The sequence below is a fragment of the Sorangium aterium genome (genome assembly GCF_028368935.1).
GTDB classification, from domain to species: Bacteria; Myxococcota_A; Polyangia; order Polyangiales; family Polyangiaceae; genus Sorangium; species Sorangium atrum.
In genome coordinates this window covers 2074415-2305100 of record NZ_JAQNDK010000002.1, presented here as the reverse complement: position 1 = coordinate 2305100, position 230686 = coordinate 2074415, and the positions used below count along the sequence as shown (strand labels likewise).

Below are 230686 nucleotides of genomic sequence, written 5' to 3'. Positions count from 1 at the left end.
GCGCAGCCTCCTCCCCCGCGGGCTCTTTGTGGGGGGATGGGGGGATGGGGGGGGTGGCTGCAGGCGCTACGAAGCGGGGGAGCGGACGGGGGCGGAACGCGAAGGGGGAAGCGGTGGTTCGGTAAAGGAGCTTCTTTTCGGGAAAGCATCGTTTTGCTTCGGGCGGCGCTGTATCGGCGTCGACCCTGGGGCGCGGCGCTGTTAAGGGGGCGCCGGCATGGCAGTCTCGCCCGATCCGATACTCGTCACCGTCACCGGTAGGGACCACCCGGGCATCACCGCTCGACTCACCGGCATCCTCAGCGACATCGGCGCCACGCTGCTCGACATCGAGCAGGTGGTGGTGCACGGAAACCTGAACCTCGCGCTCCTCGCGCTCTTCCCCGAGACACGCAGCGGACTCAAGGAGCTGCTGTTCGCCGCGAAGGAGCTCGGCGTGACGCTGGACTTCAAGCCGCTCGACGGCGGCGCGCCGCGGCGCGCGCCCGGGAGCCGGTACGTGGTGACAGCCATCGGCCGCGAGCTCGGCGCGAAGCCGCTGCACGACGTGGCGGCCACACTCGCAGCCCACGGCGCGAACATCGAGAAGATCGCGCGGCTGTCGGTCGAACGCCTCTCCTCCGTGGAGATCCAGGTGCTGCTCCAGCGCGAGGAGGAAGCCGACGCCCTCAAGCAGGCCCTCCTCGCGCTCGCGACGCAGAACAGCTTCGATCTCGCGCTGCAACGCGAAGGCCTCTTCCGCCGGAGCAAGCGGCTCGTCGTGATGGACATGGACTCGACGCTCATCCGGATCGAGGTGATCGACGAGCTGGCGCGCGCGAAGGGCGTCGCGGAGCAGGTGGCGAAGATCACCGAGCGCGCGATGCAGGGGGAGATGGATTATGACGAGTCGCTCCGCCAGCGGCTCTCGCTGCTCCGCGGCCTCGACGTCGGCGTGCTGCGGAAGCTCGCCGCAGAGCTCCCCATCACCGAGGGCGCGGAGACGCTCATCCGGGTGCTGAAGCGGCTCGGCTACCGGACCGCGGTGATCTCCGGCGGCTTCTCGATCGCAGCGGAGGCGCTGAAGGCACGGCTCGGGATCGATTACGCCTACTCGAACGCGCTGGAGGTCGTGAACGGACAGCTGACCGGCCGGGTCACAGGGCCGATCGTCAACGCGCAACGCAAGGCCGAGCTGCTCGAGACCATCGCCCAGGCAGAAGGCGTGTTGCTCGATCAAACCATCGCCGTGGGCGACGGCGCCAACGACCTTTTGATGCTGCAGAGGGCCGGCCTCGGCGTCGCGTTCCGCGCAAAGCCCAAGCTGCGAGAGGTCGCCGACACGTCCCTCTCCGCGAGCGGCCTCGACGCCATCCTCTTCCTGCTCGGCATCACCGAACGCGAGCTCCTCGAGGTGGCGTGAGCGACACGACACGACCCGTCCGGCCAGCAGCGGAGTCCCGCGGGACGCTGCGCCGTCGCGCGGGCATGCCGCACGCCCGCGCGACGGCGCGACGCCACGCTTGACAGGCGCACGCGCCCACAGGCCTGAACCGATTCAGTTCACGGCTGGCCCGTCGACACCGGGCGAGGGCTGCGGGACCCCCCCGGACGCCGCGGAGCACGAGGCGATGGCCGCGGAGCTCGCGCCGGCGATCACCGGACGCCGCGGAGCACGAGGCGATGGCCGCGGAGCTCGCGCCGGCGATCGAGTCGGCCCCGGGCTGGTGATCCCGGCGCGCTGGCCGGCCCCTCGCGGCCGTCCGGCGCGGCGCCCCGCCCCCCCGTCCCTGGCCAGGCGACGGTGTGGGAGAGGCTGCGCCAGGCTCTTCGCTCGCTCGCGGCGTTCGACCCTGCGCGGCGTTCGGCTCGCCCGCGGGCCGTCGTGCTATCCAACCGGGGCCATGCGGAGAAGCCGGTTCACACAACAGGCGCGATCCGTCGCCTGGAGCGGAGGTGATGCGTGAAGCGTCCGACGATCACGGACATCGCGTGGCGTGCGGGGGTGTCCAAAGGAGCGGTGTCGTATGCGCTGAACGGCAGGCCCGGCGTGTCGGAGCCGACGCGCGAGCGGATCCTGGCCATCGCGGCGGAGCTCGGCTGGCAGCCGAGCAACGCGGCGCGGGCGCTCTCCGACGGCCGCGCAGGCGCCGTCGGCCTGGTCATCGATCGGCCCGCGCACATGCTCGGCATCGAGCCGTTCTTCATGCAGCTCATCTCCGGCATCGAGGCGGAGCTGTCCGAGAAGGCCGAGGCGCTGCTGCTCAAGGTCACGGAAGATCGCGTGGCCGAGGTGGAGACCTACCGCCGCTGGTGGGCCGAGCGGCGGGTCGACGGGGTGATCCTCGTCGACCTCTGCGACGACGATCCGCGCGTGAAGCTGATCGAGGAGCTGAAGCTCCCGGCGGTGGTGATCGGCGGGCCGGCGGGCAAGGGGCAGCTGCCCGCGGTGTGGAGCGACGACGCGAGCGCGATGCGGGCCGTCGTCGACTACCTGGCCGCGCTGGGTCACCGGTCGATCGCGCGGGTCGCCGGCCCCGCGGAGTTCGTGCACACAGCGGTCCGGACCAAGGCGTTCACCGCGGCCGCACGCCAGCGGCGCCTGGATCGGGTGCAGACGGTCCACGCCGACTACACGGGCGAGGCGGGCGGCCAGGCCACAAGGCGGCTGCTGGCCGAGGCCTCGCCGCCGACGGCCATCGTCTTCGACAACGACGTGATGGCCGTGGCCGCGCTCGCGGTCGCCCACGAGATGCGCGTCCACGTGCCGGAGCGCCTCTCGATCGTGGCCTGGGACGACTCGGCGCTGTGCCAGCTCGTGCACCCCGCCCTGACCGCGGTGCGCCGCAACATCGCCGAGCACGGCTCCCGCGCCGCCGCGCTGCTCCTCCGCCTCGTCGCCGGAGAGCCGGTCACCGACGACGAGTGCAGCGCGCCGACGCTCGCGACGCGGGGCAGCACCGCCCCGCCCCCCCGCGCATGAGACGGCCTCGCCCGAGCGAGGGCGCGGCCCTCCCGCACGGGCGTGTAGACTGAACCGATTAAGTAACGTAACCTGAACCGATTATGCATCCCGCCGGCCGCGCCGCGAGCAGGGTGACGGACGGTGTTCGAGAGCGCCGCCCTGCATGACCAGGACGTGAGGACTATGCACCGCAATTTCGCCAAAGTCGCAGTTCGTCAACAGGCGATCGCCTGGCTGGGGGCCAATTTCTGGTCGAGGCGCGGCGGCCCGCTCATGTGGCAGAGCTATGATCCGTTCGTGGTCCGCGAGGAGCTCCGGGTGCTCGCCGATCACGGCCTGACCATGACCCGGTCGTTCTTCTACTGGCCTCACTTCATGCCGGAGCCGGACCGGATCGACGAGGACTGCGTCGCGCGTTATGCCGATTTCCTCGAGGCGCACGTCGAGGCGGGCCTCACGACGATCCCGACCCTCCTCGTCGGCCACATGTCCGGGGAGAACTGGGACCCGGCCTGGCGGCGCGGGCGGGACCTCTATGGCGACGTGTGGATGGTGGCCCGGCAGGCCTGGTTCGCCGAGCAGATGGCGCGGCGCTTCGCGGGGCACCCGGCGGTGACGGGCTGGCTCGTCTCCAACGAAATGCCGATCTACGGCGAGCGCGAGCGCTCGATCCGCGAGAACGTCACGAGCTGGGCGAGCCTGGTCGTGCAGGCGCTGCGGGCCGGCGGGGCGAGCCAGCCAATCTCGATCGGCGATGGCGCGTGGGGCATCGAGGTCACGGGAAACGACAATGGGTTCTCCGTCCGCGATCTCGGCGCGCTCGTCGATTTCCTCGGCCCGCACGTGTACCGGATGGAGAACGACCTGGTGCGCCAGCACTACGGCGCGGCGTTCGTCTGCGAGCTCACGGGCTTCCTCGGAAAGCCCGTCGTGCTGGAGGAGTTCGGCGTGTCATCGGCTTTTGCTTCCGACGAGAACGCCGCGCACTACTACCGGCAGGTCCTCCACAACACGCTGCTTGCCGGCGCCACGGGCTGGATCGGCTGGAACAACACCGATTTCGATCTCATCCACCAGGATCCCTACAGGCACCACCCCTTCGAGCTCCACTTCGGGCTGACGACCGTCGACGGCCGCCCCAAGCCGCAGCTCGAGGAGATGGCCCGCTTCGCGAAGGTGCTCTCCGACATCGACGTCCTCGGCTGTGAGCGCGAGCCGGCCGACGCGGCGATCATCGTCCCATCGTACCTGGAAGGCGCGTTCCCGTTCACGGAGGCCGAGGACCGCAGCTATCTGTTCACGATGCTGCGGCAGGCCTACATCGCGGCGAAGGAGGCGGACCTGCCGGTCGGGCTGACCCGGGAGCGAGACGGGATCGCCGAGGACTGCCGGCTTTACCTGCTGCCGTCGGCCAAGCAGCTGACCGCGCCCACATGGCATCTCCTGGAGCGGCTGGCGTCCGCCGGAGCGGTCGTCTACGCGTCGTACTGCCACGGCACGCACGGGTCGCAGCGCGGGCCGTGGTACGCGCACCTCAACGCGATGTTCGGCGTCGAGCACCAGCTGCGCTACGGGATGGTCGATCCGATCGAGGACGATCGCGCGAAGCTCACCTTCGAATGCCCGTTCGGCACGATCGCGGCGGGCACGACGCTCACGTTCCCGGTCTCCGGCACCGAGAACAGCCGCGCTTACCTGCCCGTGCGCGCCAGGGGCGCGGAGGTCGTCGCGGTCGACCAGCGCGGCCGGCCTGCGCTGCTGCGGCGCAAGATCGGGAGCGGCAGCGTCGTGCTCTGCACCTATCCGATCGAGCACTTCGCCGCGGCGACCCCGCGGATCAACCCGGAGCCGACCTACCGGCTCTACGACGCGCTCGCCGAGCTCGCCGGCGTGAAGCGGCCGGTGACGGTGGACGACCCGCGCGTCGCGGCCGACACGCTGCGCCACCGCGATGGCCGCCGCTTCGTGTTCCTGGTCAGCCAGGCGGATCAGCCGCTCTCGGTGAAGCCCGCCGCGGCCTCGGGGCACCTGACCGAGCTGGGCGGCAAATCCCCGGTCCACGCCGTGGAGCTCTCGCCGTTCGACGTGCGGATCCTCGAGCTGCGATCAGGGCCGCGGTGAATCGTCCGGTTCCGGCGCGCCCGGCGCCGAGAACCGGAGCAGGAGCAGCCCGGCCAGCGAGACGACCATCCCTGCAACCGTGATGCTCCACGGCAGGAGCTCTCCTTCGATGACGCCTTGCCCCCACGACGGCTTGAAATAGAGGAGCGACACCGCGAGCCCGTTGTTCAGGGCGTGAAGCAGCGCTCCGGGCAGCACGGAGCCGGTGCGGTGGCGCGCGTAGCCGAGCACCAGCCCGAGCGAGAACGTCGGCAGGAGCCGGTACACCGACCCGTGCGCGAGCCCGAAGAGGAGCGCCGAAACGACGATCGCCACCGCGGGCCCGGCGCGGCGCAGGCCCGCGTAGACGAGGCCGCGGAACAGGAGCTCCTCGCAGACGGCCGGCGTGACGGCGACGAGCAGCAGGACGACCGGGTACGGCTGCCCGCCGAGCAGCACGAGCTCCCCTAGCTCACGGGCGAAGGGCTCCGGCGCGGGGAACCACCGGAGGACGGTGCCGCCGATCGCGGCCCACGCCGAGACGCCGAGGAGCAGCGCCCCGGCGACGCCGCGGACCGCGGGCGCCCTGAGGCCGAGCGACGCCCGCGGCGAGTAGCCGAAGCCGGCGACCAGCGCGAGGGTCGGAACCAGGAAGAAGCCGACCTGCGAGACAGCGAGCTGGACCGCCACGCTGGCGCGGGCGATGAGCAGGCTGCCATAGAAGAAAAGCACCTGGACGCCCGCGAACGCTGCCAGCGAGAAGCCCGTTGAGGGCACGCCGCCGGCCCGGCGCCCCAGGCCGAGCACGGCGCGCGCCGACTCGTGCCCCCCGAGGAGCACGCTCTCGCGCTCGAAGACACGCGCGGCGAAGAGGAGCGCGAGGCAGGCATAGAGCGCCGAGGAGACGAGCGCCGTGAAGAGGAGATCGGCCGGCGCCTCTCCGACGAACAGCGCCTTGATCAACACCGCGATGTTGAGGACCGGGGCGTAGGCCGTCCACGGGTTGAGCTCGACCACCGGCAGGGCCGTGATGCCGGCGAGCAGCGAGAGCGGCAGGTACGCCGGCATGAGCGCGTTCTGACCGTCCTTGAAGTCCTTCGCGAACACGGCGAGCGCGAGGAACAGCGCCGAGAACAGGAGCGTGACCGGCACGAGCAGCACGAACGTCAGCGCGAAGGTGCCGGGGCCGACCACCATCGCGTCGGGCAGCAACCGGCTCACCGTGAGCGACATGCTCACCACGTTGCCTAGCGCCGTGAGCAGCGAGATGACCCACACGGCCAGGAACTTGCCCGAGATGATCTCGATGGGCCGCACGGGCGCGCACAGCAGCGTCTGCATCGTGCCGCGCTCCTTCTCGCCCGCCGTCAGATCGATCGCGGGGAGGAAGCTGCCGAGGAGCGACATCAGGATCAGCAGCATCGGCATCATCGCGCCGAGGATCTGGCCGACCTTGCGGCTGTCCGCGGCGACGTCGCGCGGCACGACGTCGAACGCGCGCGAGAACCCCTCGGGCAGGCCGCGCTCCACCTCTCGATTCGCGATGATGGCCCTGCGGGCGCGCCGCAGCGCGCCCTCGAGGCGCGCCTCCGCCGTGGCCGAGTCGGCGCGGACCGAGTCGAAGTAGATCGCGACGGCGCCCTTCCCGCCGCGCCCGAGCTCGGCCCCCAGCGAGGGCCACGGGACGAGCACCGCGTCGACCTTGCGCTCGCTCACCGCGGCGCGCGCCGCAGCGAGCACGGGGTTCTCCGGCTCGATCCACCTCGGCGGCTCGGCCTCGGGGGGCGGCGCCTCGCCCTCGTCCGGCGCGGGCGCCGGCCCCGCCGGCGGCGCGAGCGCCCCGGAGAGGAGCCCCTCGCGCACGTCGGGGGGCGCGCCCGCCCACGGCGCGAGCTCGATCTTGCCCGCCGCCGAGAGCCTCGTCTGCAGGTCCTCGGCGAGCTCTCCCCAGACCGCGATCCTGGACGGGCGCGCCTCGCGCGCATCCGCCTCGAAGCCGACGAGCTTGCTCATCGCGAGCGCGAAGAGCGGGTAGAGAAGGAGCGGGACCACGACGAGGCGCACGAGCGTGCGCCGATCCCGGAGCGACTCGACGAGCTCCTTGCGGAGGATCGTCCAGACGATGGCGAGCCTCACGGCGCCTCAGCCTCCTTGCGCGGGCGCGCTCGGGCGCTCGGACGTATCGCGCGCAGCGCTCGGGCGGCTCCGCTCCACGTGGTGGAGGAAGGCGTCGGTCAGGTTCGTCGTGCCGGACCGCCCGAGGAGCTCGGGCAGCGTGCCGGCGTCGACGACGCGGCCCTCGTGCATGAGGGCGATGCGGTCGCAGAGGTACTCGGCCTCGCTCATGATGTGCGTCGAGAAGAGGATGGCCCTGCCCGCGGCGCGCTCCCGCCGGATCGACGCGACGATGAAGCGGCCGCTGAGGATGTCGAGCGCGGTCGTCGGCTCGTCGAGGATGAGCACCTGCGGCTCGTGGAGGAACGCGCGCGCGATGTTGGCGCGCTGCTTCTGCCCCGTGGAGAGCGTGCCGCACGGCCGCGACGCGAACGCCTCCATCTCCAGGTCGGCCACGAGCGCGTCGATCCGGCGCGAGAGCGCCGCCTCTTCCATGCCGTACAGCCGACCGAAGTAGCGGAGCACCTCGCGGGGGGTGAGCCGCTGGTAGAGCTGCGTGTCCCCGGAGAGGAAGCCGAGGCGCTGCTTCGCCTCGAGCGGCCTCGCGGCCAGGTCGACGCCGCCGACAAGGATCTGCCCCTGGTCCGGCGACAGGATGCCGGCGAGCATCCGCAAGGTCGTCGTCTTGCCCGCGCCGTTCGGCCCGAGCAGCCCGACGACCTCCCCGGCGTGCACGGCGAGATCGACCCCGTCCACGGCCGTGACGCCGCCGTACCGCTTCACCAGACGCTCGGCGCACAGGGCGGGGCGCATGGGAGCGTCTCCTAGTTCGGTCGGCGGCGCGGCGCAAAGCGCCCTTCGTACGGGCCCGCACGCAGGGCGGCCCGGCGCACCGTCGCCTGCTCGCGCCGCCCGGTCGCCCCCGTCCAGGCCGCGTGGCGGCGCCGCCTCTCGACGTCCGCCGCGGGCTCCCTAGACTACGCTGACGTCCATGCCAACGAGCCCGTCCTCGATGCCCTATCGCGACCGTACGACGCCCGAGCCGGTCCAGTGCCCCTGCGGCCACGGTCGCGATCATTACATGGTGAGCGCCGAGGCGGAGTACCGCGTCCTCGGGTACATCCAGCTCGCGTTCGGGATCTCGGCCCGGCCGACGAAGGTGAAGTACAGGTGCCGGCGCTGCGACACGGTCTTCGCGACGACGAAGGATCCCGCGGTCCTCGACAAGCATTACTGACGTGCAGCGAAGCGAGCGCGCGTGAGCGACACATGGCCGGCCGCCGCGCGCGGCCCGGAGGCTTCAGCTTCATGAAAGGACGCGTCCTCATCGTCGCCGGATCCGACTCGGGCGGCGGCGCCGGAATCCAGGCCGATCTCAAGGCAGTCACCGCGCTCGACGCGTTCGGCGCGACAGCGATCACCGCGCTCACCGCCCAGAACACCCGTGGCGTCGACGCCGTGTTCCCGGTGCCTCCCGACTTCATCGGTCGCCAGATGGAGGTGGTGCTCGACGACATCGGCGCGGACGCCATCAAGACCGGGATGCTCCACTCGGCCGAGGTCATCGACGAGGTCGCGCGCGTCTACGAGCGCCTCGGCCGCGGCGCGCCGCTCGTGGTGGACCCCGTGATGGTCGCCAAGGGCGGCGCCCGGCTGCTGAAGCCCGAAGCGGAGGGGGCCCTGCGCGCCCGGCTCCTGCCGCTCGCCGCGCTGCTCACGCCGAACATCCCCGAGGCCGAGGCGCTGACCGGCGTGGTCATCGACAGCGTGGACGCGATGCGCGGCGCCGCCGCGCAGCTGCTCGCCATGGGGCCGCGCGCCGTGCTGCTGAAGGGTGGCCACCTCCCGGGCGCGACGGTCGTCGACGTCCTCCGGGCCGCGCCGGGGCCCGGCGCCTCCGGGCTGCCGGAGGGCGAGTTGCTGTTCGAGGACGCGCGCATCGAGACGCGCGCGACGCACGGCACGGGCTGCACGCTCGCCTCGGCCATCGCCGCTGGCCTCGCCCAGGGCCTCGCCCTCGTCCCGTCGATCGGGCGCGCGCGGCGCTACCTCCGCGAGGCCATGCGCTCCGCGCCGGGGCTCGGCCAGGGCCATGGTCCGCTGAACCACGCCCACACGGCGCGGCCGTTCCCCTGAACAGCGCCGCGCGCCGCGCGCGTCTGTGGACGACCGCGACGACCGCGGCGGCTGCGACGACCGCGGCGGCCGCGCCCCGCGGGCCCCGCACGGTGGCCAGGCGGCCCTGCGCAGGAGCGGCGGGGCGGCCCCGTGCGGCGCCGAACGGGCCGCCTGCAGCCCTTGTGCAACGACTCGTTGCGCCCGGAGCGCGAATGGACGACCCTGCGCGCAGTCCGTATCGGCGTCCCGGCGCGTCTCCTTCGGCGCCGTCGCGGAGCTCTTCCTCACCCTTCGTGCGCCCGTGGCCGTGACCAAAGATCCCCTCCCTCCCATCGACGTCGGAACGGTCATCAACGACCGCTACGAGGTCCTGAAGAGCATCGGCAAAGGCGGCATGGGCGAGGTGTTCTTGGCCTTCGACCGCCTCACCCAGCAGCAGGTTGCGCTCAAGGTGGTGCCCGAGGCCTCCGCCATGCCCGGCGACGACGAGGCCCTGCGACAGGAGGTGATCCTCGCGCAGAAGGCCCGCCACCCGAACGTCTGCCGCGTGCACGACCTCGCCCCGAGCCCGTGGGGGCCCATCCTCGTGATGGAGTACATCCCCGGGCAGACGCTCCACAACCACATCCGCAAGCGCAAGACGTCGGGCGGCTTCAGCGCCGACGAGTTCCGCAAGATCTCGACCGACGTCTGCGCGGGGCTCGCCGCGATCCACCAGCAGGGGCTCGTGCACGGCGATCTGAAGCCCGGCAACGTGATGGTCGCCGACGATCGCGCGGTCATCCTCGACTTCGGCTTCGCGAAGGAGCGCGCCCGCGCCGCCGTGCGCAAGCCGGGGGCGCCTCCGGACGGCGGCACGCCTCACTACATGTCGCCGGAGCGGCTGCGCAGCGGCGGCGCGAGCCCGGAGGACGATGTCTACGCCGCGGCGCTGACGCTCTGGGAGATGTGGACCTGCCGCGTCCCCGAGCCCGGCTACAAGCCGCGGCTCAAGACGATGAAGCAGCAGATCACGTTCGACGTGCCCGCTGCGCTGACGAACGACGAGATCAGGCAGATCTTCCGCGCGCTGAACCCGGATCCGCAGATGCGCCCGCAGGCGCGGCACATGCGGTTCTTCAACCCGACGCAGACCGCGACCGCGCCGATCCAGCTGCCGCGCGAGCGCATCGATCCAGGCCCGGCGCCTGGGCGCGCCATCAAGACGCAGTTCACGCCCGGCGCGCAGTCGCTGCTCATCACGTACGCCACGAACGCGCCCGACAGCGTCGCCACCCTGTTCCCGCTGCAGAAGCCGGTGCTCTCCATCGGCCGCCGCAGCGATCAGGATCTCGTCCTCGCCGAGGCGACCGTCTCCGGCTCACACGCGCTCCTCCGCTGGCAGACGGGCTCCTGGCTGGTCGAGGATCTGAACAGCACGAACGGCACGTACGCGGACTTCCCCTTCGAGCGCAAAGCGCAGGTCTCGCTGCTCCACGGGGCCGAGGTGCAGCTCGGCGAGTGCCGCCTCATGGTGGTCACGTTCGGGCCCGACTCGCCGCACCACGACAAGGCGAAGCGCTACCTCGCCCGGCGCGACGGCCTCACGGGGCTGCTCGTGCGCGAGCACCTGATGAAGGCGATCGACGAGGACGGCTTCTTCGCCGAGTGGGCCGAGGTGCCGATGCAGATCGCGCGCTTCGAGCTCCGCGGCCAGAACGGCCTCGTGAGCTTGCGACCGACGATCCTCGAGATGCTCGCGCTCCGCAAGGCCGCGCTTCAGGTCGTCGATCTGACCCAGACGCTGCTGCTCAGCCTGACGCCGGCCGCGGCCGGGCGCACCGGCCCGCTCACGTTCGTCGTCTCCATCGTGGGTCCCAACCTGGACGAGGCCCAGCACGTGGTCGAGCAGGTCGTCGCGCAGGTGCAAGGCACGCTCCCCGAGACGCTCGAGCTGACCGCCACGCTCGTGAAGTGCGAGCCTGGCCGCCCCGCGCGCACGCTGATCGACTGAGGCAGTCCGCCGGGTCGTTGCTCGACCGTCGCTCGAGCACCGGGACCGGGCCGTGGCTCGAGCGCGCGCTCCGTCACGAAGACGCGGAGCCCATCATCAAGCGCACCGCGCCGGTGTCAGCCCGCGCAGCGCCTGCCCCTGCGAGCGCTCTTGCACGACGGGAGCCCGCTCCCAGGCCGGAGCAGCGAGCGGCTACTGAGCGGCGAGCTGCTGCCGGGCTGTGAGCGGCTGCTGGGACGGCCCGCTGCACGCCTCACCCGGAGCGGCGACGCCATCGAGCACCACCTCGCCGGTCGACTGCCGGACGTCGATCTCCCCCTGCCAGATGAGCTCTGCGCTGCCCTGAGCGTCGACGACGTCGCGCAGCAGCCGCACGTAGACCTTGCGCGGGGCGACCTCGGGAATCGCCACCGCGAAGTCGAACGCGCAGACCGAATCACACCTCGGATTCGTCGCGTCGGGCTCGTCCCTCTCGGTGATCTCGTAGATGCTGTCGATCCTGTCGACGTGCATCGCGCGCTGCCCGCAACAGTTCAGCAGGAGCCGGCTGTTCGCGATCTTCAGGGCCCCGCTCGCCCGGTCGTAGCGCCAGCGCAGGACCTCGGCCCCGCAGTAGCTCTCCTCCCCCTCGGAGGCGAGCCGCCGCTCCGGCTCCACGAACCCGCCGGCCTCGCTCACGAGCCCCACGTGCGCGGGCTCCGCCTCGAGGCACGCGCTCAGAGCGAGCATCGATCCCACCGTTGCAAGCGCTCCACAGACCCCCAGGTACTTCATGCCCCGACTTCCTTGGCTGTCCCGCGACACTGTTAAAATACGCCCAAAGAAAAAGAACCAGGGCCTCTAGATACGCGCTTCACGTGTCCGCTACCTGCGCCTAGGGATTCAGCTGCAAGCCGACGTACGTAAGGTGCGAACGCATGCCGCACCCCGGAGCAGCTGCACGCACATTCGAGTGTGATCTACGGGTTTCTGGAATACTTGTCCAGGCGAAAGTGGCAGAGTTAGCCCGATTCTCTGACCATGAACGTCATGGTCGGCTCACCTGCTCCGCCATCCCACCCATCGCCACACGCCGCCACGCGTCGCCACACGCCGCGCGCCGCGCGCCGACATCCGCGGCGGGACAATTCGCGAGCTCTCCCCTCCCCCTGCCGACCGCACCGCGGGCTCGAGGTGCGGCGGCGCGTTCAGGGGGCGTGTGCTCAGCGCCTGCGCCTCATCGTGCAGCGACCGTCTTGCTGCGCTGGCGCGGGAGGCCCTTCGCCTGGCAGCCGGCTTCCGCGGGGGTTTCGTCGAGGACGACCGCGCCGCCGGAGACGCCAAGATCGACCGAGCCGCTCCAGATCACGGCCGGGCCGCTCTGCTGATCGACCACATCGCGCAGCAACTTCACGTAGATCTCGCCCCGCGGGACGTCGCGCACGCCGACCGACAGATCGAAGGCGCACTGCTCGCTGCAGCGACCTCCCGCGCCGTCCGGCGCGTCTTGCTCGGTGACCTCGAAGAGATTGTCGATCCTCTCGACGTGGATCGCGCGCTTCCCGCAGCAGTCGAGCATCAAACGGGCATCGGCAAGGCGGAGCATCCCCGCCGGCTCATCGTACTGCCAGCGCAGCACCTCGGCGCTGCAGTAACCCCCGTCCTCCGCCGCGGCGAGCCGGTGCTCCGGGTCCCTGAACCCCCCCTGCTCGCTGATCCTCGCTTCCTGAACCGCTGCCACCGAGCTGCAGCCACCGGCGCAGAAGGCCCAGACGATCGCGATGGCGGTCCAGATACGGCTCGACACCATGCTCTTCTCCATTTCCCCTCGGCTGGCTGGCCAGGGCGGTTCGCCCCAATTTTGTTGCAATTTTCCAGCCAACTCTCTCCCTGAGCAGTCCGGAGGCTAACCGCGACCGACGCGGCGGGCCAAGGAAGCGGGGGCTGCGAGCGCGGACTCCCTTCGCATCCGCTCGCAGCAGCGGCGCGGAAGGGCGCGCAGGAACTACCCACGTCAGACGTGCCTGGACGTAAAAAGTTGTCGGGGAGAGAACACCTGGCTCAGCCACGATGCGGGCGGCCCTCGAGCGGACACTCGCCGGATGTTCGGGCCGTGCCCGCGGCTCGCCCGCGTCAGTTCTTCGCTTCGACGGCCTTGCCGGGCGGAAGAGGATCCCAGCGCAGCGAGTCCCCGAGGAGGTTCGAGATGCGCTTCGGACGCTGCCCGTCGACGCGCATGACGTAGAGCCCTGGCCCCTCGCCGGAGGTGCGCGTGGAGAAGAACGCCACGAGCCGCCCATCGGGGCTGCAGGCCGGGTACCCGTTCCTGCCCTGATTCTGGGTCAACCGCACGAGGCCGCCGCCCGTCTCCCCCGAGGCGACGAGATCGGTGTTCTTTCCCACGCCGACGGCATAGACGGCCTTCACACCGTCGGGGTGGTTGCAGAACGTGGGCGCCGAGGCGAAGAGCCCGTCCGGAGAGATCGCCTTGTCGCCGACGTAGATGCGCTGTCCGTACCTGCCCTCGCCGGAGAAGGCGAGCTTGCCGGTCGGCGTGAACACCGGGTGCAGCGCCATCCCCACCTCGGACGCCGGCTTGATGCTCTGGAGATCGGGACCGGAGAACAGCTTGATCGTCGACCCCACCCCGATGCTGAGGGCGACCTGGGCGCGATCCTTCGAGAACGCGATCCCGTAGACCGAGCCCTTCACGGGCAGCGGGAGCGGGCCGCCGGCGGGCGTGAAGACCTTGTACTCGTCGCCCTTCACGCTCGCCGCGTAGTGGAGCTGCTCGTGCTTCCCGAACGCAGGGGCGATGGCGGTCTGGTCGGGCGGCGAGACGGCCCTGGCGTCGTGGCCGTCGGCGTCGATCGTAAAGACACGTCGCAGCGAGCCCGAGCCCGAGGCGAACGTCATGTGGCTGGCGAAACCGCCGTTCTGGCCGGTGAGGGCGCCGATCAGCTGATCGGCCACCCGGTGCGACTCGAAGCGCACGTCGCGGAGGGGCACGATGAACTTCTTGTCGAACACCGGGGCCTGCCCCCGGTTCACCAGGAACGCCTGGCCGACGAGCTCGACCTTGTCGGCGGCGACCTTCTTGCCGCTCACGCTCACGACCGCCTCGACCCCCTTCGCGGACCACGCCTTCACGTCCACCGGGCTGTCGGAGAGGTACAGGCCGTCGGGCGCGGCGCTGTCGGGCAGCACCTCGAACTCGCCGCACAGGTCGAGGTCGCGCCGGACCACGCTGTGGATCGTCACGTCCTCGGGGTCGGAGACGAGCGACGGCAAGACGCCGATCTTCGGGAGCGGGCGCGTCGCGCCGGCCACGACCGTGATGTGGCCGAGCAGCTCGTCCGGGTTGGGCGGCGCCGCCGAGGAGGCCGGCGCCTGCGCAGGAGCAGGGGGAGTGGCGAGCGCGGCGGCGGCGAGCGCCAGGGCGCCGAGGGCGTATCGAGCTAGTCGCATGTGGTCTCTCTACAGACGAACGTGACGCTGACCTGCTTCTGCCCGAGGTTGGGATAGTTCTCGGGCGGCGGCGGCAGCGCCTGCCCCTTCGCCGCCTCGAGGGTCGCCTGCGCGGCGGCGTCGAAGGCGGGATTCCCGCTCGGCGTCAGCGTGTAGCTCACCATCTGCCCGTCCGACAGGACGATCACCGCGCGCGGCTTGTGCTTCGTGAGCTCCTCCGGCGGGAGCCCCGAGCCGTTCACGCGGAACCTGCTCGAGAACCAGCCCGCGATGCGGGCCAGGTACAGATCCACCGCGCGCGCCTTGAGGGGATCGGTCTCGGTCCCCTCCTTCACGCCGTCCTCGTGGCCCTCCTGGTCGACGTTGGCGGCCGGGGCGGCGTCGGCCTTCGGATCGAGCTCGGTGTCGACCTGCTTCGCGACCGCGGCGTCGGGCGGCGGCGGCGCGGTGCCCGCGTCGGCGATCTTGACCTCCTTGGGCGGGATGTCCGCCTCGGTCTTGCCCGCGCTCGGCGACACGAACGCCTTCTGCTCGACGCGCGGCTTGGGCGTCTGGCGCACCCACCGGTCGGGCAGCTTCATCTTGTCGCGCTTGCCGCCCAGCTTGAGCAGCGGCGTGTCCATGTCGAGCACGGGCACGACCTTCACCGGGACGCTCGGCCCCTTCTCGATCTCCGGCGCCGCCGCGGGCACGGCGAGATCGGCCAGGCTGACCGCGACCGCGGCCCCCGCCTGCACGGCCACCGCCACCGCGACGGCGAGCGCGATGTCCCGCGGGCGGAAGTCGCTCGCCGGCCGGCGCTGCCCAGGCGGCGTCGTCGGTCCAGGCGCGCGCGCCGCAGCCGTGCTCACGGCGCCGATCCCCCTGGCCGAGGCGCGGCTCCGCCGGGCCGCGGCGCCGTTCCCCCGGGCGGCGGCGCGCCCTCCGGCTCGATCTCCGGCTGGACGAGGAGGTTCAGCCCCTCGACCCCGGCGGCCCGGGCCGCGGCCACGACCCGCGCCACGGCCCCGTAGCGGGCGTCCTTGTCGGCGCGGATGTAGAGCTCCTTCTCCTTCTGCACGCGCCCGTTCGAGGCGAGCACGCCCTCGATGTCGGCGGTCGCGTCGTCCTCGCCGAAGAGGATCTTCTCTTCCTTCGTGACGGTCACGACGAGCTTCGTGTCCTTCGTCGGCGCCTCCTCGGCGGAGACGTTGGGCAGCTCGACCCGGAGCCCGGCCGTGAGCAGCGGGGCCGTGACCATGAACACCACGAGGAGCACGAGCATCACGTCCACGAGCGGCGTGACGTTGATGTCGCTGAAACCGCCGCCGCCCCGCCGCCTGCGCCCTCCGCCGACCGACATGCCCATGACCGGCCCCGCCCCTCAGCCCTTCGGCATCACCGGCGTGGGCCGGTCGCTCGACCGCTGGAGCGCCAGCGGGATGGACTCCTGCATCCCCCGCGCGGAGAGCGACGCGATCTCCACCCAGCCCTCGCTCGCGGCCTCGAGCGCGGCGAGCAGGTCGTCGACGCGCTTGTTGATCCCGTTGTACGCGATGACCGCCGGGATCGCGGCGAACAGCCCGATCGCGGTCGCGATGAGCGCCTCGCCGATGGCGGGGGCGACCACGGGCAGCGACGCGCTCTTCTGCTGACCGATGCGGAGGAACGCATCCATGATCCCGTAGACCGTGCCGAACAGGCCGATGAACGGCGACGCCGCCGCGATCGACGAGAGCGTCGGCATGAGCGCGCTCGCCCGCTGCGTCTCGGTCACGATCGCCCGCTTCGCGATCGAGTCGAGGAGCCGGCTCGTCCCGACGCGGCGGCTGAGCTCCATCACGACGCGGGCGCCGGGCGCGTCCGCGTGCCGCTGCGCGAGCGCGAACAGCTGATCGGGCGAGTGGGCGTGCGCCGACTCCTGCTCGAACCGCGCCTGCAGAGAGGCGAGCCGCGCGAGCTGGAGGACCTTGAGGACGGCGATCACCCAGACGAGGATCGCCGCGAAGATCAGCAGCCAGACGACGAGGAAGACGGGACCGGAGGCGTGAAGGACGAGGGAGACGGGATCGAGCTTGATCGGGACCGCCGTCGCCGGCTCAGGGGCGCTTTGCAGGAAGGCCATTTCGATCTCTTCGGGTCAGGGAGTCGGCTCGTCAGGGTTCCGCGCGCGCGGCCCAGTTCAGTGGAGTTTGCGGCCACGGCCCCCTCTCTCGCCTGGAAGCGCGGCCGTGGCCCTCTTCAAGTTCGCCCAGCGCCGCGCGCGGCGCGGCGCTCAGTCCGCAAGCAGGATGTCGACCTTCCGGTCGCGTGCCCAGCCCTCTTCGTCCGTGCCGGTCGCCTCGAACTCGCCCTTCGACGAGGTCGCGATGCGGCCCTGCTCGAGGCCCTTCTTGCCGAGGTACTCGGCGACGCTGCCGGCGCGCTTCTGGCCGAGGCCCAGGTTGTACTCCGTCTCCCCCCGGGGGTCGGCGTGGCCGATGAGCTTCATCCCCTTGCCCTTGAGCGGACCCGAGACGAAGCAGCGCGCGAGCGCGTCGAGCGTGCCAGCCGCCTCGCCCTCGATCGCCGTCGAGTCGAACGCGAAGCGGGCGGTCGGCAGATCGCCGCAGGCCTTGAGGATCTTGTCGTCGATGCGGATCGATCCGCTCGTCGGCTTCGCGGTGTCCTGCTTCGGGGCAGGGGGGGCGGCGGTCTTCGCCACCGGAGGGGGCGCGACATCGCTGGCGACATTCGCCGGCGGCTGCGGATCGGAGCCGCAGCCAGCCGCGAAGGCGGCGAGGGGCGCCGAGACCACGAGGATCAACGCAGGCAGTTTTGTCATGGGCATGCCGTTACCACGCCGGGAGGCGCGTTGCAGCATTTTGAGCGCCCGCCGGCGAGCCGGCGCGCCGGGATGACAGCCATTCCGTTAAAGTGCCGCGATGCATCGCCCGAACCAGGCGCGGGAATATTTGGGGCACCAACGTTCTGGTCCCCCTCGCGCCTCCCGGGCCCTCGGCTCCGCGCTCCTCTCGCTCGGCGCAGCGGCGTCGGTCGCGCTCGCCGCCCCTCACGCGGCGCGGGCCGAGGCGCCGGTGCAGCGCACGTTCTTTCGCCTGCCCTCGTCGAACGGGTTCGGCGCGGTGCTGCTCGATCTGGGCGCGGCGAGGCTCACCCACTTCCGCGAGCGCCTGCCCGCCACCGAGGAGCCGCTCCTCGACGAGCGCGGCGAGGAGGTCTGGATCGGCGACCAGCCGCAGGCCGTACGCACGCGCGATCTGCTCTACGACGCGTACTTCGGGCTGCGCTCCGACGGGCACCAGCGGTGGCTGACCGAGGTCCCCGTCGACCTCGACGCGAGCGGCTACGCCGGCTGGACCGACGGGCAGCGCGGCGGCACGGGCGTCGTCACGATGGTGCAGCGGGTCGGCAACCTCGAGTGCACGCAGCTCTTCTTCGCGCCGCAGGGCCTCCCGCAGGCCGGGTTCGTGATGGCGATGCGGATCGAGAACCGGGGCGAGGGGCCGGCGGAGGGCGTGTCGGCGTTCTCGCTGCACAATTTCCACCTCGGCTTCGGTCGCCCGGGCGTGATGGCCGACATCGGCGAGTCGGGCGAGACCGTCGCCTACGACGCGAGCCAGGGCCGGCGCGACTTCCTCGAGCGCGCCTTCGCCGGCGTGGTGGTCGCGCGCGCGCTCGAGCCCCCCGCGCGCCACGGCGCCTCCAGGGCGGGCAGCCCGCCGGACCTCGACGTCTACCGGATCGTCGCGGACGACGGCGGCGCCGATCTGCCGGACCTCGACGGGGCCGCGCCCACCGCGGACGGCTCCGTGAGCGCGTTCCAGTGGGACCCCGGCAGCATCGGCCCCGGCGAGGCGCGGTGGGTCGGCGTGGCGTTCGCGCACCACGGCGACCCCTCGGGCGCGGCGGATCCGCTCGTGCAGGGCGCCCTCGACGCGTACCTCGGCGCGAAGCGCGCGGCGGAGGTGGTCGCGGACGAGATCGCCGCGTACCGCGCGTTCCAGGGCTCGATCCGGGTGCCGGCCTCGGCGTCGCCCGAGGAGACGGCCTTGCTCCGGCAGTCGGCCGTCATGCTCCGGATGGCGCAGTCCCGCGAGAGCCACGCCTTCCTGCGCGAGCACCTGACGCGGGACTCCGAGCCGCGCGCCACGCGCTTCGGCACGACGCTCGGCGGCGCGCCGGCCACGCTGCCGGCCACCATCGCCCACCGCGGCCACGGCGCCGTCCTCGCGAGCCTCCCGCCGGGCGAGTGGACCGTCGCCTGGATCCGCGACGGCGCGTACGCGACCGTCGCGATGGCCGCCCTCGGCATGCAGGCGGAGGCGCGCGACGCGCTGCGGTTCTACCTCGACGCGGAGGCAGGGCGCTTCCAGGGCTGGAGCGAGCTCGCGTCGTACGACATGCCGCCGTACCAGATCAGCCTGGTGCGCTACCACGGCTTCGGGGTCGAGGAGACCGACTTCAACGACTTCGGCCCGAACCTGGAGTTCGACGGGTTCGGCCTGTTCCTCTGGGCGCTGCGCCAGTACGAGGAGCTCACCGGGGATACGGGCTTCGTGGACGAGCGCTGGGCCGCCGCGTCGACGAAGGTCGCGGACGCCCTCGTCGCGCTCATCGATCCGGACACGGGGCTCGTCCGGAAGGACTCGTCGATCTGGGAGACCCACTGGAAGGGGCGCGAGCGGTCCTTCGCGTACACGAGCATCACCGCGGCGCGCGGCCTGTGCGACGCGGCGGCCATCGCGGAGCGGCGAGGCGAGGCGGAACGGGCCGCGGGGTACCGCGGCGCAGCGGAGCGGCTGCGCGCCGCGATCGCCGCACGGCTCACGGACGCCTCGGGCGCGCTCGCCGCGAACCTGGAGGAGCTCACGTCGGGCTCGGGCTACTGGGACGCGGCGGTGCTCGAGGGGATCGCGATGGGCCTGTTCGATCCGCAGGGGCGCATCGCCGCCGCCACGCTCGCCGGGCTCGACGAGCACCTGCGCGTCCCCGCGGGCGCCGGGTGGTCCCGGAACGACGATCGCACCGATCACGCCGGCGCGGACGACCTGAGCCCCTGGGGCAGCGAGTACGACAGCGCCGAGTGGGTCGTGACCGACCTGCGCGGCGCTGTCGCGGCGCGGCTCATGGGGGACGTCGCGCGCTCGGACCGGCTGCTCCGGTGGGTGCTCGATCAGTCGGCCGCGAACTACCTCGCGATCGCGGAGACCTACGACGAGATCCGCGGCACCTACAAGTTCAACGCGCCCATGGTGGGGTTCGGCGCGGGCGTCTACGCGCTCGCGCTCGCGGCGCGCGACGGGCTCGTCGTCGGCCCGGCCTGCGGCGCGTACTTCGAGGAGAGCGCCGCGAGCGGCAGCGGCGGCGGCGGCCCCTCGAGCAGCGGCGCCGGCGGCGTGGGCGCCGGCGGCGTGGGCGCCGCCGGAGCGGGCGCCGCCGGAGCGGACGCCGCCGGCGGTAGCGACAACGACAGCAACGGCGGCGGCGGCAGCAGCGGCGATCTCCGGGAGGACGCCGGATGCGGCTGCCGCCTCGCGAGCAGCGGCCGTGACGCCGCGCCCTCGGCGCTCGCGGCGGCCGTGGCCGCGGCCGGCCGCACGCGACGGCGCCGCAGAGCGCAGCGCTGACGCTCGCCGAGCGCGCGCGCCCTCGGCGCGGGTTATTCCTCGCCGGTGTCGGCCTGGGGCTGCGTCTCCGCAGCGGCGGGAGCCGGCGTGTCGGCGACAGCGGCGGCCATCGCGTCGGTGAGCGACACCGGCGGCTGGGGCCGCGACACCTCCTCGGACGCGGGCGGAGGTGAAGGCTGACGCTCCGGCCGGGCGCGCGCCCCCGACGCGGCGGGCGGGCGCACCCCCGCCCCGGAGGCCTCGCGCGCGCCCGTCTCCGGTGCGGCGCGCGCCTGCGGCGCCGGGACGGGCTCGGCGGCGCTGGCGTCGTCGTCGTCGGCCGCTGGCGCGCGCGCGTCGGGCCCGCGCAGCGCCCTCCTCCGAGGGCCAGGCGCCGCGACCGGCACGCTCACCTCCCGCGCGATCTCCCCGGCCCGGGACACGCCGCGCTGCGCTGCAGGCGGCACGTCATCCCCCGGCGCGCGCGACATTCCGCCGACGATCAGCGTGAGCCCGACGGCGATCACCAGGGCGCCGACCACGGTCGCCGCCGCGAGGACGCGCACGCGGGCTCGTGATCGCGCCCGCAAGGGCACCGCGACAGGCACGAGCGCGTCGTGGACGCCCATCACATCGCTCACGCTCGGCGCATCGACCCCGACCGGCGGCGTGCCCGCGAACGCGGTCGACGCGATCGACGCGATCGACTCCGCGCCCCGGCTCGCCTGCGGCGTCGTCAGGCCCACCGCCGCCGGGGCGACCGGGCCGCTGCCCGGCCCGACCGAGCTCGCCGTGGACGCGCTCGACGTCGTCGTCGCGGCGGGAAGCGTCGCGATGAACGACTTCAGCGCGAGCGACCGGAGGTCCATCATCGTCGGGTCATCGTCGCTCCGTGGCACCGAGGGCGCGCTCGATCGCCGGAGCGGCGGAGGAGGCCGGCTCGATCGATGGCCGGCGCCTCCCGCCGGCGGCGAGGCCGCGCCCCTCCCGTGCGCACGGAGCATCGCACCGCCGCAGACGCTGCACTCGAGCGCAGCCCCGCCGCGCGCGTCGCTCGACACCGTGGTGACGATTCCGCAGATTTCGCAGGTAACGTCCATGAGCCCCCCGCAGGCCTCGCAACACGACAGCGGCGAGCGCCCGCCACGCCAAACTGTGATTCAAATTACATCTTGAGTATGGCGCGCGAGGGGCGGCCATGCATGTGGTCTCCGCGCGGCATTTCCGAGAATCGAGCGCGAGACGGCGTTGCATTGCCATCCAGGACGGCCGACGTCGGACGAGAGCCGTCCTGGACCGACGGTTTCCCGGGTGGGCGCTTGCGATGCCGGCCTTCGGGCTGCTGTGGTAAGAGCCGCGCTTCGGTGTGGTCGGGAGCGGACCACCTGTCCGCTCGACGGGGTCGCGGCTCCCTGCCGGGGGTCATGCTGACATGGGTCTGGGGGCCGCGACCGGTCTCCGAAGCGCCCGGAGGAGTTCGAGAATGGGTCTCAGCGAAACGCTGCTCGATGCGAACAAGAAATCCAAGGTCGTCGCCGACTGTTGCACGCTGGTCGACGAGGAGGTGGCTTCGAAGAGCGGACTCTCCGGCCTGGCGGTCAAGGCCGGCTACGCGGCCGTGAAGGGCATCAAGCCCGGCTTCATCCAGCAGGTGGTCGAGAAGCTCCTGCCCGAGTTCGCCAAGAAGCTCGATCCCATCTGGACCGAGGCCTCGAGCGGCGGGAACCCGAGCTCCTTCTTCACGTCGAACCGCTCGCGGATCGCCGATGCGCTCCTCAGCATCACCGACGAGAAGGCGAAGTCGTCGTCGAGCAGCGTCGTGCGCGGCACCTACGAGAAGCTGCGCGGCTCGGCGAAGAAGAACGTCGAGGAAGCGGTCCCGCGCCTCGCCCAGCTGATCCAGAAGCACACGGCCTGAGCGGCTCGGCGCAGCAGGCCCGCTTCACGCCGGCCTGCTGCGCGCCGCAGCGAGGCGCCCCCGCGGCCGCGTTCGCGGCGGAGGGCGCCCCTGCGATCGGCGCTCAGCCAGGCTCGCCGAAGCTCCGCGCGAAGAGGTCGCGGATCGCGTCGCGGCCGGCGTCGTTGAGATCCTGCGTGCCGATGCCGGCGAAGTTCTCGCTGGCGATGCACGGCTGCCGCGCCATCTCCCAGGCCGAGCCGCTCCAGCGGAACCAGCCGCGCTTCTCCTGATCGTAGACGAACAGCTGCTTCTTCCAGAGGCGCGCGAGCTCCGCGCCCCAGCCGGTGCCGCCGCGCACGGTGCCGTCCTCCTGGAGCGTCCCCACGACGAAGACCTGGCTGGCCGCGTTGATCTGGTGCCAGATCGTCTGGAGGATGTTGCGCACGAGCGGGATCTCGCTCAGCACGCGGCCGAGGCGCCGCGACACGTAGACGAGGCTGAAGTCGCCCTTGCGCAGCTCGTCGTCCCCCAGCACGACCACGCCGCGCTGGCGCTCGAGGAGCCGGTGGCCCTCGAAGCTGTAGTTCAGCTCCTGCACCCCGTACCGCTCGGCACACGCGCCGAACTCGGCCTCGGCCCCCTTGGCGCCGCCCGAGTGCAGGCGGAAGCTCCGCGGGTCCCTCGGCCGCTCCGAGGGGGGGCGCACGTCCTCGTCGATGACGCGCATCGAGTGGGGGTCGAGGCGCAGGTGGAGATCGGCGAGGTCCTTGTTGCCGTGGTCCTTCAGCAGCCGCAGGCGGACCACGTCGCGCTCCGGCTGCAGGTAGACGACCACGCTGAGGTGGCGCTCGACGCTCTGGAGCGCGGCCGGGAGCTTGCCCGGAGGGCCCGCCTCGTCGACCTGGGCCGCGACCCAGACCTCGGCGGAGCGCTCCTTCGCGAGCCGCCCGAGCGCCTCCATCGCCTGCTCCGACGCGACCGCCACGTCGAAGCCGTCGACGATGATCACGTCGGGCTCGAAGTGGGCGACGCCGCGCGCGAACGCCACCGTCTCGAGCATCTTCTCGACCCACAGGCGCGCCGCTTCTTCGGGCGCGTCGGCCGACGCCTTCACGTGGCCGAGGTGCGAGTAGATCTGCCGGTGCCGCTCGACCTCGAGCCGGACGGCCTCCGGCTCCTCGAGCCGCATCGACTGCGCGAGATCGTGGAAGATCTCGTCGTAGTACGCGCGGACGTGATCGACCGCGTTCTCGTGCGAGATGTGGAGCACCCGGCGGTCCCGGAGCAGATCGTCGAGCGCGATCTGCACGAGCAACGCCGTCTTGCCCACGCCGGGCCGGGAGACGATGACGCCGACGTTGCCGCGACCCAGCCCGCCGTGCATCGACCCCTCGAAGACCCGCATGGGGCTCCGCTCGTTTACCTCTTTGCGGTACATGCCGACCCCCTCACTTGGCCTTCTTCGCCTGCTCTTCCCGGTATTTCTTGATGAGCTCCTCACCAAGCGCCGCCGGAAGAGGAGCATAGCGCGAGAACTCCATCGTGAACTCGGCTTTGCCCTGGGTGGCGGAGCGGAGGACCGTCGAGAAGCCGAACATGTCGGAGAGCGGCACCTCCGCCTCGACGCGGCAGAAGCCGTCTGCCTCGGTCGAACCCACGATGATGCCGCGCCGCTGCATGAGGATGCCGACGATGCCGCCCTGGTACTCGCTCGGACCCTCGCAGGCGACCTTCATCAGCGGCTCCAGGATCTGCGGGCCGGCCTTGGGGTACGTCTCGCGCCAGGCGCCGCGCGCGGCCTCCTGGAAGGCGATGTCGGACGAGTCGACCGCGTGGGCCGCGCCGTCGTTCAGCGTGACCGACACGCCCGTGACGGGCGCGCCGATGAGCTGCCCCTTGGCGAGCATCGACACGAAGCCCTTCTCGACCGCCGGGATGAACTCGCGCGGGATCGCGCCGCCGACGACCTGGTCGTCGAACCGGAACGGCGCCTCCGTCCACGGCTCGATGAAGCCGCCGACCTTGCCGTACTGGCCGGAGCCGCCGGTCTGCTTCTTGTGCGTGTAGTTGAAGTCCACGCGGCGCGTGATCGTCTCGCGGTACGCGACGCGCGGCGGGCTCGTGACCACCTCGGCCGCGTACTCGCGCTTCATGCGCTCGATGTAGACGTCCAGGTGGAGCTCGCCCATGCCCTGAATGATCGTCTCGCCGCTCTCCGGATCGGCCCCGACGCGGAAGGTCGGGTCTTCCTTCGTGAAGCGGCGCAGCGCCTTCGACATGTTCGCCTGGGCCTTGTTGTCCTTGGGCGTCACGGTGAGCGAGATGACGGGCTCGGGCACGTGCATCGACGTCATCGCGACGCTCAGGGTCCCGTCCGTGAAGGTGTCGCCGGAGTTGCAGTCGATGCCGAACATCGCGACGATGTCGCCCGCGCCCGCGGAGTCGATGTCCTCCATTTCGTCCGCGTGCATGCGGACGAGCCGGCCGACCTTGTGGCGCTTGCCCGTGCGGGTGTTCGTGATCTCGCCCCCGCGGGCCAGGTTGCCCTGGTAGACCCGCAGGTACGTGAGCTGGCCGAAGCGGCCGTCCTCGAGCTTGAACGCGAGCATCACGAGCGGCTTCTCCGAGTCGCTCGACAGGACGACCTCGGCCTCGTCCTTGTCGAGATCCACGGCCTTGTTCGTGATGTCGGCGGGCGTCGGCAGGTAACGGGTCACGCCGTCGAGCAGGACCTGCACCGCCTTGTTCTTGTAGGCCGACCCCATCATCACCGGGACGATCTGGAGCTTCACGGTCGCGTCGCGGATCGCCTTCTGGAGGAGCTCCTCGGTGACGCGCTCCTCGAGGATCGCCTCGGTGAGCTCGTCGGAGTACATCGAGAGCGCGTCGAGCATCTCCTCGCGCGCCGTCTTCACCTCGTCGGCCATCTCGGCCGGGATCTCGCCGACGATGATCTTCTCGCCGTTCGCCCCCTCGAACCGGTAGGACTTCATCGCGATGAGGTCGACGACCCCCTCGAACTTGTCCTCGAGCCCGATCGGCAGCTGCAGCAGGACCGGGTTCAGGTTGAGCTTCTCGCGCAGCTGCGCGCGGACCCGCAGCGGGTTCGCGCCGGCGCGGTCGCACTTGTTCACGAACGCGATGCGCGGGACGCCGTAGCGGCGCATCTGGCGGTCGACCGTGAGCGACTGGCTCTGCACGCCGGCGACGGCGCAGAGGACCAGGATCGCCCCGTCGAGCACGCGCATCGCGCGCTCGACCTCGATCGTGAAGTCCACGTGGCCGGGCGTGTCGATCACGTTGATCTGGTGCCCGTTCCAGAAGCAGTGCGTGGCCGCGGACTGGATGGTGATCCCGCGCTCGCGCTCGAGATCCATCGAGTCCATCTTCGCGCCGACGCCGTCCTTGCCCTTGACGTCGTGGATGGCGTGGATCCGCTTGGTGTAGAAGAGGATACGCTCGGTCAGCGTTGTCTTGCCCGAATCGATGTGGGCGCTGATCCCGATGTTGCGCAGCTTGGACAGTTCGCTGATCACAGAAGGCTCCCCGCCGCGCACCCGTGAGGGCGTGCCCGTGGAGGGCGTGCGGCACGCATCGAACGTCAGCCAGGCGGCGCACTCTTGCGATCGCCCAGTCAGAAATTCGGCGCGGCTCTTAATTCGGCCCCATGGCCAGCGCCAGGGGGAAAATGACCGCGCATGAACATTTCACGCTACTTGGCCTGAATCCTGGAAAGCCCGACCGTCTCGTCCCACTCCGATCCGTAGCCGTCGTAGTGGATGCGGTAGCGCTCTTGACCGACGATGCCGGTGACGACCGCCGGGTACATCTGCCCGTGCCACTCGACGCGGACCCTGTCGCCGATCTTGTAGACGTTCGTCTGCGATGCCTGCAGCCCCTTGCTCCGGACCTTCGGCGGCGGCGGCGGGTTGACGACGTTGCCCTCGACGAGGCCGCGGATCCGTTCGCGAGGTACAACTTCATCCCAGATGTCATCGTAGCCCTGGTAGTGGATCTTGAACTTCGTCGGACCCAGGACCTCGATGACCTCGGCCGGGTAGACGTTCCCTTCCCACGTCACGAGGACGTGATCGCCGATGGCGTATTGGCGCTTGCAGCCCCCCAGAACCAGGGCGAGGGCCAGGAGGAGGGCCGCCGCGTGAGCGCGCGCTGCGGGCATACTTCCCGCCCGCCTTACCGTCCTCGCCGGCGCCCCGCAAGAGGCTTCGCTCAGGGACGCGCGCGGGTCGTCCGTGGACGGCGCCATGCCGTGCCGCGCCGTTCTGCCGCACACCCGCCGCGCCCACCTCGACGCGCCCAGGGCGCTGCAACGGCGCACGAACCCGTGTAGAGAACGCCCATGACCCGAGATGTTCGTCCTGGTACGGGGACCCTCTCCCGCCCGTGCCCGTGCGGCTCGGGGCGCTCGTACCGCGAGTGTTGCGCCCCCTGCCATCTGGGCGATCGCGAGGCGCCCGACGCCGTGACGCTGATGCGCTCGCGGTACGCCGCGTTCGCGGTCGGAGACACCGCCTACCTCTGGCGGACGCTGCACATGGGCCACATCGACCGCGGGCGCGACAGGGACCAGGTGCTCCGCGAGCTGAAGGTGACGATCCACCACCACCGGTACCGGGGCCTCCAGATCCTCGACAGCCTGCAGAGCGGCGACTCGGCGTCGGTGCTGTTCCTCGCCAAGATCTTCGAGGCCGGCGTGGATCGCTCGTTCGTCGAGCTGTCCGATTTCCTCCACGACGGCGAGGGCTGGCGCTACCTCCACGGCGTCGCCATCCCGCGCGCCCGCATCAGCATCCCGCCCGACGAGCTGACGATCGCCCGGTTCTCATCGCTCGCCAGCTGATCTCGCCGTCCGAGCGGGCCCTCGGCTCGCCGATGCGCCCTCGGCCGGCTCACCAGCCCCTCGCGCGGCCGATCCGCCTCAGCCCGTCGACCCGCCCGAGGCGCGGGCCTCGTGCCACCCCATCGCCTCGACCACCGCGCGGTTCTTTTCCATCCAGACCGCGATGCGCTCGCGCGTCGTCCGGTAGGCGTACTCCAGGATGGCACGCCGCGCGCGCAGGTTGGCGGGGTTGTGGAGGAACAGCAGCGCGTCGTTCCGCGCGGGCTCGAGCACGAGGACCTGCATCTTGCCCTCGGCGAGCGCGCGCCCCACCGCCTGGTGGAGCCGGGCGTGCGCGCCGATCCGCATCGCCTGGTTGAAGATCCAGAGCATGCCCTTGTCGCGCACGCTCTCGCGCACGCCGTGCCCTGTCGGGACGGGGCGGTGCGCGGTGGAGACGGGCACGAGCGGGCTCACGACGATCGTGAGCTCGACGCCGGCGGCCTGCGCGAGATCGAGGTGCGCCACGTGGCCCAGCCCGCCGTCGAGGTAGTGGCGGTGCTCGACGCGCACCGGCGAGAAGAACAGCGGGAGCGCGAGCGACGCCGCGCATGCGAGCGACACGGGGACATGGTCGAACCCCTCGGCGCCGAAGATGACGCGCTCGCCCGAGTCGAGGTCGTGCGCCGGGATGCGCAGCGTCCGCGGCATCGCGCGGAACGAGTTCGGGATGCCGCGCCTCAGGAAGAACTCGGCGAGGAACCGCTCGTACCGATCGAGCTGGAAGAGCCCCGCAGGGAGCGAGTCGTTGAAGCGATCGAGCTGCTCGAACAGGTACTGCTGCGCCGGCGCGTTCGGGGTCGCGTCGCCCCGGGTCGTGAGCCGGACGATCGCGTGGCGGAGCGCGACCAGGCTGGTGCTGAGCGCGCGCCGCCACTCGCCGGCGTCGATGTGGAGGAGGTGGCTGCGCTCCAGCGGGAAGAAGTTGTCGACCGGATCGAGCAGGGCGCGGTAGAGCCGCTCGATCGGGATGCCGCCCGCCAGGGCCGCGGCGACCGCGGCGCCGCTGCCGTGCCCGAGGTAGAGCGAGAAGCTCTGGTTGTCGATCCCCTCGACCCCGTCCTCGAGCGCCGCGAGCGCGCCGATCTGGTAGAGCGCGCCCGTCAGGCCGCCCCCCGGCAGGCAGAGGCTGACGCGCGCCCGCTTCGCCCCCGCGCGCGGGGCGGCGCGGCCCTCGCCGCTCGCGTCCACGGCCCCGGCGGCGCGGCCCTCGCCGTCCCCCGCTGCGATCTGCGCGGCTCGGCTCTCGCCGCCGCCCTGGCTCCCGAAAGCCGGCATCATGAGAGGTCCTTTTCCCTCGCGCGGGCCGCCCCCTCGGCGCGATGGCCGAGGACGAAGGCGAGCGCGGTCAACAAGAGCGCAGAGGCGGAGCTCACCGCCACGAGCCACACGGGGCTCGCCGCGGCGCCGGCAGCCGAGGACGCGTCGTCGACGGCCCCCGCGCGCGCCGCGGAGAGGAGCGTGAAGCACTGGATGGCGTTGTAGGTGCCGTGGAGGAGGATGGACGGCAAGAGCGAGCCGCTCGCGACGCGGAGGACGCCGAGGGCCACGCCGAAGATCCCGATCGGCAGGAACTTCTGCCACCCGACGTGGGCCGCCGCGAAGAGCGCGGCCGTGATCGCGATGACGAGCGGGGCGCGGTGCGTCCAGCGCAGCGGGCGGGCGAGCGCTCCCCGGAAGAAGATCTCCTCCAGCGCGGGGCCCAGCACGATGAAGATGAGGCCGAGCGCGGCCCGCTCGGGCGCGCTCGCGTCGACGAAGACCCGGACGAGCTCGGCGTCGTCGATCCCCGACGGCCAGCGCGCCTCGATCGCCGTGTAGAGCGCTGCGATGGGCCCCTCGAGCGCGAAGCCGAGCGCGATCGCGAGCGGGTAGAACGCCACGTGCGTCCTGCGCAGGCCGAGGAACTGCCGGATCGACGCGCGGGGCGCGTGCACCTGGAGCACGCCGAAGAGCCCGAACAGGTACGCGGCGGCCTGGCACGCGAAGCTGCCGATGACGTCGAGCTTCGGCGCCGGCCGGAACGAGCCCGCGCCGTCGAGCGCCGGCTCCATCCGGAAGGAGGAGATCAGGCCGAGCAGGAACAGGAACAGCGCGGTGACGCCCACGGTCCAGCCGATGGCGCCGGGGATCGACATCGGTCGCTCCTCGCCGCCTCGCCGGACGAGCGGACCGGGCCCTCCGCCGCTCGGCGGAGGGTCGGGGGTGCCGTGCAGATCGCTCATCGACCTCGCAGATAAGGCAGGACGCCGCGCTTCACGACCGTGTCCGTGCCGAGGCGATCGTTCGTCTCCGGGTAGTCGATCGTCGTGTGCAGCCCCCGGCTCTCGTGCCGGGCGGAGGCGCAGCCGACGATGAGCTCGGCCACGGTGGCGATGTTCCGCAGCTCGAGCAGATCCCGGGTGACCAGGTGCTTCCAGTAGTACTCGCGGATCTCCTCCTGGAGCAGCGAGATCCGCCGGGCGGCGCGCCGGAGGCGGGCGTCGGACCGGACGATGCCGACGTAGTTCCACATGGTGCGGCGCAGCTCGTCCCAGTTGTGGGCGACGACGACCTCCTCGTCGCTGGCGACCGCGTTGCCGACCTGCCACTCGGGCACATCGGGGAACGCGCTCTGCCGGAGCTCGGCGATCTGGGTGCCGAGGCGCGCGGCCGCGCGGTGGCCGAAGACGAGCCCCTCGAGCAGCGAGTTCGAGGCGAGCCGGTTCGCGCCGTGCAGCCCCGTGCACGTGCACTCGCCGATCGCCCACAGCCCGGGGATCGTCGTCCTGCCGTAGAGGTCGGTGGTGATCCCGCCGCACATGTAGTGGGCGGCCGGCACGACGGGGATCGGCTGCACGGTGATGTCGATGCCGTAGCGGAGGCACTGCGCGTGGATGGTCGGGAAGTGCTCGCGGACGAAGCTCGCCGGCCGGTGGGTGATGTCGAGCAGCACGTAGTCCGAGCCGGTCCGCTTCATCTCGAAGTCGATGGCCCGCGCCACGATGTCGCGCGGCGCGAGGTCCTTGCGCGGATCGTGGCTGGCCATGAAGGCCGTCCCGTCCGGCAGCCGGAGGATGGCGCCCTCGCCGCGCAGCGCCTCGCTGACGAGGAAGCTCTTTGCCTCCGGGTGGAACAGGCACGTCGGGTGGAACTGGTAGAACTCCATGTTCGCGATCTCGGCGCCTGCCCGGTAGGCCATGGCGACGCCGTCGCCCGTCGCGACGTCGGGGTTCGTCGTGTAGAGGTAGACCTTGCCTGCGCCGCCGGTCGCGAGCACGGTCGCCCGCGCGAGGTACGTCTCGACGACGTGCGGCTTCGAGGCTGGCCGGTGCCTGGGCGCCGGCCGCTCCGAGTCGCGCGGCCGCGGCCCGTTCAGCGCGGCGTCGGTCTCGTCGAGCACGTAGGCGCCGGCGCAGATGTCCGGCCCGCCGAACCGGGAGAGCGGGATGAGGTCGATCGCCGTGTGGTGCTCGGCGAAGCGGATGTTCGGGTTCTGCCGGGCCTGCTCGAGGAGCGCGCGCTCGATCTCGAGGCCGGTGGCGTCGGCGGCGTGCACGATCCGCCGCGCGGAGTGCCCTCCCTCGCGCCCGAGGCGCACCTGGCCGTTCTCGTGGTCGAACTGGGCGCCCCGCGCGATGAGCTCACGCACCCGCTCGGGCCCCTCCCGCGCGCAGATCTCGACGACCACCTCGTGACAGAGCCCCGCCCCCGCCTCGAGCGTGTCGGCGATGTGCGCCTCGGGGGAGTCGTCCGGGGCGAAGGCCGCGGCGATGCCGCCCTGAGCGTACTTCGTGTTGGATTCGTCACGCGCGCGCTTGGTGACGATGATCACCTCGCCGTGCTCGGCCGCCTCGAGCGCGAAGGTCAGCCCAGCCACACCGCTGCCGATGACGAGGAAATCGGTCGTTATCGCCACGGCCCGGAGGGTAGCAGGAGCGGGGCGCACGGAGGTAGGCCGTGGTGCGCTTCCTGCGTGCGACGGCGCTGCGGCCAGGCGTTCGGGCGGGAGGCCAGCGGGGCCGGGGAGAGCGGCGCGCCGGCGTGGGCCTGCGCGAGGCGTGGGCGCACGCTCGGGCCGCTCGTGCTCATGGCGGAGCGCCTCGGCCGTCGCCGCCGCGCGCCAGGGCGCGCGGTGCGCGCTCGGGATCGCGGCGTGAGCTCATGAGCGCAGTCCATCCATCCGAAGGCGCGACTCGCGCACATGGCACGCCGCGCGCAGCACAGGTGGCGCGCCGCGCGCAGCGACTCGCGATGCGCAGCGAGGATGCCGGAGATGCGGTGTTCCGACACAACACGACAGATTCCCGGAGAGCACATCAGAGCCAGCGTCCCCCATACCCTCTGGTCGACTCGCTCGATCCAGCCCCCTCGCGAAGGGGCCTCTCGCTCAAGAATCCTCGCCTTTGCGGTGTACCGAGGGCACGAGCATCAGTCTGGGGCGGCGCTTGCTGCGCTCTTTGGGACCACCTACCGGGCGTGGGTTCTTGGCCCACAAGAGGCTCTGCGACGCGGGCAGTCTGGGCCCTGACGGCGGCGCGAGCTCCTCCGCCGCCGCCTCTTCGCGAGCCGCCCGCTCCGCGATGCAGTGCATACAATACTTCTCGGGATCCCAGTCGATGTCTTCGAGACCCAGCCTCCGTACCCACATCCGCTCCCACTCCCCCATCTTGCTCAAGCTGGGGCGCTTACCAGAGGGAGGGGGGTCGTCTCCGCGGGACCTTCGGCGCTTCGGCATGGGGCTCCTTGAATTCGGGCGGTGCCCATTCTGCCGGCAACGAATGAGCTCGCCAAGGGGTTTCTTCGAATCATCGTTACCGTTTTACCGAGTTACGTTCAGCTCTCCGAAATTGCCACGAAATCATACCACATCTCATTTTTTCTACAGCGCTCCCCGCCACCAGCAGTCCAGCGGGCTCTGCTCGCCGCCGCTGCCGTATCGCTTGCTCACGGAGAGGCCTGCTCCGCCGCCCTGCCCGGGCAGCCCGCCGCAGCCGCGGGGTCCGCCGCTGCCTCCGCTCGCTCCGGCGCCCGGCATGGCTCCCGGGAAGATCGCCGCCCCGCCCATCGCGCCGCCACCTTCGCCCCCAGGAATGCTGCCCACCCCCGGCCCGTGCTCGGCCCTGCGGGCCTGCGCGCGGTCCGCCCCTCCCAAGTCCCGCGCTCCGCGCGGGACGGGAGGGGTCGCCTCGCCACAGCCTCGCTGCGCTCCGGCGCGTCTGCGTCGCTCCTCCTTACGAAGTCAACCCACAGACCCTGCCACACGGGCCAGGACGCACATTGCCTGCTCGACCTCGCCGTTCTCATGAGCGCAGTCCATCAGCAGGCTCGCCGCCAGCCGCAGCTCGCGGTGCGCTGCGAGGATGCCGGCGATGCGCTGCTCGGACACCGAGCCCCAGAGGTCCCCCGAGCACGCGAGGAAAATGTCGCCCGGCGCCGTGTTCTCGACCTGGGCCGTCATCTCCACCGCTGCGTCGCAGCCGAGCGCGCGTGCGGCCGCGCCGGCGTGTTGCACCAGCATGGCTGGGGCGTCCAGCGGGATGGATCCGTCCAACGCCCCGCCGTCGACCGCCGCAACATCACGCGGTCGCGCCTCCAGCTTCCCCCCACGGAACCGGTAGATGTGCATATCGCCTGCGTAGACGATGTACGCCGCCCCTGGTGCGAGCAGTACACCGGCGAAGGTCACCTGCACGCCGCTCGGTCCCGGCTGCAGACGCTCGTCCTCGGCGCGGCCTGTTCGACGCGGGCTCATCGTGAGCCGCACTTCGTCCCGACACTGCGGCGCGATCATCTCACCAGCGCCAGGGTCGTCCACGCTGCCTGCCTCGACAGGGGGATGCACCATCTCGATCGCCGTGCGGGAGACGATCTCTCCGCCAAGCCGGCCCGTGACCAGGAAGAGGCCCAGGCAAGGCAACTCACCAGAGCGCTCCTCGTTGCTCGCACGACGCCTCGACACAAGGGCATCCGCCCCTGCCTCGATGGCGAGCGTTGGACGCACCATCCTCCACCTCGCACGCTCGCCGCAAGGACGAGCCGAGTCAGCGCGCACCACGCTCGCGGTGCGCCGGTCTCCTGTTCTGTCACCCGGCGCGCCGCGCCGCCGCCGTGCGCCCTCGGCGAGGTCACGCCGTCAGCGGCTGCTCGCCCGAGCTGGGAGCTCGCGACGGGACCTTTCGCTCAAGCGCTCAAAAATCCTCGCGCACGAGACGCGCCAGTCGCACCATCTTCAGCAGCAGCCGCCTGCAGCGGCCCTTGCTCCGCCTGCTTCGCCTGCCCGCCCTCGGCGGGATCTTCTCCCATCCAGGGCTCAGCCGCAGCTTCGGTCGGTTCCCCGACCGTGATGCAAGTTCCTCCATCACCGCTTCCCAGGCCGCTCGCTTCGCGATGCAGTGCTCGCAGTGCAGCTCCGGGTCCCACTCCACATCCTCGAGACCCAGCCTGCGCACCCACATCCGCTCCCACTCCCCCATCCCGCTCGGGCTGGGGCGTCTTCCGGAGAGAGGGACATAGTTTCCACTGGAATTCCGGCGCATCGGCAGGGCGCTCCTTGGATCGAGCGGCGCGCATACTGCCGGCCACGAAAGAGCTCGCCAAGCGTTTTCGTCCAGAAATCGATATCTTTCGACTACTTACGCGCAGCCAGGCCGGGTCGTCACAAGATCGTACGGTCGTCCTCACTTTCTCCACCGCTCGCCGGTGGCAGCAGCCGGCGGGCGCAGCTCGCCGCCGTACATGTCGCCTGCGGGAGGCGCCTCGCACGCTCGATCGCGCGTCGCGCGATCGTCGGGGTCGCCTGCCGCCACGCTTCACGGCGGCAGGCGGCACCAGCGACGAGGCCGCCCGCCACGTCGTCGCTCACTTATGGAAACTCCTGCTCCGCCGCCGCCGTGCCTGCTGCGCCCGCGTTGTCGGCAACGTTGTTGCTGCGGCCGGGGCCCCGGGCGCCCGGCGTGCCGGATTGCAGCGTGGTCTGCCCTTGCTGCCGCACCGCGTCGCCCCGTACGCGAGGACGGGAGGGGTCTCGACGGCGATCGCGGTTCGGAGCCCAGCGCCATCACGCCTCTGCCCCGGCGCTACACATCGCAGCTCTCCCGCCGCAAGAAAGTGATCTACTGACGGACTGCCTTCAGCGACCGTTGGATAACATCCACGCTCGCGGCCCGACGCAGAAGGTTTCAGCAGATCAACGGTCCCTCCGCCCGCGCCCTGGGCAATCCACGCGATGGTGGTGCGGTTGTAAGCGCCTGGCAGCCCACCGTGTCGCGTCTCCGCGACGGACCACTCCCTACCACCGCAGCACGGGGCACGTCCACTCATATTCTTTGTGTCTCCTTCAGCTCAGCTGCTCACAAGACGCAGCGCTCGTGATTCAACCAGTCGCATTACGTTGAGCCCCTCGGGATTATCACGCAACAGCACTTTTTTTCTCACTGCCCGCAGCTCTCGTTTCCACCGAAGCTCCAGCACGCGGCGCTCACACCGGGCATGCCGGCGTTGTCGCCGAACCCGAGCTGCCCGCCGTCGCCCGCCGCCCCCTTTTTGAAGTCCTTCAGCTCCACCGCCGCGCTCGGCGCAGCGGCGTAGGCGATTCCCACCGCATGGCCGCCTCGACCGCCGCCGCCAAGACCGCCGCGGCCGCCCGTGCCGCCACGACCACCATCACATCCGGAGCCACCAAGAGGGCCAGCGTCACCTGCGGTCCCGCCACTGCCCCCGCTGGCGCCAGGTCGTCCGAGTCCGCCCTTTCCTCCGTTGCCCGCCTTGCCCACGGCGACGGTCACCTCGGTCAGTTCGAGCTTCGTTCCCAGACTGAGGATGCCGATGCTCGATCCGCCGGCTTGGCCGCCGCCTCCTCCTTTGCCTCCGCAGCCGCCGGCTCCGCCGCCACCGCCGCTGGCGCCAGAAGCCTCCACGGGGCTCCTCGGGTTTCCGCAATAATACCCCGCCTTCGCGCCGCCGCCTCCACCGCCTCCTTGACCTTTCTTGCCGGTGATGCCGGGGGCGCCGTCGCCGCCGGTGATGCCCGTGAGGGCGAGGGTGGTGGCGCGACCGGCGCGGCCGTGGGCGTCGGAGGCGCCATCGCGGCCGGGTTGGCCCTGTTCGCATTCGCTCGTCTCCGTTTGGCCCATGCCGCCGAGACCCGGGCTGTCGGGGAGGATTGGGTCGGGCAGGGGGGTTCCGGCCTGGCCGGGCCGGCCGTTGTCGTCACCCATGCCTGGGATGCCGCCGAGGCCGCCTTCGCCACCGCGGGTCTCGCCGTCTTCGCAGAGGGTGACGCCGGGGTCGCCGCCGTAGACAGACACATCCATAATACACGCGAACGACGCCGTATTCGTCGACCCGCTCGCCCCTGTGTACGGCCGTTCGATCGGTATCTTGCCGTCCGCGCCATCCATCCCGTCGCTTGCGGTCACCTCCACCTGCGCCAGTTCCGCCCCGATGTCCGCGACCGCCACCCCGATCGACGACCCGCCTGCCTTCGTCGTGCTCGCGGCGCGCACCGCGAAGCTCCGCACCTTTGCCCCGTTCGCTCCCTCCCCCAGCGTGAGCGCGATCTGATCCGGCGGCCCCTCGATCGCGCTCCGCGCCGCTTCGCTCCACATCCACGCCGCGTCACAGTCGAAGCCGCCGATCACCTCCACGCCCGCCTCGATCGTCACGCTCTCCGCGAACGCTCCGCTCATGCACGCCAGCACCCGCTTGCCGTGGGCGTTCGCGATCGCCTCCGCGAGCGAAGCGTACGGCTTCTCCTTTGTCCCGTCCCCGCCAGGTGCCGCGTTTGCGCTCGCGAACACCGCGCACTCGTCCGTCACCGTGCTCGCGTCCTTCGTCGGATCGGCCTCACACTCGGGGTTCGGCACACCGCCGCCTGTGCCATCCCACAGCCCGCGATGATGGTCGCACGACAGGGTAACCTCGCAATCCTCCGCGACGTTGCTCCACACCGTATCGCAACCGACGGTGCAAACGACCAGCCCCAAGGAACACAGCTGCCCGCGAACTCGATTCCTCTTCATTGCAACCTCGTTTCGGCTCTTCACCATACGCACTGCACCGCAATCCCCCCGTAACCGATGCGCGCTTCGGGTAGAGCACGCACCTTGCCTGACGCCTTGGTCCCCGAACGCGGCCACAGCGCATAGGTCGCGGCTGCGATGGCCAGCACGCCCGATGCTGTATACGCCACGGTCGCTGCACGCCCGAATGTGTCGACGCGGAAGGCCGTTGTCCGAAGCTCAGAGCACGCCTGTTGGTATCTGCGCGGCACATCCGGGCAGCCACCGCCGGCGTTGAGGATTGCATTGGCTTGCGCGCGCCCATCCTCGCTCGCGTTGTTCGACGCCACCGTCATCCCGATCCCCACGCCGAGCCACACCGCGCTTGCGGCCCCCAGCGTGATCACCGGCACCCAGTTCCTCTTGTCCGGCAGCGGTCGCGGTTCCATCGGCACCGCCGGCGGCCCCGCCACGAGCCCAACGACCCCCGCACCCGTCGTGCTCCCACCCCCCTCCGTCGTCGCTCCCGCCGCCGTCGACTCCTCGCTCTTCGCCAGCGCCGCGTCGACCGTCTCTCCCATAGCCCCCCGCACCCGCTGCTCGCACCACGCAGTTCGCGCGGGGGTGCTGACAACGACAGCAATGAGCACGAGGATGCCCACCCCCGGTCGGTGCTCGGCGCTTCGCGCCTGCGCGCCGCCCGCCCCTCCCATGTCCCGCGCTACCCGCGGGACGGGAGTGGTCTCGTTTACAACGGCGGTTCGGGGTCCAGCGCAGCGGCGCGTCCATCCCCTCACGGGCACGCCTCGAAGCTCTCCCGCCGCGCAAAAGCGATCTGCTGCCGGGCTCCCTTCAGCGACCGTCGGATCGCATCCGCTCTCGCGGCCCGACGCAGAAGAAGTCAGCAGATCAACGGTCCCTCCGCCCGCGCCTTGAGCAGTCCACTCGGGGGTGGTGAAGTTGTCAGCGCCGGGAAGCCCACCGTGCCGCGTCTCCGCGACAAAAGAGTCCCTATCACCCCGGCGCGAGGTGCGTCCAATCATTTCTTGTTCTCTCCTTCAGCTCAGCTGCTCACAGACCGTAGCCCTCATCTTCGACCAATGGCATTGCCTTGAGCCCTAGACAATTGTCACTCGGAAGCACGTAATTCTCGGGGCCCCGGCGCTCACGATCGAGTGCATTCCTTTGAGAACTGCGGAATTGTCACGCAGAACCACTTTTCTCTCACCGCCCACAGCTCTCGTGCCCACCGAAGTTCCAGCACGCACCGCTCGTCCCCGGTTCGCCGGTGTTCCCGCCCGGCGTCGCGTTGCCGCCGTCGCCTGCAGCACCGGCGGAGCATCCGCTTGCCGCCACGCGGGTCACCCGCAGGACACACCTCTCCCCGTCGATCGCGTTCCATGCGATCGCCAACACCTTCTTCGCCGCACTTCGCGCCGGCGAGCGACGCCGTCGACGACGCCGCCCGCTACCTCATCGGTCGCTTACGGAGACGTCTGCTCCGTCGCCGCAGTGCCTTCCGCGCCCGCGTTCTCCGACACGTTGTTGCTTCCACCGGCTCTCCCCAGCGCCCGACGTGCCGGGCTATAGCGTCGTCGACCCTTCCCGCTTCTCCGCCTCGGCCTGGTATGCGATTGCGGACGATGGCCCACCGAGGCCACCTCCTCCTTCAATTGCATTCCGTTGAGCTCTACGAAATTGCCACGCAGCAACACCTTTTTCTCACTGCGCGCAGCTCTCGTTCGTCGCAAAGTTCCAGCAAATACCGCTCGCGCCCTGGGCACCGGTACTCTGCTCCGATCCACCAGGCCCAGCACTGCCTCCATCTCCGGCCGTGCCCGCCATGAACTCCTTCAGCTCCAGCGTGGCGCTCGCCGCTGCAGCGTAGGCAATGCCCACTGCGTGGCCCCCTCGGCCGCCGGCGCCAGGACCTCCAGCTCCGCCTCGGCCACCATCCCCGCCTTTGCATCCGGGGATTGCAGGCGCCGCAGGCGCCGTGCCGCCGGCAGCACCAGTTCCACCCGACCCGCCGAGTTGACCTGCCGCGCCATTCCCCCCCTTGCCCGCCTCGCCCACCGCAACGGTCACGTCCGTCAGCACCAGCTTCGTCCCCAGGCTCACGATCCCGATGCTCGATCCTCCGGCCTTTCCTCCGCTGCCCCCCTTCCCGCCACAGCCACCGGCTCCGCCACCCCCGCCGCTCGCGCCTGGACCGTTGATCGGGTCCGCTGAGGGTCCACAGAACCGCCCTGCTTTCGCGCCTCCGCCGCCTCCTCCCCCTTGACCTCGCGTCCCCGTCATGCCGCTTCGGCCGTCGCCACCTGCGATCCCCTCCAATGTAAGCTGCGTCGAGCCGTCCACTTCGCCGGATCTGCCGGGATCGCCGCTCTTACCGTTTGCACCGGCATTGCATTCATCGGCTGCATTCTGCCCCGTGCCTCCGATGCCTTTGTTGCTCGGGTTCGGCTCTGGCAACGGCGCACCGTCCGCACCCTTCTGCCCATTGCCCTCGTCGGTACCCGTAGTCCCGCCGAGTCCGCCAGCGCCACCGCGCGTCTCGCCGTCGCCACACGTCGTCACACCGGGATCACCACCATAGACGACGAATGGGCACGCATTGGACACGTCCGCCGGCGCGCTGGCTCCCCCTTGCGGCGCCTCCTCCGGCGTTTCGCCGTTCGCGCCGGCCATCCCATCGCCGGCCGTCACGTCCACCTGCGCAAGCTCCGCCTCGACGTCCGCCACTGCCACGCCGATCGACGATCCGCCCCGCTCCGTCGCGCTCGCCGCGCGGATCGCGAAGCTCCGCACCTTCGCCCCGCTCGCGGCCTCGGACACCGTGAGCGCGATCCGGTTCGCAGGCGCCTCGATTGCGCTCCGCGCCTCATTGCTCCACGTCCACTCCGCCTCGCAGTCGAAGCCCCCGATCACCTCGACGCCAGCCTCGATCGTCACGCTCTCCGCGAACGGCTCGCTCGCGCACGCCAGCACCCGCTTGCCGTTCGCTTTCGCTACTGCCTCCTCGAGAGACACGTACGGCCTCGCCTTCGTCCCATCTCCCCCCGGCTCCGCCGTCGCGCTCGCGAACACTGCGCACTCGTCCGTCACCGTGCTCGCGTCCTGCGTCGGATCAGCCTCGCATCCGGGGTTCGGCGGTCCGCCGCCACTGCCGGTCGGCAGGAAGTGCGCGCAGGTGAGCATCAGCTCACAATCCCCTGACACGTCGTTCCACACGACGTCACAACCGCTCGCAGCGAGGACAAGCACAACATTCGCTGCAACCCAGCGCCTTGCTTTCGTTTTCATCGCGTCCTCTTCCGAGCCCTTCACCATGCACCGAGCACGACAACGCCAGCGCCCGTCGGATGCGCTGTAGCCACCACGCGCGGCTGTCCCGCGGTTCTCGTCTCTCCACGGGGCCACAGCGCATAGGTCAACGCGGCGGCGGCCAGTACACCCGACGCAACGTACGCCGCGCCTGCCACATGCCCGAGCGTGTCCACGCGCTCTCCGGCGCTGCTCAGCTCCGCGCAATCGTCGACGAACGACGCCGACGGCTTCGTGCACTGCCCTCCGGCGTTCCTGATCGACTGCCTCTGCGCGTGAACGTCATCGAGCACATTGCTTCCTGCAACCGTCATCCCGATCCCCACGCCGAGCCCCACCGCGCTCGCCGCCCCAAGCGCGATCACCGGTACCCAGTTCTTCTTCGGCGGCGGCTCCACCGGCCCCGCCGGCGGCTGCCCCATCACCGGCGCACCGACCCCCACGCCCGCCGCGCCCATCCCGCCCTCCGTCTTCACGCCCGCCGCCTGCGCCTCGCTCTTCTCCGCCACCATCGCCAGCCCCACGTCCGCCGTCTCTCCCTTGGCGCTCTTCACCGTCTGGCTCACCGGCGCGTACCCCTCCAGCCTCGCCTCTACCCGGTGCTCACCTGGTTCGACGAACACCTCCCCTTCCAGCGGCGCCCGCCCCAGGGCCTTGCCGTCCACGAGCACTTCCGCCCCCGCCGCGCTGACCGTCACCCTCAGCGCCCCCACCTGCGCTCGCGACTCCGCCAGCCGCTGCTCCGCCGTCGGCTTCAGCTTCGCCACCGTCTTGACCAGCGGCCAGTTCCTCAGCGCGAACGATAGATGCTCCGCTGCTTCTCGGTACTTCTTCAGCTGGTACTTCGTGTTCCCGAGGTTGTACGCCACGTCGAACGTCGGGTTCAGCTCCCACGCCGACTGCAGCTCGGCCTCCGCCTCCACGTACTTCCTCGACGCCATCGCAGTCGACGTGCCGCGCTCTTCGCACCACCCCACACGCGCTGGCGCGCAGCACAGAACTACCGCAAGAAGATAGCTGCCCACCCCCGGCCCGTGCTCGGCCCTGCGGGCCTGCGCGCGGTCCGCCCCTCCCATGTCCCGCGCTGCGCGCGGGACGGGAGGGGTCTCGGCAGCTACCGTAATTCGAGTGCCAGCGCGACCACGCCTCCTCCCCACCGCCACGTCACCGTGCAGCTCTCCCGCCGCGCAAAAGCGACCTGCCGCCGGGCTGCCTTCAGCGACCGTCGGATCACATCCGGGTTCGCGGCCCGACGCAGAAGGAGTCAGCAGATCTACGGTTCTTCCGCCCGCGCCTCCGGCAGTCCACCCCAGGGTGGTGAAGTTGTCAGCGCCGGGCAGTCCACCGTGCCGCGTTTCCGCGACAAAAGAGTCCCTATCACCCCGGCGCGGGGTGCGCCCAATCATTTCCTGTCTCCTCTTTCAGCTCAGCTGATCACGGTTCAACGCGCTCGTCAGTCGTTCATCCGCATTACGTTCAGCTCAACGAAATTCTCATCCGACGCCACAGCTCACTTCACTGCCCGCAGCTCGCACTGCCCGTGAAGTCCCAGCAAGCCCCCGTTGTCCCCGGGTTGCCGGCGTTGCCATCCGGGCCCCCGATGCCACCCTCACCCGCTGTACCCGCCGTGAAGTCCTTCAGTTCCACCGGACTGCTCGGCGCCGCCGCATACGCGATACCGACTGCATGGCCGCCTCGACCGCCTCCGCCGGGACCGCCGGGACCGCCTCGACCGCCTTTGCCCCCATCGCAGCCGGGGACGGAGTCCACGTTCTCCGAGGCGGTACCTCCAGTCGCACCCATACCTCCATCAGCGCCGCGTCTTCCGCTGGCGCCCTGTCCACCCTTCCCCGCCTTGCCGACCGCGACCGTCACCTCCGTCAGCACCAGCTTCGTGCCCAGGCTCACGATCCCGATGCTTGACCCTCCCGCCTTCCCACCACCGCCGCCGTTGCCTCCGCAGCCGCCGGCTCCGCCTCCGCCTCCGCTGGCGCCGGGACCATCCAGCGGGTTCGCGACGGGCCCGCAGAACAGCCCTGCTTTCGCGCCTCCGCCGCCACCTCCCCCTTGACCTCGCGTCCCAATTCTGCCGTTGCCACCGTCGCCACCCGTGATGCCCGCCAGCGTCAGCGTCGTCGCACTGCCGGCCTCGCCGGAACCGCCAAGAGTTCCTGGTATGCCATCTTCACCGCGCCGGCAGTTGCCCGCGACGTCGGTCTGCCCGGGACCGCCTAGACCATACTTCTCTGGGTTCGGGTCTGGCAGCGGCACACCATCGGCACCCTTCTGCCCGTTGCCCTCGTCGGTACCCGTGGTCCCGCCGAGTCCACCGGCGCCGCCGCGCGTCTCGCCGTCCTGGCACATCGTCACGCCGGGCTCGCCGCCGAAGACGACCTCGCACGCATCCGACACCATCTCCGACGCGCTCGCCCCCGCCTGCGACGCCGCCGTCGGCGTCTCGCCGTTTGCGCCGGCCATCCCGTCGCCCGCGGTCACATCCACCTGCGCCAGTTCCGCCTCGACATCCGCCACCACCACGCCGATCGACGACCCGCCCAGCTCCGTCGCGCTCGCAGCGCGGATCGCGAAGCTCCGCACCTTCGCCCCGCTCGCGGCCTCCGACACTGTGAGCGCGATCTGGTTCGCAGGCGCCTCGATCGCGCTCCGCGCCTCAACGCTCCACGTCCACTCCGCCTCGCAGTCGAATCCCCCGATCACCTCGATCCCTGCCTCAATCTTCACGCTCTCGGCGAACGGCTCGCTCGTGCACGCGAGTACCCGCTTGCCGTCCGCCTTCGCGACCGCTTCCCCGAGCGACGCGTATGGCTTCGCCTTTGTCCCGTCTCCCCCCGCTTTTGCCGTCGCGCTCACGAACACCGCGCACTCGTCCGTCACCGTGCTCGCGTCCTGCGTCGGATCCGCCTCACACGCGGGGTTCGGCGGATTGCCGCCAGTACCTCCGGATGCGAAGTGATCGCACGTCAGCATCAGCTCGCAATCCTCATCCATATTGTCCCAGAACCCGCTGCACCCGCAAACTGCCGTGGCGAGTCCCAAGCCTGCTACGATCCAACACCTTCGGCCCATGGTCGTTGTTCCTTCGCTCGAGCTCACCACGCACCCAACACGTCGATTCCAACACTACCCGTCTGCACCCGGGGCAATGCGCGAACGCGCTCCGTCGTTGTCGCTTTCGGTCGAGACCATAGGACATATGTCACCGCAGCGATCGCCAGCGCTCCCGATGCGATGTAGGCCACTCGCGCAGCGTCGCCCAACGTCGCGCCTCGGGAGCCGATACTCTGAAGCTCTTGGCACGGCTTGACGAACGTAGCCGAGGGTGTCGCGCATTCTCCGCCGGCTCGAAGAATCACTTCGCCTTTGGAGCGTGCGTCATCGTGCGCGCTGTTCCTCGCCACCGTCATCCCGATCCCCACGCCGAGCCCCACCGCGCTCGCCGCGCCCAGCGCGATCACCGGCACCCAGTTCTTCTTCGGCGGCGGCTCCACCGGCCCCGCCGGCGGCTGCCCCATCACCGGCGCACCGGCCCCCACGCCCGCCGCGCCCATCCCGCCCTCCGTCTTCACGCCCGCCGCCCGCGCCTCGCTCTTCACCGGCACCAGCGCCAGCCCCACTTCCGCCGTCTCTCCCTTGGCGCTCTTCACCGTATGGCTCAGCGGCGCATACCCCTCGAGCCTCGCCTCTACCCGGTGCTCACCTGGCTCGACGAACACCTCGCCGTCCAGCGGCGCTCGGCCCACGGCCTTGCCGTCCACAAGCACTTCCGCACCCGCCGCGCTGACCGTCACCCTCAGCGCCCCCACCTGCGCTCGCGACTCCGCCAGCCGCTGTTCCGCCGTCGGCTTCAGCTTCGCCACCGTCTTGACCAGCGGCCAGTTCCTCAGCGCGAACGACAGATGCTCCGCTGCTTCTCGGTACTTCTTCAGCTGGTACTTCGTGTTCCCGAGGTTGTACGCCACATCGAACGTCGGGTTCAGCTCCCACGCCGACTCAAGCTCAGCCTCCGCGGAGTTCCTCGACGCCATCGCAGTCGATGAGCCGCGTTCCTCGCCCCATGCAGTGCGCGCTGGCATGCAGCAAAGAAGGACGGCCACAAGGATGCTGCCCACCCCCGGCCCGTGCTCGGCCCTACGGGCCTGCGCGCGGTCCGCCCCTCCCACGCCCCGCGCTGCGCGCGGGACGGGAGGGGTCTCGCCTGCAACGGCGGTTCGGGGTTCAGCGAGGCGGCGCGTCCATCCCCCGGCGGTCGCGCCTCGAAGCTCTCCCACCGCGCAAAAGCGATCTGCTGCCGGGCTCCCTTCAGCGACCGTCGGATAACATCCGCTCTCGCGGCCCGACGCAGAAGAAGTCAGCAGATCAACGGTCCCTCCGCCCGCGCATTGAGCAGTCCACTCGGAGGTGGTGAAGTTGTCAGCGCCGGGAAGCCCACCGTGCCGCGTCTCCGCGACAAAAGAGTCCCTATCACCCCGGCGCGGGGTGCGTCGAACCATTTCTTGTCTCCCCTTCAGCTCAGCTGCTCGCGGAGCAGCGCGCTCGTCCGTCGCTCCTCCGCATTGCGCTCAGCTATCAACAATTCTCACTCACCCTCACCGCGCTGCTCACGTCACTGGCCGCAGCTCACATTGCCGGTGAAGTCCCAACATTCTCCGCTCACGCCTGCCTCGCCGGCGTTTCCTCCCGGCGCCGTGCCTCCGCCGTCGCCCGCTGTGCCCACCATGAAGTTCGCCAGCGTTACCGCAGCACCCGGCGCCGCCGCGTAGGCGATGCCCACCGCGTGGCCGCCTCGGCCGCCGGCTCCGGGGCCGCCCATCCCTCCTTGACCGCCTCGACCGCCATCGCAGCCGGCCGAGCCGCCGAGGGACGATGGCGTTCCGCCCGTTGCGCCGCTGCCGCCGAGCGCTCCGCCTCGACCCCCGGCTCCGTTGCCCCCCTTGCCCGCCTTACCCACCGCGATGCTCACCTCTGTCAGCGCAAGCTTCGTCCCGAGGCTCACGATCCCGAGGCTCGACCCGCCAGCCTTGCCGCCTCCGCCCCCCTTCCCGCCGCAACCACCCGCGCCGCCTCCACCTCCGCTCGCGCCGGGGCCCTCGAAGGTGCCCGCGCCGACCTTGCAGAACAGCCCCGCTTTCGCTCCACCGCCTCCACCGCCCCCTTGACCTTTCTTCCCCGTTGTACCGTTCGCTCCGTCGCCTCCAGCGATACCGGACAGCGTCAGCAGCGTCGTGCCGCTGCCGGCAACACCGGAGTCGCCGGTAGTTCCAGGCGCACCGGGCTCTCCCTGTCGGCAATTGCCAACGGTCTGCCCTGCTCCACCAAGCCCGTACTCGTCCGGGTTCGGTTCCGGCAGCGGCGCGCCATCCGTTCCCTTCTGCCCGTTGCCCTCCTCGGTCTCGGTAATCCCACCGAGCCCACCGACGCCACCGTGCGTCTCGCCGTCGTCGCACGTCGTAATGCCGGGCTTGCCACCCTGAACACCAACGGGTAGGTCGCATGCATTCGAAGCAGTCATTTCCGGTGCGCTCGCCCCCGCCTGCGGCGCCTCCGCCGGCGTCGCGCCGTCCTCCCCATCCATCCCATCGCCCGCGGTCACCTCCACCTGCGCCAGTTCCGCTTCGATGTCCGCCACCGCCACGCCGATCGACGACCCGCCGGCCACCGTCGCGCTTGCCACCCGAACCGCGAAGCTCCGTACCTTCACACCGCTCGCGGCTTCTGACAGTGTCAGCGCTACGTCATCCGCTGGCCCCTCGATCGTGCTCCGCGCATCTTGGCTCCACGCCCATCCCGCGCCGCAGTCGAAGCCGCCGATCACCTCGACCCCAGCCTCGATCGTCACGCTCTCGGGGAACGTTCCGCTCGCGCACGCCAGCACCCGCTTGCCCTTCGCGTTCGCCACCGCCTCCCCGAGCGACACATACGGCCTCGCCTTCGTCCCATCTCCTCCGGCTTCTGCCGTCGCGCTCGCGAACACCGCGCACTCGTCCGTCACCGTGCTCGCGTCCTGCGTCGGATCAGCCTCGCATCCGGGGTTCGGCACACTGCCGCCTGTGCCTGACGGATAGAAATGCTCACACGTGACCAGGAGTTCGCAGTCGTCCGCGAGGTGGCTCCAGAAGCTATCGCAACCCGCTGCCGCCAAGACGAACGTCAACCCGCCGAGCGCTTTGCGCATGTTCCGCACGTGCTTTGCCTTTCGGAAATCCATCACCAAGCCCCCATCACGGCCAGGCCCGCACCACTCGAGTGCACCACGGGCAGAGCAAGTACCGGCTCCGTGCGCTTCGACTTCGGCCAAAGCGCATAAGTCACCGCGCCGATCGCGAGCACGCCCGAAGCGATATATGCGACCCGTGCAACGTTCCCCAATGTGTCGGCACGCGATGCATCGCTCCGCACCTTTTCGCATGGCCCGACCCACGACGCTTCAGGCCTCACGCACTGCGCACCGGCCTCAATGATCGCAGTGCTCTGCGTGTGGGCATCCCCGCTCGCATTATTCGACGCCACCGTCATCCCGATCCCCACGCCGAGCCCCACCGCGCTCGCCGCCCCCAGCGCGATCACCGGCACCCAGTTCTTCTTCGGCGGCGGCTCCACCGGCCCCGCCGGCGGCTGCCCCATCACCGGCCCACCGGCCCCCACGCCCGCCGCGCCCATCCCGCCCTCCGTCTTCGCGCCCGCCGCCTGCGCCTCGCTCTTCTCCGGCACCAGCGCCATCCCCACGTCCGCCGTCTCTCCCTTGGCGCTCTTCACCGTCTGGCTCAGCGGCGCATACCCCTCCAGCCTCGCCTCTACCCGGTGCTCACCTGGCTCGACGAACACCTCGCCTTCCAGCGGTGCTCGGCCCACGGCCTTGCCGTCCACAAGCACTTCCGCCCCCGCCACGCTGACCGTCACCCTCAGCGCCCCCACCTGCGCTCGCGACTCCGCGAATCGCTGCTCCGCCGTCGGCTTCAGCTTCGCCACTGTCTTGACCAGCGGCCAGTTCCTCAGCGCGAACGACAGGTGCTCCGCTGCTTCTCGGTACTTCTTCAGCTGGTACTTCGTGTTCCCGAGGTTGTACGCCACGTCGAACGTCGGGTTCAGCTCCCACGCAGACTGCAGCTCGGCCTCCGCCTCCACGTACTTCTTGTCCGAGTAGAGACGGAGCCCTCGTCGGTAGGACTCATCGGCACGTGTCACCGCGTCGGCGTTGGCGGGCGCAGCCTGCGGCGTGGCGGTCTGCGCGGCAGCGATCTCAGGGACGGCGATCAGCGTCGCGGCACTGAACAACACAGCAAGGGATCGGCAGTTCATCATCATGGCTCCACGCTGGTTCACTCCATCACGTCATCGGCGAGCGGCTTGTCGGTAGGCGCAGGCGCGACGGGCGTCTGCGGAACGTGCGGCGCCGCACGCGTCGGCCGCGCGGGCACGGGCGACACCGGCCCTGGTGGCGGTGGCGGCGCTGGCGGTTGGCTCGCGGACGCGGTGTCATCGAGGCTTGGCTCGACCGCCTCCGGCGGTGCCGGCGCCACCGGCGGCAACAGCTCCGAGGCCTCCGGCGGCGCCTGCGTGCTCTGCGCTGGCGCCCCGCTTGGCGGCAGCGCCGGATCCTGCTCTTTCGGCGGCGTCTCTCGCCGCAGGAGCATCGCCAGCACGAACGGCATGCTCACCGCGAGCACGGCGAGCACCACCATGAGCCACGTCGGCATCCAGGGTCGGCGCCGCCCCTCCGCCTGCGCTCCAGCCGGCGGCTTCGGCGTCACCACCGGCGGCGGCGTCACCGGCAGCAACGACGACGGCAGCAGCGCCTTGTCGATCGGCGGCAGCGCCCGGTCCGCCCACTGGCTCTGCGCCATCGCTCCCGGCTGCACCGGCGCGCCCTGCTGCACCGGCGCGTGCTGCGGAGCCGCCGCGCCCCCGTATAACGGCACACGCTGCGTCACCTGCGCCCCCTGCTGCACCGGCGCACGCTGCGCTGCCATCGCGCCCTGATGCGGCACCGCTGCTCCGGGCAGCGCCGCCGCCCCGTGCTGCTGCGCGACTGCCCCGTGCTGCTGCGCGACTGCCCCGTGCTGCTGCGCGACCGCCCCGTGTTGCTGCGCGACTGCCCCGTGCTGCTGCGCGACCACCCCGTGCGGCGCTGCCTGCTGCGGCGCCTTCGCCGGAAACGGCGGTGGTACCGCGTGCACCGGCAGCGGAGTCCGCCCCGCTTGCGTCGGCAGCGGTGGCGGCGTCGCTTGTGCCGGATACGGCGGCGGCGCCGCTTGCACCGGAAGCGGCGGAGGTCCCGTTCGCTCCTTGGGCAGCGCCGGCACCACCGGGAACTGGAACAGCGGCTGCCCCGTCGGCTTCTGCTGCTGCATCTCCGACAGCGCCCGGTCCAGCTCCGGGTTGTTCAGCGCCTGCTGCAGCTTCCGCTCCGCCACCTCAGGATCCGCCTCGCGCCGGATGCTCTCCAGATCCGGCAGGTACTGCCGGATGTCGTCGCTGTCCTTGTTGCTGCCCATCTCGAAGACCTCTCTCCTCAGCGACTAGAACGGCCTGCACCCCACCGCAGGGCACGGCTTGGCTGGCGTCGTGCCCCCTGCTTGCGCTGGCGCTGCCGCCTTGGCCGGCGCCGCCTTCTTCCGCTCCTCGATCACCCGCAAAAACGACGGCTTCTGCCGCTTCGGCATCGGGTAGAAGTCCTCGTCGTCGTCCGTCGCGGCCGGCGCTGCCTTCACAGGCGCTGCCTTCGCCGCCGCCTGCTCTTTCACCGCCGCCTGCTCCTTCGCCGCCGCCTGCTCCTTCGCCGCCGCCGGCTGCTCCTTGGGAGCAGGCGCCTCGGAGGCCGCAGCCGCCCCTGCCTTCTCCGCTGCTCCGGCCTCCACCGCCGCCTCGGCCGTGGTCGCCGCCGCCGCGCTCGGCGTCGCCTCCGGCGCGGGCGTCGTGGGGCTCGCCTCGGGCGGCGGCGCTGGCGCGACCGCTGCGGTCGCTGCGCTTGCCGTCGCTGCGCTCGCCGTCGCGCTCTCGACCGGCGCCGCCGAGGCCGCCGGCTCTCCTGTCACCGGAGCCGGCGCCGTGCCGCGCGCGGAGCGGAGCGCCAGCACCACGCCCACGCCTCCCAGCGTGAGCCCCAGCGCCACCAGCGGCGCCAGCACGTAGGCCCGCGGCGCGCGCCGCCGCTGGGTGAGCAGCGCCGCCGGAGCCGCCGTCATCGGCGTCTCTTTCCGCAACGACTCCGCCGGTACGGCGCTCGGGGCCGTCACCGAGCTCGGCGCCACTGGCCGCGCAACGACCGGCAGCGGCGCTCCCGCTCGCGGCGACTCCATCGCCGAGAGCTGCGGAGTCACGTACGGCAGCTCCACCTCCTGCGGCGGCTGCGGTGCCGCTCGCTGCGCCTCTCGCCATGACGTGGCGTGCTGCGTCTCGATCGTCGGCAACGACGCCGACCCACCATGCCCCTGCGCCCCCGCATGCGACGCCGGCCCTCCGTGCGACTGCGGCAGCGGCCCTCCATACGACTGCGGCAGCGGCCCTCCATACGACTGCGGCAGCGGCCCTCCGTGCGACTGCGGCAGCGGCCCTCCGTGCGACTGCGGCAGCGGCCCTCCGTACGATTGCCGCAGCGGCAGCGGCCCACCATGCCCCTGCGCCCCCGCATGCGATGCCGGCCCTCCGTACGACTGCGGCAGCGATGCCGGCCCTACGTACGAGTGCTGCAGCGGCGGCGGCCCACCATGCCCCTGCGCTCCTGCATGCGATGCCGACCCTCCGTACGAGTGCGGCAACGGCGGCGGCCCCGCATACGCCTGCGCCCTCACCTCCGCCGGCAACGGCGGCGGTCCCGCATACGCCTGCGCCCTCACCTCCGCCGGCAACGGCGGCGGTCCCGCATACGCCTGCGCCCTCACCTCCGCCGGCAGCGGCGGCGGCCCCGCATACGCCTGCGCCCTCACCTCCGCCGGCGGCAACGGCCCTCCAACCCCCTGCGCCCCCGCCTGCGGCATCGCCGACGGCCCCGTCCGCTGCGCCATCCGCTCCGCCCACGTCCCGCCGAGCTTCGCGGTCGACTCCAGCGGCTTCAGCGCGGGCAGCGGCTCCGTATGCCCTACCCCCCGCCCCCGCGGCACGCGCGACGACGGCGCGAACGGCAGCGCGCTCGCCGGCGCCACGAACTGCTCCAGCGGCGCCGTCTCCCCGTGCACCACCCGCCGCGCCCGCTTCTCGCCCTCCGCGCTCCCTCGCTCCATCTCGCCCTCCTGCCGCGCCTCCTCCGTCTCCTCCTCGCCCGCCCGACCCGCTGCGCTCGTCTCGTCCTCCACCGGTGTGCTGTCCTCCAGCGCCACCCCCGCGAACGCCGCCTGCCGCTCCGCCTCCATCCGCTCCCGCGCCAGCCGCTGCGCCAGCACGTGGCCCGCCGGCACCGTGTCCCGCAAGAGCCCTCGCAGGTCCCGCGCCACGTCGTCGAACCTCGGATACCGCTCCTCGCGGTCGATCGCGATGCACCGCGCCACCACGGGCCACAGGAACTCGGGGCAATCCGGCACGATCTCGTGCACCGGCTCCGGCGCCGCGACCAGGTGCCCCGTCAGCGTCTCCTCCGCCGTCGCTGGCTCGCTGTCGTCCAGGAACAGGTGCTTCCCCGTCAGCACCTCGTAGAAGATCGCACCGAACGCGTAGATGTCCGTGCGCCCATCCGGCCTCGCACGCTCCACGCGCTCTGCCTTCCTCGACGACGTGTAAAGCATCTTCACCTGCTCCGGCGAGATGTACCTCACCGTCCCCACGTCCGGCAGATCATCGGTGTTCATCCCGCCGTCCGCGAACTTCGCTATCCCGAAGTCGAGCAGCCACACGTGCCCTTTCGCGTCCGCCTTCGTCCCCACCATGATGTTCTCGGGCTTCAGGTCACGGTGCCATATCCCCTTCGAGTGCACGAACGTCATCGCGTCCGCCACCTGCAGCATCACGTGCATCGCGCTCAGGAAGTCCAGCCGGTACGCCTTGTTGAGCAGCTTCCTCAGCGTCCTCCCCTCGAGGTAATCCATCACGATGTACGCCACGTGATCCGGCGACACACCCGCCTTCCTCATCCTCACGATGTTCGGGTGCTTCAGCTTCGGATAGAACTTGCACTCCTGCCGGAACCGCCTCGCGAAGTCCTCTCTCTTCAGGTGCCGTGGCAGCATGCACTTGATCGCCACGACGTCCTCCGAGTAGTCCTCCACCGCCCGGTACACCTCTCCCATCCCACCCGCGTCGATCACCTCCGTGATCCGGTAGTCCAGGAACACGTCCCCGGCCTTCAACGCCTCCCGCGCCATCACAGGACCCCCAGGACGAGCGAGATAATGAGAAGAACACGAAGAAAAAGGGAGAGCTGATGCCCTCCCCCGGTCGGTGCTCGGCGCTTCGCGCCTGCGCGCCGCCCGCCCCTCCCAAGTCCCGCGCTCCGCGCGGGACGGGAGGGGTCGCCCCGCCATAGCCTCACCGCCCTCCAGGACTTATGCACCGCTCCTCCTAAGGAGTTCTAACCCTCAGATCCATCAGATATCGGCAACCCGCGCCAGGATGCACGTCACGTACTGGGGCTCGCCGTTCTCATGAGCGCAGTCCATCAGCAGGCTCGCCGCAAGGCGCAGCTCATCGTGCACCGCAAGGATGCCGCTGATGCGGTGCTCCGGCACGGCACCCCAGATATCCTTAGAGCATACGAGCAAGACATCACCTGGCTCGGTGCATTCAACCTGGATCTTCATCTCCATCGCCGCCTCGCAGCCGAGCGCGCGAGTCGCCGCGTGCGCGTGTTGGACTAGCGTCGCCAGCACATCCTGCGAGACGGAGCCCTCCGACACGTCGCCCTCGACCCCCACGAGGTCACGCGTTCGCGCCTCCAGCTTTCCCTCACGGAATAGGCAGATGCGCATATTGCCGGCGTAGGCGATGTACGCGGCCCCCGGCGCGAGCAGCACGCCCGCGAAGTTCACTTGCGCACCGCTCGGTCCCGGCTCCCGACGATCGCTCTCGAAGCGATTGCCGCTCGATCGACGCGGACTCGTCATGAGCCGCACCTCGTCCCGACATCGCGCCGCGATCATCTCACCAGCACGATCGTCGTCCACACCGTCTGCCTCGACAACGGCATGCACCATCTCGATCGCCGTGCGGGACACGGCGTCTGCATCACAGCCACCCGTAACCAGGAACAGCCCCAGACAGGGCAGCTCACCAGAGCGCTCCTCGTTGCTCGCACGACGCCTCGACACGGGGGCATCCGCTCCCGCCTCGATGGCGAGCATTGGACACACCATCGTCCACCTCGCACGCTCGTCGCACGGACGAGCCGACTCAGGGCGCACCACACCCGCGGTGCGCCGGTTTCTACTCTGTCGCCCAGCACACAGCGCCGCCGCCGTGCGCCCTCAGCGCGCCTGGGCCGTCAACGGTTGCTCGCTCGAACCGGCAGCTCGTGACGGGGCCTCTCCATCAAGCGCTCAAACGTCCTCGCGCTCGATCCGCGCCAGTCGCACCAGCTTCAGCAGCAGCCGTCTGCCATGGCGCCTGCTCCGCTTCATTCGCCCACCCGTCCTGGATGGGATCGTCCCATAGCTCACCCGCCGCTTCGGTCGGTTCCCCGACCGTGATGCAAGCTCCGCCATCACTGCTTCCCGAGCCGCTCTCTTCTCGATGCAGTGCTCGCAGGACTCCTCCGGATCCCACTCGACGCCCTCGAGACCGAGCCGCCGTACCCACATCCGCTCCCACTCCACCCTCGCGCTCAAGCTGGGGCGTCTTCCCAAGGGAGGGACATCGTTTCCGCTGGACTTCCGGCGCATCGACAGGACGCTCCTCGGGATCGCGCGTCGTGCATTCTGCCGATAACGGAAGCGCTCCCCAAGGGCTTTCTTCTGAAATCGATGCCGTTTCGCCCAGTTACGCTCAACCAAGCGGGATTGTCACAAAATCGTACGGTCGTTCTCACTTTCTCCGCCGCTTGTCGGTGGCAGCGGTCCAGCGGGCGCTGCTCGCCGCCGTAGATGTCGCCTGCGGGAGGCGCCTCGCCCCTCGATCGCGCATCGCGCGATCGCCAGCACCTCCTTCCACCGCGCTTCGCGGCGGCGCGGGCGACGCCATCGACGACGCCGCCCGCTACCTCACGAAAACTCCTGCTCCGCCGCCGTGCCTTCCTCGCCCGCGTTCTCCGCCACGTTGTTGCTTCCGCCAGGTCCCCCAGCGCCGGGCGTGCCCGGTTGCAGCATCGTCGGCCCTTCCTGCTTCACCGCCTCGCCTCGATGTGCGATCGCGAACGACGGCCCATCGAGGCATCCTCCTCCTTGAATTGAATTCCGTTGAGCTCTACGAAATTGCCACGCAGCAACACCTTTTTCTCACTGCCCGCAGCCCTCGTTTTCACCAAAGTTCCAGCACGCTCCGCTCACCCCGTTGACAGGTGGGTGCGGCTCCGCGCTTCCAGGACCAGCGCTGCCTCCGTCTCCGGCCACCCCCTCCGTGAAGTTCTTCAGTGCGACCGCTGCGCTCGGCGCCACCGCATACGCGATGCCCACGGCATGACCCCCTCGACCACCGGCGCCGGGACCACCGGCTCCGCCTCGGCCGCCATCCCCGCCTTTGCAGCCGGGGATTGAGGGCGGGGTCTCCGATGCTGAGCCACCAGCAGCGCCAGCGCCGCCGTTCGCCCCATTCAGTCCGCCGGCTCCGTTGCCCCCCTTGCCCGCCTTACCCAACGCGACGGTCACATCGGTCAGCACCAGCTTCGTCCCGAGGCTCAGGATCCCGATGCTCGAACCGCCCGCCTTCCCGCCTCCGCCGCCTTTACCGCCGCACCCGCCGGCTCCGCCCCCGCCGCCGCTCGCGCCGGGGCCCTCTATGGTGTTCGGGCCGGCCTTGCAGAACAGCCCTGCCTTCGCTCCGCCGCCAGCGCCTCCCCCTTGACCGCGCGTCCCAGTTCTGCCGTTGCCGCCGTCGCCACCCGCGATGCCCGCCAGTGTCAGCGTCGTCTCGCTACCGGGGGTTCCGGGGTCGCCAGTAGCTCCAGGCGCGCCGGGCTCTCCCTGCCGGCAATTGCCACCGGTCTGTCCGGCTCCTCCAATCCCGTACTCCTCTGGATTCGGGTCCGGCAGCGGCACACCATCCTCACCTGGCTGCCCGTTGCCGTCGCTCATGCCCGGAATCCCGCCGAGCCCACCGGCTCCGCCGCGCGTCTCGCCGTCCTCGCACGTCGTCACGCCGGGGTCGCCGCCTCGCACGGCTGCCGGCAGATCGCACGCCTTCGACGGCCGCGTCTCCTCCGTGTCCGGCGCGCTGGCTCCCGCCTGCGGCGCTTGCGTCGATGTCTCGCCGGTTGCACCGTCCATCGCATCGCCCGCCGTCACGTCCACCTGCGCCAGTTCCGCATCGACGTCCGCCACCGCCACGCCGATTGACGACCCGCCCGGCTCCGTCGCGCTCGCCGCACGAACCGCGAAGCTTTTCACCTTCGCCCCGCTTGCGCCTTCCGTCATCGTGAGCGCCACCGCGCCCGCGGGTCCCTCGATCGCGCTGCGGGCCTCAGCGCTCCACACCCACTCCTCCTCGCAGTCGAAGCCGCCGATCACCTCGACCTTGGCCCCGATCGTCACGCTCTCCGCGAACGCTCCGCTCGTGCACGCCAGCACTCGCTTGTTCCCCGCGTTCGCCACCGCCTCCACGAGCGACGCGTACGGCCTCGCCTTCGTCCCCTCTCCCCCCGCTTCCGCCGTCGCGCTCACGAACACCGCGCACTCATCCGTCACCGTGCTCGCGTTCTGCGTCGGATCAGCCTCGCATCCGGGGTTCGGCGGTCCGCCGCCCGCTGCTTGGAGCCAGTCGTGTTCCGGGCCCTTCAGCATGTAGTCAGGGTCGCTGGTCAGGCCGATCGACAGTGCGTCGCACCCGACGGCCGCAAGCACCGCGCAGAGGGTGCCAGCCGTGATGCCACTAAGTCTTCTCACGTTCGCATCCTTTCCTTCCCATCGCCGCTCACCACACGCCAACGACTCCCAAGCCTCGTTCTCCCTGCGCTACCCAAGCTGTCGGCAGCACACCCACCGCGTTGCTTGATGCAGATGAGCGAGGCCACAGCGCATAGACCAACGCACCTGCGGCCAGCGCACCGGACGCCGCATAGGCCACGACGGCTCCGGTACCGAACGTTTCAGCTCGCCCCGCTCTCTCGTCGAACATGCTGCACGCACTCGCAACATCGCTCGGCGCGTGAACGCACCCAGGCCCCTGCGACAGGATCGCAGCGCGCTGCGCATCCGCGTCGCTCCGCGCGTTACTGGACGCCACCGTCAGCCCGATCCCCACGCCGAGCCCCACCGCGCTCGCCGCGCCCAGCGCGATCACCGGCACCCAGTTCCTCTTCGGCGGCGGTAGCGGCTCTATCGGCGCCCCGGGTGGCTGCTGCGCCACAGGCGCACCGGCCCCCGCCCCCGCCGCGCTCGCGCCCCCCTCCGTCTTCACGCCCGCCAACGCCTGCGGTGCGGCCTTCACCGGGGTTATCGCCAGCTTCACCTCCGCCGTCCCTCCCTTCGCCACACCCACCGTCTGGCTCGCCGGCTCATAGTCCAGATGCCTCGCTTCCACCTGGTGCTCGCCGGCGTCGACAAACACCTCCCCTTCCAGCGGCGCCCGGCCCACGCTCTTGCCGTCCACCAGCACTTCCGCTCCCGCTACGGTGACCGACACCTTGAGCGCACCCACCTGCGCTCGCGACTCCGCGAGCCACTGCTCCGCTCTCGGCTTCAGCTTCGCCACCGCCTTCAGCAGCGGCCAGTTCCTCAGCGCGAACGAAAGGTACTGCGCTGCTTCACGGTGCTTCTGCAGCTTGTATTCCGTGTTCCCGAGGTTGTACGCCACGTCGAACGTCGGGTTCAGCTCCCAGGCCACGAGCAGCGCGGCCTCGGCTTCTTGGTACTTGCCCTCCAAATAGAGGGACTTCGCTTTGTCGACGAGCGCTTCGGCGCGCTTCGCCGCGTCGGCGGCGCTGGCAGGCGCCGTCCCTGGCGCGGCCGGCGGCGCGGCTGGCTGTGCGGCAGCGACGTCGGGGTCGGCGATCAAGGTCGCAACGGTCAGCACTACAGCTAGCGATCGGCTGGTCATCATCATGGCTCCACGCGGTCTCACTCCATCCATCCTTCGTCTTGTGGCCGCTCCGTGGGCGCAGGCGCGACGGGCGCCTGCGGAACGTGCGGCGCCGCATGCGTCGGCCGCGCGGGCACGGGCGACACTGGCCCTGGCGGCGGTGGCGGCGCTGGCGGTTGGCTCGCGGACGCGGTGTCATCGAGGCTTGGCTCGACCGCCTCCGGCGGTGCCGGCGCCACCGGCGGCAACAGCTCCGAGGCCTCCGGCGGCGCCTGCGTGCTCGGCGCTGGCGCCCCGCTCGGCAGCTGCGCCGGCTCCTGCTCTTTCGGCGGCGTCTCTCGCCGCAGGAGCGTCGCCAGCACGAACGGCATGCTCACCGCGAGCACGGCGAGCACCACCATGAGCCACGTCGGCATCCAGGTCGGCGCCGTCCCGCCGCCTGCGCTTCAGGCGGCGGCTTCGGCGTCACCACCGGCGGCGGCGTCACCGGCAGCAACGACGACGGCAGCAGCGCCTTGTCGATCGGCGGCAGCGCCCGGTCCGCCCACTGGCTCTGCGCCATCGCTCCCGGCTGCACCGGCGCGCCCTGCTGCACCGGCGCGTGCTGCGGAGCCGCCGCGCCCCCGTATAACGGCACACGCTGCGTCACCTGCTGCACCGGCGCACGCTGCGCTGCCATCGCGCCCTGATGCGGCGGCGCTGCTCCGGGCAGCGCCGCCGCCCCGTGCTGCTGCGCGACCGCCCCGTGCTGCTGCGCGACTGCCCCGTGCTGCTGCACGACCGCCCCGTGCTGCTGCGCGACCGCCCCGTGTTGCTGCACGACCGCCCCGTGCGGCGCTGCCTGCTGCGGCGCCTTCGCCGGAAACGGCGGCGGTACCGCGTGCACCGGCAGCGGAGTCCGCCCCGTTTGCGCCGGCAGCGGCGGCGGCGTCGCTTGTGCCGGATACGGCGGCGGCGTCGCTTGTGCCGGATACGGCGGCGGCGCCGCTTGCGCCGGATACGGCGGAGGCCCCGTTCGCTCCTTGGCCAGCGCAGGCACCACCGGGAACTGGAACAGCGGCTGCCCCGTCGGCTTCTGCTGCTGCATCTCCGACAGCGCCCGGTCCAGCTCCGGGTTGTTCAGCGCCTGCTGCAGCTTCCGCTCCGCAACCTCGGGATCCGCCTCGCGCCGGATGCTCTCGAGGTCCGGCAGGTACTGCCGGATGTCGTCGCTGTCCTTGTTGCTGCCCATCGAAGACCTCTCTCCTCAGCGACCACACACTAGAACGGCCTGCACCCCGCCGTGGCGCATGGCCCGGCCGGCTTCGCGCCCTGTTGCTTCGCAGGCGCCGCCTTCTTCCGCTCCTCGATCACCCGCAGAAACGACGGTTTCTGACGCTTCGGCATCGGGTAGAAGTCCTCGTCGTCCTCCGTCCCCGCCGCCGCCTTCACAGGCGCTGCCTTCGCCGGCTCTGCCTTCGCCGCCACCGCTTGCTCCTTCGCTGCCGCCGCTTGCTCCTTGGGAGCAGGCGCCTTGGCCTCCGCTGCCGCCCCCATCTTCTCCGCTGCTCCGGCATTCACCGCCGCCTCGGCCGTGCTCGCCGCCGCCGCGCTCGCCTCCGGCGCGGGCGCCGTCGCGCTCGCCTCGGACGGTGGCGCTGCCGCCGCCACGCTCTCGGCCGGCGCCGCTGCCGCTGCCGCCGTCGCGCTCTCCGCCGACGCCGCCGTTGCCGCCGGCTCTCCTGTCACCGGAGCCGGCGCCGTGTCGCGCGCCGAGCGCAGCCCCAGCACCGCCCCCACGCCTCCCAGCGTCAGCGCAAGCGCCACCACCGGCGCCAGCACGTACGCCCTCGGCGCTCGCCGCGGCTGCGTCAGCAGCGCCGCCACCGGCGTCATCGGCGTCTCTTTCCGCAACGACTCCGCCGGCCCCGCGCTCGGTGCCGTCACCGAGCTCGGCGCCACTGGCCGCCCCGCGATCGGTGGCGCCGTTCCCGGGCCCGACGCCTCCGTCGTCAGGAGCTGCGGCGTCACGTACGGAAGCTCCACCTCCTGCGGCGGCTGCGCTGCTGCTCGTCGTGCCTCCCTCAATGGCACGGCGTGCTGCGTCTCCATCACCGGCAACGGCGGCGGTCCACCGTACCCCTGCGCCTCCGCGTGCGACGCCGGCCCGCCGTACGACGGCGGCATCGGCGGAGGTCCCGCATACGCCTGCGGCATCGGCGGCGGTCCCGCATACGCCTGCGGCATCGGCGGCGGTCCCGCATACGCCTGCGGCATCGGCGGCGGTCCCGCATACGCCTGCGGCATCGGCGGCGGTCCCGCATACGCCTGCGGCATCGGCGGCGGTCCCGCATACGCCTGCGGCATCGGCGCCGGCCCACCGTACGACTGCGGCATCGGTACCGGCCCACCATACGCCTGCGGCATCGACACCGGCCCACCGTGCGACTGCGGCATCGGCGGCGGTCCCGCACAACTCCCCGCCCTCACCTCCGCCAGCGCCTGCGGCATCGCCGCCGCCCCCGCTCGCTGCGCCATCCGCTCCGCCCACGTCCCGCCGAGCTTCGCGGTCGACTCCAGCGGCTTCAGCGCGGGCAGCGGCTCCGTATGCCCCACCCCCCGCCCCCGCGGCACGCGCGACGACGGCGCGAACGGCAGCGCGCTCGCTGGCGCCACGAACTGCTCCAGCGGCGCCGTCTCCCCGTGCACCACCCGCCGCGCCCGCTTCTCGCCCTCCGCGCTCCCTCGCTCCATCTCACCCTCCTGCCGCGCCTCCTCCGTCTCCTCCTCGCCCGCCCGGCCCGCTGCGCTCGTCTCGTCCTCCACCGGCGTGCTGTCCTCCAGCGCCACCCCCGCGAACGCCGCCTGCCGCTCCGCCTCCATCCGCTCCCGCGCCAGCCGCTGCGCCAGCACGTGGCCCGCCGGCACCGTGTCCCGCAAGAGCCCCCGCAGGTCCCGCGCCACGTCGTCGAACCTCGGATACCGCTCCTCACGGTCGATCGCGATGCACCGCGCCACCACGGGCCACAGGAACTCGGGGCAATCCGGCACGATCTCGTGCACCGGCTCCGGCGCCGCGACCAGGTGCCCCGTCAGCGTCTCCTCCGCCGTCGCTGGCTCGCTGTCGTCCAGGAACAGGTGCTTCCCCGTCAGCACCTCGTAGAAGATCGCACCGAACGCGTAGATGTCCGTGCGCCCATCCGGCCTCGCACGCTCCACGCGCTCTGCCTTCCTCGACGACGTGTAAAGCATCTTCACCTGCTCCGGCGAGATGTACCTCACCGTCCCCACGTCCGGCAGATCATCGGTGTTCATCCCGCCGTCCGCGAACTTCGCTATCCCGAAGTCCAAGAGCCACACGTGCCCTTTCGCGTCCGCCTTCGTCCCGACCATGATGTTCTCGGGCTTCAGGTCACGGTGCCATATCCCCTTCGAGTGCACGAACGTCATCGCGTCCGCCACCTGCAGCATCACGTGCATCGCGCTCAGGAAGTCCAGCCGGTACGCCTTGTTGAGCAGCTTCCTCAGCGTCCTCCCCTCGAGGTAATCCATCACGATGTACGCCACGTGATCCGGCGACACACCCGCCTTCCTCATCCTCACGATGTTCGGGTGCTTCAGCTTCGGATAGAACTTGCACTCCTGCCGGAACCGCCTCGCGAAGTCCTCTCTCTTCAGGTGCCGGGGCAGCATGCACTTGATCGCCACGACGTCCTCCGAGTAGTCCTCCACCGCCCGGTACACCTCTCCCATCCCACCCGCGTCGATCACCTCCGTGATCCGGTAGTCCAGGAACACGTCCCCGGCCTTCAGCGCCTCCCGCGCCATCACCACACCCCCATCCCGCGCAGCACCAGCGCCGCGATCGCCGAGAACACCACCGTGCTCGCCAGCGTCAGCCCAGCGAACAGCCGCGCGTCCACCGGCGCCACCCCCCGCCTCCACCGCCACGCCCCCGCCGGCTCTCGCCCCGCTGCGCCCCTCCGGCCTCGCCTCGAACCACGCCCTGCTCTGCGGCCCCCACCCTGCCTCCGCCTCCGGCCCCCGCACCGCACCTCCCCACGCCCCGGCCGCGCCCGGCCCTCCCACCACCCCCAGCTCCGCCCCGATCCGCCCCAGCGCCGCCGCGAACGCCTCGGCGCTCTCGAACCGCTCCTCCGGCCGCTTCGCCAGCGCCTTCAGCACCGCCCGGTCCAGCGCCGCCGGGATCCGCTGCGCCGCGTACCGCGACGGCGGCGCCGGCGGCTCCACGACGTGCGCGCGCAGCAGCGCCAGCGCGTCCTCGACATGGGCGAACGGACCGTGCCCCACAACCAGCGTATACATCAGCAGCCCGACCGCATACACATCTGCCCGGGCGTCCACCGGCTGGCACTGCGCCTGCTCCGGCGAGGCCGTCCGCGGCGTCCCGACCAGCAGCCCGGCCTCGGTCGGATACGCCGGCGCGGGCAAGGACGGCGACGGCTCCGCCCCCGGCGCCGCCTCGGTGTCGGCGACCGCGCCGTCGAGCACCTTTGCGACGCCGAAGTCGAGCACCTTCGCGACCCGGGCGTCGCCCGGCGCCGCCCCCGGCGCGCACAGGAACACGTTGTCGAGCTTCACGTCGCGGTGGACAAGCCCCACCCGGTGCGCCGCCGCGAGCCCCGCCAGCACCTGCCGCACCAGATCGATCGCCTCGGCCACCGGCAGCGGACCGCGCCGCTCGAGCTCCTCCCCGAGCGTCGTCCCTCGGAGCCGCTCCATCACGAAGTACGGGCGCCCCGACGGCGTCTGTCCCAGATCGAGCACCGCCACCACGTGCGGCGACGACACCGCCGCCAGCGCCCGCGCCTCCACCTGCAGCCGGTCCGCGAAGCGCGGATCGTGCGCCAGCGCGCGGCGGACGAGCTTCACGACGACCCGCTTCCGCAGCGCGCGGTGCTCCGCCTCGACGACCTCCCCCATGCCCCCACGCCCGAGCACCCGGACCGCCCGGTAGGGGGTCCCTTCCAGCGCATCCCCCACGGCGCCCGAGGGCCCTGATCTGTCCGACGTGCGGCGTGCCACCACCGGCGAGGTCTCCTGAGATGGAAATCACGAGCAGGGGGCCGGTTCAGACAAAGAAAATGCACGGGCGATGTCGATTCCTGAAAAACGGCGTCGATTCGGCGTGTTACCTGCCCAGCAGGGCCCCGGCCCACGGTCCAGGCCCGCCGCCCGCTCCAGCGCCCCGCCCACGCCGCTCCTCCGGGACGCGACAAAAAGATCCCGGCCTGTCGCTTTCCTTGTCTGAACGGACCACCCGGCAGTGATTTAGGAGAAGGAACGGGCGCCGCACGCACGCGGGCCCCTTCCTGCGCGAGGTCACCATGCACGACGCATCCGACGAGCCCGACGACCTGGAGCCGCCCGGCAACGCCGATCCCCTGCTGGAGGCCTGCCTCGCCGACGCGCTCGGCCCGTACCTCGGCGCGCTCTCCCCCGAGGAGATCGAGGACTACCGCAGGCTCCTCACGATCTTCATCAAGACGCACCCCGCCGCCGCGCCGCTCTACGACCGCTTGCGGGCCAGGCCTCCGGTCCCCTCCGAGAGCGGCGAGGTCGCGCGCGACGCGTCGTCCCAGCGCGCCGGCGGGCCCGCGGCCGGCGAGGCGGCGGCGGCGCGCCGCGACGGCACCTTCGGTGGGCGGCGGTGACCCCCGGCGAGCGCCCGTCTCCACCTCTCCCTGACCAGGAGCGCGTGCTGGAGGCGCTGCCCATGGCCCGCCACGTCGCGCGCACGACAGCGCAGGTCCATGGCGTGCGGACGTCCCAGCGCCTCGAGGACTGCGAGCAGGCGGCCTATCAGGCGCTGCTGGAGGCCAGCCCCGGATACGACCCGACCCGCGGCGTCCCGTTCAGCGTCTATGCCTGGAAGCGGGTCGCCGGCGCCGTCCTCCGGCTGCTCACCCGCGAGGCATCGTTCCAGCGCGCCGGGCTCGACGCCTTCCTCGATGCGGCCGAGTCGGTGCGGGACACGAGCGACCCGTTCAGCGACGACGACGCCGACGCGCGGAGCCAGCTCCTGGAGCCGTGCCGCGCGCTCGTCTTCGCGCGCTTCGTCGCGCACACCGGCGAGCGGCTCAAGGCGCGCCCCGAGGACGCGCTCACGCGCACACGCGCGTTCGAGGCGCTCGGGATCGCGCTCCGCGGCCTCGACGAGCGGGAGGCGCGCCTCATCGAGCTCCGGTACTGGCAAGACCTCTCCTGGGCCAAGGTCGCGGCCGAGCTCGGCGTCCACGAGAAGCACGCGATGCGCATGGACGAGCACCTGCGCAGGCGGCTCCGGGGTGATCTGCAGGCGAGCCACGTCGAGGAGCCGCCGCCGAGCGAGGGGACCTGAAGGACCTCCGCGCCGGACCACCCGAGCTTCCGGAGCAAAAGGCAATTACAGGCGATAACACCCTGCGTCCCTCTCGAGCCGTGAATCGGCTGTAATCGAGCGGTAATCAAGCCGGAATCGAGCAGCGGCGCCCCTCCCGGACGCGCCGCGGGCCGACTCGAAATCTCGCGCCGTGCAAAAGAGACTTTACACTGCCCATCCGGACTGAGAGCTTGACGAATGGTGCATTCCCCGGCGCGTCGCCGGAGGACAACCAAGGAGGCACCATGGCCCTCAAAGACCTCTCTCCTCGTCAGATGGTCCAGATCACCGGCGCATGGCTCGACCCGGAGCGCGAAAGGCCGCGCCTCGTGTCGCTGAAACGGTGCGCCCCGCTCATCGACGATATCGAGGAGGCGCACGAAGGCGTCTTGAAGTCGCACCGGCGGCAGAAGAAGGCGAACGACGAGCTCTCCGCGATCCAGCAAAGGCAGGTCGTGGTCGATCAGATCCACGATCGCAAGGCGCGCGGCGCCCACGCGGTGCTCACCGGCTTCGCCGATCTGGCCGACGATCCCGAGGACGCGGCGATCTGTCTCGAGATTCGAGATCAGCTCTTCGCGGATGGGCTCAAGTTCATCGGGGCGAGCTACAGCGATGAGGCGGGCGAGGTGAAGCTCGCGCGCGACCGGCTGACGCCGGAGTCCAAGGCGGCGCTCCGGGCGCTGCCGACGCCGGGGGGCAACCTGCTCAAGGCGGTGCAGTCGTGGTTTGCCGCGGGCGACGAGCTCGGCAAGCTCGACGCGCAGCGGATCCACCTTTCGGCGGAGGACCGGCCGGGCGCGGCCGACCCGCGCGGCGGGCAGCTCCGGGCGCGCAATCGCTGGATCAAGGTGGTGCGCAGCGTCCTCCAGATGCTGGAGCTCGAGGGGGCCGACGAGGAGACGGCGCGCCGGCTGCTCGCGCCGCTCCAGCGGGAGGCGGCCAAGGCCGAGCGCCGGCGCTCGGGCGGCAAGGAGGAGAGTGACGTGGAAGGCGGCGCGCCGCCGGACGCCGGCGAGCCAGCGATCGACGAGGGAGCCGCTGCGACAGGCGTGGATTGACGGAGCCGCCCCTCCGCCGGGCTCTGATGGGAGACTCGATCCGTTAACCACCCCCCTCCACCGGGCCCTGCTGGCAGACTCGATCCGTTAACCACCCCCTTCGCCGGGCCTCCTGGCAGACTCGATCCGTTAACCACCCCCCTCCGCCACGCCTTCCTGGCAGACTCGATCCGTTAACCACCCCCCTCCGCCGGGCCTTCTTGACGGACTCCATCCGTCAAGAGCCCCCTCCGCCCCCCCTCTCAACGGCTCAGAGCCGTTGCGCCCCCCTCCACCGCCCCCTCTCAACGGATCGCATCCGTAAACGCCCCCTCCCTCACCATTGGTCACCAACGTTCTCGTGGTCGTGGTCGTGGTCGTGGTCGTGGTCGTGGTCGTGGTCGTGGTCGTGGTCGTGGTCGTGGTCGTGGTCGTGGTCGTCAACGGCTCGATCGTGAACGTGAACGTCACCCGGAAGTCGCACTCTCCTTTGTTGACCAAGGTTCCGGCAGAACGTTCACGTCAACGGTCTGTCGTTGACGACCACGACCACGACCACGTTCACGACCACGACCACGACCACGTTCACGACCACGACCACGACCACGTTCACGACCACGACCACGTTCACGACGCTCTCCGCCCCTCTCGATGGATCCCCTCCGTTGCGCCCTCCTTCCGCCACTCCCTCACAACGGATCACCTCGCCTCTCCCGCCCCGCGAGGCCCCTCACAATGGCTCCGCCCTTCGAATAGGCCGTCGCGCCTGCTTGACGCACCACGTCGGCGCTGCCATGACCGGCTCCCTCCGCCTCGGGCGTGCTGTTTCAGCCGCGCGCGCCGGGTCCACGCATGGGGCCGCCGGCCCGGCCGTCGCAAGCGTGGCGCGTCCTTGCCGAGGCGGACTACGCTCTGCGTTACCACACAGCAACAGGAGCCACCGAGCCGTGAAGATCCTCGTTCCGCTCAAGCGCGTCGCCGATCCGGATAACGCGAACAAGGTGAAGATCCCCGCTTCCGGGGACAAAATCGAGACGACCGGGCTCGAGTGGAAGCCCAACCCGTTCGACGAGTACGCGCTCGAAGCGGCGCTGCGCCTGACCGAGGACGGCAAGGCGCCGAAGACGCGGGCGGGCGAGGTCGTCGTCGTCACCTTCGGACCGAAGGAGACCGAGCCGACCCTCCGCGCCGCGCTCGCCACCGGCGCCGACAAGGCCATCCGGGTCGACGCCACCGACGACAAGCTCGACGGCGACCTCGTGGCCCGCGCCCTCAAGACGCTCGTCGAGCGCGAGAAGCCCGACGTCGTGGTCATGGGCAAGCAGGCCGTCGACGGCGACTCCAACCAGGTCGGCCAGATCCTCGCCGAGCTGCTCGACTGGCCGCTCGCCACGTTCGCCGCGACCATCAAGGAAGAGAAGGGCGCGCTCCTCGTCGGCCGCGAGGTCGACGGCGGCGTCTCCACCCTCCGCGTGCGCCTGCCGGCCGTCGTCACCGTCGACCTCCGCATCGTCGCGCCGACGAGCGTCTACTCCCAGAAGACGGCGCCCGCGTTCAAGTACAACGACGGCGTCCGCTTCGCGGCGCTCCCCGCGATCATGGCCGCCAAGAAGAAGCCCCTCACCGAGGTGAAGCTCGCCGACCTCGCCGCGGACCAGGCGCTCAAGGTCCAGTACACAGCGTTCCAGCCGCCCCCCGCGCGCAAGGCGGGCATCAAGGTGAAGGACGTCAGCGAGCTCGTCTCGCGCCTCAAGAACGAGGCGAAGGTCATCTGACGGGACGCAGCAGGGACAGGACGGGACGCGACAAGAGGCCGAAGACATCGAGGGTGCCGCCGACGCGCACCCCGACCCGCAGCGGCGGGTCGTGCAGGAGGGATCATGGCTGACGTTCTCGTGGTGGCCGAGGCCGCCGATGGAAAGCTGAAGAAGACGACGCACTCCGCTGTCACGTTCGCGAGGCAGGCGGCGGCGGCGCTCGGCGGGACGTACTCGATCCTCGTGATCGGCGACGCCCTCGGCGACGCGGCCGCCGAGGCCGCGACGCTCGGCGCGGCCAAGGTGCTCGTCGCCCAGGCGAGCTCGCTGAAGGACTACGTCGCCGAGCGCTACGTGCCGACCGTCGCTGCGGCCGCCAAGGGGACCGCGAACGCGGATCCCCGCACGTCGGCGACGTACGCCGTCGTCGTGGGCACCGCGAGCGCCTACGGCAAGGACCTGCTCCCGCGCGTCGCGGCGCGGCTCTCGGCAGGGTTCGCGAGCGACATCTCCGAGCTCCTCCCCGAGGGGGGCAAGCTCAAGTACAAGCGCCCCATGTACGCCGGCAACGCGTACGGCGTCTGCACCGTCTCGACCCCCGTCCAGGTCGTGAGCGTCCGCCAGAGCGCGTTCGCCGCCGCCGAGCCCACCGGGTCGACGTCGCCGATCGAGCAGGTCGCGGTCGTCCCGCCGAGCGCGGCGGCCGAGCGCGTCGAGTTCGTCTCCTTCGACCAGGTGAAGAGCGAGCGCCCCGAGCTCACCGAGGCCAAGGTCGTCGTCTCCGGCGGCCGCGCCCTGAAGGAGCGCTTCAACGAGGTCCTCGACCCGCTCGCCGACGTCCTCGGCGCCGCCGTCGGCGCCAGCCGCGCCGCGTGCGACGCCGGCTACGCCGCCAGCGACCTCCAGGTCGGCCAGACGGGCAAGGTCGTCGCCCCCTCGCTCTACATCGCCGTCGGCATCTCGGGCGCCATCCAGCACCTCGCAGGGATGAAGGGCTCGAAGGTCATCGTCGCCATCAACAAGGACGCCGACGCGCCCATCTTCCAGGTCGCCGACTACGGCCTGGTCGCCGATCTCTTCGCGACCGTGCCCGAGCTCGCGAAGCAGATCCAGGCGGCCCGCAGCTGATCCTCGCGCGACCGCAACGGACGCAACCAACGCAACGGACGCGACCGACGCGACCGACGCGACCGACGCGGCCACCGCGACCGACGCGGCCACCGCGACCGACGCGGCCAGCGCGAACGAAGCGACCGGCACGACCGATCCCGCCGGGGTGCACCTCGTCCGCCCTCCAGGGATGCGGTCGTGCTCCGGCTCACCGGATGAGTCCGTCCAGCGAGAAGTTCACGTTCACCGACGCGATTTCCGTGTCAGGTCGCGCACGTAGCATCTTGTTCGCGTCCTGCGGCCGTGGGATCCCTTGAGCCCTATGCCCGAACGCCCGGACATGCCGATCGTCGCGGCGCTCGCGCAGGCGCGGGCATTGCTGTACGACGCGGCCACGACCACCGAGCAGCGGCGGCTCATCGGCCCCACGGTCATGGAGATCGACCGCGCGATCGTGAGCTTCGACCCGACCGCGAGCGCCTCGTTCGAGCTCACGCCGCTCGCGGCGTCGGTGCCGCCGGTCGACACGGAGATCGAGGCGCTGCGCCGCGAGGTCGAGCGGCTGCGCGTGATTACGCAGCACGAGCGCGGGCTCCTCGACGCGCTCCTCAGCGAGAGCCCGCACGGCATCATCGTCTCCGACAGCCAGGGCAAGCTGATCCTCCAGAACCGCGCCTCCGAGCGGATCTGGGCCGGCAGCTCCACCGCCGAGAACGTCGAGGGCTGGGGGCGCTACCGCGCGTTCCACCCCGACGGGCGGCCGTTCGACGGCGGCGACTGGTCGATGGCGCGGTGCCTGTCGCGCAAGGAGACCGTCCCCGCGGAGGAGATCCACTTCCAGCGCTTCGACGGCACCCACGGGATGCTGCTCGGCAGCTGCGCGCCGCTCTTCTCGCCTGAAGGCGAGATGCTCGGCGCTGTGTCCATCTTCGCCGACATCACCCAGTTCAAGCAGCTCGAGGCGGACCTCCGGGTCAGCAAGACCAAGTTCTCGACGACGCTGAAGAGCATCGGCGACGCGGTCATCTCGACCGACGGCTCCGGGCGCATCGACTTCATGAACGCCGTGGCCGAGACGCTGACCGGCTGGACGCTCGACGAGGCGAAGGACCGCCGCCTGTCCGATGTCTTCCGGGTCATCTCCGAGCAGACGCGCGACGACCTCGACAACCCCGTCACCGAGGTGCTGCGCCACGGCGGCATCATCGGGCTCGACGACACCACGCTGCTCCTGCGCAAGGACGGCTCGGAGCTCGCGATCGACTCGAACGGCGCGCCGATCCGGAGCGAGGAGGGCGAGCTCGTCGGGCTCGTGCTGGTCTTCCGCGACGTGACCGAGAAGCGGCTCGCCGACAAGCGGCGCTACTTCATCGGCGAGGCGAGCCGGCAGCTCGCGCTGTCGGGCCTCGACTACGAGACCACGCTGGCCAACATCGCCCGCCTCGCGGTGCCGCACATCGCCGACGCCACGGTGGTGGACATCGTCGAGCCGGACGGCGCGCTGAGCCGGCTCGCGGCCGTGCACGCGAGCGACACGAAGAAAGCGCTGGGGCGGGATCTCCCGGCCCGCTACCCGAAGGATCCCGACGTGCCGCGCGCGGTGCAGGCCGTGCTCCGGTGCGGCGAGTCGCTCCTGCTCCCCGAGGTCGAGGGCATGGCGTGGCAGCGCGCCGCGTCGCTGAAGCCCGGCAACGAGTGCTGGTCCGGCGCGCACGACCCGGCGTACCTCGCGCTGCTCCGGGAGCTCGGCGTCCGCTCGGCGATGATCGTGCCGCTGCGCGCCCGGGACCGGACGCGCGGGGCGATCACGCTGCTCTCGACCGAGTCGAGCCGGCGCTACACCGTCGAGGATCTCGCGCTCGCCGAGGAGCTCTGCAACTTCGCCGCGCTCGCGCTCGACAACGCCCAGCTCTACCGCGAGTCGCAGCAGGTCAACCGCGCCAAGGACGAGTTCCTGGCGACACTCTCGCACGAGCTCAGGACCCCGCTCACCGCGATCCTCGGCTGGGCGCGCATGCTGCGGCAGGGCTCGCTGAAGCCGGATACGCACGTCCGCGCGCTGGAGGCGATCGAGCGCAACGGCACGCTCCAGGCGCAGCTCGTCGAGGACCTCCTCGACGCCTCCCGCATCATCACCGGCAAGCTGCGGCTCGACGTGATGCTCGTCGACCTGCCGCCGATCATCAACGCCGCCATCGACGCGGTCCGCCACGGCGCGGACGCGAAGGGGATCGAGCTACTCGTGCAGCTCGACCCGAACGCGGGGCCGATCTCGGGCGACCAGACGCGGCTGCAGCAGGTGGTGTGGAACCTCCTGTCGAACGCGATCAAGTTCACCCCGCGCGGCGGCAAGGTCTCGATCCAGCTCGGCAGGGCCGAAGGCCTGGCGCGCATCCAGGTGAGCGACACCGGCCAGGGCATCGTGCCGGAGTTCCTGCCGTACGTGTTCGATCGCTTCCGCCAGGCCGACAGCACGAGCACGCGGCCGCACAGCGGGCTCGGGCTCGGCCTGGCGATCGCCCGCCACCTCGTCGAGCTCCACGGCGGCACCGTGAAGGCGGAGAGCGCCGGGGACGGCAAGGGCGCGACGTTCACGGTGGACATCCCGCTCGCGCCCCGGGGCGCCATCGCGGCGCTCCAGAGGGCCGAAGGGCTGCTCCCCCTGTCCAACGAGCCGGAGCCGACGCTCCAGGGCGTCCGGGTGCTGATGGTCGACGACGAGCCGGACGCGCGGGAGCTCGTGACGACGGTGCTGGAGCGCAAGGGGGCGAGCATCACGGCGGTCGCGACGGTCGACGAGGCGCTGTCCGCGATCCAGCGAGAGAAGCCCGACGTGATCCTGAGCGATCTCGGGATGCCCGGGGAGGACGGCTACAGCCTGATCCGGCGCCTGCGCGCGCAGAGCCCAGAGCAGGGAGGGCGCATCCCCGCGGCGGCGCTGACCGCGTACGCGAGCGCCCAGGACCGGACCCGCGCGCTGCTGGCGGGGTTCCAGTCGCATGTGCCCAAGCCGATCGAGGCGTCCGAGCTCGCGGCCGTGATCGCCAACCTGGCGGGACGCACGGGGTAACACCGCAGCCGACCACGACCACCCCAACGTGGTCGTGGTCGTGGTCGTGGTCGTGGTCGTGGTCGTACACGGCCAGACGTAAACGTAAACGCCCACGGTCAGGACGGCCGCTGGCAGCCGTCTTCCGGGCTGGCGAGGTCAGGCAGGATCGCTCGTGGATGCGGCGCTGACGTCCACGTTTACGTCTGGCCGTGTACGTCCACGACCACGTTCACGTCCACGACCACGTCCACGTCCACGTTCACGTTCACGTCCACGTGAACCGTTCACGTCCACGACCACGTTCACGTGAACCGCGGGGGGAAGAGGGAGCAGGTGGGGCTACGGAGGGAGCGCCCAAACGACGAAGGGCGGCTATCAAGCCGCCCTTCGTGGAATCCCAGATGAACTGAGTCGGGGCGAGAGGATTTGAACCTCCGACTCCTCGGTCCCGAACCGAGTGCGCTACCAGGCTGCGCTACGCCCCGTTCGCTGCCCCAAGAGCAACGCCCGCTGAACAGCGGGCGCGCAACATCGCCAAGAGTGAGCCGCTTGTCAAGATGAAATGACCAGGGGTCCACCGCTCCACCGCTGGCCCGCGCCCCATCCCCGGAAGCACCCGCGCACCGCATGGCAGCCAGATGACAGAAAGCGGCAGGAATTCGCTCACTTCGGAGCGCGCCCGGCGCCCCGGACGTTTCACGAAGCCAAGAATCGTGGGAGCGCAAGAAAAAAGTCCCGTCCTAACTTGCTCAGGCCGTGTTAAAGTGTCACTGGAATCCCGATGTTGCCGAAAGGAAGCAGAGAGCGAGGCGTCTGGTGCGCCGGTGAGGGCCTCGCCACCTGCTCGCGCAACTCGAGCAGGGGACCGCACGGGCGGCCCCTTCCAGGACGGACCAGGGCGACCGGCCGGCTCCGGCGGTCGTGACGTGAGAGGAGGAACAGGTGGCAATTGAGCTTCCCGCTGTACGCATTCTGATCGTCGACGACGACCGCGCGATCTGTGACTACATGCAGACGCTGCTCGAGCGCGACGGGTACCAGGTCAAGACGCTGGGCGACCCCACGACCGTGGAGGAAGAGGTGCGCACCGGCGGCTACCACCTCATCATCCTCGACCTGATGATGCCGAAGCTCGACGGCATCGAGGTGCTCAAGCGGATCCGCAAGGTCGACAACGACATCGCCGTCGTCATCTTCACCGGCTTCCCCAACCTCGAGAGCGCCGTCGCGTCTATGAAGCTCGACGCGGTCGACTACATCAAGAAGCCGTTCAACGTGGACGAGTTCCGCGAGGTGCTCGCCCGCGTCATGCGCAAGAAGGGCCTCGCGCGCACGCCCGAGGAGCAGCTCCACCGCGTCATCGGCGACACGATCAGGAACCTCCGCAAGGACAAGGACCTCACGCTGAAGCAGATGGCGCGCCGCACGGGGCTCAGCGTGTCGCTGCTGTCGCAGATCGAGCGCGCGGAGTCGTCGGCGTCGATCTCGTCGCTCTACAAGATCGCGGTCGCGCTCGAGTCGCGCATCCAGGACCTCTTCGGCCACTACTGATCCGCTCGCCGAGCGGCGACGCCCGGGCGCGTGCGTGGACGCGCGCGTGCGTGGACGCGCGCGTCCGGGCCAGCGCCGGCTCAGCGCCGCGCGCCGCGCTCGATCGCCGCGTCGAGCTCGTCGGGCGCGAGGCCGGCGATCGCCTCCACCCGCGCGCCCGCTCTGTCGAAGACGATCACGTACGGCAGCTTCGAGATCTGCTTCAGGTACCGCCGGGCGAGCGGGCTGTCCCAGTCGACGATGTCGAGCTTGCGGTACGCGACGTCCTTGCGGGCCTCGAGCACCTTGACCATGTGCGCGTCCAGCTTGCGGCAGGGCAGGCACCAGGCCGCCACGAAGTCGATGACCGTGACCTTGCCCGGGACGATCTGCGCGCCGAGGTCGGGGATGTCCGCGCCGCCCTCCTCGATCGTCCGGGCGTCCGCGCCCTCGGGAAAGGTCGCCCAGCCGACGTACTGCCCCTGGCCGGCGCCGAGCACCGCCTCGAACCCCTCGTCCGCGGCGAGCCGCTTCACGGTCCCCGCGACGTCGAACGACCGCGACGCGGTGACGGAGATCTCGGCGCGCCGCCTGTCGAAGGCGGCCGAATAGACGCCCGGGCGCTCGCGGAGATCCGCGATGAGCTCGGCGCCGCACGCCTCGCAGTCGATCTTTCGCAGCGAGACGACCGTGGTGCGCGCGCCCTCCGGGACGGGCTGCGCGCCGCCGCAGGCAACCAGCCAGCCGACGAAGGCAACCAGCCAGCCGCCGCAGGCAGCCAGACGAAGGGCCGAGGAGAGGGCGTTCGCGCTTCGCACCGCGTCCTTCGAGGTACCTTGCCCGCCTTCGCCGCGCGGCGCAACGTCGTGTAGGCTGCGCCGCGATGAGCTCCGTCGTGACCCGTACCCTGCCGGCCGATCACGTCACGCCGGTCCGCGCCTACGCAGCGCTCCGCGCCCAGTCGCCAGGCCGGTCGTCGTTCATGCTCGAGTCCGCCCTGCCCGGCGAGCGCTGGGGCCGCTACGCGATCCTCGGCTACAGGGCGCGCGCCGAGACCCTCCTCCCGAGCGGGTTCGACCCGTTCGCCACGCTCGAGGACGGGCTCGCGCAAGCCGCGGTACAAGACACGCCGGACGCACAGGACACGGCGCGCGACCTGGCGGCCCGCGTCTGTCAGGCCTGGGTCGGTTTCCTCGCCTACGATGCGGTGCACCTGCTCCTGGGCGTCGAGCCGTGGCCCGACGAGGCCTACCTCGGACGGGTGATGAAGGACGCGACCGTCGTCGTGTTCGACAGCGTGGCGCAGACCATGACCATCGCCGGCCAGTCGCAAGGCGCCGTGAGCCGATGCGCCTGGGAGCTGTCGCATGGGCCAGAGCAGATGAGCCTCCCCGCGCTCGATCCACAGGCCCTGCCAGAGCACGTCGAGACGCCGGTGGCCGACGAGGACTTCGCCGCGAAGGTGGCCGCCGCGCACGAGCGCGTCGCGGCCGGCGAAGCGAAGGAGGTCGTGCTCGCCCGCAGGTTCCGGGCCCCGCTGCGCGGCGCGGATCCGTTCGACGTGTACCGGGCGCTGCGGGTGCTCGCGCCGTCGACCCACCTCTACTTCCTCGACTTCGCGGAGTCGCCGTTCGCGCCGGGCCTCACCGTGGCGGGCGCGTCGGGCGAGACGCTCGTCCGCCTCGAGCGCGATCCATCGGCGGGGGCGAGCGCAGGCGACGCGTCGCCCGTCGAGGCGCTGCGCGCCGCCTTCGCGCGCGGCAGCGCCGTCGGCGCGCCGGCGCCGCGCGCGAGCGGCGTCAGCCGTCGCCTCGAGGCGGGCTCGCGCCGGATCTACGGCGGCTCGGTCGGGTACTTCGGGCCGGAGGGCGCGGAGATGGCGCACTCGCTCGGCGCCGTCTGGGTCGAGTCGGGGTACTTCGAGACGATGACCGGCGCGCGCATCGGGGACGGGAGCGACCCGCGCGCGGCGTCGGAACGGACGCGCGGCGACGCGCGCGCGGCGCTGTCGGCGATCCGCGCGGCACAGGAGGCGCGCAAGGCGAGCGACGCGGCCGCGGAGAAGAGAGCCGCCGCCGAGAAGGCTGCCGACGACGACGCGGTCCGGAGCGCGTAGCGCGCCGCGCTCAGTCGTGCGCCAGGCTCTGGCGGGCGCGACCGCCCGAGGCGGTCGCCCCCGTGGCGGTGCCCGGCCGCGCGAGGCGCGACGAAGCGGCGGCCTGGGGCGCGGCCGCGGCAGCGCGTGCGCCGCGCTGAGGAGGCTCGGGAGGCGACGGCCGAGCCGGCGGCGAGGCGGCCGCCTCGAGCGCGGCGGCGCGCGCCGCCTGGGCCTTGCCGGCAGCGAGGACCGCCGAGAGCACGGCCGCCCTGGCGCCGGTCGCGGCCATCGCAGGCCGCGGGCGCTCGGGCCGCGTGAGCGTCACGAGCGTCGCGACGCCCATCAGCGCAACGAGGCCGGCGGGGAGGAGCCAGCCGAGGCGCGCGGGCGACGCGAGCCCGCGCAGGACGCCGGCGCTCTCGGCGGCGAGCAGGGTGTCCGGCGGCGTCGTACGGCTCGCGGTCGGCGGCTCGGAGCCGGCCTCCAGCCGCGCGGCAGCGCGAGGGGCCGCCGCGCTCGCGTGCGCGAACGTCACGACCGGCGCCCGCACCGAGGCGACGCCGGAAGCGCGCGCCGACACAGGCGGGCGCTGGAGGCCGGAGGAGGGCGGCGGCGCGTGCTCCGCGATGCCGGCGAACGACCCCACCATCTCCTCCACCGAGCGGAAGCGCCGGGCCCGGTCGCGCGCGAACGCCTTCTCGAAGAAGCCGTCCAGCGCGGCAGGCAGCCTCGGCGCGAGCCGCGTCGCGACGGGCACCGGCGCGAGCAGGATCTTCGAGGCGACGACGCTGGCGACGTCGCCGGGGAACGGGAGGTGACCGGTGACCGCGCGAAACAGGATCGCGGCCAGCGACCAGAGATCGGTCTGCGCGTCGAGGGTCCGCTCCGCCCGGATCTGCTCCGGGCTGAGGTAGTGGAGCGCGCCCGCGCTCACCTCGGCCGCGATCTCGCCCACGAGCCGCGGCGCGAGCGCCCTCGGGAGGCCGAAGTCGAGCACCTTCACGACCTCCTCGTCGCCCTCCAGCGCGAGGAAGAGGCTCTCCGGCCGGAGGCTCTGGTGAAGGACGCCCGCCGCGTGGGCGGCCTGCAGGGCGTCGCCGGCCTGCGCCGCGACGCGCGCGGACTCCTCCAGCGAGAGCCGGCCGCGCCGGACCAGGCGCGCCGCGAGATCCTCGCCGGAGAGCAGATCCATCGCCAGGTAGACAACGCCGTCCTCGATGCCGTGATCGCGCACGCTCACGACGTGCCGCGACGAGAGCTCGGCGGCGGCGCGGACCCAGCGGTCGAGCCAGAGGATCTCCCCCGTGGCGCCGGCGTCGGGGTCGAAGAGCTTCAGGGCGACGCGAACACCCAGCTGCAGCTCGCGCGCGGCCCAGACCGAGCCGCGGTCGCGCGCGATCCGCGCGAACGGACGCGCGAGCTGCCTCTCCAGCAGATATTTCCCCCCAACGACGGTGCCCGGTGAGATGTCCATTGGTTACCTGAGCCTCCTCCCCCACCGTAAAGTTGCACATACGCCATGCGGCGCAATTTGGCGTTGCGGATCGCTGCACGGTTTGCTTATCCGACCGCGTCGGCCGCGCAGGCGGCGGGAGCGTTCGCACCACACGCCGCGCGCGGGAAGGGGCGAATCGTGTCGCGGAGCACACGGGGCTCGTCCCGGTTGGGGCGGACCGAACCCGGGCGCCGAGGTAGGTGCAGCGTCAGGCGGCGCGACTAGGGCGCTGAGGGCTGCGGCTCGGGCGAAAAACGGAGCGGCGCGACGAAGCGCAGATCGCCGCCCTCCGGCGCCGGGAACGTGAGCGCTCGCGCGCGCCGGAGCACGCAGCGGGTGAGCCGTTCGTCCGGGAAGCGCGACTCGGCCTCGAAGGCCTCGTCGACGGCGCCGCTGTCGGTCACGTGGAAGCGGATCGCGAGGCGGCCCCAGAGCGCCGGCGCGCCCGCGAGGGCCTCTTCGTAGCAGCTCCGCCACGCCGGCATGGCCTCGACCAGGGCGGCGGTGATCGCGTCCGGCCGGAGCTCGCCAGGGCCAGGAGCGAGGACGGACGGCGGGGGCTCGACCGGCTCGTCGCCCGGATAGACCTGCAGCGTGGCCACGATTGTCGAGCCGGCCTTGGCCCCGGGGAGCGGGAGCGACCGCGCGCGCGCGGCGAGGCACGAGACGACGTCCGGCGCGGAGAGCGTGGACGAGGTGGCGCGCGCCCCCGTGACCTTGCCGGCGCGGCTCACCGTGAGCCGCACCCTCGTCTTGCCGTGCAGCGTCGGGTCCCGGTACGCGCGCAGGCGGTAGCACGAGTAGACGTGGATCCAGAGGTGCCGCCGGGCGATGCGCTGCACCTCGCTCGCCTTGAGCGGACCCTTCACCTGGTCGATGTCCACGATGATCCTCGGCAGCGGGTGCCCCTCGGCCGGAGGCGGCGGCGCGGGGGGATCCCCCCTGCCCCCGGCGTTCCAGCGATCCCGCTCCGCCACCTCAGCCTGGCCGCGGGGCACGAGGTGGCGGCCGAGCTTGTAGGGCGGATCGATCGCGATCGAGGGCCCCTGCGAGGCGCCGCGCGCGTCGCCCTCGGCGGCCGCCGCGGACGGGTCCCCGACGGAGGCGCCCGGCGCCGCAGGCGAGGCCACCGGAGGCGCGGCCGGGGCGCGCGGCTCGGTGGAGGAGGCGGCGGGCGCGGGCGCGTCCACCCGCCGGGGCGGACGCCCTGGCTGGGCGGCGGCCGGGGCGGAGAGGCCGGCGGCGCGCGGGGCCGGGCGCGGCTGCGCCGGCGAGGCGCACGCGGCAAGCGCGGCGGCCGCCGCGAGGAGCGCGCTGTACGCGCGGCCCGGGCCGCGCCGGGAGGCCGCGCTCAGAACCGGAGATCGCCGCGCGGCGCCTCCACCTTGCCGTCGAGCGCGTCGATCGCCTTCGCGACCTCGGGGTCGTCGACGGTGGGGACGTGCACGACGAACTTCACGTAGAGATCCCCGGGCTCCTTCGCCTTGCGGGCGATGCCCTTGCCGCGCAGCCGCATCACCTGGCCGGTCTGGGTGCGCGCCGGGATCTTGAGCGTCACCTCGCCGTCGGGCGTGGGGATGCGGATCTTCTCGCCCCGGTAGGCCTCGGCCAGGGTGACGGGGACGTCGAGGTGGAGGTCGTCGCCCTCGCGCTTGAAGAACGGGTGCGGCGTGACGTGGATGTTGAGCAGCAGATCGCCGGGCTCGCCGCCGCCCATGCCCGGCGCGCCCTGGCCGCGGATGCGCAGGCGGCTGCCCTCGGCGGCCCCGGGCGGGACGCGCACCGTGACCGGCTCGGGATCGCCCTCGCGCTGGAGCTGGAGCGTCGTGCCGCGCACCGCCGACACGAAATCGATGGTGAGGTTCTGCTCGATGTCGCCGCCGCGGCCGCGCGCGGGCTGCGGGCGCCGGCCCGCGCCAGCACGGCCGCCGCGGCCAAAGAGATCGCCGAGGATGTCGCCGAGGTCGCCTCCGCCGGGGGCGTTGCCGAAGATCTCCTGGACGTCGAAGCCGCCGGGGCCGCGGCCCCCGCCGCCGGCCCGCGCGTTCGCGTAGCGGCGGTAGGCGCGGGCGCGCTCGGGATCGAAGTTCTGCGAGAGGCTCTCCTCGCCGAACTCGTCGTACAGCGCGCGCTTCGTCTTGTCGCTCAGCACCTCGTGAGCCTGGTTGATCTCCTTGAACTTCTGCTCGTTGGCCTTCCCCGGGCTCTTGTCCGGGTGGTACTTCATCGCGAGCTTGCGGAACGCCTTCTTGATGCTGTCCTCGTCCGCGTCGCGCGAGACGCCGAGCACGGAGTAGAGATCACGAGCCATGGTCGTCCGTCATCGTTCTGGTCCGCGGGAGGTGCGAGGCCTGCGGACCGCTACGGGCCTTCATCGGGCCGAAACCTAGATCCCCGTCTGTCCTCGTCCACTGGGGCCGCCGCCTGCACGAGCGTCAGCCGTGGGACGCGCACGGCGCGGCTCGCCTCAGGCGCCCACCCGGAATGTCGTGCCGGTGGGAGAGTCGGCGACCTCGATGCCGTCGCGCTCGAGCTCCTTCCGGAGGGCGTCGCCCCGCGCGAAGTCCTTCGCGGCGCGCGCCGCGGCGCGCTCGGCGAGCTTCGCCTCGATCGCCTGCCGGGTCGTGCCGAGGAGCCCGAGGCGCTGCTCCTGCGTGCGGGCCTGGTAGACCGGCGACGGCGTCTGCAGCAGGCCGAGGGCGTCGAGCGAGGACCGCAGGGCCGCGTGGAGGCGGCGCGCGAGCGGCGGGGCGGCGCTGGCGACGTCCTGGTCCTTCCCCCGCCGCTGCGCGACGTCGGCGAGCTCGTTGGCGGCCTTGGCGACCTCGGCGATGATCGAGAGCACGACGGGGGTGTTGAGGTCGTCGTCGAGCGCGGCGGCGGTGCGGCCCGACGCGCCGTCCGCGAGCGCGGCGAGCGCCGCGAACCCCTTCGGGAGCCGCGCCGGCAGCTCCTGCGCGGCTCCCTCGCCGGCGGCGGGCGGGCCGGCGAGCGCGGACAGTCGATCGAGCGTCGCATACAGGTAGTCGACGCGGCGCTCGGCCTCGACAACGCCGGGGAAGATGACGCGGCCGTCGTCGCGCTTGTGGGTGTCGAACTCGAGCGGGCCCCGGTAGTGGACCGTGAGCAGGAAGTAGCGGAGCGCCTCCGGGTCGTTGCGCGCGTAGACGTCGCGGAGCTTGACGAAGTTGCCGAGCGACTTCGCCATCTTCTCCTTGTCGACGTTGACGAAGCCGTTGTGGATCCAGATCGAGGCGAGCGGCGCCTCGTCCGGATGGGCGGCCTCGCTCTGGGCGATCTCGTTCTCGTGATGGGGAAAGACGAGATCCATGCCGCCGCAGTGGACGTCGAAGCCGGCCCCGAGGTAGCGGCCCGCCATGGCGGAGCACTCGATGTGCCACCCGGGGCGCCCCTTGCCCCACGGGCTGTCCCAGCCCCACCCGCCGGGGGCGACCCCCTTCCAGAGCGCGAAGTCGAGCGGGTCGCGCTTGTCCTCGCACGGACCGACGCGCGCGCCGACCCGCAGCTCGTCGAGGTTGCGCTTCGAGAGCTTGCCGTAGGAGGGGAAGCTGCGGACGGAGTAATACACGTCGCGAACGCCGGGCGCGTCTCCGGGGCGCTCGACGACATAGGCCGCGCCTCGCTCGATCAGCCGCTCGACGAGGGCGATGACCTCCGGGATGTGCTCCGAGACCTTCGGCTCGACGTCGGGCGCCAGACAGCCGAGGGCGGCGACGTCCTCCTGGTACAGGCGAGCCATCCGCGCCGACAGGTCCATGGGCGGCTCGCCGGACTCGGCCGACCGCTGGAGGATCTTGTCGTCGACGTCCGTGACGTTTCGAACGTAGGCGACGCGGAGGCCGCGCGCCCTCAGGTGGCGGACGAGGATATCCGGGGCGAGCGCGGCGCGGCCGTGCCCCACGTGCGCGACGTCGTAGGTCGTGGGGCCGCAGCAGTACATGCGGACCTCGCCAGGCCGCCGCGGGGCGAGCGGGGCGAGCTTCTGGGTCAGCGTGTCGTGGAGGCGCAGGGCGGACATCGGCCGGGGGTCTATCAAGGCAGGCGGATGCTGTCACGGGCCCGCGTGCTTAAGGTGATCGCGATGCTGCCCCTCCGTGACCAACTGCCCACCCGAAAGACGCCGATCGTCAACTACCTGCTGATCGCGCTCAACATCCTCGGCTTCTTCTGGATGCGGTCGCTGATCACGGGCGGGTTCCCGCCCGACCGGCTGCTCTCGGCGTGGGGCCTCGTCCCCCGGCAGTTCCTGGAAGCGCCGGGCGACGCGTGGTGGACGGTCTTCAGCAGCATGTTCCTGCACGATCCGACGGGCTGGGCCCACCTCGGCGGGAACATGCTGTTCCTCTGGATCTTCGGCGACAACGTCGAGGACGCGCTGGGCAGCGCCCGCTACGCGGCGTTCTATGTGCTGTCCGGGATCGCCGCCGCGGGCGCGCAGATCGTCATCGATCCCGGCTCGACGATCCCGATGGTGGGCGCCTCGGGCGCGATCTCGGGCGTTCTGGCCGCGTACGCGTCGCTCTACCCGCGATCGCCGATCACGGTGCTGAACCCGATCTTCCTCCTGTGGTTCATCTTCGGGCTGTTCCTCGAGCTCCCGGCGTGGCTGGTCATCCTCGCGTACTTCGTGGTGAACCTGCTGAACGGGCTCGGCTCCATCGGCGTGAGCGGCGGCGGCGTGGCGTTCTTCGCGCACCTCGGGGGGTTCGTCGCCGGGCTCTTCCTCGTCCGCGTCTTCATGACGGGGCGCCCCCGGCGCGAGCACGAGCGCTGGCAGCAGTTTCGCCCCCGGCGCCCCGCTGCCCGCCGGGCCGCGCCGTGGGACGCGCCGCGGCGGCGGGATTCCTGGTAGCGGTGACGCTCGGCCAGGAGCGCCCCGAGGCGCGGCCAGGAGCGACCCGAGGTGCGGCGCGCCGTACGCGGCGCGCGGCGAAAAGGCCGGTGAGATCCGAAGGATCTCGCCCGAACGGCCGGGCTGCTCGTGGTTCGCCCAGGATGCAAAAGCGTGATAGCGTCGGCCCGCAGCGATGCGACGACCCCTTCGAAGGCGCCTCACCGCCGCGGGTTCTGCGGGCGAGGCGGCGGACCCCCGAGCCTGGCTCCTCGCCGTCGCGATCGCGCTCGCCGGCTGTGGAGGGCCGTCGTTCGACGGAACGGTCTACCGCGGCACGGACGTGGCGTTCCGTGTGCCCCCGGCGCCGGCGAGCTGGAAGCGGCTCGGGGTGTCGGACGCCGCGGTGGCGTACCGCGACGACACGAACGGGGCGACGATCGCCCTCAACGGGCGCTGCCGGAACGAGGAGGACGTCCCGCTCGTCTCGCTGACCAACCACCTCTTCCTGCACTTCACCGAGCGCGAGGTGCTGAAGCAGGAGGTCGTGCCGTTCGACGGCCGCGAGGCGATGCACACCGTCATGTCGGCGAAGCTCGACGGGGTGCCGAAGGTCTTCGACATCTGGGTGCTCAAGAAGAACGGCTGCGTCTACGACATGCTCCTCATCGCCGATCCCGCCCGCTACGCCGCCAGCGAGCCGGCGTTCACACGGATGGTCCGCGGCTTCTCGACCCTGTCGACCGATGACGACTGATCGCAAACGGCTCCTGGCGGCGCCGCCGCCCGCCTCGAACAGCCCGCCGGCCGCCTCCTCCGGCGTGGGCTCGACCAGCGTGCCCCCGCAGAGCCAGCAGCCGAAGCCGACCAGCGTGCCCCCGCAGAGCCTGCCCCCGCAGAGCCTGCCGCCGAACAGCCTGCCCGGTCCACAGCTCCCCCCGCTCCTCGCCCGGCTCAACGAGACCGCGGTCGCGTTCGTCGAGCACCTCGGGCAGTTCGGGCGGATGACCTGGGGGGCGCTCAAGTCGATGTTCGAGCGGCCGCTCGAGATCCGCTCGACCCTCTATCAGATGGAGGCGCTCGGCGTCCGCTCGGCCGCCATCGCGTCGGTGACGGCGCTGTTCGTCGGGATGGTCATGGCGGTGCAGTTCGCCATCGGCCTGCAGAAGTTCGGCGGCATGGAGTACACGGGCCGCATCATCGGCCTGTCCTTCTCGCGCGAGCTGGCGCCGACGCTGACGGCGGTGATCGTCGGCGGCCGCATCGGCGCCGGCATCGCGGCCGAGGTCGGGTCGATGGCCGTCACCGAGCAGATCGACGCGATCCGCGCCCTCGGCGCCAGCCCGGTGAAGAAGCTCGTCCTGCCGCGGCTGCTCGCGAGCGTCGTGGTGATGCCCGTGCTCGGCGCGTTCGCGCTCGTGCTGGGCTTCGGCGGGGCGATGCTGGTCTGCGCGACCGAGTTCGGCATCCCCGCCGGCTTCTTCCTGAGGACGGCGCTCGGCTCCGTCACGTTCATGGATTACTTCAGCGGGATGTACAAGACGCCCTTCTTCGGGGCGATCATCGCGCTCGTCGGGTGCCACTTCGGGCTGATCACGCGGGGCGGAACGGAGGGCGTCGGCCACGCGACCACGCGCACGGTGGTGGTGACGTCGATCGCCATCCTGATCGCCGACTTCTTCCTGACCAAGATGTCCATCCTGCTCTTCCCGACCCGGTGAGCAGGGGCGGTCCGGGAGGCGCCCAGATGCCGCCGCCGACGTCGCAGCGAACGCTGGCCGGGCTCCTGCCGGTGCTGCTGGCCGGGGTGCTGTTCGGCGTGCCGCTCGGGGTGACCGCGTGCCAGGGGGACGCCGGGAGGGAGGGCGGGGTCGCGGAGGCGAGCGACGGCGGCGCCGCGCTGCCGGAGGGCGCGCCGGCGCCGCGGCGGCCGACGCGGCACTACCACCTCCGCCGGACGGACGACGGCTGCGAGCTCTTCTGGATCGACGGGGACCTCGTCTCCGCGTCCCAGGCGGTCGTGTGCCCGCCCGACCTCGAGGTGGGCGAGCGCCTCCGCCTGACCGGCAAGACATGCCTCCGCGAGTCGGCGCAGACCCCCGCGCGCGCCGTGCCCGTCGTCTGCCCGCTGCCGCTCGTGAACATGGAGAAGGCGGACAGGGCGCCGCCCGACGCCGGAGCGCCGCCCGACGGCGGCAAGCGAGGCGGCGGGTAACGGCGCGCAAGCGACCGGCGAGAGGCGGGGCCATCGAGGGCACGAGCGCGCACCCGATCACGCCCCTGGAGCATCGCAGTCCAGGGGGGTAGCGTCATGCGGCACGCAGATACCGTCGTGATCGGATCGGGCGCCGGCGGCCTCACTGCGGCGCTCGCGCTGGCGCGCGCGGGGCAGAAGGTGCTCGTCGTCGAGCAGCACTACCTCCCCGGCGGGTGGACCCACAGCTTCTCGTTGAACGGGTATCTGTTCAGCCCGGGCGTCCATTATATCGGCGGGCTCGGCCCGGGGGGCGCCGTGCGGCGGCTCTACGAGGGGCTCGGGCTCTCGGGAGATCTCGAGTTCTGCGAGCTCAACCCGGACGGGCTCGATCACCTGATCATCGGCGACGAGCGGCTCGACGTGCCCAAGGGCCTCGATCGGCTGATCGCCCGGCTCACGGCGCGGTTCCCGCGCGAGGCCGCGGGGATAGCGCGGTACTTCCGTGTGCTGCGCGGGGTCAACGACGATCTCGGGCGCCTCGAGGAGACGCTCGAGTTCCCGAGGGTGCTGCTCGCGCCGTTCAAGGTGCCGAGCCTCGTGCGCTGGGGCCTCCGCACGCAGGAGGATCTGCTGGACGCGACGATCCGCGATCCCCTGCTGCGCGCGTTCCTGTCGGCGCAGGGGGGCGATCACGGCCTCTCGCCGTCGCGCGTGGCGCTGCCGGTCCACGCGGGGATCGTCTGCCATTACATGGACGGCGGGTACTACCCGCGCGGAGGCGCGAAGCGCATCCCGCTCGCGATGATCAGGGCCCTTCGCCGGCTCGGCGGGCAGGTGCGGACGCGCGCGCGGGTGAAGAGGATCCTCGTCGAGCGAGGGAGAGCGGCCGGCGTCGAGCTGGAGGGGGGAGAGGTCCTGCGCGCGGCGAGCGTCGTCTCGAACGCGGACCCGGCGATCACCTATGGAGAGCTGCTGCCGCCCGAGCTGACCGCCCGCGAGCGCCGCAAGGTCCAGCGGATGGAGTACTCGGTGAGCCTGCTCAGCGTGTTCTGCGCGGTGGACATGGACCTCCGGTCGATGGGTTACGACTCGGGCAACTACTGGTGGTACCGCGGGCAAGACGTGGGGCGCCTCTACGAGCGCATGGAGCACCAGCTGCCGAGCGGGGCGGTGGACGGGCTGTTCCTGACCATCACGACGCTGAAGGACCCGGGCCACCCGACCCGGGGCAACCACCACACGATCGAGATGTTCACGTTCGTGCCCCACGGCCCCTTCACGCGCTGGGAGAAGACCCGCACGGGCGAGCGAGGGGCGGAGTACGAGGCGTTCAAGGAGTCGATCGGAGATCAGATGATCGCGGCGGCGGAGAACGTCATCCCGGGCATCTCGCGCGCGCTCGTGTTCCGCTCGGTGGCGACGCCGCTGACCAACGACTTCTACTGCGCCTCGCACCGCGGCGCCGCCTACGGCACCGCCAAGACGAGGTGGCAGCTCGGCCCGCTGTCGTTCTCGATCGGGACGAGGATCCCGGGGCTGTACCAGTGCGGCGCCAGCACGCTGAGCCACGGGGTGGCAGGCGCCGCGATGTCGGGCCTCATCGCCGCGCAGCGGATCACGGGCGCGGCGCGCACGGAGGATCTGCTCGGGCCGGCCGACGGCTCGCTGCGGATCTACCCCGCCGATCGGCCGGAGGAGTGGCTTCACGAGCGGAGGAAGGCGAGCGCGGCGGCGCAGGCGGACACGGGCGACGAGCGGCCCGAGTGGACGTGAGGGGACGCGAGCCGCGCTCGAGCCGCGTTATCGACGGCTAACCGGCCGGCGTCCTGGACCGGAACGTGATCTGCACGAGCGGCATCACGTCGGGATCGTCCTGCGTCTCCCGCTCGAACTGGAGCACGTCGTAGTAGCCGCACCGCGGCCTGCCCGGGTAATCGCGGCAGACCTCGGGCCGGGCCTCGTAGATGGTGCAGCCGCGGGTCGTGAGATCGAGGAAGCGGCAGACGCGGCCGAGCACCGGATCCGACTGCCGCCGGAGGATGCGCTCTTCGTTGTAGCGCTTCGTGAAGCGCGCCTCGGCGGCCTCGAGCGTGAGGCCGAAATGGCGGGCGAGCCGCCGCAGATCGCGCGGCGTCACCTCGACCCGCTCGTAGATGGAGCAGCAGTACGCCGGGCACTTCGAGCAATCGTAAGAGACGCGGGGCTTGGCCTTGAGGGTCGTCGTCATGGATCGTGGGGGGACGTGCAGCCGATGTCGGGGCGGAGAGGCCGAGCGCTCGCTGGCGGGCAGCGGAGCATACGCGGCCGAGCAAGCCTCCGCGACGGCGAAGTGCTCGCCGCGACGCGCGCTCAACATAGCGCCACGGCGCAATCCTGCGATGGGAACGCGATGAGAACGCGTCAGGAACGCGATGCGCGATGACGGTGTGACGATGACGCGATGAGGCGCGGGCGGCGCGTAGCGCACGGGCGCCCGCCCGCCTTCACTCGTTGAACCCGAGTTGCTCCCGCGCCTCGGTCAGGCCGTCGCTCACGGCGAAGACGATGAGGTCGCGCGCCTCCGCGTTGCGCCCGATCCAGGTGACGCGGTCCTTGCCCGCGGCGGGCGGCGCGTTCGTGTTGCCGCCGGACCAGGCGATGCCCGTGAGGACGACGTTGATGTCGCCCACGGCGAGGAACGCGGCGCGGTTCCCCCAGCCGTTGATCGCGGTGTTCAACGTCGAGGCGCGGTTGCCGATCGAGCCGATGACGTCGGCGGCGAGCACGCTGATCTTCGGATCCACGCCGCCCGCCATCACCCGCTCGATGCGGCCGTGGTACTCGCGCAGGCGCCCGGCGTCCGCGCCCTGCGGCGACCACGTCGGGACGAACGCCTTCAGGTAAGCCGCGAGCAGCGGCCAGAGATCGATCGGCGCCGTCCGCGAGAAGGCCGAGGCGTTGGTCTGGAGGATCTTGACGGCGCGGTGGATGAGGGCGAGCCGGACGTCCTCGCGCGGCGAGGTGACGAGGGCCTGGCCGAGGACGATCTTGGGCGGGCTCGTGGACGCCGGCACGCAGACGGCGCCGAGCGCGCCCGTCATGAAGACCTGCAGGTTGGGGAGGCCGTACGCCGCGCCGACGCCGCGCGCGAGATCGGTGATCTCGGCGTGCTGGGGCGGCAGCGGCGTCGCGCGGATAGAGTCGAGATCGAACGGCACCGCGGCGTCGAGCAGCGGGCCCGTCTTGAGCAGGAGCTCCCGGAACGCCGGGGTCATGAGCTCCGGCGCGAGGTGGGCGTCGAGGCGGGCGGCGCCGGCGGCGTTGCCCGCGCCGCCCATCGCGGCGTCGCGGCCGTCGAGCGCGTCGACCGTCGCGCGCGCGATCCTCGCGGCGCCGGCGCGGCCGCGGAGCTCCGCGACCGTCGCGACCGTCGAGAAGAGGTAGGGCTCGAAGCGGCCGGTGTTGAGCGCGCGGCGCGCGTCGGCGAGCGCGCGATCGAGCAGGGTCGCCGCCGCGGAGGCCTGCTCGGTGCGCTGGTAGTAGCGGGCCAGCGCGCCGAGCGCGAAGTCGTCCTTCGGCCACGTCTTGCGGGCCGTGAGCAGCGTGGCCTCGGCCTTCTTCGCGTCCCCCATCGCCTCGTAGATCTCGGCGAGCTCCGCGGTGCGGCGGCACTTCTGCTCGGGCGCCTCGGCGGCGTTGATGAGGAGGTTCTGCTGCTCGAGCGCGCGGGCGCCGTCGCCAGCGCGCTTGTAGAGCGAGACGAGGCGCTCGCGCGCGCTCACGTCGCCCGGCGAGCGCTTCAGGATCTCCTGGTAGGCGAGCTCGGCGCGCTCCGCGTTCGGCAGGTGCTCGTCGTAGAGCTCGCCGAGGCGGAGGTAGATCGCGACCTGCTTCGCGGGCTCGGGCACGAGGCGCGCGAGGCGGATCCACGCCTGCTCGGCGCCGGCCCAGTCGCCCTCGCCGGCGCAGACGTCGGCGAACGCGGACAGGGCCTCGACGTGATCGGGGTTCGCGTCGAGCGCGGCGGCGAGCGCGCGCTTCGCGGCCGCCGCGTCGCCGACGTCGGCGAGCGCCCGGCCGCGCAGGACCTCCATCTCGACCCGCTCGGCGGGATCGGTCACCGCCTCGAGGCGGCGCTCGAGGAGCGCGGCGAGCTCGGCGCGCGCCCCCTCGGCGATGTAGATGGCCCTGAGCCGCGCGAAGACGTCGGCGTACGACGGATCGACCGTGGCGACCGCCTCGAGGACGTCGCGCGCCCGCGCGACGTTCTGGACCTTGTCCTGCCAGAGGACGGCCGCGGCGTAGAGCGAGTGCGCGCGCCCCTCGGGGCCGACGCTCGCGCCCGCGGCGGACTCGAGCGCCGCGGCGGCGGCCGCCGGGTCGCCGCCGCGATCGAGCGCGTCGGCGAGGTCGAGGTGCGCGACGAGGTAGTGCGGGACGAGCGTGATCGCGTGCCGGAAGAAGGCGACGGCGTCCTCGATCGAGCCGGCCAGCAGGGCGTCCCTGGCGGCGCGCACCGAGAGGGCCGCGGCCTCGGACGGGCGATCGGTGCGCTCGATGAGCTGGCGATCCGCCTCGATCGCGAGGGCGTGATCCGCCTTCGCGCGGGCCTGGGCGGCCATCTGGCGCAGCGCCCAGATGCCGCGGGGCTCGTTCCTGTACGCGATCTGGACCGGCTCGAGCGCCTCCTCCCACGGGAGCACGCGCAGGCGCAGCCGCGCCGACAGGAGCGCGTGGGCGATCGCCTCCGGGCCGTCGAGGACACGCGCGATCTCGAGGGCGATCGGCTCGAGCTCCTCGTCGCGGCCCTCGCCGATGAGGTAGGAGGCGACGCGGCGGAGCGTCGGCAGGTGGTGCGGCGTCTCCTCCAGGATGGAGCGGCGCCACAGCAGGGCGCTGCCGGCGTCCTTGCGCCCTTGCTCGTCGAGCTCCGCGAGGCGCTCGTAGATGTCGAGGCGCTCCGCCGCGTCCGCCGCCTCGCGAGCGCGCGGGATCAGGGCGTCGACGAGCTCTCCTGTGCCGTGGCCCGCGACGGCCGCGCGGTAGAGGGCGATCGGCGCGAGCGCCGTGTCCCCGGCGGCGATCGCCTGGCGGGCGCACGCGGCGGCCTGCGCGAGATCGCCGGCGCGCTCGTGGTCGAGGGCGGCCTCGAGCGCGAGGCGAGCGGCCTCGATGCCCGCGGCGGCGCGGTCGCCGCCGCCGTCGCCGCCCTCACCCTCGCTCTGGAGGGCGCGCAGGAGCTCGGCGGCGCGCTCGGCGCGCCAGGAGGCGCGGTCGGCGGGCGGCTCCGGCGCGAGCCGCTCGAAGAGCTCGCGCAGGCCGATGTCCTGCGGGCGCGAGCGGTGCGCCGTCTCGAGGAGCGACGCGGCGGCCGCGGGGTCGGCCTCGGCGACGAGGAGCGCCTCGCGGACGAGATCGTGGGCCCGCTCGAGGGGATCGGCGGCGCCCTCGCGGCGGGTCCTGAGCCACTCGAGGAGGCCGTCGCGGTCCACCCGGGCGCGCGCGCTCCGCTCGCCGAGGTGGAGCGCGACGGGGAGCTTCGGATCGATCTGCGCGGCGCGCGAGAGCAGGCGCTCGCCCTCCTCGTTGTCGCCGCCGTCGAGCAGGCGGATCGCCGCCTCGGTGACGAGCACCGCGGCCCGCGGCCCCTCGTCGAGCGTGAGCGCGTGCTCCGCGAGGATGCGGGCCGCGCCGACGCCGCTCTCCTGGGCGGCGCGGGCGCGCGCGGCGCCCTCGTGCTGCGGGTCCGCGGCGCGGGCGCGATCGAGATCGCCCATCGCCGCGCGCTGATCGCCCGCGATCTCCGCGAGGACGGCGGCGGCGAGCGCGCCGTCGCGCTCGGACGCGACCTCGCGCAGCGACGCCACGGCCCTGGCGACGCGGGCGCCGCGATCGCCGTCGAGATCGAGCTCGAGCGCGAGGGCCCGGAAGAGCGGGCTCTCCGGCGCGGTGTCGCCGTAGGTGACGACCGCGCGGGAGAAGGCGTCGCTCGCGTCGACGCCGCCCTCCGCCGGGACGGCCTCGCGCGAGAGCGCGCGGCCGAGGGCCGCGGCGGCGCGGGCCCTCGGGCCGCCGAGGGGGCGCACGCCCCGCGACGCGGGCGCGCCGTCCGCGGAGGCCACCGCGCCGTCGCCGCCGGCGTCGCTCAGGGCGGCGCTCGCCGCGGCGCAGAGCGGCGCGAAGTCGGGATCGTCGGCGAGGGCGTCCAGCCACGGGTCGATCTCGCCCGCGGCGCCGCCGGCGAGCGCCGAGAGGACGATGCGATCGGCCGGCGAGAAGGCGCCGCCGGCGTCGCCGTCGTCGAGCGTCGCGTCGCGCACGGCGGCGGCGTCGCCGAGCTCGATCGCCTGCGCCGCGAGGGCGCGGCGCGCCTGGCCGCCGTGCGAGCCGGAGGCGACGCTGCGGAGCGCGCCGAGCGACGCCGGGCGGGTCTCCTTGCGCGCGGCGCTCAGCGCGGCGGTGAGCCACGCGACGGCGGGCGCGAGCGAGGTGCCACGCAGGGGATCGAGGCTCGCGAGGCCCTCGGCGAGGTCGCCGGCGCGGAGCAGGGCGCGGGCGCGGAGCAGCGCCTCGTACGGCGTGGCGGAGGCGGCGCGGCCGCGCGCCGGCCGCGCCGCGCCGCGGTGCGCTGCGACCTGAGCGCTCGCCGCGGCGAGCGGCGCGAGCTCGGGCGCCTCGGGGAGGCGGAACTTCGCGATCACGGCGGAGGCCGCCGCGTCCGAGTCCGGCGCGGCGAGCGCCTCGCAGAAGCGCTGGACGTGCGCGCGCGGATCGGCGGGGTGCGTCCGCGCCGCGAGCTCGAAGCGTTTGTGGGCGCCCTCGGGATCCGCGAGCGGGATGCGGCAGAGCTCCGCGCCGAGCACGAGGTTGTGGCAGCGCGCGGCCGGCGTGCCGAGGACGCGGGTCTCGCTCTCCAGCGCCTCGAGCGCGGCGGGCAGATCCCCCTCGCGCATCAGGAGGCCGCGGAGCTGGCGGTGCGCGAAGATCAGGCTCGGGGCGAGATCGCGCGCCTCGGCGGCGATGGCGCTGGCGGCGGCGTCCTCCCCGGCCATCACGTAGAGCTCGGCGACGGGGAGCAGCGCCCGCGCCCGGGCCGCGGGGTCCTCGATGAGCTCGGCCTCGGAGCGGAGCCATGCGGCGCGCGCCGCCCACACGTCGCGCTGCTGCGACTGGACGAGGATCGCGCTCGCGTCCTGCTCGCCGTCGAACACCGAGGCGGGCGGCGGGATTGACGGCAGCGGCGGGAGGCTCTCCGGCGCGAGGGAAGGAGGCGACGACGGGCCCGCAGGAGGCGCCGACGGGACGCGGGCCGACGACGGCCGCGGCGGCGGCGACGACGGCGCGCGCGGCGACGACGTCGACGTCGGCACGAACGACGGCCGGACGTGGGACGCCGCGAACGGGCGCGACGGCGATGACGCTGCGCGTGGCGACGAGGACGACGGTCGCGGCGGCGACGACGACGGCGCGCGCGGCGACGACGACGACGGCCGCGGCGGCGCGAACGCGACGCCGCTGTCGGGTCTCCGGGTCGCGACGCGCGTCTGCGCGAGATCGTCCTCGAGCTCTTCATCGGTCGGCTCGGGCGGCCCGCTCAGCAGGCTGGACTCGTCCACGAGCTCGCCGGGATCGCTGTCGGCGGCGGCCTGGTCCCAGCGGCTGGTGGAGGCGGACGACTGGCCGGCGTACGGCCGGGTCGTGGGCCCGGGCTCGTCGAGGGCGTTCGTCTCCTCGTCGTCGATGCCGTGCGTCTCCTCGTCGTCGAAGGCGGACGCATCCGCGAACCGGGCGCTGCTGGCGCCGCTGGGCGGCGCGAACTCGAACGGGGAGTCGCCGCCGTCGGGGATGGGCGTCGCGCGGTCGCCCGGCTCGGCGGTGTCCTCCTCGAACACGGGCTCCCGGCGCACGGACGGCGGCGGCAGCGGGGGCGGCGGGGTGGCGGGCTGCGGGCGCGGCGCCGTGAACCTCGCGGACGGGGCCGGAGGCGGGATCCTGGGCGTGCGATCACCGGGCGCGCCGGGCGTGGGCTCGGCGCCGAGCGACGCCTTCACGTCGTCCGGCTTGCCCGAGCGGGGCGGGGCCGCGGGGCGGGGCAGCGACGGGGGGCGCGGCGGCGGGATGGGCGCCGGGGGCCGGCGCGTCCCGTGCAACGCCGGCGCCGAGGTCACGACCCCGTCGTCGGCGTCCTCGGCGCGCTGGTCCTCGAACAGCATGTCGAGCAGCGCGTCGCTCTCTCCGGCGCTCTGCGCGGGCCTCGCGGGCGCGGGCACGTGCTCGCGGGAGAACAGCTGCTTCAGGCCGCCTACGCCGGCGCGCTCGCCCTCCTCGGCGCCGCGGATCGACTGGATCAGCTCTTCGGGGATCTTCGCGAGGAGCGTGGCCTCCTCGACGTCGCCCTCCTCCGAGACCGCCGCGCCGTACATCGCCGGCGGGGGGACCGTGATCTTCTCCTGCGACGGCGCGCCCTCGTCGCCGCCGCCGCCAGAGGAGCTCTTGGATTGCGGATTCTTGCTCACCGGACCCCCATGCCGAGCTTCTTCCGGAGCTCGAGGTAGCTCTGCGAGAGGACGAACGCGACAAGCTGGCGCGCCCGCTCGCTCTCGGCGACGACACCGCCGAGCTGCTCGCGCGGGGTATTGAGGATGTCCGAGAGGACCAGCGAGACGTCGCCGGCGGCGATGACGGCCATGCGGTCGATGCTCCTGCGCGCGGCCTGCGCCCAGCGGAGCGGGTCCTGCTGGCTCGAGACGATGCGCTGGCAGACGTCGGCGATGGCCTTGCGGGTCGCGCGCGACATCTCCTTGTGGATGGCGCGCGAGACCTCGCCGAAGACGGCGTAGGGCGGCTGCGGGACCGTGAAGCCCGCCTCGATGCACGCGGCCGCGACGAGCGAGGCGACGGTGCTGTCGTCCCGCGTCCTGAGCGACGAGATGCCGCGGCGCAGCGCGAACGCCTCGCGCGCGATCGCCGAGCGCGAGGCGGCGTCGAGCGGCGTCGTGATCTCGGGGCCGAGCACGAGCGCCGGCAGCTGGCCATAGACGCCGGTCGCGCCGTGGGGGCTCGGGCCGCCGACGTAGAGCTCGAAGTCCGTCTCGAAGCTGAGCGCCCCCATCCACTCGGCGACCGCCACGCGCAGCGGGTGGCCGCCGCGCGAGTCGATGCGGTCCTTCTTGCCGACGCCGAGCGACACGAGCGAGGGGCCGAGCGCCATGCAGATGGTCTCGGCCATCTTCGCGAACAGCTCGCCGACGGGCCCGGTGTCGAGCGGATCGGCGATGTCGGCCATGGCCTTGGCGTCGAGGGCGATCTGCGGCCGCGCCGGGACGCGGGCGTCGATCTTCCTGAGCTCCGCGGAGATGCCGTCGTCGATGCGGACGAGCGAGACGAGCGCGCCGAGCGTGGCCTGCCGGAGCGCCGCGTCCTGCCCCGCGCCGGCGATCTTCGCGAGGAGCGCGACCCGGTCCGCGTCGATCGGCTCGACCGCGAGCGCCTGGATCAGCGTCGCCTTGGCGCGGCCGAGCACGCGGGTGCGGAACGCGGGCTCGTAGTCCGTCGTGAGGACGAGATCGATCGCCTCGCCGTCGTCCGGCGCCTCTTCGAGGAGCTTCGCCACGGCCCGCTCGGCGCGGCGCGGCGCGCGGAGCTGATCCCTGTAGATGGCCATCGCGAGGCGCGCCGCCTCGATCCGCCCCGCGGGCGTGTCGCGCTCGACCATGAGCTCCTCGAGCAGGCGCGTCGCCTCGTCCCAGGAGCCGACCCGGGCGGCGACGCGGACGAGGCGCTCGCGGACGACGAGCGTCGACAGCCCGGCCCGATGCAGGCCGACCAGCACCTCGAGCGCCCTGTCGTGCTCGCCGAGCTTCTCGTAGGCGTCGACCGCGGTGATCCCCGACATGAGGCGCTGCTCCCCCGGCGCCTTCGCGACGCGCGAGAGCTCGGCGTAGAAGGCGGCCGCCTGGCCGAGGTCGCCCTGCGCCTTCGAGATGTCGGCCGAGAGCGCCAGCGCGCCGATGTGGTCCGGCTCGAGCAGCGTCACGTTCTCGAGCGCGGCGAGCGCGTCGTCGAGCTTGCCCTTCTTGCGGAGCACGCGCGCGCGCTCCCAGAACAGCTTGCAGAGCTCGAGGTCGTTGTCCGCCACGCCGAGCCGCCTCTCGATGATGTCGAGCAGCCGATCGTCCTCGTTGCGCGCGCGGACCCGGCGGAAGAGCCGGTCGAAGGCGACGCCGCGCCGCGGGTCGCGCGAGAACGCGCGATCGAAGGCGATCTCCGCGTCGTCGTGCGCCTCGGTGTGCTGGAGGAGCAGGAGCCCGGCGCTCTCCCAGAACCCCGCGCCGCGCGCGTCGTCCTTGCAGAGCGCCCCGAGCTGCGCCGAGGCGAGCGCCGTCGACACGGGGTCGCGCAGCGCCTCGGACGTCGCGCGGACGCCCTCCCAGGCGGCGACGTCGTCGGGCCGCCGCTCGACGACCGTGCGGAACGCGGCGAGCGCGCGCTCGTGCTCCCCGGCCGCGAAGTCCGACCAGCCCGCGAGGCCGAGCGCGGTGAGCTGCGCGTCCTCGCCGAGCGCGTCCCCGAGCCCGTGCAGCGCCGCGGCGCGGCGCCGCGGATCGCAGCCGGGGAGCGCGAGCTCGAGGTTGGCGAGCTGCGCGGGCGCGTGCTCGCCCGTCAGGAACGGCCGCGGCAGGTTCGGCTGGTCGAGCGCGCCGACGATCGCGGCCGAGGCCTCCATCGCGGCGCGGGCCTCGCCGTCCATGTGCCGCGCGAGCGCGCTCCGCGCGGCCACCTCGGCCTCGCGGTCCTCGGCGCCGAGCGCGGCGCCGAGCCACTCGAGCTCGGCGTGCGGGCTCGGGTCGGCCGCGGCCCACGCCGCCGCGCGCGCCGCGGTGCTCGCGCGATCCTGGTCCAGGGTGCGCGCGAGGCGGAAGCGCTCGGCGTGCGCGATCGTCGCGGCGCCGTCGCCCCGCTCCTCGATGTAGTCGAGCGCGCGCTCGACGGCGCTCCGCTGCTCGAGGGCCGGCTGCCAGAGGAGCCGCCCGAGCGCGGCGGCTAGGGCGAGATCGTCGCTCGCCTGCGACTCCAGCGCCTCGAGCGTCGCGAGCGCCTCGTCGGCGTCGCCGCCCTCGGCCGCGCCGACCTCAAGGCCGAACCGCGACAGCGCGAGCGCCGCCGGGTCCTCGCCCGCCTCGCCCGCGACCTCGAGGGCGCGGCGCCGGCTCTCCAGATCGCTCGCCTCGTGGCCGCGGAGGGCCCAGGTGAGCACCGTCGCGCCAGCCCGCGGCGCCTTGCCGCGCGCCGCCTCGAGCTCCTCGACGGCGCGCCCGCGCTCGCCGGCGCGCCAGAGCAGGATCGCCGCCTCGATGTGCAGCGCCGCCGAGAGATCGGCGTCGTCGATCGCCGCGGCGCAGGCCGAGAGCGTCGCGGCCGCGGCGGTGTGGCTCCCGGCGCGCCGGTGGAGCTCGGCCAGGAACACCGCGATGACCTCGTCGTCCGCGGATCGCTCGAAGAGCGCGCGGAGCCGGCTCCGGGCGCGATCCAGATCGCCGCCGCGCGCGCTGCGCAGGGCAGCGACGAGCCACAGCCCGCGCGCGGTCTCCTCGCCCTCGACCTCGGCGAGCGCCTCGATGACCGTCGGCGAGCGCCGCGGGCCGGCGGCGCCGGGCTCGTCGCCGCGCTCGCGCCGGCTGCGGACGAGATCGACAGCGAAGGCGCCGAGCGCCCGCCCGAGCCACGCGTTCGGCGTGGCGCCGTCGTCCGCGCCGGCGTTGGCGAGCTCGGCGAAGGCGCCCTCGGCGCCGTCCGCGTCCCCGCGGAGGAGGCGGCTCCGGCCGATCTCGAACCACAGGCTCGCCTTCTCGGCCGGGTCGACGCCGGTCGAGAGCAGCCGCTTCGTCGACTCCTCGTACCAGGCCGCGTCGCCGCGGAGCGCCGCGAACGACCGACCGAAGCGCGCGAGCACGCCCGGGTGGACGCCGGCCATGCCCGCCTGCGACAGGGCCGCCTTCGCCGCGCCGACGTCGTCCGTCCGCACCGCCCAGACGTAGGCCGCGAGGAGCATCGCGCGCCCCCTCGCCTCGTCGCTGGCGTACGAGGCCGCCGTCGCCTCGAGCGAGGCCGCGAACGCGGACGGGTCCTGGCCGTCTCCGAGGAGATCGATCTCCAGCGCGCGCGCCGGGATGCACTGCGGGTCGGCCGTGAGCGCGCTCCGGAGCGCCGCGAGCGCGGCCTCGCGATCGCTCGCGAGCGCCGCCGCCTCGGCGACGCGGAGCCACAGGGCCGCGGCGCCGGGCCCGCTCGCGCCGCGCGCGATCTCCTGCTTGGCCAGGCTGGCGGCGGCCTCGGCCTCGCCGGCCGACTCGAGCGCGGCGATGCGCGCCCGGCCGAGCAGCGTCGACTGCGGCAGCCGCTCCGCGGCCCGCTCGAGGAGCGACGCGAAGCCGCCCGTCCCGGCCCGCTGCGTCAGCTCGGCGGCGCGGAGCCACGCGTCGGCCGCGTGCTCCGGCTTGCGCATGTGCCGCGGGACGCCGTTGGCGTCGCCGCTCGCCTCGTCGTCGAGCGCGTCGGCGATGAGCTCCGCCTGCCCCTCGAGGGCGCGCGCGAGCGCGCCGAGGTCCTCCTCGCGCCGGGCGATGACCTCGAGCGCGAGCTGCGACCTGAAGCGCGCCCGCCCCTCGAGCGCGGCGGCCGCGTCGAGCAGCTCGTAGGCGCGCTCCACGTTCTCGGTCGCCGCCGCGAGGTCGGCGAGCTCGATGAAGAGCAGCCCCTTCCACGTCGCGTCCGTCGCGAGCTCCGCGCGGGCCTCGAGGGCGCGCATCCGGCCCGCGAGGTCCCCCTCCTTGGCCGCGATGAGCTCGAGCTCGAGCCACGGGGTCGCGTCCTCCGGGTTGCTGAGCGCCGCCTCTTCGAGCGCCTCCTTGGCCGCCGCGAGGTTCTGCTCGTGGTCCTGGAGGTACGCCGCGCGCTCCCAGAACGAGCGCGCCCGCTCCTCGGGCGTGGCCGCGGCGCGCGTGAGCGCGTCGAGCAGCTTGCCGAGGTTCTTGATGGACTTGCGCCGCGTGAGGATGCGGACCAGCGCCTCGAGCGGCTCGCGGAACTGCGGATCCGCGTTGAACGCGGCGAGGTAGTCGCGCGCCGCCGTGGGCTCCTCGCCGAGCGCCTCCTCGAGCGCGCCCAGCTCGTGCAGCAAGAGCGCCTGGAGCTGCCGCTCCGGTTGCTCGCCCTGCTCCGCGCGGAGCCGCGCGATCAGGGCCGTCATGCTCTCGGCCTGCCCCTCGGGTGCCTGAACCGTCATCTCGCTCGCGACGCCTCCGAACGGGGTCTCATCTGTGCGCACCGCATGACGATGGCGGAGAGTAGCGAACCGAACCTGACGGAGTAAAGCGCGCCGGGCAGGGAGCGGGCTCGAACAGCGTCGGGCGCGCGGTCGAGCACCCAGGCGAGCGCCAGGCCGCGCGCGTCCGTGGGTCGAGCGGCGGACACGAATGTGCGCGCGCCCCGCGCCCGGCGAGGAGATCCGCGGAGCGCGCTGGTCGACCGCGTGCCGCCGGAACCACCGGAAAGCGAAGAACGGTGGGCGCGCTCGCGGGCCCCGCGGCGCGCGGGAGGGGAGGAGGTCGCCCGCTCGCGAGCTAGGCCCTGCCCAGCACGGCGTCGAGCTTGTCGTTGACCTTCGACTCGACCATGCCCTTCATCGCCTTCAGCAGGAACGGGAGGTCGATCTCGACATGGACAGCGGACGCCTCGACGCGCACGAGGCCCTTCGTCCCCTTCGCGGCGCCGCCCGGCGCCTCGAACCGGATGACGTCGCCGTCCCATCGCCACTGGATGCCGAGCTTGTCTTCCATGCCCCGCGCAAGCTCTTCCGCGCGCTTCCTGGCCTCGTCCTTGGTGAGCGCGTGCTGCCGGCGGATGTCGATCGTCGCCATGCGGTATCTCCACTCGTTCGCGTCCGCGGCGACGCGCCGCGCGCGGTACGCTCTACTTACTCGATCCGACGCGCGATCCAAAAGCCGCGCGGCGTGTCGACAGGGCCGCCCACGCCCCCCTTGGGGAGGCTGAACAGCTCGTACTCCGGCGCGGGCTCCAGCACGCCGCGCGGGATGTAGCCGAGGTCGTCGGTCGACCCCTTGTCGCCCTTCTCGATGGCGGCCTTGAAGTCCGTCTTGGCCACCTCGGCGAGCTCCCGGGCGAGCGCCAGCGCGGCGTCCTTGGAGCGCGCGGTCGGCGCCGCGCCCTGCGCGCCGCGGTACTGGATCAGCACGACGCCGAAGCGCACCTTCTTCGGCGCCTCGGCCGGCAGCGAGGGCGGCGCCTCGCCCGAGAGGAGCGTGACGCCCGCGTCGGATCGCCCCGCCGGCTCGGGGCCCCTCTCCTGGACGATGTCCTCTGCGCCGGCGTCGCTCCCCGCGTCGCCGTCGCCCGCCGCGGTCGTCGCAGGCGCGGCGGCGGCGTCGACGGCGTCGGCGCCTGCGTCGGCGGGCGCGCTGGCCGCGCCGCGCCCCTTCGAGCCGCCGTTCGTGATGACGAACGCCAGCGCGCCCGCGAAGAAGAGCGTGTAGATGACCGCCGTCGAGCGCTGCATGGGCGGCAGCGCGTTAGCACAGGTGGAGGACGCTTGGCGAGGCCGCGATGGCGACGCGCCGCCTGCCGGACGGCGTCGCTGCTCCCTCGCCGCCCCCGCGTCCCTCCATCCCCCGCCGTCCCCGGCCGCCCCTCGTCCGCGTGCTGTCCGCTTGCCGTCCGCGTGCTGTCCGCTTGCCGTCCGCTTCCTGCTTCCGGACCAAGCACGCGATATGCCCGAGGAAGTCGCCGATTTGAGGGCAGCCGGAAGAAGAGGCGATCCAAGGACCACAACCCCTGCTAGTAAGGAGAGCGGATGTCGGGGCATCCCGGCCTTTCGCGGGCCGAACGAGCGTGGGGGCGCCTGCGAAGGCACTCGCGGCGCCGGCATCGGGTCGGGAAGCATGATCAAGGTCGAGTGCGACGGGTGCAAATCGCCGTACCAAGTCGACGAGAAGCGTGTCCCCCCTGCGGGGCTCAGGATGCGCTGTCCGAAGTGCGGTACGAGCCTGCTGGTGACCAAGGGGGGCGCGAGCGCAGCGCCTGCGCCGACGCCTGTGCCCACCCCCCCGCCGCGGGCCGGGGCGGGAGGTCTTCAGCTCTCGGAGCGGAGCGCCCCGGCGGGGCCCGAGGACGCCGATCTGCCCGTGGCGGCTCCGGAGGATGTCGCATTCCCCGCCGTCGTGCCTCCACGGCGCCCGGGGCCGGCGGCGGCGCCGGTACCGACGCCGCCGCGCCGCGCGGCGCCCGCGGCGCCCGCGCCGCCTCCTGAGCCCCCGGGGCCGGAGGTCTTCGGCGAGATCGGCCTGCCGGACGTCCCCGATCGCCCTGCGCCGTCCGATCGGCGAAACGCCAAGACCGTGCCGCAGCGGCGCGGCTTTGGCGAGATCGACCTCATGGTCGAGCTCCCGAGCCCGACGGACGTCGAGGTGCAGGGGCTCAACCCGGACGATCTGCCTGTCGTCTACGGCAATGCGCCAGGGGCGTCGGCGCTCCCGGCGCGCTCGCGCGCGGAGTCCCGCACCGCCCCGGCGACGCCGACCGCGTTCTCCGGGGCCGACCTGCCGGCGCGGGTCGAGCCGCATCCTCCGAGCAGCCGGCGCACCCTCGGGTTCGGCGAGCGAGAGTCGGCGCCGGGCGCCCCCTCGGGGCCCGGCGCGCGCGACGCGGGGCTCGGCGCGCGAAACGCCGGGGCCGCCACGCAGCCGCTCGGGCGCGGGCGCACCCGCGGTGCGGCAGACGCGCCCCCGCGCGTGGCCCCGGAGTACGATTTCGGGGACCTGGACGACGACGCGCCCCCGGCTCCTCCGGCGCGCTCCACCGGCGGCTCCATGTCGTTCGGCTTCGGCGAGCTCGAGCTGCCTCTCGAGGGCGACGGCGACTCCGAGCTGCCCTCGGCGTCCTCGGGCGACCTGCCCATCGTCGCCGGCGATCTGCCGAGCTCGGCCCCGGCCGTCATCGGCATGCCCGCTCCGTTCTCGAACACGGGCCTGCCCACGCCGGCTTCCGCGCAGCTTCCCTCGCCGGCTCGCGCCGGGCTCCCGGCCGCGGCCCAGGCGGGCTTCCCCGCCCCGGCCCAAGCGGGCTTCCCCGCCCCGGCCCCCGCGGGCTTCCCCACGAAGGCCACCGGCCCCGCCCTCCCCACGAAGACCGCCGGCTCCGCCCTCCCCACGAAGACCGCCGGCTCCGCCCTCCCCACGAAGGCCACCGGTGCCGGCTCGCCTGCCGGACCAGGGACCATCGTCGGCGCCGAGCTCTTTGACGAGGCCCCGCCGGACTACGACGACTCTCGCGTGGGCGCCGCATTCCAGGCGCCCGGGCCGCGCCCCCTCCCGCCGCAGGCAGCGCCCGAGCCGCCCAGCAGCAGCGCCATGCCGCCGGTCGATTTCGGCGCCGTGCCGCCCGCCGACTTCCTCGCCGCGCCGCCCTCCGACGTCCGCGCCGCGCCCACCACCGGCTTCGGCGCCGCGCCGCCCTCCGACGTCCGCGCCGCGCCCACCACCAGCTTCGGCGCCTCGCCCAACGCAGGCTTCGGCGTCGCCGATTTCGGCGACGAGATCGCGCTCGGCGAGAGCGTCACGCAGCTCGTCCCCGGCGCCGCGCCCGCCCCTTACGATCCGTCCGACCGCTCCGGGAACTTCACGCAATCGCCCGCGGACGCCGACGATCGGGGCATCGAGCTCAGCGAGCCGCACCCCAGCGTCGGGGACGAGGTCGACCTCACCGGCGCGGGCACCGAGATCGGCGACCTGAGCGCCGGTCCCGAGGCGCAGGTCGCGAAGCCCGCGGCGACCACGGAAGCACCGCCGCAAAAGTCGAAGATCAAGCGCTACGTCGTGGCGGCGCTCGCTGTCGCCGCCGTCAGCGGCGGCGCGCTGGCGCTCGTTCCGGACGTCGGCGCCTTCGGCGTGAACCTCATCAGCGACCGGCTCAACGCCTTCGCGCACGAAGGGGCGCTCGCCGAGCTCCGCCAGCGGACCCAGGCGGCCTTCGGCAAGGACACCGCGTCGGCCGCCAACGGAGCGCTGAACGACGCCAACGCCGCGCGCGGCAATGCGCCGCGCCACCGGCCGACCATGGCCTACGCCGCGTACATCGCCTTCGCGCGGAGCATCCGCTTCGGGCACCGGACCGTCGACGACGCCTTCGGCAAGGAGATGCTCACGCTCGCGAGCTCCCATCCGAGCGACCTGCTCTCCCTGGCCGCCGCGGCGCAGGCCGCGGCCAGCGGCGAGCTCCCGCGCGCGCGGCAGGCCGCGCAGGCGCTCGCCGCGCAGCTCAAGGACGACATCGACCTCGCCGTCCTCGCTGCCGAGATCGAGCTCGCCGCCAAGGACGCCCCCAAGGCGATCGCGGCGTGGCAGCACGCGAGCGGCATCCAGAAGAGCGCGCGCACGCTCTACGGCCTGGCCCGGGCGCAGCTCCTCGCCGGGGACGCCGCGGGGGCCGAGGCGAGCGCCCGAGGCGCGCTCGAGGCCTCACCCGACCACGTCGGGGCCCGCACCCTGATCGCGTCGCTCCTCTGGCAGACCCCGGGCCGCGAGCAGGAGGCGCTCGATCTGCTCGGCAAGGTCACCGGCGACGGCCCGATCCGGGCCGCCGCGAGCGACCCCGAGATCGTCGACGCGTACACGCTGCTCGGCGCCATCCACCTTGCGAAGTCGCGCATGAGCGCGGCAGAGCAGGCGTTCGCCGCCGCGGTGAAGCTCGACCCGCAGGCGGTGCGCGCCCTGATCGGCAACGGCGAGGTCCTCTACCGGTCGGGCCGCTACTCCGAGGCGCAGGCGCGCTTCGAGGCCGCGGCCCGCGCCGACGACAAGAACCTCGCCGCGCAGCTCGGCAAGGCGAAGACCTGGCTGGCGCAGGAGCGCATGAAGGAGGCGAAGGACCTCCTGAAGGAGCTGCAGAAGACCCACGCGGCGGCCCCGCAGGTCGCTTACTGGCTCGGGCGCACCGAGCTCGCGCTCGGCAACAAGAAGGACGCGGAGCAGGCGTACCTCGACGCCGTGAAGTCGACCGAGAACCTCCCGGAGGTCGTCGACGCTTACGTGGCGCTGGCGTCGCTCCTGTCCAGCATGGGCCGCAACGAGGCGGCGGCGGAGAAGCTGTCGGAGGCGACGGCGAAGTTCCCGGACCTGCCCGCGCTGCACAAGGCCAAGGCGGAGGTCGCGCTCCAGACCGGACGCTACGACGAAGCCCGGCAGGAGCTCGAGCTCGCGCTCGCGAAGGAGGACGACCTCGGCAGCCAGTTCAAGCTGGGCGTGGCGTACCGTCGCCTGCGCCGGTTCGAGGACGCCGCGAAGGTCTTCGACAAGGTCACGGCGGCCGACAAGGACTACCCGGGCCTCGCGCTCGAGCGCGGGCTCCTGTTCGAGGAGACCGGCCAGAGCGAGCGCGCGCTGGAGATGTACGCCGACGCGCTCCGCAAGGCGCCGAACGACATCGACCTGAAGCTGCGCGTCGGCTCGACCCAGGTCATGGCGGGCCACGCGAGCCAGGCGGAGCCGATCCTGCGCGACGTGCTCAAGGATCGCGCGAACTCCGCCGAGGCGAACCACTTCCTCGGCCGCGCGCTCCTCGTGCGCGGCACGAACATGGCCGAGGCGCTGCGCTTCCTGGAGCGCGCCGCGGAGCTCGACCCGAACCGCGCCGAGTACCACCTGTACGTCGGCTGGGGCGCCAACGAGACGGCCCAGACCGCGCGCGCGGAGATGGCGCTGAGGCGCGCGCTGGAGCTCGACGCGGAGCTCGGCGACGCGTACTGGCAGCGCGGCGTGCTGCTGCAGAAGCAGGGGGCGAGCCGGGACGCGCTGGCGGATCTGAAGATCGCGCTGGAGAAGCGGCCGTCCCGCTACGAGGCCTACGCCACGATGGCGCTCTGCTACCAGGATCAGGGCAACTGGGCGGCGGCGGAGGAGGCGTGGCGCAAGGCGATCGCGGCCAACGACAAGGTCCCCGAGTGGCACTACCGCCTCGGCAAGATCTACGCGTCGCGCGGCAACCGGGCCGGGACCGCGAGCGAGATGGAGCAGGCGGTCACCCTGGGCGAGGCGCCGGACCGCTCGACCCCGCCGTGGCTGTTCGACGCGCACTTCCTCCTCGCCGAGGCGCTCCGCGCGACGAACAACCGCGAGAGGGCCATCCACCACTACGAGCGCTTCCTGGAGACGGCGCCGACCGACAACGCCTACCGGCGCGACGCGGAGCAGGCGCTGGAGAGCCTGGGGGCCGGGAAGGGTCGCTGAGGGAGGCGCTCAGCCCGTGGGAGACAGCGGACCGAATCAAGAAACGCCAGCACGTCAAGGACGCCATCTGAAACCGGGAGTTTTTTCTCGTGGCGTCTCGGCGGTCCCCCTGTCCCTCTCATCAGACAGCCATTCTACGGAGCTAGAAGATACTCCTCTGTTTGCGCACAGCCGTCGCTGATGGCGCGGGCGTAGGCGCAGGTTTCGGCCGTGGAGCGTTGCTCTGTGCTGCCGCAGGCGCAGAGGTTGTTCTGGATGGTGCTGCGGCCGATGCAGCGGAGGGTTTCGCAGCGTTCGAGGGAACTGGCGGAGGACCGGCGGCCGCGGTTGCTATGGGGAGAGGCTCCGGGACGCGTGAAGACGGTGCCGGAGGAGCCGAGGGCGATGAGGTGCTTGCAGATTCTGCAACCGCTTGAGCGCTCGAGGCGCCGTCAGCCTCATGAAACGATGCATCGACCACCCGGCTCTCGTCATGCGCAGGGGTCATGCGCCATAGCATGAAGCCGAGGAGACCGAGGAGGAGCAGCCCGAGAGGCGCGACCGCCAAGGGTAGCAGTCCGCGACGCCGCCGCCTCCAGACACGTGTGGTGTGCGTGGTGGGAGCGCCAGTCGCATTGCCAGGCGGAGCCTGCGGACCACTCCCCTGGCTTTTCACAGGATCCTGTGCCTGGACTGCCTGAGCTCCGGCGCCCTCGATCGGGATCGCCGTCTCGGGAAGCAACCGAGGATGCGACGGCAGACTGGCGCGTGGGCTCGACAGCCCCAGCGCTTCGACGAGAGCGCCGACCGCGGCACGGGCCCCCTCGAACCGGTGCTCGGGGCGCAGAGCCGTGGCGCGGAGGAACCAGGCGTCAAAGGCCGGGGGCAGGAGCACGCCGCGCCACGCCGAGCGCACGCTCGGCGGTTCGAGCGGCCCAGCAAGAATTTTTGATAATACGGGGAAGATGGAAGGCGCCGCTTTCATCTCCGCCGTCCAGTAGGCTTCCCCGGAGAGGACCGCGTGTGCGATGTGACCGAGCGCATACAGGTCGGCACGCGGTCCGATGTCACCATCTCCGCGGATCTGCTCAGGAGACATATAGAGCGGTGTCCCGATAGGCACGGTTCCCTTGGCCTGGCTGCTCTGTGCCGCCACCTTGGCGATGCCGAAATCAAGGATCTTGATGCAAGGCGTTCCGTCGTCGCGCGACGTAACGAACAGATTCTCCGGCTTGAGGTCGCGGTGCACGATGCCCGCTGCGTGGGTCTTCTCGAGGGCGAGCGCAACCTGGAAGAGGTAGGTTACCACCTCCGCCGGCGGAAGCGGTCCGCGTCGCCTCAGCATGCTGCCCAATTCCTCGCCGCGAAGCAGGTCCATCACGAGAAAGGGCATCCTGGAAGATGCATCGATGCCGGCGTCGGAGACCCGGACGATGTGGTCACTCTCCACGCCGCCTGTGATCTTGGCTTCCTGAGCGAAGCGGACGCGCAGGTCGGGATCGTCGACGATACCGGGGAGCATCACCTTGAGGGCCCTGCGGCTGTGCGTGACGGTGTCCAGCACCTCGTAGACCGCGCCCATCGCGCCGGCCTTGATGCAACGGACAACCTCATATCTTCCGCAGAAGAGGGCGCCGGGATGCAGGACGGAGAAGTGCGAAGGCTCCATAGGTGCTCCAGGAGACACGATGTTCAGCCGGTACAAGCAGCGCCCTGTCCTGAGTCATCGACCCGTGGCATGCAGGGCACGTGCGATGGAGATAGAGACAGCCGAGATCCAAGCGCGGCCGAGTCGATGTGCGACTGCAGCAGCGCAGCGGTTCGTGATGAGAGACAGCAGCCGACGTGGAGCATCGGTCACCACCTCAGCTGCGCCGAGACGCCCTGCGGGTTGAGCAAGATGTTGGCGCTCGAGCCGCTGGGACCGGTCGCGAGGACCAGAACACCACCAGTTGCCAACAGTACCCCGCTGGTCGCCAAGGTGATAAGCGATGCGGTGCCTAGCGCGTTCCCCTTGTCTTCCACCCTGAGCGAGATCGTGCCGAGTACCGTCCCCACGAAAGCGCCTGCACCCCCGAAGCCCAAGGCAATGGTGCCCAGTGCACGCTGACGCGATTGAATTCCGTCCTCATTATGACGAGCCGTGACGCCTACCCGCTTGGTCAACGGAGTGGCCGGCTGTGCCGCGCTCTGAGTAACCATCCCCTGGCTCTTACCTTGCTGCGCCACGCCCTGGCGCGCCGTGCCCGGTGGCGATACGCCCGGCTGCGCAGCGCTCGCAGAAGCGGTCCCTTCCTGAGCCGTCCCTGCTCGCGAGTTCGGCGGCGGCACTCCTGAAGCACCAGCGCCGGTGCTCGCTGGCGATCCACCGGCATTACTCCCGGAGCTTGCGGACGAACCAGTCGTCGGAGCGTCCACATCGATCGGCTGTGGGCTACCACCTGACTGTAGCGTGATGCTTTTACGCCACGGCAGCCTTCCTCGTGCTGTCGCCACCACGACGTGCTCCCCGCGCGCGACGGCCATCGGTGCTCCCCAGCGCGAAAGTTCCACGCGAGCGCCGTCGAGCGCGATCTCCAGATCGGGCGAGGAACGGACGTCATCGGACACGTTCAATACGATCTTCGCGACCTTCGGATCGAGGTCGACCATACAACGCTCCGCATCCTGTGCCCGTTTGCCGTTCTTTGCCTTTAATGCCGCGAGCTTGGTGTCAAAACACGTCTGCCACGCACGTGGGAAGTCACCCATGCCTTCGTAGCATTCCGCGAGCGCCAAACGGGCGCCGAATCCGTCCGGTTGATACTCGACTACGTGTTCCAGCTTCGGACAGGCCGCCTGGAATTGGCCGGCCTCCATTTCTGCGACGGCTTGATTAAAGAGTTGCTGTATTTGCTGACTGACCTTCGTCCCGGAAGCCTGGGCGTGTGCACGGAAGGGGACGAGCACCACGGGAAGGAGGGAGGCGACCACGAGGAGGAAGGCTGCAGCGGGAAATCGCACGGGCTACTCTGCTTTCCAGGCAAATCTCAGGTCAGCGACGGATCCCGGAGACCGCCGCGTGCGAGGCTACCACATTTGTCACGACCAGGGGCGCCGGAGTGTCCCACCGCAGGTTCGGCCAACCTGGGCCCTCTCTAGCGCAAGCAGAAGGGGCCAACGACGGCACGCTGCCTCGCGCGCCTGCCGGCCTCCATTGCACTTGCTCCTGGAGCTCAGGCGCGTTGCTCCGAGCGCCACCAAGACGATGACGTACTCCGCCGTCGCCTTCGACACAGGCTCCTGGGCATCGAGGATGTCATCCTCGAGCGGTTTCGTAGCCTATCATCGATACCGCAGTAAAGCGCCTTCCGATGCCGAAAATCATGCCCGGCCTCTCGTACCTATCGAATGGATGAGCGGTCGCTCCTCGAGCTCACCAACGCAATCTCAGCCTCTGCCGTGGCATGGATCACTCGACCGTCTCTCACGTCCGCCACGTCGATATCCCGTCCGGTGCGCGCTATCCTGGCTGAATGACCCCTTCCATCACAGCTCGCCCGGCCAAGCGCGAGGATATGCCCGAGGTGGCGTGCTTCGCGGCTGACCTCGTCCGCCTGCACCATGCCCTTGATCCACACCGCTTCCTGTGCCTGGAGCCGCTCGAGCCGGGCTACGAACGGTGGCTCACCAGCGAGCTCGACAACCCCAGCGCCACGATCGTCGTCGCCGAGAAGGGCGGCGCCGAGCCGACGCTGGTCGGCTACGCCTACGGCCGCCGGGAGCCGCGCGACTGGAATAGCCTCCTCGACGCCTGCGGCGCGCTCCACGATATTTACGTCGCCGAGCCCGCGCGCCGGCTCGGCGCAGGCGCCATCCTGCTCGAAGCCGTCATCGCGCGCCTCCACGCCCTGGGTGCGCCGCGCGTCGTGCTCCATACCGCGACGCAGAACGCCGCCGCGCAACGCCTGTTCGAGCGATTCGGCTTTCGCCGTACGATGATCGAGATGACGCTCGAGCTCTGAGCGCCGCCATCACTCCCATGCACCGCTCCATATCCGATGGTGCTCGTGGCGCGCTTGCCGAGAACGAGCGGCTCATGAACTTCAGCCTCCCCGGCTCGACCCCGCGAGTTCCGCGGCCGTCTGCGCCCACACCATCGTGTCGCGCGGCTCGCCCGCGGGCGTCAGGGCGTTCGCTTCGAGCGTCGCCACATGCAGATACCCGAGCCGCCTGGGCACGGCGGCGCTCGCGGTGTTCCGCGGATCGCAACGGATCTCGACGCGGCTCAGGCCGAGGTCCTCGAGCGCGATCCGGGTCAGGCGCGCCACCGCCTCAGTTGCGTAACCGCAGCGCGTCGCGGTTTCCCGGAGCCAGTAGCCGATCTCGATCGCGCCCGGGCCGATCCGCGGATGGAGCCCCATACCCCCGAGCACGGCGCGCTCGTCGCGCGTGAAGATGCCATAATGAAAGTCGCGTCCTGCCGTGAAGTCGTCCCGGAACTTCTCCAAGAGCGCCGCGGTCGCCTCCACGGAAGAAGGCTCGTGCACAGCCCACGGCATCCAGGGCCGCAGGTGGGCAAGGCTGGAGTCAATCGCATCCCTGATCAGAGGTGAATCCTCGGGTCGCCACGCTCGCAGCATCAGCCGAGCGGTCAGGACGCAGTCCGGCGGGCGCTCACCTGTCATCGCGTCGCTCCGTGCGTGTCGCCTCTCGCCCGGCCCATCGGACCATGCGACGGTCACGTCTCGAACCATGCAGCCCATCGATTGCTCCGGCGTCGGAGCGAGCGGTCGTCACGCCACGGAGCTTACAACAAAGACATCCCTCGCACATCCGGCCGATGCCGCACCACCGCCGCGGCCATCCCCTTCGCACACCGGTCCACGCACCTCTTGCCGAGGGCATCGACGCCGCCGCGGAGCGGCTTGACATGTCCGTCATAACAGATTAATGTCCGCCATAGAAGAGTAAGGCGGAAAACATCAGCGCGCCTTCCCGCACACCGGGAGGAGATCCACCTCCACGCCCGCGCGTGGACGACGGATGACCGCTCGAGCAGAGGTGCCATTGGCTGAGGTGGCGCGGACTGCGAACCATGACACGAGGAGGAAGGATGAAGATCTGAGCACGCGTCATCCCGGCTCCCGAGGGGCCCGACGTCTCCCGGGTACTCGACAAGAGTCGACCTTCGATCAGCAGCGGCCTTCCCACGCCCCACGCCGGATTCACTGCTGCCTCCGCAGCACATCACCAGCAATCCCTGCTTCCGTCGCAGCAAGCGCGCGGCCGGCGCGGACGATTGCGATCCGTTCCTGCAACAGCGCTCTGGCACGCTCCCTGCTCTCTGCCACGACGACGGCCCGTGAGCGGAGCACACCCCCTGCCTGAGAGCAGGAGAGCTCTTCGCCTGGCGCACGCCATCAAGGAGAACAGGATGACGAAGCTGCGACTCTACAGCGCGAAGGCGTGCCCCTTCGCCCACCGCACCCGGCTCGTTTTACAGGAGAAGGCGATCGACTTCGAGCTGACCGAGGTCGATCTGCAGAACAAGCCGCGGGCGTTCGTCGACGCCTCGCTCTACGGCAAGGTCCCGGCGATCGAGCACGAGGGCCACCGCATCTGGGAGTCGGCGATCATCAACGAGTACATCGAGGAGGTCTTCCCCGAGCCGCGGCTCCTGCCCAGGGAGCCGGGCAAGCGCGCCCTGGCGAGGATCTGGATCGATTACTCGAACACGCGCCTCGTGCCGGCGTTCACCCAGCTGCTCAGGGCCGAGAACCGGGACCAGGAGGCGGAGGGGCGCAAGGCGCTTGGCGACGTGCTCGCGTTCATCGAGCGGGAGGCGCTGGCGAGATCGTCCGGCCAAGGGCCCTACTGGCTCGGCGCCGAGGTCAGCCTCGTCGATCTCTCCTTCTATCCATGGTTCGAGCGGCTGTCGGCGGTCGGCCGCCTCCGCGACTTCTCCATCCCCGCGGAGCTCACGCGGCTCAGGGCGTGGATCGAGGCTGTGCAGGCGCGCCCCGCGGTGCGCGCCATCCAGAATCCGGTCGAGTTCTACGTGGAGCGCTTCGCGAAGTTCGTGAAGCCGGCGACGACGGCCGCCTGAGCGGCGCCGAGGGACAAGGGACATCATGGTGAAGCTCTGGGGTCACAAGAATTCTTCGAACGTGCAGAAGGTCCTCTGGGCGCTCGACGAGCTCAAGCTCGATTTCGAGCGCATCGACGCCGGCGGGACGTTCGGTCGCGTCAAGGACGCCGACTATCTCACCCTCAACCCGAACGGGCTGGTTCCGACGCTCGAGGACGGCCCGCTGGTGCTCTGGGAGTCGCACGCGATCGTGCGTTATCTGTTCTCGCGCTACGGGTCGGCGCCGCTCCAGCCGAGCGATCTCGCCGACAGGGCGCGCGCCGACGCCTGGACCGACTGGCAGTTCGGGACCCTGTGGCCCCCGATCCGGACGCTCCTGGTGCAGCTGGTGCGCACGCCCGAAGAGCGCCGCGATCAGGCCGCGATCGAGGCAGCGCGCAAGTCGACGCTCGCCGCGCTGGGGATCCTCGACAGGCAGCTGTCGCGGCACCCGTGGGCCGCGGGAGAGTACTTCACGTTCGCCGATATCCCGCTCGGGGTCGCGGCGCAGCGGTGGTACAACCTGAAGACCGAGCGGCCCGCGCTGCAGCACGTCGACGCGTGGTACGGCCGCATCAAGCGCCGGCCTGGGTTCGAGCGCTGGGTGGATCTGCCCCTGGGATGAGGGCGGGGCGCGCCCTGCCCTCTCGTATCCGCATCTCTTCGCGCGGACGGCCCCTCAGAACATCGGCAGCTCGGTGTCCAGCCCGAGGAGCACACGGCCCTGGACCTCGCGCGTGTGCGGGGCGACGAGGGCGTGCTGCGTGACGGCGTGCACGTCGCGGAAGCTGCGTTGAAGAGGGCTCTCCGCGTAGAGCGCCGTGGCGCCGCCCGCCGTGAAGGCCAGATCGACGGCGCGCGCCGCGCCGAGGGCGGCGTTCGTCGCGGCGAGCCGGACGCGCGCCCGCTCCCGCAGCGAGATCGAGCTGCCAGAGACCGCGGCGTCCCAGACGGCGCCGACGGCCTCGAGGAGGTAGGCCCTGGCCGCGCCCAGCGTGGCCTCGGCCTCGGCCACGGCGAGCGCCGTCGAGGGCCGCGTCGCGAGCGACGTCGTCATGCCGCTCGGCCGCTTGGTCGCCGCGAGCCGGGTCAGCTCATCGACGGCCGCGCGCGCCATCCCGAGCGCGGTCGCCGCGACAGCGCTCGCGAGGAAGCCGAAGAGAGGGAACACGAAGAGAGGCCCTGGATGGGTCGGCGCCGTCATCGGGAGTCGGATGCACCGGCTGCTCGGCACGAAGACGTCCACGACCGCGAAATCGTGGCTCCCGGTGCCGGCGAGGCCGGAGACGCTCCACGTATCCAGGATCTCGCACTCCGAGGCGCGGAACATCGGCACGATGGCCTCGGGGACGCCCCCGGGCAGCATGCGCGGGGCCGACCCGTCGTAGACCACCGCGGTGCCGCCCAGCCAGTCGCAATGATGACAGGCGCTCGCCATCGCCCACCTCCCGGCGACCCGATAGCCTCCCTCGACCTCGACGGCGCGCCCGCTCGGTGCGAAGACCCCAGCCGTCACGGCGTCCGGGCTCGCATGCATCTCTTTGCCCCCCTCCGCCGGGATGTACGCCTCGAACGCGCCGGTCGTGCCGCAGATCATGGCGCACCACCCTGCGGCGCCGTCGGCGCGCGAGAGCTCCTCGATGACCTGCAGCGCCGTGAGGGGATCGACCTCGAGCCCGCCCAGCGCGCGCGGACGACACATGCGGAAGATGCCCGACTCCCGGAGCGCCCTCGCGACCGGATCGGGCAGGCGGCGCTCCCGCTCTCCCCGCTGGGGGTGCTCCTGGACGAGCGGAACGAGGCTGCGCGCGGCGTCGAGGAGCGACGCGGGCGCGGCGGAGGACGCGGAGGACATCGTGGCCATGGTGCTCGACTCACCCCTTCCCTGGCGGCTGCGCATAGCGCTCCTCTTCAGCATAGTACTCGGGGAACCCCACGATCTCCTGGAGCGCCGCGAAGCTCATCCGCGGATCGGGGTGCCGGCCGGCGCGCAGGGACGCGAGCGCCTCGCGCATGGCGGCGGCGGCGACCGAGAGCAGGGTGAGCGGATAGGCCGCGATCTTGTAGCCGATCGCCTCGAGCTCGGCCGGCGGCAGCACCGGCGTCCTGCCGTGATCCACCATGTTGGCCATGGTCGGCGCGCGCACCTCGCGGCAGAACGTTCGCATCTCCTCCACGCTCTCGGGCGCCTCCAGGAACACGATGTCTGCCCCGAGATCGGCGAACGCCCGCGCGCGGGTGAGCGCCTCATCGAACCCGTGCGTCTGGCGGGCGTCGGTGCGGGCCATGATGAGCACGCCGGCGCCCTCGTCGCGCGCGTCCACGGCGGCCTGGACGCGGGTGAACGCCTCGTCGCGGGGCACGACCTGCTTGCCGCGCGTGTGGCCGCAGCGCTTCGGAGCGACCTGGTCCTCGATCATGACGCAGGCCAGCCCGGCCTGCGCATAACCGCGCACCGTGCGCTTCACGTTCATCGCATTGCCGTAGCCCGTGTCGCCGTCGCCGAGCACCGGAATCGACACGGCGCCGCAGATCGCCCGCGCCTGATCGACCATCTCACCATACGAGATGAGCCCCGTGTCGGGCGCGCCGAGGCGCGCGGCGGAGACCGCGAAGCCGCTCATGAACGAGAGGGAGAAGCCGGCCTGCTCGATCAGCCGCGCCGACAGCGCGTCGAAGCAGCAAGGCATGACGAGGAGGCCGGGCGAGGCGAGCAGATCGCGGAGCTTCTGAGCGGGGGACACGGCGGGGACGATACCGCGATCGGCTGCCCGTGAGGCAAGCGCGAAGGCCCGAGAGGCGCCGCGCGCCGCCGCGCGCCCGCGCGGGCAAGAGGGATGGACGGGGGCGCGCGTCGGCGTGCGTTCCTGTTGCGGGCCCCCGGCGCCCGGGGGCAGGATGGGCCCGCGATGATGCCGCACAGGAGAGGGGCATGAGCACGGTTTCGTTGAAGGAGATCGCGATCGACGGCCGCCCTGCCAGCGTCCACGTGGGCGGGCAGGGCGAGCCGCTGCTGCTGGTGCACGGCGCCTGGGGTGGGGCGCCGATGCACTGGGGGCCTGTCTGGGAGCGATTCTCGGAGCGCTTCCGGGTGATCGCGCCCGATCTGCCTGGCATCGGGCGCACGGACACCCCGGGGCTCGGCTCCCTGGACGCCTATGCGCGCTGGCTCGAGCGGCTCCTGGACGAGCTCGGTGTCTCGAGCGCGTGGTGCATCGGCAACTCCTTCGGCGTATCGGTCGTATCGAGCTTCGCTACCCTGTTCGCGTCCCGCTGCCGAGGGCTGGTGTTCGTCAACGGCGTTCCCATCCCCCCGCTGCCGCGCTTCGTCGGCTGGCTCGGAGCGCGGCCGCTGCCCCGCCGGGTGCTGCGCGCGTTGATGCGGAAGCAGACCTATAGCCCGGGGGTCCTGGGCCGCGCCTACGCCGATCCCGGCCGCGCCCCGGCTGCCCTGCGGGACGTCCTGGAGAGCGCCAATCCACCTGAGCTGGAGGCGGTGCTCGACGTCGCCATCCAGGGAGGTCTCCGGGCCCCGCTCAGCCTGAATCCCCTCCTCGTCTGGGGCGAGGCGGACCAGCTCCTCGGCAACAGCGCGGACGACGCGAAGAAGCTTCACGCTTCGCTGCCGGGGTCGCAGCTCACCTTCATCCCGGCGACAGGGCACATGCCGCAGGTGGAGAACCCCGAGGCGTTCGTCGACGCGGTGTCGCGGTTCATCGAGGCGCGCGCGGCCGCCGCCCGTCCGCGCGGCTTCGGCGGCCAGGCCAGCCCGGGAGCATGAGCGCCCGAGGCGCGCAGGCGCGTCGCCCTCAGGGCATCGTGGTGACCCGTTCGCGCTTTCCGAGCTGGACCGCAGCGTAGAGCAGGTAGAGCCCAGCGAGCCCGACGAGCACGTAGATGATGCGGCTGAGCGCGCTGAGCCTGCCGAACAGCCCGGCGACCACGTCGAACTCGAACAGCCCAACGAACCCCCAGTTGACGGCGCCGATCACGACGAGCGCGATCGCCACCCACGTTAGCCCTGAGATCCCACGGTTGACCTGCTCCATGGCCCCGGCGGAAGCACGCGCCGCGCCGCGCGGTGCGTGCACCGCGCGCCCGCTGCGACGAGAGCGCGCGCCGCGCTGAAGCCGCCGGCTCGCCGCGCCCGTCAGGCCGCGGCGCTCACGGCGCTCGGCCCGGCGTGGCGTCGAGCAGGGAGGGCAGGATCGCGCCGGAGCCGCCGGTGAACACGACATCGCAGAGGCCGGAGATCGCGCTCGGCTCGACGTTGACCTCGGCGATGAGGGCGCCGTGGCGCTTGGCCATGGGGACGAAACCGGCCGCGGGATACACAACGGCCGACGTACCGACGACGAGCAGGAGATCACAGCCCTCGACGCCGGCGGCCGCCGCGGCGAGATCGCTCTCCTGGAGGGCCTCGCCGAACCAGACCACGTGCGGGCGAAGGGCGCCGCCGCAGCGGCAGCGCGGCAGCTCCGCCGCCGTGAAGCGGCGGGCGGGGGCCTCCGGATCGGGGGAGCCGCTGCCCGCGAAGGCAGGCGTGATGGGCACGTCGCGGTTCTCGGTCACGCTCCCGCACGAGAGACAGCGCACCTGCCACAGCGAGCCGTGGAGGCGCACCGGGCTCCGGGACCCCGCCTGCTCGTGCAGGCCGTCGATGTTCTGGGTGATGAGGGTGAAGACCCTGCCGGCCTCCCGCCACCGCGCCTCCAGCTGCGCCAGCGCGTGATGGCCCGGGTTCGGGGCGCAGCCGAGGGCGCGCTCCCGGCGGTGGTTGTAGAACTCCCAGACGAGGCCCGGATCGCGCTGCCACGCCTCGGGCGAGGCGAGGCTCGTCGCCTCGTAACGCCGCCACAGCCCCCCAGCGCCGCGGAACGTGGGGATGCCCGACTCCGCCGAGACGCCTGCGCCCGTCAGGACGGCGATCTTCCTGGCGCGGCACAGGGTCGATTGGAAGCGCTCACGGCTCGTTTCGCTCATCACGCACCTCCTGAGGAGAGATCGAGAGGGAAGCGGGAAGGAAGGAGGACGGCCGTCGCCGCCCCGCCTCCCCGCGATCTTGCTCAATCTAGCGTGCGGCGCCACGCCACGCGCCCGCTCTCCCCCTCTGATTCCGAGGGTGGAGGACCCGACCCGAGCTCCCGTCGATTTCGGGTGTAAGCCGGCCGAGACGACCGCGTTTCCCTGGCACTCGGACGCGCCGAGCCCCGCCACGGCGGGCCCCGGCCGCGAGAGCCCCTTCGTCGGCTCGCCGGACGACCGGCGACACGCGGCGTTCGCGCAGCAAAAGCGGCGAGGGGTCCGTCTCGCCCGTGGAAAACGCGCTGTGGGGCAGCCGCGCGTGCGGCCCTCACATGGACCTGTGTGGCGATCGGCGATGGCCGACCCACGAGAACGTACAGCAGGGATCCGCCCTCGCGATCCCCTTCAAGGAGGACACCTCATGCGCACCCGGCCCCTCGATCTCGTCGCCCCCGCCCTCGTCACCGCGCTGCTCATCGGCTGCGGTGGATCCACGCCTTCCCCCACGGCGGCGACCGCGTCGGCCGCGCCGACCGAGGCCGCCGCCGGGCGGGCCATGCAGCCGGAGTTCGACGCGCCGCAAGACGAGGGCCGCGCGTCCACCGCCAAGCGCGAGGAAGCCGAGGCGGCCTATCCTGGCGCGGCGCCCGCGGAGCCCGCGCCGCCGCCGGCCCTGCCCGTGGCGGCCGCCCCTGTGGCGCCCTCGCCGGCCTCGCCCATGCCGACGCAGTCGCGGGCGACCAAGGCGGGCGCCGCGACCGGGGCGGACGCGCGCATCCAGGTGACGGGCGGCGCGCCCGCGCCCAAGAAGGCGCCCACCCCGGCGGCGACGGCCGTGGCGCGCCCCGCGCCCCCGCCCGCGTCCGTCGCCGTCACGGCGCCCGAACCCCAGGGCAGCGAGACGTACCGGGACTACGGCGTCAACCCGGTCGAGGACCCCGCGAAGGACCGCCTCTCGACGTTCGCGATCGACGTGGACACGGCCTCTTACGCCATCGCGCGCCGCAAGATCATGGATGGCGCGCTGCCCCCGTATCAGGCCGTGCGCGCCGAGGAGTTCCTCAACTACTTCGATTACGGCTATGCCTCGCCCGCGGCAGGCCCGTTCGCCGTGCACCTCGCGGCCGCGCCCTCGCCGTTCACGGCGGGCCACCACCTCGTGCGCGTGGCGGTCCAGGGCAAGCGCGTGACGGCCAAGGAGCGGACCCCGGTGCACCTCGTGTACCTCGTCGACACCAGCGGCTCGATGCAGTCGCCGGACAAGATCGAGCTCGCGAAGAAGAGCCTGAAGATGCTCACCGACACCCTCAAGCCGGGGGACACCGTGGCGCTCTGCACCTATGCGGGCAGCGTGCGAGAGGTGCTCGCGCCGACCGGCATCGAGAGCAAGGGGAAGATCCTCGCGGCCCTCGACGACCTCACCGCGGGCGGCTCCACCGCCATGTCGAGCGGCATCGATCTCGCTTACAGCCTCGCCGAGCGGACGCTCGTGAAGGGGCACGTCAACCGCGTCATCGTGCTCTCCGACGGAGACGCGAACGTCGGCCCGACCTCCCACGACGAGATCCTGAAGACCATCAAGCGCGCGAGGGACAAGGGGATCACGCTGTCCACCATCGGCTTCGGCCAGGGCAACTACAAGGATCTCATGATGGAGCAGCTCGCCAACCAGGGCGACGGGAACTACGCCTATATCGACAGCGAGGCGCAGGCGCGGCGGGTCTTCTCGGAGCAGGTCGGCGGGATGCTCCAGGTCATCGCCCGCGACGTGAAGATCCAGGTCGAGTTCGACCCGAGCTTCGTCAAGAGCTACCGGCTCATCGGCTACGAGAACCGCGACGTGGCCGACCGGGATTTCCGGAACGACAAGGTGGACGCCGGCGAGATCGGCGCAGGGCACAGCGTGACGGCCATCTACGACGTCGAGCTCAAGGCCCCCGCGCTGAAGGGCGAGGGCGCGGCGCCGGTCGTCGTGCGCCTCCGCCACAAGGCGCCGCTCGGCTCGAACACGGCCGAGGAGACCCTGGTCAAGATGGCCCCGGGCGCCATCGCCCCCACCTTCGACGCGGCGCCGGCCGACTTCCGCTTCGCGTCCGCGGTGGCAGGGTTCGCGGAGGTCCTGCGCCACAGCCCGCACGCGCGCTCCTGGAGGCTCGCCGACATCGAGAAGATCGCGAGGGCCGCCGCGTCCAGCAAGGGCGATCAGCAGGAGTTCATCGGCATCATCCGCCGCGCCGGCGCGCTCGCCAGCGGCAAGACCACCGCCGTGGCCGTGAACGCCGACTGACGCGGGCGCCGTGGGCGGCGCCGTGCGCCCGGGGACCCGGCCGGCGCCGCCGCGTTCGTGGTATGCGGCGGTGATGGGATTGCTCGCGATCTGCGGCTCGATCACCGCCGATCTCATCGGCTACGGCCCGCGGCTGCCGCGCCCCGGCGAGTCGGTGCTGGGCCGCCGCTTCCTCGTCGCGCCGGGCGGCAAGGGCGCGAACCAGGCGGTCGCGGCGGCGCGCTCCGGCGCGCGCGTGCGGCTCGCGGGCGCGCGCGGCGACGACGCCCACGGCGAGCTCTGCGCGGCCGCGCTCGCCGCCGACGGGGTGGAGCTCTCCGCCGTGGCGGTCCACCGCGGCGCGACGACGGGCGTGGCCCTGATCTGCGTCGACGAGGCCGGAGAGAACCAGATCCTCGCGATCCCCGGCGCCAACGCGCTCGTCACGCCGCCCTCGCCGTGCGGGGCATCGGTCTGGCTCTGCCAGGGCGAGATCCCGGCCGCTGCGATCGACGGCGTGCTGGCGGCGGCGCGGGCCGACGGCGCGCTGTCGATCTGCAATCCGTCGCCCGTCAACGCCATCGATCCCGAGCTCGTCGGCCGGTTCGATCTCGCCGTGGTCAACGAGATCGAGCACGAGGCGCTGCGCGGTCACCTGCCGGAGCGCGTGGTGCTCACGCGCGGCGCGCGCGGCGCGGTGCTGCTGCCGTCGGGCGAGGAGCTCCCCGCCCTGCCGGCCCGCGCTGTCGACACGACGGGCGCCGGGGACGCCCTCACGGGCGTGCTCGCCGGCGGGCTCGCCTCCGGGATGGCGATCGAGGCCACACTCCGGTTCGCGATCGCGGCGGCGGGCATCTCGGTCGAGCGCGAGGGGTGTCAGACATCGTATCCGACGCGCGCCGAGGTGGAGCGCCGCCTCCAGCGCTCCACGGTCCCGTGACGGCCACTCTCTCGGCGTCACAGGGCACCTCGCCCATCACGCCCCCTCGCGGAGAGCGCCGCGCCTCCGGGACATGACGCTGCACCTCGCCTGCAAGGGCGGCTATCCTGGCGGCATGACGAACTTTCGCGGGCCTGCGATAGCAGCGCTCGTCAGCCTCTCGGCCTGCAGCGCCCAGGAGCGCAACTTCGCGGGCGCGGGCGGGGCGGGCGGCGGTGATGGCGCCGGGACGACCGAACATTCCAGCGCGAGCGCCGGCACGAGCGCGACGACCGGCACCAGCGCGACGACCGGCACCAGCGCGACGACCGGCACCAGCGCGACGACCGGCACCAGCGCGGCGACCGGCACCAGCGCGGCGACCGGCACCAGCGCGGCGACCGGCACCAGCGCGGCGACCGGCACCAGCGCGGCGACCGGCACCAGCGCGGCGACCGGCTGCACGCAGGTCGAGGATTGCTTCAATGGCGGCGACGACGACTGCGACGACGCCGTCGACTGCGCGGACTCGGACTGCGCGGAGGGCGCGGTCTGCCTGACGGCGCCCACGAATTTCGAGCTCGGCGTCGTCGTGGACGCGGCCGAGCCGTGCCCTGACGGGTTCACCGCGAAGGAGACGCTCCTCTTCCGCGGCCTCTCCGGCAGCGGCTGCGAGGGCTGCCGCTGCACGCCGAACCCCACCGACTGCGCTGCGGATCTCTACCTCTACGCCGACGAGTCGCAGTGCGAGGCCGACGAGGGCGGGACGCGCGGCACGCTCGCGAGGCGGGTCGGGTTCACGTGCGACCCGAAGCCGATCAACAACGGGTTCGTCGACTGGGGCGGCGTGCGCGCGGGCCTCTTCGACGTGATCCAGAGCTGCACCGCGACCGGCACGGCGATCCCCGCGCCGGCGACGTGGGCCGAGTCCAGGAAGTTCTGCCACGCGAGCGCCGGCGCGGGCTGCGGCGCCGGCAAGGCCTGCGTCCCGAGGCAGGCCTCGCCGGCGACGCAATGCGCGCTCGTGTCCGGCAGCGCCACCTGCAGCGGCTATGCGCGGCGCGAGAGCGACTGGTTCCGGGGGTACAACGACACCCGGACGTGCTCGTCGTGCGCGTGCACCGCGAGCGGCGGCGACTGCAACTACGTGCACGTCGAGCTCGGCAACGACTACTCCTGCTTCGATCACGCCCGGATCCAGCAGGGCGGGCGGTACTGCGGGTACGCCTACTCGCCCCCGGCTCACCTCGTCGGCACGCCGACCAGCTCCACCTGCACCGCGCGCACGAACCTCACCGGCTCGCTGGATCCCACGGGGCAGTCGACGCTCTGCTGCGTCGAGTAGCGGATGCTCGTGCCGCGCGCTCGCAGGCAGCTCCTCGCCGCGCTCTCGGCCGCCGCCGCGGCCGGCGCGCTCGCGGTGGCCGGCTGCGCCGAGCCCGCCGCGGTCCGCGCCGCGCCGGCCTCGCCGCGCAGCGCGGCGTCGACCGGCGCCGGCGCTGGCGGCGCGTCCTCGCCCGCGGGCCCCGCGCCGGCAGGCGCGGGCGCGGGCCCGGCGGCGCCGGCGGCGGGCCCCGAGCGCCGGGCCAGCCTCCAGTACCAGCTCAACGATCGCGCGTTCCCCTCGCCGCTCATCGACGCCGTCGTGGCGGGCCAGCCGGCCGTGCTGATCGTCGACACCGGCGCCTCCCACCACGTCCTCGCCCGCTGGCTCGCCGACGAGCTCGCGCTGCCCCTCTCGACCGCAGGCGACGTCGCCGTCGACCACGCGGGCAGGCCCCTCGCGGTGTCCCGCCTTGAGAACGCCAGCCTCGCGCTCTCCGGGTGGGGCCGGGTCGAGGTCTCCGCGCTGCTCGTCGTCCGCATGCCCGACGTCCTGCAGCGCATCGGCATCGGCGGCATCCTCGCGCCTCAGGAGCTGGCGGGGCCGGGCCGCGCCGTCGTGCTCGACCTGCGCGAGGGCCGGATGACCGAAGCTCCGCGCGACGAGGCCGCACGCACGCTCCGGGCGCGGTTCGGCGAGGCCGCCATCGTGGAGCTCGCCCGCTGCGGCGGCCCGAACCAGGGCAGCGGGCTCACCGCAAGGGCGAGCGTCGAGGGAATCGACGTCACGCTGAAGATCGACTCGGGGGCGTCGCAGAGCTCGCTCTTCGCCGTCTCCCCCGCGGGGAAGCGGCTGTCGCGCCGGGCGACCGGCGACAGGAGCGCCTACGCCGCCTCAGGCAGGCACACTGTTCCCGTCCTTTCGGGCGCTCGCCTCCGGATGGCGGGGTTCGACGCCGCCGCGGATATCGATCTTCTGCCCGGCGAGCGGCAGGCGACCTGTCCGTCGGACGGATTTGCCGGCATGGATGTGCTCCGCACCTGTGTGCTGGTGCTCGCCGAGGACGGCGGCGTCGCGGCCTGCGCCCCGCGGTGACCCGGTGAAGGACCGCGCGACGTGCGTTCGGCGCGAGCGCGGCGCGTGATCGACGAGGCGCGCTGCGGCAGCCGCGGCGTGCGGTCAACGAGGCGCCCCGCGGCAACTGCGGCAGCCGCGGCGCGATCCGCGCCGAGCCAGCGCGCGGACCGCCATGCCTCAGCGGAGGCGCGATGCGTCGTGGTAGAAGGGGCGCACGCGTGGACGCCTCTGTCGCCGCGGCGGGGGGGAGAGATCCGTTCCTCCGCGAGGCCGGGGCGCCCACGGCGGTCGGGAGGCATCATGACGACAGGTTTCGAGTTCTTGACCCAGGACGACGAGCGGCTTCTGCTGGAGAAGTCGAGCTGCGTCACCTACCGACCGGGCGAGCAGATCCTCGAGGAGGGCTCGCGAAGGCAGGGCATCTTCATCGTGCGCAGCGGCCTGGTCGGGGTCGAGGTCGCCCACCTCGGGCGCGGCGTGGCGCTCCGCCAGCTCGGCCCCGGCGCCATCTTCGGCGAGATGTCGTTCCTCGAGAGCGCCGCCGCGAGCGCCTCCGTCGTCGCCCGTGAGGAGTGCACTCTCGACGTCATCGAGGGCCCGTATGTGCACTCGCTCCTCGCCTCCGTCCCCGGCCTCGCGGCGCGCTTCTACCAGTCGCTCGCGATCATGCTCGCCCAGCGCCTCCGCGAGAACACCGCGATGCTCCCGCCGCTCCTCGTCGAGGACGTGCCGCAGGTCAACCGCTTTCACGCGGCGAGGACGGGCCAGGCCGGCACCAACAACATCCCTCCGAAGCTCATCGACACGGTCGAACAGTTCAAGTTCGAGATGATGATCGCCGACAGGATGGTGAAGGAGGCAAAGCAGCCCGAGGCGGAGATCCAGGAGAAGGTGAGCGCCGCGTGCCAGACCATCGTGTCCGCGCTGCGCGAGCACATCGAGCGCGAGCGCCACCTCGAGAAGGGCATCGGCGCCTATGTCTTCCGCGAGACCTTCTCGCTCTTCATGCTGAGCCGCACCGTCGACCGGTGCTACACGAAGCCGCGCGGCTACGCGGGCGACTTCTACACCATCGAGATGATGTACAACGACGAGCCCGCGGGCGACGGCCGCCTCGGCCGCTTCATCGACCAGTGGGGGCTCGCCATCGACGCCTGCCGCGCCGTCAAGAACAGGAGAGGCGTGCTGAGCCGCGCGATCCGGGAGGCCTGCGGCGCGCATGTGTCCGGCCCTGTCCACATCACCAGCCTCGCGAGCGGCCCCGCCCGGGAGCTGTTCGACCTCTACGCTGAAGGGGGCGAGCCGCCCGACATCAAGGCGACGTGCATCGATATCGACAACCAGGCCCTCGCCTACGCGGCCGGCATCGCCGATCAGCTCGGCGTCATGGACCGCTTCAGCTTCGCGCAGGACAACGTGGTGCGGCTGGCCCACGGCCGCGGCAGGACGGTGCTCAAGCCCCAGCACATGATCTACAGCATCGGGCTCACGGATTATCTGCGCGACGATCTGGTCGTGGCCCTCCTCAATTGCATGCACGACAAGCTCCTCCCTGGGGGCGTCGCGGTCGTGGGCAATTTCGGGGTGAACAACCCGAGCAAGGCGTTCATGGACCACGTCCTCGAGTGGGAGCTGATCCACCGCAGCACCGAGGATCTCAGGACGCTGTTCGCCCGGTCGAAGTTCGGGAGCACCCCCGTCGAGGTGGTCGCGGAAGAGGCGCAGGTGAACCTGTTCGCCTTCTGCACCAAGTGGTGACTACCGAAGCCAGCGCACTTCGTACTCGCAGGTGGGGTGTCCCTCGAAACGGCACTTCGTGTGGAGGCTCTGCCCGCCTCGCGCGCCCGAGAGCCGGAGCGCGTTCTCCTGCCACGCCGGCACCGCGTCTCTGCAGATCTGGCGCCCCGGGTCCGACTGCGGGTCGACCCCCAGGTAAAGTATCAGCCGGAAGAACCGCTCTCCCTCGGCGAGAGGCGCGAGCCGGCCGCCGTTGAAGTACATGCCCCACATCACGCCGGCCTGCCGCATGACGAGCGCGGGGGTGCCGAGCTTGAGCAGCACCTTGTGCGCGAGCGTCAGGTCCTGCTCGGCCACATAGGCCGCGAGATCGCGGATGACGCCGGACCGGTTGGGCCACCGCGAGATCTCGTCCGCGATCGCGTTCCAGACCGAGATGGGATACCAGCCGTGCGCCGCGAGATCGGGCGCCGTGAAGACCGCCCGCGCGGCGGCGGGCAGCTTGGCGTCGAGGGCGGACATGGCCTGGCTCCCCCACCGCGTCTGCAGGTAGGTCCTCGTATGCATGAGCGCCGACCCCCGGATCTTCATCGCCAAAGCCGCCCGTCCAGGATAGATGCACCCGGCCGGTGGGGGCCAGCGTGGCGCGCCGCGGACCGCAGCGCACGCGCGCGCACACGCGGACGACCGCTCGTTCCGGCGGCGTGAGCCCGCCTCCCGCGACGCACGAGCGCGCTCACTGCAGGCGCTCGGCGGTCGGAGCCGGCGGCGGGGCGTCGCCGGAGCCCTTCGCCCGTCGCGCCTGCGCGGACGCGTCGAGCACGGCGCGCACCGCCTTCGCGAGCTGCGTCGGCGTGTACGGCTTGGCGAGGAAGTGAGCGACCCCGTCGAGCAGATCGCCCGGGAGGAGGGCGTCCTCCGTGTAGCCCGAGGCGTAGAGGACGGGCAGCGGGGCGCGCGCGCGGGCGAGCATCGCCGAGAGCGCGGGGCCGCGCGCGTCCGGCAGGACCACGTCGCTCACGAGCAGGTGGATGGGGCCGGGATAGGCGGTCGCGAGCGCGATCGCCTCCTTGCCGCTCCGCGCCGCGAGGACCGAGTAGCCGAAGGCGCGCAGCGCGGCGACGCAGAGCTCGCGCACCTGCGCCTCGTCCTCCACGACGAGCACGGTCTCCACGCCGCCGACGGCCGCCGCGGTCGCCCTCACAGGCTGCTCGCAGGGCACGCCGCGCACGCGCGGGAAGCAGATCGTGAAGCGCGTGCCCTGGCCGGGGGCGCTGGCGAACCAGATGTGGCCGCCGTGCTGCTTCACGATGCCGTGGCACGTCGCGAGCCCGAGGCCCGACCCCTTGCCCGGCTCCTTGGTCGTGAAGAACGGCTCGAACACGTACTGATGGACGGCGTCGTCGATACCCTGCCCGGTGTCCGTGACCGTGAGCTCCACGTAGTCGCCGGGCTCGATCTCTGGCCCCCACCCCCCGTCGCCCGCGCCGAGCGCCCTGTTCGCCGTCTCGATCACCAGGCGGCCCCCGCCGGGCATCGCGTCGCGCGCGTTCACGGCCAGGTTCATGAGCAGCTGCTCGAACTGCCCCCGATCGATGTGGATGGGCCAGATCTGGCTCCCCGGCAGCACGACGAGCTCCACGTCCTCGCCGACGAGCGGGCGGAGGAGCGGCTCGACCCCGAAGATCAGCGCGTTCGGGTCGACCACGCTCGGCTGGATCAGCTGCTTGCGCGCGAAGGCGAGCAGCTGCCGCGTGAGCGCCGCGGCCCGCTCGGCGGCGGTGCCGATCTGCGTGAGGTGCTCGGCGACGGGCGACGCCGCCGGCACCTTGCGCACCGCGAGCTCCCTGTGCCCGAAGATCGCGGTGAGCATGTTGTTGAAGTCGTGCGCGACCCCGCCGGCGAGGCGCCCGATCGCCTCGAGCTTCTGGCTGTGCAGGAGCTGCTCCTCGAGGCGCCGGCGCTCGGTGATGTCGAGGCTCGTGCCGACCAGCCCGGTGATCGTCCCGGCGTCGTCCGTGACCAGCTGCGCCGCCATCTGCACGTGGCGCAGCTCCCCGCTGGACGGGCGCACGACGCGGCACTCGACGGGGCTCGCGATGCCGAGCGGCGACGCGGTCTCCGCGCCGCCGAAGACCCGGTGGCGATCCTCGGGGTGGATGAGGCCCGCGAAGAGCTCGAACGTCGGGCGCACCGAGAGATCGACGCCGAGGATGTGGTAGAGCTCCTCGGACCAGCGGATCGTCCGCGACGCGATGTCGTAGGACCAGCTGCCCACGTGGGCGATGCGCTGCGCCTCCTTCAGCATGCGCTCGCTGCGGCGGAGCTCCTGCTCGGCGCGGCGGCGCTCGGTCAGGTCGACGACCGCGCCGAAGAAGCGGGACGGCGACCCAGCCCCATCGACGAGCGGCAGGCTGCTCAGCAGGCACTCCCGCACCGTTCCATCCCGGTGGCGCACGCGGAACGCGATCGCGCCCGATCCCTCGCCGGTCTCGTTCGCCAGCTGCAGGCCCGCTTGCAGCCGCTCCCGGTCGTCGGGGTGGACGGCCTCGAGGAAGGTCTCCGTCGAGGGCGTATCCGTCTCGGGATCGCGGCCCAGGATCCGGAAGAGCTGCCGCGACCAGATGGTGCTGCTCTGGCCGAGCTCCCAGAGCCAGTTGCCCATCTGCGCCGCCTGCTCGCCCTCGTCGAGCTGCCGCCGCGCCTGCTCGACGAGCGCGGAGCCCCTCGCGCTGCCCGGGTCTCTGGCCGGCGCGTCCGGGCCTCGCGCGGCGATCCGACCTGGCGCGCGGGCGAGGGCGAGCTCCCGCTCCAGCTCGGCGACGCGCGCGCGGAGCGCGTCCAGCTCACGGCTCCCAGCTGCGCTCATGGCCGTCCCGTTCCTCGCTGGGGCAGAGCGGTGCTCATGGCCGGCCATTGTATGCCGCAGGCGGCCCGCCGGGGACTCCTCATTCTGCGGCCCCGGCCGCAGGCGCGCCTAGAGCACCGAGCCCGTTGATCGAGCGTGAAATGAGCCGCCAAGGCGCCGAGGACGCCAAGAACAGAGCGAGTCCTTCGCATCCTTGGCGCGCTTGGCGGCTCGAATTTCGGCTCTTTTCTGGCGATTTTGACCCGTTTGTCGCGCTAGCTCCGCCGGCGCAGGAGCAGCGTTCGCGTGATCTCCACGACCTTTTCCTTCACCCTGCCCTCGGCCTTGCCGAGCTCGGGTGTGAACAGGTCGGCGCCCTGATCGAGCAGGGCGCGCGGCGGCGTGTTCTTCACGCCGACGAGCCGGAAGGTGACGCTCCCGGCGCCGCTCTTGGCCTCTTCCCTGGCGATCACCTTCGACGCGGCGAACAGCGTGTCGCCCGCGAGCACGCCGCTCGGGTGGGCCCCCTCGTCGAGGCCGAGGTCCCAGACGCCGCACCCGGCCGTGTCCCGGCTCGAGAGCGCGAGCACCCAGGACAGCACGAGCCCCCCGTGGACGACCCGCGTCTTCGCGAAGGAGCTCGACCTGGAGTACTGCTCGTCCACGTGCAGCGGGTGGGAGTTGCGCAGGAGGGTCGCGAGCTGCATGTGCTCGCTGTCGCCGATGGTCCTGCCGACCTCGTGGGTGATCACGTCGCCCACCTCGAAGTCGTCCCACGCGCAGGCGAAGCCGCCCTGGCGCGCCGGCGGCGGCAGCGGACCGTCGAGCTCCTTCGGGAGGCGCCCCGGCGGCGCGTCCGGCTGCGCGACCGCGTGCGGCGCGTCCTCGGGGCGCTCGGCGACGCGTCCAGGGGGCACGAGCGCCTTGCGCTCGAACGAGCAGACGAGCAACCCGTCCTGGTTCACCACCTGGGTCCTGACGTGCACGACGCCCTTGTCCCCCGTCGAGACGGGCTTCTTGCCGATGACCAGCGAGCTCGCGCGCAGCGTGTCCCCCGGATAACAGGCCGCCGGGAACCGGACGTCGGTGTAGGCGAGGTGCGCGATCGCCTGCTCGCTCACGTCGTGCACGCTGAAGGAGATCCCGAGGTTGAGGAGCAAGAGCGGGCTCACCGGCCTGTCCCTGAGCCCCACCGACCGGGCCGCGACGCGGCTGGCGTAGGTCGGGAGCGCGTCCTGGAACGAGGCCGCGAAGAGCGCGAGCATCCCCTCGTCCACGGTGACGTCCCAGGGGTGGGCATACACCGCGCCGACCGTGAAATCGTCGAGCTTGCGGCCGTAGCGAGGAGAGCGGACGCGGACCATCGGTCGGCGCGATCATGGCACAGGCGCGCTCGGCTGACGACGGCGCGCGCGCCGCGCCTGCGCTTCACTTCACCTCCGCGCCGTCCACGCCACGCCACACTACGCCACGCCACGCGGCGCCTCTGTGCACGCGCTCGCTCGCTGGTTCACGCGTCCGGCCGCCCGTTCGCGCTCGCCGGTCGCTCGTACCTCCGCGCTGCAGCGCGCCGCGGCGGAGCGCGCCTCAGGGCAGCGGCCCCTCGAGCAGGGCGCGCGCGATGCCCTGCGCGAGCACCTCGTGCGGGCCCAGCTGGAAGAAGAGGCTTCGGGCGTCGAGCAGGAGCCTCGCCGCGGTCGAGCTCTCGGCGTAGCCGCTCGCCCCGTGGAGCTGCATGCAGGCGTCGGCCGCGTCCCAGGCCACGCGGCTGGAGAAGAGCTTCGCCATCGCCGACGTGAGCTCGCACGGCTGCCCCGTGTCCGCCACCTGCGCCGCGGCGCGCGTGAGCTGCCGCGCGGCGGCGACGCGCGCGATGAGCCCTCCGAGCCGGTGCGCCACGCGCGGGAAGGAGATGAGCTGCGACCCGAACTGCACGCGCGTCTTCGCCCGCTCGAGCGCGAGCTCCAGCGCGGCCTGCGCCACCCCCACGCCGCACGCGGCCGCGTAGGTGCGGCCTGTCACGAGCGCCCGCTGGATCTGGGCGATCCCCTCGCCCTCGCGCTCGCCGAGCAGGGCCTCGCGGCCGATCTGGAGCCCCTCGATCCGGAGCTCGTAGTGCCCCATGCCGCGCTGCCCGAGCGCCCGCAGCTCGGTTCCGGCGATCCCGGCGTCCGGGAAGTCGGCGCCCGGCGCGCCGCGCCGCTTCGCGATAACGAAGAGGCTCGGCCCGAGCGGCAGCTGCCCCTGCCCCCCTGCCGTCGTGGTCCTCGCGAGGGTGAGCACCAGGTCCGCGCGGGACGCGCCGGTGACCCACGCCTTCTTTCCGATGAGGAGATAGCTGCCGTCGGCCTGGCGCTCGGCGCGCGTGGCGACGCGCGCGAGGTCCGACCCGTACGCCGGCTCCGCGAACGCGAGGGCGCAGCGCGCCTCGCCGTTCGCGATGCGCGACAGCCAGGTCCGGCGCTGCAGATCCGTGCCGGATCGGGCGAGGAGATCCGACGCGATGGAGGCCGTCATGGTGAGCACGCCGAAGCCGAGCGAGCCGCGCGCGAGCTCCTCGATGGCGGTCGCCATGGCGGCCACGCCGAGCCCGTCGCCCCCGTGCTCGGGCGCGGTGGCGAGGCGGAACACCCCGAACTGCCCCATGCGGCGGACGATCGACTCGGGGATGAGCCCGTTGCGGCGGTGGATCTCGGGGGCGAGCGGCTCGACGAGGCGCTCGACGAAGTCGCGCATGTTGTGCCGGATCCAGCCGATGCGCTCGTCCTCCGCGCCGGCGCTGGCGGGGATGCCCTGCTCGGCGGCCGCGCGCGCGATCGAGGCGACGGCGACGCTGGAGCCCGCATCGCGCGCCCACGCCGCGACCGCCGGGTGGCCGATCGCCTTGGCGACCTCGTCGTCGCGGAGCTCGAGCTCGCCGAGCGGCGCGATCTCTCCGCCGCCCAGATCGACGCCGCCGCGCAGCGACAGGAGCAGCGCCCCTGCGTGCGCCTCGGCGACGGCCCTGGCCTCCCCGCCCGCCTCGCAGGCCCAGCTGGCGAGCGAGCGGCATGCCTCGATCTCCGCGTAGAGGTGGGCGAGCGCGTGGGCGGCGACCTGGTGTCGATCGAGCAGCATCCGCGACACGTGCAGCGGCACGGCCGCGGCGCCCGCCCGGACGAAGCTCGCGCTCCTCGGCGCACCCCGGAGGGCGGTGCCCACGGCGCTCCCGACGTCCACCACCCGGTCGCGGAGGCGCCCGCGCGCGACGCGCGCGAGCTGCTCGGCGGAGGTGATCGCCTCGCGCATCCCCCCCGGACTGTCGGCCTCGAGCTTTCGAGAAACGATCGTGGCGTGTTGCTCCCGAATCGCCCTCATCCCCCAATCCCCCCGCTCGCGGACTATGACCCACGCCTCGCTTCACCGGACGCAGGACACAGCAACTCACCACCGCTCCACAGCCACGCTCCCCGCGGCAGACGCGGAAAGGCCCGCCGAGGATGCCACCTCAAACCGCGCTCGTCGAGCCTGGGCGCAGCCCCATTATCGCGAGGCGACAACGCATTAAGGCCCTCCCTGAATTTGCCTCACGACGGTTCACGTCAGGTTCACGTCGGTTCACGTCGGTTCACGTCGGGTCTCGTCGGTTCACGTCAGGTTCACGTCGGTTCACGTCAGGTTCACACGTTCCGTCCCGCGACGCGCAAACAACCCAGCTCCACTCGCGATCATCAGTCTCAGACGTCCCGAGTCCCCCTGACGAGCGCCCCTCTCGGACGTACGTCAGGCCGCCCGAGCCGTTACATGGAGCTCACGGTCGGCAGCGCCGCCGCCGGCGCCCTGCAGACCCGGAGGAGCCTGTCCCCCAGCTCGACGGCCCACGACCGCACGTCGTCGGCCCGCGGGCACTGCGGCACCGCCTCGACCGCGTCCTGGATGAGCCGCTGCAGCAGCCGGGTCGTGCCGGAGAGCCCGAGCTCCAGCGCCGTGTTCGGGCGCCCGAGCGCCCCGTCGCGCCCCGCCGGCTTGCCCATGTCCTCCGGCCTCCCGACCAGGTCGAGCACGTCGTCCGCGACCTGGTACGCCTCGCCGATGCGCTGCCCGAGGTCGCCCCAGGCGGCCCCGTCCTGGCCTGCGGAGAGCGCGCCGAGGGTCGCCGCCGCCTCGAAGAGCGCGCCCGTCTTCGCGCGCCGGTAGGCCGAGATCGCGACCTTCGCCTCCGACTCCCACGCCTGCCCGGCGATGATCCCCTGCGGCATCCCCACGCCGCCCGCGAGCACCTCGAAGAACCGGACCGCCCGGCGCGCGTCGATCACGCCGCTCGCCACGGCGTGGAAGGCGCCGCGCGCGAGCGCCTCGAAGGCGAGCACGATGAGCTGATCGCCGGCGAGCACCGCGATCGGCTCGCCGAAGGCGCGGTGGACAGACGGCCGGCCGCGCCGGATCGGCGCGTCGTCGAAGCAGGGGAGATCGTCGTGGACTAGCGAAGCGCAGTGGATGAGCTCCACCGCCGCCGCCGCGGCGTCGGCGGCCTCCGGCGCGGGATCGCCGTACGCCGAAGCGACGGCCAGGCAGAGCCGCGGCCGGATGCGGGCGCCTCCAGGAAAGACGGCGTGCTGCGTCGCGGCCAGGAGCCCGGGCGGCGACGCGGGCGAGGAGAGCGGCTCGATGGCGGCGAGGAGGACGCGCTCGATCCGGCGATCGAAATCCATGGGGCGCGAGTCTTGGCGAGGCTCAGGGGCTTGTCAATAGTTTGAACATTACTTAAACAAAGTATAGACAAACTACCTCCGACGCGTACACTCCGGCCATGGCGGACGGGAGAGATCGCGTCGTGGTGATCGGCGGGGGTATCGGCGGTCTGACCTCGGCCGCGCTCCTTGCTTCGAGCGGGCTCGACGTGGTGCTACTCGAGCGGGCGCCGCGCGTCGGCGGAAAGATACGCGAGGTGGTCCTCGGGGACCGCCGCGTCGACGTCGGCCCGACGGTGCTCACGATGCGGTGGGTCTTCGACGAGATCTTCGCGTCGCTCGGGCTCCGCTTCGAGGACCACGTGCCGCTCCGCCGGGCCGAGACGCTCGCGCGCCACGCCTGGCCGGACGGCTCGACGCTCGACCTGTTCGCGGACGTCGAGCGCAGCGCGGACGCGATCGGCGCGCTCGCGGGCGCGCGGGAGGCGGACGGATACCGCCGGTTCTGCCGGTACGCGCGCGAGATCTTCGACGTGGTGGAGGCGCCGTTCCTGCGCGCGGAGCGGCCCACGCTCAAGACGATCCTGAGCACGGCGGGCAGCCTGGGCCTCGGCGGGATGATGAAGATCGACGGGCACCGCACCCTCCACCGCGCGCTCGGCGACTTCTTCGTGGACGCGCGCCTCCTCCAGCTGTTCGGGCGCTATGCCACCTACTGCGGCTCGTCGCCGTACCTCGCGCCTGCGACGCTGAGCGTCATCGCGCACGTGGAGCGCGAGGGCCTCTGGCTCCCCGAGGGCGGGATGGGGCGCGTCGCCGAGGCGCTCGCCGCGGCGGCGGCCCGCGCCGGGGCGACCCTGCGCTGCGGCGCGCACGTCGCCGCCATCGAGGAGGGGCGCGGCCGCGCGGCGGGCGTCGTGCTCGAGGGCGGCGAGCGCATCGAGGCCGACGCCATCGTGCTGAACGCCGACCCGGCGGCGCTGCGGGTCGGCCTGTTCGGCCAGCGCGCCGCCCGCAAGGCGCCGGGGAGCGAGCCACGGTCGCTCTCGGCCGTCACCTGGGCGCTCGTGGCCGAGGCGAGCGGCTTCCCCCTCCTCCGGCACAACGTCTTCTTTTCCGGGGATTACGAGGCCGAGTTCCGCGCGCTGTTCGACCGCTCCGAGCTCCCGCGCGACGCGACGGTCTACGTCTGCGCCGAGGACCGCGGGCACGAGCCGCCGCCGAAGCCCGGCGAGGCCGGAGCCCGCCCGGGCGGCGAGGGAGGCGGAGAACGGCTGTTCTTCATCCTCAACGCCCCTGCGACCGGTGATAAACACACCCCTTCATCGACGGAGATCCACGAATGGGAGCAGCGCGTGTTCCAGCAACTGCAGCGGTTCGGGCTCTCGCTGAGGAGCACGGGCCCCTCCCCGGTCGCGACGACGCCGGCGGACTTCGATCGGATGTTCCCGGCGACGGGGGGCGCGCTGTACGGGCCGGTGTCGCACGGGTGGAACTCGACCTTCGCGCGCCCGGCCTCGCGCTCGAAGCTGCCGGGCCTGTACTTCGCCGGCGGGAGCGCGCACCCGGGGGCGGGCGTGCCGATGGCGGCGCTGAGCGGCCAGCTCGCGGCGCGGAGCGTGATGGAGGACCTCGCTTCGACCTCGAGATCCCGAGCGGCGGCTACGCCTGGTGGTACCTGGACGCGGTGAGCGACGACGGCCGGAGCGCGATCACGATCATCGCGATGCTCGGGAGCGTCTTCTCGCCGTACTACGCAAAGGCTCGATCGCGCGGCGCCGCGGACCCGCTCATGCACTGCGCGATGAACGTCGCGCTGTACGGCCCGAGCGCCGATCGCTGGGCGCTGACCGAGCGGCCGCGGGGCGCGGTCTCCAGGTCGCCGCGGTCGCTCGCCATCGGGCCGAGCGTGATGGAGTGGTCCGGGGGCGAGCTCCGCGTCTCCTTCGACGAGATCACGGCGCCTCTGCCCTCCCGGCTCTCGGGGACGGTGCGCCTCCGCCCGTCCGCGCCCAGGCCCGCGGCGCACGGCGCGCACGACGCCGTCGCCCTGGACGGGCGGGGGCTCCACCGCTGGGCGCCCATCGCGCCGATCGCGCGGGCCGAGGTCGAGCTCGCGCACCCCTCGCTGCGCTTCTCCGGCAGCGCCTACCTCGACACGAACGCCGGCGACGAGCCGCTCGACCACGCCTTCGAGCGCTGGACCTGGTCGCGGGCGCTCGGCGCGGACGGGATCGCCCTGACCTACGACGTCCGGCGCCGCGACGGCACGCGCATGCTCCTCTCGCCCGCGTTCGACGCGGCGGGCGGCGCGCGCGAGCTCCCGCCGCTCGCCCCTCGACCGCTCGGCGGCACGCGCTGGGGCATGGCGCGGGAGATCGCCGCCGACCCGGGGTCCGCGCCGCGGCTCCTCCGCACCTTCGAGGACACGCCGTTCTACGCGCGCTCCCTCGCGGCCGCGACGTTCGGCGGCAAGCCGGCGACGGTCGTCCACGAGGCCCTCTCGCTCGACCGCTTCGCCAGCCCCTGGGTGCAGCTCCTCCTGCCGTTCCGCATGCGGAGGGCGCGATGACGCTCGCGATCTGGATCGCCACGGCGCTCGCCGCCTTCGCGACCATGGAGGTGTGGGCCGCGCTCCTCCACGGCAAGGTCTGGCACCACGCGCTCTGGAGCATCCACCGCTCCCACCACACGAAGCGGCGCGGCGCCTTCGAGAAAAATGACGCGCTCGCGTCCCTCCACGCCCCGATCGCCGCCGGGCTCATCATGTACGGCTCCTGGGGCGCGCCGGGGCCGCTGCGCGAGGCCGCGTTCGGCTTCGGCCTCGGCATGACCGCGTTCGGCCTCGCCTACGTCCTGGTCCACGACGGCCTCGTCCACGGGCGCCTCCCGGTCTCGGGCCTCGCGCGTATCCCGTACCTCGCGCGCGTCCGCGACGCGCACCGCGTCCACCACGGCACCGGCGGCCCGCCGTACGGCCTGTTCCTCGGGCCCCTCGTCCTCGAGCGGCGCGTCGCCGCGAGCGGCCGCGCCCAGCGCTCCGCGCAGCGGGCGCGATAGAGCGGCGCTCAGCCGCCCCTGTTACACGCGTCGCCGAGCGGCGATCACCCGCACAGGAGACGGGCCCAGATCGGCGTTTTCGGCGCGGAAGCGCACTCCAGTGCGCTGAGCACCGAAAACGTCGAGATGGGCCCGTATCCGACGCGGGTGACCGCCGCTCTAGCCTCAGCGGGCGCGGTAGAGCTCCCTCGCGAGCCCCGCCCCCCAGCGGCCGATGGCCCGGAGCGGCAGCGCGCTCACGACCTCGCGGTACACCTCGGGCCGCCGCGCCGCCGTCTCCCGCAAGAACCTCACGAAATCGGCCGCCTGCATCTCGTCGCGCAGCAGCGCCGCGTACGCGTCGTTGCCCATCGCGTGGAGCACGGCGAAGGCCGTGTCGAGGAGCGCGTTCATCTCCCCTGCCCTCGCCCCGCCGGCGGGCTTCGCCATGAGGGCCGCGAGCGCGCCGGTGCCCGCGTGCACCGGCGCGTCGCGCGCCGTGCTCGGCGCTCCCGGCTCCCGGACCGCCCGCGCCAGATCGGCGGCCGTCGCCGCGAGCTCGCGCACGTTCGCGCCGAAGCCGCAGAACGTCAGCGGCGAGTGCCGCGCCGCCGCGTCCCCCACGAGCCGCACCCGGCGCCCCGGCGCCCGCGGCGCGGCCGACAGCCGCGACCAGCCGGGGATGAGCCCGAAGGTCGGGCGGACGAGCCGCGCGTCGCCCTCCTTGTAGCGCGAGAGGAGCCGGAAGAACCGCGCGTAGAGCGACAGGAGCGCGCCTGGCCCGACGTCCCCGGAGCGCGCGTAATAGAAGAGGTAGACCGTCGTCTCGCCCGGCCGCCCCGGGAACGCCTCCCAGAGGTGCTGCCTGCCCTCCTCGACGTCCTCCGTCGTGGCGAGGATCTCGCCGACGTCCGGCCGGATCCGCCGCACCCCGTCGCCCTCCGAGAGCCCGGTGAGCACGCCGCCGACGGTCGGGCAGAGGAGGTCCGCGGTCGCGTAGGGGCTCGCCGCGCCGCGCGCGTCGACGAGGAGCCGCGCGGACAGCGCGCGCGGCGCGGCGCCCGGATGCGCCTCGGCCACGGCGAGCGCGACCGCGTCCGGGCCCTCCGCGTGCCCGAGCAGCGCGTGCCCGTCGAGCAGCGTCACCCCGAGCGCCTCTGCCCGGGCCCGCGCCGCGGCGAGCAGCCCGCCCGCGTCGATGGCGTGGTCGAGCACGCCGCGCACCGGGTACGTCCCGCCGCCGTGCCAGCGGCAGAGCCCCTCGGCATAACGGGCGATCACGAGCCGCTCGATCTCGTCCCTCGTGAAGATCCCCGACGCCGACAGCGCGGCCACCTCGGCCGTCCCGGCGTTCCACTCCCGGTGCGCGGCGCCGATCCGCGCCCGGTCGAGCACCGCGACGCGCAGCCCGGCCGACGCGAGCAGCGGCGCGAGCAGGAGCGACAGCCCGCCGCCCGCGACGACCACATCGTAATCGGCGGTCGCGCCCCGATCCGGCGGCCGCAGCGAGGGTCCCGGCCGAGGCGCCGGGGCGGCCCGCGCCGCGTCGAGGTGCTCGAGGCGCGCAAGCAGCGCCTCGCCGCCCGCCTCGCGCACGCGCCCCCGCGCCGCGTCGATCTCCCGCGCGGCTGAGCCCGGCACGCCGCCGGCGCTCATCCCACGGCCTCCAGAGCCCGCGTCGCGCCGCCGCTCATCGCGCCGCCGCTCATCGCGCCGCCTCCAGGAGGAAGCGGACCTCGTCGAGCGGCGGCGCCGCGCCGTACTCGCGGGCCTCCGCGGGCGCGACGGACCCGCGGAGCAGCGCCCGCAGCACGAGCCAGGCCTTGCGGCCTGGTGACACCACGGCGCGCGTCGACACCGAGTCGAAGCCGCGGCGCGCGATGACCCGCCCGATGTCGGCGTAGATGAGCCGCGCCGCCTGGATCGCGGGCCGGCAGTCGCGCGGCAGCATCGGGATGCCGGCGCCCGCGCGGAGGTACAGCGCCTCCGCCTCGGCGAGCAGCCGCGCCACGAGCCGCCCCAGCCGCTCGTCGAACACCGGCCGCGCGAGCCACCCGTCCGGCGCGATCCCGGCCTCTCGCATCCAGGCGAGCGGCAGGTAGATCCGCCCGCGCCGCGCGTCCTCACCGACGTCGCGCGCGATGTTCGTGAGCTGCATGGCGACGCCCAGGTCGCACGCCCGCGCGAGCGCGTCGGGCCCCCGCGCCCCCATGAGCGTCGACATCGTCGCGCCGACGGTGCCCGCGACGCGCGCCGCGTAGGCGTTCAGGTCCGAGAGCGTCTCGTAGCGGCGCCCCTCCGCGTCCCACGCGAACCCCTCGAGCAGCGCCTCGATGAACGCGCGCGGCAGTCCGTGCTCCGCCATGACGTGGGCGAGCGCGCGATCGACCGGGCTGTCGTCCGGCCTGCCCGCCGCGGCGCGCGCGAGCCGCTCCCGCAGCGTCGCGACAGCGGCCGCGGCCGCGGACGGCGGCGCGTGCTCCCCCAGCTCGTCGACCGCGTCGTCGGCGACCCTGCAGAACGCGTAGAAGGCCGCCGCCGGCTCCCTCACCCGCGCGGGCAGCAAAAGCGCCGCCGCGGCGAAGCTCTTCGACCCCTTGCGCAGGAGGTCCCTGCACGCGGCGAAGTCCGCCGCCGACGCCTCAGGCGAGCTTCGATGCATCCGGGACCACCCGATCCAGCACGCGGGCCGACGAGAGCACCCCGGGCAGACCGGCGCCCGGGTGCGTCCCTGCCCCGACGAGGTAGAGGCGCTCGACGTCCTCGCTCGCGTTGTGGGGCCGGAAGAAGGCGCTCTGCGTGAGCACCGGCTCCGGCCCGAACGCCGCGCCCCGGAACGACAGCAGCCGGTCCTGGAAGTCCTGCGGCGTGAGGAGCCGCGAGCTCGCGAGCGCGCCCTCGAGCCCCGGCAGGACCGTCGCCTCGAGCAGCGCCGAGATGGAGCGCCGGTACCGCTCCTGGGCCGTTGGCCAGTGGGTGCCGCTGAGCAGGTTCGGCACCGGGGACAGCACGTAAAACGCGTCGCAGCCGGGCGGGGCGAGCGCCGGGTCGGTCGCGGTCGGGCGGTGCAGGTACAGGCTGAAGTCGTCGGCGAGCACGTGCTTCTCGAAGATGTCCTCGAGCAGCGGCCTGTACCGCGGGCCGAGGAGGATCGTGTGGTGAGCGACGTCCGGGTACTGCCGGCGCGTGCCGAAGTACCACACGAAGAGGCTCATCGAGTAGCGCTGCCGCTCGATGCGCCGGTCGGTCCAGCGCTTCCGCGCCTCGGGGGGCACGAGGTGCCGGTAGGTCCACGCCGAGTCCGCGTTCGAGACCACGACGTCGGCGGCGAGCCGCTCGCCCGACGCGAGCTCCACGCCCCGGGCGCGGCCGCCCTCCACGGAGATGCGCCGCACCTCGGCGCCGCACCGCACCGTGCCGCCCAGGCCCTCGATGAGCGACACGAGCCCTTTCACCAGGGCGCCCGTGCCGCCGATCGGGAAGTGGACGCCCCAGTTGCGCTCGAGGAACGCGATCAGGCTGTAGATCGACGTCGTAGAGAACGGGTTCCCGCCCACGAGCAGCGGGTGGAAGCTCAGCACCTGGCGCAGGCGGTCGTCCTTCACGTGCTTCGCGACGAGGCCGTACACCGTGCGGTAGCTCTCGAGCCGCACCATGTCCGGCACGATGCGCGCCATGTCCGCCCACGACCCGAACGGCACGTGCGCGAGCTCCTCGAACCCGACCCGGAAGATCGCCTCGCTCCGCCGGACGAAGCGCTCGTACCCCTCGACGTCCCCGGGTGACAGGCGCGCGACCTCGGCGCGCATCGCGGCGGCGTCGCCCGTGTAGTCGAACGTCGCGCCGTCGTGGAACCGGATCCGGTAGAACGGCGTCACGGGCCGCAACTCGATGTCGTCGGCCATCTTCCGGCCGCAGAGCTGCCAGAGCTCTTCCAGGAGGAACGGCGCCGTGATGACGGTCGGCCCCGCGTCGAAGGTGAACCCGTCCTGGCGGTGGACGTACGCGCGCCCGCCCGGCGCGTCGAGCTTCTCGACGACCGTGACGTCGTAGCCCCGCACCCCCAGCCGGACGGCCGCCGCGAGGCCCCCGAACCCGCTGCCGATGACGACGGCGCGCGGCGCGCGCGCTCCACGGAGGACGCCGCGTGCTCGTGCCGCTCGCGGGGAAGCGGCCGTCTCGTCGCCCGGCGAGCCGTCAGGCCCCGCCGGATGCGCCGGATCCTGCGCCGAAGAAGCGCTGGTGTTTTGCATGACGCGCAATATAATGTTTGTCCTAGCCTTTGACAAAGGCGAAAAACGCCGGCGGGAGGGGTCTTTCTGGGCCTCGCTGCCCGCCGTTCCGATGCACCCCGGTGCGCCGGGCCGGCGTGGACGGCCGTGGCTCGGCGGGTCCTAGCAAGGTTTATCCAGTTGAGCCGCTACAGAATCCATGTCGTCTCGGAGATGTGTGGCGTGTCCTCGGCGACGCTGCGCGCGTGGGAGCGCCGTTATGGCGTGCCGTCGCCCGCGCGCACGGCGTCGGCCTACCGCCTGTACAGCGACGACGATGTGGCGGTGATCAAGAAGATGCGCGACCACGTGAACGGCGGGATCGCCGCGGCCGAGGCGGCGCGCATGGTGCTCGAGACGGCGAGGCCGCGCGCGCCGGTGGGCACGACCGGGGGCGACGCGTTCGCCGGGGCGAGCGAGCGCATCATCGACGCCACGGTTCGGTTCGATCTGGACGGAATCGAGGCCGAGGTAAACCGGGCCCTCTCGCTCGGCCCTGCGGTGATGATCGCCGAGCGCGCGCTCATCCCGGCGCTCGAGCGCATCGGCGATCTCTGGCACGCGGGGACGATCACGGTCGCGCAGGAGCACCTCGCCTCGCAGGTGATCGGCGCGACGCTGCAGCACCTCTTGCGGCTCGCGCAGCCTGGCGAGGGCGGGCGGCGCGTCCTGCTCGCGGCCTTCGCCGACGAGGATCACGTGCTCGGGCTGTTCGGCATCGGCCTGCGCTTCTGCTCGTGGGGCTTCCGCTCCGTCGTGCTCGGCGCGAGGACGCCGCCCGCCGCGATCGCGCGGGCGGTCGAGGCGATCGCGCCGGATCTCGTCGCGCTGACGGTCGCGATCCCGCCGCTCCCGCCGGCGGCGCGCGAGCTCATCGACGCCTACGCGGACGCGTGCCGGGGCGTGCCGTGGATCGTGGGCGGCAGGGGCGCCGGGCCGCTCCGGACCTTCATCGAGGCGCGCGGCGGCCTCGTGGCGGCCGCGGAGGCGGCGGAGATCCGCGCGCAGGTCGAGTCCGCGCTGCACGCGCGGCGGCGCCGCAAGGACGGGAGCTGAGCGCAGCCGCCCCGCCGGCCGGGGCGTCCGTCGCGGTCAGCCCTCGACTTCCTTGCGGAGCAGGTCGAGGACCTTGCTCTGCGACTCCGGCTTGAGGGCCCCTTCGGCCGCGAAGAGCACGTGGCCGTTCTTGCCGACCACGACGACGTTGCTGACGCCGCGGCGGAGCTTGTAGGCCGTGCGGAAGGAGCCGTCCCAGTCGCAATAGATGGTCCCGCCGACCTTCCTCGACTCCTCCCGGATGGCGTCCTTCACGAACCCTCTCGCCGGCCAGAAGTCGTAGGAGCTGACGTCGGCGATCGCGGCGACGGCGATGCCCCGCCGGTAGCGGTCGCCCTTCGCGAGCTTCGCCAGCGCGTCCTTGAGCGCCTGGTTCTGGGACTTCGAGTCCTTGTCCTCGTAGACGATGAGGATCGGCTTGCCTTGAAGCGCCTTGAGCTGGAGCTCGCGGCCGTCGGCGTCCTCGACGCGCGCGTTCGGCGCCCGGTCGCCCTCCGAGGGCAGCGCCAGGGCGGCGCCCGAGATCAGCGCCAGGGACAGCGCCGCGGCGGAGGCGACCGAGCGGAGGCGGGCGACGCGGCGGCGGGAGGCGGGCGAGCAGGGCTGCATGTCCGGGGTTTCTAGCGCTTTCGGCGACGCGCTCCTAGGGCTGTTCAATGCAGCAGGCTCGACCGGGCGCCGGCGTGGCTGGCTCCGCCGACTGCCAGGCGCCGGCGTGGCTCGTTCGGCGCGGCGGTGCCCGGCGGGAGGCGCCCGGGGGAGCCGGACAGGTCGCGCTCGCCCGCCTTTCCCTTCGGTCCGACGAGGCCGGTCGCCACCGCCTTTCCCGCCGATCTGCCTCGGAGGGACGACCGTTGGCCGTGCTCTTGACACCCCACGTGCCGTGCAAAGATTGGGCGGTGCGAAGAGACCGGCTCTCGGAGCCAAGGTCCCGTAACGCTACAACAAATCGGCCGTCGCGAGCAGGGTGACGGCGCCGCGGGCGGAGCCCCGGCGCGCGCCGCGCGCGGCGGTCATGGAGGATTGACCATGCTGCACCGTTATACGGATTTCGATCGCGCGTTTGCCATGATGGATGAGCTTCGCCGGCGCCTGGATTGGGTGTTCGAGGAGGCGGACGCGCCCCGCGCGTCGCTCCGCGGCGATTTCGACCAGACGGCCCGGTACACGGGTGGTCCGCGCGTCCACCTGTTCGACACTGGGAGCGCTCTTGTGGTCAAGGCCGATATCCCGGGTCTGACGGAGAAGGACATCCAGATCTCGCTGAATCAGGACGTCCTGACGGTGAGCGGCGAGCGCAAGCCGGATGCGCCGGAGGGCTACCTCGTCCACCGCAAGGAGCGGGGCGCGGTGCGGTTCAGCCGGAGCTTCACGCTGCCGAGCAAGGTCGATCCGGAGAAGACGACCGCCGTGCTCAAGAACGGCGTGCTGACGCTCACGCTGAACAAGGCCGCCGAGGCCCAGCCGCGTCAGATCGCGGTGACGGCTCGCTGAGGGAGCCGGGAGCCGAGGAACGAACGAACAGCAGAGGAGAGCGACGATCCTGCGATGAGCGGGATCTGGAGTGTACCGAGGAAGGAGCGATGAACATGAGCACCGATCGCAGCTTGACCCACCGTGCCGAGAGCAACCCCGAGAAGATCCAGCAGCGCCCCGCCGTGGCGCCGGCGGTCGACATCTACGAGAGCGCCGAGGAGCTCCTGGTCGTGGCCGATCTGCCGGGCGTGACGCAGGATCGCCTGGCCGTCCGCGTGGAGAAGGGGGAGCTCACCTTCGAGGGCCGGCGGACCGAGGCGGCCGAGCGGGAGCAGGGCGTCGAGGGCCTGCCGGACTTCCGCCGCAGCTTCGTGGTCCCGCAGGGCATCGATTCCGAGAAGATCTCCGCGGATCTCCGGGCGGGCGTCCTGCGGATCCACCTGCCGAAGAGCGCATCGCTCAAGCCGCGTCAGATCCCGATCAGCGTGAGCTGAGCTTCGTGTGCCGGCGCGAGCGTCCGGTTACGGCGCCCTCCCTTCGACGGTCAGAGTCCACTTCGCGTCCTCGCCGCACGCGATGCCGTCCACATGACGCACCTCGATGATGAACCAGAGGTGATCGTCCGGCCCAGTGCGATCATTCCATGTCGTCGTGAACGACTCTGGCGTTCCTTGCCCCCTCACGCCGGACGTGAAGCAATCCGGCGCATTCACCTCGACCTCCCCCTGATAGATGATCAGATCGAAATTCATCCCCGGCGGGGAGGTGAGCGTCGCTCGAAAGCGCTCGGAGCCGGGCCAGTTCACCTCATCCATGACACGGACCTTGAACCACTTCGACGTGGTCCCTGTCGCTGTCTCCACAGCCCAATCGGCGCCGTCATCGCCCGGGAGCGTTCCTAGATCCGCTGCGAGAGCGCACGTGTTCGGCGCCGCATAGTCGCACTCGGCCGCCGCTCCCCCGTCGCCGCCAGCGGCCTCGTCACCTTCATTGCTGGCGTCGCCGCCCTCGCCCGCAGCGCCGCCGACCCCGGTGGAGCCGACGCTCGAGCTCGAGCTCGAGCTCACGGACAGGTCTCCCCCTCCGGCGCCTCCATCACCGCCGAGTCCGCCTCCACCGGCCTGCTCCTCGTAGTACCCGGGCATCAGTTCGTCGGTGCCGTTGGCGCACGCGGCGAGGGTGAGAAGGACCGCAGGAATGACAAGCAGCCGGCCGGGCGTGTGCATTGCACGCATTCTATCTGCTCTCGCGACAGCGGTCCAAGGAAGCCACGAGGCAAAGTGAGATACCGTGGCGTCGGTCATCACCGCCAGAAACGGCGACGACCGTTCGAGTTGTTTTCATCACCAGGGGCCTGAATTTCCGCGAAAATCGATGTGGAGTCGGCCCGAAGCCACTGACGATAACGTCCTCGTTACACATCGGGAACTCGATGCCTGACGTGCCGCCGCTGGATGAGAAGGAGACCTCTCCTCCAGGCCCGTCCCCGGGTTCTCCAGCGCAGCCCGGGCCAGGGACACCGCGCCCCCCTCCCCACCCGCCCGGAGCCCGCACCGTCCCGGCTGGTGTCGGCGCGCTTCCGCGCCGTCCCGCATTTCGATAGTCTCGGCGCCGCTGAAGCCCGCCCTCGACGCCTTGCTCTCGCTGCGCGCGAAGACGCTGCTGGCGATCGCCGCCACGCTGCTCGGGCTCAGCTTTGCCCTGTACGGCGTGTCCTCGAGGGCGCTCCTCGCCAACTCGATGGCCGCCGAGGCGCAGGACACCCGCCGCACCGTGCACGTGGCGCTCAACCTCTTCCGCCAGGCCAGCAGCGACTTCAACGCGCGCTGGACCGACTGGAGCCAGTGGGACGACGCCTACGCGTTCGTGCAGGACGGCAATGAAGAGTTCGTCCGCTCGAACCTCGTCGCCCAGCTCTTCGATATCGCCCGGATCGATCTCGCTGTCTTCGCCGGCGCAGACGGGACCCCCGTGTACAGCACCGGCTACGACCACGCCACGAAGGGCTGGGCCCCCGTGCCGCGCGGCATCGCCGAGCGGCTCCGCGTCGGCGATCTCCTCTTCGGGCGGGACACGCCCAGCAGCGCCGTCCGAGGGGGCATCGTCCTCCTCCCGGACGGGCCGATGCTCCTCTGCTCCCAGCCGAGCGTCGGCAGCTCCGGCCGCGGACCGGTCGCCGGCACCGTCACGTTCGGGCGCTTCTTGACCGACGCCGAGATCAAGCGCCTCACCGAGCCCGCCGGCCTCTCGCTCGCCGTGCACCGCCTCGACGATCCCCAGCTGCCCGACGACTTCCGCGAGGCGCGCGCCGCCCTGTCCGACCGCGACCCGATCCTCGTCCACCCGCTCGGCGCCGACAGGATCGCCGGATACACCGTCCTCAACGACATCGACGGCCGCCCGGCGCTGCTCGTGCGCGTGGACAACGACCGGGCCATCCTCAGGATGGGCCATGACACATTGCGTTATCTCATGCTCGTGACGGTGGTGGTGGGCCTGGTCTTCGGCGGCGTCACGCTGCTGCTCCTGGAGAAGCTGGTCCTGTACCGGCTCGCCCGCCTCAGCCGGGAGGTCACGGAGATCGGCGGCGTCGGCGACCTCTCGGCGCGGGTCGCGATGCCGGGCACCGACGAGCTGTCGCGCCTCACCGGCTCGATCAACGGCATGCTCTCGGCCCTGGAGGCGAACGCGCGGCGGCAGAGCCAGCAGAAGGCGGCGCTCGAGCAGGCGAAGGCGGCGGCCGAGCGGGCCCACGAGCGCTCGGACCGGCTCCTCCTCAACATCCTGCCGAGGACGATCGCCGATCAGCTGAAGGAGCACGAGCAGCTCATCGCCGAGCACTTCGAGGAGGTGACCGTCCTCTTCGCGGACATCGCGGGCTTCACCCCGCTCGCCGCGCGCCTCCCCCCGGCGGAGCTCGTCGGCCTGCTCAACCGGATGTTCTCCTCGTTCGATCAGCTCGCCGAGCAGCACGGCCTGGAGAAGATCAAGACCATAGGAGACGCCTATATGGTCGTCGGAGGGCTGCCGGCGCAGCGCCCCGATCACGCGAGGGCAATCGCGCGGATGGCGCTCGCCATGACGCACACCGTGCGCCAGTTCGTCGCGGACGACGGAGAGCCGTTCCAGCTCAGGATCGGCATCAACACCGGGCCTGTCATCGCGGGCGTGATCGGCAAGAAGAAGTTCAGCTACGACCTCTGGGGCGACGCGGTGAACGTGGCGAGCCGCATGGAGTCGAGCGGAGAGCCCGGCCGGATCCAGGTGAGCGAGGCGAGCTATTCCCTGCTCGCGCGAGATTTCCTCCTCGAGGAGCGAGGCCTCGTGGCGATCAAGGGCAAGGGCGCGATGAAGACCTATTGGCTCATCGGCGAGAGCACACCGCAGTAGCGCGGCGCGCGGCCGCGACCCGCGCTAGTTTGCGCTCGTCACCACGCCATTGACAGGCCCCCGGCCGATTGACAAGGCGAGGCAGGCGTGCAATGGCTGCCCGCCCGATGTCAGACCAGGAGCGACGCGCCCTCATGGACAAGCAGGCCCCGAACGAGACGACGCTTCCCGTCACCGTCCGCGAACCGGGCCCCGGAGAGGACCGCGACGAGCTCGTGCGCCTCCTCTTCGGCGACGCCGCGGCGTCGGCCAGGCGGCCCGAGGAGTACGAGGCGCGCTATCCCCGGCGCGCGCTGCCCAAAGGCGCGATGGTCACCCGCTACGCGCCGAGCCCGACCGGGTTCATGCACATTGGCGGCATCTTCGTGTCGCTCATCAACAAGCGGCTGTCGCTCCAGAGCGAGGGCGTCTTCTACCTCCGCCTCGAGGACACCGACGTGAAGCGCGCCATCCCCGGCGCGCTCGACACCATCGTCGACTCCCTCGCGCGCTTCGATCTCTCGCCTCAAGAGGGCGTGCTCCGCGCGCCGGCGAAGGACGGAGGCGCGTCGTCGCGAGGCGAGTTCGTGCAGCAGGGCAGCTACGGCCCCTATATCCAGACGGAGCGTGTCGAGATCTACCGGGATTACGCGATCGACCTCATCCGCCGCGGCTTCGCCTACCCCTGCTTCTGCACGGTCGAGGAGCTCGACGCCATCCGGCAGGAGCAGATGGCCCTCACGGTGAAGCCCGGGGTCCACGGCCGGTGGGCGAAATGGCGCGACGCGCCGCTCGCCCGGGTGAAGGAGGCGCTCGCGGGCGGCACCCCGTTCGTGCTCCGGCTGCGCGCCCCGGACGACGTCTCCGGCCGCGTCGAGTGGAAGGACGGCGTGAAGGGCGTCATCTCGATGCCCGTCAACGATCTCGACACCATCCTCCTCAAGTCGGACGGCATCCCGACCTACCACTTCGCCCACGCGATCGACGATCACCTGATGCGCACGACGCACGTGATCCGAGGCGACGAGTGGATCTCGTCGATGCCGCTCCACCTGCAGCTCTTCCGCACGCTCGGCTTCAGGCCGGTCGAGTACGCCCACGTCCCGCCCATCCAGAAGCTCGATCGCGCGGAGGAGGTCGACCCGGAGACGGGCGAGACGAAGGTCTCGGACGCGCGGCGCAAGCTGAGCAAGCGCAAGGATCCCGAGGCGAACATCGCCTATTACCGGGAGATCGGCGTGCCGGAGACGGGCACCATCGAGTACCTGCTCAACATCGCCAACTCCGCGTTCGAGGACTGGCGCAAGGCGAACCCCGACAAGCCCTATTCCGCCTTCCCCCTCAAGCTCAACAAGCTCGCCCCCGGCGGCGCGCTGAGCGACATGGTGAAGCTGAAGAGCGTGAGCCAGGCGGTCGTGAGCCGCATGAGCGCCGAGGACGTCTATGCCCAGGGCCTCGACTGGGCCAGGGAATACGACAAGGAGCTCGCCGCGCTGATGGAGCGAGATCCGGAGTACACGAAGCGCGCGCTCGGCATCGAGCGCGGCGGCAAGAAGTCGAACAAGCGCATCACCACCTGGCCCGACCTGCGGCCCCAGCTCTTCTTCTTCTACGACGAGCTCTACGGCGGCGTCGACGCGTTCGATTTCCCCGAGAACGTCCCGGAGGCAGATCGCTGGGCGGTGCTGAAGCAGATGCTCCATGTCTTCGATCCCGCCGACTCGAAGGAGGCGTGGTTCGAGAAGGTCCGGAGCATCGGGGTAGCGCTGGGCTACGCTGGCGAGGTGAAGCAGTACAAGGCCTCTCCCGAGTCGTGGAAGGGCCATGTCGGCGACGTCTCGATGGTGGTCCGGGTCGCGGTCTGCGGGACCCGGAACAGCCCTGATCTGACCGAGGTCATGGCGGTGCTGGGCGAGCCGCGCGTGCGGGCGCGCATCGAGCGCTTCGCGCGCTTGCTCTGAGGCGCGGCGTGACGAGCCCGCGGGCCGCGCGACGAGGGCGCGGCCGGCAGCGGCAGGAGGAAGAGCGATGAGCGAGGTGTGCCGGTTCGCCCCGTCGACCACCGGGCCCGCCCACCTCGGCACGCTCGCCGCGGCGCTGCTCTGCTGGCTGGACGCGCGGTCGCGGAGCGCGCGGCTGGTCCTCCGGCTGGAGGACCTCGATCCCGACCGCTGCCGGCCCGAGTTCGCGCGCGCCATCGAGGACGATCTCGCGTGGCTCGGGCTCGATTTCGACGAGCGCGTCGAGCAGCACGCGCGGAGGGCGCACCACGAGGCGGCGATGGACCGGCTCGAGGCGCTCGGCGCGCTGTACCCCTGCTCCACGACGCGCGAGGAGGTACGCGCGATCGGCCGGCGCGCCCCGGACGGCGGCTTCGCCTACGACAACCGCGCGCGCGGCCGCGCGCTGCCGCCCGGCGGGTGGCGCGCGAGCGTGGAGCCGATCCGGGCGCGGCTGCCGGACGGCGTGTTCCGGCCCCTGGACGAGGGGGGGCTCGACCTGTCGCAGGAGCCCGCGCTCGCGATGGGCGATCCCGTGGTTCGCCGGCGCGACGGCGCCTTCTCCTACCAGCTGGCGGTGGTGGTCGACGACGGCGCGGCGGGCGTCACGCGCGTCGTCCGGGGGCGCGACATCGCGCCGAGCACCGCGACGCAGGCGGCGCTCCTGGCGCTGCTCGGGCTGCCAGCGCCTGTCTACCGGCACCACCTGCTCCTCCTGGAGGAGCGCGGCGGCAAGCTGGCGAAGACGCACGGCGCGGCGCGCGGGGCGGCGCTCGCCCGGAGCGCGCCCGCGCTCACCGGAGCGCTCGCGTGCTGCGTCGGCCTGCGGGATCGCCCCGATCCGTGCACGCCGACGGAGCTGCTCCGGGAGTTCGACTGGTCGCGCGTCGCGACCGAAGACCGCGTGGTGAGCCTCCGCGACGGGTCGCTCACGCTGACGGCGAGCGGCCCCTGAGGAGCGCGTAGATCAGGCGGGCAGCGGCGAGACGGCGCGTCCCAGCATCGGGAGCCACGTGAGGACCGCGTTCGGCCGCGGGAAATCGTCGTCGTCGTCGTCGTCGCGCCGGCCATCACGCCCGCGGCGGGAGCGGCTGCCAAACAGCGTCCAGGCGCGCCACGCCTGCTCGGCGAGGTCGCGCGCCCGTCCCGACGAAGTGTCATGTCCAAGGAGCATCATGTGTGGCTGCCGCTTACCACAGGTCCAGCTCGGCGCGCCAGTGTTCCACGTCGAGGCCACGCGAACGTGACCGTCCCGATGTCCGGCCGTGGTGCCTGGACGTCCCTGCTCCTTCACGGCGCGCGGGATGCGGCCGTTCACGGCGCGCGGGATGCAGCGACCCGGCGCTCGACCTCCCGGGTCGTTACCGCGGCCTCGCAGCCTGGCGACCCTCGCTGGAATGCGCCATGAACGTCGCCCGGACTCGCTCATGGCCACCGCCCCCGCCGCCCTGAAGCCGTCGTCGCCCTTCGCCGCCTTCACGTCGCGCGATTTTTGCGTTTACGCGGCGGCCCGCCTGCTGGCCACGGTGGCGTACCAGATGCAATCGGTCGCCGTGGGGTATCAGATCTACGACCTCACGCGAGATCCGCTGGCGCTCGGTTATGTGGGGCTCGCCCAGTTCCTCCCTGTTGCGGGGCTGTCCCTCGCGTCCGGGCACGCGGCGGATCGCTTCGATCGGCGGCGGATCCTCGTCCTTTGCTACCTCACCTCGGCGCTCGCGGCGCTCGCGCTCTTCTTCCTCGCGCGCTCGCCGAGCCCGAGCTTGCCGGCCATCTATGGGGTCCTCGTGCTCCTCGGCACGGTGCGCGCCTTCCAGGGGCCGGCCGGCTCGGCGCTCCTGCCCACGCTCGTGCCGACGGAGCACTTCCAGAACGCGGTGACGTGGCAATCGACGCTCTGGCAGGTCGGCGCCATCGGCGGGCCGAGCCTGGGCGGGCTGCTCTACGCGCTCTGGAAGGCGCCTGCGCCGGTGTACCTGAGCGCGAGCCTCGCGCTCGCCGCGGCGTGCGCCGGGCCCCTGGCCGTGCGGGCGCCCGCCGGCCGCCTGGAGAGGAAGCCGCCGTCGCTCGCCACGGCGCTCGCCGGGCTGCGCTACGTCTACCGGAAGAAGGTCCTCCTCGCGTCGATCTCGCTCGACTTCGTGGCCGTCTTCCTGGGCGGCGCGGTCGCGCTCCTGCCCATCTACGCGACCGACGTGCTCGGGGTCGGCCCGCAGGGGTTCGGCTTCCTGCGCGCCGCGCCGGCCGTGGGGGCCGGGCTCATGGCCGTGGTCCTCGCCTTCCGGCCCATCGCGCGGCGCGCCGGGTCGAAGATGCTCCTCTGCGTCGGGCTCTTCGGGGTCGCCGCGGTCGTGTTCGGCCTGTCGCGGAGCTTCCTCCTCTCGCTCGTCGCGCTCACCGTGATGGGCGCCGCCGACATGGTGAGCGTCGTCGTGCGGATGACCCTGGAGCAGCTCGCCACCCCGCCCGAGATGCGCGGCCGCGTGAGCGCGGTCAACATGGTGTTCGTCGGCGCCTCGAACGAGCTCGGAGAGCTCGAGTCGGGCACCCTCGCGAGGCTCATCGGGACCGTGCCCACCGTGGTGTTCGGCGGCCTCGGGACGATCGCGGTCGTGCTGCTCTGGGCATGGCTGTTCCCCGAGCTGCGCGCGGTCGACCGGCTCGAAGACACGCGCGCGACCTCCGAAGAAGACGCCCCCGAGAAGGCCTGACGCGCGCCTCGCGTCGAGCGCGCCCGCAGCACATCATCGCTCTCGGCCCGGTGAGGGCCAGTCGCTCTCTCGAGGACTGGAGGCGACCACTCGATTCGTGAGCTCCGCGGCGAGAGCGCGAGACGGCTCAGCGCGAATTTGACCGCGAGCTCACCCGCAATCTCGCGAGGCCGAGCGCAACAAATGCAACTGAACACAACCGAACACAACCGAACACAAATCCAGTGCGAAAACGATTGCGCACCACGTACGACGCACCGCTTCCCAGATCATTCGCAATTTGACGAGGACGTTATAATGCACACTGAGCGGCACGCGTTCATACAACGCACGACGACAATCCCAGCCAGGCTGTCCGAATCGCTTGACACAGAGGTATCCCAGGACCTTACATGTCTCATGGATACGATTATCGCGTGGGCTGTTGGTATCATGATGACATGGGCCCCGCCTGGGAAGAGCTTCATCAAGGACGCGGTCGAGACGCCCGAGGAAGGCCGCGCGCGCTACCACGAGATCGCGCGCGCGGCGGCGAAGGTTGCCTATGATCCCGCATTGAAGCCGCTCTTCGGCGGCCCGCGCGGTCGAGCCGAGACGATGGCGCTGCTCTTATCGATCGCGTATTTCGAGAGCGGCTACCGTCGTGACGTGGACCTCGGGATCGGGAAGCTCGCGCGCGGCTCGGGGCTCGACTCCTGTCTGCTCCAGGTCCGCGTCGGCGCCGGCAAAACCCGGGAGGGGTGGTCGCACGCGGATCTCGTCGGAGATCGAGAGAAGTGCTTTCGCGCGGGACTCGCGCTGATCAAGGGATCCTTCGGAGCGTGCCGCAAGCAGGAGCCGCGCGACCGGCTCAGCGCATACACGCGCGGCAGGTGTATCGACAACGACAAGCATTCGAGGGCGCGCATTGGACGAGCGCTGAACGTGCCGCGCGCGCCGATGACGGACGCGGCGGTGCTCGCCGCAATGCCCGGGCGCGCCCCCCTCCCCGCCGCGCCGCCGAGCGCGCCGCCCGCGACCGGCGCGGCCGGAACGGTCGCACCAGTCGGAACCGCCGGAAACGATAGCTAGCGCGGCGAGGATGCGGGGGACTGTCCGGCGCGCGAGCGCGTGGAGATTGCCCCGTTCACGACAGCCCCGGCCGCGCCTGACGATCCGCTGGAGGCGCGCTCAGCCCCGGATCAGGTTCGTGGCCGCCTCGGCGGTGAGATAGCTCTTGCTCTTCATTCCCAGGCGGATGGACGACAGGCTCACGTCGGTCTCGCCCTGGAGCGCGGCGATCGTCAGCGCGTTGTGGCAGTAGATGTTGATGAGCTTCGGGCTGCCGCCGCTCCGCGCGTGCAGCAGCTGCTGCGACGCGAGGTCCAGCTGGAGCCCCCGCCGGCTCCCTCCGACCGAACGCATCCGGAAATCGATGTATTCGATCATCTCCTGCTGCGTCATGCCGGGCAAGAGGAGCGACTGAGCGCCTGAGTAGAGCTCGCGCGGCACGCCGTTGGAGGCGAGGGTCGCGGGGAGATCGGGGGAGCCCACCAGGATCATCGAGAGCTTGCCCGCCGGGGCACAGCGCAGGATGTCATGGAGCTCCATCAGGAGATCGTGGTCCTCCGGATCGACGCCGTCGACGACCAGGACGGCGATCGCGTCCGACCCGGCGCGGAGGAGCGCTTGCCCGAGGAACGCGTCGACGAGGAACTGCTGGCTCAGCGTCGGTGTGATGGCCGTCGCCCCCACCTGCCTGCACAGCGACACGAGCGGCCGCGTCCCGAAGAGCAGCTGCGGCTCGATCGAGAAGACATGGATCCGCGGGACCTTGTTCTTGATCATCTCACAGACGAAGGTCCGGCCGCTCCCCGGCTCGCCCACGAGGATCGCCGGGCGCTGCCCGGCGACGATCTGCGACGCCAGCGTCCTCAGGATCCAGGCGTAAGGGCCTGCGTCCCAGAAGAAGCTCGGCTGCCGGATGTCGCTGAACGGATAGCCGGTCAGCCCGAAATGATCCCGGTAGCTGTACTGACCGGTGAAATGCCCGACGGCGGTCGAGCTGCTCACCAGGATCGTGCCCGTCGGCGTGGCGAGCGGGCCCCTCGGTGGTTCAGGGAGCTCGCTGATCCTCGTATCGGCGAGATCCATGGGGGCGCCGAGCAGCGCGCTCTTCGGCTCCGACATCTCTCGCGGCCTGACGCTGCTGCGCCGGAGCATCAGCATGTCCTCGAGGAACGCCACGATGTGCCCGGCCGACGGCCGCTCCTGCGGCCGCTTCGCCATGCAGCGGCGCAAGAGCTCCGCGAGGAGCGGATCGATGTCCGGCATCGCCAGCTTCGGATCCGGGACGGGCGCGTGGCAGTGCGCCTGGAAGCAACCAGCGAGATCCCGCGCCGAGAAGGGCGTCCTGCCCACGAGCAGGTGGTAGAACGTGCAGCCGAGGCTGTAGATGTCCGACGGAGGCGCGATGTCCTGCCCGGTCCATTGCTCCGGGCTCATGTAGAACGGCGTGCCCTCCAGCGTGCGGGCGGAGCTGCTTCCCAGCGGGCCGCTCTCCGGATGGGACGCCAGGCCGAAGTCGGCGATCTTGAGCGTCCCCGACGCATTGAGGAGGAGGTTGGCGGGCTTGACGTCGCGGTGGGAGATGCCGAACGACGCCGCGAGCTCGAGCGCCGCCGCGGCCTCGCGCATCTTCTCGATCCCGAACTGCTCCGGCAGGCGGCCGCCGTGCTGCTTGGCCGCCTGCGCCATGGTGAGGCCGTGGACGTACTCCATGGCGATGTAGCGGACGTCCTCGTCCTCGCCGACCTGGAAGATCTGCACCACGTTCGGGTGAAGGAGGCGCGCCGCGGCGCGCGCTTCGCGCAGGAAGCGGTCGCGCCGCTCGGGATCGGTGTCCGCGCTCCCCTTCGCGATCAGCTTCACCGCGACGTCGCGCTGGAGCACGCTGTCCCTGGCCAGGTACACGGCGCCCATCGCGCCGATGCCGAGCAGCTGGATCAGCTGGAATGGTCCCAGCCACTGTCCCGCCAGGTGGGTCAGCGTACTCGCAGGCTCCGCGATCATCGGACTCTCATTCCCATCTTGCCATCAAACCCCAGCGCTCGCCGGGCGAATGTGTCGGCTCCAGCGCACGGCCCGCTCACGACCCGCCGGTGGAGCTCACAGCTGCCCCGCGCCGGGCCCCGCGTCGCTCCGGGCCCGACCCCGCCCCAGGATGTGTCCCATCGTGAACGCGGAGAGGACGAGGACCGTGACGATGATCGGCACGGCGTAGGTCGCGAGGGACGCGATGTTGGGCGCGGCGCCCGCGCCGGCCGCCGCGCCGACGCCGGCCGCAGCCTTGTCGGCGCCGCCCACCGTCATCAGGATGGCCGTGGCCATCGAGGCGGCGATCGAGAGCAGGGCGATCGCGAGCCCCGCGGCGAGGCCGCTCGGGCCTGTCGGCTCCAGCACGACAGGCGCCGCGGGCGACGCGATCGACGGCGAAGCGACCGGGACCGTCACCAGCGGACCGTCCAGCTTGACATGGACGTTGACGACCATGTCCTGGCCGGCCCACGGATGACGAGCCCCTGCGGGCCCGCGCTTGCGGCGGCAGGGGGCGCCGCGGATGCCAGGCGCGCTCCCGCCCGGGACTCCTCATGGTCGATACCGCTGTTCATCAGGGCCTCATGGGCGGGGTTGGTCTGGTAGTGAAGCGTGTCGGCGTCCTCGTCGAGGGGGCCCGGGCGCCTCTTCGCCGGCATCACCTCCGTGACGCTCGACGGCGCCGGCGCGCGCTGCTCGGACAGGGGAGGCCGCTGCGCGGGCGCCCGCTCCCGCGCGGGCGCGGCGTCGGCCTTGCGAGCGCCCCCGCTCGCGACGTGATCTGCGGCTGCCTTCTTCATGACGTCGGCGATCACGCCGTAGACCTCGGTCCACGCCGACTCGACGTCGCGCGTGAAGCCGTCGCCCAGCCCTTCGCGCAGCGTCCAGAGCAGCGCCTCGCCCACCACGTCGTAATGGCGATCGACCACCATGTAGCCGTGGTGCCGCACGCCGAGCGCCTGGAGCACCGGCACGAGCCTGCCCAGGTTGTTCAGCCCGTCGACGGCCACGGCGAGCGTCTGCATGAGCTTCTTCTTCTGCTCGGCCATGTCGTTCTTGAACAGCGGCCGCACCGACGGCTCGAGCTCGAAGAGGCGGTCGTAGAAGAGCGCCGCCGCGGCGTCCGAGATGGGCATCACCTTCGCCCACGATCGCTGCACGAGCTCGATGGTGCGCAGGCTGATCGGCGCGCCCGCGGGCGGGCCCGCGGGCGCGGGCGCGGGCGGCGGCGGGTCGCCTTGCCAGGGCGGCACGACCCCGACGAGCGTCCGCGAGGCCTTGGTCGACGAGGGCGGCGGCACCGACTTCGGCAACTGCACCGCCTGCTCCACGGGCGCCGAGCGCTGCGCCGGTTGCGACGCGCCGATCCGCGGGGCGTCCCTCCCGGCCGGCACCGGCGAGGGGTGCGCCGGCGCGGCGCCCACGGTTGCGTGCGCCGCGGCGGCCTTCTTCATGACGTCCGCGACCAGGCCGTAGACCTCTTTCCACGCGGACTCGACGTCGGCCGAGAAGGAGTCGCCGAGCCCCTCGCGCAGCGTCCAGAGCAGCGCCTCGCCCACCACGTCGTAATGGCGATCGACGACCATATAGCCCTGGTGCCGGACGCCGAGGCCCTGGAGCACCGGCACGAGCTTGGGCAGGTTGTTCAGCCCATCGACGGCCACGGCGAGCGTCTGCATGAGCTTCTTCTTCTGCTCGGCCATATCGTTCTTGAACAGCGGCCGCACCGACGGTTCGAGCGTGAACAACCGCTCATAGAACAGCGCCGCCGCGGCGTCCGAGATGGGCATCACCTTCGCCCAGGACCACTGCACGAGCTCGATGGTGCGCTGGCTCAGGAGCTCCGGCGGCTGCACGCTGCGCGCTTTGTTGAGGAACTCGGGCGCGCCGTAGGCCCCCGGCCCTCGCTGGGTGGCAGGTCCCGTGGAGGGCAACGCACGCGCCGCGGGCGCGGGCGCGGGCGCGCTGGCGCTGCGTTGCGGCTTGGCAGCATCCCCCGGCGTCGCGGCGCCGCGCGTGTTGGTCGAGGGTGCGAAGGGATCGTTCGGTTTGGCCATCGTGGTTGTCCGCTGGAGGTTACCGGGAATGCGCCGGTGAGGTGCGCGCCGCGGCGCGCGTGTTCAGAGCACAGGAGCCGCCTCTATCGCCATCCTACATCACGGGGCCGGCGCCTGCCTACGGCGCGGCGAGAGGGCTGCGCCGCCGGCGCGAGGCGCCCGTGGAAGCGCGGGCACCATGTCGAGCAGCGCTCGACCAGCGCGCACAGATCGCGGCGACCGTGCCCGGCGTGCGGCTGAACGACGAGCGGACCGAGGCCGGGGACGTGGTGCTGGCGAACCGCACCGGTGCGGGCCGCGTAGCGCTGCGCACTTTCCGAGCGACACCGGCCCGGCCGGAGCCACTTATACAACCCGCAACGCGCGCAACGGACGCGGCCGCGAAGCGACGGGTGGCGGGCGGTCCACCCGCGACAGGTCCGACCGGACCGGATCGCCCGCGGGCCCGACCGCGGCCACCTTCTCCCGAAGGATGCCCTGAGAAGGAGCGGCCTCGGCACCTCCATACCGCGAATCACCAGCTGATGGAATCAGCTCTCCCCAGCACATCTCGCGCGCTCCGCGCCACGCGCTCGCCGCCGACGGACAGGGCAACGGAGCGACAGCGCACCGGAGCCGCAGAGATCGATTGAGTCCGCGTTATCGACGCTGGGTGTTCCAGAAGGGGTGAGCCTCTTATCGTCCTTGCGCTCGCCCCGCTCCGTGTCGCCGCGCTCCGAGGGAACGACTGGGACCCAGGGCGCGCGACGCCGCCGGGACGACCAGGACCTCTCCCGAGAGGCGCGCACCAGGCGAGCAGGCAAAGCGAGCGACGAGCAGCGCGTGCCTGAAGGGGCCGGACAGCCGAATCGCTCAGACCGCCTCTCCGGCATCACGCTCGGCGCCAGCGGACGGGCTCTGAAAACGAAAAACGCGAGGTGGCCTGTTCCGGCCAATCCTCGCGTCCTCTTGTTGCTTTTGCTGCTTGGGTCGTGGTTGCGCGGGCAGGATTTGAACCTACGACCTTCGGGTTATGAGCCCGACGAGCTACCAGGCTGCTCCACCGCGCGAGAGGGAATCTACTCACGGCCTCGCTGCGGTCAAGGATTCTCTCACGGCCCGGTGTCGATTGTGTCCATTCCCCTTTCCGAGGCTTCCGAGGCTTGCCGAGGGCGGCACACCTCGGCTCGCCCGGGCGGTGCTCCTCCCCTCCCCCTCCCCCCTCCCCGTCAGCCCAGCCAGTCCGGCACGAGCGGCGACGGCGCCGCCGTCGAGATCACCCAGAGCTGGTGCGCCGCGCGGGTCGCCCCGATGTGGAGCAGGTGCCGCGACTCGTCGTCCGCCGAGTAGGTCGACGCGTTCACGTCGACCAGCACCACGTAGTCGTACTCGAGGCCCTTCACCTGCCGGACCTCCGTCACCTCGACGCCGGGGCGGAACGCGAACTCGTAGGCGCGCACGCGCCGGAGGTTCGGGATCTCCGCCATCCGGAGGGCGTCGTAGTAGACGTCCGCCTGCTCGGGGTGGCGCGCCAGGATCGCCAGCGTCGCGCGGGGCTCCCGCGCGAACAGCGGGCGGATCGCGTCCGCCAGGAACGCGACGGCCGCGCCGGCGCTCGGGAAATGGTGGTGCTCGACCGGCGCCCCGCTGCGCGGGGCCAGGGGCGGCGTCGGATCCGCCAGCGGGCCCAGCACCGCGCGGGCGAACGCGAGCACCTCGCGCGTCGAGCGGTACGCGATGCGCAGCGGCTCGACGTCGACCCGCGACAGGCCGAGGTCGTCGAGCGTCGCCCGCCAGTCGCGGAAGCCGGAGTCCATGAAGAGCCGCTGCGCCGTGTCGCCCGCCAGCGTCACGCTCCGCGGCTCGGCCACGACGCCGAGCAGCACCGCGAGGTCGATCGGCGCGAGATCCTGCGCCTCGTCCACGAAGAGGTGCTCGTAGACGAGCACGTTCTTCCCCTTGCGGAGCTCGCCCCGGAGCAGCTGGTACGCCCGCAGGAGGAGCGCGTCGTCCTCCGGGTCGAGCACCGCGCGGTCGTCGCTCGAGACCTCGCGCCCGTCCCCGCCCCGGTCGTCGTCGTCGTCCGCGGGCTCGTCGGCCATCGCCGCCTTGCGCTCGGCGCGGTCGCCGGGGTCGAGATCGAGCACGGCGGGGCAGCGGTCCGCGCACCAGCGCCACGCGCGCTTGACCTGCTCCGGGCCGAACTCGGGGTCGCCCGCCGCCTCGAACGCGGCCATCACCCGGTCGAGATCGGTGAGCACGTCCGCCCAGAACGCGAGGGTGCCGCGCGAGTCGCGCCGCGCCCGCGCGTCGTCCTTGAGCTCCGCCGCGCGCTGCTCGAGGAGGTGGAGCATCGCCGGGTGGGTCTTGTAGCGGGTCACGACCGAGGGCGTGTTCTCCTCGACCGGCGCCTCGAGCCACGGGAACGCGCGCTTCCGGGCCGCGCGCGCCCACTCGGAGAACGTCTCGACCGCGATGCCGCCCAGGCCGAGCGCGGGGAGCGCCTCGCTGATGTACGCGCGGAGCGCGGGGCTGCCGACGATGACGAGCATCTTGTCGGCGGTGAAGCGGCGCCCTCCGTTGTAGGAAAGGAAGGCGAGCCGGTGGACGCCGATCGTCGTCTTGCCGCTGCCGGCGCCGCCCTGGATGACCACGATGCCGGCGTCCGGCTTCGAGATGAGCTCGAACTGCCGCGGGTCGAGGAGCGCCGCGATCTCCGGCAGGTGCCGGTCCTCGCGGGCGTGGAACGCCGCCCCCGTCCCGAGCCCGCCGCGCGCGCCGCCCGCCGCCGCGCGCGCGATGTCGCGCATGTCCTCGGGGCGCACCGCGCTGCCCTGCCCGCCGGAGAGCTCGGTCGCCCGCGTCGCGATCTCGCGGAAGCCGCCCGAGGGCCCGCGCACGAGCGTCCCCTGCGGCGCCGAGATGCGATAGAGCTCGCCGTCGTCGATGGTCACGGTGCGCCGCACGAGCACAGTGCCCTCGACGTCGCGCTCGCCGAAGGTCTCCTCGTACTCCGCGCCCTCCTCGTAGCGGTAGTAGATCTGGCTGACCGGGGCGTGGCGCCAGTCGACGATCCGCACGCCCGCGCTCGCGTCGACGAGCGTCGTGCGCCCGATGAGGACGTCGCGCTCGGGGCGGCCCTTCTCCCGGAGGCGCAGGTGGCCGAAGTAGGGAGACTTCGGATCGACGGGCTCGACGACGTTCTCGTTTCGCCGCGCGGCGATCCCTTGCAGCCGCTCCATCTGCTGCACGAGCGCCGGCACGTCCTCCAGCCGCGCCGCCGCGATCTGATCGCGCAGCGAGAGGAGCTGCTCCTCGTAGTTCTCGGCGGGCGGCGGGCGCGACGGCTTGGTCGCGGCGGTGGCGAGGTGCGCGATGACGCGGGCGAGCAGCGCCTCCTCCTCGCTGACGATCGCCGCGCCGCGCTCGCTCAGCCCGGCGCCGGGCGCGCCGTCGGTCGACATGGGCGACGTGGGCGGCGCAGGCGGCGCGGGCCGGGCGGACGTCGTGACGGTGGCCGAGGACGGCGCGGTGGACTGCTCTCGGGTGTGCGTGGGGCTCGTAGAACGATTCGCGGTCACGGGGATGCCGATACGATGGAGGATGAGGTGACAGGCTGAGCCGGAGCGTCAGCACGCCAGACATCCGTCGCGGCCCGTTGACGCAGGAGGGTCGGACCTATTGACCGATCCAGCTCAGCTCCGCAACCACCGCGTGGGGCCCCCCACGCTATCAGCGTCTGAGCACGTTTCGGCGCGCCTCGACAGGCCGGTTCGCGCCTCGGCGGGCCGCCGCGCGCCACGCGAGCGCCCTCGGTGCGTAACGTGCCCTGCGTCCGAGGGCGGATCCGCCGTGGGCGGTGGCGTTCTGGATTGAGGTCACGTGGGCGGACGCCGTACAAGGCAGCGATGCAAAACTGCGCGACCCGGTCCGACCGGCTCCTCGAGCTGATCCTCTTCTCGCTGCGCGATCGCGGGGCGCTCTGCGCGCTGGTCCTCGCCGCCTACCGGGTCGAGTTGACCAGCCTGCTCGACCGCGTCTCCTCGGGCTCGATCGGGGACGATGACGACGATCGGGAGGTCGCGCCGCAGGCCCGCGGGGATCGCGCCGGCGGATCCCCGGCGCGCGCCCGCGCCGAGGGGCGCCGCACGGAGGCCCGGATCAGCGAGGAGGACGCGTTCCTCATCTACGATCTCGCCGGGTGCATCGCCGAGGCGGCGGGCGCGGCCCGCCTCCCGGTCGTCCGCCGCGACGCGCTCGCCCTCCGGGAGAAGGCGGCCGAGGTGCACGCCGGCGGCGAGCGCGCTGAGCGGGACATGTTCGCGGCCGGGCTCAGGGTGATCGACCGGATCCTCGACGCGGCCCGCGCGCAGCCCTCGCCGCGGAGCGAGCCCGCGAGCAAGGACCTGAACTGAGCGGAACCGGGGGGGGACCGAGCGGGAGCGTGCACGCCGGGCGCTCCATCGATGGCCTGCTCCCTGCACGGGGTGCCGCCGCGGGGCGCTCCGCCTCGGTCCCTGGGGCGCGCTCGCGCCCCGGCGGGTCGCGCTCGCGCCGAAGGACAGCATGAGCATCCCCTGCGCCGGCTCCCTCTCCGCGCCGCGAACGCTGCGAAGCCCGCTGTGGCGCGCGGCCTCGAGCGCGCCGATGCGCGTCTCCTTCGCCGGGGGTGGCAGCGACCTGCCCGGCATCGCCCGACAGGACGGCGGGCGCGTCGTGGGCGCCGCGATCGATCTGCGCGTGCGCGTGATCGTGGAGCCGTTCGATCGAGGCTGGGTGCGGCTCGAGCTCGCCGCGCGCGGCGAGGGACGGGCGGAGCCGCACCCGACCGAGGGCGCCGGCGCCGCCGGAGGGGGGCGCGTCCTCCTACGGCGCCGCGCGGATCCTCCGCGCGACGATGTCGCCTTCCGCCTGATCGAGGCGACGCTCTCCGCGGCGGGCGTGGGCGACGGGGTCGCCCTGCGGGTCGAGAGCGAGACGTCTCCCGGGGCCGGCCTGGGCGGCAGCGCGTCGGTGGCGGTGGCGGCGCTCTTCGCGCTGCGCGCCTCGATCGGAGAGGCCGTCGCGCCGGAGGATCTGGCGCGCGAGGCGGTCGCGATCGAGCGCGAGCGCCTGTGCAACGCGTGCGGCGCGCAGGATCAGGTGTTCGCTGCGTTCGGGGGGCTGCTCGATCTCGCCTTCGACGCCGGCGGCTGCTCGGGGGTGCGGCCGCTCGCGATCGGCTGTCCGGACCTCGTGCCCGCGCTCTCGGCGGGGCTGCTGCTCGTGGACACGGAGGTGCGGCGCGTGTCGGGCGAGGTGCTGGATCGGATGGACTCGGGCTCGGCGTGCGACGCGAAGGGCGAGCTCGTGGCGGCGGCCGGCGAGGTCGCGCGCGGCTTCGAGCTCGGCTCGCTCTCGCTGGTGCTCTCGGGCATGCGCCGGGGCGCGGCCGCGAAGGTGCGCCTCTCGAGGGCGGCGAGCGCGATCGCGCTCTCGCTGGAGCGGCGGCTCGAGGGCCTCGGGGTCGAGGTCCTCCGGGTGTGCGGCGCAGGCGGCGGCGGGCACATCCTCGTGTGGGCGCCCGCCGAGCGCCACGCGCGCATCCTCGAGGCGCTCGGCCCGTCCCTCGTGCGGCGGCCCGCGCTCGGCGCCCCCGGCGTGCGGCTCGACGGGGGCTGACGCGGGCGGACGCGCGCCGCGGCGCTAGGCGCTCGTCCTGAGGCGGGCCTTCCGCGCGCCGCGCGGCGCCAGGCGCTCGTTCCGAGGCGGGCCTTCCGCGCGGCGCTAGGCGCTAGGCGCTCGTCCTGAGGCGGGCCTTCCGCGCGCCGCGCTCGAGCGCGAGCGCGATGAGGCGCTCGATCAGCTCGCGCGCGGGGATGCCGCTCGCCTCCCAGAGCTTCGGGTACATCGAGATCGCCGTGAAGCCGGGGATGGTGTTGATCTCGTTCACGTAGAGCGCGCGATCGGGCGAGAGGAAGAGGTCGACGCGGGCCATCCCCGACGCCTCCAGCGCGCGGAACGCGCGGAGCGCGACCAGCTGCACGGCGTTCGCCTCGGCCGGGGAGAGGTCGGCCGGGATCCGGATCGTGGCGCCGTCGGCGTCGATGTACTTCGCGGCGTAGGAGTAGAAGCCGTCGGCGTGCCCGACCACGATCTCGCCGGGCACGGAGGCGATGGGGTCGTCGTCGCCGAGCACGGAGCACTCGATTTCACGCACGCCCTCGATGCCCTGCTCGCAGACGATCTTCAGGTCGAACTCGAAGGCGTGCTCGACGGCCGCCTCGATCTCGGAGCGCGCCTTGACGCGCCGGACGCCGACGGACGACCCGAGGTTCGCGGGCTTGACGAAGATCGGCCCGAAGCCGGCGCTGCCGGGGGCGGAGAGGGCGGCGATCTGCTCGATGCACGCGCCGCGATCGCGGTCCCACGCGGCCCGGCGGAGCGTGACGTGGGGCACGATGGGGATCTCCGCCTCGCGGAGCAGGCGCTTCATCACGTCCTTGTCCATCCCCACGGCGGAGCCGAGCACGCCGGAGCCGACGTACGGGACCCCGGCGAGCTCGAGGAGGCCCTGGACGCAGCCGTCCTCGCCCGTGGGCCCGTGCAGGACGGGGAAGACCACGTCGATCGGGGAGCGCGAGCCGCCCGGCACGGTCAGCATGGCCTCGCCGGCGGGCCCAGGGTGGGCGTCGAGGGCGATCTCCGGCATCGCCTCGTTCAGCCGGGCGAGGCGGGGGTCGCGCGCCGCGCTGAGGAGCAGCGCCTCTTCCTGGAGCAGCCAGCGGCCGGACTTGTCGATGCCGATGAGCACCGGCTCGAAGCGGTCGCGGTCGAGCGCCTCGACGACGAAGCGGGCGGACAGGAGGGAGATCTCGTGCTCGGCCGAGCGGCCGCCGAACAGGACGGCGACGCGCACCTTCGCGGGGTTCCGCATGGCGGCACCCTAGCCGCGATCGCGCACGAGGGCGAAGAAGCCGGCGGATCGAGGAAGACGGCTACTCGGAGAGGACGCGGAACGACTTGCGGACCGTCGCCATCGCCACGCGCGCGATGTGGCCGTCGGCGAGCTCGACGTCGACGGCGGTGAGCTGGCCCTGCCGCTCGATCAGCCTGGCCACGCTCACCCTGGATCCCCGGGCGACCTCGGCGCGCGCGACCTTCACGTCCGAGAGCGCCTCCAGCTGGACGCCGACGGCGATGCCGTTCGCCACCTTCGCCGGCGTCTCCTCGCTCGCCCCGGCCGCTCCGGCGGGGACGACCACAGCGAGCGCCGCGACGACCGCAACGATGAGGCCGCCCGTCGTGCTCCTTCGACTGCAGGTGAGCATCGGGCCCGATTCTACGCGGAAGGAGAGCGATGTCACCTGCGTTGTCACCAGATCGTGGGGTCCGTCCAGGAAGCCCTCCGCGACGACATCGAGCGCGCCTGTCGGCACGGAACGCAGAGGCGCATCGTCCCCATGGATGGCGCGTGCCCCAGGAGCGGGCGCCCCGAGCAGGGAGCTCAGCGCGCTCTCGCCGCAGCCGCCCCGGCCAGTTCCGCGACGCGGCGTCGAGCTCGGCAAGAAGGGTCCCAATCTGCGGACCTCGCTCGTGTCCGATAAAGGCGAGGAGACATGATGAAACCGCGATCGCTTATTTCAGCCACAGCCGCGCTGCTGTTTCTCGGCGTCTCGATCCCCGAGGCCGCTGCGGAGGACAAGACACCGACCAAGCAAGAGAATTACAGTTATACGTTCACCGACGATCTGCTGGATGCCTCGAACAGCTCGGCGACCGGCGCCATGCTCCAGGTCCGACAGCCCGGGCGCCGCGACAGGCTGCTCCGGCCGAGACTCCACTTCATCCCGGAGATGCTCAAGTCGGTCGAAACGATGTGATGGGGCGCGCAGCCTTCTCGACGGAGGAGGAGCCGACGAGGAAAGGATCGCACAGCGGTCGATCGGCCCCGCCCACGGGACGGAACGGGCACCGCGCCGAAGCTAGGCTCCGGTCGATTTCCGGCGCCGCTCGCGCACCTCGCCGAGCTTGAGCACGATCTCGTGCATCCTGCGTTGCTCACTCTCCACCATCTGCTCGAGCTCGCGCTGAAACCATACGCCGAGCGTGCTCTCGATCGGGCGCGGGAGCCCCAGATCGCCCGGCTCCTCGTTCATCCACAGGAGCTGCAGCCCGGAGGCCTCCAGCTGATTGCGCGCGTACTGCATCGCGAGCTGGATCGCCTGCACACCGTCGATCCCGTACACGCACTTGCTGCATCCGTCGTCCAGGCCCTCGAAGACGACGGGACACGCCCAGTCCACCCCAGGAGGGCTCACCTCGAATGGCCGCCCAATCTTCAAGATGATTTCTCGCCCAGGCTGACCTTCCACGCTGTAGCGACGCTCCGCGATCGGCGAATCCTTCTGATCCATTGGTAGATCCTACTTTCTCCTGCCCGGCTGTGAAGCCGGGCGATGAAGGGCAAGACCCCCTTTCAAACCGTGCATGCGGATTTCCCGCACACGGCTTACCGGTGGTCTCTCGGGCCGCTGCATTACGCAGCCTCCGGGTACTGGATGGTCCCGCGCAGGCGGTACAGCCCGTGGCCTTCGACGAAGAAGTCGCGCGTCCAACCCTCGGTCTCGCCCGCCCGCAGGTTGCGCCCCTTGCGCTTCACGAGGAAGCCACAGAGCCGCCGCCACACGTAGCTGTCGATCTGGTTGAACTTGTCCGCCGCATTCCCGGTGCGGAAGTAGTTGCCCCAGCCGCGCAGCACCGGGTTCAGGTCGCGGATCAGCACCCGCACGTCCTTCACGCCGTTCCTGGCTCGACCGGTCAGCTCCTTCACGCGCTGCCGCACCCGCCTCATACTGCGCTGAGAAGGCCAGCGCTGGAGAAAGTACACGCGCCGGCGTGACTGCTCCCAGATCGGCCCGCTCATGCGCTTGCGCAGGTGGCAGCCGAGGAAGTCGAAGCCCTCCTTGCCCCAGGAGAGATCCACCCGCCTCGTCTTGTCCGGGTGGAGCTCCAGACCGAGCCGCGCGAGCACCTCGCGCACGCGCTTCTCGGCCTGCTCGCACGCCGACCTCGTGCTGCACACGATCACGAAGTCGTCCGCGTAGCGCACCAGCGTGCCCAGGTGGGCACCGTGGCGCTCCCACGCCGCATCGAGCACGTGCAGGAAGATGTTCGACAAGAGCGGCGAGATCACGCCGCCCTGCGGTGTCCCAGAGAGCGTCGCTACTTCGCGCCCCTCGTCCATCACCCCGCACCGGAGCCACTGCCGCAGCAGCTTGAGTACCCGCCGATCCGAGACGCGTCGCTCGACCAGCTTCATCAGCTTGTCGTGGTCGATGCTGCCGAAGTAGTCGCGGATGTCCGCGTCCAGGACGTGGTTGCCTCCGCGAGCTCCCAGCTTGCGGAGGGTCTCCAGCGCCTCTGTCGCGCTGCGACGAGGCCGGAAGCCGTACGAGTTCGGACGAAAGTCCGCCTCGAAGATCGGCTCCAGCACAAGCTTCGCCGCCATCTGCACCACCCGGTCCCGGATCGTCGGGATGCCCTACGCATACTGCTTCTTCTCCTGCACGCGGGTTTGGGAATGTCTTCGCGGTCGCGGGCCGTAGCCGCAGGCCTTGGCCTCGTTCAGACGTTTGATCGTTGCCCGGTCGAGCTTGAACCACAAAGTGCGACCGAGGCCGCCCCCCTCGACGCTTTTCAGCCAGCCTTTTGCGACCCAGTAGCGCACGACGTGCTCGGTGACCTGAAAGCGCGCAGCGACGCCGTGGATGGAATACAGGCCGTCGGCGCGCTGGTCCGGCCGACGTACGGAGGGGGGCGGGAGGCCCGGGCGCCGCAGGCCGCGGCGCCAGCGGATCCAGCGGACAGACATCGCGCTCCACCGCGCGCTGCGTCCCGTGCGCAGGCCGCGACGGTTGAGCTCATCGGCGATCACCCAGTCGGGCTTCTGAGCAAAGACAAGCTCTTGGATAAGCTCGATCGCTTCGGGAGGCGTTGCCACAGCCATGTCCTTGCTGCGTCGCGGAACGGTGAAGTCGCTGACCACGCCCGTCTTCCAGAGCAGTTGCACGCGGGTCATGCGCGCAGGAACCTCGATGGGGCTCAAGGTCACTTGCTGGACGAGCATGCGGAGAAGATTCTTCCGCTCGGCGTGCGTGGTGGATGGCGCGTTCCAGACCTGAGTGAGGTCTCTGGTAAGCGACAAGATGCGGAGACGGTCCTCGTCGGTGATATTGACCTTTTCGCGTCGGCAGATCTCCTGGTGCTCTCGTTCCAACGCCTCGACCTCGCGAAGCTTTTCATTCCAATCGCGTTCAAGCGTGCGCGCGACGACGCGATTGTCCGGGTCGACTGCCTTATACCGACGCTCCGCCAGCCGCGCCTCATACCGCGCCCGCTCCAGTCGCAGCTTCCACTGGCGGTTCACCTCGCTTGACTGTCGCTCTGCTTCGCGGACGACAGCCAGACCAATTTCGATATCAGGCGGATGGGCCGCCTCCAGAAAGAGCCTCGCGACCGCCTCATCGATGGCCCGCGCCGAAACGGTCCAGCACACATGCCGACCGCCGGCATATGTGATCGGGGCTCGGCATTCATAGTGTGCGCGTCGCAGCGTGCCTTGATAATTCGTGGCCATGCGGTGACCACACTTGCCACACAACGCGAGGCCTTGGAGCAAGGCCGGTCCTTCACGAGCGGCCCCGTGCTGATCCGGCGATGTTTGATGGGTCCGGTTGTTATGCAGCTTTCGTTGGTTGGCCATGAATTCCTCCCATGGAATGTAGGCCGGATGGCGATCGCGAATGCATGTCTTCCATGCCTCTTGCGTCAGACGGGTCACGCGGCGGCGACGCAGTTGACCGTCAACAAGGGCGATGCGTTCCTCATGTCGACCAAAGACGTACGCACCGGCGTACGTCGGATTATGAAGCATGCGAAGGATCGTACTATGCCGCGGAGGCACCCAGCTTAGCTCGCGTGTCGCGATGCTGCGCGCCGGCATCTTGAGTCCACGGTCGGCGAAGTACCGCATCACAGCGTAGGCGCTCCCATCGAGGCGGAAGCGTTCGAAGACGAGGCGGACAGCACGCTGGATGTGCTCGTCCGGATCGAATCGGAAGCGGCACGCAGCTTCATCCCATTCATAGCCGGTTGCAGCGTGAAGAAAGAGCTCTCCGCGACGCGCCTTGCTGAGCTTTCCGCCGTGCAGTCGCAAGCGCATCCACATTTGCTCTGCCTCGCTCATCGTACCCTTAAGTCCAAGGAGCAGCCGATCGTTGGAATCGCGTGGAGTGTAGACGCTGTGCTCATCAGCGAGAATCACATCGGCGAAACCGCACAAGTCGAGCAGCCGGTACCAGTCCGCAGAGCAGCGGGCGAGCCGTGAGACTTCCAGCGCGAAAATGGCGCCGATGCGTCCGTGCGCTACATCATCGGCCAGCCGCTGGAAGCCGGTGCGCCACTGGGCGCTTGTGGCGCTCTGACCAACGTCCTCGTCGATCACGTCGATACGGTCGGCAGGCCAGCCAAGCGCGATCGCACGCTGTTGCAGCGCGTATTGCCGGGACGTAGACTCAGGATGCTCGTAGACTTGGCGGAGCGTGGACTGGCGCATGTAGACGATCGCACGACGCTCCAGATGCTGCGGCTGGATCTTGTCGCTCATGGCCGGCCTCGACGGGTGTGGGCTCGACGCGGAGGATCTTGAGGACGAGCGTGGCCCACGCGCCCAGCAGATCTCGCTGCATTGTTGCGGGGAGCGTCGACCACGGAGGGGTCTTCGGCCGATGCATGGGCGGGTTGGCTCGCTTTGGCGGATGCCACTGTCTGTGTATTGGGCTCCTCTCGGTGGAGGTCCAGGGCGGTCCTCACGGCGCGAGCGAGCTCAAGCAAACCGCGAGCATCCAGACGGACTTCGCGGCCGTGCCACCGCGGGGTCACCCCTGGACCAGCTCGATCGGTCCACTCGATGGGAAGCCGGATCGTCCAGCCCTGCGGATGCTCGGCGTCGACGTACCGCCGCCCATCCTGGCCTCGCACGGACGAGACCACAGGAAGCCGCTGTCCCTTCAGAGGGTGGATGGGCAGCGTGACGGTGACGTAGTCCGAAGGGGGTGCTGCACGTGGCGCAGTTTGTCGATGGTGTCGGGATGCCTAGCGGCCGCTTCTTTCCGTCAGCCTTCGGGATGTACCGGCGCAGCACCGCTGCTGGCCGGTACGAGCCTGCGCGCAACGCGACGCGGAGCTCTTCAAGGAAGCGCTCCACGCCGTGCTGCTCGATGTCGGCGAGCGTCTGAGCATCGACGCCCGCCGCACCGCGGTTCCGCTTCACCCGCTTCCACGCTTCCGCGAGGACGTCACACCTCGCGATGCGGTCATACAACGCGTGGAACCGGCGCCCCGGATGCCGCTTGGCCGCGACCCACAGCCGGCGTTGGAGTTGTCGCACTTGGTCCACGGGCTCGCGCCCGCGGGGGTGGTTGGGACCGGTCCTGCCGGCCATGCCCTCGCGCTTACCTCCTCGACCGACGCGACCACCGCAGGGGCCTCTCCCTCCGACCGCGTTGTTCGTCGCGGCCCTCGACGGTACTACGGCCCCCTCGGACTCCCGCTGCGCGGCGCTCGACTTCACCTTCGGCTTATACGAGCCACCTTGCCGCGACGACGGCAACGCAGACGGGTCTCCCGTGTTCCGCACCTCTCCTTGAACGCGTGCTGCGCCCTGTACCCCGGAGGGACCCGTCGCGCGTTCTGCTCCGGACTGCGGCGCGACGGACGTGGCCTTCGCCGTGGCATGCGCGGCTCGGCTCCCTCGTTGTTTCTCTGTCGAGGCGGCAGGCTTCACTTCATGTTGCGGCCCGCGTTCTTGCTCCCTCCGTGGAGGCTTTCGACGCCCCGCTCGGGCCGCGGGGTCTCCCCCGCCAACCTGGGGCCTGCTACCGGGCGCTCCGGCGCTTACCCGGACGGGACTCTCACCCGCTGGAGACGTGCAGCGTGAGACCGCTCCCTCGCCCCGCGGTCGGGGTCCAGGCTCGATCTCGTCACGACGCACCATGCGATGAGGCTACTACGAGAATTCGACCGTGCACTCCACGAGCCAGACAGGCCATGCTGCCGAGACCCGTAGAGCCTGCACGCTCGCGGCCTTTCCTGGGGCCGTGTCAGCGCGCTCCCCTGCCCTCGTCGAGGCTACGCGTCTCCGGAGCTCGGCAGCCCGGCCGGGGCCGGCGTGCGGGTCCTTCTCGCGGCGGCCGCGGCGGCGACGTTCTTCCGCATGAAGTCGACGACCGGCGCCAGCACGTCCATGACCTTCCGGTCGGTCTGCGCGTGCGCCTTGGCGATGCGGTAGGCGGCATAGAGCGACTCGCGGAAGAGCACGATCTCCGCGAGCGCGCGGCGCTCTCGCTGGGTCGCGAGCAGGGTGTGCTCGTGGATTCTGGACGCCGGCACGACCCGAGCCAGCGACTCCACCGAGCGCGCGAGGGTCGCCATCACCGGTCGATGGTTGCCATCACCGGTCGACGTTCGCCATGGCCGGTCGATGGCTGCGATGACCGGTCCATTGTCACCCAAGGACCGCTCGATGGTCGCCAAGGACCGCTCGATCGCGGCCCTGGCCAGTCGATGATCGCCAAGAACCGAGGTCGTCCCCGCGCACGCGGGGGTGAACCGGACAGCACCGTCGAGGCGCTCGAGGCGATGGGGTCGTCCCCGCGCACGCGGGGGTGAACCAGTCCTCTTCTGTGGCGTGCTCCGCCCACCGGAGGGAGGACAATTGAACCTGTCCTCGTTGCAGAGCGGAATCCGCAGGATCCGAGGTGGGGCGAGATGTGTGAAGCCCGCGGGGTCCGGCTCGTGTGGCCGGATACGTTCGCAAGCGCGCTGGATGAGCGGAATGGGTCCAGCCGCTGACGACCTCTCACGGCTCGACCTGGTAGACGCCTCCGACGCCGCTAGATCCGGGGTGCCGCGCGCCACGAACGCGACGCTGGCAGCGCCGCGATGTCTGATAGATTGCGCCAGTGATCAGCGACTCCATCGAGCTCCACGCCGGGCCGTTCACGCCTTCGGACCTGCGCGTCGTCTCGTTCCGCGGGCGTGAGGCGCTCTCCGAGCTGTTCTCGTTCCAGCTCGTGGTGCAGGCCGCCCCCGAGCTCGAGGGTCGCGACGCCGAGCTGCTTGGCCGCCTCGCCTTATTCATCCTGCGCGACGGCCGCGGCGCCGAACGCCGCATTGAGGCGCTCGTCGACCAGGTGCGCGCAGACGCCACGTTCACCCCGCGAACCGGTCCTACCTGGCACCTCCGCCTCGTCCCCCCGCTCGCGCTGCTCAGGCGCCGAACCACGAGCCGCATCTTCCAGGACGAGACCGTGCCGCAGATCCTCCAGCACGTCCTCGCCGCCGCCTCCCTCCCTGTCGAGCTCCGCCTCTCGCGGACGTACGCGGTCCGGAGCTACTGCGTGCAGTACCGCGAGAGCGACCTCGCGTTCGTGCGGCGGCTCGCTGCCGAGGAAGGCATCGTCTTGTGCTTCGCGGACGCGCCGGCCGGCGTTCCAGGCAGCGTGGCCCGCGCGCCGGTGATCTTCCTCGACGACCCGGCGCACTACCCCGCGGCGTTCGACAACGGGCCGGGCGTCCTCGTCCTGCGTCCCGAGGAGGGGCTGACATCCACAGGGCTCGAGATCGTCGCCTTCGGCGTGCAGCGATCGCTCAAGCCCAGCTCCGTGCATCTCCGGGACTACGATTTCCGCCGGCCGAACCTGGTCCTGAGGGAGCGGGCCGGGAACGTGGCGAGCGGGCCGCCTGCGCTGGACGTGTACCAGCACCACGCCGACTACGACACTCCGGAGGTCACGCCAGACCGCGCGCGGGTTTTCCTGGAGCAAACCCAGCGCCGATCGGTCGAGGGCAGCGGCGAGAGCTGGGTCCGCGCGCTCGCTCCTGGACGCCGCTTCGAGCTCAGCGCCGAGGCCTCTCCCGGGATCGAGGGAGCCTACGCCGTGACCCGCGTCGTGCACGAGGGGCACACCCCCGAGCTGTCCGGGCGCCCCGCGGAGCGCACCTACCGCAACCGCTTCGAGTGCGTCCCAGCAACGGCGCTGCTCCGGCCGCGTGCGCCGGCGCGCAAGCCGAGGCAGGTCCTCGAGACCGCGGTGGTCACCGGGCCGGCAGGGCACGAGGTGCACACCGACGAGCATGCGCGCGTGAAGGTGCAGTTTCACTGGGACCTCGATGGACAGCGCAACGAGAAGAGCTGGTGCGGCGACTTCGTGAGCTGGGTATTCTGGAAGGCCTGGGTTTTGCGTGGCAGCGCAGAGGACAGGATCACGCGCGCAGAGCTCGGCAAATTTGTCAACCGAGAGGCCCTCAACGGCGAGTGGAAATCCGGACAGAACCTATCCATGGTCGAGGCCTATGCAAAGGGGCTCTCGCTGGATGAGTTCAAGATGAACCAAAACGCAAAAGGGACGCCCACCGGGCTCCTTATCTGGCATCCCCCCGGGGACGGGTACGCGCCGAAGCCGGGAGATATCTTCATGGCCAACCGCGAGGCCGGAGGTCATATCTCCATCGTCGCGTCCTGTGAATCTGAGCCGTTCTACGCTCCGTCTGACACTCAGAAAAAGCATCCGCATTACGGGTTCGTGACGCTGGATGGCAAGTCCTTCGACGGCAAAGAGGATGACACCGACGAGCCTGGCTGGAACGAGTCGATAGCGACGCTCAGCCAGGAAGAGGTCGCGAAGCTCAATCTCCGAGGAAGGTGGCAGGGGGTTGCCCAGAACAGGCGCAGGACCGACAAGAAGAAGGATCCGCTCCGGGGTTTCATCGACACTTCCAAGCTCCGTGAGGCACTCGGATATCGTTGAATGATATTGTACTGCGTCAGGATCCGGGGGAAGGGAGTCAAGCTCATGCGCTCATTCAGGCTCATGCTAGTCGTTCTGCTGGGTGCTGCAATGCTGGTTGGCACCCAGATCTCCTGCGGCTCCGGCGGGACTGCTCCACGTGCCCCTACGCCCGGCGGCGGCATCGCGCCAGGTGCCTCGGATGCAGCGGAGGCATCCGCCCGGCGGCCAGACATGTCGTTTTACAAGGTCGCGGATCTGCCCGCGCGCACGGCCAATCTCTGGCCCCTGGAGGGCGGGCAGATCCTGCTGGAGAGCAAGGGTACTTCCTTCACGTTGGTCCAGAATGACCGTCTTGGCACGACGGAAGAGATCGGTGGAGGATTGCCTCCGACAAGCTCAGATCCGGGAGGGACCGTGAGAACGATCCTCGGACGTTGGCCCGATGCAGTATGGTTGACCTGGCGCGCCGTCGATAGATGGAGTCGTCCTTATGACATGTACTACGATCGTGCATTCCGGCTTCGCGGCGACCGCTGGGAGCAGATCGATGAGGCGCCACACAACGAATACATCAACCATGTGTATCAAGGCCTGTGGGATCAAGGCAGAGGATGCCTGGTTGGTTTGCTCGCGGACGATGAGCGCGCCCAGAATGCTGGGGTCGCATACCAAAAGGTGCTGGATTGCAAGGGGCAGACATCGCCACGTCTCTCGTTCAAGGCGACGGAGCAAGAGGAGTACGGGGTTGCCGCCGCGCGGGGATGGTCCTCGGGAGACATGCTGGTGCTCGAGGTGCACGCAGAGATGAAGGAGGGCGAGCCGGTCCCGGCCCGCCTCGCCCTGTCCCGACCGGGATCGCCGAACCGGACGGAGGTGGTCCTCCCATTACCGCCCGAGATCCTGCGTAAAAAACGGAAGTTCGAGCTGTACTACAGCCATCTGCTCGGAAACACACCGACCGACGTTTACGTCGTCGGCAATCACGTGCTCGGCGAGGTGCCGCGGTACGGCCCTCCTCCTGGGGATATCTCATGGCTACCTCTGCTCCTCCGCTTCGACGGAACCTCCGTGGCGGAGATGCCTGCCCCGCCGGTCGAGATCATCCTGGATGCCGACCGCGGCGAGGATGGCACGCTGGTGATCGTCGGCACGCCGCCAGGCGATTCCAAGGCGCGCCAGGTGCAGGAGGTGTGGGCCCTCCCGCGAGGCGGCGCCTGGGTGCGGATACCGATGCCCGTCGATGCGGCGGTGAAGGCCGCGTACATCCCGGCGAGCGTCGCGGCGCGGTCGCTCTCGGACATCTGGGTCGTTGCCTTCCACGGGCAGCATGGGAAGGATCTCCGGGTCGCTCTCTTCCACTCTCACCGCTTGGCCGAAGCCGCGCCTGGCGCAAACACGACGCAACGGTAGCCGCCACGCGAGCGCACGGAGGAACGATGCGATCTCCGCCCCCGAAGCCAGGCAAACCCGCCGCGAAGCAAGGCGACAAGGTCATCGGCGTCGACACGCACCTGGTGATGGTGCCCTCGCCCGGCGGGCCTGTGCCGACGCCGACGCCGATGCCGTTCAGCGGGGATCTGTCCGGCGAGCTGAGCGCGGACGTCCTCGTCGAGGGCAAGCCGGCCGCGGTCCAGGGGAGCACCGCAGCGAATGCGCCCGCGCACCTGCCCACTGGAGGTGCCTTTCAGCGTCCTCCGTCGAACCAGGCTCGGATCCAGGCGGGCAGCAAGACGGTGCTCATCAACAACAAGCCGGCCGCGCACCTCGGCGATCCGGCGCTGACCTGCAACGACCCGGCCGACGCGCCGAACGGAAGGGTGCTCGCGTCCGGCACCGTGCTGGTCGGCGATTAGGGGCCAGGGGATGGCGGCAGCCACGAAGCCCGCATCGGGAGCGCAGGAAGCCAGCGGAGGGGTCTCGCTGGCGCGGTATGCGGCGGTTACGGCCGCGGTGACCGAGGGGTTCCCGCTCGCGGACGTGCTCGCAGTCGAGGGGCTGACGCCGCGTGCGTTCGCGCGGGCCGATCTCGCCTGGAAACAGCGGCTGGTCGGCGAGCCGGAGCTGCTCGCGGCGTACGAGCTGGAGCTGGCGCAGGCGGAGGACTGGCTGGAGCGATCGGTCGAGCCGCTCGCGGAGGACGCGACCGCCTGGGCGAGCTTCCTCGCTGCCTTCGAGGCGCATCCGGAACCGCTCGAGCTGCTGCACGGGAACGACCTGGGCATGAACGACGTCTCCCGGCTCCGCCGCTGCTGGGCGCGGCGCGCCGAGGAGGACGCGAAGCTCGGCGAGCTCATTGCGGAGCTTCGTGCAAAACCCGGGAAGCTTGGACCGCTCCGGGTCGGCTCCCGTGTGCTGAGGCCGTCGAGGATGGCCGACGCACGGAGAGCGGCGAACGCGCCCACAAACGATCCCGCCGCGGCGGTGATGCCCAGCGGGCCCGGTCTGGGCCTGGCCGAGTACGCGGCGCTGTGCGCGGAGCTCGCGGCGCTGCCCGAGCAGCGCGAAGGGGTGTTGCGGCGCCACGGCTTGGGGGACGAGGCGGCGCTCGCCGCGCTTCATCGGGGCTGGCGGGCGGTGCTGGGGCGCGATCCGGTGCTGGCGAAGGACTTCGAGCGGCTGGAGGCGCACCACGCGCACCGGCTGGAGATGCTCCTCGCCCGGGCGCAGGACGTCGCTGACGTCGAGGGCTCGATCGCGCCGCTCGCCGTCTCGTCTGCGCCGCCCGCGCCGTCTTCCGGAGCCGCGGCGCCCCCGAAGGCGCTGCAGGGCACCGGACCCCTGCTGGACGTGCCCCGAGCCGCGGTGGTGCCCTTCATGCCCGCGCAAGGCGAGATCGCGATCGTGAGGGCCGAACCAAAGCCTCCGCGCGCCGCGGAGTCGCTCACCGGCACGGCGCCGCTGCCCGACGTTCCACGGGGGGCGGCGCTGCCATTCCCGCGGTCCACCGTGTCGGCGGCGGTGAAGCCCCCGCCACCTGTGGTCGCGGAGACAGGGCCGCTCGTGGACGTCCCCCGCGGCCCAGCTCTGCCGTTCGCGCCCGGGGCATCGGCGGCTCCTCGGCCACCCGCGCCGACAGCCCAGCCGCAGCGGCCACGGGCGCCCCGGGAGGTCGCGGAGACGTCACCGGTGCAGGCGCTCCCGCGAGCCCAGGCCATTCCCTTTGCCGCGACGGCTCCGGCGAGGCCTGCCGGAGCGCCGGCCTCATCGAAACGGGCTCCACAGGCTCCGGCTCAGCTCGGAGAGACGTCCCTGAGCCTCGAGATCCCCCGTGAGCTGTTGAGGCAAACCGCGAGCGCGCAAGCTGCGGTGACCGGAGCCACCTCCCAGATCTCCACGACGCCGCCGTCTCCCGCGCCGTCGAGCAATGCTGGCACGAGCGGTCCAGCGCCCCTCGCCGAGCCGATCGACATCGTCCTGCCGCTCGCCCAGTACGCCGCGCTCTGCGCCGAGCTGGCCTTGTTCCCTGACGCGGCCGAGGAGATCTTCCGGCGATACGGGCTGAGCTCCGCCGAGAAGCGGTCAGCTGTCGATACAGCCTGGAAGGAGCGGCTCCGCGAGCGACCGACGGAGTACGCACGATGGCAGGAGATGTTCCGCCAGTGCCATGCGCACTTCGCGAAGCGCGGTAGGCCTGCGGGGTAATCCACATCGATCTCGCCATCGGGCTCGCCCGCTGCTCCGCGACACGGAGCCGCTCAGCGCGCCGGCGCGAGCCCCTCATGGGCCTCCGCCACCTCCTCGTCGCCTGCCTTCGCCGCCGCCGCGTCGTGGTCCGCTGCCGCCGCCCCGCCGTCATCCGCTGCTGCCGCCTCGTTTTCATCGCCCGCTGCCGCAGCGAGCGCCGTCTCCTCGGTCGACGGCGCCGCGCCGGTCGGCGGCGGCGAGAGCGTGGTTCCCTTCTCGGTCAGCTGCACGCGGAACCGGAGCAGGAACGACAGCCCCAGCACGCCCGCCACGCCGGGGAGGTCCTCCACGATCGCGAGCTTCACGCTCGGGGCGGAGGCGCCTTCCACCTCCAGCCGGCCGGCGACGGCGAGCTTCGCCTCCTGAAGGCCGCTCGGCGTCCACACCCACAGCACACGCGGCCCGGCGGAAAGGCCGATCCGGTCCGCGAACGCCCTCTGTACAAGCACGTGGCTCACCATCGTATCGACGACGAAGACGCCCTTTTCCTTGCCGTCGATCGCTGCTTCGCCTCGAGCCAGGCGGTCCTCCCCGAGCGGCAAGAGCGCCTGTCCGGTGACGGCGAGATGCTGGCATTCGGCCGAGGTGGCGAGCTGGCTCGCCACCTCCGTCACGGTGAAGCCAGACCACTCCGCGAGCCGCGTCCCTTGATCGGCATTGTAATGGAGGCGCTGGACGAGCGGCGCGATGCTGTCGCACGGGCGGCGGAGATCCTGATAGACGCGCGCCAGGTGGATGGGCGCCCCCCGCTGGTGCGGGCGGAGCGCGATGCATTGCTCGTAGTCGGCGGCCGCCTCCTCGAGCTTCCCCTGGCGTTCCCGCGACTCGGCGCGCCCGCAAAAGGCGTCCCCGTCGGCCGGGTTCTGCTCGAGCAGCCGCGTCGCCGCGCGCTCCGCCCCGGAGTACTCTCCGCGGCGGTTGTGGGCGGCGCGGATCTTCCAGAGCACCCTGGGCTCGTGGCCGCACGCCGCGAGGAACGCCTCGCTGCGCTCGATCACCTCGCGATCGCGATTGGCGCGACGGAGGAGCTCGGCCAGCGTGAGCATCAGGTCCTCCTCACAGGGGTTCGCCTCCAGCGCGCGCTCGGTCGCGGCGAGGCCCTCCGGCGGCATCCGCACGGCCGCGGCAGCGTGGATGTACGCCGCCGCGACGCCGCCCACCGCCGCGAGCAAGACCGCCGCGACGCCCGCGCTCCTGAGCGCGCGACCGCGCCGGATCGCACGCTCGCAGCCAGGGCAGGCGACCCCGTGAGAAGCGGAGAAGGAGACGCACACGTGGCAGACGGGAGCGCCGCAGCGCGCGCACTCCTCCGTCGAGGGGGCGAGAGCATGAAAGCGGCAGCGCGGGCCTTCCTCGATACGAGTGCGATACGTCACCCTCATAGGCTAGCAGCGCTGAGGGAAGTCGGACGGGGAAGCGAACCGCCATGATGCATAGACGCCTACAGCACCCAGCTGCCGACGCCGCGGAGCGACACCAGCGCGCCGACCGGCGGCGACCTGTACGCGACCCCGACGCCATCCACCGAGAAATCATTGCGCCGGAGAGGCACCAGCGCGGCGGCGCCGACGTCGAAGCCGAGCGGACCTGCCAGGCTCGCCAGCGACAGCTCGAACGGTATCGCCAGCCACGTCTTCTCGACGGCGTCGTTCCGCGTGAAGCCGCTCGCCGCCGCCTTCAGCCGGCCAGCGTGAACGCCGGAGCACACGTCGAAGCGCAGCACCCCAACGCCCGCGGCCGCGAAGCAAGCGCGCACGACGCCGCCGAACATCGTCTCGCGGAGCTCGCCCGGCCCGAGCTCCAGCGTCTGCGGGACGAGCCAGAGCGCGCCGATCGCCGCTCGAAATCGCGCACCGCCGATGCCGAGCTCCGTGGAGAGCGCGGGCGCGAAGGGACGCACCACGCCGAACAGGCCGGCAGCGCCCGCCGCCAGCGTGAGCCGCGTGGCGCCACGTTCGGACGTCGGCGCCTCGCGCTCGCCGCCGCCGGCGCCCGCTGGCGCGGGCCGCGCGACAAGCGGCCGCTCCGCCGAGGCGCTGGGCGAAGGCGCTGGAGGCGCAGGCGGCGGCGCGTCGCGCGCCACGACCCCAGGCCCCTGCGGGGACGACGCCTGCCCGTCGGAGTCGAGCAGCAGCGCGAGCGTCACCGCCGTCGCCTGCTCGAGCCCGGCGCAGCTGCGGCTGCGATCGCGCAGCTCGCGCGCGCCGCTCCCGCTGCGGATGGACGCGCGGAAGCCGTCGGCCTCCCGGGTGAACTCGACGACGTAGGAGCCGCTCGCACCCGTCTCCGGCCGACCGCGCAGCTGCTCGACGCGCTCGATGAGGCGCGCCGCGTCCGGGCAGCTCTCGGCGCCAGCGCCGCGCGTCACGCTCAGGAACGGCTCGGTCTGCGCCGTGGCGGTCCCCGAAGCCGCCAGCATCGCGCCAAGAACCACGGGAAAAGCGCGACGCCTCCGCATCGGGACGACGCGAGGGTAACCGCCGCGCGGAGCACGCGCATTTTTTTGTGATCGTCTCGGGCCGGCAGCCCCACTAGGGGACCGAGTGGTATCGTCCCTGCACAATTCCGCGCTCGATCTTGCGGCGTATGCTCGTCTCGTTCGCTGACAGGTCACCGGGACGTTACGGCATGAGCACACCGGACCCCGAGTTTCGAGCCCTCTACGACGCGCACTTCAACTTCGTCTGGTGCTCGCTCAGGCGCCTCGGGGTGCGCGAGGCGGACGTGCTCGACCTGGCGCAGAAGGTGTTCTTGACCGCGCACTTCAAGCTCCCCGAGTTCGAGGGTCGCTCGCTCGTCACGACATGGCTCTTCGCCATCTGTCAGCGTGTTGCGAGCGACTACCGGCGCTCCGCGCGGTTCCGGCGCGAGGTCACGACGGACGCCGCGGAGATGGACCTCTACGGCGGCGCGTCCGAGGAGCTCGCGCTGAGCGCGGAGTCGCGGCAGCGCGCGCAGGCGGCGGAGGCCATCTTGAACAAGCTGCCGGAGCCGCAGCGCCTCGTGTTCGTCCTGTTCGAGCTCGAGGAGAAGTCGGGCCAGGAGATCGCGGATCTGCTGGGCATTTCCGTGGGCACCGTGCGCTCGCGCCTTCGTCTGGCGCGCGAGACCTTCTCGCGCGAGGTCAAGCGCCTCGCGCTGGCACAGGACACGAGCCGAAAGGAGGCCGTGTGATGGGGGATCCCGAACGGCTGCTGAGCGTCAAGAGCGGAGCGGACTCGCTCGAGCGGGAGCTCCTGGGGAGCGTGCGCCACGTGGGTCCGCCCGAGGGCGCGAAGGAGCGCGCATGGCGCGGCATCGCGGGCCAGCTGGCGGCGGGGACGGCCGTCGGGGCCACGGCCGGCGCCAGCGCCGCCGCTGCCACGAAGGCTGGAGTCGGTTCGCTGCTGCCCTCGGCGCTCTCGGTCAAGGCAGCGGCGGTGCTCGTGGGCGGCGGCCTGGTGCTCGGCGTGGGGTACTGGGCCCTCTCCTCCCCGGACGAGGCGCCTGCGCCGCCCCGCGCGGCGGCCCCGGAGCACGCGCCCGCGGAGGTGCCGCAGGCCCCTGTGGCGCCTCTGCGTCTGGAGGAGCCCAAGGCACTTCCGGAGCCGCCGCTCAACGGTCCCACCGCGGGAGAGTCGACCCGGAGGCCGAGCGGACCGAAGCCGACGGAGACCGATCTTCTGCGCGCGGAGAGCGCGCTGCTCACGGAAGCGCGCGCCAAGCTGCGCTCCGGAGACGTGGCGGGAGCCACGGCGCTCCTCGAGCGCCTGCGCGCGCAGTTCCCGAACGGCGTGCTCCGGCAGGAGCGCGAGGTGCTGGCCATCGACGTGCTGGCCGCGCGCGGCAACACGCAGGAGGCGAAGCGGCGCGCTCAGGCGTTCGTCAAGCAGTATCCCAAGAGCCCCCACAGCGCGAAGCTAAGGCGGCTCCTGGATCAGCCGTGAAGCGCTGGTCGGCCGCTCTCATCATGGCGTTCGGCTGCCTTGCGGCCTCCGGGTGTGATGCGGAGATCACGTCGGTCGGGGCCTGGGCTCCTGTCGTGTCCGGATCTTCTTATCTCGAGGCGGAGCTCGGAGAGCTGAGCGGCGGCTTCACCGTGGGTGAAGACAGCCGCGCTTCCGAGGGCCGCTTCATCGCCCCCCCGGCCGGGGTGCCCTCGGACGACGCGCCGGGGCTCGCGCGAGCGCGCTACCGCTTCGAGGCGCCGAGCGGGGCAGAGTACCTGATCTGGGGGCGGATCCACGCTCCGGGCGCCATCAACAACCGCTTCTGGTTCCAGGTGGACAGCGGCCCCTGGTACCTCTGGCGCATCAGCGTCGGCGACATCTGGTTCTGGGACGATCTCCACGACAACACGAGCTATGGCGAGCCGCTCCGCTTCCCCCTCTCGGCCGGAGCTCACGAGCTCGTCCTCGCGAACGCCGTCGAGGGCGTCCAGCTGGATCGGCTGTACTTCACGCCGGACGGCGACGAGCCTCCGGGCAACGACACGCCCTGCGATCCGCCGCATTCGATCGAGGTCGGCGGGAAATGCCTCCCGAGCTGCGGCGCCTTGAAGGGAACCGCGTGCGGCGACGTCCCGTGCGCCGGGCGCGAACTGCTCGAAGCCTACGATTGCGCGGTGTGCTGCAGCATCGAAGGACCGTGAGCCGGCGGCGCTCCCGCCATCGGGTCGGAGCCCGGTGACCGTAGACCCACCTCTTCGTACCAATCGACGCGTCTCCACGCTTCGACGACGAAAAAGGTGATCGCGCCCGAGCGGGTCTCCCACCGAGGCTGAGTAGCCAGCTGCCCCGAGCGGAGTCCTGAATGACTACATCATCGATTGAACAATTCAAGTCCCACGGAAGCGTGGGCCTGCTCGCCGTGGCGCTCGCGCTGTCGGCGTGCATCGGCAACCTGGGCAGCGATGACGGCCAATCGCCCGCGGAGGGCACAAACGGCACGAGCGGCAGCTCGAGCAGCGGAGGTTCGGGCTCGGGGTCGGCGGGTCCCGGCGAGCCATTGAGGTGCGATACGAGCACCGTCGATCCTGGGCCTTCGCCGATGCGGCTGCTCTCGCGGGAGCAGTACCTGAACACAGTGCGCGACCTCGTCGGCGACGTGCCCGGCCTCGATGCGGCGCTCGGCCCAGCCATCGAGGCGTCGGCGTTCGGCCTCTTGCAGCCGGACGTGACGCAGGTCGAGCTCGAGCATTTCCAGGCCGCGGCAGACGCCATCGCCGCGGTGGTCGTCGGCAATCCGACGGCGCTCGACGAGATCGCGCCTTGCGAGGCCGGAGCCGAGCCGAGCGAATGCGCGCGCCAGCTGGTCGTGGGCTTCGGCGCCCGCGCCTACCGCGCGCCGATCACGGACGCGGCGGACATCGAGCGACACCTGCAGCTCTTCGACGTGGGCGCGGAGACGAGCTACGAGCACGGGATCGAGCTCCTGCTCCGCGGCATGCTGCAATCGCCGCGCTTCCTGTACCGCGTCGAGATCGGCACCTCGGAGAAGGTGAGCGATCGCGCCGTGAAGCTCTCTCCGTACGAGGTGGCCGCCCGCCTCTCGTACATGCTGTGGGGCACCCTGCCGGACGCCCGGCTGAACGAGGCCATCGAAGACGGCAGCCTGACCACGAAGGAGGGCGTCGCCGCGCAGCTCGGCTGGATGCTCGAGGACGAGCGCGGCCAGAAGCTGGTCCATCGCTTCCTCGGCAGCTGGACGCACATGAACGGCCTGAACAGCGTGGTGAAGGACGCGGACGCCTTCCCCGAGTGGCAATCACGGTCGTTCCGCGAGTCGCTGCGCGGGCAGGCCGACGCCTTCTTCGACCACGTGCTCGACGACGAGGGAGGCAAGCTGAGCGCGCTCCTCACGTCGACGACGGTCTTCTACAACAAGGATCTCGGCGGGTACTACGGCGTCACCGGCGACGACTCCTTCCAGGCCCTGAAGCGCACGGACGGCACCGCCTCGGGCATCCTGACGCTCCCGGCCCTGCTCGCCATCCAGGCGAAGCCCGCAGAGAGCTCGCCCATCTACCGAGGGAAGTTCGTGCGCGAGGCGCTGCTCTGCCAGCAGCTGCCGGCCCCGCCGGCGAACATTCCCAAGCCGCCCGAGGTCGACCCGAACAGCTCGACCCGAGAGCGGCTGTCGCAGCACGAGGCGGACCCGAGCTGCGTCGGCTGCCACCAGCTGCTCGATCCGATCGGCTTCGGCTTCGAGCACTACGACGCGCTCGGCCGCTACCGCGAGCTCGACGGCGGCGAGCCGGTCGACGCGAGCGGCAAGGTCATCGCCACCCGCGACATCAACGGCGATTTCGAGGGTGTGACGGAGCTCGGCGCAAAGCTCGCGGGCAGCGCCGAGGTGGAGGAGTGCGTGGCGCGCCAGTGGTTCCGCTTCGCGATCGCCCGCTTCGAACAGGACATGGATGGTTGCTCGATGGAGAGCTTGCTCGAGACCTTCAAGGCTGCCGGCCAGGACCTGAACGCGCTTCCCCGCGCGGTCGTGGGGACGGACGCCTTCCTTTACCGCCGCCCGATCGACGCGCACACGAAGGAGATGCCATGAACCGAAGAGGCCCGATCGATCTCCGCACCCAGATCAGCCGCCGCAAGCTGCTGGGCGGGCTCGGCGCCCTGACCGTCGCGCTCACGAGCCCCGTCTGGCGGAGCGCCACGGTGTTTGGACAGGACGCCAAGCAGCCGGGCGCCAAACGCTTCATCGGCATCTTCTCGGCGAACGGCACGGTGCCGTCGGCGTTCTTCCCATCGGGAGACGCGCACGAGGCGCCGCTCTCGCTCGGCCCGATCCTGGCGCCGCTCGAGGAGCACAAGCAGAGGATGCTGGTGCTCAAGGGCGTGCACATGAACTCGACGGTCGAGGACGAGCTCGGCGTCCCGAGCGAGAACAAGCCCGGCGGCCCGCACATGAAGGGCCCCGGCGCGATGCTCACGGGCGGCTCGCTGCTCGCCGGCAGCTTCACGGGCGCGGGCGGCCCTGCCGGCTGGGCGGATCGCATCTCCGTCGACCAGCACATCGCCAATCGCATCGGCGAGAGCAGCCAGTTCCCGTCGCTCGAGTTCGGCGTGCGCATCGAAGGGCAGGAGCCGCTCCGCGTCATCTCGTACCGCGGTCCGAACCAGCCAAACACGGCGGTCGACGATCCATTCCAGATGTACGCGCGCATCTTCGCCAACGCCGATCTCTCCGAGACGGAGCTGCAGCGGCTGATCGCCGAGCGCCAGAGCGTTCTGGACTTCCTGAAGGACGATATCGGACGCCTGAAGGCGCGCGTCAGCTCCGAGGACAAGGCGCGGCTCGAGGCGCACCTCGGCGGTATCCGCAACATCGAGCAGCGGCTGCAGAGCTCGGCGGTGTCGTGCACGCCGCTCGCGATGCCGGAGAAGTTCGACACGCGAGCGATGGAGAACTATCCGAAGGTCGGCCGGCTGCAGACCGATCTGATGCTGCTCGCGCACATCTGCGGCATGACCCGCGTCTCCACGTTCATGTGGGCCAACGCCGATAGCTGGCAGTACTATCCCTGGATCGGCGTGAACGAGGAGCACCACGAGCTCTCCCACGCCGGCGACAACGACGCGGTCGCGAACGAGAAGCTCGTGAAGATCAACGTCTGGCACAGCGAGCAGGTGAAATACATTCTCGATCAGCTGGCGCTCGCCAAGGAGGTGGACGGCAGCTCGGTGCTGGACAACACCCTGCTGCTCTGGGGCAACGAGCTGGGCGTCGGCAACACGCACACGTACAAGGACATCCCCTGGGTGCTCGCGGGCGGGGCGGGCGGCTACTTCAAGATGGGCCGTTACATGAAATACGCCGACCTGCCACACAACAACCTGCTCGTGTCGGTGTGCAACGCCATGGGCCTCGACGACGTGACCACCTTCGGCATTCCCGGCGTCTGCACCGGGCCGCTGCCGGGCCTCCTGGCCTGAGCCCCCTTTTCGCCTCGCATCCCCGGGCGCCGCGCACGCCGCGCACGCCGCGCACGCCGCGAGCGGCGCCTGGCACGTAGGCGCCCAGCGCCAGGATCCGGGTTGCCCCGGGCGGCTTCGGCCACTACGCTCCGACACATTTGGCTTGTGAGGAACCGTGGTCCATGCGCCGGCTCAGTCTGCGTTCTCTGATTTCGTCCTGCTCCTCCTCTCCGCAGCGCCCAAGCTCGGGCTGCCGATCGACGCGGTCCTGCGCGACGCCGCGCTCCCGCCGGAGGCGCTCCGCCAGCGCGGATTGCCGATCTCCCTGAGCGTGGCGCGGCAGATATGGTCCTCCGCCGAGAAGATGAGCGGCAATCCGCTGCTCGGGCTGCACGCCGCGGAGGGGCTCGAGGTCGGCTCGCTCGATCTCCTGGACTACCTGACACGCAGCAGCAGCAGCTTTGGCACAGCGCTGGAGCGCGTCATCCGCTTCGCTCCGCTGGTCGCCAATGGGGGCGTCCTGAGCCTCGAGGTGACCGGTCGCCGCGCGCATTTCCGCCACGTCTCGCCGGACGGCGTGCCCGCCGTCGCGGATCTCATCGTCAGTTTGATGGTGCTCCGGACGCGGGCGTTCTCGGGCGAGCACATCCGCCCGCTGGCGGTGCGCTTCCGGCACCGCCGCGAGCGCGTCGCAAGCGAGTACGAGCGCGTCTTCGACGCTCGGGTCGAGTTCGATGCCCCTTGCGACGAGCTGGTCTTCGATCGGGATCTCCTGGAGCTGCCCTTCCATTCCGCCGAGCCGCGCCTCTGTGAGATCCTCGAGGACTGCGCGGCGGCGCGGCTTCAGGCGCTCGGCAAGGTCGGCGGGGCGCCGGCCGCCCCCGCCGGCGCTCCGTCGAGCTTCGTCGCCGAGGTCCGGCAGGCCCTCCAGCTCTGCATCGACCAGGGCAACCCGAACATCGATCGGGTCGCCGAGCACCTCGGCGTGAGCTCGCGGACGCTCCAGCGGCTGCTGCGAGAGCAGGGCACGTCGCACCGCGCCCTCTTGATGGAAGCGCGAACCGAGCTGGCGAACCGCTACCTGGCCTCGTCGAGCCCCACGAGACGCGCGCTCGCCGCCGGGCTCGGCTATGCGAGCACGCGCTCGGTGTCCCGCGCGCTGCGCCGCCGGTGAGCCGGAGCTCACCGGCGGTCCAGACAGGGACTCCACGCGCGCGCGGTCCATGACGGGTCAGCGGCGCGTCGCGACGAGACCGTCGTGCAGCGTCACGGATACCATTGAATCCGAAGCTGCCTGTTGCTCGTCGTGTTCACCTGATAGACAACGTCGTTCGCCCTGCCCGGGAACGGGATCGTGGTCGTTGCGGACCAGCTGTTCGCCGGGGCGCTCTGGGGCGTCCCGCCGTTGGCCGACACGCTGACGCCGTTCAGCGGGACGCCGTCCGTCGGGCTCATCTGCAGCGTCAGGGTCGCCGGCGTCCAGGCGGTCGGGAGGCTCGCCCGATCGATCTGGAAGCAGGAGGTCCCGTTGACCGACGCGACGATAGCCGTGCTCATCGGCCCCAGGCTCTGGCAGGGCGGCGCGGGGTTCTTGTAGAACCCGAACGTGTGCTGCCGCGTGAACATCGGGACGGTGGCGCTGCCCGCGTAGTCCGCGAACACCGTGACGTCGTGGCTCCCCGTCTCGGCGAACTGGCCGACCTTCAGCGAGTAGACGCCGTCGTTGGCCGTCGCGTCGCCGTGCGCGGCAGCGCCGTCGTCGTGGAACGCCAGGGGCGTGACCGCGCCGCTCGGGCCGGTCATCTGCGCGCTGACCGTGGCGCCTAGGACCGGGCTGCCCAGGTGGCTCACCTCGGCCTCCACGATGAGCGGCGCCGTCCCGACGTTCAGCGTGCTCGGCGTGACCCGGAGCGAGATCGTGTCGGCCAGGGTCGACACCGCGGAGTAGAGGTAGATGGGCTGATCCGAGGTGTTCGTGGCGCAGAACTGCCAGGACCCCTCCTCGTACGGCTGCGTCAGGTTCAGGGAGAAGCGCTTGAAGTTCTCGGCCGAAAAGAAGGTCAGGTCGGAGCCCGACGTGGCGAAGTTCGTCTCGGTGATCTCGGAAGTCTGGTCCCAAGGGGGCAGCAAGTAGACTTTCGGCGCGGCCGCTCCGACGAAGATCATCGTGAAATCCACGATCTGCGCCGCCGAGACGAACGCGTCCGCGCACGACGTCGACTGCGGCAGGATCTCCGTCAGCACCTGATCGATCATGCCGCCGTCGCGACAGTCGTTCGCCATGCGGTTGAACGCGCCGATCAGCTCGAGCTGGTCGATCGCGGTGTCGCTGTCGGCGCGCAGGTAGAGCCCGGGCGAGACCCCGTAGTTCGCCGCGATGTCGCTCATCATCGCCTCGTCCGCCCCCGACCCGAGCGCGATCGAGTGGACCTCCTCCACTCGGTTGTAATAGTCCCCATAGAAGTCGCTCGGGGCAGGCGGCGTGTTGTGCTGCCCGTCCGACAGCAGGATGACGCACTCGCGCGCGCTCTTGGTCGGGCTCTCGGCGACCAGCATGTCGAGCGCCTCCTCTAGGCCCGCCCCGATCGAGGTCGACCCGTCCGCGACCAGCGCGTCGACCGCCGTGTCCAGGCCGGACGCCGGCAGCGCCGTCAAGGGGTACGTGATCGACGAGGTGTCGGAGTAGCTCGCCACGCCGAGCATCTCCGTGAACGACTGCGACGCGGGCACATTGCTCGATACGAGCGTGTTCCAGTAGATCTTGGCCGCCTTCTTCGCGAGCGCGATGCGGTCGCCGTACATGCTGCCGGACCGGTCGATGATCACCACATGGTTGGTGTCCAGCGGGGCGACCTGGGCAAACGCGGCAGACACCCCCGCAACGCTCGTGAGGAGACCGCCGGCGACGCTTGCGAACATTCTGAATGAGCTTCTCATCATCTCCAATCCTTCTTGAGTGTCGATCAAAACCAAAGGTATACAGCGGTTTCTGCCCACCTTTGCACCATGCAGAGCAGAGCGGCGGTCTCCCGCGCAGGAGACGGGCCCAGATCGGCGTTTTCGGCGCGCAGGCGCACTCCGGTGCGCTGAGCACCGAAAATGCCGAGGTGGGCCCGTCTCCGAAGCGGGTGACCGTCGCTCTATCGCGCCGGCGTTCAGGGCCTCCGGAACACCACCTCGAGCTTGGGGCGCCGCACGTCGACCGCGTAGTCGCTCGACGTGAACGAGACCTCCCGGTGCTTCACCACCTCGTCCTGGAGCCGCATCAGGAAGCCGTGGTTGCTCGAGGGCGCGCTCAGCATGTCCCGCACGAGTTCCGTCACGTCCACGCGCTCGTAATCCTGACCATCCGACGTGCTCCGCGGCAGGAGCACCTCGTGGAGCGCCGTGGTCGTGGGCTGGTTGGCCCAGGTCACGGTGTTCTCCTGCCACGCCGAGGTGACGCGCTGGAGCAGGAAGGCGTTGGAGCCGCCGAGCGTCGAGTGCCCCGGGCCGAGGCCGTTCGAGGTACCCTGGCCGTAGAGGCGCGCGGCGGGATCGGCGTAGAGGCTGAGGCGCGCCCGCTCGATCGTGGAGCCCGCCGGGATGGGCGACAGATCGAAGCGGAACAGGCCCCGGTTCGCGTATTTGGTGCCGCCAGAGGTCCACAGCCCCGCGGTCAGGTTCGGGGAATTCCCATTGTTGGTCCCGACACCCGAGCTCAGGCTGGTGATTGTCGCATCGACGCCGGCGCTGCCGGGCTGGAGCGTCAGCCGCTCCGGCTCGTTCTCGCAGTGGCCGCCGACGACGAACACGCCGCTCACCGCGTCGCACTGCGCCTCGTAGGTCGGCGTGTGACAGGCGCCGTCGGGCTCCGTGCACGAGCCGATGGGCTCGGCCCCGCAGGCGTCGATCTGCGCGCAGCTGTAGCCGCTCACGAAGTAGCCGCCGGCCTCACGGCAGCTCGCGCTGGAGCTGATGCCGCCCGTGCCGAGGTCGGTGCAGCCCTGGGACTGGCAGCACGCGCCCTTCGTCTCCAGGAGGCAGCTCGACGAGCAGCCGTCGCCGCTCTGCGCATTGCCGTCGTCGCACAGCTCGGACGCCTGCTGGACGCCGTCGCCGCAGCAGCGCTCGACGGTCACGCCCGCGTTCTTCACGACGGAGCACTGGATGATGTCGTCCTCGGGGCCCTGGCACGTCCCGCTCACGCAGGTCTGCCCCGGCCCCGTCGTGCAATCCGTGTCGTCGAGGCACGAGCAAGGCACGGTGTCCTCGGAGTGATCGTCGAAGCAGGCCTCCACCTCGGCGAGCCACGCCTCGGCCAAAGCGCTGGGGTGCACCAGGTTGGACGCCTCGAGCCCGTTGCTCGTGTCGTACAGCAGCGCGGTCAGATCGAACGTGGGCGTCGGGGTGTTGACGACGGCGCCGCTGAAGGCGCCCACCCGCAGCTGGTTGGCGACGGCGGAGCCCTCCGCGTCGAGGCAGCCCCAGTGCTTGAGCAGGTTGATGTGCGCGTCCTGGCACGGGAAGCTGAGGTTGCCGCGCAAGCCGCTCACAAGTCCGACGTACGTGCAGGTGCCGGTCACGAACTTCTCGGCGAGCGCGTCCTTGTCCTGCAGCCACTCCATCATGGGCCGACCTTCGATGCAGAGGTTCTCCATCGTGGACACCTGCTCTCCCAGGTCGAAGCCGAAGCTGAGGACCTCCTGCACGCCGCCCGTGACGTCCTCCGTGGTGGGGGGCAGCGGGTCCTCCGCGTAGAGCGGCAGCTCGTCCTTGCACCACGCCAGGAAGTCGGCGGTCTCCGACGTGACGGTCGCGTAGCGCTTCACCTGTTCCGGCTGGTAGTTCGTCACCTGGCCGAGCGACGTGCTGTCCCACTGGTACGTCGCCTCGAGGCCGGGCTGGAACTTGGCCTTCTCGACAGAGCCGATATCCCAGGACCGGCGCCAGTCCCAGAGCGTGAACTTCTTCGGCTTCTTGAACAGCTTGACCTCGAGGCCGACGTGAATGCCCGCGTTGAGCGCGGCGATCAGCTCGATCTCGCTCATGCCGTAGGTGGCGATCGCGTGGGCGGGCGCCTCCGGGTTCTTGAGCCCCCAGATCACCTGCTCGGCGAACTGGGCGCCACCCTGCGGCGCGCACGCGCCGTCAGGCGTGCAGACCTGACCGTAGCCGCAGACGGTGTCCGCGGTGGCAACGTCGTAGTTGCAGCGGCGGGCGCACGCGCCCTCGACGCACGTGCGGCCTGGCTCGCTCGCGCAGGTCGGGTTCGGGTCCGCGCTGCACAGGCAGTCGACCGGCGTTCCGCCGACGGTGCACAGCTTCTTCACCGCGTCGCACGTCTCGCCGCTCGCGCAGTCGGCGTTCGACGCGCAGCCGCACGCGGACTGGAAGCCCGAGTGGAGCGGGTGGCACCCGGGCCCCTCCACTCGACGACATCGCTCTTTGTCTCGGTCACGCAGCGGTACGCGCCGAAGGTGCCAGGGCACTCGGCCTCCGTGGCGTCGTAGGTAACGGCTCCCGGGATCGTCGAGTCGCAGTTGCTCCCGATCTTGCGGACCGTCGACGGCAGCGTGTCGCTCACGTAGATGTCGCCGGAGGGCAGCACGGCGAGGCCGCCGGGCAGCTCGAGGACGGCCGTCGTGGCCAGGCCGTCTTGCCACACGGTGCCAGGCCCGCCGGCGACCGTGGCCGTGGCGCCGAGCGCCGGGTCGAAGCGCCGGATGCGACCGGGCCTGTTGCCCTCGCCGATGAACACGCTTCCAGAGCCGTCGATCGCGAGCGCCTGCGGGGAGCTGAGCCGAGCGGCCGTCCCGACGCCGTCCGCGGAGCCCGCGGTGCCGTTGCCTGCCACGGTGGTGACCATCGAGGTCGCGATCTCGAACCGGCGCAGCGAGTGATTGAACGCGTCGGCGATGTACAGGTTGCCGTGCCCGTCGGCGACGATGCCGGACGGCTCCGCGAACCGCGCGGTCGTCCCCACGCCGTCGACGTTCCCGGACGAGGAGGCCAGGCCGGCGACCGCGATGTTCGCGCCCGTCGCGAGGTCGATCCAGACCAGCGTGCGGTCTCCGCTGTTCGTGACGTACAGGTTGCCTCCCTCCACGGCCACGTCACGCGGCGTGCCGACCACGGTGCGGTCGGCGATCGTCGTGACCTGGCCGCTGCTCAGCGTGAGCTTGCGGATCGTGCGGCTGCCGCGATCCGCGATGTAGAGGGCGCCGTTGTGGAGCGTGATGCCCGAGATGGTGTTGAACCGCGCGGCGGTGCCCACGCCGTCGGTGGTGCCCGAGGTCGTCGACCCCGCGATCGTCGTCACCGCGCCGCTCGTCAGGTCGATGCGGCGCACGGCGGTCCGGTCCGCGACGTAGAGCATGCGCGTCGACGCGTCGTAGGCAAGGTCGCCGGTCTGGAGGAAGCGGGCCTGCGCGTAGCTGGCGTTCACGAGGCCGCGCGACCCCGCCAGGCCGAAGGGCGACGACGCCACGGGGAGGCAGCAGACGCCGTGCTTTTGGCAGCCCGAGATGTCGCGGAGATCGTCGCTGCGCACGTCGGTCGCGCAGGTGCCGTCGCTGTCGCACTCGTCACAGGTCTTGTTCGCGTTCCACTTGGCGGTGAAGCCTTGCTGGAAGGCGGTCTTGAGCTGCTTGGCCTTCTTCTCCTTCATGAAGGTGGAGAACAGCTCGTACGAGAGCTTGCCGGGATTGCACAGCTCTTGGGTGATCCCCGTCCAGTCGTCGATGCAGGCGCGGCCGCCGGTGATGAAGGAGAGGCAGCAGGAGTTGTTGGTATCGAGCGGGGAGCAGCCGAGGTTCATCTCGGACTCCTCGACGAAACGGTTCGAGCAGTACGTCTGATCTTTGTAGTTGAAGACGGGCTTGCACTCGAGCGACTCGTCAGGGTTGCTGTTCACGAGCGCCCGCTCGAGCGAGGTGTTGAGGTCGACCACGCCGCCGGATCCGCTCGGCTTGAGATCCACGGAGAAGCCGATGCTCGCCTCCACGCCGACCTTCAGCCGCTTGCCGAGCGGCACGCCGAGGAAGAGCTTCGCGCCGATCTCCGGGCGCACCGAGATCTGCGTCCCCGCCTCGCCCGTCACGTCCGGCGCCTGGAACGGGTGCATGTTGCGATCGAAATCGACATTCTCGATCTTGTGGTTCGTGTGCTTGTTGAGCGCCTCCTGCAGGCGCTTGCGCATGAAATAGGCCTCGTCGTACCACTTGACCCCTGCGCCGAGCTTGAAGTACGGGATGAGGAACGCGCCGGGGACCGGGGGGAGCGGGATCTTCGTCAGCTCCTTCTCGATCGGCTTCATCTGCATATCCAGGTTGAGCGCCGCGGCCATGACGGCGGCGGAGCGCCCCTCCCAGTCCTCGACCGGCTCCGCCGCGTCCCTGGGCCAGGTGGCCGGGCTCGGAGCGCCGGCCGGCGTGTAGTCCGCCGTGTAAGAGAACGGCATGTAGGTCCCGATGAGGAACTCCTGCGGAGACACCCGGCCGTCGTGGTCGGTGTCGAGCGATTCGACCTGCTTCCCGTCCGCGAGGTAGAAGACCCCGTTCTTCTTGGCGGCGGAGAGGCTCAAGCCCCCGCCGCCCGAGTGGCCGAAGGCCGGGATGCCGAGGGGGGCTTCGCGGTTGAACCACTTGTACCCGTCGAGCTGCATGTTGAACTCCATCCCCGGGAGGATGCTCAGCGTCTTGCCAAACGCCGTCACGGCGAAGCCGCCGGTGCGCATCTGGGCACGCCGCTCCTCGCTCAGGTTACGCGACTCGTAGCGGCCGCCGATGCCCCACCTGCCGTCGCCGCTCTCGCCCATCGTGGCGTACGCGCCATGGCCGGCCCAGGGGATGCACATGTGCAGATCGGGCCGCTGCTCGGAGTAGCTGCCGAGGTGGTAGCCCTCGGTGTAGAGGTCGATATAACACTGGATCTTCGCGAGCACCTCCGTCGCGTTCTCGAGCTCGCCGCCGATCTGCTCCAGGAAATCGGCGAAGCGCCCGTCGGAGATCTCGCCGGCCATCTTGTCGAGCCACTTGACCGCCTTGAAGGCCCATTTCTCCTTGCCCGCCTGGGTCTGCTGGACGTCGTTGGAGAGCCAAACGAGCACGCCCATGCTGCAGGTGTTCGTCGGCGTCGTGGCCGGATCGCAGAAGTCGGAGCACTCCTCGTAGGTCGTCTGGCTCTTCTGGATGACGTCCGTGCACCCGGGGACCACTTGCTGGGTGCAGATGCACCTGCCTTTGCCGGCGTCCTCGATGGTCTCCGTGTCGGCGGCGTTGATGGCCTCGGCCGTCTTGTTGACGATCGACGAGAGGAGCTGCATCGACTGCAGGACATGGAAGTTCGTCGTGATGTTCTGGAGATCGGCGCCCTTCGGGTTCGGGCTCTTCGGCATCTTGCCGAGCAGGTTCGGGTCGCACGCCTTGGGCTTGAACTCAAAGCCTGAGCCTCCGCCGGCCCCGCTTGCGCTGCTTGCGCTGCTTGCGCTGCTTGCGCTGCTCGACGCGCTGCTGGCGCTGGCGCTGCTCGACGCGCTCCCGGCGCCCGAGCCGGTCTCGAACTTCTCGAAGACGGCGTCCGGCCGATCGGGCTGCTGAGACCATTTCGGCCAGCTCGGGGCGCCGCTCTGGCAGCCCACGTCGTCCGCGGAGCAGAGCGCTTGCTGCACGCTTCCTATGGGCTCGTTCGGCTCGCTCGGCTCGTCGGCGCCGCCCGCGCAGGCCGGTGTGACGATGCCCAGGCAAAGGAGGAGCGGGAGGCGCCCCGCGAGCCTCGAATGCACGAGGGCGCCTCGTGGTTGGATGAGCCGGCGTATCAGCATGGACCTGAGAACTGTCATTGAATCAACCCCGACGGCCTGGTCGGCCGAGATGAGCGGACGTGACGCGGTCGGCCGCCGTGCCCGCTCGCGGAGCGGCTCGCGGTCTCCCATCGTTGCGTGGAGTAGCTGCCTCTGGACCGGCGGCGAAGGCGACAAAACGCGCCAGGCGCTGACAAAACCCGCCACGCGCCGCGCGGGCGCGGTGCACCGCTTGAAAATGCGGTGGAAACTACCCCAGATAACCGGGCGTCCTCAGCGCCTGGAACACCCACGACCCTCGGACCGCGACACCCATGACCTGCCCCTACGATTGCCTGACACCTGCTCTATCGACTCGACCCGGCCCGGCGCCCCGAGAGCGCCGCCGGCGCTGGCCGCGCCCCTTCGCGACCGCGGCCCTTGCCGCCCTCGCCCTCATGGCGTCCGCGTGCGACCCGGGAACGCCCTCGCCTCCCGGCGAGCAGGGCGAGACGGACGATCTCGCGCTCTCTGCCTCGCTCGGCCTCTCCGCCGGCGCCGCGGCGGCAGACGGCGCCGCGGCGGGGCTCCCCCTCCCCTCCCCGGCGGCGCTCGGCGGAGCCCCGGTGAGCGGCTTCGCGGATCTGCACTTCCACATGATGGCGGAGGAGGCGTTCGGGGGTGGATGGCTCCACGGCAAGCACGACGGCGCCGGCGCGCTGGACGATTGCGACGGCGGCAGCCCAGGGGGCGATCACGGCCGCGTTCGACAGGATCTCAGCGCGCTCCTGGACCGGTGCCCTCAGTCGGCGATGCTCGATTTCGCCAGCAGCGGCGCGCTTTCAGCGCTGCTCGGCCTGGGAGGCGGCGTCCTCGGCTCGGAGGTGATCGGCCAGACGGAGGGGACGAGCGGCGACACAGGGCTCCACCTCGGGCGAAAGCGCTTCTCCGAGGGGTGGCCGCGCTGGGACACCATCGCTCACCAGCAGGGCCATGTGAGCTGGCTGCGCGCGGCGCACGATCGCGGGCTGAGCCTCATCGTCATGTCGGCGGTGAGCTACGACTGGCTCTGCTCGATCCTGCCGGAGCAGAACCGGCAGCGGGCCTGCGACGAGATGGTGGATGTCGATCTCCAGATCCAGATGACCCGCGCGCTGGCCGCGCAAAACGCCGGCTGGATGGAGATCGCGCTCTCGCCGGCGCACGCCCGGCAGATCATCGGCGCGGGCAAGCTGGCGGTGGTGCTGTCCATCGAGGCCAGCCACCTGTTCGGCCGAGACGTCGACGCGGCGAAGATGCGCGCGCAGCTCGCCAGGTACCACGCCCTGGGGGTCCGGACGCTCCAGCCGGTGCACCAGGTCGACAACGCCTTTGGCGGGGCGGCGCTGCACAACCCGATCTTCCAGCTCGCGCAGTACACAGAGAGCTGCTTCATCGACACCGACTGCGGCGCCACCCTCGCGGGGGTCACGCTGGGCATGGATGTCGACGCGAGCTGCCGCAACATGCGCGGGCTGACGCCCCTCGGCGAGGCGCTCGTCGGCGAGATGATGGACCGGGGGATGCTGCTCGACGTCGCGCACCTCTCGGAGCGCGGCGTCGATCGGGTGTTCCAGCTGGCGCGGGCGCGCGACTATTATCCGATCTACATCTCCCACGGTCACTTCCGGGAGATCATGGCCCCGGCGGTGGCCGAAAAGGAGAAGTCCACGCCGGCGCGGGTGATCCGGATGCTCCGGCAGACGGGCGGCATCTTCGGCCTGCGCACGGCGCACGACGAGACCCGGCAGTACAACCGCAGCTCGGTCGAGAACAGCTGCCAGGGCTCGTCGCGCTCCTTCGCGCAGGCCTACGAGTACGGGCGGCTCGGCCTGAAGGTCCCCATGGCCTTCGGCGCCGATCTCAACGGCTTCATCCAGCAGACCCGGCCGCGCTTCGGCGAGGACGGCGCCTGCTCGGCGGCGTTCCAGGCAGAGGCCGATTGCCAGGCCTGGGAGCAGCGCGCGCAGGGGCCCGGCCCCCTGGGGGCGGAGTTCGACGAGAAGGGCCTGGCCCACGAGGGGATGCTGCCCGACCTCCTGGCCGACCTGGATCGCCTGGGCGTGGACACGACCGGCCTGAGATCCTCGACGGAGGCCTTCCTCCGCATGTGGGAGCGCGCCCAGGGGCCGCGGGCCGGGATGGCCGATCCCGCCAACGATCTCGACGAGAGCGGCATCGCGCCCTTCGTGACGGCGGAGGAGCGGGAGTCTGCCTATCCCACGAAGTGCGGCGCGGCCTACTGCCCTGGATTTCAGGCGCTGGGCGGGAGCTGCCGGTTCGATGAGGAGTGCGAGAGCGGCCAGTGCACCGCCGTCGCCTGCAACGCGATCCCGGGGCGCTGCGTCTGCAACGACGACGCCGATTGCGGCAGCGGCCTCCGCTGCGCGCTCAAGACGCCTGGAGTCGGCGGCGACAACGCCTGCGTGCCGAAGAAGGCCGAGCATCAGCTGTGCACGCGCGACAGCGAGTGCGCCTCCGGCCGCTGCGGCGGGCTGATCGCCGGCGCGGGCTTCTGCTACACGCCCGGATCGAAGGCCATCGGCCAGGGCTGCCGTGTGAACGAGGAGTGCCCCAGCAACCGCTGCGGCGATCTCACCCAGACGTGCCTCTGCCGCTCCGACGCGCACTGCGCGGCGGGCCAGTTCTGCGGGTGGGGCACCAACGAGGGCGAGTGCGTCGACAAGCGCGGCCGGGGAGCGGCGTGCACGAAGGACAACCAGTGCGCGTCCGGGAACTGCAGGTTCCTCTTCTGTCGCTGACGCGCCACGCGACATGCCACACGTCGCCAACCTCACTTGCGGGGAGGCAGGCCGAGCGCCGGCGCCCGACTGACCGCGATGGGAGCGATGACGCGTGGACCTGCCCCTCGTCGACGAGCGCCCCCACACCTTCTTCAAGGCCTCTCCGTCGCTGAGGCGCCGGTTCTGCGGGACAAAACCGTATGCGACCGCGGGAGAACCCCGACGTTCGCGCCGGGGCTGGAAGTCGCGGACGGATCCCGTCCAGCCGGAGCGAGCGCACGGCGCGCGGCTCGGCCTGGACAGCAATCCTCGTGTACCACCGTCTTACCATTCACCACCGTTTTCTATTGCCACATTCCGGGTTCGGCCTATATTCCACGCCAATCAACTTTCCTACCATCCGCCGCGCATCGCCCTCGGCGTGCTGCAGCGCTTACGCTTCTCAAGCCCAGGACGCTCGTCCATCATCGCTTCGCTGCATTGGCCAGGGAGCGGAGCGCCGCTCCGCCGATCGGAGAGGCCGGATCACGCCTTGAGGAGCCAGGCAGCGCAGGCACGCTGGACGAGCAGCGCGCGTCGACACCGTTCCATTCGTTCGAGGGGGGAAGACATGGATGTTCGTGACATTTACGGCGCGGGAGGCCGCGACCTTGGCCGGGCGGGGCTTCCATGGAAGCTCGGGATCGCGCACGTTGTGAGCAGCTTGAAGGCCGGCGACGCCGAGCAGGTGGTCGTCGATCTGGCGGCGCTCCAGCGCGCAGCGGGCCATGACGTGACCGTGATCGCCATCGCCGATGATCCGGATGGCCCGCGGGCGGAGCAGCTGCGGCGGCGCGGCGTCGATGTGCAGCTCTTGCCGAAGCGCCGCGGCTTCGACGTCAGCATGACCGCCCGGCTCGTCGCGCTCTTCAGGGCGAGAGGTATCTCGCTCGTCCATGCGCACAACCAGCAGCCGCTCATCTATGCCGCGCCCGCAGGCTGGCTGCACCGCGTCCCGGTCGTCCACACGAAGCACGGCGTCTCGGACGACCTGCAGAGCCGGCGATGGCTCCGCAGCGCCGCCGCCGCGTTCGTCGACGCCCACGTCGCGGTCTCGCGGCCGACGGCCGAGATGCTGGTCGACCAGGGCCAGGTCAGCGCCGAGAAGCTGCACGTCGTCGCCAGCGGCCTCGACCTGTCGCGGTTCGCGCCCGATCCGGTGGCCAGGGCCCGTGTCAGGGCCGAGCTCGGCATCTCGCAGCAAGCCTGGGTGCTCGGGAGCGTGGCGCGCCTCTCTGCCGTGAAGAACCACGCATTGCTCCTGCGCGCGGCGGCGCAGGCGCTGCCCGAGGACGGGCGGCTGCTCCTCGTCGGAGATGGCCCGGAGCGCGCGCGGCTCGTCGCGCTCGCGCGCGAGCTCGGCCTGTCCGACCGCGCGCTCTTCGTCGGCGGGCGGCACGGCGTGCCCCAGATCCTCGCCGCGCTCGACGCGTTCGCCCTCTGCTCCATCGCCGAGGGCCTCCCGCTCGCCGTCCTCGAGGCGATGGCCGCCGGGCTCCCCGTCGTCGCGACCGCGGTGGGCGGCGTGCCCACGGCCCTCACCGACGGGTACACGGGCTTCCTCGTGCCTTCCGGGGACGCCGAGGCGCTCGCGGCCAGGCTGACGGAGCTCCGCGACGACCCCGCGCTCGCCGCGCGGATGGGGCGGTACGGCCGGAAGGTCACGCTCCAGCGCTACTCCGCTGCCCGCATGGTCGAGCGCTACATGGACCTCTATGCGTTGTTGCTCGTACGGCAGCTGCACCGCGGCATGCCTGCCGTCCGGCCGAGCGACTTGCTCGCGTATGCGCGGAGCTCATCGTTCTTGCAGCGCGCGCTCGGCGTGAGCGCGGCCGCCGAGGTCCCGGGCCGCGGCTGGGGCGCGCCACGCAGCGACGCAGCGGCCAGCGCGCGGCGGCGCTCGCCGATCGCGCTGTCGATCTGAGCGGGCGCTCCGACGCAACGGATCCTGTTCCGCCGTCACGTACAGGAGAGCCAGCACGCTCCGGGGACGCAAAGCCGGCGGGCGCGGTCTGCGAAGACACGCTTACGACATCAGAAGGTGTTCAAGGAGAATCTTGAACCCGAGGCCGATGAGAACGACCCCACCAGCGATATCGAGACGCTTGCCGAGCATCGCCCCGAACCGCCGTCCCGCGAAGAGCCCCGCTGCGCTGAGCAGCGCCGTGACGATGCCAATCGTCACGACGGAGATCGCGAACGGGGCGTTCAACATCGGCAGCGTGATGCCCACGGCGAGCGCGTCGATGCTCGTGGCGACCGCCAGCACGAACATCGAGCTCAACGCGAAGGGATCGGCCGTGGTCTCGCCCTCGTCGCTGTCGTCGCCGCGGGCTTCCCAGAGCATCTTTCCGCCGAGGAACGCGAGCAGCACGAACGCGATCCAGTGGTCCCACGCTTGCACGCGCGGACCGATCCGCGCTCCGAGCAGCCAGCCGATGACGGGCATCAGGGCCTGAGCGCCGCCGAAGAACCCCGCGACGAGCAGGACATGGCGGGCTCGAATCGCCGGGACAGACAGCCCTCGTGCCGCCGCGACAGCGGTCGCGTCCATCGCGAGCCCGAGCGCGAGGAGCAAGATCGCGCTGTAACTCACGAGCCCCTCCGCGCGTCGCCGACAGAGAGCGGGTGAACCTCGACAGTGACGTGCTGGAGGCTCGCGATCGGGACGAGCGCGTCACGGTAGGCGGAAGGCGCCAGGGGGCTCGGCACCGCGACCGAAACGATGCAGGCGCGCGCGCCGGGACCGATGTCCCACAGGTGGAGATCGACGACGCTCGCTCCAGCGAAGGTGGACTCGATTCGATCGCGGATGCGCCGAGCGAGGGACTCGGAAGGGACGACGTCGAGCAGCTGCCTGGCTGCCTGTCGGCAGAGTCCGTAGCTCCACTTCGCGATGACGAGCCCGCCGACGATGCCCATCGCGGCGTCGAGGAACGTCCAGCCAAGGTAGCGCCCACCGACGAGGGCGAGGATCGCGAGCACGCTGGTCAGCGCGTCCGCGAGGACGTGGAAGTACGCCGCACGCAAGTTGTGGTCGTGCCCGTGGTGGTCGTGGCCATGAGCGTGCTCGTCGTCGTGATCGCCATGGTCGTGATCGTGGTGACCGTGGTGGCCGTGGTCGGGATGGTCGTCGTGCGCCTCGTGATGGTGCTCGTCAGCGTGGAGGAGCTTCACGCTGACGAGGTTGACCGCGAGACCGACGACGGCGACAGGAAGCGCCTCGGAGAAGGCGATCAACTCTGGATGGAGGAGACGGCGAAGCGACTCGACGACCATGAGGAGCGCGATGAGCGCAAGCACGACAGCGCTCGTGTACCCGGCGAGGGCGTGCACCTTGCCCGTGCCGAAGGAGAACACGCTCGACCCGGACTGCTTGCGCGCGAACCAGTACGCAAACGCCGCCATGCCCAGCGCGCCCGCATGCGTGGCCATGTGCCAACCGTCGGCCGTGAGCGCGAGCGAGTTCGTCGCATGGCCGACCACGAGCTCCGCCAGCATCATGGCGAAGGTCAGCGCGACGACCCACCGGGTCTTGGTTTCGTGCGAAGCCGCGGCGGCGCCGTGGTCGTGGGCGTGTCGAAGCTGGGCGAGCTGATCGGATCCGGTGGAGTCGCTCATCGTTGCTTCCTTCACTTCACATAGGTGCGGACGATCTGAACCAGCTCCTCCGCGGCCTCCCGCTGAGGTCCCGTTGCGCGCTCCCCGTCGATGACGTGGGTGCGGATGTGCCCTTCGATGAGCTCGCCCACGAGGCCGTTCAGCGCGCCACGCGCCGAGGTCACCGTCTGCAGGACCTCCGAGCACCCCGCTTCGCCCTCGAGGGCGCGCTCCACCGCTTCGAGCTGCCCGCGAATCCGCCGGACGCGAGCGATGAGCTTCTTCTTGTTCTCGACCGTGTGCACGCATATAGCATAGGGGGGTATACTATCCGGGTCAAGCGCCGTGCGCAGGCGCCTCTCGGAGCCCGGCGAGGGTCAGTGCAGGTCCGTCGCCCTCGCCGAGGTCGCTGAGGCCGAGCTCCCAGGGGTTCGGCAGGATGGGCGGCAGGGGGCCGTTCAGGTACACGGAATGGGTGTGCGCGGGCTTGAGGTGCTCGACGATGGCCCGCAGATGCCGGCGCTCGCGGTCGGCAAGGGTGCGCGCCACCTGGACGCTGGCGGAGTAGAGGGCGAAGCAGCCGGACTGTCCGAGCACCCGGTCGGTGCCGAGCTCCGACTCGCCGAGCGTGAGCGCGCCCGCGCTTCAACGGCATGTTCGCTTGAGCGGCGCCTCTCGAAGCAAGGACTCGCGCATGGTCGTAACGAAACCGAAATGGCCGGCCTCACCATCGCGCATGCGGGTGCGCTCTCTGCCACGTCGCCAGCTCCCCATTTCTTCCAAAACTGGAATTTTTACTCAGCCTATCGACCAGTATGACAGCAGGTAGGTCCAGTGGAACGTTTGGTAGGTCCGACCGTGCGAAACCACGCAGGCGTCAATCTCCTCAATATAATTCTATCTATACGCAAATGAATCACGTGCAGAAACGCATGCTCCTCGCGCATGCGAAGGTGCACCGAAAGCTATAATTGCCGTAATTCCATAGGCTTCTGCGCAGCGGCCTCATCAAATACATGCCGGACCCCGAACTGCGTAACGGCGTACGCTCCCGTCCCCGTCCTGAACGGCTCACGACTCAGCAGCCACGTGCCATGTGACGCTTGCGAAATCTTTCCTATTTTTCTTGGAAAGCCAGGTTACATATGGAACAATCCACCACGCTCCTCGGATCACGCGCTATCCGGTGAGCCAAGATGATCGCAGAAGGGAGGGGATCTCTGCGTGATTCAGTCACTGCGGCTTATCTGCATTCTCTGTGCCTGTGAGCTCTTCGTCGTCGCGCCCAGGCCGGTATATGCGCGCGAGTTCAGCGCTGGTGTGAGCGTGGGCGGGATCCAGGTCGGGACCGAGTCCAGGCTCGCGTTGAGCCCGTTCGCCAAGGTGCTCTGGCGAAAGAGCAGCGAGTTCCGCCTCGAACTTCATAACATGTTCAGCATCGTCCCTGGCTCGCGCGTAGGCCTCTACGACCGAACGGCGGTCACGCTTGGGTACGACACGAAGACAGGCAACGTCAGCCTCGGGCCATCCCTGTCGATTTACTCGATGCCGGTGTGCGGAGTCGAGTTCTGTGACCGCGTGATGGGCATCGCTCCAGGAGGTCGCGCCCAGTCCGACTGGTACTTTGCCGGGCGCCTGGGTGTGTCGGTGAGCGCCAACGTAGACTGGGCCGGCGGGAGCAGCCGCGTCCTCCCAGGAAGCGTGGTTACGATGGTCACCGCCGGACCTGTGTGGAGATTTGGGGGAGAGTCAAAATGAACAAGCCGTTCGCTGTTTTATGCCTCGGCCTCGCGGGATGCAACTTCGATGTTGGAGACTGCTACCTCCGGAGCGAAGGGGAGAGCGGCGCCGGCGGTATCATCATCACCGCGACGGGCGCCGGCGGCTTCGGGTTCGGCGCGACAGGGGTCGGTGGCATCGGGCCCGTGCCGCTGGAGCCGCAAGACATGGATCCGCCTCCTCCCGTCTGCAACATCGCGGCCCAGACGCCATGTGAGGAAGAATGCGAGGTGGACTCCGAGTCTGACAATATTCAGTGTGGAAAAATGGAGGATGAAGCGCAGCGGACAGCGTGTCGGGATAGCGCATACGCTAGATACAAGAGCTGTCGAGAAGGTTGCGAGCAGACAAGCAATCACAGCTGCGATGAGAAATATCAGGATTGCATGGACCGCGCTCCGTGGCAGTTTTGTGCAAGTCCAAAATCTGGAGACGCAGGCGAGACGAAGTGTCGAACCTGCTATAGACGATGCAAGTCCGGAGATCCACCATCGCCGGACTGCAAAAAGTGTCTATTCTGAGATTCCAATGACTATTCACATCACCACAAATGAGGACATTCGGAAAGCGATCCGGCGCAAGCTTCGCCTTCCCGTGCGTTTCGTGCGCGACAACGTGCTGGAGGGGCCGTGCGCGTCCGATCCCGAAGACCATTGTGAGCGGCGGTGCGATTATTGGAACCTTCGAGGGCGGGAAAGGGCACAGCTCCGTTCGTCGTTTGACGATCTTATCAGCGCAGTGAAATCGCGTCAACGAATCGTCGTATGGACGTCCGGCTTGTGGAGGGATAGGCTGATGCTGTGGGCGCTCTGCGCGTGGAGGCTCCGCAATCGGCCCGAGCACCCGGATATCGACATCGTCCTCCTGGGAGATGCGCCGGAGGATGGGTTTAGCCGTGGATTCGTCCACGTGAAGCCGGCTGACGCGCGCCGCGGTCTGGACGACGCGCGCGCGCAATCTCTGACGCGCGTCCGGCACATGGCGCGCTCCTGGCGAAAGCTATGCGGTCGGTCTCCTGTGCTGGCCACCGAGGTTGGGCGCGCAGATCGAGTGCGGAAGGATCTCGTAGAGCTGGGCACCCACCAAGCGGCATTCTTTCCTCGGTTGGACGGTAGCGCGCTCACCCTATCTTGGGTTGACGAGCTCTTGTTCGCCTGTCTCGACAAAGACTGGATGACGCCCGTGGACGTATTTGTGCACCATTCATCGGCTGGCGAAGAGCTGCGTAATGGTTGGGGGACGCGCATCGGCGATTTCTTTCTCGCCATGCGGCTGCGCCAGTGGGCCGAGCACCGTGGGGCTAAGGCCGCGCTGGAGAGTGTGCCCTACAGGACGGACAGAGCACCTATGCTGGAGGCTCGCTACAGGTTGACGGCTGTCGGCGATGAAATAAAGCGACACGGTCTTGCTGAAATCGCTCAAGGGCCACCGCTGCCGGTGTGGGGCGTCACGGCGTACGACCCAGGGGCTCCTTGGGTCGTGGTGGATGACCGCGCAGGTCAAAAGCGCCTCCAGCGCCTTGGGGAGCCCGCCACACAGGATGCGGGATGACGCGTCGAGGCGCGCGCCTTCCTGAACCACCTCCTCGATGCCACGGACCGCGCCGGGTCAGGCCCGTGATCCAGGTCCTTCATCTCGGGCGTCGTGATGGACTGATCCGGCAGCGCGAGGCTCAACCCCCGGGCGCGGGCTCGCAGCAATGGACACGGCGGCCCTCGCCTCGCAGCGGAACGCCGGGCTGCGCTGTCCCACTGACCGGCGCGCACGTGGCGCGCTCCTCCTTCGTCAACTCCACGCTCAGGGCCTTCGTGCCCGCCTCGCCGGGGGTCTCCACGCACGCCCCAGACGACACCGGCAGCGGCCGCGTGATGACGTGCTGCGTGCAGCTCTTGTCCGCATACAGGGACACCGTCATCTCGCATTCTCGGGGCTTCACCTCGTCGCAGTAGCAGTAACAGCCATCGAGCCCCTCATAGAGCTCGAGTCGTTCGGGGAACTCCGGGGGGCACGCCGCCGACGAGTCCTCGGACACCTCGCGGATCGGCACGCAGGTGCGAAAGCCCTCCGGCTTGGGTGGCATACACACGTATCCAGGTTCATCGCATCTTCCACCATAGACATCGTTGAAGCACAGGACCGCGAACGTGCCCCATGTCGCCTCCACGTCCTTCGGGGCGAGGTACGGGCGGCAAGGATCGCGATCGCGAAATGGCTCGTGGGACTCTACAGAGAGCACGTACTCCGCCTTCCTGGCGAAGGAGTTGCGCGGCGCGAAACAGCCACCATCCCATGCCGGCGGCGGGTACGTAGACTTAGTCAGCGTCCCTTCGCAGGCTTCGTCGCTGGGCGTCGCCCTCGACGCCACCCAGAGGCTCGTGGGAGGCAGGCACGGGCGGGGCTCGCACAGGCACTGGGGGCAGCGGTCCGTGTCCCTCAGATCGGCGTAGGTGCCTGCGTTTTCCTCAGGGAACAGGCCGACCGACCTGCAATCAGGCGCTTCGCTCGCCTTGCCCAACCAGACATAATAGGAGTCCAACCACTCGCCTCGGAAGTCCCTGCCGCGGGGAACGCACTCGTAGGGGCAGCCATAGTAGTACGGGTCGGGAGGGGGGGTCTCGTAGCACGACGCCCCGAGCAGCGTCACGCTCGCGCCGAGCGCCAGCAGCGCGGCCGCCTTCAACCCCACCCGCGCCGAGACAGTCGTCCTCGCCCGCATCACGTTCCCTCCGGCAGACAGCACAGCGTCCTTCTTCCTTCCACCTGCCGCTCGCCGGTGAGCTCCCCGCCGCTCGGCGCACAGCTCCCCGGCGCGTCGACCCGCCACGCCGCGCTCATGCTCCCCAGCGTCGAGCCGGGCTCGGCGTCGTGACAGACGCCGTTCTCACGGACCGTGGCAGAGGCTACCAGCTCGCCGCACGCGGTGTCCTCGAACGTCGACACGATCGCCTCACACACGCTCGGAGCGGTCTCGTGGCACGAGCACTCCGTACACTTGCGCTCGTCCTTTGCCACCACCCAGAACGTGAACTTCTCCGAGTGCCTGGGGCCCTCGATGTCCTCGCCGTTGGGGCACTCGATGTAGTCCGCTTCGATCTCCGACAGGATGCAGCGGCGCCAGCCTGCGGGGAGCCTCTCCTCGGCGACGCAGCGATGATCCGTTTGCGGGCAACGGCTCGAGTCGGCGTCCTCGCACACGACGGCGATTTCCGTGCTCCCCGGCAGCGCGCCGTCGCGCGGCACCGGGGCCGCCACGACCTCGCAGGCGCGCTTCGTCACCGGCGCGATCGCGAAGGAGCCGAACGTGGCGGCGGGCACCGTGCCGGGCGCGACACACGCCCCGTCCCAGCCAGCCGGCGGCTCGAAGGGGGTCACCGTCTCGCCAGGACCCTCGTCGCACATGTAGCCCGAGGTGACCGAGAGGCCGGCCGGGAAGGCGCACGCAGGCTGCGTGCACACGCACGGATCGCATCCTGGATGAGGCGCCGGCTCCGCATGGAGGAGCTCGAACGTGGAGGGCCTCGCGGCGTCGTCGGACTCCTCGCCCCGCAGCACCTCGCCGCACCCCGGCGCCAGGTCAGCATGCCCCATCCACACGAGGAACGGCGTCTGCTCGAAGCTGCCGAACGTGGCATCGACGCAGATCCCGTCGCAGGCCCCGTTGTTGGTGCCATCCTCGGTGATGAAGTCGCACGCCAGGAGCTCGGCGCAGTCGTAGCCGTCGACCGCCCCGCAGCCGCTCGCCGTCGCGACCACCGCGCCGCTCAGGCCGACCAGCGCCGCCAGGATTCGCCCCGCACCGCACCGCGACATCGCCGCTCCTCCTCCGCGCCCTCCGCGCCTCGACCTCACCATGCGCCCTCGATCCGGACACCGCCGCCGCGCGCCGTCGCTTGCGGGACCACCCGGACGCCCCCGCGCTCCGGCGCGGGCGCCCACCAGAACGACGAGAGCGCCGCCGCGCCGACCACGCCGCTCGCCACGACGCTCACCAGCGCGACCAGGCCCAGGGCGTCGCGGGAACGGATCGCGTCCTCTAGCTCGGGGCACCGCGCATCGTTGACCGAAGCCAGCTCGTGACACGCACGCTCCCCGCCCGTGGCGAGCAGGTCCTCGCGCAGCGACTCGGCCTCGCCATCCTTGACCGTCCACCCGATCGCGAACCCCGCGCCGACCAGGACGCCCGCCGACGCGAGCGCGAGCCCCCCGAGCCGGATCGCCGGCCCGATCGCCGTCTCCCCGGCCGCCGCGGCGCGGGGCGCGACCGCCGGCTGCGCCGGCCGCGGCGCCGGCGGCTTCTCCTTGAGGGCCAGGCCGAGCGGCAGCTTGTCCCCGCGCTGCGCATCGAAGCGACCCACGCCGTCCTCGTGGCCTTGCAGCGTCGCCCGCGCCTCGTGGCTTCCGGGCTCGACATAGACGACGTACGTGACGAACCCCTGGCCCACGCGCCGGCCATCCATGAACAGCTCGGCCTCGGGCTTGCCGACCACGATCGCGACCTCGACGACCTCCTGCGCCGCCTGCTGGAGCGCTCCCCGGAGCCGCGCCCTCGCGCCGGACGCGAGCGCGTCCCCCCCTTCGAGCGCCCGGCGCAGGTGCTCCGCGGCGTCCCGGTACCGGCGCAGCGAGAGCTCCAGGAGCCCCAGCTCCCCGGCCCAGCGCGGGTCGCCGGTCGACTCCCACGCCGTCCGATAGGCCGCCGCCGCGTCGTCCCATCGCCCGGCGCGCCGCGCCTGCTCCGCACGGCGAAGCGTCTCCGCAAGGGACGCGGAGGATGTCGCAGAAGGCGACACGGCCGGCGGAGAAGCCGCAGAGGGCGAGACCCCCGAGGGCGCAGCCGCCGACGGAGCGCCCTCCGCACCCGTCCCGGGCGACCGCGGCACGTCGGCGATTGCGCCGCGGCCCCAGCCTGAAACGCACAACAAGAGCGCAACGCCCCAGCACCTGGTCCCGCGCATGGGCGCCGACGCTAGTCAGCCGGCCGTTCGCTCACAAGCGCGGCCTCCGGCGCTGAACGTTGAAAAATTCTGATGGCAAATCAGAAGGCATCCACGTAATGCAGCGACGGCACGGCCACCTGCTCGCGCCTTCCCCATCGGTTCAGCGGCCGGGAAAGCTCGCGGGAGAGCGAGGCTCACCCGCGAGCAAGGCTCACCCAGGAGGCTCCGCGGGCAGATGAAGCCCGCACGAACGATTTCGGGCGCCACCGGGTAACCGGCGGTTAATGGATCGGGCATGGAGACAAAGGACCCGCCCGCTGCGCCCGGAGCGACGCCGCCCACCTGGGACGCCCTCCTCCGCGAGCACCTCGGCTACTTGAAGGGTCGCGTGGTGTCGGAGCGGATCCCGGTGGCCGACAGGGAGGATGTGCTTCAGGAGGTGCTGCACAGCATCTCGCGGGCGCTGCCCACCTTCGATCCGGCCCGGGGCGAGCTGCGCGCCTGGCTGAAGGCCATCGTCCACAACCACGCCTCCAACTACCGGCGCCGCGCCAGCCGGCGGCACGAGCAGCCGTGGCCGGACGAGCCGCCGGAGATCGCCGACGAGGCGCCGAGCTCCGAGGAGCGCCGGATGGAGGCCGAGCGGCGGCAAATCCTTTCGACGCTGCTCCTCGATCTGCCGCCCGAGCGCCGCCAGGCCGTGATAGCCCACGAGCTCGACGAAGCCGGAATCGGCCATGTCGCGGCGCTGCTCTCGATACCCACCACGACCGCGAAGAGCCGTGTTCGCCACGGGCGCGAGGACCTCATCGCGGCGGCGCGCCGCTGGCAGGCGCGACATCACCGCCGCCTCGCCGTCCTGCTGGCGATCCACCCGGCCGGTGGCTCGGAGGAGCGTGCCAGCCGCGCCGCGCCGTGGCGGCTCCTGCTCCGCCGCGCGCGGCGCGCGCTCCGCGGCGCGATGTCCGGCGCGAGGACACCGCGGGCGCGAGCGGTCGCTCACGCCTACGCATCGCTCGCTGCGAGCGCCTGGAGCGTTCTCCTGACATCAGGGCTCTTCGTGGCCGGGCACGGCGTCGGGCACGGCGGTCTCCACTCCGGCGGCGCTGCGACGCAGAGCGCCACCTTCGCCGCGGGAGCTCACGCGTCTTCAACGGTGGACCCGACAGCGGAAGCCAGCGAGATCTCGTATTCACCTGCCGACGATAAGACGCCTTCGCCAGGAGAAACAGCGGCCTCGAACGGGGGCGACACCGCGCCAGCTCGCCCTCGGGACACCTCCCGGTCGCCGCGGCGCTGGCCCGGCGCGCAGGGCGATGAGCAGGAGCACCAAAGGATGGCGGCCGCCGCGCGCGCCATCGGGGACGACGCGCTGGCGCGCGCGCTGCTGGCGGGCGCCATCACGACCTCTCGCACGTCGCACCTGCACCTGCCCGTGACGTGGCCGTCGCTTCCCCCGCGCCCGTGACACGCGTTCGGTGAATCCGCGAATCGATGAACCGATAAATCGGCGCAAAGAGGGCCGCTCCACATCGGCTCGCATCATCACGAGCATCGGTACCCAATGGCGCCCACACGGGCTGAGTCGACCGGCAGCGGCGATGTCGGCCTGCGGCCCAACCGATGCGACGGCCGCGCGGGCGCGCGATGGCCTCGGTAGCTCCTCGACGTGTCTTGCCGAGATCTTGGTATGCAGACCCGACGCCGCACGAGCTCCGGTGTCCACAAGCGCAGCGCGCCTGGACGCCGCCTCCCCTCGTTCGCGAAGAACCCCGCCGTCCGCCTCCCCGTCGAGCGCATCGTCGCCGAACGTCGCTGGCTCGCCGCTCTCGTCACGGGCAGCGGCGTGCCGCGCCGCGACCGTGACGACCTGGTTCAGGCCGTGCTCATGGCCGCCTGGATGGCTGTCGAGGCAGGCAGGTACCGTCCGGGCCCATCGGTCCACCCGACACGAGCGCTCCGCGGCTGGCTGCAGGGCATTGCCTGGCGCAAAGCGAGCCATTACCGCGAGCGCGCCTGGGTGCGCCAGGAGGTTCCCGTGGCCGACCCGTGGAGCGTTTGGCCAGAGCCGCCGCGGGACGACGAGCTCCTCGTCGACGCGCGGGAGCGCCTCCTCGCCGTGCGCCTCGCGTTATCCAGGCTGCCGCGGCGCGACCGCAAGGAGCTCGCGCTCGCCGCGGTCGGCCATGGCACCCGCGACATCGCGCGCAGGCTCCGTATGCCGGCCTCGATGGCGGTGCAGCAGCTCGGTCGAGCGCGAAGGAGGCTGCGGGGTCTCCTTGAACGGTAGCGCCCGACGACTGGCGAACAGCACACACGGCACCACACCCCGCCAGCATCACCACCCAGCGACGCCGCACGCTTTCGTCCATTTCAACCAAGCGTCCGGGCGCGCGCGAGCAGAAGATGGACGCTTCGAGCAGCGAGCGCCGCTCGAAGCACCACGGTGAACATCGTGGTGTTCACCCCGTTCCCATGGAGGGAAGCGCCTATGCTGGGATGGTTTGGATTTCTCGCGGGCAGCGCCTTCGGCGCGTACGACATCGCCTCGGTCGAGGTCACGCGACCGCATCCATCGCTCGAGAGGGTGGTCTACGAAGTGGAGGCCGGGGACAGCCCCCTCGATCGATTCTCGATCATCCACGTGAGCAAGCGCGGGGCCGGCCGCGGCTGCAGCGAGCCCGTGATCCTCTTGAGCCCCTTCTCGCTTCCGGGCGAGTTCTACGAGATCAGCGAGACCGGGAGGTACGCGAAATCCGCGGCCGGCGAGCTCGCCATGGCCGGCCACGACGTCTGGCTCGTCGACCAGCGGAGGACCGAGCTCCCGCCCGGCGCGTGCGAGTCCGGCGCCGCCGATTGCAGCGTGATGGCCGACTGGAGCTTCGACACGCTCTCGGGCGACGCGCTCTTCGCGCTCTCCCTCGTGCGCTCGCAGCATCCCGGCGCGCGGCCCGTCATCGGAGGATTCTCCGCGGGCGCCAACACGGCCATGGCCACCGTCAACCGCGCACCCGGCGCCTTCTCGGGCGTGTTTCTCTACGAGGGCACCTTCTACACCGAGGATCCGGCGATCGCCGCGCACAACGACGCGATCTGCAGCAACCTCGAGGGGGCGCTCGCCGCGGGCTCGACCTACGATCCCAGCCTCGCCGTCCTCGGGCTCGCGCTGCGCGGCGCCGCCGCCGATCCCCAGGGCGAGTTCCCCCTGCCCATCTTCCCGCCAGGCACCACCAACCAGCTCGCCATGCTGCTCGTCTTCGGCGCCCCGCCCCCTCCGGGCGCGCTCGCCCCGACGCCCTCGTTCGTGCGCACCGTCGCCGATTTCGAGACCCAGAGCCTCGTGTATAGCGACCAGTCCCGGCTCGAGCTCGTAGGTCCCCTCTTCGACAATTACGGCTCCCTCGCCGCCATCCGCGATCTCGCGTGCGGGCTCTCGGGGCGCGACGCGAGCCATTATTCGAACCTCTCCGCCTTCCGCGGCGACGTGCTCATCTACGTCGAGGGCACCGGCTTCGGCCCCGCCATGTTCGACAGCGCCGGCCTCTTCGATCGTGCCGCGTCCGTCACCATCGATCATAACCCCGAGCTCGGTGAAGCGGACGTGTACTTCAACGTCCACTGGAAACGGACCTTCCTCGACCCCTTCACGCGCTGGCTTCGCCGGAAGATCTAAGCGCTCGTACGGAAGCGGTTTCAGGCTTTCGGGCGTGCGGTCGAGTGATCGCAGAACACGCGGGGTCCGGTCCGCAGCTTCGTCGGGTGCCCCACCTCCGCGGCGATACCCCTGAGCCCATGGAGCGCCGGTCGCGGCCACCGGACGGGGGCAGGCCGGGTGCAGGGTGCCCGACCTGACCGGCGAGAACGACGCATTCCGATCAGGGGCGTCGAATTTCCAAAAATAATCGTCTTATTTTCGCCGTTCTCGCGCCCATGGCACCTCGACATCCTGGAGCTGGAGGGATACACGCGGCCGAGTCATGCAGGTCTCGACGACGCCCATCACGTCGATCTCCGCAAGCGACGTGAACTGGCTGCTCGCCACGGAGGCGGCCAATCGGCTGCTCTCCGGCGCTGATCTCTTCACCTTGGCGTTCGCGCTCTCGGGCCGGTCGCACCAGGAGCCGCTGACGCTCGACGAGGCGCATGACCTTCTCCTCGCGCACGGCCTTCCACGGGCGCTCGCGGGCAGCGCGCTCATCGAGCGGATACGCGAATCGACGAGCGCGGATCCGGCGTTCCTTGCCTACAACGCGAGCACGTTCTGCATCGACCGCAACATCGGTATCCCGCGCCGGCTGGGGCAGCTCGTCTTTCGTCACGACGTCCAGCGGCTCCTCCTGGCTCATCGCGCGGAGCGGCCGCCGCCCCCGGAGCGCCCTGTCACCCGCGCTCAGGCCCGCTCACCCGCGCGGGCTCGACGGACCGAAGCGCCCGCTGCGCCGCCACGAAGTCCCCCCACCACCCCGACCCCGGAGCGCCCCGCGCGCGCCCGCGCCGCCGGCCTGCGCGCTGCGCCCGCCGCCTCCCGGCCGCCCGCCGCCTCCCGGCCGCCCGCCGCCTCCCGGCCGCCCGCTCCCTCCGGCGTGGTGGAGCCGGCGCTCTCGCCCGAGCCGGCTCCTCTGCCGGCGCCGCCGCCCAGAAAGCCGGCGCCGCTCCTGATATCGGGCCTCGACCGATCCGAGCTGCTCCAACGGCTCGCGGGCCCGCCGTCCTCGCTTGCGGCGGTGAGCCACGCGCTGCGCGCGCACCTGCTCGCCTCGGCCGAGCAGTTCGAGGAGCTGCTCGCGCTCGCCGCGCTCACCGGGGTCGAGCCGCACCGCTACCAGATCGAGACCGCGCGCCGCGTCCTCCGCGTGTTCCGTGGGCGCGCGCTGCTCGCCGACGAGGTCGGGCTCGGCAAGACGGTCGAGGCGCTGACGATCCTGCGCGAGTACCAGCTCCGCGGGATGGTCCGGCGGGCGCTCGTCCTCGTCCCCCCTGCGCTCGTCGGCCAGTGGACGGGAGAGCTCGCGGAGAAGGCCGGGATCGCCGCGCGCACGACCGACGACGCCGCGCGCACGGCGGATCCCGAGGCCTTCTGGCGCGATGAGGGCGTGATCGTCGCGTCGCTCGCCCTCGCGAGGAGCGCGAAGCACGCGCCGCTCGTCCAGGCCGCCTCGTGGGACCTCGTGATCGTCGACGAGGCCCATCACGTCAAGAACCGCACGACCGCCGGCTTCAAGCTGGTCGACGGCCTGCAAAGCCGGTTCCTCCTGATGCTCACGGCGACGCCGATCGAGACCGATCTCGAGGAGCTCTACAACCTCGTGACGCTGCTCAAGCCCGGGCAGTTCGCGACCACGGGGGCCTTCCGCGCGCAGTTCGTCGACCCGAAGGACCCGCTGTCGCCGAAGAACCGGGAGCGGCTGCGCTCCCTGCTCGCCGAGGTGATGGTGCGCAACACCCGCGCCGACAGCGGCCTCGCGCTGCCGCCCCGTTACGTGAGCACGGCGATGGTCGAGCCGCTCCCGGAGGAGCAAGAGCTCTACGAACGCGTCCTCGCCCTCGTGCGCGCGCACGGGGCCGACGCCGGCTCCCGGATGCTGGCCTCGACGCTCCTGCTCGGCGCCGGCTCGAGCCCCGCCGCGGTGCGCGGCAGCCTAGAGCGCATGAGCGCGAGCGAGCGGCGCGCCCCCGCGCTGCGCGCCGCGCTCGCCGCCATCGCGGAGCTCGCCGCCTCGGTCCGCGCGTCCCGGAAGGGCGTTGCGCTCGTCGATCTCGCGCGCGCTCACCACGAGCAGATCCTCGTCTTCACCCGGTTTCGCGACTCTCTCTCGTACATCGAGGCCGCGCTCCGCGGTGCAGGCATCGAGCCCGTGGCGTTCCACGGCGGTCTCTCCGCGGCGGACAAGCGCGCGGCGCTCTCGGCGTTCCGCGACGGCCGCGCGCGTGTGCTCGTGTCCACCGACGCCGGCGGCGAGGGGCATAACCTCCATCACTGCCATGTCCTCGTGAACTTCGATCTTCCCTACAACCCCATGCTCATCGAGCAGCGGATCGGGCGATTGCACCGGATGGGCCAGCGAGAGGAGGTGCGCGTCTACAACCTCTGCGCGCGCGGCACCGCCGAGGAGCGTGTCCTCGATCTGCTCGACCGCCGCCTGCACCTGTTCGAGCTGGTCGTGGGCGAGATGGATATGGTCCTTGGCAACATGGCGGACGAGCGCGACCTGGAGGAGCGGATTGTCTCCCTCTACGCGACGTCGCGCTCGGAGGAGGAGATCGCGAGCGGCTTCGACGCCATCGCCGAGGAGCTCGCCGCGGCGCGCGGGCGTTACGAGCAGGTGAAGCGCCTCGACGCCAAGCTCTTTGGAAAGGACTACGAGGCGTGACCGCGGCGCTGGGAATGCTCTCGCCCGCGGAGGGCGCGCTGCCCTCTCCGCTCGATTTCGTGGTCGAGGCGCTCGCGGAGGCCGGAGCGCTCGCCGAGCGGGACGACGCGCGGGCGGTAGCGCTCCTGCCGGCGCAGCTCGCGGCCGAGATCGAGGTTGCGGAGGAGTGCGCCCTCGCGCTCTACCCCGATCGGGACGGGGACGTCGCATGCGGCCTTGGCTCGACGCTGCTAGAGCGGTTGATCGCGAGGGCGCGTGGGCGGCCCGTGTCCACCTCGGTGCGGCTCGCCGCGGATCCGCCGCGACCTGCCCACGTGCGGGCCGCCGCGGACCGCTTCGTGCTGCGCAACGGGCTCTGTGAGCCCGGCCAGATCTCCACGGGCACGGCGGTCTACGTCGCTGCCAGCGTCGCTTATGGTGTCGAGGCCGACGACCGGCGCGAGGGGCTCGTGCGGGTCGTGCTGAACGCGCATGACGGCGGCGAGCCGGACGCTGCGGTGGGCTCGCGCCTGGATCTCGCCTGGCCGAGCGCTCTCGTGCTGCCGAGCGCCGTTTCCCTCTCGACGGACGATCGCACGGCGGACTGGATCGCGCTCCGCGCCGAGCGGGCGGTGCGGGCTGCGGTGCAACCGCTGCTCGGCGAGGTCGAGCGCAGGCATGCGCGGGATCACGATCGTATTGTGTCGTATTTCGCGGACCTGATCGCCGAGGCGCGGGCGCCGCGGCGGCGCGCGGATCCGAAGGCGGTCGAGGCCAAGGTCGCGCACCTCGTCGCCGAGCGGAACGCGAAGCTCGAGGCCTTGCCCGCGCGGTTCGCGGCGAAGGTGACGTGTTCGGTCGCCGCGCTGGTGAGCGCCGAGGTCCCGACGGCGCTCGTGAACATGCGTCTCCGGCGGCGCAAGGAGGCGCGGGACATCGTCTTGCGGCTCCCGGCGGGCGCTTCGAGCCTGGACAGGCTCACGTGCGAGGCGTGCGCCGCGGCGACGGCGCGGCCGGCGGCGTGCGACGATCGGATGCACCTGCTCTGCGAGGCGTGCGCGCCGAACGCGCAGGGCCGCATCGCGTGCCCGGCGTGCGCGAAGCGGCGCTGAGGGCCTGTCCAGCTGCCATAACTGAACCGCTCCACGGTTGCCCTGAACCGCTCCGCGGTTTCCTTTTCCGGCTCCGATCGCGGGTGGCCCTGGCGATGGCGCCCTTTTCGCTTTGGTCCCCTGGCGCTCCCCGGACTAGCCAGCGGGCGCGTCGAGCACGGGGAACTCCTTCACGGAGCGGCCGCCCGCCTGCTCGACCGTCAATTCGCTCTCCACGTAGAGGACCTGGAGCCTGCTCGGCCCAAGGTTCTGGACGAAGACGACGTTGCCGTTGGGCTGGTAGGTGTCGGTGTGGCCCGTCTGGATGACGACGTCGGTCCAGACGCCGACGTTGAGAATGGTGATGTTGTAGGTGGTCGCGCCGCCTCCGGGGTTGCCGGTGTTGTAGACGTGCATCGTCCCGGGGATGGGGCCGAGCTTGTAGATGACCTGATTGGGCGGGATATTGACGACGGCCATGGTTGTCTCCTGTCTTGTAGAAAGGCACGACGAACAGGTCGTGCGGGTGCAACACGCGATGGCAGTGAATAGCAACGTCGATGCCAAGACATCGTCCTTCAGGGGCTCCGGACGACGAGCAGGGGGAGGATGTCCGCGCCGGCCGACACGGCCGTGGCCCAGGGCTCGGAGCCCCAGCTCCACCCCTCATTGATCTCGAACGCGAGCCGGCGGGTGCTCTCCTGGCCCAGCTCCACGAGCACGCCTGGCCCCGGCGACGTGGTGGCCGGGTCGCCGGGGCGGAGCCTCGACGCCGCGACGACGAGGAGCACCGTCTCCATGGGGTAGAAGACCTGGCGGCTCTTGCCATGGAGCGGAAAGGAGGCGATGGGCGCGGCGGTCTCGCCGAGGCGCTGCGCGAGGCCACAGGTGAACGGCGTCGACGTGTCGTTCTGTATCGAAATGGCGTTCGCCGGTCCCCCGAGGAGCACGACGCCGGTGCCCGTCGGCTCCTGCACGTACAGCACCTGTCCGGGATCGATGTCGTACGAGGCCGAGGCGTCCACCCGGGCAGACGGCAGGAGCGTGCGGGTCGCGGTGTAGGCCCGATAGAGCGCCGCCCACGACAGGGTCGTGGTGAGGGAGTAGGTCCTCGATTGGAACCACACGAGCGGCACGCCGGCGGCGTCCTCCGCGCCCACCGCTTTGAACGCGTACAGCGAAATCGCAGAGGCGGCGAGCGCGCGCGCCGTCTCGGCGCTCATGGAGACGATCAGCCGTCTCTCGGTCGGCGCTGAGGGGGAAATGGGCGGAGCGGCTTTGTCGACGCGCGCGGCCTTCGATGTCGCCGCGCCTGGCCGCTCGTCCGGCGTCCTGAGACCCGTGCCGCACGTGAGGGACAGCAACGACGCGGCGACGAGCGCTGCCTGTCCACGAAGAGGTCGTCGCATGAGGCCTCCTTGCCGCGTCGCGCTCGTCGCCCGACCGCGGAGGGTGAACTGGCAGCCGGTCGCCCCGCGGGCGCCACGTCAGGCCTGGATCAGGCCGCCATTGCTGCGGGAGGCGTGGCGCGCCTCCTGCGCCGGCGCGTGGGCGCTTTGCGCCGCGAGGATCCTTCGGTTCAGGCTGGCGGACGACTGGAGCAGGAGCGGCGCGAGGTTGGCGCCCGCGGGGACGAGCTGTACGTTCGGGTTGCCGCTGGAGTTCCAGCCTGTGTTGATGTCGAAGCTCAACGAGACCTCGGGCTCGCTGGTGAGGTTGATCAGGGCGGCCTGGCTGAACGCCTGGAAGATGACCGTCCCCGTGTTCACCGCCGTCGTGGCGAACTCCAGCAAGACGAGCTGGATGGGCGCGAAGACGTCCAGCATGTTGCCGTAAAGCGGGAAGGCGCAGAGGGGCGTCGCCACCGGGCTGCCGCTCACCGACTGCACCTGCGAGATGCCGCAGACCATCTGCGTCGTGGTCTGGTTCGCGATCGAGATCGCGTTCTGCGTTCCACCGGTCACGACGGTGCCCGTGCCCGCCGGGCTCGTGACCTGGAGGATGTCGCCGAGGTTCATGTCGTAGGACGCGCTCGCCTTGATCTTGCCGCCGGGAATGATGGCGCTCTGCGAGGTGTACCCCTGATACTGCTCCTCCCACGAGATGGTGGTATCCAGGGAGAGGGTCTTGGTCTGGAACCACACGAGCGGCGCGCCGCCCTGGATGCTCGTCTGCACCCCCTTGAATCCATACAGATAAAATCCGCCCGCCTCCAGGGCGTTGAAGGTGTTCTGGTCCATCGCAATGTTGATCTGATAGGGCGTGGCCATGGCGATGCTCTCCTCTCCGAGAAATCCTTGTGCATTCGCCTGGACCCGCCGGCGCCGCGCATCGGCGCAGGTCATGGGATCCGGGCGATGCTGTGTCCAGAATTGCAACCAGAATGCCAATCGAAACCGCGGCCTCACCGACGCGGGACCGGAAACAATGGCAACGACTTGCCCGGCGGCCCCTCCCCTGAAGGCAACACTTTGCCCACGGCAACAATTTGCCCTCGCCCCCGAGACAACCATTGACGTCCGACGTGAGGAGGGCGACGTCGGCGCTCGAATGAAAGCAGCCGCGCTCCCCGACCGGCCCCTACCGAATCAAGAGCGTCCTTGGCCAGGGGCCGTGGGCGTCAGGGCCGTGAGCGCCGGGGTGGGGGTGTGCGCGGCAGCGCGCGGGGGGCGCGCTGGAGCACCGAACGAGGTGCCATAAGGTCCCAGCAGGCTCCACGTCCCAGGCGCGCCTTATGTGGCGCGCAACGAAACGTCTCAGAGGGCAAGGCCCGAAGTGAGACATGCCGGGCGGTGTCTCATGCGCAAGCTCTCCCGCCCCCGTCTTGGCGGATGGCCAGCGCCCCCCGCGCGCTGCCGCGCACACCCCCACCCCGGCGCGTGCCCCCGGATCCCCCGTCCCTCCTTCACTCGTCCCGGGACCAAGGCATCAACCCGGTCGCCAGGCACTTCACCGCCGCCGCCAGCTCGATCGGCTCGATCGGCTTGGGCACGTGCATCTGGTAGCCGGCTGCGAGCGCCCGCACCCGGTCCTCGGTCCGCGCGTACGGCGTCAGCGCCAGCGCCGGCGTGCGCCCCACCTTGCGCGGCAGCAGATCCCGCACCCGCCGGATCAGCGAGTACCCGTCCTCCCCCGGCATCCCGATGTCGACGACGAGCAGCGCCGGCTCCGACGTCTCCAGCAGCTTGAGCGCCTCGTTGCTCGACGTCGCCGTGCTGACCTCGGCCCCGCAGCGCCGCAGCACCGCCGAGAGCATCGCCAGCGTATCCGGATCGTCGTCCGCGATGAGCACCCGCACCCCGGTCAGCCGAGGGAACGGGTTGCGCGGGTCCGGCGCGATCCCCGCGTTCGTGAGCGCCGTCGCGGTCGCGCCCGTCGAGAGCGGCAGCTGCACCGTGCACGTCGTCCCGCGCCCGGGGCCGGCGCTCGTCACGCGCACCATGCCGCCGTGCAGCCCGACGATGTGCCGCACGATCGACAGCCCGAGCCCGAGGCCCCCGTGCCGGCGCGCGCCGCTGTTGTCCTCCTGCCGGAACCGCTCGAAGACGTGCGGGAGCGAGTCCGCCGAGATGCCCTCGCCGTCGTCGATCACCCTGACCTCGGCGAACCGCTCGTCCTGCGAGAGCTGTACCTGCACGAGCCCGCCGGGGCGGGCGAATTTCACCGCGTTCGAGAGCAGGTGCCACACGACCTGCTGCAGCCGCGCAGGGTCGCCCTCGACGAACACGCCCTCCGGATCGAGCCTCGTCTCGATCGCCACGCCCTTGCCCGCGGCCGACGGGAGGATCGACTCGACCGCCGTCTGCACCGGCAGCGTCAGCTCCACCGCGAGCCGCTCGATCTTCAGCGTGCCCGTCACGACCTGCGACGCGTCGAGCAGCTCGTCGATGAGCGTCACCTGGTGCTCGGCGTTGCGCTCGACCGCCGAGAGCGCCCGCGTCTCCGCGACCCGATCGAGCGAGCCCGCCTGCATCATCCTCGCCCAGCCGAGGATCGCGTTGAGCGGCGTCCGCAGCTCGTGCGACACCGTCCCGAGGAACTCGTCCTTCAGCCGGTTGGCGTCCTGCACCTCGCGGTAGAGGCGCGCGTTGTCGAGCGCCAGCGCGGCCCGGTGCGCCACCTCCTCCGCGAAGGCCACGTCGGACCGCTCGAAGAACCGGCCCGACTCCGACGACACGAGCGAGATCGCGCCGAGGATCCGCCCGCGCGCCCGGAGCGCCACCACGAGGTACGAGAGCGGCGCGAGCGTCCGGTTGGCCGTGGCCTCCTCGCTCGTCATCGCCTCGTGCAGCAGCACGTCCCCGCGGACGTCCGCGTAGAGCTCCGAGCGGCCCGTGCGCAGCACGCGCGCCACGGGGCCCGGCTCGCCGTCGACCCGGCTCGGGTGGAAGTACCGGAGCAGCGGCTCCTTCAGCGGGCTCACGTGCGCGGCCGCGACGTGGCGCAGCCCCAGGCCGTCGTCGATGTCGACAAGGCAGAAATCGGCGAGCACCGGCAGGACGAGCCGCGCGAGCGACTGGAGCGTCGCCGTGAAGTCCAGCGACGCGGCCAGCGCCGTGCTGAGCTCGGCCAGGAACGCGAACCGCCGCGCCGCCTCCTCCGCCTCGGCCCGCGCCGCCTGCACCCGGATCAGCCGGGCGCGCTCCTCCTCGGCCCGCTTGCGATCGGTGATGTCGCGGTGGATGCCGACGAGGAACAGCGGGCGACCCTCCTGGTCGTGGACCGCGTACGCCGTGATCTCGATCGGCACCTCGGAGCCGTCGCGCCGGACGCATGGGACCTCGCCGACGAAGGTGCGCGCGTCCTCGATCTGCTGGAGGATCCGGGCCGTGCCCTCCTCACGGACGTCCTCGCGGTGGAGGAGCGCCATGCTCTTGCCGACGATCTCCTCGGACAGGTAGCCGAAGATCGACTCGGCCTCGCCCATCCAGTACCGGATGTTGCCCTCGACGTCCGTGACGAGGATGGCCTCGGGCATCTGCTTCAGCACCTCGTGCGAGAGGTGCATGGCCTCCTCCGTCTGCAGCGCGGAGAGGCGCGCCCGCTCGAGCGCCTGCGCGCTCTGCTGGACCAGCGCGAGCATGAACGCCCGGTCGTCCTCGGAGAACGACTGCGGCGCCGAGAAGCCGAACCCCACGGCGCCGAGCACGCGCCCCTCGAGGAAGAGCGGGATCGCGGCGTACGCGCGCTCGCCCGTCGCGACGCAGCACGACGCGAAGCCCGGCTCGAACTCGCCGAAGCGCTCCTCCGACTCGAGGAAGATCGGCTGGCGCTCCCGGACCGCGCGCGCGAGCGGCAGCTCCGCGCCGAGGTCGAAGCTCTTGAAGCGCGCGATCTGCGCCTCAAGGTAGCCCGTCGAGCGCACCGTCTCGAGCTCGCCGCCGAGCCCGGCGCGCAGCGCCACCACGCCGGTCATCGCCCCGGCGGCCGCGACGACGTCGCTCGCGAGCACGCGGAGCACCGCGGGCGGCGTGATCGCGTCGGACAGGGCGGCCGTCACCGCGAAGAGCCACGCGGCCCGGTCCGCGCTCCGCTCCGCCGCGTGGCGCGCCTCCTCCGCCTTCCGGTAGAGGTAGGCGTTGTCGAGCGCCAGCGCCACGCGGTGCGCGAGCTCGGCCGCGAGCACGAGGTCGTCCGCGGAGTAGATGCGGTTCGACTCGGACACGCCGAACGACAGCACGCCGAGCTTGCGGCCGCGCGCGATGAGCGGCACCGCCATCGCCGACCGCGTGCCGAGCTGCTCCAGCGCCGCGGCGCGCTCGGCGGCCTCGTCGCTCTTGTCGCGATCGAGCTCGTGCAAGAGCTCGGACTCGCCGCTGTGCAGCACCTTGGCGATGCCGAGGCGCTCCTCGGCGTCGGGCGAGATCGCGCGCAGGAGCCCCTCGCGCTCGGGGTTCACGTGCTTCGCGGCGACCCGGCAGAACCGCTGCCGCGTCGCGCCCGCGTGGCCCGCCCGAGCGGCGCCCGCCCTGTCGGAGTCCGCGGCGGCGCGCTGGCGCCGGGCCGCATAGATGCCCGCCACGGGCGCGGGGTCGAACCCGTCCGCCCCGGCCACGAACGTGGGATCGTTCGACGGCGGCGGCGGCGGCACCGAGCCGACCAGGCCCATGGCGTCCGCGGCGCCACGCTCGATGAGATCGACCGTGCACCAGTCCGCCAGGTAGGGCACCGACAGACGCGCGAGTCGCTCGAGGATCGTATGAGGGTCAAGCGATCCGGTGAGCTGCTCGCTCGCGTCCGCCAGGAACATCAGCTCATTATGGATCGCCCCTCCGCGGGGCGGCTTCAGGACCTGCCATGCCATGGCGGTCTCGCTAGGGTTGCCTTCACGCTCCATGGGGTCGCCGGCGGCCCGCATCGTAGCGAGGGCCGATCGCAGAAGCCAGCGGCGCAGGAGAGAGCGCGGCGGCTAACCGTCGGCGACGAGCCGCGCGCGGGCGCGGTGAACGAGCGCCTGGACGGCGCGGTGCGACTCGTCGCGCACCTCGCCGACGTCCTGGCCTACCGTGGCGATGGGCGCGCCGACCTCGATCGCCACCGGGATACGTCGCGCACGGCTCACCCGGGCCATGTGCGCCGTGAACGACTCGTCGACGTAGGAGGACTCGGCGCCGCCGTACACGAGCCCCACAGGGACGATCTCCGCGCCGACGCGGCAGGCCGCGGTGAAGCCGCCCGCGCGGAACGGCCGCACCTCATCTCCGGAGAACGTGGTCCCCTCGGGGTAGACCATCACACCACGGCCGCCCTTGAGCGCGGCGCACATCGCCTGGACGACCGCAGAGCCGCTGCGCTTGCTGGAGCGGTCCACGAAGAGTGTTCCGACGCGGCGCGCCGCCATGCCGATGACCGGCCATCCGGCGAGGTCGGCCCGGCTCACGACCGTGGCCTCGAAGAAGGCGAGCGTGATCATGATGTCGAGCGCGGAGCGGTGGTTCATCACGAACAGCCGGCCGACCCCGGCGGCGTCGCGCCCAGGGCAGTACCCGGCGCCCGCCGGATCGGCCGCGCCGGCGGCGCGCTCACCCTGGAAGAGGCCGCCCGCACGCACGTCGAGCCCGTAGAGCTTCAGGAGCGCGCGCCCATACCGGCGCATCCATGTGTGGAGGACCACTTCGCGGTCGGCCGCGGGTGAGATCGCTGTGTCGACCTCGAGCAGGCCGTACATGCCGAAGGTGAGGCCGACGAAGCCGGCCGTGCGGAGAGGGAAGCGGAGGGCGTCGAGTGGACGAGCGCTGACCATGCGTCGGATGTCCTGCCCGCTCGGGGCGATCGGAGGCGGGGCGATCGTTCAACGAGGGCTTCAGCGAGGCGGAGGCGCCGGGCGCGCCCCGGATCGCGCGGCGAGAGCGCCTGCCGGCGGTACCCTATTTCACGCTTGCGCTCGGAGAAAGAGCCGTCACCCGCCCGTGGCGGGAGCTCCCTCGAGCAGTCGCTTCAGCACATCGTTCACGACGGCCGGGTTCGCGCTGCCCCCCGTCTTCTTCATGATCTGACCGACGAAGAAGCCGAACAGCGCGGTCTTGCCGGCGCGGTACGCCGCCGCCTGCTTCTCGTTCGCGGCGATGACCGACGCGGCCACGGCCTCGATCGCGGCGGCGTCGCTCATCACGGCCATGCCCTTGTCGCGGACGATGTCGCCGGGCGCCCGGTCCGTGCCGGCCATCTCCATGTAGACCTCCTTGGCCTGCTTGCCGCTGATCGCGCCCTCGTCCACGAGGCGGAGCAGCGCGGCCACCTGCCCGGGGGCGACCGGGAACGTCGCCGTGAGCCCCGCCGTCCGGGTGTCGCGCAGCACCTCGCCCTGGACGAAGTTCGCGACCTTGACGGCGTCGCCGTGGAGGCGCGCGGCCTCCTCGAAGAACGCCGCGATCTGCGGGTGGCCGGTCAGGACCGACGCCGCGTACGGGGTGAGGCCGAGCGACTCGGTGAAGCGGCGCCGCTTGTCGGCCGGCGGCTCCTGGAGCGCGCCGCGCACGTCGGCGAGGAACGCCTCGTCCACGACGAGCGGCGGCAGATCCGGCTCGGGGAAGTAGCGGTAGCCGGACTCGTTCTCCTTGTCGCGGAGGAGGTACGTCTCCTTCTTCTCGGCGTTGTACCCGCGGGTCTGCTGCCGGACGCGGCCGCCCTGCTCGATGAGCGCGATCTGCCGCCGGATCTCGAGATCGATCGCCTCGGCGACGAAGCGGAACGAGTTGATGTTCTTGAGCTCCGTCCGCGTGCCGAGCTTCGTCTCCCCCGCCTTGCGGACCGAGACGTTGGCGTCGCAGCGGAAGCTGCCCTGCTCGAGGTTGCCGTCGTTCACGCCGATGAACATCAGGATCTCGCGCAGCCGCTTCAGGTACTCGGCCGCCTCCGCGCCCGAGCGGAGATCGGGCTCGCCGACGATCTCGATGAGCGGCGTGCCGGCGCGGTTGAGATCGACGACCGACAGGCCGCCGATGCCGTGGAGGTTCTTGCCGGCGTCCTCCTCCATGTGGACGCGCGTGATCCCCGCCCGCGTCTTGCCCGCCTCGGTCTCGATCTCGAGCTGGCCGCGCAGCGCGAGCGGCCGATCGAACTGGCTGATCTGGAACCCCTTCGGCAGGTCCGGGTAGAAGTAGTTCTTCCTCGCGAAGACGCTGCTCTCCTGGACGGCGCAGCCGAGCGCGAGCGCGGCGCTCACCGCCATCCGGACCGCCTCGCGGTTCAGGACCGGGAGCGCCCCCGGGAGACCGAGGCAGACAGGGCACGTGTGCGTGTTCGGCGGGTCGCCGAAGCTGGTCGCGCAGCCACAGAACGCCTTGGTCCGGGTGAGGAGCTGCGCGTGGACCTCGAGCCCGATGACCGCCTCGAAGGAGCCGTACGTCGTCGCCATGACCCGCCCTTCTAGCAGAACCTCGGCCGGGCGAGAGGCGAGATGCCCGGCTCAGTGATCCGCGTGATCGCGCGACAGGCCAGGGTGCGTCGGGTCGCCGGGCTCGTGGCGCGTGTTCGCCGTCAGCCGCGAGCCCGAACGATCGGAGAGGCTCATGAGGAGATCGCGCCTGTAGATGAACTGCTCGCGCGAGTCGTAGGGCACCGCGTGGAGGCCGGTGTCCATCCGGATGGCGTCGACGGGGCACGCCTCGACGCAGAAGCCGCAGAAGACGCAGCGGAGCTCGTCGATGACGAAGCTGCTCGGGTACCGCTCGTAGCCCTTCCGCCGATCGCCGTCGGGGTACTCGGCCGGCTCGATCGCGATGCACTGCGCCGGGCACGCCGTCGAGCAGCAGAGGCACGCGACGCAGCGGGGCGAGTTGTCCTCGCGCAGCGTGAGCCGGTGGATGCCCCGGAAGCGCTCCGGGTAGGGGCGCTTCTCCTCGGGGTAGCTGATCGTCGTGACGCCCGGCTCGAGCGCGTTCAGCACCGGGTCGGGCTTCTGGCCGAGCACCATCTCCTTCGTGTTCTTGAAGAAGTGCTTCATCGTGATCCCCAGGCCCTTGACCATCTCGGGGATGTAGGCCTGGACGTCGGCGCTCCGGGTCGGGCGCGGGATGGGCTTGCCGGCGATCGGCCTGCCGGCCGGCTTCGTCCACGTGTTGCTGGGGGTAGCTCTCGCCATGAGATCCTCCTCTACGCCTGCTGCGGCGACGCCTTGGTGCCCCCCGCCGCGGCAGCGAACCGGGACGAGGTGGAGTTGACGGTGCGCTGGCGCTCGACCGGCTCGAGGAGGCCGGCGATCAGCGCCACGACCGCCGCGAACCCGCCCACGGCGACGATCGCGTGGGTGACGTCGGCCGCGACCTGGAGACCGCCGACGAGCCCCGCGGGCGCCGAGTCGACGGCCAGCACGACGATGCCCGTGACCATCATGTTGACGATCGTGAGCGGCAGGAGCTTCGTCCACCCGAGCCGCATCACCTGGTCGTAACGGAAGCGCGGCAGCGTCCAGCGGAAGAAGACCTGCACCCACGCCATGAGGATCGTCTTGCCGAAGAACGCCAGCACGTACGTCAGGCTCACGGCGAAGTGGGTCATCTTGTACTGGAAGAGCGTCGCGTCGCCGAAGGCGACGTTGATGCCGTCGCGGTCCAGGAACGGCAGGTGGTAGCCGCCGAAGAAGAGCGTGACGAGGAGCGCGCTCGACGTGATGAGCTCCACGTACTCGCCGGTCATGAACATGCCGAACTTCATCCCGGAGTACTCGACGAAGTAGCCGGCGACGATCTCGCTCTCGCCCTCGGGCTGATCGAACGGGATGCGCTTCGTCTCGGCCGCGAGGGCCGCGAGGAACAGGATGAACGCGAGCGGCTGGACGAAGATCCCCCACGCGTGCTCGGCCTGCCACTGCACCATGTCGCCGAGCCGGACGCTGCCGTAGATGATGAAGAGCCCGACGACGCTGAGGCCCATCGCGACCTCGTAGCTGACCATCTGGCTCGCGGCGCGGAGGCCGCCGAGCAGCGAGAACTTGTTGTCGCTCGCCCAGCCGGCGAGCGCGGCGCCGATGATGCCGGTGCCCGCCATCGCGAAGATGTAGAGGATGCCGACGTTGAGGTCCGCGACCTGGAGGTTCACGACGTGGCCGCTGCACGTGAACGCCTGGTCGACCGTCCGCTTGAGCAGCGGGAGGTCCCCGAAGCCGAAGACCCCGTCGCCGTTGTCCTCGAAGCAGAGCTTGTCGCCGAACGGGATGACCGCGAACGTCACAAGCGCCGGGAACATCGCGAGCAGCGGCGCGAGCGAGTGGAGGAGCCGGTCGGCGTTCTTCGGGATGAAGTCCTCCTTCCAGATCATCTTGATCGCGTCGGCCGCGGCGTGGAGCGTGCCGAGGAGCCGCAGCGGGATCTTACCCTCGGGCACGCGCAGGGCCGCGTAGGCGCCCGTGACGAGGAGCAGCGCGCCGAGCAGCACGCACGCGATCCGCGCGACGACGGGCGCCGCCGAGAGCGGGATCGCCTGCGTCAGGAAGAAGACCGCGACGTGGGCCATGACGCCCCCGTAGAAGATGCTGCGGGGCTCGACGCGGGCGAGCGCCTCCTCGGCCGGGTTGATCGGGCCGCCGCTGCGGGCCGACGCGCAGAACACGATCAGCCCGAGCCAGGCCACGGCCACCGCGAACTGCGCGGCGGCCACCATCGTCTCGGCCGCGGCCGGCGCGGACGCCGGGCGCGTCGCCGTGAACACGGAGAGCGCCGCGAGCAGCGCCGGGGGGAAGAACACGATGCCCCGCACGACCAGGGACGGCAGGTAGACGACCGCCCGGTTCGGGCCGACGCGGTCCTGCACCATCGCGCCCTGGCGCCGGTCGGCCCAGGTGGCGATCGCCGCCATGTTCAGCAGGAACAGGACGACGATGAGTATCTTGACGATCGCGAGAGCGAGCTCGACGCTGGTCATGCCGTGGCCTCCGTCTTCTTCGGCTCGACCCGCGCGCCGTCGGCGACGGCGGGCGCCGCGCCGAGCGCTGCGGCGGGCGCGGCTGCCCCGGCTGCTCCACCAAGCGCCGCGCCGGGCGGCATCGCGCGGCGGAGCTCGGCCAGGGTCTTCCACCCGGTCTCGTACCCGAGCGCGCGCCCCAGCCGGCCGATGAGCTCCCAGGCCGGGCGCGCGTCGCCGTGCGGGAGCAGCGCCCGCTCGCTCCGCTGCGCCAGGCCCTTCCCGTTCACGTACGTCCCCTCGGCCTCGGCCCAGGAGCACGCCGGCAGCGCGACGCGCGCGGCCTTCGCGAGCGGCCCCTCGTGGGCGGCGATCGTCACCACCCCCTTCAGCCGCGAGAACGCCCGCTGCGCCTCGCCCGCGTCGACCTCGAGGTCCGACCCGAGGGCGACCACGTACGCGTAGTGCCCGGACGCGATCCCCTGGAGCAGCTCCGCGACCGGGCGCGGCGGGGTCGCCGCCGCGATCTGCACGGCGCCGCGGGTGTTCGGGTTCTTGTCCTCGCTGATGAGGATGTCGTCGCCCTCGCCGAGCGGCTTGCCGGACACGAAGAAGTCGGTCGCGCCGAGGTACGTCGTGGCGAGGTGGTAGAGCGCGAAGTTGTCCTCGTTCGAGTGCTGCGCCGACAGGACGATCGCGACCTTCGACGGGTCGTCGCCGTGGCCGGCGAGCTGCTCCTTGGCCGCGGCGAGCGCGTCGTCGAGGCTCGCGTCGTCGTTGCCGACGAGCGCCGTGAGCAGCCGCCCCTCGACCGCGTGCCGGTACGAGAGCATGCCCTCGTCGCACATCCAGTACGTGTTGACCGCCATGTTCTCGCGGGGGCGGTGCCGGTACGGCGTGTTGTTGCGCGGATCGTAGTCGAGGTAGGCGTTGCAGCCGGTCGCGCAGCCCTGGCAGACGGTCCGGGCGCTGCGGAGGAACCAGACGCGCGCCTTGAAGCGGAAGTCGCGCGACGTGAGCGCGCCGACCGGGCATACGTGCTCGGTCATGAGCGTGTAGTTGTGGTCGAGCTCGCGCCCCGGCGAGACCGTGATCTCCCCGAGGTTGCCGCGCTCGCGGACGGAGAGCACCGGATCCCGGGCGAGCTCGTTGCAGACGCGGATGCACCGCGTGCACACGATGCAGCGCTCGGCGTCGTACACGATGGTCGGGCCGAAGGTGACCGCCTTCGGCTTGTGCACCGGCTCCTGCCGCATCCGCTTGCCCTTGCGCTGGTGCTCCAGCCAGTAGTCCTGGAGGCGGCACTCGCCGGCCTGGTCGCAGATCGGGCAGTCGACCGGGTGGTTCAGGAGCAGGAGCTCCTGCACCGCCGAGCGCGCCTCGGACACGTGGTCGCTGTTGTCGGACAGCACCTCCATGCCGCTCGCGCAGGCCATCTGGCAGGCCGGCTGGAGCTTCGGCTTCGCCGCCGGCACGTAGTCCTGCTTCGCCGCGTCCCAGCGGAGGATGTCGAGGCTCATCGCCGGCCGCCCCGGCGGCGGCAGCACCTCGACGAGGCACATCCGGCAGTTGGCGGCGACGCTGAGGCCCGGGTGCCAGCAGTAATGGGGGATGTCGATCCCGGCGCGGTGCGCCGCGCGGATGATCGTGTCACCGCTCTCGAAGGGGATCTCCCTTCCGTCGATCTTGATCGTAGGCATCGTGCTCTCGATTCCCGGCGGGGCCGCGGAGGGCCCTTGCTTTCCTAAGTCGATGACGGGAGCGCTCCTCGCGCCGTCGCTAGTGGTCGCACTCCCCGCCGATCATGTTGAGGGAGCCGAAGGTCGGCACGACGTCGGGGATCATCAGCCCGGTGATGAGCTGGGAGAGCCCCTGCGTCGTGGCGAAGCACGGCGGACGGATGCGGACGCGGTACGGCGTGCCGCTGCCGTCGGACACCAGGTAGAAGCCGAGCTCGCCATTGCCGGCCTCGGTGTACGAGTAGCACTCGCCCGCGGGCACCTTGATGCCCTCCATGACGATCTTGAAGTGCTGGATGGTCGCCTCGATGGTCGTGTAGACCTCCTCCTTCGGCGGCAGCACGATGCGCGGATCGTCGATGTTGACGGGCCCCTCGTCGGGCATCTGCTCGAGCGCCTGCTCGATGATCCTCCCCGCCTGGCGGATCTCCTCCTGGCGGCACATGAACCGGTCGTAGTTGTCGCCCCGCGTGCCGACCGGCACGTCGAACTCGAAGCGGTCGTAGACCATGTACGGGTTCGCCCGGCGCACGTCGTACGGCACGCCGGTCGCCCGGAGCACGACGCCTGTCCAGCCGAGCGCGAGCGCGTCCTCCTGCGAGATCTGCCCGACGCCGTCGAGGCGATCGAGGAAGATGCGGTTCTTGAGGATGAGCTTCTCGGCGTCGTTGATGAGCGCGAGCACGCGCGCGAGGCCCACCCGGACCATCGCCTTGAAGTCGGCCGTGGGCGGCCGCGCCATGCCGCCGACGCGGCCGAAGCTGTGCGTCAGGCGCGCCCCCGTCTCCTCCTCGAAGATCTCCCAGAAGATCTCGCGCGCGCGGCACAGGTAGAGGAACGGCGTGAAGGCGCCGAGCTCCATGGCCATGGCGCCGCTGCAGATCATGTGATCGCAGATGCGCGCCATCTCGCCGAGGATCACGCGGTAGTACTGGCAGCGCTCGGGCACCGTGACGCCGAGCATCTTCTCGACCGCCAGCGCGAAGCCGACGTTGTTGAGCATCGGCGAGACGTAGTTGAGCCGGTCGACGTACGGGAAGACCTGCGACCACGTGCCGCGCTCGCACATCTTCTCGAAGCCGCGGTGCAGGTAGCCGATCTGCACGTCGGCCTTGTTGATCGTCTCACCGGACAGCTCGAGCACGATCCGCACCGTGCCGTGCATCGCCGGGTGAGACGGCCCCATGTTGAGGAGCATCGGCTCGCTCGGTAGGTCGAGCTCGGCCTCGTCCAGCTCGCGATCCAGGGGTTCCATGGGTCAGCTCCGCTCCTCCAGCGCGCCCGCGCGCTTGCCGTTGCTCACGGCCTCGTCTCCGTCGATCGACGCCCCGGGGCCACTCCGCGCGAAGTCGTGCGACTGGCGGCCGAAGCTCATGCCCTCGTCGGGGCCGAACGGCGGCAGCTTGCCGGTGTTCGGCACGTCCCGGAACGGGATGAGCGGCTGGATGCGGTTGGCCGGATAGTCCTTGCGCAGGGGGTGCCCCTCGAACTCCGGGTACATCAGGATGCGCCGGAGATCCGGGTGCCCCTTGAAGACGATGCCGAGCAGGTCGTAGCACTCGCGCTCGAACCAGTTCGCGCCCTTCCACACCGGGACGATCGAGTCGATCTCGGCGCCGTTGCCCTCCTCGTCGCCGACGCGCGCCTTGATCCGGACGCGGTGGTTGCGCTCGAGCGACCGCAGGTGGCAGACCACCTCGAAGCGGGGCACGTCGCCGCGCCAGAGGTAGTCGACCGCGGTCAGGTCGACGAACATGTTCATCAGGGTCCGCGGGTCGTTGCGGAGGAACAGGGCGGCGTCGCGCCACACGGCGGGATCGAGCACCGCCGTGTCGTCGCCGAACTGCGAGTGCGTCTCCAGGACGGCGCCCGGGAACTGCGCCGTGAGGAGCTCTAGGACCTTCTTGCTCATGGCAGGCTCCGCTCCTTGCGCTGGAGGGCGATGAGCTGCTCCGTCGTCTGCGCAGGGTCCTCGCGCGGCTTGACGATCGCCGGCGTGCGATCGCCGCGCGCGATCTTGTCCTGGAGCAGCATGAGGCCGTCGAGCACCGCCTCGGGGCGCGGCGGACAGCCGGGCACGTAGACGTCGCAGGGGATGACCTTGTCGATGCCGGCGACGGTCGTGTAGTTGTCGTAGAAGCCGCCGCACGAGGCGCACGTGCCGAAGGCGAGCACCCACTTCGGGTCCGCCATCTGCTCGTAGATGCGGCGGAGCGCGGGCGCCTGGCGCTGGCTGATGGTCCCCACCACCCAGAGCAGGTCGGCCTGGCGCGGCGAGAAGCGCGGCACCTCGGCGCCGAACCGCGCCATATCGAAGCGCGGGCTGGCCATCGCCATGTACTCCATGCCGCAGCACGCCGTCACGAACGGGTACTGGAACAGCGAGTACTTCTTCGCCCAGTTCAGCAGCGCGTCCACGCGCGTGGTCGCGAAGCCGTGCTCGGAGCCCTCCACCACCCGCGTCGAGGGCCCACCGGCCTTCATTTCTCCCATTCCAGAGCTCCCTTCTTCCACACGTACACGAGCGCCACGACGAGTAGCGCGATGAACGAGCTCATCGTCGCGAGGCCCGTCCACCCGAGGGAGCGGAACTGGACCGTCCACGGGTAGATGAGCACCGCCTCGATGTCGAACACGACAAAGAGGATCGCCGTCAGGTAGAACTTCACGCTCGGCTTGACGAATCGCCCGCCCGTCGACTCGCTGCCGCACTCGTACGGGATCATCTTCTCGGGCGTCGGGTTCTTCGGGCCGAGCAGCGACGTCAGCGTGAACATCGCGAGCGCGATGATCGCGGCGACGAGAAACAGCAGGAACAGGGGGATGTAGGTGGCCATCGAGAGAGCACTCCTACGTGTCGAGCCCCTGGAGGGGTCGACCACCTCGCCGAGGCGCGCGGCGTCTCGGGACGAGACCTCGGGGCCCGCGGCCCCGAACCATGCAGTCCAAAAAGGTGAGAGCGACGCGGCGATGCTGCCTGAAGCAGCAAAAATCCGAGCGATCCCGGCTTAATCCGCGCCGGATCTAGTCGGCCGCCGCGGGGGTGTCAATGGAGGCGGTCAGCGGTCGGTCAACCAACGCGCGGGCCGCGATCCTAGGAGCGGTTCGCGGCCAGGACCAGCCCTCGCCACGCGGTGAGCGCCGTCCCCAGGGTGGCCTCGATCTCCCGGATCTCCTCCACCATGTCGGCGTCCGCCACGCCCACGCTCCGCGCCTCGCGGACGCAGGCGAGGGCGGCGACGAACTTTTTGCGCTGCACGAACGCCCGCGCGAGCAGCGGCCAGATCTGCTTCGGCGGGGCCCCGAGGTTGGCGGCGCGCCGGAGGGGGCCGATGGCCTCGCCGGCCCGGCCGTCCTCGAGCATGGCCTCGCCCAGCCGGCGGAAGATGTCGCCGGCCGCGGCCCCGTCGTGCGCGTACTGGACGGCGAGGCGCATGACCTCCTCGCCCTGGTGCTCCTCGCCGAGCTTGACGCACGCGGTGCCGAGGAGGCCGAGGCCCTTGGCGATCAGGCTGCGGGCGTCCGGGGTGAGCATCTGCCCCTCGGGCGTGCGCAGGAAGATGGCGAGCGGGGCCGGCCAGGTGCCGAGCAGCTGGATCACCTTCGGGAAGTCGCCGCGCTGCGAGGCGACCTCGGCCTCGGCGACCTTCGTGAGGTCGATGGCGGAGCGCGCGCCGGCCGAGGCGCGCTCGAGCTCGTCGCGCACGTGCGAGCGGATGCGGGCGCGGAACTCGTTGAGCTCGTGCGTCTCCTCGATGCCGTCGCGCAGGAGGAGGAGGCGCGACGTCTTCCCCTCGACGGCGAGCTTGCGGAGGCTGTAGCCGTAGAGCGGGGCGAGCAGCAGGTAGCGGACGCCGATGTGGAGCTGGATGCCCTCGAGGTCGGTGTCCCGCTCGGGCGCGGGCGGCGTCGTGTCCTCCGTGAGCAGGGCGCCGACGAGGCGGTGGCGGAAGTCCGCGAGCGTGAGCCGCTGGACGTCGCCGTCGATGTCCTCCTCGCCCGGCGGCGCGATAACGAAGTCGACCAGGGTGTTGTCCGGGTTGCGGCGGTCGACGGTGAGCGCCGTGATGCGGGCGCCCGTAATCATCGAGAAGGCAAAGAACGCCTCACCCACGATCTCGCAGAGCGCCTGGAAGCTGCCGATGCCGTCGCCTATGCGCTCGAACCAGCCGTCGGTCCTAACGGCATCGAGGGAGAACACGCGTTCCTTTGGCATGGTTCGACCCGGATCACAGGGGCGCGTCCCGGACGACGGGCGCAAGTCCCAAGGGGGCCGAGACTCGCACGGGCGGGCGCCGCTCTCAAGAAAACTCCTAGGGCGCGCGTCGCGTCGTTCACTGCCAGGGCCGCCCGCCATCCATCGCTCCCGCCCGGTCCACCTGCCCCCACGTGCGGCGATCCCCACCCCCCGACCGAAGCCGCGCAGCAGCCGACCCACCCCAGCGCCCCGCGCTCAGGCTTCCCCCGGCCCGCAGATGCCCCGCCGAGCGGGGCGCGCCCGCTCAAGGAAGCTTGGCGATGTTGAGGGTGAGGGTGCCGGAGGAGGAGGGCCTGCTGTCGCCGATGATCGTGATCACCTGCCCCGCGGTGAGGGGCACGGTCACGCGCGAGGTGACCCCGTTCGTGTTGTCGTTGCAGGCGAGCTCGCGGCCGGCGCAGCTATCGCCGTCGTGCACGTGAAGGACGGTGTCGAACGTCGACGACAGCGTGTCGATGACGTAGGTCCCGTCCGCCGGCGCGGTGAAGCGATAGACCCTGTCATTGCCGCTCGACATGGTGCAGCTCGGCGTGCCCGAGTTCGGCTGGTGCAGGGTGGAGCCCATCTCCGTCCGCGGGACCGTCGAGCCGAGGTCGATGGGGGTCTCGCAGGTGCCGTCGCCCTCGAACAGGCCGATGTTGAGCGTGAACGCGCCCGTGGCCGCCGGCCCGGAGCCATCCACCACGACGACGGTCTCCTGCCCCGCGACGAGCGGCACCACGACCCGCGACTGGAGGCCCGTGGTGTTGTCGTTGCAGCCGAGCACCTCCCCGCCGCAGGTGCCGGCGTGCACGTGGACGAGCGTGTCAAAGCTCGATCCGAACGTATCGAAGACATACAATCCGTCGGACGGCGCCGTGAAGCCGTAAGCCACCTCGGCCCCGCCGACCTTGCCGCACGGCGCGGCCGCGAAGTCGCTGCGATCCAAGGTCGTCCCCCTCACGGTCTGCGGGACGACCGGCTCCAGCGCGTTCGCCGGGCACGGAGGGGCCGGGGAGCCGCTCACGTTGAGCGTGTACGCGCCGTGCTTCCCGCTCGCGCCGTCCACGACCACAACCGCCGTCTGCCCCTGCGCGAGGGGCGTGGACACCTGCGACTGGTACGAGCCCTCCGCGTCGTCGTTGCACCCCAGCGAGGCGCCCGTGCAGCTGCCGTCGTGAACGTGGAGCACCGTGTTGAAGGTCGAGCCGAGCGTATCGAATGTATACCGGCCGGCGATGGGCGCCGTGAAGCTGTAGCTGACCTCGGGGGAATCGCTCATGGAGCAGGCCGGCTGGAGGACCCCGTCGAGGCCTGACGTGTGACCCGTGACCGTCTGCGGGTAGGTGGAGCCGAGATCCGCCATGGGGCACGCGGGCGGAGCCCACGCGGCGACGTTCAGCGTATAGGGCCCACGCGCGCCCTCGAAGCCGTCGATGACCGCCACGACCTTCTGGCCGGCGCTGAGCTCCACCGTCGCGCGCGACTGCGACCCTCCTCCCGAGTCGTCGGAGCAGGTGAGCACGTCGCCATCACACGCGCCATCGTGCAGCTCCAGGATCGTATTGAACCCGGAGCCGAAGGTATCGAATACATACTTCCCGGCCGCCGGCGCCGTGAAGGCATAGCTCGCGTCGGGGCTGTCCGCAGCTCCGCACCTCGGCCTGATCGCGTCGCCGAGGTGCTCGGTGTTGCCGGTGACGGTCGTCGGGAGCGCAGCGTCGATCGTCCACCCAGGGCACTTCGGCGGCGCGGATTTCGCCATGTTGAGCGTGAAATCGCCTTCCCCTCCGTCGAAGCCGGTCACGACGACGAGGACCGGCTGGCCCGCCTCGAGGACCGCGCGGACCCGCGATTGGCCGACCCCGGGGGCGAGGTCATCGTTGCAGGCGAGCTGAGCGCAGGTGGTCGCTCCCAGCACCCCGATGGCCGTATCGAAGGCGGACCCGACGGTGTCCAGCGTGTATGTCCCCGCCTCGGACGGCGTGAAGCGATAGACCCGCTCCGACGAACCGGCGGCCACGCACGCGAGATCGTAGTTCGTCTCGCCGCTGATGGTGGTCCCCGTGACCGTCTGCGGGAACGTGTCGCTGAGCTCGTCATACGTGCCGAGGACGCAGGTGCAGGCGCCTGCCTGGCAGAGCGCCCCTCGCTCGCACGCGACGCCGCAATCGCCGCAGTGGAACGGGCTCGTCTGCAGATCGGCGCACGAGCCGCCACAGTCCGCGAGACCGTCGGGGCAGGTGCAAGCGCCGTCGACGCACTGCTGCGCAGGCGCGCAGCTGGATCCGCACTCGCCGCAGTTGAGCCTGTCGCTCCGCACATCCACGCAGGCGCCGTCGCACTCGGTGAGGTCGCCCGCGCAGGCGCAGGAGCCGTCCGCGCAGACGCGCCCCTCCGCGCACGCGACGTCGCAATCGCCGCAGTTCCGCGGGTCGATCTCGACGTTCACGCACCTGCCCGAGCAGTCGGTCTGGCCCTCTCGGCACCCCTCTCCGCCCCCGACGCCGGATCCTATATCGCCGCCGCCCTCGCCGCCGCCGCCCTCGCCGCAGCGCCCCTCCACGCAGCGCTGCCCCTCTTCGCAGGCGTCGCCGCACGCGCCGCAGTGCTCGGCGTTCGCCTGGAGCTCGACGCACTCGCCATTGCACCGCGACAGCCCGTCGGCGCACTCGCCCGACGCCTCGGGGCTCTCGGCGCAGGACGCCGCGAGGACAACCCCCGCGGCCAGGAGCAGCGCGGCGGACGACAGGGCGGACCTGGGGCGCAATCCGGATCGGTTCATAGCCATCCTTGGGGGGTGCCTTGCCGTTCGAGGCGAGCGGATAACGAGGCGCGCGCCAGGATACGCCTGCGGCCGACGCATCCGCAACCGGCGGGGGCGCTCGGCCGGCTGCGCGCAGGCCGATCCGCGGCCCGGACCGCGCTCGCCGCGCCGGGGAGAGGCGCCCTCGCCAGCTCGACGCGACGGACGCCGTCGTCAGGCCGGCTCCAGGGCACATGCGGCGCTGACTCAGAGCTTGGAGATCTTCAGCGTGAAGTCGCCAGACGCTCCATTATACCCATCGACGACCACGGTGATGGTCTGATTGGGGGCGAGATCGATCTGCACCTTCGACGCTCGTGTGCCGCTCGGATCGTAGTTGCATTGTTGCTCGGTGCCGCCGCAGCCACCCGTGTGGACGTGAAGGACGGTGTTGAACGACGAGCCGGCCGTGTCGATGACATAGGTGCCGCGGATCGGGGCGGTGTAGGTGAACACCGCCTCCGGAGAGGACACGAGCGCTGCGGACACGCATTTCGGCCTCACCGCGTCGGGTTGGCCGCGCGTGGTGCCGGTCCTGGTGACGGACAGCGGCGATCCGAGGTTGATGGCCGTCGCGCAGGTCCCCGGGCCGGTGAACCGGTCCACCTGGAGCACGTAGTCGCCGGAGCTCGTGGCGCTGCCGTCGACCACGGCGAGGACGGTTTGACCGGCGGCCAGGCTGAGGGCGACACGCGACTGCTGACCGTCCGTGTTGTCGTTGCACCCGAGCGACGTCCCCGTGCAGCTGTCCTTCAAGATCTGGAGCAGGGTGTCGAAGCTCGATCCGAACGTATCGAAGATGTAGAGCCCAGCCACCGGCGCGGTGAAGCGGTAGATCATGTCCGGAGCATTCGAGAAGCCGCAGCTCGGGCGAACGGACTCGGGCCGCTCCTCGGTGCTCCCCGTCACGACCTGCGGGGTGACGGAGCCGAGATCGATCGCCGTCGAGCAGGTGCCGCCGCCCGAGAACCGCGCAATGTTGAGCGTGAAATCGCCCGATGCGCCCGCGGCGCTGCCGTCGACCAGGAGGACGATCGTCTGCCCCTCGGCGAGCTCCAGCGTCATCCGCGACTGCTCACTTCCCGCCGCGTCGTCGTTGCACGCGAGCACGGCCCCGGAGCAGCTGCCGTCGAGGACGGAGAGGACGGTGTCGAGGCTCGATCCGAACGTATCGACGACGTAGGTGCCGGCCGCGGGCGCGGTGAAGCTGTAGGTCACCTCGCCGGCGCCGCCGCTGCCGCAGCTCGGGCGCAGGACGTCGGCCGCATCCGCGGTGGTCCCTGTCACCGTCTGAGGCACCGTCGACCCGAGATCGAGCATCGGGCACGGAGGGACGAAGGTCTGGCTCACGTTGAGCTTGAAGGCGCCGGAGGCGACTGCGGCGTAGCCGTCCACGACGACGGCGACGGTCTCTCCCTCGCGGAGCACCCTCTTCACCTGCGATTGCCGGCCAGCGGTGTCGTCGTTGCACGCGACGCTCTCGCCGCTGCATGTCCCCTCGTGGACGTGCAGGATCGTGTCGAAGGAGGAGCCGAAGGTGTCGAAGGTATAGAGCGCGGTCGCCGGCGCGGTGAACCCATAGGTGACCTCGGGGCCGCTGTCGCTCGTGCAGGGCGACGGGAGGATGCTCACGCGATCCGGAACATCGGTGGTGCCCGTCACCGTCTGAGGAAACGTGGCGCCGAGCGTGAACTCCGGACATGGAGGCGGCACGTACTCGCTGACGTTGAGCGTGAATCGCCCGGATCCGCCGTCGATGCCGTCGACGACCGCGACCACCGTCTGGCCCTCGGCGAGGTTCACGACGATGCGCGACGTCTCGGCTTCCATGGCGTTGTCGTTGCAAGAGATCAGCGTCCCTGAGCAGGACCCCTTGCGCAGCTCGAGGACGGTATCGAACGTGGAGCCGGACGTGTCGAAGATGTACCTGCCAGCGCGCGGCGCGGTGAAGCTGTAGCTCGCGTCGGGGGTGTCGATTGAACCGCAGCGGGTCGAGACGGCGTCGCCGAGCCCCCAGGTGTCCCCGGTGATCGTCTGCGGGAGAGCCGTCGCGATGCTGTCGAGCGGGCACGCCGGCGGCGCCACGCGGTCGACGTGAAGGGCGAAGTCGCCTTGCGCGCCGTCGTAGCCCGAGACGACGAGGAGGACGCTCTGCCCTCCCTCGAGGGCCACCGAGGCGCTGCCGGTCGCGGCTCCCCCGCGATCGTCATTGCACGCGAGCTCCTCGCAGGCATCGAAGTCCAGGACGCCGATGGCGGTGTCGTAGCTCGATCCGGCGGTGTCGAACTTGTACCTGCCGGCCTCCTCCGCCGTGAACCTGTAGACGAACTCGGTCGAGCCGGCGGCCATGCAGGCGAGCGAGAAATAGGTCTCCGCGCCGACCGTGGTGCCTGTCAGGCGCTGCGGGACCGTCGAGCCGATGTCCTCGTAGTCGCCTACGGCGCAGGCGCACGCGCCCCCCTGGCAGAGCAGCCCCGGGGCGCACGCCGCGCCGCACGCGCCGCAATGCGCCGGGTCGACGGCCAGATCGACGCACCTGCCGCCGCAGACCGCGAAGCGCTCATCGCAGAGGCACGCCCCCTCCACACACGTCTCGTGGAGGGGGCAGCGGGCCTCGCAGCTCCCGCAATGCAGCGGATCGCTCTCCACGTCCACGCAGCCGCCGCCGCACTCGGTGAGGCCGGAGGCGCAGCGGCAGGCGCCGCCCTCGCACCGCTGTTCGGCGGCGCATTCCTGGCCGCAGCCCCCGCAATGGGCGGGGTCTGTCTCGAGGTCGACGCAGCCGCCGCTGCACGCCACGAGGCCGGGGGCGCACAGCGCGCCGCCCGCGCCGCCCGTCGAGGAGGCGTCCACGCCCCCCGCCCCGTCCACCCCGTCCACGCCCCCCGCCCCGCCGACGCACACGCCCGCCTCGCACCGCTTCCCGCTCGCGCAAGCGCCGTCGCAGCCGCCGCAGTGGTCCGGATCGACCTGCGTGTCGAGGCACGCTCCGCCGCACAGCGTGAGGCCGTCATCACACGGCCCGTCGGACGAGTCCCCCGCGCAGGACGCGGCGTGGGCGAGGAGGGCCGCGACCGTCAGCCAGAGCGCCATCGACGACGGCTCGAACCTGGCGCGCAATCCGGGGTGACTCATGAACATCCTTCGGCGGACAGGCCGGCCACCGCGTGGCTCCGAGAGATCCGGCGTCGAGGATACGCCTCTTCGCTTTCGCTCTGCAATCGGCCGTCAGGCGGCCGGGAAGTCCGGCACCGGCGCGGTCTCGTCGGATGTCGGCTGACGCGCCTGGATGGCCTCCAGCGCCACGGCGCCCGTCTCGGGCCCCGACGCGTCTTCGGCCTGGGGACCGAGGAAACGAGCGATCGGCTCGAAGAGCTCGACGCCCGTATAGGCGCCGACGGCCAGATCGCCGTGACCGTAATCTTCCCGCGCTCCGAAGTCGCGCCCTAGCACGAGAAAGCGCTTCGGCGTCTCCGGGCGATCGCGCCCCCATGCGTCGAAGGCCGCGCGCACCGCCGTGGCGGGGGCGATCCTGTCGGCGCTGCCCGCGATGAACAGGGCCGGCGCCGCGACCGAGGCGAGGCCGTCCAGGACCCTCTCGCCGTCCACGCGGATCTCCCCGTCGCTCGCCATCCAGGCGGCGAAATCGGCGTTCAGCGCAGCAGGGATGTCTTCGATGCAGTTGACGAGCGCGAGCCGCGTGACGCCGGGAGGCACGTTGCGCGGGTTGGCCACCGCGTGATGGATGGGCGTCGGCAGCCACTCCGACGCGAACGCGAAGCTGCGTGCCATGAGGCGGAGCGGGACGCCCGGCAGCAGCCGGCCCGGCAGGAAGCGCATGATGCGCACCGGCGTGGTGAGCCGGCCAGGCGAGCCGACGATGACGACGCGGCGGACCCGATCGCCGGGGACGCTCCGGCCGAGCGCGGCATAGAGGAGCATGCCCCCCATGGAGAAGCCGACATAATCCAGGGAACGGGCGCCGGTGCGCTCCAGGATCGCCTCGATGGCGCAGGGAAGATCGTACCGGACCATGGCGGAGAACCGGACGCTGCGGCGCTCGGCGCGGGTGAGGAGGCGGCCGCTGCGCAACGTCAACAACCACACGTCGCGTCCGAGCGTGGCGAGGTGGCGAGCCAGCGAGTAATCGGGGTGGATGTCCTGGTTTCTATGGTTCGCGGCGATCCCGTGGACCAGCAGGATCGGCGGCAGGTCCGGCTGCGCCTCCACGCCGTCCGGGCGTGGGACGCGGCGGATCTCGATGGGCGCGCCATCCTCGGTCCGCAGGACCTCTTCCACGCTGTACTCGAGCGGCAGGGTCAGCCGCTTGACCCAGTAAAGGAGGTGTGCCCAGAGCCCGATCGCCGCCAGCACCGTGAGCGCCAGCGCCACCAGGAGGGTTGCCCCGAATGTCCAGACCATACGGTCAATCTACCTGCTGGCGCTGCTTCCGCATGCGAGCAACCTCGACATTCTTTTCACCAAGATGGACGGAATACAGACCAGCCGCTCGTCGAG

The 230686-nt window shown here is 71.3% G+C and carries 169 protein-coding genes and 2 tRNA genes; 65 read left to right on the top strand and 106 right to left on the bottom strand.

The window, feature by feature from the left end:
* Window positions 1-217 precede the first annotated feature (217 nt).
* The 3 genes from serB (at window position 218) to POL72_RS23620 (ending at window position 5065) form a co-directional block, all read left to right on the top strand.
* Entirely contained in the window at window positions 218-1402 is a 1185-nt protein-coding gene (gene serB / locus POL72_RS23630; protein ID WP_272097777.1) for a phosphoserine phosphatase SerB, read from the top strand.
* A gap of 540 nt (window positions 1403-1942) precedes the next feature.
* The gene (locus POL72_RS23625; protein WP_272097776.1) at window positions 1943-2962 is read left to right on the top strand and encodes a LacI family DNA-binding transcriptional regulator; all 1020 of its coding nucleotides are present in this window, start codon (window positions 1943-1945) and stop codon (window positions 2960-2962) included.
* 255 nt (window positions 2963-3217) lie between these two features.
* Window positions 3218-5065 carry a cellulase family glycosylhydrolase gene (locus tag POL72_RS23620; protein ID WP_272097775.1) on the top strand — a complete coding sequence of 616 codons (1848 nt, stop codon included), beginning with the start codon at window positions 3218-3220 and terminating at the stop codon, window positions 5063-5065.
* Here the strand turns inward: POL72_RS23620 and POL72_RS50985 are convergent.
* Both POL72_RS50985 and POL72_RS23610 read right to left on the bottom strand, forming a co-directional pair.
* Window positions 5051-7180 (bottom strand): ABC transporter permease subunit/CPBP intramembrane protease, encoded by a 2130-nt coding sequence (locus POL72_RS50985; protein ID WP_272097774.1) that lies wholly within the window; start codon window positions 7178-7180, stop codon window positions 5051-5053. The two genes, POL72_RS23620 and POL72_RS50985, sit on opposite strands and share 15 nt — an antisense overlap.
* 6 nt (window positions 7181-7186) lie before the next feature.
* Window positions 7187-7972, bottom strand: coding sequence for an ABC transporter ATP-binding protein (locus tag POL72_RS23610; RefSeq protein WP_272097773.1), 786 nt, complete (start codon window positions 7970-7972; stop codon window positions 7187-7189).
* Window positions 7973-8171: 199 nt separating this feature from the next.
* Here POL72_RS23610 and POL72_RS23605 point away from each other — a divergent pair, with 199 nt between their 5' ends.
* The 3 genes from POL72_RS23605 (at window position 8172) to POL72_RS23595 (ending at window position 11270) form a co-directional block, all read left to right on the top strand.
* The gene (locus POL72_RS23605) at window positions 8172-8396 is read left to right on the top strand and encodes a hypothetical protein (RefSeq protein ID WP_157907469.1); all 225 of its coding nucleotides are present in this window, start codon (window positions 8172-8174) and stop codon (window positions 8394-8396) included.
* Between the two features lie 71 nt (window positions 8397-8467).
* Window positions 8468-9295, top strand: coding sequence for a bifunctional hydroxymethylpyrimidine kinase/phosphomethylpyrimidine kinase (gene thiD, locus POL72_RS23600; protein WP_272097772.1), 828 nt, complete (start codon window positions 8468-8470; stop codon window positions 9293-9295).
* Window positions 9296-9584: 289 nt separating this feature from the next.
* A complete protein-coding gene (locus POL72_RS23595; RefSeq protein ID WP_272097771.1) occupies window positions 9585-11270 on the top strand; it encodes an FHA domain-containing serine/threonine-protein kinase in 1686 nt (561 codons plus the stop codon).
* A gap of 192 nt (window positions 11271-11462) precedes the next feature.
* Here the strand turns inward: POL72_RS23595 and POL72_RS23590 are convergent, their stop codons facing one another.
* From POL72_RS23590 to POL72_RS23560, 7 genes are all read right to left on the bottom strand, one after another.
* On the bottom strand, window positions 11463-11999 hold the full coding sequence (locus POL72_RS23590; RefSeq protein ID WP_272097770.1) for a hypothetical protein: 537 nt from the start codon (window positions 11997-11999) through the stop codon (window positions 11463-11465).
* Window positions 12000-12486: 487 nt separating this feature from the next.
* On the bottom strand, window positions 12487-13059 hold the full coding sequence (locus POL72_RS23585; protein WP_272097769.1) for a hypothetical protein: 573 nt from the start codon (window positions 13057-13059) through the stop codon (window positions 12487-12489).
* 323 nt (window positions 13060-13382) lie between these two features.
* Window positions 13383-14717 carry a TolB-like translocation protein gene (locus POL72_RS23580; protein ID WP_272097768.1) on the bottom strand — a complete coding sequence of 445 codons (1335 nt, stop codon included), beginning with the start codon at window positions 14715-14717 and terminating at the stop codon, window positions 13383-13385.
* Window positions 14708-15568: a TonB C-terminal domain-containing protein gene (locus POL72_RS23575; RefSeq protein WP_272097767.1), complete on the bottom strand. Its 861-nt coding sequence runs from the start codon at window positions 15566-15568 to the stop codon at window positions 14708-14710. The genes POL72_RS23580 and POL72_RS23575 overlap by 10 nt, the downstream gene beginning before the upstream one ends.
* Entirely contained in the window at window positions 15565-16065 is a 501-nt protein-coding gene (locus POL72_RS23570) for a biopolymer transporter ExbD (protein WP_272097766.1), read from the bottom strand. Before POL72_RS23570 ends, POL72_RS23575 begins: the two co-directional genes overlap by 4 nt.
* 15 nt (window positions 16066-16080) lie before the next feature.
* Complete coding sequence (locus tag POL72_RS23565) at window positions 16081-16821, bottom strand: MotA/TolQ/ExbB proton channel family protein (RefSeq protein WP_272097765.1); 741 nt, start codon at window positions 16819-16821, stop codon at window positions 16081-16083.
* A 150-nt stretch (window positions 16822-16971) separates the two neighbouring features.
* A complete protein-coding gene (locus POL72_RS23560; protein WP_272097764.1) occupies window positions 16972-17526 on the bottom strand; it encodes an OmpA family protein in 555 nt (184 codons plus the stop codon).
* Between the two features lie 94 nt (window positions 17527-17620).
* Here POL72_RS23560 and POL72_RS23555 point away from each other — a divergent pair, with 94 nt between their 5' ends.
* Window positions 17621-20326 (top strand): glycoside hydrolase family 15 protein, encoded by a 2706-nt coding sequence (locus tag POL72_RS23555; RefSeq protein WP_272097763.1) that lies wholly within the window; start codon window positions 17621-17623, stop codon window positions 20324-20326.
* A gap of 32 nt (window positions 20327-20358) precedes the next feature.
* Here the strand turns inward: POL72_RS23555 and POL72_RS23550 are convergent, their stop codons facing one another.
* Complete coding sequence (locus POL72_RS23550; RefSeq protein WP_272097762.1) at window positions 20359-21177, bottom strand: hypothetical protein; 819 nt, start codon at window positions 21175-21177, stop codon at window positions 20359-20361.
* Between the two features lie 611 nt (window positions 21178-21788).
* Between POL72_RS23550 and POL72_RS23545 the strand changes: the two genes are divergently transcribed.
* Complete coding sequence (locus POL72_RS23545) at window positions 21789-22223, top strand: DUF6918 family protein (protein ID WP_272097761.1); 435 nt, start codon at window positions 21789-21791, stop codon at window positions 22221-22223.
* Window positions 22224-22326: 103 nt separating this feature from the next.
* Here POL72_RS23545 and POL72_RS23540 read toward each other — a convergent pair whose 3' ends face one another.
* From POL72_RS23540 to POL72_RS23530, 3 genes are all read right to left on the bottom strand, one after another.
* Window positions 22327-23643 (bottom strand): P-loop NTPase family protein, encoded by a 1317-nt coding sequence (locus POL72_RS23540; protein WP_272097760.1) that lies wholly within the window; start codon window positions 23641-23643, stop codon window positions 22327-22329.
* Window positions 23644-23653: 10 nt separating this feature from the next.
* Window positions 23654-25741, bottom strand: coding sequence for an elongation factor G (gene fusA, locus POL72_RS23535; protein WP_272097759.1), 2088 nt, complete (start codon window positions 25739-25741; stop codon window positions 23654-23656).
* A gap of 176 nt (window positions 25742-25917) precedes the next feature.
* A complete protein-coding gene (locus POL72_RS23530) occupies window positions 25918-26385 on the bottom strand; it encodes a Tudor-knot domain-containing protein (protein ID WP_272097758.1) in 468 nt (155 codons plus the stop codon).
* Between the two features lie 180 nt (window positions 26386-26565).
* Here POL72_RS23530 and POL72_RS23525 point away from each other — a divergent pair, with 180 nt between their 5' ends.
* Window positions 26566-27066: a YchJ family protein gene (locus tag POL72_RS23525; protein ID WP_272097757.1), complete on the top strand. Its 501-nt coding sequence runs from the start codon at window positions 26566-26568 to the stop codon at window positions 27064-27066.
* Window positions 27067-27144: 78 nt separating this feature from the next.
* Here the strand turns inward: POL72_RS23525 and POL72_RS23520 are convergent, their stop codons facing one another.
* The 22 genes from POL72_RS23520 to POL72_RS23415 form a co-directional block, all read right to left on the bottom strand.
* Complete coding sequence (locus POL72_RS23520; RefSeq protein ID WP_272097756.1) at window positions 27145-28386, bottom strand: patatin-like phospholipase family protein; 1242 nt, start codon at window positions 28384-28386, stop codon at window positions 27145-27147.
* Window positions 28383-29243: a CPBP family intramembrane glutamic endopeptidase gene (locus tag POL72_RS23515; protein WP_272097755.1), complete on the bottom strand. Its 861-nt coding sequence runs from the start codon at window positions 29241-29243 to the stop codon at window positions 28383-28385. The genes POL72_RS23520 and POL72_RS23515 overlap by 4 nt, the downstream gene beginning before the upstream one ends.
* An 83-nt stretch (window positions 29244-29326) precedes the next feature.
* Window positions 29327-31003 (bottom strand): L-aspartate oxidase, encoded by a 1677-nt coding sequence (locus tag POL72_RS23510; protein ID WP_272097754.1) that lies wholly within the window; start codon window positions 31001-31003, stop codon window positions 29327-29329.
* A 963-nt stretch (window positions 31004-31966) separates the two neighbouring features.
* Window positions 31967-32239: a hypothetical protein gene (locus POL72_RS23505; protein ID WP_272097753.1), complete on the bottom strand. Its 273-nt coding sequence runs from the start codon at window positions 32237-32239 to the stop codon at window positions 31967-31969.
* Between the two features lie 87 nt (window positions 32240-32326).
* Entirely contained in the window at window positions 32327-33088 is a 762-nt protein-coding gene (locus tag POL72_RS23500; protein WP_272097752.1) for a PP2C family protein-serine/threonine phosphatase, read from the bottom strand.
* Between the two features lie 1429 nt (window positions 33089-34517).
* On the bottom strand, window positions 34518-36107 hold the full coding sequence (locus tag POL72_RS23495; RefSeq protein ID WP_272097751.1) for a hypothetical protein: 1590 nt from the start codon (window positions 36105-36107) through the stop codon (window positions 34518-34520).
* A gap of 20 nt (window positions 36108-36127) precedes the next feature.
* Window positions 36128-36499 (bottom strand): hypothetical protein, encoded by a 372-nt coding sequence (locus POL72_RS23490; protein ID WP_272097750.1) that lies wholly within the window; start codon window positions 36497-36499, stop codon window positions 36128-36130.
* A gap of 1309 nt (window positions 36500-37808) precedes the next feature.
* Entirely contained in the window at window positions 37809-39308 is a 1500-nt protein-coding gene (locus POL72_RS23485; RefSeq protein ID WP_272097749.1) for a hypothetical protein, read from the bottom strand.
* A 104-nt stretch (window positions 39309-39412) separates the two neighbouring features.
* Window positions 39413-40354 (bottom strand): PEGA domain-containing protein, encoded by a 942-nt coding sequence (locus POL72_RS23480; RefSeq protein WP_272097748.1) that lies wholly within the window; start codon window positions 40352-40354, stop codon window positions 39413-39415.
* A gap of 574 nt (window positions 40355-40928) precedes the next feature.
* Window positions 40929-42401 carry a hypothetical protein gene (locus POL72_RS23475; RefSeq protein WP_272097747.1) on the bottom strand — a complete coding sequence of 491 codons (1473 nt, stop codon included), beginning with the start codon at window positions 42399-42401 and terminating at the stop codon, window positions 40929-40931.
* A 122-nt stretch (window positions 42402-42523) separates the two neighbouring features.
* Window positions 42524-43459 carry a PEGA domain-containing protein gene (locus POL72_RS23470; RefSeq protein WP_272097746.1) on the bottom strand — a complete coding sequence of 312 codons (936 nt, stop codon included), beginning with the start codon at window positions 43457-43459 and terminating at the stop codon, window positions 42524-42526.
* 578 nt (window positions 43460-44037) lie between these two features.
* A complete protein-coding gene (locus tag POL72_RS23465; RefSeq protein ID WP_272097745.1) occupies window positions 44038-45606 on the bottom strand; it encodes a hypothetical protein in 1569 nt (522 codons plus the stop codon).
* 32 nt (window positions 45607-45638) lie between these two features.
* Window positions 45639-46736 carry a PEGA domain-containing protein gene (locus POL72_RS23460; RefSeq protein WP_272097744.1) on the bottom strand — a complete coding sequence of 366 codons (1098 nt, stop codon included), beginning with the start codon at window positions 46734-46736 and terminating at the stop codon, window positions 45639-45641.
* Window positions 46737-46750: 14 nt separating this feature from the next.
* On the bottom strand, window positions 46751-47926 hold the full coding sequence (locus POL72_RS23455; RefSeq protein ID WP_272097743.1) for a hypothetical protein: 1176 nt from the start codon (window positions 47924-47926) through the stop codon (window positions 46751-46753).
* Between the two features lie 24 nt (window positions 47927-47950).
* Window positions 47951-50710 (bottom strand): serine/threonine-protein kinase, encoded by a 2760-nt coding sequence (locus tag POL72_RS23450; RefSeq protein ID WP_272097742.1) that lies wholly within the window; start codon window positions 50708-50710, stop codon window positions 47951-47953.
* A 237-nt stretch (window positions 50711-50947) separates the two neighbouring features.
* Window positions 50948-51700 (bottom strand): PP2C family protein-serine/threonine phosphatase, encoded by a 753-nt coding sequence (locus POL72_RS23445; protein WP_272097741.1) that lies wholly within the window; start codon window positions 51698-51700, stop codon window positions 50948-50950.
* A gap of 855 nt (window positions 51701-52555) precedes the next feature.
* A complete protein-coding gene (locus POL72_RS23440) occupies window positions 52556-52681 on the bottom strand; it encodes a hypothetical protein (RefSeq protein ID WP_272097740.1) in 126 nt (41 codons plus the stop codon).
* 108 nt (window positions 52682-52789) lie between these two features.
* Window positions 52790-54391 carry a hypothetical protein gene (locus POL72_RS23435; protein ID WP_272097739.1) on the bottom strand — a complete coding sequence of 534 codons (1602 nt, stop codon included), beginning with the start codon at window positions 54389-54391 and terminating at the stop codon, window positions 52790-52792.
* A 28-nt stretch (window positions 54392-54419) separates the two neighbouring features.
* The gene (locus POL72_RS23430; protein ID WP_272097738.1) at window positions 54420-55550 is read right to left on the bottom strand and encodes a PEGA domain-containing protein; all 1131 of its coding nucleotides are present in this window, start codon (window positions 55548-55550) and stop codon (window positions 54420-54422) included.
* 14 nt (window positions 55551-55564) lie between these two features.
* Window positions 55565-55942: a hypothetical protein gene (locus POL72_RS23425; protein ID WP_272097737.1), complete on the bottom strand. Its 378-nt coding sequence runs from the start codon at window positions 55940-55942 to the stop codon at window positions 55565-55567.
* Window positions 55900-56757, bottom strand: a complete 858-nt coding sequence (locus tag POL72_RS23420) for a hypothetical protein (RefSeq protein WP_272097736.1) — start codon at window positions 56755-56757, stop codon at window positions 55900-55902. Before POL72_RS23420 ends, POL72_RS23425 begins: the two co-directional genes overlap by 43 nt.
* Window positions 56758-56786: 29 nt before the next feature.
* Window positions 56787-60551 (bottom strand): serine/threonine protein kinase, encoded by a 3765-nt coding sequence (locus POL72_RS23415; protein ID WP_272097735.1) that lies wholly within the window; start codon window positions 60549-60551, stop codon window positions 56787-56789.
* A gap of 302 nt (window positions 60552-60853) precedes the next feature.
* On the opposite strand from POL72_RS23415, the gene POL72_RS23410 reads away from it, so the two are divergent.
* The 3 genes from POL72_RS23410 (at window position 60854) to POL72_RS23400 (ending at window position 62948) form a co-directional block, all read left to right on the top strand.
* Window positions 60854-61180, top strand: a complete 327-nt coding sequence (locus tag POL72_RS23410) for a hypothetical protein (protein WP_272097734.1) — start codon at window positions 60854-60856, stop codon at window positions 61178-61180.
* 62 nt (window positions 61181-61242) lie between these two features.
* Window positions 61243-61866 carry a sigma-70 family RNA polymerase sigma factor gene (locus POL72_RS23405; protein ID WP_272097733.1) on the top strand — a complete coding sequence of 208 codons (624 nt, stop codon included), beginning with the start codon at window positions 61243-61245 and terminating at the stop codon, window positions 61864-61866.
* Between the two features lie 266 nt (window positions 61867-62132).
* The gene (locus tag POL72_RS23400; protein ID WP_272097732.1) at window positions 62133-62948 is read left to right on the top strand and encodes a hypothetical protein; all 816 of its coding nucleotides are present in this window, start codon (window positions 62133-62135) and stop codon (window positions 62946-62948) included.
* A gap of 316 nt (window positions 62949-63264) precedes the next feature.
* Here POL72_RS23400 and POL72_RS23395 read toward each other — a convergent pair whose 3' ends face one another.
* Window positions 63265-63411, bottom strand: coding sequence for a hypothetical protein (locus tag POL72_RS23395; RefSeq protein ID WP_272097731.1), 147 nt, complete (start codon window positions 63409-63411; stop codon window positions 63265-63267).
* 463 nt (window positions 63412-63874) lie between these two features.
* Here POL72_RS23395 and POL72_RS23390 point away from each other — a divergent pair, with 463 nt between their 5' ends.
* The 3 genes from POL72_RS23390 to POL72_RS23380 all read left to right on the top strand — a co-directional run bounded on the left by POL72_RS23390 (window position 63875) and on the right by POL72_RS23380 (window position 68864).
* Entirely contained in the window at window positions 63875-64702 is an 828-nt protein-coding gene (locus POL72_RS23390) for an electron transfer flavoprotein subunit beta/FixA family protein (protein WP_272097730.1), read from the top strand.
* 105 nt (window positions 64703-64807) lie between these two features.
* Window positions 64808-65812 (top strand): electron transfer flavoprotein subunit alpha/FixB family protein, encoded by a 1005-nt coding sequence (locus POL72_RS23385; RefSeq protein ID WP_272097729.1) that lies wholly within the window; start codon window positions 64808-64810, stop codon window positions 65810-65812.
* A gap of 304 nt (window positions 65813-66116) precedes the next feature.
* Window positions 66117-68864 (top strand): hybrid sensor histidine kinase/response regulator, encoded by a 2748-nt coding sequence (locus tag POL72_RS23380; protein WP_272097728.1) that lies wholly within the window; start codon window positions 66117-66119, stop codon window positions 68862-68864.
* A gap of 393 nt (window positions 68865-69257) precedes the next feature.
* Here POL72_RS23380 and POL72_RS23375 read toward each other — a convergent pair.
* Window positions 69258-69331 (bottom strand) — tRNA-Pro (locus POL72_RS23375).
* 457 nt (window positions 69332-69788) lie between these two features.
* Between POL72_RS23375 and POL72_RS23370 the strand changes: the two genes are divergently transcribed.
* Entirely contained in the window at window positions 69789-70397 is a 609-nt protein-coding gene (locus POL72_RS23370) for a response regulator (RefSeq protein ID WP_012233257.1), read from the top strand.
* An 80-nt stretch (window positions 70398-70477) separates the two neighbouring features.
* Here the strand turns inward: POL72_RS23370 and POL72_RS23365 are convergent, their stop codons facing one another.
* A complete protein-coding gene (locus POL72_RS23365) occupies window positions 70478-71194 on the bottom strand; it encodes a TlpA family protein disulfide reductase (protein ID WP_272097727.1) in 717 nt (238 codons plus the stop codon).
* 77 nt (window positions 71195-71271) lie between these two features.
* Between POL72_RS23365 and POL72_RS23360 the strand changes: the two genes are divergently transcribed.
* Window positions 71272-72492 (top strand): chorismate-binding protein, encoded by a 1221-nt coding sequence (locus POL72_RS23360; protein ID WP_272097726.1) that lies wholly within the window; start codon window positions 71272-71274, stop codon window positions 72490-72492.
* Between the two features lie 10 nt (window positions 72493-72502).
* On the opposite strand, the gene POL72_RS23355 is transcribed toward POL72_RS23360, so the two are convergent.
* From POL72_RS23355 to cysS, 4 genes are all read right to left on the bottom strand, one after another.
* Window positions 72503-73948: a protein kinase domain-containing protein gene (locus POL72_RS23355; RefSeq protein WP_272097725.1), complete on the bottom strand. Its 1446-nt coding sequence runs from the start codon at window positions 73946-73948 to the stop codon at window positions 72503-72505.
* Between the two features lie 242 nt (window positions 73949-74190).
* A complete protein-coding gene (locus POL72_RS23350; protein ID WP_272097724.1) occupies window positions 74191-75159 on the bottom strand; it encodes an AgmX/PglI C-terminal domain-containing protein in 969 nt (322 codons plus the stop codon).
* 161 nt (window positions 75160-75320) lie between these two features.
* Window positions 75321-76280 carry a DnaJ C-terminal domain-containing protein gene (locus tag POL72_RS23345; protein WP_272097723.1) on the bottom strand — a complete coding sequence of 320 codons (960 nt, stop codon included), beginning with the start codon at window positions 76278-76280 and terminating at the stop codon, window positions 75321-75323.
* Between the two features lie 156 nt (window positions 76281-76436).
* Complete coding sequence (gene cysS / locus POL72_RS23340; protein ID WP_272097722.1) at window positions 76437-78008, bottom strand: cysteine--tRNA ligase; 1572 nt, start codon at window positions 78006-78008, stop codon at window positions 76437-76439.
* A 63-nt stretch (window positions 78009-78071) separates the two neighbouring features.
* Between cysS and POL72_RS23335 the strand changes: the two genes are divergently transcribed.
* From POL72_RS23335 to POL72_RS23315, 5 genes are all read left to right on the top strand, one after another.
* On the top strand, window positions 78072-78842 hold the full coding sequence (locus tag POL72_RS23335; RefSeq protein ID WP_272097721.1) for a rhomboid family intramembrane serine protease: 771 nt from the start codon (window positions 78072-78074) through the stop codon (window positions 78840-78842).
* Between the two features lie 175 nt (window positions 78843-79017).
* Complete coding sequence (locus POL72_RS23330; RefSeq protein ID WP_272097720.1) at window positions 79018-79578, top strand: hypothetical protein; 561 nt, start codon at window positions 79018-79020, stop codon at window positions 79576-79578.
* Window positions 79568-80542 carry an MlaE family ABC transporter permease gene (locus tag POL72_RS23325; protein ID WP_272097719.1) on the top strand — a complete coding sequence of 325 codons (975 nt, stop codon included), beginning with the start codon at window positions 79568-79570 and terminating at the stop codon, window positions 80540-80542. Before POL72_RS23330 ends, POL72_RS23325 begins: the two co-directional genes overlap by 11 nt.
* A 26-nt stretch (window positions 80543-80568) precedes the next feature.
* Window positions 80569-81036 (top strand): hypothetical protein, encoded by a 468-nt coding sequence (locus POL72_RS23320; RefSeq protein WP_272097718.1) that lies wholly within the window; start codon window positions 80569-80571, stop codon window positions 81034-81036.
* Between the two features lie 96 nt (window positions 81037-81132).
* A complete protein-coding gene (locus POL72_RS23315; RefSeq protein ID WP_272097717.1) occupies window positions 81133-82791 on the top strand; it encodes a phytoene desaturase family protein in 1659 nt (552 codons plus the stop codon).
* 37 nt (window positions 82792-82828) lie between these two features.
* Here the strand turns inward: POL72_RS23315 and POL72_RS23310 are convergent, their stop codons facing one another.
* From POL72_RS23310 to POL72_RS23290, 5 genes are all read right to left on the bottom strand, one after another.
* Complete coding sequence (locus POL72_RS23310; protein WP_272097716.1) at window positions 82829-83245, bottom strand: YkgJ family cysteine cluster protein; 417 nt, start codon at window positions 83243-83245, stop codon at window positions 82829-82831.
* A gap of 256 nt (window positions 83246-83501) precedes the next feature.
* A complete protein-coding gene (locus POL72_RS23305) occupies window positions 83502-89513 on the bottom strand; it encodes a tetratricopeptide repeat protein (RefSeq protein WP_272097715.1) in 6012 nt (2003 codons plus the stop codon).
* Window positions 89510-94282: a hypothetical protein gene (locus tag POL72_RS23300; protein ID WP_272097714.1), complete on the bottom strand. Its 4773-nt coding sequence runs from the start codon at window positions 94280-94282 to the stop codon at window positions 89510-89512. The genes POL72_RS23305 and POL72_RS23300 overlap by 4 nt, the downstream gene beginning before the upstream one ends.
* Window positions 94283-94619: 337 nt before the next feature.
* On the bottom strand, window positions 94620-94916 hold the full coding sequence (locus POL72_RS23295) for a polyhydroxyalkanoic acid system family protein (RefSeq protein ID WP_272097713.1): 297 nt from the start codon (window positions 94914-94916) through the stop codon (window positions 94620-94622).
* A gap of 56 nt (window positions 94917-94972) precedes the next feature.
* On the bottom strand, window positions 94973-95572 hold the full coding sequence (locus POL72_RS23290; protein ID WP_272097712.1) for a peptidyl-prolyl cis-trans isomerase: 600 nt from the start codon (window positions 95570-95572) through the stop codon (window positions 94973-94975).
* A gap of 382 nt (window positions 95573-95954) precedes the next feature.
* On the opposite strand from POL72_RS23290, the gene POL72_RS23285 reads away from it, so the two are divergent.
* Window positions 95955-100295, top strand: coding sequence for a tetratricopeptide repeat protein (locus POL72_RS23285; RefSeq protein WP_272097711.1), 4341 nt, complete (start codon window positions 95955-95957; stop codon window positions 100293-100295).
* Window positions 100296-100437: 142 nt separating this feature from the next.
* Here POL72_RS23285 and POL72_RS23280 read toward each other — a convergent pair whose 3' ends face one another.
* Entirely contained in the window at window positions 100438-101943 is a 1506-nt protein-coding gene (locus POL72_RS23280; RefSeq protein WP_272097710.1) for a serine/threonine-protein kinase, read from the bottom strand.
* A 188-nt stretch (window positions 101944-102131) separates the two neighbouring features.
* Entirely contained in the window at window positions 102132-103277 is a 1146-nt protein-coding gene (locus POL72_RS23275) for a tetratricopeptide repeat protein (protein ID WP_272097709.1), read from the bottom strand.
* A 512-nt stretch (window positions 103278-103789) separates the two neighbouring features.
* Here POL72_RS23275 and POL72_RS23270 point away from each other — a divergent pair.
* Complete coding sequence (locus tag POL72_RS23270; protein ID WP_272097708.1) at window positions 103790-104278, top strand: GNAT family N-acetyltransferase; 489 nt, start codon at window positions 103790-103792, stop codon at window positions 104276-104278.
* Window positions 104279-104359: 81 nt separating this feature from the next.
* On the opposite strand, the gene POL72_RS23265 is transcribed toward POL72_RS23270, so the two are convergent.
* Window positions 104360-104896, bottom strand: coding sequence for a GNAT family N-acetyltransferase (locus POL72_RS23265; protein WP_272097956.1), 537 nt, complete (start codon window positions 104894-104896; stop codon window positions 104360-104362).
* A gap of 794 nt (window positions 104897-105690) precedes the next feature.
* Here POL72_RS23265 and POL72_RS23260 point away from each other — a divergent pair.
* Both POL72_RS23260 and POL72_RS23255 read left to right on the top strand, forming a co-directional pair.
* Entirely contained in the window at window positions 105691-106362 is a 672-nt protein-coding gene (locus POL72_RS23260) for a glutathione S-transferase family protein (RefSeq protein WP_272097707.1), read from the top strand.
* Window positions 106363-106387: 25 nt separating this feature from the next.
* Complete coding sequence (locus POL72_RS23255; RefSeq protein ID WP_272097706.1) at window positions 106388-107008, top strand: glutathione S-transferase family protein; 621 nt, start codon at window positions 106388-106390, stop codon at window positions 107006-107008.
* A 54-nt stretch (window positions 107009-107062) separates the two neighbouring features.
* Here the strand turns inward: POL72_RS23255 and POL72_RS23250 are convergent, their stop codons facing one another.
* A complete protein-coding gene (locus tag POL72_RS23250; protein ID WP_272097705.1) occupies window positions 107063-108247 on the bottom strand; it encodes an acyl-CoA dehydrogenase family protein in 1185 nt (394 codons plus the stop codon).
* 10 nt (window positions 108248-108257) lie between these two features.
* Window positions 108258-109127 (bottom strand): isocitrate lyase/PEP mutase family protein, encoded by an 870-nt coding sequence (locus POL72_RS23245; RefSeq protein WP_272097704.1) that lies wholly within the window; start codon window positions 109125-109127, stop codon window positions 108258-108260.
* Between the two features lie 188 nt (window positions 109128-109315).
* Here POL72_RS23245 and POL72_RS23240 point away from each other — a divergent pair, with 188 nt between their 5' ends.
* Window positions 109316-110164 (top strand): alpha/beta fold hydrolase, encoded by an 849-nt coding sequence (locus tag POL72_RS23240; protein ID WP_272097703.1) that lies wholly within the window; start codon window positions 109316-109318, stop codon window positions 110162-110164.
* 28 nt (window positions 110165-110192) lie between these two features.
* On the opposite strand, the gene POL72_RS23235 is transcribed toward POL72_RS23240, so the two are convergent.
* Complete coding sequence (locus tag POL72_RS23235; RefSeq protein ID WP_272097702.1) at window positions 110193-110393, bottom strand: DUF378 domain-containing protein; 201 nt, start codon at window positions 110391-110393, stop codon at window positions 110193-110195.
* 154 nt (window positions 110394-110547) lie between these two features.
* Window positions 110548-111366, bottom strand: coding sequence for an SIR2 family NAD-dependent protein deacylase (locus POL72_RS23230; protein ID WP_272097701.1), 819 nt, complete (start codon window positions 111364-111366; stop codon window positions 110548-110550).
* Between the two features lie 463 nt (window positions 111367-111829).
* Between POL72_RS23230 and POL72_RS23225 the strand changes: the two genes are divergently transcribed.
* From POL72_RS23225 to POL72_RS23205, 5 genes are all read left to right on the top strand, one after another.
* The gene (locus POL72_RS23225) at window positions 111830-113695 is read left to right on the top strand and encodes a vWA domain-containing protein (protein WP_272097700.1); all 1866 of its coding nucleotides are present in this window, start codon (window positions 111830-111832) and stop codon (window positions 113693-113695) included.
* Between the two features lie 73 nt (window positions 113696-113768).
* Window positions 113769-114614 (top strand): ribokinase, encoded by an 846-nt coding sequence (locus POL72_RS23220; protein WP_272097699.1) that lies wholly within the window; start codon window positions 113769-113771, stop codon window positions 114612-114614.
* Between the two features lie 73 nt (window positions 114615-114687).
* Entirely contained in the window at window positions 114688-115938 is a 1251-nt protein-coding gene (locus tag POL72_RS23215; RefSeq protein ID WP_272097698.1) for a hypothetical protein, read from the top strand.
* Between the two features lie 3 nt (window positions 115939-115941).
* Window positions 115942-117012, top strand: coding sequence for a retropepsin-like aspartic protease (locus tag POL72_RS23210; RefSeq protein WP_272097697.1), 1071 nt, complete (start codon window positions 115942-115944; stop codon window positions 117010-117012).
* Between the two features lie 282 nt (window positions 117013-117294).
* Window positions 117295-118752, top strand: a complete 1458-nt coding sequence (locus POL72_RS23205; protein WP_272097696.1) for a cyclic nucleotide-binding domain-containing protein — start codon at window positions 117295-117297, stop codon at window positions 118750-118752.
* Here the strand turns inward: POL72_RS23205 and POL72_RS23200 are convergent, their stop codons facing one another.
* From POL72_RS23200 to POL72_RS23180, 5 genes are all read right to left on the bottom strand, one after another.
* Window positions 118753-119298 carry a hypothetical protein gene (locus POL72_RS23200; RefSeq protein ID WP_272097695.1) on the bottom strand — a complete coding sequence of 182 codons (546 nt, stop codon included), beginning with the start codon at window positions 119296-119298 and terminating at the stop codon, window positions 118753-118755. It lies immediately after the preceding gene.
* A 169-nt stretch (window positions 119299-119467) separates the two neighbouring features.
* Entirely contained in the window at window positions 119468-121600 is a 2133-nt protein-coding gene (locus tag POL72_RS23195) for a hybrid sensor histidine kinase/response regulator (protein ID WP_272097694.1), read from the bottom strand.
* A gap of 254 nt (window positions 121601-121854) precedes the next feature.
* Complete coding sequence (locus tag POL72_RS23190; protein WP_272097693.1) at window positions 121855-122943, bottom strand: MaoC family dehydratase; 1089 nt, start codon at window positions 122941-122943, stop codon at window positions 121855-121857.
* 223 nt (window positions 122944-123166) lie between these two features.
* Window positions 123167-124936: an acyl-CoA dehydrogenase family protein gene (locus tag POL72_RS23185; RefSeq protein WP_272097692.1), complete on the bottom strand. Its 1770-nt coding sequence runs from the start codon at window positions 124934-124936 to the stop codon at window positions 123167-123169.
* A gap of 422 nt (window positions 124937-125358) precedes the next feature.
* Complete coding sequence (locus tag POL72_RS23180; protein ID WP_272097691.1) at window positions 125359-126270, bottom strand: polyprenyl synthetase family protein; 912 nt, start codon at window positions 126268-126270, stop codon at window positions 125359-125361.
* Window positions 126271-126368: 98 nt separating this feature from the next.
* Here POL72_RS23180 and crtD point away from each other — a divergent pair, with 98 nt between their 5' ends.
* The 3 genes from crtD to POL72_RS23165 are packed head-to-tail and all read left to right on the top strand — an operon-like array spanning window position 126369 to window position 129309.
* Entirely contained in the window at window positions 126369-127940 is a 1572-nt protein-coding gene (crtD, locus tag POL72_RS23175) for a 1-hydroxycarotenoid 3,4-desaturase CrtD (RefSeq protein WP_272097690.1), read from the top strand.
* Window positions 127937-128821, top strand: coding sequence for a carotenoid 1,2-hydratase family protein (locus POL72_RS23170; protein WP_272097689.1), 885 nt, complete (start codon window positions 127937-127939; stop codon window positions 128819-128821). The genes crtD and POL72_RS23170 overlap by 4 nt, the downstream gene beginning before the upstream one ends.
* Window positions 128818-129309, top strand: a complete 492-nt coding sequence (locus POL72_RS23165; RefSeq protein ID WP_272097688.1) for a sterol desaturase family protein — start codon at window positions 128818-128820, stop codon at window positions 129307-129309. Before POL72_RS23170 ends, POL72_RS23165 begins: the two co-directional genes overlap by 4 nt.
* A gap of 165 nt (window positions 129310-129474) precedes the next feature.
* On the opposite strand, the gene POL72_RS23160 is transcribed toward POL72_RS23165, so the two are convergent.
* The 3 genes from POL72_RS23160 to POL72_RS23150 are packed head-to-tail and all read right to left on the bottom strand — an operon-like array spanning window position 129475 to window position 133541.
* Window positions 129475-130944 carry a lycopene cyclase gene (locus tag POL72_RS23160; protein ID WP_272097687.1) on the bottom strand — a complete coding sequence of 490 codons (1470 nt, stop codon included), beginning with the start codon at window positions 130942-130944 and terminating at the stop codon, window positions 129475-129477.
* 49 nt (window positions 130945-130993) lie between these two features.
* Window positions 130994-131950, bottom strand: a complete 957-nt coding sequence (locus POL72_RS23155; protein ID WP_272097686.1) for a phytoene/squalene synthase family protein — start codon at window positions 131948-131950, stop codon at window positions 130994-130996.
* Window positions 131931-133541, bottom strand: a complete 1611-nt coding sequence (locus tag POL72_RS23150; protein WP_272097685.1) for a phytoene desaturase — start codon at window positions 133539-133541, stop codon at window positions 131931-131933. Before POL72_RS23150 ends, POL72_RS23155 begins: the two co-directional genes overlap by 20 nt.
* Before the next feature lie 159 nt (window positions 133542-133700).
* On the opposite strand from POL72_RS23150, the gene POL72_RS23145 reads away from it, so the two are divergent.
* Window positions 133701-134615 (top strand): MerR family transcriptional regulator, encoded by a 915-nt coding sequence (locus POL72_RS23145; protein WP_272097684.1) that lies wholly within the window; start codon window positions 133701-133703, stop codon window positions 134613-134615.
* A gap of 36 nt (window positions 134616-134651) precedes the next feature.
* Here the strand turns inward: POL72_RS23145 and POL72_RS23140 are convergent, their stop codons facing one another.
* The gene (locus POL72_RS23140) at window positions 134652-135224 is read right to left on the bottom strand and encodes a YtfJ family protein (RefSeq protein ID WP_272097683.1); all 573 of its coding nucleotides are present in this window, start codon (window positions 135222-135224) and stop codon (window positions 134652-134654) included.
* A 420-nt stretch (window positions 135225-135644) separates the two neighbouring features.
* Between POL72_RS23140 and POL72_RS23135 the strand changes: the two genes are divergently transcribed.
* A complete protein-coding gene (locus tag POL72_RS23135; protein WP_272097682.1) occupies window positions 135645-136109 on the top strand; it encodes an Hsp20/alpha crystallin family protein in 465 nt (154 codons plus the stop codon).
* 95 nt (window positions 136110-136204) lie between these two features.
* A complete protein-coding gene (locus tag POL72_RS23130) occupies window positions 136205-136585 on the top strand; it encodes an Hsp20/alpha crystallin family protein (protein ID WP_272097681.1) in 381 nt (126 codons plus the stop codon).
* A gap of 27 nt (window positions 136586-136612) precedes the next feature.
* On the opposite strand, the gene POL72_RS23125 is transcribed toward POL72_RS23130, so the two are convergent.
* On the bottom strand, window positions 136613-137317 hold the full coding sequence (locus POL72_RS23125; RefSeq protein ID WP_272097680.1) for a hypothetical protein: 705 nt from the start codon (window positions 137315-137317) through the stop codon (window positions 136613-136615).
* 409 nt (window positions 137318-137726) lie between these two features.
* On the opposite strand from POL72_RS23125, the gene POL72_RS23120 reads away from it, so the two are divergent.
* From POL72_RS23120 to POL72_RS23110, 3 genes are all read left to right on the top strand, one after another.
* Window positions 137727-139481, top strand: a complete 1755-nt coding sequence (locus tag POL72_RS23120; protein ID WP_272097679.1) for an adenylate/guanylate cyclase domain-containing protein — start codon at window positions 137727-137729, stop codon at window positions 139479-139481.
* Between the two features lie 134 nt (window positions 139482-139615).
* The gene (locus POL72_RS23115; RefSeq protein ID WP_272097678.1) at window positions 139616-141421 is read left to right on the top strand and encodes a glutamate--tRNA ligase; all 1806 of its coding nucleotides are present in this window, start codon (window positions 139616-139618) and stop codon (window positions 141419-141421) included.
* Window positions 141422-141488: 67 nt separating this feature from the next.
* The gene (locus POL72_RS23110) at window positions 141489-142415 is read left to right on the top strand and encodes a glutamate--tRNA ligase family protein (RefSeq protein ID WP_272097677.1); all 927 of its coding nucleotides are present in this window, start codon (window positions 141489-141491) and stop codon (window positions 142413-142415) included.
* Window positions 142416-142427: 12 nt separating this feature from the next.
* Here POL72_RS23110 and POL72_RS23105 read toward each other — a convergent pair whose 3' ends face one another.
* Complete coding sequence (locus POL72_RS23105; RefSeq protein ID WP_272097676.1) at window positions 142428-142637, bottom strand: hypothetical protein; 210 nt, start codon at window positions 142635-142637, stop codon at window positions 142428-142430.
* A gap of 250 nt (window positions 142638-142887) precedes the next feature.
* Here POL72_RS23105 and POL72_RS23100 point away from each other — a divergent pair, with 250 nt between their 5' ends.
* A complete protein-coding gene (locus POL72_RS23100) occupies window positions 142888-144171 on the top strand; it encodes an MFS transporter (RefSeq protein WP_272097675.1) in 1284 nt (427 codons plus the stop codon).
* A gap of 183 nt (window positions 144172-144354) precedes the next feature.
* A complete protein-coding gene (locus POL72_RS23095; RefSeq protein ID WP_272097674.1) occupies window positions 144355-145242 on the top strand; it encodes a hypothetical protein in 888 nt (295 codons plus the stop codon).
* Window positions 145243-145341: 99 nt separating this feature from the next.
* Here the strand turns inward: POL72_RS23095 and POL72_RS23090 are convergent, their stop codons facing one another.
* The 5 genes from POL72_RS23090 to POL72_RS23070 form a co-directional block, all read right to left on the bottom strand.
* Window positions 145342-147222, bottom strand: coding sequence for a protein kinase domain-containing protein (locus POL72_RS23090; protein ID WP_272097673.1), 1881 nt, complete (start codon window positions 147220-147222; stop codon window positions 145342-145344).
* 96 nt (window positions 147223-147318) lie between these two features.
* Window positions 147319-147663, bottom strand: a complete 345-nt coding sequence (locus tag POL72_RS23085) for a hypothetical protein (RefSeq protein WP_272097672.1) — start codon at window positions 147661-147663, stop codon at window positions 147319-147321.
* The gene (locus tag POL72_RS23080; protein ID WP_272097671.1) at window positions 147660-149303 is read right to left on the bottom strand and encodes a globin family protein; all 1644 of its coding nucleotides are present in this window, start codon (window positions 149301-149303) and stop codon (window positions 147660-147662) included. The genes POL72_RS23085 and POL72_RS23080 overlap by 4 nt, the downstream gene beginning before the upstream one ends.
* A 972-nt stretch (window positions 149304-150275) precedes the next feature.
* Window positions 150276-150352, bottom strand: a tRNA-Met gene (locus POL72_RS23075).
* A gap of 159 nt (window positions 150353-150511) precedes the next feature.
* A complete protein-coding gene (locus POL72_RS23070) occupies window positions 150512-152863 on the bottom strand; it encodes an ATP-binding domain-containing protein (RefSeq protein WP_272097670.1) in 2352 nt (783 codons plus the stop codon).
* Window positions 152864-153190: 327 nt separating this feature from the next.
* Between POL72_RS23070 and POL72_RS23065 the strand changes: the two genes are divergently transcribed.
* Together POL72_RS23065 and POL72_RS23060 are read left to right on the top strand one after the other, a co-directional pair.
* A complete protein-coding gene (locus tag POL72_RS23065; protein WP_272097669.1) occupies window positions 153191-153697 on the top strand; it encodes a hypothetical protein in 507 nt (168 codons plus the stop codon).
* A 151-nt stretch (window positions 153698-153848) separates the two neighbouring features.
* Window positions 153849-154943, top strand: a complete 1095-nt coding sequence (locus tag POL72_RS23060) for a GHMP family kinase ATP-binding protein (RefSeq protein ID WP_272097668.1) — start codon at window positions 153849-153851, stop codon at window positions 154941-154943.
* Window positions 154944-155055: 112 nt separating this feature from the next.
* On the opposite strand, the gene POL72_RS23055 is transcribed toward POL72_RS23060, so the two are convergent.
* Both POL72_RS23055 and POL72_RS23050 read right to left on the bottom strand, forming a co-directional pair.
* Window positions 155056-156198 (bottom strand): D-alanine--D-alanine ligase family protein, encoded by a 1143-nt coding sequence (locus POL72_RS23055; RefSeq protein WP_272097667.1) that lies wholly within the window; start codon window positions 156196-156198, stop codon window positions 155056-155058.
* A 61-nt stretch (window positions 156199-156259) separates the two neighbouring features.
* A complete protein-coding gene (locus tag POL72_RS23050) occupies window positions 156260-156700 on the bottom strand; it encodes a hypothetical protein (protein WP_272097666.1) in 441 nt (146 codons plus the stop codon).
* A gap of 180 nt (window positions 156701-156880) precedes the next feature.
* On the opposite strand from POL72_RS23050, the gene POL72_RS23045 reads away from it, so the two are divergent.
* Window positions 156881-157144, top strand: coding sequence for a hypothetical protein (locus POL72_RS23045; RefSeq protein ID WP_272097665.1), 264 nt, complete (start codon window positions 156881-156883; stop codon window positions 157142-157144).
* A gap of 102 nt (window positions 157145-157246) precedes the next feature.
* On the opposite strand, the gene POL72_RS23040 is transcribed toward POL72_RS23045, so the two are convergent.
* The 5 genes from POL72_RS23040 to POL72_RS23025 form a co-directional block, all read right to left on the bottom strand.
* The gene (locus tag POL72_RS23040; RefSeq protein WP_272097664.1) at window positions 157247-157678 is read right to left on the bottom strand and encodes a DUF6968 family protein; all 432 of its coding nucleotides are present in this window, start codon (window positions 157676-157678) and stop codon (window positions 157247-157249) included.
* 122 nt (window positions 157679-157800) lie between these two features.
* Entirely contained in the window at window positions 157801-158793 is a 993-nt protein-coding gene (gene ltrA / locus POL72_RS23035; protein ID WP_272097955.1) for a group II intron reverse transcriptase/maturase, read from the bottom strand.
* Window positions 158794-158805: 12 nt separating this feature from the next.
* On the bottom strand, window positions 158806-160929 hold the full coding sequence (locus POL72_RS23030) for a recombinase family protein (RefSeq protein WP_272095864.1): 2124 nt from the start codon (window positions 160927-160929) through the stop codon (window positions 158806-158808).
* A complete protein-coding gene (locus tag POL72_RS51825) occupies window positions 160926-161345 on the bottom strand; it encodes a DUF5372 family protein (protein WP_373372238.1) in 420 nt (139 codons plus the stop codon). The genes POL72_RS23030 and POL72_RS51825 overlap by 4 nt, the downstream gene beginning before the upstream one ends.
* A 1107-nt stretch (window positions 161346-162452) precedes the next feature.
* Window positions 162453-162755 carry a hypothetical protein gene (locus POL72_RS23025; protein ID WP_272097663.1) on the bottom strand — a complete coding sequence of 101 codons (303 nt, stop codon included), beginning with the start codon at window positions 162753-162755 and terminating at the stop codon, window positions 162453-162455.
* Between the two features lie 530 nt (window positions 162756-163285).
* On the opposite strand from POL72_RS23025, the gene POL72_RS23020 reads away from it, so the two are divergent.
* The 4 genes from POL72_RS23020 (at window position 163286) to POL72_RS23005 (ending at window position 168757) form a co-directional block, all read left to right on the top strand.
* Window positions 163286-165133: a type VI secretion system Vgr family protein gene (locus POL72_RS23020; RefSeq protein WP_272097662.1), complete on the top strand. Its 1848-nt coding sequence runs from the start codon at window positions 163286-163288 to the stop codon at window positions 165131-165133.
* A gap of 213 nt (window positions 165134-165346) precedes the next feature.
* On the top strand, window positions 165347-166525 hold the full coding sequence (locus POL72_RS23015; protein ID WP_272097661.1) for a hypothetical protein: 1179 nt from the start codon (window positions 165347-165349) through the stop codon (window positions 166523-166525).
* Window positions 166526-166551: 26 nt separating this feature from the next.
* Complete coding sequence (locus tag POL72_RS23010) at window positions 166552-166968, top strand: PAAR domain-containing protein (RefSeq protein WP_272097660.1); 417 nt, start codon at window positions 166552-166554, stop codon at window positions 166966-166968.
* A gap of 10 nt (window positions 166969-166978) precedes the next feature.
* The gene (locus POL72_RS23005; RefSeq protein ID WP_272097659.1) at window positions 166979-168757 is read left to right on the top strand and encodes a hypothetical protein; all 1779 of its coding nucleotides are present in this window, start codon (window positions 166979-166981) and stop codon (window positions 168755-168757) included.
* A gap of 53 nt (window positions 168758-168810) precedes the next feature.
* Here POL72_RS23005 and POL72_RS23000 read toward each other — a convergent pair whose 3' ends face one another.
* Together POL72_RS23000 and POL72_RS22995 are read right to left on the bottom strand one after the other, a co-directional pair.
* Window positions 168811-170175 carry an aspartyl protease family protein gene (locus POL72_RS23000; RefSeq protein WP_272097658.1) on the bottom strand — a complete coding sequence of 455 codons (1365 nt, stop codon included), beginning with the start codon at window positions 170173-170175 and terminating at the stop codon, window positions 168811-168813.
* A gap of 65 nt (window positions 170176-170240) precedes the next feature.
* The gene (locus POL72_RS22995; RefSeq protein ID WP_272097657.1) at window positions 170241-171218 is read right to left on the bottom strand and encodes a hypothetical protein; all 978 of its coding nucleotides are present in this window, start codon (window positions 171216-171218) and stop codon (window positions 170241-170243) included.
* 209 nt (window positions 171219-171427) lie between these two features.
* Between POL72_RS22995 and POL72_RS22990 the strand changes: the two genes are divergently transcribed.
* The 6 genes from POL72_RS22990 (at window position 171428) to POL72_RS22965 (ending at window position 177880) form a co-directional block, all read left to right on the top strand.
* Window positions 171428-171973 (top strand): RNA polymerase sigma factor, encoded by a 546-nt coding sequence (locus POL72_RS22990; protein ID WP_272097656.1) that lies wholly within the window; start codon window positions 171428-171430, stop codon window positions 171971-171973.
* Window positions 171973-172725 (top strand): tetratricopeptide repeat protein, encoded by a 753-nt coding sequence (locus tag POL72_RS22985; RefSeq protein ID WP_272097655.1) that lies wholly within the window; start codon window positions 171973-171975, stop codon window positions 172723-172725. Before POL72_RS22990 ends, POL72_RS22985 begins: the two co-directional genes overlap by 1 nt.
* A complete protein-coding gene (locus POL72_RS22980; protein ID WP_272097654.1) occupies window positions 172722-173429 on the top strand; it encodes a hypothetical protein in 708 nt (235 codons plus the stop codon). Before POL72_RS22985 ends, POL72_RS22980 begins: the two co-directional genes overlap by 4 nt.
* A gap of 161 nt (window positions 173430-173590) precedes the next feature.
* The gene (locus POL72_RS22975; RefSeq protein WP_272097653.1) at window positions 173591-175336 is read left to right on the top strand and encodes a DUF1592 domain-containing protein; all 1746 of its coding nucleotides are present in this window, start codon (window positions 173591-173593) and stop codon (window positions 175334-175336) included.
* Window positions 175333-176724 carry a DUF1552 domain-containing protein gene (locus POL72_RS22970; protein ID WP_272097652.1) on the top strand — a complete coding sequence of 464 codons (1392 nt, stop codon included), beginning with the start codon at window positions 175333-175335 and terminating at the stop codon, window positions 176722-176724. The genes POL72_RS22975 and POL72_RS22970 overlap by 4 nt, the downstream gene beginning before the upstream one ends.
* 157 nt (window positions 176725-176881) lie before the next feature.
* Window positions 176882-177880: an AraC family transcriptional regulator gene (locus POL72_RS22965; RefSeq protein ID WP_272097651.1), complete on the top strand. Its 999-nt coding sequence runs from the start codon at window positions 176882-176884 to the stop codon at window positions 177878-177880.
* A gap of 92 nt (window positions 177881-177972) precedes the next feature.
* On the opposite strand, the gene POL72_RS22960 is transcribed toward POL72_RS22965, so the two are convergent.
* The 3 genes from POL72_RS22960 to POL72_RS22950 form a co-directional block, all read right to left on the bottom strand.
* Window positions 177973-179625 carry a VWA domain-containing protein gene (locus POL72_RS22960; RefSeq protein WP_272097650.1) on the bottom strand — a complete coding sequence of 551 codons (1653 nt, stop codon included), beginning with the start codon at window positions 179623-179625 and terminating at the stop codon, window positions 177973-177975.
* 236 nt (window positions 179626-179861) lie between these two features.
* Window positions 179862-182117: a DNRLRE domain-containing protein gene (locus POL72_RS51285; RefSeq protein WP_272097649.1), complete on the bottom strand. Its 2256-nt coding sequence runs from the start codon at window positions 182115-182117 to the stop codon at window positions 179862-179864.
* Window positions 182015-185470, bottom strand: coding sequence for an NHL repeat-containing protein (locus POL72_RS22950; protein WP_272097648.1), 3456 nt, complete (start codon window positions 185468-185470; stop codon window positions 182015-182017). Before POL72_RS22950 ends, POL72_RS51285 begins: the two co-directional genes overlap by 103 nt.
* A gap of 455 nt (window positions 185471-185925) precedes the next feature.
* On the opposite strand from POL72_RS22950, the gene POL72_RS22945 reads away from it, so the two are divergent.
* Together POL72_RS22945 and POL72_RS22940 are read left to right on the top strand one after the other, a co-directional pair.
* On the top strand, window positions 185926-188268 hold the full coding sequence (locus POL72_RS22945) for a membrane dipeptidase (protein WP_272097647.1): 2343 nt from the start codon (window positions 185926-185928) through the stop codon (window positions 188266-188268).
* 592 nt (window positions 188269-188860) lie between these two features.
* Complete coding sequence (locus tag POL72_RS22940; protein WP_272097646.1) at window positions 188861-190213, top strand: glycosyltransferase; 1353 nt, start codon at window positions 188861-188863, stop codon at window positions 190211-190213.
* A 102-nt stretch (window positions 190214-190315) separates the two neighbouring features.
* On the opposite strand, the gene POL72_RS22935 is transcribed toward POL72_RS22940, so the two are convergent.
* The 4 genes from POL72_RS22935 to POL72_RS22920 are packed head-to-tail and all read right to left on the bottom strand — an operon-like array spanning window position 190316 to window position 192486.
* Complete coding sequence (locus POL72_RS22935) at window positions 190316-190885, bottom strand: manganese efflux pump MntP (protein ID WP_272097645.1); 570 nt, start codon at window positions 190883-190885, stop codon at window positions 190316-190318.
* A complete protein-coding gene (dmeF, locus tag POL72_RS22930; RefSeq protein WP_272097644.1) occupies window positions 190882-191910 on the bottom strand; it encodes a CDF family Co(II)/Ni(II) efflux transporter DmeF in 1029 nt (342 codons plus the stop codon). The genes POL72_RS22935 and dmeF overlap by 4 nt, the downstream gene beginning before the upstream one ends.
* Before the next feature lie 11 nt (window positions 191911-191921).
* Window positions 191922-192194, bottom strand: a complete 273-nt coding sequence (locus tag POL72_RS22925; protein ID WP_272097643.1) for a metal/formaldehyde-sensitive transcriptional repressor — start codon at window positions 192192-192194, stop codon at window positions 191922-191924.
* 31 nt (window positions 192195-192225) lie between these two features.
* Window positions 192226-192486, bottom strand: coding sequence for a hypothetical protein (locus POL72_RS22920; RefSeq protein ID WP_272097642.1), 261 nt, complete (start codon window positions 192484-192486; stop codon window positions 192226-192228).
* A 627-nt stretch (window positions 192487-193113) separates the two neighbouring features.
* On the opposite strand from POL72_RS22920, the gene POL72_RS22915 reads away from it, so the two are divergent.
* Window positions 193114-193647 (top strand): hypothetical protein, encoded by a 534-nt coding sequence (locus POL72_RS22915; RefSeq protein WP_272097641.1) that lies wholly within the window; start codon window positions 193114-193116, stop codon window positions 193645-193647.
* A gap of 549 nt (window positions 193648-194196) precedes the next feature.
* On the top strand, window positions 194197-195219 hold the full coding sequence (locus POL72_RS22910; protein ID WP_272097640.1) for a DUF1835 domain-containing protein: 1023 nt from the start codon (window positions 194197-194199) through the stop codon (window positions 195217-195219).
* 121 nt (window positions 195220-195340) lie between these two features.
* Here POL72_RS22910 and POL72_RS22905 read toward each other — a convergent pair whose 3' ends face one another.
* The 3 genes from POL72_RS22905 to POL72_RS22895 are packed head-to-tail and all read right to left on the bottom strand — an operon-like array spanning window position 195341 to window position 198458.
* Window positions 195341-196408: a hypothetical protein gene (locus POL72_RS22905; RefSeq protein ID WP_272097639.1), complete on the bottom strand. Its 1068-nt coding sequence runs from the start codon at window positions 196406-196408 to the stop codon at window positions 195341-195343.
* The gene (locus POL72_RS22900) at window positions 196384-197478 is read right to left on the bottom strand and encodes a hypothetical protein (protein WP_272097638.1); all 1095 of its coding nucleotides are present in this window, start codon (window positions 197476-197478) and stop codon (window positions 196384-196386) included. The genes POL72_RS22905 and POL72_RS22900 overlap by 25 nt, the downstream gene beginning before the upstream one ends.
* Window positions 197479-197513: 35 nt before the next feature.
* The gene (locus POL72_RS22895) at window positions 197514-198458 is read right to left on the bottom strand and encodes a hypothetical protein (protein WP_272097637.1); all 945 of its coding nucleotides are present in this window, start codon (window positions 198456-198458) and stop codon (window positions 197514-197516) included.
* 442 nt (window positions 198459-198900) lie between these two features.
* Here POL72_RS22895 and POL72_RS22890 point away from each other — a divergent pair, with 442 nt between their 5' ends.
* The 5 genes from POL72_RS22890 to POL72_RS22870 all read left to right on the top strand — a co-directional run bounded on the left by POL72_RS22890 (window position 198901) and on the right by POL72_RS22870 (window position 206067).
* Window positions 198901-200073: an RNA polymerase sigma factor gene (locus POL72_RS22890; RefSeq protein WP_272097636.1), complete on the top strand. Its 1173-nt coding sequence runs from the start codon at window positions 198901-198903 to the stop codon at window positions 200071-200073.
* A 222-nt stretch (window positions 200074-200295) separates the two neighbouring features.
* Window positions 200296-200895 (top strand): RNA polymerase sigma factor, encoded by a 600-nt coding sequence (locus POL72_RS22885; RefSeq protein ID WP_272097635.1) that lies wholly within the window; start codon window positions 200296-200298, stop codon window positions 200893-200895.
* Between the two features lie 201 nt (window positions 200896-201096).
* Window positions 201097-202278 carry an alpha/beta fold hydrolase gene (locus POL72_RS22880; protein ID WP_272097634.1) on the top strand — a complete coding sequence of 394 codons (1182 nt, stop codon included), beginning with the start codon at window positions 201097-201099 and terminating at the stop codon, window positions 202276-202278.
* A gap of 304 nt (window positions 202279-202582) precedes the next feature.
* A complete protein-coding gene (locus POL72_RS22875; RefSeq protein ID WP_272097633.1) occupies window positions 202583-204976 on the top strand; it encodes a DEAD/DEAH box helicase in 2394 nt (797 codons plus the stop codon).
* Window positions 204973-206067 carry an RING finger protein gene (locus tag POL72_RS22870; protein ID WP_272097632.1) on the top strand — a complete coding sequence of 365 codons (1095 nt, stop codon included), beginning with the start codon at window positions 204973-204975 and terminating at the stop codon, window positions 206065-206067. The genes POL72_RS22875 and POL72_RS22870 overlap by 4 nt, the downstream gene beginning before the upstream one ends.
* Before the next feature lie 135 nt (window positions 206068-206202).
* Here POL72_RS22870 and POL72_RS22865 read toward each other — a convergent pair whose 3' ends face one another.
* From POL72_RS22865 to POL72_RS22785, 17 genes are all read right to left on the bottom strand, one after another.
* Entirely contained in the window at window positions 206203-206526 is a 324-nt protein-coding gene (locus tag POL72_RS22865) for a hypothetical protein (protein WP_272097631.1), read from the bottom strand.
* Window positions 206527-206624: 98 nt separating this feature from the next.
* The gene (locus POL72_RS22860; protein ID WP_272097630.1) at window positions 206625-207455 is read right to left on the bottom strand and encodes a hypothetical protein; all 831 of its coding nucleotides are present in this window, start codon (window positions 207453-207455) and stop codon (window positions 206625-206627) included.
* A 78-nt stretch (window positions 207456-207533) separates the two neighbouring features.
* Window positions 207534-208316 carry a hypothetical protein gene (locus POL72_RS22855; protein ID WP_272097629.1) on the bottom strand — a complete coding sequence of 261 codons (783 nt, stop codon included), beginning with the start codon at window positions 208314-208316 and terminating at the stop codon, window positions 207534-207536.
* 635 nt (window positions 208317-208951) lie between these two features.
* Window positions 208952-212350, bottom strand: a complete 3399-nt coding sequence (locus tag POL72_RS22850) for a hybrid sensor histidine kinase/response regulator (RefSeq protein ID WP_272097628.1) — start codon at window positions 212348-212350, stop codon at window positions 208952-208954.
* Window positions 212351-212455: 105 nt separating this feature from the next.
* Window positions 212456-213289: a lysophospholipid acyltransferase family protein gene (locus POL72_RS22845; protein ID WP_272097627.1), complete on the bottom strand. Its 834-nt coding sequence runs from the start codon at window positions 213287-213289 to the stop codon at window positions 212456-212458.
* A gap of 156 nt (window positions 213290-213445) precedes the next feature.
* Window positions 213446-214903 carry an Asp-tRNA(Asn)/Glu-tRNA(Gln) amidotransferase subunit GatB gene (gene gatB, locus POL72_RS22840; protein ID WP_272097626.1) on the bottom strand — a complete coding sequence of 486 codons (1458 nt, stop codon included), beginning with the start codon at window positions 214901-214903 and terminating at the stop codon, window positions 213446-213448.
* Window positions 214904-214954: 51 nt separating this feature from the next.
* Window positions 214955-215629: a NuoI/complex I 23 kDa subunit family protein gene (locus POL72_RS22835; protein WP_272097625.1), complete on the bottom strand. Its 675-nt coding sequence runs from the start codon at window positions 215627-215629 to the stop codon at window positions 214955-214957.
* A gap of 11 nt (window positions 215630-215640) precedes the next feature.
* Complete coding sequence (locus POL72_RS22830; RefSeq protein ID WP_272097624.1) at window positions 215641-217407, bottom strand: complex I subunit 1/NuoH family protein; 1767 nt, start codon at window positions 217405-217407, stop codon at window positions 215641-215643.
* Entirely contained in the window at window positions 217404-219086 is a 1683-nt protein-coding gene (locus POL72_RS22825; RefSeq protein WP_272097623.1) for an NADH-quinone oxidoreductase subunit G, read from the bottom strand. The genes POL72_RS22830 and POL72_RS22825 overlap by 4 nt, the downstream gene beginning before the upstream one ends.
* A gap of 79 nt (window positions 219087-219165) precedes the next feature.
* Complete coding sequence (locus tag POL72_RS22820) at window positions 219166-220380, bottom strand: NADH-quinone oxidoreductase subunit D (protein WP_272097622.1); 1215 nt, start codon at window positions 220378-220380, stop codon at window positions 219166-219168.
* 3 nt (window positions 220381-220383) lie between these two features.
* Entirely contained in the window at window positions 220384-221037 is a 654-nt protein-coding gene (locus POL72_RS22815; protein WP_272097621.1) for an NADH-quinone oxidoreductase subunit C, read from the bottom strand.
* On the bottom strand, window positions 221034-221618 hold the full coding sequence (locus POL72_RS22810; RefSeq protein WP_272097620.1) for an NADH-quinone oxidoreductase subunit B: 585 nt from the start codon (window positions 221616-221618) through the stop codon (window positions 221034-221036). Before POL72_RS22810 ends, POL72_RS22815 begins: the two co-directional genes overlap by 4 nt.
* Window positions 221606-221962: an NADH-quinone oxidoreductase subunit A gene (locus POL72_RS22805; RefSeq protein WP_272097619.1), complete on the bottom strand. Its 357-nt coding sequence runs from the start codon at window positions 221960-221962 to the stop codon at window positions 221606-221608. The genes POL72_RS22810 and POL72_RS22805 overlap by 13 nt, the downstream gene beginning before the upstream one ends.
* Before the next feature lie 257 nt (window positions 221963-222219).
* Complete coding sequence (locus tag POL72_RS22800; protein WP_272097618.1) at window positions 222220-223326, bottom strand: tetratricopeptide repeat protein; 1107 nt, start codon at window positions 223324-223326, stop codon at window positions 222220-222222.
* A 301-nt stretch (window positions 223327-223627) separates the two neighbouring features.
* Entirely contained in the window at window positions 223628-226147 is a 2520-nt protein-coding gene (locus tag POL72_RS22795) for an MXAN_6577-like cysteine-rich protein (RefSeq protein WP_272097617.1), read from the bottom strand.
* Window positions 226148-226375: 228 nt separating this feature from the next.
* Window positions 226376-229303 (bottom strand): MXAN_6577-like cysteine-rich protein, encoded by a 2928-nt coding sequence (locus tag POL72_RS22790; RefSeq protein WP_272097616.1) that lies wholly within the window; start codon window positions 229301-229303, stop codon window positions 226376-226378.
* A 93-nt stretch (window positions 229304-229396) separates the two neighbouring features.
* The gene (locus tag POL72_RS22785) at window positions 229397-230590 is read right to left on the bottom strand and encodes an alpha/beta fold hydrolase (protein WP_272097615.1); all 1194 of its coding nucleotides are present in this window, start codon (window positions 230588-230590) and stop codon (window positions 229397-229399) included.
* Window positions 230591-230686: the final 96 nt, after the last annotated feature.

What these genes read in the sequence shown, in the direction of transcription:
- serB (WP_272097777.1), top strand. Translation starts at nt 218, where the DNA reads ATGGCAGTCTCGCCCGATCCGATACTCGTCACCGTCACCGGTAGGGAC.
- POL72_RS23620 (WP_272097775.1), top strand. Translation starts at nt 3,218, where the DNA reads ATGTGGCAGAGCTATGATCCGTTCGTGGTCCGCGAGGAGCTCCGGGTG.
- POL72_RS23610 (WP_272097773.1), bottom strand. Translation starts at nt 7,972, where the DNA reads ATGCGCCCCGCCCTGTGCGCCGAGCGTCTGGTGAAGCGGTACGGCGGC.
- POL72_RS23605 (WP_157907469.1), top strand. Translation starts at nt 8,172, where the DNA reads ATGCCCTATCGCGACCGTACGACGCCCGAGCCGGTCCAGTGCCCCTGC.
- thiD (WP_272097772.1), top strand. Translation starts at nt 8,468, where the DNA reads ATGAAAGGACGCGTCCTCATCGTCGCCGGATCCGACTCGGGCGGCGGC.
- POL72_RS23590 (WP_272097770.1), bottom strand. Translation starts at nt 11,999, where the DNA reads ATGCTCGCTCTGAGCGCGTGCCTCGAGGCGGAGCCCGCGCACGTGGGG.
- POL72_RS23585 (WP_272097769.1), bottom strand. Translation starts at nt 13,059, where the DNA reads ATGGTGTCGAGCCGTATCTGGACCGCCATCGCGATCGTCTGGGCCTTC.
- POL72_RS23580 (WP_272097768.1), bottom strand. Translation starts at nt 14,717, where the DNA reads ATGCGACTAGCTCGATACGCCCTCGGCGCCCTGGCGCTCGCCGCCGCC.
- POL72_RS23570 (WP_272097766.1), bottom strand. Translation starts at nt 16,065, where the DNA reads ATGGGCATGTCGGTCGGCGGAGGGCGCAGGCGGCGGGGCGGCGGCGGT.
- POL72_RS23565 (WP_272097765.1), bottom strand. Translation starts at nt 16,821, where the DNA reads ATGGCCTTCCTGCAAAGCGCCCCTGAGCCGGCGACGGCGGTCCCGATC.
- POL72_RS23560 (WP_272097764.1), bottom strand. Translation starts at nt 17,526, where the DNA reads ATGCCCATGACAAAACTGCCTGCGTTGATCCTCGTGGTCTCGGCGCCC.
- POL72_RS23555 (WP_272097763.1), top strand. Translation starts at nt 17,621, where the DNA reads ATGCATCGCCCGAACCAGGCGCGGGAATATTTGGGGCACCAACGTTCT.
- POL72_RS23550 (WP_272097762.1), bottom strand. Translation starts at nt 21,177, where the DNA reads ATGATGGACCTCCGGTCGCTCGCGCTGAAGTCGTTCATCGCGACGCTT.
- POL72_RS23545 (WP_272097761.1), top strand. Translation starts at nt 21,789, where the DNA reads ATGGGTCTCAGCGAAACGCTGCTCGATGCGAACAAGAAATCCAAGGTC.
- POL72_RS23540 (WP_272097760.1), bottom strand. Translation starts at nt 23,643, where the DNA reads ATGTACCGCAAAGAGGTAAACGAGCGGAGCCCCATGCGGGTCTTCGAG.
- POL72_RS23530 (WP_272097758.1), bottom strand. Translation starts at nt 26,385, where the DNA reads ATGCCCGCAGCGCGCGCTCACGCGGCGGCCCTCCTCCTGGCCCTCGCC.
- POL72_RS23525 (WP_272097757.1), top strand. Translation starts at nt 26,566, where the DNA reads ATGACCCGAGATGTTCGTCCTGGTACGGGGACCCTCTCCCGCCCGTGC.
- POL72_RS23520 (WP_272097756.1), bottom strand. Translation starts at nt 28,386, where the DNA reads ATGATGCCGGCTTTCGGGAGCCAGGGCGGCGGCGAGAGCCGAGCCGCG.
- POL72_RS23515 (WP_272097755.1), bottom strand. Translation starts at nt 29,243, where the DNA reads ATGTCGATCCCCGGCGCCATCGGCTGGACCGTGGGCGTCACCGCGCTG.
- POL72_RS23495 (WP_272097751.1), bottom strand. Translation starts at nt 36,107, where the DNA reads ATGAAGAGGAATCGAGTTCGCGGGCAGCTGTGTTCCTTGGGGCTGGTC.
- POL72_RS23480 (WP_272097748.1), bottom strand. Translation starts at nt 40,354, where the DNA reads ATGGCGTCGAGGAAGTACGTGGAGGCGGAGGCCGAGCTGCAGTCGGCG.
- POL72_RS23475 (WP_272097747.1), bottom strand. Translation starts at nt 42,401, where the DNA reads ATGCTGACGTGCGATCACTTCGCATCCGGAGGTACTGGCGGCAATCCG.
- POL72_RS23470 (WP_272097746.1), bottom strand. Translation starts at nt 43,459, where the DNA reads ATGGCGTCGAGGAACTCCGCGGAGGCTGAGCTTGAGTCGGCGTGGGAG.
- POL72_RS23465 (WP_272097745.1), bottom strand. Translation starts at nt 45,606, where the DNA reads ATGCGCAAAGCGCTCGGCGGGTTGACGTTCGTCTTGGCGGCAGCGGGT.
- POL72_RS23460 (WP_272097744.1), bottom strand. Translation starts at nt 46,736, where the DNA reads ATGATGATGAACTGCCGATCCCTTGCTGTGTTGTTCAGTGCCGCGACG.
- POL72_RS23455 (WP_272097743.1), bottom strand. Translation starts at nt 47,926, where the DNA reads ATGGGCAGCAACAAGGACAGCGACGACATCCGGCAGTACCTGCCGGAT.
- POL72_RS23445 (WP_272097741.1), bottom strand. Translation starts at nt 51,700, where the DNA reads ATGCTCGCCATCGAGGCGGGAGCGGATGCCCCCGTGTCGAGGCGTCGT.
- POL72_RS23430 (WP_272097738.1), bottom strand. Translation starts at nt 55,550, where the DNA reads ATGATGATGACCAGCCGATCGCTAGCTGTAGTGCTGACCGTTGCGACC.
- POL72_RS23425 (WP_272097737.1), bottom strand. Translation starts at nt 55,942, where the DNA reads ATGCCGACGTGGCTCATGGTGGTGCTCGCCGTGCTCGCGGTGAGCATG.
- POL72_RS23420 (WP_272097736.1), bottom strand. Translation starts at nt 56,757, where the DNA reads ATGGGCAGCAACAAGGACAGCGACGACATCCGGCAGTACCTGCCGGAC.
- POL72_RS23410 (WP_272097734.1), top strand. Translation starts at nt 60,854, where the DNA reads ATGCACGACGCATCCGACGAGCCCGACGACCTGGAGCCGCCCGGCAAC.
- POL72_RS23405 (WP_272097733.1), top strand. Translation starts at nt 61,243, where the DNA reads ATGGCCCGCCACGTCGCGCGCACGACAGCGCAGGTCCATGGCGTGCGG.
- POL72_RS23400 (WP_272097732.1), top strand. Translation starts at nt 62,133, where the DNA reads ATGGCCCTCAAAGACCTCTCTCCTCGTCAGATGGTCCAGATCACCGGC.
- POL72_RS23385 (WP_272097729.1), top strand. Translation starts at nt 64,808, where the DNA reads ATGGCTGACGTTCTCGTGGTGGCCGAGGCCGCCGATGGAAAGCTGAAG.
- POL72_RS23380 (WP_272097728.1), top strand. Translation starts at nt 66,117, where the DNA reads ATGCCCGAACGCCCGGACATGCCGATCGTCGCGGCGCTCGCGCAGGCG.
- POL72_RS23355 (WP_272097725.1), bottom strand. Translation starts at nt 73,948, where the DNA reads ATGGACATCTCACCGGGCACCGTCGTTGGGGGGAAATATCTGCTGGAG.
- POL72_RS23345 (WP_272097723.1), bottom strand. Translation starts at nt 76,280, where the DNA reads ATGGCTCGTGATCTCTACTCCGTGCTCGGCGTCTCGCGCGACGCGGAC.
- cysS (WP_272097722.1), bottom strand. Translation starts at nt 78,008, where the DNA reads ATGTCCGCCCTGCGCCTCCACGACACGCTGACCCAGAAGCTCGCCCCG.
- POL72_RS23335 (WP_272097721.1), top strand. Translation starts at nt 78,072, where the DNA reads ATGCTGCCCCTCCGTGACCAACTGCCCACCCGAAAGACGCCGATCGTC.
- POL72_RS23330 (WP_272097720.1), top strand. Translation starts at nt 79,018, where the DNA reads ATGCGACGACCCCTTCGAAGGCGCCTCACCGCCGCGGGTTCTGCGGGC.
- POL72_RS23325 (WP_272097719.1), top strand. Translation starts at nt 79,568, where the DNA reads ATGACGACTGATCGCAAACGGCTCCTGGCGGCGCCGCCGCCCGCCTCG.
- POL72_RS23320 (WP_272097718.1), top strand. Translation starts at nt 80,569, where the DNA reads ATGCCGCCGCCGACGTCGCAGCGAACGCTGGCCGGGCTCCTGCCGGTG.
- POL72_RS23315 (WP_272097717.1), top strand. Translation starts at nt 81,133, where the DNA reads ATGCGGCACGCAGATACCGTCGTGATCGGATCGGGCGCCGGCGGCCTC.
- POL72_RS23310 (WP_272097716.1), bottom strand. Translation starts at nt 83,245, where the DNA reads ATGACGACGACCCTCAAGGCCAAGCCCCGCGTCTCTTACGATTGCTCG.
- POL72_RS23300 (WP_272097714.1), bottom strand. Translation starts at nt 94,282, where the DNA reads ATGACGGTTCAGGCACCCGAGGGGCAGGCCGAGAGCATGACGGCCCTG.
- POL72_RS23295 (WP_272097713.1), bottom strand. Translation starts at nt 94,916, where the DNA reads ATGGCGACGATCGACATCCGCCGGCAGCACGCGCTCACCAAGGACGAG.
- POL72_RS23290 (WP_272097712.1), bottom strand. Translation starts at nt 95,572, where the DNA reads ATGCAGCGCTCGACGGCGGTCATCTACACGCTCTTCTTCGCGGGCGCG.
- POL72_RS23285 (WP_272097711.1), top strand. Translation starts at nt 95,955, where the DNA reads ATGATCAAGGTCGAGTGCGACGGGTGCAAATCGCCGTACCAAGTCGAC.
- POL72_RS23280 (WP_272097710.1), bottom strand. Translation starts at nt 101,943, where the DNA reads ATGGAGCCTTCGCACTTCTCCGTCCTGCATCCCGGCGCCCTCTTCTGC.
- POL72_RS23270 (WP_272097708.1), top strand. Translation starts at nt 103,790, where the DNA reads ATGACCCCTTCCATCACAGCTCGCCCGGCCAAGCGCGAGGATATGCCC.
- POL72_RS23265 (WP_272097956.1), bottom strand. Translation starts at nt 104,896, where the DNA reads ATGCTGCGAGCGTGGCGACCCGAGGATTCACCTCTGATCAGGGATGCG.
- POL72_RS23260 (WP_272097707.1), top strand. Translation starts at nt 105,691, where the DNA reads ATGACGAAGCTGCGACTCTACAGCGCGAAGGCGTGCCCCTTCGCCCAC.
- POL72_RS23255 (WP_272097706.1), top strand. Translation starts at nt 106,388, where the DNA reads ATGGTGAAGCTCTGGGGTCACAAGAATTCTTCGAACGTGCAGAAGGTC.
- POL72_RS23250 (WP_272097705.1), bottom strand. Translation starts at nt 108,247, where the DNA reads ATGGCCACGATGTCCTCCGCGTCCTCCGCCGCGCCCGCGTCGCTCCTC.
- POL72_RS23240 (WP_272097703.1), top strand. Translation starts at nt 109,316, where the DNA reads ATGAGCACGGTTTCGTTGAAGGAGATCGCGATCGACGGCCGCCCTGCC.
- POL72_RS23230 (WP_272097701.1), bottom strand. Translation starts at nt 111,366, where the DNA reads ATGAGCGAAACGAGCCGTGAGCGCTTCCAATCGACCCTGTGCCGCGCC.
- POL72_RS23225 (WP_272097700.1), top strand. Translation starts at nt 111,830, where the DNA reads ATGCGCACCCGGCCCCTCGATCTCGTCGCCCCCGCCCTCGTCACCGCG.
- POL72_RS23220 (WP_272097699.1), top strand. Translation starts at nt 113,769, where the DNA reads ATGGGATTGCTCGCGATCTGCGGCTCGATCACCGCCGATCTCATCGGC.
- POL72_RS23215 (WP_272097698.1), top strand. Translation starts at nt 114,688, where the DNA reads ATGACGCTGCACCTCGCCTGCAAGGGCGGCTATCCTGGCGGCATGACG.
- POL72_RS23210 (WP_272097697.1), top strand. Translation starts at nt 115,942, where the DNA reads ATGCTCGTGCCGCGCGCTCGCAGGCAGCTCCTCGCCGCGCTCTCGGCC.
- POL72_RS23205 (WP_272097696.1), top strand. Translation starts at nt 117,295, where the DNA reads ATGACGACAGGTTTCGAGTTCTTGACCCAGGACGACGAGCGGCTTCTG.
- POL72_RS23200 (WP_272097695.1), bottom strand. Translation starts at nt 119,298, where the DNA reads ATGCATACGAGGACCTACCTGCAGACGCGGTGGGGGAGCCAGGCCATG.
- POL72_RS23195 (WP_272097694.1), bottom strand. Translation starts at nt 121,600, where the DNA reads ATGAGCGCAGCTGGGAGCCGTGAGCTGGACGCGCTCCGCGCGCGCGTC.
- POL72_RS23190 (WP_272097693.1), bottom strand. Translation starts at nt 122,943, where the DNA reads ATGGTCCGCGTCCGCTCTCCTCGCTACGGCCGCAAGCTCGACGATTTC.
- POL72_RS23185 (WP_272097692.1), bottom strand. Translation starts at nt 124,936, where the DNA reads ATGAGGGCGATTCGGGAGCAACACGCCACGATCGTTTCTCGAAAGCTC.
- POL72_RS23180 (WP_272097691.1), bottom strand. Translation starts at nt 126,270, where the DNA reads ATGGATTTCGATCGCCGGATCGAGCGCGTCCTCCTCGCCGCCATCGAG.
- crtD (WP_272097690.1), top strand. Translation starts at nt 126,369, where the DNA reads ATGGCGGACGGGAGAGATCGCGTCGTGGTGATCGGCGGGGGTATCGGC.
- POL72_RS23165 (WP_272097688.1), top strand. Translation starts at nt 128,818, where the DNA reads ATGACGCTCGCGATCTGGATCGCCACGGCGCTCGCCGCCTTCGCGACC.
- POL72_RS23160 (WP_272097687.1), bottom strand. Translation starts at nt 130,944, where the DNA reads ATGAGCGCCGGCGGCGTGCCGGGCTCAGCCGCGCGGGAGATCGACGCG.
- POL72_RS23155 (WP_272097686.1), bottom strand. Translation starts at nt 131,950, where the DNA reads ATGCATCGAAGCTCGCCTGAGGCGTCGGCGGCGGACTTCGCCGCGTGC.
- POL72_RS23150 (WP_272097685.1), bottom strand. Translation starts at nt 133,541, where the DNA reads ATGCAAAACACCAGCGCTTCTTCGGCGCAGGATCCGGCGCATCCGGCG.
- POL72_RS23140 (WP_272097683.1), bottom strand. Translation starts at nt 135,224, where the DNA reads ATGCAGCCCTGCTCGCCCGCCTCCCGCCGCCGCGTCGCCCGCCTCCGC.
- POL72_RS23135 (WP_272097682.1), top strand. Translation starts at nt 135,645, where the DNA reads ATGCTGCACCGTTATACGGATTTCGATCGCGCGTTTGCCATGATGGAT.
- POL72_RS23130 (WP_272097681.1), top strand. Translation starts at nt 136,205, where the DNA reads ATGAGCACCGATCGCAGCTTGACCCACCGTGCCGAGAGCAACCCCGAG.
- POL72_RS23125 (WP_272097680.1), bottom strand. Translation starts at nt 137,317, where the DNA reads ATGCACACGCCCGGCCGGCTGCTTGTCATTCCTGCGGTCCTTCTCACC.
- POL72_RS23115 (WP_272097678.1), top strand. Translation starts at nt 139,616, where the DNA reads ATGGACAAGCAGGCCCCGAACGAGACGACGCTTCCCGTCACCGTCCGC.
- POL72_RS23110 (WP_272097677.1), top strand. Translation starts at nt 141,489, where the DNA reads ATGAGCGAGGTGTGCCGGTTCGCCCCGTCGACCACCGGGCCCGCCCAC.
- POL72_RS23105 (WP_272097676.1), bottom strand. Translation starts at nt 142,637, where the DNA reads ATGATGCTCCTTGGACATGACACTTCGTCGGGACGGGCGCGCGACCTC.
- POL72_RS23100 (WP_272097675.1), top strand. Translation starts at nt 142,888, where the DNA reads ATGGCCACCGCCCCCGCCGCCCTGAAGCCGTCGTCGCCCTTCGCCGCC.
- POL72_RS23095 (WP_272097674.1), top strand. Translation starts at nt 144,355, where the DNA reads ATGCAACTGAACACAACCGAACACAACCGAACACAAATCCAGTGCGAA.
- POL72_RS23090 (WP_272097673.1), bottom strand. Translation starts at nt 147,222, where the DNA reads ATGATCGCGGAGCCTGCGAGTACGCTGACCCACCTGGCGGGACAGTGG.
- POL72_RS23080 (WP_272097671.1), bottom strand. Translation starts at nt 149,303, where the DNA reads ATGGCCAAACCGAACGATCCCTTCGCACCCTCGACCAACACGCGCGGC.
- POL72_RS23065 (WP_272097669.1), top strand. Translation starts at nt 153,191, where the DNA reads ATGCAAAACTGCGCGACCCGGTCCGACCGGCTCCTCGAGCTGATCCTC.
- POL72_RS23060 (WP_272097668.1), top strand. Translation starts at nt 153,849, where the DNA reads ATGAGCATCCCCTGCGCCGGCTCCCTCTCCGCGCCGCGAACGCTGCGA.
- POL72_RS23055 (WP_272097667.1), bottom strand. Translation starts at nt 156,198, where the DNA reads ATGCGGAACCCCGCGAAGGTGCGCGTCGCCGTCCTGTTCGGCGGCCGC.
- POL72_RS23045 (WP_272097665.1), top strand. Translation starts at nt 156,881, where the DNA reads ATGATGAAACCGCGATCGCTTATTTCAGCCACAGCCGCGCTGCTGTTT.
- POL72_RS23040 (WP_272097664.1), bottom strand. Translation starts at nt 157,678, where the DNA reads ATGGATCAGAAGGATTCGCCGATCGCGGAGCGTCGCTACAGCGTGGAA.
- POL72_RS23030 (WP_272095864.1), bottom strand. Translation starts at nt 160,929, where the DNA reads ATGAGCGACAAGATCCAGCCGCAGCATCTGGAGCGTCGTGCGATCGTC.
- POL72_RS23025 (WP_272097663.1), bottom strand. Translation starts at nt 162,755, where the DNA reads ATGGCGACCCTCGCGCGCTCGGTGGAGTCGCTGGCTCGGGTCGTGCCG.
- POL72_RS23015 (WP_272097661.1), top strand. Translation starts at nt 165,347, where the DNA reads ATGTCGTTTTACAAGGTCGCGGATCTGCCCGCGCGCACGGCCAATCTC.
- POL72_RS23010 (WP_272097660.1), top strand. Translation starts at nt 166,552, where the DNA reads ATGCGATCTCCGCCCCCGAAGCCAGGCAAACCCGCCGCGAAGCAAGGC.
- POL72_RS23005 (WP_272097659.1), top strand. Translation starts at nt 166,979, where the DNA reads ATGGCGGCAGCCACGAAGCCCGCATCGGGAGCGCAGGAAGCCAGCGGA.
- POL72_RS22995 (WP_272097657.1), bottom strand. Translation starts at nt 171,218, where the DNA reads ATGCTGGCGGCTTCGGGGACCGCCACGGCGCAGACCGAGCCGTTCCTG.
- POL72_RS22990 (WP_272097656.1), top strand. Translation starts at nt 171,428, where the DNA reads ATGAGCACACCGGACCCCGAGTTTCGAGCCCTCTACGACGCGCACTTC.
- POL72_RS22985 (WP_272097655.1), top strand. Translation starts at nt 171,973, where the DNA reads ATGGGGGATCCCGAACGGCTGCTGAGCGTCAAGAGCGGAGCGGACTCG.
- POL72_RS22975 (WP_272097653.1), top strand. Translation starts at nt 173,591, where the DNA reads ATGACTACATCATCGATTGAACAATTCAAGTCCCACGGAAGCGTGGGC.
- POL72_RS22970 (WP_272097652.1), top strand. Translation starts at nt 175,333, where the DNA reads ATGAACCGAAGAGGCCCGATCGATCTCCGCACCCAGATCAGCCGCCGC.
- POL72_RS22960 (WP_272097650.1), bottom strand. Translation starts at nt 179,625, where the DNA reads ATGTTCGCAAGCGTCGCCGGCGGTCTCCTCACGAGCGTTGCGGGGGTG.
- POL72_RS22945 (WP_272097647.1), top strand. Translation starts at nt 185,926, where the DNA reads ATGGCGTCCGCGTGCGACCCGGGAACGCCCTCGCCTCCCGGCGAGCAG.
- POL72_RS22940 (WP_272097646.1), top strand. Translation starts at nt 188,861, where the DNA reads ATGGATGTTCGTGACATTTACGGCGCGGGAGGCCGCGACCTTGGCCGG.
- dmeF (WP_272097644.1), bottom strand. Translation starts at nt 191,910, where the DNA reads ATGAGCGACTCCACCGGATCCGATCAGCTCGCCCAGCTTCGACACGCC.
- POL72_RS22910 (WP_272097640.1), top strand. Translation starts at nt 194,197, where the DNA reads ATGACTATTCACATCACCACAAATGAGGACATTCGGAAAGCGATCCGG.
- POL72_RS22900 (WP_272097638.1), bottom strand. Translation starts at nt 197,478, where the DNA reads ATGTCGCGGTGCGGTGCGGGGCGAATCCTGGCGGCGCTGGTCGGCCTG.
- POL72_RS22890 (WP_272097636.1), top strand. Translation starts at nt 198,901, where the DNA reads ATGGAGACAAAGGACCCGCCCGCTGCGCCCGGAGCGACGCCGCCCACC.
- POL72_RS22885 (WP_272097635.1), top strand. Translation starts at nt 200,296, where the DNA reads ATGCAGACCCGACGCCGCACGAGCTCCGGTGTCCACAAGCGCAGCGCG.
- POL72_RS22880 (WP_272097634.1), top strand. Translation starts at nt 201,097, where the DNA reads ATGCTGGGATGGTTTGGATTTCTCGCGGGCAGCGCCTTCGGCGCGTAC.
- POL72_RS22875 (WP_272097633.1), top strand. Translation starts at nt 202,583, where the DNA reads ATGCAGGTCTCGACGACGCCCATCACGTCGATCTCCGCAAGCGACGTG.
- POL72_RS22865 (WP_272097631.1), bottom strand. Translation starts at nt 206,526, where the DNA reads ATGGCCGTCGTCAATATCCCGCCCAATCAGGTCATCTACAAGCTCGGC.
- POL72_RS22860 (WP_272097630.1), bottom strand. Translation starts at nt 207,455, where the DNA reads ATGCGACGACCTCTTCGTGGACAGGCAGCGCTCGTCGCCGCGTCGTTG.
- POL72_RS22855 (WP_272097629.1), bottom strand. Translation starts at nt 208,316, where the DNA reads ATGGCCACGCCCTATCAGATCAACATTGCGATGGACCAGAACACCTTC.
- POL72_RS22850 (WP_272097628.1), bottom strand. Translation starts at nt 212,350, where the DNA reads ATGGCATGGCAGGTCCTGAAGCCGCCCCGCGGAGGGGCGATCCATAAT.
- POL72_RS22845 (WP_272097627.1), bottom strand. Translation starts at nt 213,289, where the DNA reads ATGGTCAGCGCTCGTCCACTCGACGCCCTCCGCTTCCCTCTCCGCACG.
- gatB (WP_272097626.1), bottom strand. Translation starts at nt 214,903, where the DNA reads ATGGCGACGACGTACGGCTCCTTCGAGGCGGTCATCGGGCTCGAGGTC.
- POL72_RS22835 (WP_272097625.1), bottom strand. Translation starts at nt 215,629, where the DNA reads ATGGCGAGAGCTACCCCCAGCAACACGTGGACGAAGCCGGCCGGCAGG.
- POL72_RS22830 (WP_272097624.1), bottom strand. Translation starts at nt 217,407, where the DNA reads ATGACCAGCGTCGAGCTCGCTCTCGCGATCGTCAAGATACTCATCGTC.
- POL72_RS22825 (WP_272097623.1), bottom strand. Translation starts at nt 219,086, where the DNA reads ATGCCTACGATCAAGATCGACGGAAGGGAGATCCCCTTCGAGAGCGGT.
- POL72_RS22820 (WP_272097622.1), bottom strand. Translation starts at nt 220,380, where the DNA reads ATGGAACCCCTGGATCGCGAGCTGGACGAGGCCGAGCTCGACCTACCG.
- POL72_RS22815 (WP_272097621.1), bottom strand. Translation starts at nt 221,037, where the DNA reads ATGAGCAAGAAGGTCCTAGAGCTCCTCACGGCGCAGTTCCCGGGCGCC.
- POL72_RS22810 (WP_272097620.1), bottom strand. Translation starts at nt 221,618, where the DNA reads ATGGGAGAAATGAAGGCCGGTGGGCCCTCGACGCGGGTGGTGGAGGGC.
- POL72_RS22805 (WP_272097619.1), bottom strand. Translation starts at nt 221,962, where the DNA reads ATGGCCACCTACATCCCCCTGTTCCTGCTGTTTCTCGTCGCCGCGATC.
- POL72_RS22795 (WP_272097617.1), bottom strand. Translation starts at nt 226,147, where the DNA reads ATGAACCGATCCGGATTGCGCCCCAGGTCCGCCCTGTCGTCCGCCGCG.
- POL72_RS22790 (WP_272097616.1), bottom strand. Translation starts at nt 229,303, where the DNA reads ATGAGTCACCCCGGATTGCGCGCCAGGTTCGAGCCGTCGTCGATGGCG.
- POL72_RS22785 (WP_272097615.1), bottom strand. Translation starts at nt 230,590, where the DNA reads ATGGTCTGGACATTCGGGGCAACCCTCCTGGTGGCGCTGGCGCTCACG.